209 protein-coding genes (1 of these 209 only partly in view) are annotated in these 228,504 nt (G+C 68.1%); 117 read left to right on the forward strand and 92 right to left on the reverse strand.

The features are described 5' to 3' along the window. Nucleotides 1–183: 183 nt before the first annotated feature. A complete protein-coding gene (locus tag ACFYRU_RS14945; protein WP_387658164.1) occupies nt 184–1,071 on the forward strand; it encodes a LysR family transcriptional regulator in 888 nt (295 codons plus the stop codon). 41 nt (nt 1,072–1,112) lie between these two features. On the opposite strand, the gene ACFYRU_RS14950 is transcribed toward ACFYRU_RS14945, so the two are convergent. Then, nucleotides 1,113–2,147, reverse strand: a complete 1,035-nt coding sequence (locus tag ACFYRU_RS14950; RefSeq protein WP_387662895.1) for an aldo/keto reductase — start codon at nt 2,145–2,147, stop codon at nt 1,113–1,115. A gap of 462 nt (nt 2,148–2,609) precedes the next feature. On the opposite strand from ACFYRU_RS14950, the gene ACFYRU_RS14955 reads away from it, so the two are divergent. From ACFYRU_RS14955 to ACFYRU_RS14975, 5 genes are all read left to right on the forward strand, one after another. Then, complete coding sequence (locus tag ACFYRU_RS14955; RefSeq protein WP_387658166.1) at nt 2,610–4,085, forward strand: ATP-binding protein; 1,476 nt, start codon at nt 2,610–2,612, stop codon at nt 4,083–4,085. 85 nt (nt 4,086–4,170) lie between these two features. After that, nucleotides 4,171–6,918, forward strand: a complete 2,748-nt coding sequence (locus tag ACFYRU_RS14960) for a Z1 domain-containing protein (protein WP_387658169.1) — start codon at nt 4,171–4,173, stop codon at nt 6,916–6,918. Then, a complete protein-coding gene (locus tag ACFYRU_RS14965; RefSeq protein ID WP_387658172.1) occupies nt 6,915–7,925 on the forward strand; it encodes a PD-(D/E)XK motif protein in 1,011 nt (336 codons plus the stop codon). Before ACFYRU_RS14960 ends, ACFYRU_RS14965 begins: the two co-directional genes overlap by 4 nt. Further along, a complete protein-coding gene (locus ACFYRU_RS14970; protein WP_387658175.1) occupies nt 7,918–9,960 on the forward strand; it encodes an AIPR family protein in 2,043 nt (680 codons plus the stop codon). The genes ACFYRU_RS14965 and ACFYRU_RS14970 overlap by 8 nt, the downstream gene beginning before the upstream one ends. A gap of 141 nt (nt 9,961–10,101) precedes the next feature. Further along, nucleotides 10,102–10,557 (forward strand): very short patch repair endonuclease, encoded by a 456-nt coding sequence (locus tag ACFYRU_RS14975; protein ID WP_387658178.1) that lies wholly within the window; start codon nt 10,102–10,104, stop codon nt 10,555–10,557. 61 nt (nt 10,558–10,618) lie between these two features. Here the strand turns inward: ACFYRU_RS14975 and ACFYRU_RS14980 are convergent, their stop codons facing one another. Next, nucleotides 10,619–12,484 (reverse strand): DNA cytosine methyltransferase, encoded by a 1,866-nt coding sequence (locus tag ACFYRU_RS14980; RefSeq protein WP_387658181.1) that lies wholly within the window; start codon nt 12,482–12,484, stop codon nt 10,619–10,621. 513 nt (nt 12,485–12,997) lie between these two features. Next, nucleotides 12,998–13,234 (reverse strand): hypothetical protein, encoded by a 237-nt coding sequence (locus tag ACFYRU_RS14985; RefSeq protein ID WP_387658184.1) that lies wholly within the window; start codon nt 13,232–13,234, stop codon nt 12,998–13,000. A 643-nt stretch (nt 13,235–13,877) separates the two neighbouring features. On the opposite strand from ACFYRU_RS14985, the gene ACFYRU_RS14990 reads away from it, so the two are divergent. Beyond that, complete coding sequence (locus tag ACFYRU_RS14990) at nt 13,878–14,111, forward strand: hypothetical protein (protein ID WP_387658187.1); 234 nt, start codon at nt 13,878–13,880, stop codon at nt 14,109–14,111. A 64-nt stretch (nt 14,112–14,175) separates the two neighbouring features. Here the strand turns inward: ACFYRU_RS14990 and ACFYRU_RS14995 are convergent, their stop codons facing one another. From ACFYRU_RS14995 to ACFYRU_RS15005, 3 genes are read right to left on the reverse strand one after another with little or no spacing between them, the layout of a single operon-like run. Further along, nucleotides 14,176–14,625, reverse strand: coding sequence for a deaminase (locus ACFYRU_RS14995; RefSeq protein ID WP_387658190.1), 450 nt, complete (start codon nt 14,623–14,625; stop codon nt 14,176–14,178). Then, a complete protein-coding gene (locus ACFYRU_RS15000; protein WP_387658193.1) occupies nt 14,618–15,307 on the reverse strand; it encodes a RibD family protein in 690 nt (229 codons plus the stop codon). The genes ACFYRU_RS14995 and ACFYRU_RS15000 overlap by 8 nt, the downstream gene beginning before the upstream one ends. Next, nucleotides 15,300–16,241 (reverse strand): hypothetical protein, encoded by a 942-nt coding sequence (locus tag ACFYRU_RS15005; protein WP_387658196.1) that lies wholly within the window; start codon nt 16,239–16,241, stop codon nt 15,300–15,302. The genes ACFYRU_RS15000 and ACFYRU_RS15005 overlap by 8 nt, the downstream gene beginning before the upstream one ends. 249 nt (nt 16,242–16,490) lie before the next feature. On the opposite strand from ACFYRU_RS15005, the gene ACFYRU_RS15010 reads away from it, so the two are divergent. Together ACFYRU_RS15010 and ACFYRU_RS15015 are read left to right on the forward strand one after the other, a co-directional pair. Beyond that, entirely contained in the window at nt 16,491–17,549 is a 1,059-nt protein-coding gene (locus ACFYRU_RS15010; RefSeq protein WP_387658197.1) for a radical SAM protein, read from the forward strand. A 1-nt stretch (nt 17,550) separates the two neighbouring features. Then, on the forward strand, nt 17,551–18,087 hold the full coding sequence (locus ACFYRU_RS15015) for a class IV adenylate cyclase (protein WP_387658200.1): 537 nt from the start codon (nt 17,551–17,553) through the stop codon (nt 18,085–18,087). Between the two features lie 48 nt (nt 18,088–18,135). Here the strand turns inward: ACFYRU_RS15015 and ACFYRU_RS15020 are convergent, their stop codons facing one another. Both ACFYRU_RS15020 and ACFYRU_RS15025 read right to left on the reverse strand, forming a co-directional pair. Next, the gene (locus ACFYRU_RS15020; RefSeq protein WP_387658203.1) at nt 18,136–19,131 is read right to left on the reverse strand and encodes a hypothetical protein; all 996 of its coding nucleotides are present in this window, start codon (nt 19,129–19,131) and stop codon (nt 18,136–18,138) included. Nucleotides 19,132–19,847: 716 nt separating this feature from the next. Then, on the reverse strand, nt 19,848–20,078 hold the full coding sequence (locus tag ACFYRU_RS15025) for a hypothetical protein (RefSeq protein WP_387658205.1): 231 nt from the start codon (nt 20,076–20,078) through the stop codon (nt 19,848–19,850). Between the two features lie 179 nt (nt 20,079–20,257). Between ACFYRU_RS15025 and ACFYRU_RS15030 the strand changes: the two genes are divergently transcribed. Beyond that, nucleotides 20,258–20,908, forward strand: a complete 651-nt coding sequence (locus ACFYRU_RS15030) for a hypothetical protein (protein ID WP_387658207.1) — start codon at nt 20,258–20,260, stop codon at nt 20,906–20,908. Between the two features lie 73 nt (nt 20,909–20,981). Here ACFYRU_RS15030 and ACFYRU_RS15035 read toward each other — a convergent pair whose 3' ends face one another. From ACFYRU_RS15035 to ACFYRU_RS15045, 3 genes are all read right to left on the reverse strand, one after another. Beyond that, complete coding sequence (locus ACFYRU_RS15035; RefSeq protein WP_387658210.1) at nt 20,982–21,617, reverse strand: hypothetical protein; 636 nt, start codon at nt 21,615–21,617, stop codon at nt 20,982–20,984. Continuing rightward, nucleotides 21,614–21,964 carry a hypothetical protein gene (locus tag ACFYRU_RS15040; RefSeq protein WP_387658213.1) on the reverse strand — a complete coding sequence of 117 codons (351 nt, stop codon included), beginning with the start codon at nt 21,962–21,964 and terminating at the stop codon, nt 21,614–21,616. The genes ACFYRU_RS15035 and ACFYRU_RS15040 overlap by 4 nt, the downstream gene beginning before the upstream one ends. A gap of 83 nt (nt 21,965–22,047) precedes the next feature. Further along, the gene (locus tag ACFYRU_RS15045; protein WP_387658215.1) at nt 22,048–22,404 is read right to left on the reverse strand and encodes a hypothetical protein; all 357 of its coding nucleotides are present in this window, start codon (nt 22,402–22,404) and stop codon (nt 22,048–22,050) included. Between the two features lie 219 nt (nt 22,405–22,623). Here ACFYRU_RS15045 and ACFYRU_RS15050 point away from each other — a divergent pair, with 219 nt between their 5' ends. Continuing rightward, the gene (locus ACFYRU_RS15050; RefSeq protein WP_387658218.1) at nt 22,624–22,869 is read left to right on the forward strand and encodes a hypothetical protein; all 246 of its coding nucleotides are present in this window, start codon (nt 22,624–22,626) and stop codon (nt 22,867–22,869) included. Nucleotides 22,870–23,081: 212 nt separating this feature from the next. On the opposite strand, the gene ACFYRU_RS15055 is transcribed toward ACFYRU_RS15050, so the two are convergent. Further along, the gene (locus ACFYRU_RS15055) at nt 23,082–24,212 is read right to left on the reverse strand and encodes an epoxide hydrolase family protein (RefSeq protein WP_387658221.1); all 1,131 of its coding nucleotides are present in this window, start codon (nt 24,210–24,212) and stop codon (nt 23,082–23,084) included. A 54-nt stretch (nt 24,213–24,266) separates the two neighbouring features. Here ACFYRU_RS15055 and ACFYRU_RS15060 point away from each other — a divergent pair, with 54 nt between their 5' ends. After that, complete coding sequence (locus ACFYRU_RS15060) at nt 24,267–25,277, forward strand: helix-turn-helix transcriptional regulator (RefSeq protein WP_387658224.1); 1,011 nt, start codon at nt 24,267–24,269, stop codon at nt 25,275–25,277. A gap of 54 nt (nt 25,278–25,331) precedes the next feature. Here the strand turns inward: ACFYRU_RS15060 and ACFYRU_RS15065 are convergent, their stop codons facing one another. Continuing rightward, nucleotides 25,332–25,976: a response regulator gene (locus tag ACFYRU_RS15065; protein ID WP_387658226.1), complete on the reverse strand. Its 645-nt coding sequence runs from the start codon at nt 25,974–25,976 to the stop codon at nt 25,332–25,334. Next, on the reverse strand, nt 25,973–27,937 hold the full coding sequence (locus tag ACFYRU_RS15070; RefSeq protein WP_387658228.1) for a histidine kinase: 1,965 nt from the start codon (nt 27,935–27,937) through the stop codon (nt 25,973–25,975). Before ACFYRU_RS15070 ends, ACFYRU_RS15065 begins: the two co-directional genes overlap by 4 nt. A gap of 154 nt (nt 27,938–28,091) precedes the next feature. On the opposite strand from ACFYRU_RS15070, the gene ACFYRU_RS15075 reads away from it, so the two are divergent. The 3 genes from ACFYRU_RS15075 (at nt 28,092) to ACFYRU_RS15085 (ending at nt 30,006) form a co-directional block, all read left to right on the forward strand. Beyond that, nucleotides 28,092–28,436, forward strand: a complete 345-nt coding sequence (locus tag ACFYRU_RS15075; RefSeq protein ID WP_387658230.1) for a hypothetical protein — start codon at nt 28,092–28,094, stop codon at nt 28,434–28,436. Further along, complete coding sequence (locus ACFYRU_RS15080) at nt 28,433–29,119, forward strand: hypothetical protein (protein WP_387658232.1); 687 nt, start codon at nt 28,433–28,435, stop codon at nt 29,117–29,119. Before ACFYRU_RS15075 ends, ACFYRU_RS15080 begins: the two co-directional genes overlap by 4 nt. Before the next feature lie 65 nt (nt 29,120–29,184). Then, nucleotides 29,185–30,006, forward strand: coding sequence for a methyltransferase domain-containing protein (locus ACFYRU_RS15085; RefSeq protein WP_387658234.1), 822 nt, complete (start codon nt 29,185–29,187; stop codon nt 30,004–30,006). On the opposite strand, the gene ACFYRU_RS15090 is transcribed toward ACFYRU_RS15085, so the two are convergent. Further along, nucleotides 29,932–30,852 carry a DMT family transporter gene (locus ACFYRU_RS15090; protein ID WP_387658236.1) on the reverse strand — a complete coding sequence of 307 codons (921 nt, stop codon included), beginning with the start codon at nt 30,850–30,852 and terminating at the stop codon, nt 29,932–29,934. The genes ACFYRU_RS15085 and ACFYRU_RS15090 overlap by 75 nt on opposite strands. A gap of 78 nt (nt 30,853–30,930) precedes the next feature. Between ACFYRU_RS15090 and ACFYRU_RS15095 the strand changes: the two genes are divergently transcribed. Next, on the forward strand, nt 30,931–31,842 hold the full coding sequence (locus tag ACFYRU_RS15095) for a LysR family transcriptional regulator (protein WP_387658238.1): 912 nt from the start codon (nt 30,931–30,933) through the stop codon (nt 31,840–31,842). Here ACFYRU_RS15095 and ACFYRU_RS15100 read toward each other — a convergent pair. Then, on the reverse strand, nt 31,827–32,102 hold the full coding sequence (locus ACFYRU_RS15100; protein ID WP_387662897.1) for a dihydrofolate reductase family protein: 276 nt from the start codon (nt 32,100–32,102) through the stop codon (nt 31,827–31,829). The two genes, ACFYRU_RS15095 and ACFYRU_RS15100, sit on opposite strands and share 16 nt — an antisense overlap. Next, the gene (locus tag ACFYRU_RS15105) at nt 32,018–32,377 is read right to left on the reverse strand and encodes a dihydrofolate reductase family protein (protein WP_387658241.1); all 360 of its coding nucleotides are present in this window, start codon (nt 32,375–32,377) and stop codon (nt 32,018–32,020) included. Before ACFYRU_RS15105 ends, ACFYRU_RS15100 begins: the two co-directional genes overlap by 85 nt. A 257-nt stretch (nt 32,378–32,634) precedes the next feature. Between ACFYRU_RS15105 and ACFYRU_RS15110 the strand changes: the two genes are divergently transcribed. Further along, nucleotides 32,635–33,993 carry an FAD-binding oxidoreductase gene (locus tag ACFYRU_RS15110; RefSeq protein ID WP_387658243.1) on the forward strand — a complete coding sequence of 453 codons (1,359 nt, stop codon included), beginning with the start codon at nt 32,635–32,637 and terminating at the stop codon, nt 33,991–33,993. Nucleotides 33,994–34,041: 48 nt separating this feature from the next. On the opposite strand, the gene ACFYRU_RS15115 is transcribed toward ACFYRU_RS15110, so the two are convergent. After that, nucleotides 34,042–34,581 (reverse strand): dihydrofolate reductase family protein, encoded by a 540-nt coding sequence (locus tag ACFYRU_RS15115; protein WP_387658246.1) that lies wholly within the window; start codon nt 34,579–34,581, stop codon nt 34,042–34,044. Nucleotides 34,582–34,593: 12 nt separating this feature from the next. Next, nucleotides 34,594–35,157 carry an NADPH-dependent FMN reductase gene (locus ACFYRU_RS15120; protein ID WP_387658248.1) on the reverse strand — a complete coding sequence of 188 codons (564 nt, stop codon included), beginning with the start codon at nt 35,155–35,157 and terminating at the stop codon, nt 34,594–34,596. Nucleotides 35,158–35,255: 98 nt separating this feature from the next. Here ACFYRU_RS15120 and ACFYRU_RS15125 point away from each other — a divergent pair, with 98 nt between their 5' ends. Then, on the forward strand, nt 35,256–38,237 hold the full coding sequence (locus tag ACFYRU_RS15125) for a BTAD domain-containing putative transcriptional regulator (protein ID WP_387658251.1): 2,982 nt from the start codon (nt 35,256–35,258) through the stop codon (nt 38,235–38,237). A gap of 77 nt (nt 38,238–38,314) precedes the next feature. Further along, nucleotides 38,315–39,820: an LLM class flavin-dependent oxidoreductase gene (locus tag ACFYRU_RS15130; protein ID WP_387658253.1), complete on the forward strand. Its 1,506-nt coding sequence runs from the start codon at nt 38,315–38,317 to the stop codon at nt 39,818–39,820. On the opposite strand, the gene ACFYRU_RS15135 is transcribed toward ACFYRU_RS15130, so the two are convergent. Then, nucleotides 39,821–40,447 carry a DUF6308 family protein gene (locus ACFYRU_RS15135; RefSeq protein ID WP_387658256.1) on the reverse strand — a complete coding sequence of 209 codons (627 nt, stop codon included), beginning with the start codon at nt 40,445–40,447 and terminating at the stop codon, nt 39,821–39,823. It lies immediately after the preceding gene. A 217-nt stretch (nt 40,448–40,664) separates the two neighbouring features. Between ACFYRU_RS15135 and ACFYRU_RS15140 the strand changes: the two genes are divergently transcribed. The 4 genes from ACFYRU_RS15140 (at nt 40,665) to ACFYRU_RS15155 (ending at nt 46,859) form a co-directional block, all read left to right on the forward strand. Next, nucleotides 40,665–44,801: a DUF6531 domain-containing protein gene (locus ACFYRU_RS15140; protein ID WP_387658258.1), complete on the forward strand. Its 4,137-nt coding sequence runs from the start codon at nt 40,665–40,667 to the stop codon at nt 44,799–44,801. Beyond that, nucleotides 44,795–45,295 carry a hypothetical protein gene (locus ACFYRU_RS15145; RefSeq protein WP_387658260.1) on the forward strand — a complete coding sequence of 167 codons (501 nt, stop codon included), beginning with the start codon at nt 44,795–44,797 and terminating at the stop codon, nt 45,293–45,295. The genes ACFYRU_RS15140 and ACFYRU_RS15145 overlap by 7 nt, the downstream gene beginning before the upstream one ends. Before the next feature lie 122 nt (nt 45,296–45,417). After that, nucleotides 45,418–46,038 (forward strand): DUF4291 domain-containing protein, encoded by a 621-nt coding sequence (locus ACFYRU_RS15150; RefSeq protein ID WP_387658263.1) that lies wholly within the window; start codon nt 45,418–45,420, stop codon nt 46,036–46,038. A gap of 203 nt (nt 46,039–46,241) precedes the next feature. Next, nucleotides 46,242–46,859, forward strand: coding sequence for a LysE family transporter (locus ACFYRU_RS15155; RefSeq protein ID WP_387658265.1), 618 nt, complete (start codon nt 46,242–46,244; stop codon nt 46,857–46,859). 36 nt (nt 46,860–46,895) lie between these two features. On the opposite strand, the gene ACFYRU_RS15160 is transcribed toward ACFYRU_RS15155, so the two are convergent. Together ACFYRU_RS15160 and ACFYRU_RS15165 are read right to left on the reverse strand one after the other, a co-directional pair. Continuing rightward, nucleotides 46,896–50,540, reverse strand: coding sequence for a UvrD-helicase domain-containing protein (locus ACFYRU_RS15160; protein WP_387658268.1), 3,645 nt, complete (start codon nt 50,538–50,540; stop codon nt 46,896–46,898). Further along, a complete protein-coding gene (locus ACFYRU_RS15165; RefSeq protein WP_387658271.1) occupies nt 50,533–53,607 on the reverse strand; it encodes a PD-(D/E)XK nuclease family protein in 3,075 nt (1,024 codons plus the stop codon). Before ACFYRU_RS15165 ends, ACFYRU_RS15160 begins: the two co-directional genes overlap by 8 nt. Before the next feature lie 122 nt (nt 53,608–53,729). Between ACFYRU_RS15165 and ACFYRU_RS15170 the strand changes: the two genes are divergently transcribed. From ACFYRU_RS15170 to ACFYRU_RS15210, 9 genes are all read left to right on the forward strand, one after another. After that, entirely contained in the window at nt 53,730–54,149 is a 420-nt protein-coding gene (locus tag ACFYRU_RS15170; RefSeq protein WP_387658273.1) for a VOC family protein, read from the forward strand. Nucleotides 54,150–54,255: 106 nt separating this feature from the next. After that, a complete protein-coding gene (locus ACFYRU_RS15175) occupies nt 54,256–56,988 on the forward strand; it encodes an FtsK/SpoIIIE domain-containing protein (protein WP_387658276.1) in 2,733 nt (910 codons plus the stop codon). Beyond that, entirely contained in the window at nt 56,985–57,662 is a 678-nt protein-coding gene (locus ACFYRU_RS15180; protein WP_387658279.1) for a hypothetical protein, read from the forward strand. Before ACFYRU_RS15175 ends, ACFYRU_RS15180 begins: the two co-directional genes overlap by 4 nt. 17 nt (nt 57,663–57,679) lie before the next feature. Continuing rightward, entirely contained in the window at nt 57,680–57,940 is a 261-nt protein-coding gene (locus ACFYRU_RS15185) for a hypothetical protein (protein ID WP_134114190.1), read from the forward strand. Between the two features lie 7 nt (nt 57,941–57,947). Then, entirely contained in the window at nt 57,948–59,273 is a 1,326-nt protein-coding gene (locus ACFYRU_RS15190; RefSeq protein WP_387658282.1) for a hypothetical protein, read from the forward strand. Beyond that, the gene (locus tag ACFYRU_RS15195) at nt 59,273–59,749 is read left to right on the forward strand and encodes a hypothetical protein (RefSeq protein WP_387658285.1); all 477 of its coding nucleotides are present in this window, start codon (nt 59,273–59,275) and stop codon (nt 59,747–59,749) included. The genes ACFYRU_RS15190 and ACFYRU_RS15195 overlap by 1 nt, the downstream gene beginning before the upstream one ends. Then, nucleotides 59,749–60,186, forward strand: coding sequence for a hypothetical protein (locus ACFYRU_RS15200; protein ID WP_387658287.1), 438 nt, complete (start codon nt 59,749–59,751; stop codon nt 60,184–60,186). Before ACFYRU_RS15195 ends, ACFYRU_RS15200 begins: the two co-directional genes overlap by 1 nt. A gap of 97 nt (nt 60,187–60,283) precedes the next feature. Continuing rightward, complete coding sequence (locus ACFYRU_RS15205) at nt 60,284–60,526, forward strand: hypothetical protein (protein WP_387658290.1); 243 nt, start codon at nt 60,284–60,286, stop codon at nt 60,524–60,526. Next, a complete protein-coding gene (locus tag ACFYRU_RS15210) occupies nt 60,523–60,927 on the forward strand; it encodes a hypothetical protein (RefSeq protein WP_387658293.1) in 405 nt (134 codons plus the stop codon). The genes ACFYRU_RS15205 and ACFYRU_RS15210 overlap by 4 nt, the downstream gene beginning before the upstream one ends. Nucleotides 60,928–61,033: 106 nt before the next feature. Here the strand turns inward: ACFYRU_RS15210 and ACFYRU_RS15215 are convergent, their stop codons facing one another. After that, nucleotides 61,034–61,345 (reverse strand): hypothetical protein, encoded by a 312-nt coding sequence (locus ACFYRU_RS15215; RefSeq protein WP_387658295.1) that lies wholly within the window; start codon nt 61,343–61,345, stop codon nt 61,034–61,036. A 174-nt stretch (nt 61,346–61,519) separates the two neighbouring features. Here ACFYRU_RS15215 and ACFYRU_RS15220 point away from each other — a divergent pair, with 174 nt between their 5' ends. Next, complete coding sequence (locus ACFYRU_RS15220) at nt 61,520–62,509, forward strand: NAD-dependent epimerase/dehydratase family protein (protein ID WP_387658298.1); 990 nt, start codon at nt 61,520–61,522, stop codon at nt 62,507–62,509. 11 nt (nt 62,510–62,520) lie between these two features. Then, entirely contained in the window at nt 62,521–63,012 is a 492-nt protein-coding gene (locus tag ACFYRU_RS15225; RefSeq protein WP_387658300.1) for a metallophosphoesterase family protein, read from the forward strand. Nucleotides 63,013–63,095: 83 nt separating this feature from the next. Here ACFYRU_RS15225 and ACFYRU_RS15230 read toward each other — a convergent pair whose 3' ends face one another. Then, nucleotides 63,096–63,251 carry a hypothetical protein gene (locus tag ACFYRU_RS15230; protein ID WP_166677970.1) on the reverse strand — a complete coding sequence of 52 codons (156 nt, stop codon included), beginning with the start codon at nt 63,249–63,251 and terminating at the stop codon, nt 63,096–63,098. Nucleotides 63,252–63,401: 150 nt separating this feature from the next. Between ACFYRU_RS15230 and ACFYRU_RS15235 the strand changes: the two genes are divergently transcribed. Together ACFYRU_RS15235 and ACFYRU_RS15240 are read left to right on the forward strand one after the other, a co-directional pair. After that, a complete protein-coding gene (locus tag ACFYRU_RS15235) occupies nt 63,402–63,914 on the forward strand; it encodes a hypothetical protein (protein WP_387658305.1) in 513 nt (170 codons plus the stop codon). A gap of 69 nt (nt 63,915–63,983) precedes the next feature. After that, complete coding sequence (locus tag ACFYRU_RS15240) at nt 63,984–65,213, forward strand: exonuclease domain-containing protein (protein WP_387658306.1); 1,230 nt, start codon at nt 63,984–63,986, stop codon at nt 65,211–65,213. On the opposite strand, the gene ACFYRU_RS15245 is transcribed toward ACFYRU_RS15240, so the two are convergent. From ACFYRU_RS15245 to ACFYRU_RS15260, 4 genes are all read right to left on the reverse strand, one after another. Further along, a complete protein-coding gene (locus tag ACFYRU_RS15245; protein ID WP_387658308.1) occupies nt 65,210–65,728 on the reverse strand; it encodes an orotate phosphoribosyltransferase in 519 nt (172 codons plus the stop codon). The genes ACFYRU_RS15240 and ACFYRU_RS15245 overlap by 4 nt on opposite strands. Before the next feature lie 93 nt (nt 65,729–65,821). Further along, nucleotides 65,822–66,076: a hypothetical protein gene (locus tag ACFYRU_RS15250; protein WP_387658311.1), complete on the reverse strand. Its 255-nt coding sequence runs from the start codon at nt 66,074–66,076 to the stop codon at nt 65,822–65,824. Nucleotides 66,077–66,142: 66 nt separating this feature from the next. Then, entirely contained in the window at nt 66,143–66,631 is a 489-nt protein-coding gene (locus ACFYRU_RS15255) for an FBP domain-containing protein (RefSeq protein WP_387658314.1), read from the reverse strand. Nucleotides 66,632–66,717: 86 nt separating this feature from the next. Further along, nucleotides 66,718–67,104, reverse strand: a complete 387-nt coding sequence (locus ACFYRU_RS15260) for a hypothetical protein (RefSeq protein WP_387658317.1) — start codon at nt 67,102–67,104, stop codon at nt 66,718–66,720. A 150-nt stretch (nt 67,105–67,254) separates the two neighbouring features. On the opposite strand from ACFYRU_RS15260, the gene ACFYRU_RS15265 reads away from it, so the two are divergent. Beyond that, on the forward strand, nt 67,255–67,806 hold the full coding sequence (locus ACFYRU_RS15265) for a YceI family protein (RefSeq protein WP_387658318.1): 552 nt from the start codon (nt 67,255–67,257) through the stop codon (nt 67,804–67,806). A gap of 35 nt (nt 67,807–67,841) precedes the next feature. Here the strand turns inward: ACFYRU_RS15265 and ACFYRU_RS15270 are convergent, their stop codons facing one another. Continuing rightward, a complete protein-coding gene (locus ACFYRU_RS15270) occupies nt 67,842–68,330 on the reverse strand; it encodes a hypothetical protein (RefSeq protein ID WP_387658321.1) in 489 nt (162 codons plus the stop codon). A gap of 98 nt (nt 68,331–68,428) precedes the next feature. After that, entirely contained in the window at nt 68,429–68,962 is a 534-nt protein-coding gene (locus tag ACFYRU_RS15275) for a hypothetical protein (protein WP_387658324.1), read from the reverse strand. Nucleotides 68,963–69,204: 242 nt separating this feature from the next. Here ACFYRU_RS15275 and ACFYRU_RS15280 point away from each other — a divergent pair, with 242 nt between their 5' ends. From ACFYRU_RS15280 to ACFYRU_RS15295, 4 genes are read left to right on the forward strand one after another with little or no spacing between them, the layout of a single operon-like run. Then, nucleotides 69,205–69,747 (forward strand): hypothetical protein, encoded by a 543-nt coding sequence (locus ACFYRU_RS15280; RefSeq protein ID WP_387658326.1) that lies wholly within the window; start codon nt 69,205–69,207, stop codon nt 69,745–69,747. A gap of 19 nt (nt 69,748–69,766) precedes the next feature. Continuing rightward, nucleotides 69,767–70,960 (forward strand): sensor histidine kinase, encoded by a 1,194-nt coding sequence (locus ACFYRU_RS15285; protein ID WP_387662899.1) that lies wholly within the window; start codon nt 69,767–69,769, stop codon nt 70,958–70,960. Continuing rightward, nucleotides 70,935–71,591 (forward strand): response regulator, encoded by a 657-nt coding sequence (locus tag ACFYRU_RS15290; RefSeq protein WP_387658329.1) that lies wholly within the window; start codon nt 70,935–70,937, stop codon nt 71,589–71,591. The genes ACFYRU_RS15285 and ACFYRU_RS15290 overlap by 26 nt, the downstream gene beginning before the upstream one ends. Nucleotides 71,592–71,595: 4 nt before the next feature. Then, nucleotides 71,596–71,949, forward strand: coding sequence for an MmcQ/YjbR family DNA-binding protein (locus ACFYRU_RS15295; protein WP_387658332.1), 354 nt, complete (start codon nt 71,596–71,598; stop codon nt 71,947–71,949). On the opposite strand, the gene ACFYRU_RS15300 is transcribed toward ACFYRU_RS15295, so the two are convergent. Further along, nucleotides 71,939–72,610, reverse strand: a complete 672-nt coding sequence (locus ACFYRU_RS15300; RefSeq protein ID WP_387658333.1) for a maleylpyruvate isomerase N-terminal domain-containing protein — start codon at nt 72,608–72,610, stop codon at nt 71,939–71,941. The two genes, ACFYRU_RS15295 and ACFYRU_RS15300, sit on opposite strands and share 11 nt — an antisense overlap. Before the next feature lie 28 nt (nt 72,611–72,638). On the opposite strand from ACFYRU_RS15300, the gene ACFYRU_RS15305 reads away from it, so the two are divergent. Continuing rightward, nucleotides 72,639–74,105 (forward strand): fused MFS/spermidine synthase, encoded by a 1,467-nt coding sequence (locus tag ACFYRU_RS15305; RefSeq protein WP_387658336.1) that lies wholly within the window; start codon nt 72,639–72,641, stop codon nt 74,103–74,105. A 23-nt stretch (nt 74,106–74,128) separates the two neighbouring features. Beyond that, a complete protein-coding gene (gene pgm / locus ACFYRU_RS15310) occupies nt 74,129–75,751 on the forward strand; it encodes a phosphoglucomutase (alpha-D-glucose-1,6-bisphosphate-dependent) (RefSeq protein ID WP_387658339.1) in 1,623 nt (540 codons plus the stop codon). Here pgm and ACFYRU_RS15315 read toward each other — a convergent pair. Together ACFYRU_RS15315 and ACFYRU_RS15320 are read right to left on the reverse strand one after the other, a co-directional pair. Then, on the reverse strand, nt 75,748–76,122 hold the full coding sequence (locus ACFYRU_RS15315) for a DUF3037 domain-containing protein (protein ID WP_387658342.1): 375 nt from the start codon (nt 76,120–76,122) through the stop codon (nt 75,748–75,750). The two genes, pgm and ACFYRU_RS15315, sit on opposite strands and share 4 nt — an antisense overlap. Beyond that, complete coding sequence (locus tag ACFYRU_RS15320) at nt 76,119–76,856, reverse strand: HipA family kinase (protein ID WP_387658344.1); 738 nt, start codon at nt 76,854–76,856, stop codon at nt 76,119–76,121. Before ACFYRU_RS15320 ends, ACFYRU_RS15315 begins: the two co-directional genes overlap by 4 nt. Nucleotides 76,857–76,897: 41 nt before the next feature. Between ACFYRU_RS15320 and ACFYRU_RS15325 the strand changes: the two genes are divergently transcribed. Then, nucleotides 76,898–77,959, forward strand: coding sequence for a glutamate--cysteine ligase (locus ACFYRU_RS15325; RefSeq protein WP_387658346.1), 1,062 nt, complete (start codon nt 76,898–76,900; stop codon nt 77,957–77,959). 3 nt (nt 77,960–77,962) lie between these two features. Here the strand turns inward: ACFYRU_RS15325 and ACFYRU_RS15330 are convergent, their stop codons facing one another. Both ACFYRU_RS15330 and ACFYRU_RS15335 read right to left on the reverse strand, forming a co-directional pair. Continuing rightward, a complete protein-coding gene (locus tag ACFYRU_RS15330) occupies nt 77,963–78,685 on the reverse strand; it encodes a hypothetical protein (protein ID WP_387658349.1) in 723 nt (240 codons plus the stop codon). Between the two features lie 823 nt (nt 78,686–79,508). Continuing rightward, nucleotides 79,509–80,114: a hypothetical protein gene (locus ACFYRU_RS15335; RefSeq protein WP_387658351.1), complete on the reverse strand. Its 606-nt coding sequence runs from the start codon at nt 80,112–80,114 to the stop codon at nt 79,509–79,511. 80 nt (nt 80,115–80,194) lie between these two features. On the opposite strand from ACFYRU_RS15335, the gene ACFYRU_RS15340 reads away from it, so the two are divergent. After that, the gene (locus ACFYRU_RS15340; protein WP_387658354.1) at nt 80,195–80,998 is read left to right on the forward strand and encodes a GNAT family N-acetyltransferase; all 804 of its coding nucleotides are present in this window, start codon (nt 80,195–80,197) and stop codon (nt 80,996–80,998) included. Nucleotides 80,999–81,001: 3 nt separating this feature from the next. Here the strand turns inward: ACFYRU_RS15340 and ACFYRU_RS15345 are convergent, their stop codons facing one another. Next, on the reverse strand, nt 81,002–81,490 hold the full coding sequence (locus ACFYRU_RS15345; RefSeq protein ID WP_387658357.1) for a GbsR/MarR family transcriptional regulator: 489 nt from the start codon (nt 81,488–81,490) through the stop codon (nt 81,002–81,004). Nucleotides 81,491–81,555: 65 nt separating this feature from the next. On the opposite strand from ACFYRU_RS15345, the gene ACFYRU_RS15350 reads away from it, so the two are divergent. Continuing rightward, nucleotides 81,556–82,473 carry an ATP-binding cassette domain-containing protein gene (locus tag ACFYRU_RS15350; protein ID WP_387658360.1) on the forward strand — a complete coding sequence of 306 codons (918 nt, stop codon included), beginning with the start codon at nt 81,556–81,558 and terminating at the stop codon, nt 82,471–82,473. After that, nucleotides 82,470–84,059 carry an ABC transporter permease gene (locus ACFYRU_RS15355; protein ID WP_387658363.1) on the forward strand — a complete coding sequence of 530 codons (1,590 nt, stop codon included), beginning with the start codon at nt 82,470–82,472 and terminating at the stop codon, nt 84,057–84,059. Before ACFYRU_RS15350 ends, ACFYRU_RS15355 begins: the two co-directional genes overlap by 4 nt. 10 nt (nt 84,060–84,069) lie before the next feature. Here the strand turns inward: ACFYRU_RS15355 and ACFYRU_RS15360 are convergent, their stop codons facing one another. From ACFYRU_RS15360 to ACFYRU_RS15385, 6 genes are all read right to left on the reverse strand, one after another. Continuing rightward, nucleotides 84,070–84,678 carry a response regulator gene (locus ACFYRU_RS15360; protein WP_387658366.1) on the reverse strand — a complete coding sequence of 203 codons (609 nt, stop codon included), beginning with the start codon at nt 84,676–84,678 and terminating at the stop codon, nt 84,070–84,072. Further along, complete coding sequence (locus tag ACFYRU_RS15365; protein WP_387658369.1) at nt 84,675–85,769, reverse strand: sensor histidine kinase; 1,095 nt, start codon at nt 85,767–85,769, stop codon at nt 84,675–84,677. The genes ACFYRU_RS15360 and ACFYRU_RS15365 overlap by 4 nt, the downstream gene beginning before the upstream one ends. Nucleotides 85,770–85,804: 35 nt before the next feature. Beyond that, a complete protein-coding gene (locus ACFYRU_RS15370; RefSeq protein ID WP_387658371.1) occupies nt 85,805–86,227 on the reverse strand; it encodes a hypothetical protein in 423 nt (140 codons plus the stop codon). Nucleotides 86,228–86,296: 69 nt separating this feature from the next. Continuing rightward, nucleotides 86,297–86,893 (reverse strand): TetR family transcriptional regulator, encoded by a 597-nt coding sequence (locus ACFYRU_RS15375; protein WP_387658374.1) that lies wholly within the window; start codon nt 86,891–86,893, stop codon nt 86,297–86,299. A 64-nt stretch (nt 86,894–86,957) separates the two neighbouring features. Next, nucleotides 86,958–87,566: a DUF3159 domain-containing protein gene (locus ACFYRU_RS15380; protein ID WP_387658376.1), complete on the reverse strand. Its 609-nt coding sequence runs from the start codon at nt 87,564–87,566 to the stop codon at nt 86,958–86,960. Continuing rightward, complete coding sequence (locus tag ACFYRU_RS15385) at nt 87,563–88,714, reverse strand: FAD-dependent oxidoreductase (protein WP_387658379.1); 1,152 nt, start codon at nt 88,712–88,714, stop codon at nt 87,563–87,565. The genes ACFYRU_RS15380 and ACFYRU_RS15385 overlap by 4 nt, the downstream gene beginning before the upstream one ends. 188 nt (nt 88,715–88,902) lie before the next feature. Here ACFYRU_RS15385 and ACFYRU_RS15390 point away from each other — a divergent pair, with 188 nt between their 5' ends. Both ACFYRU_RS15390 and ACFYRU_RS15395 read left to right on the forward strand, forming a co-directional pair. Next, nucleotides 88,903–90,057, forward strand: coding sequence for a Glu/Leu/Phe/Val dehydrogenase (locus ACFYRU_RS15390; protein ID WP_387658381.1), 1,155 nt, complete (start codon nt 88,903–88,905; stop codon nt 90,055–90,057). Further along, nucleotides 90,057–91,379: a 2-oxoadipate dioxygenase/decarboxylase family protein gene (locus ACFYRU_RS15395; RefSeq protein WP_387658384.1), complete on the forward strand. Its 1,323-nt coding sequence runs from the start codon at nt 90,057–90,059 to the stop codon at nt 91,377–91,379. The genes ACFYRU_RS15390 and ACFYRU_RS15395 overlap by 1 nt, the downstream gene beginning before the upstream one ends. Here the strand turns inward: ACFYRU_RS15395 and ACFYRU_RS15400 are convergent. Beyond that, complete coding sequence (locus ACFYRU_RS15400) at nt 91,376–92,293, reverse strand: LysR family transcriptional regulator (RefSeq protein ID WP_387658387.1); 918 nt, start codon at nt 92,291–92,293, stop codon at nt 91,376–91,378. The two genes, ACFYRU_RS15395 and ACFYRU_RS15400, sit on opposite strands and share 4 nt — an antisense overlap. 146 nt (nt 92,294–92,439) lie before the next feature. Here ACFYRU_RS15400 and ACFYRU_RS15405 point away from each other — a divergent pair, with 146 nt between their 5' ends. From ACFYRU_RS15405 to ACFYRU_RS15415, 3 genes are read left to right on the forward strand one after another with little or no spacing between them, the layout of a single operon-like run. Continuing rightward, complete coding sequence (locus ACFYRU_RS15405; RefSeq protein ID WP_387658390.1) at nt 92,440–93,600, forward strand: NAD(P)/FAD-dependent oxidoreductase; 1,161 nt, start codon at nt 92,440–92,442, stop codon at nt 93,598–93,600. Nucleotides 93,601–93,613: 13 nt separating this feature from the next. Next, the gene (locus tag ACFYRU_RS15410; protein ID WP_387658393.1) at nt 93,614–95,149 is read left to right on the forward strand and encodes an aldehyde dehydrogenase family protein; all 1,536 of its coding nucleotides are present in this window, start codon (nt 93,614–93,616) and stop codon (nt 95,147–95,149) included. A 5-nt stretch (nt 95,150–95,154) separates the two neighbouring features. Continuing rightward, nucleotides 95,155–97,935, forward strand: a complete 2,781-nt coding sequence (locus ACFYRU_RS15415; protein ID WP_387658396.1) for an FAD-binding and (Fe-S)-binding domain-containing protein — start codon at nt 95,155–95,157, stop codon at nt 97,933–97,935. Here the strand turns inward: ACFYRU_RS15415 and ACFYRU_RS15420 are convergent. The 6 genes from ACFYRU_RS15420 to ACFYRU_RS15445 are packed head-to-tail and all read right to left on the reverse strand — an operon-like array spanning nt 97,932 to nt 106,547. Beyond that, nucleotides 97,932–99,179: a DUF362 domain-containing protein gene (locus ACFYRU_RS15420; protein WP_387658399.1), complete on the reverse strand. Its 1,248-nt coding sequence runs from the start codon at nt 99,177–99,179 to the stop codon at nt 97,932–97,934. The genes ACFYRU_RS15415 and ACFYRU_RS15420 overlap by 4 nt on opposite strands. Further along, a complete protein-coding gene (locus ACFYRU_RS15425; protein WP_387658402.1) occupies nt 99,163–100,236 on the reverse strand; it encodes an alpha-hydroxy-acid oxidizing protein in 1,074 nt (357 codons plus the stop codon). Before ACFYRU_RS15425 ends, ACFYRU_RS15420 begins: the two co-directional genes overlap by 17 nt. Further along, a complete protein-coding gene (locus tag ACFYRU_RS15430) occupies nt 100,236–102,194 on the reverse strand; it encodes a hydantoinase B/oxoprolinase family protein (RefSeq protein ID WP_387658405.1) in 1,959 nt (652 codons plus the stop codon). Before ACFYRU_RS15430 ends, ACFYRU_RS15425 begins: the two co-directional genes overlap by 1 nt. After that, nucleotides 102,184–104,247, reverse strand: a complete 2,064-nt coding sequence (locus ACFYRU_RS15435; protein ID WP_387658408.1) for a hydantoinase/oxoprolinase family protein — start codon at nt 104,245–104,247, stop codon at nt 102,184–102,186. The genes ACFYRU_RS15430 and ACFYRU_RS15435 overlap by 11 nt, the downstream gene beginning before the upstream one ends. Continuing rightward, entirely contained in the window at nt 104,244–105,596 is a 1,353-nt protein-coding gene (locus ACFYRU_RS15440; protein ID WP_387658411.1) for an MFS transporter, read from the reverse strand. Before ACFYRU_RS15440 ends, ACFYRU_RS15435 begins: the two co-directional genes overlap by 4 nt. Before the next feature lie 15 nt (nt 105,597–105,611). Next, the gene (locus tag ACFYRU_RS15445; protein ID WP_387658413.1) at nt 105,612–106,547 is read right to left on the reverse strand and encodes a dihydrodipicolinate synthase family protein; all 936 of its coding nucleotides are present in this window, start codon (nt 106,545–106,547) and stop codon (nt 105,612–105,614) included. Between the two features lie 123 nt (nt 106,548–106,670). Between ACFYRU_RS15445 and ACFYRU_RS15450 the strand changes: the two genes are divergently transcribed. Beyond that, on the forward strand, nt 106,671–107,441 hold the full coding sequence (locus ACFYRU_RS15450; RefSeq protein WP_387658416.1) for an IclR family transcriptional regulator: 771 nt from the start codon (nt 106,671–106,673) through the stop codon (nt 107,439–107,441). 36 nt (nt 107,442–107,477) lie between these two features. Here the strand turns inward: ACFYRU_RS15450 and ACFYRU_RS15455 are convergent, their stop codons facing one another. Continuing rightward, on the reverse strand, nt 107,478–108,011 hold the full coding sequence (locus ACFYRU_RS15455; RefSeq protein ID WP_387658419.1) for a zeta toxin family protein: 534 nt from the start codon (nt 108,009–108,011) through the stop codon (nt 107,478–107,480). 50 nt (nt 108,012–108,061) lie between these two features. On the opposite strand from ACFYRU_RS15455, the gene ACFYRU_RS15460 reads away from it, so the two are divergent. The 17 genes from ACFYRU_RS15460 to ACFYRU_RS15540 all read left to right on the forward strand — a co-directional run bounded on the left by ACFYRU_RS15460 (nt 108,062) and on the right by ACFYRU_RS15540 (nt 127,688). After that, nucleotides 108,062–108,448 carry a hypothetical protein gene (locus ACFYRU_RS15460; protein WP_387658421.1) on the forward strand — a complete coding sequence of 129 codons (387 nt, stop codon included), beginning with the start codon at nt 108,062–108,064 and terminating at the stop codon, nt 108,446–108,448. Between the two features lie 83 nt (nt 108,449–108,531). After that, nucleotides 108,532–109,641 (forward strand): GNAT family N-acetyltransferase, encoded by a 1,110-nt coding sequence (locus ACFYRU_RS15465; protein ID WP_387658424.1) that lies wholly within the window; start codon nt 108,532–108,534, stop codon nt 109,639–109,641. Further along, nucleotides 109,613–110,563: a potassium channel family protein gene (locus ACFYRU_RS15470; RefSeq protein WP_387658427.1), complete on the forward strand. Its 951-nt coding sequence runs from the start codon at nt 109,613–109,615 to the stop codon at nt 110,561–110,563. The genes ACFYRU_RS15465 and ACFYRU_RS15470 overlap by 29 nt, the downstream gene beginning before the upstream one ends. Nucleotides 110,564–110,785: 222 nt before the next feature. Next, nucleotides 110,786–112,507 carry a hypothetical protein gene (locus ACFYRU_RS15475; protein WP_387658429.1) on the forward strand — a complete coding sequence of 574 codons (1,722 nt, stop codon included), beginning with the start codon at nt 110,786–110,788 and terminating at the stop codon, nt 112,505–112,507. Between the two features lie 134 nt (nt 112,508–112,641). Next, a complete protein-coding gene (locus tag ACFYRU_RS15480) occupies nt 112,642–113,796 on the forward strand; it encodes a LacI family DNA-binding transcriptional regulator (RefSeq protein WP_387658432.1) in 1,155 nt (384 codons plus the stop codon). Then, entirely contained in the window at nt 113,793–114,713 is a 921-nt protein-coding gene (locus ACFYRU_RS15485; protein WP_387658434.1) for a carbohydrate ABC transporter permease, read from the forward strand. Before ACFYRU_RS15480 ends, ACFYRU_RS15485 begins: the two co-directional genes overlap by 4 nt. Then, nucleotides 114,710–115,543, forward strand: a complete 834-nt coding sequence (locus tag ACFYRU_RS15490; RefSeq protein ID WP_387658437.1) for a carbohydrate ABC transporter permease — start codon at nt 114,710–114,712, stop codon at nt 115,541–115,543. Before ACFYRU_RS15485 ends, ACFYRU_RS15490 begins: the two co-directional genes overlap by 4 nt. 8 nt (nt 115,544–115,551) lie before the next feature. After that, a complete protein-coding gene (locus ACFYRU_RS15495; protein WP_387658440.1) occupies nt 115,552–116,829 on the forward strand; it encodes an ABC transporter substrate-binding protein in 1,278 nt (425 codons plus the stop codon). Beyond that, entirely contained in the window at nt 116,829–117,980 is a 1,152-nt protein-coding gene (locus ACFYRU_RS15500; protein WP_387658443.1) for an ADP-ribosylglycohydrolase family protein, read from the forward strand. The genes ACFYRU_RS15495 and ACFYRU_RS15500 overlap by 1 nt, the downstream gene beginning before the upstream one ends. Before the next feature lie 24 nt (nt 117,981–118,004). Then, a complete protein-coding gene (locus tag ACFYRU_RS15505) occupies nt 118,005–119,300 on the forward strand; it encodes an ADP-ribosylglycohydrolase family protein (RefSeq protein ID WP_387658446.1) in 1,296 nt (431 codons plus the stop codon). Beyond that, nucleotides 119,290–120,195: a ribokinase gene (locus ACFYRU_RS15510; RefSeq protein WP_387658447.1), complete on the forward strand. Its 906-nt coding sequence runs from the start codon at nt 119,290–119,292 to the stop codon at nt 120,193–120,195. The genes ACFYRU_RS15505 and ACFYRU_RS15510 overlap by 11 nt, the downstream gene beginning before the upstream one ends. Continuing rightward, the gene (locus ACFYRU_RS15515; RefSeq protein ID WP_387658450.1) at nt 120,192–122,180 is read left to right on the forward strand and encodes an SUMF1/EgtB/PvdO family nonheme iron enzyme; all 1,989 of its coding nucleotides are present in this window, start codon (nt 120,192–120,194) and stop codon (nt 122,178–122,180) included. The genes ACFYRU_RS15510 and ACFYRU_RS15515 overlap by 4 nt, the downstream gene beginning before the upstream one ends. Further along, nucleotides 122,177–123,364, forward strand: coding sequence for a CaiB/BaiF CoA transferase family protein (locus ACFYRU_RS15520; protein WP_387658453.1), 1,188 nt, complete (start codon nt 122,177–122,179; stop codon nt 123,362–123,364). Before ACFYRU_RS15515 ends, ACFYRU_RS15520 begins: the two co-directional genes overlap by 4 nt. A gap of 1 nt (nt 123,365) precedes the next feature. Then, nucleotides 123,366–124,211: an HpcH/HpaI aldolase/citrate lyase family protein gene (locus tag ACFYRU_RS15525; protein WP_387658456.1), complete on the forward strand. Its 846-nt coding sequence runs from the start codon at nt 123,366–123,368 to the stop codon at nt 124,209–124,211. Nucleotides 124,212–124,305: 94 nt separating this feature from the next. Beyond that, nucleotides 124,306–125,898 (forward strand): phytoene desaturase family protein, encoded by a 1,593-nt coding sequence (locus ACFYRU_RS15530; RefSeq protein ID WP_387658459.1) that lies wholly within the window; start codon nt 124,306–124,308, stop codon nt 125,896–125,898. Nucleotides 125,899–125,923: 25 nt separating this feature from the next. Continuing rightward, nucleotides 125,924–126,331, forward strand: coding sequence for a TIGR03668 family PPOX class F420-dependent oxidoreductase (locus ACFYRU_RS15535; protein ID WP_387658462.1), 408 nt, complete (start codon nt 125,924–125,926; stop codon nt 126,329–126,331). A 112-nt stretch (nt 126,332–126,443) separates the two neighbouring features. Beyond that, nucleotides 126,444–127,688, forward strand: a complete 1,245-nt coding sequence (locus tag ACFYRU_RS15540; RefSeq protein ID WP_387658465.1) for an RNA polymerase sigma factor — start codon at nt 126,444–126,446, stop codon at nt 127,686–127,688. 64 nt (nt 127,689–127,752) lie between these two features. On the opposite strand, the gene ACFYRU_RS15545 is transcribed toward ACFYRU_RS15540, so the two are convergent. Genes ACFYRU_RS15545 through ACFYRU_RS15555 form a run of 3 tightly spaced genes read right to left on the reverse strand, consistent with a single transcriptional unit; the run spans nt 127,753 to nt 130,769 of the window. Beyond that, nucleotides 127,753–128,730, reverse strand: a complete 978-nt coding sequence (locus ACFYRU_RS15545) for a Gfo/Idh/MocA family protein (protein ID WP_387658468.1) — start codon at nt 128,728–128,730, stop codon at nt 127,753–127,755. Continuing rightward, nucleotides 128,727–129,734, reverse strand: a complete 1,008-nt coding sequence (locus ACFYRU_RS15550; RefSeq protein WP_387658471.1) for an alcohol dehydrogenase catalytic domain-containing protein — start codon at nt 129,732–129,734, stop codon at nt 128,727–128,729. The genes ACFYRU_RS15545 and ACFYRU_RS15550 overlap by 4 nt, the downstream gene beginning before the upstream one ends. A 51-nt stretch (nt 129,735–129,785) precedes the next feature. Continuing rightward, nucleotides 129,786–130,769, reverse strand: coding sequence for a LacI family DNA-binding transcriptional regulator (locus tag ACFYRU_RS15555; protein WP_387658474.1), 984 nt, complete (start codon nt 130,767–130,769; stop codon nt 129,786–129,788). Nucleotides 130,770–130,830: 61 nt separating this feature from the next. Between ACFYRU_RS15555 and ACFYRU_RS15560 the strand changes: the two genes are divergently transcribed. Further along, nucleotides 130,831–132,129 carry an acyl-CoA dehydrogenase family protein gene (locus ACFYRU_RS15560; protein ID WP_387658477.1) on the forward strand — a complete coding sequence of 433 codons (1,299 nt, stop codon included), beginning with the start codon at nt 130,831–130,833 and terminating at the stop codon, nt 132,127–132,129. Further along, nucleotides 132,129–133,331, forward strand: a complete 1,203-nt coding sequence (locus ACFYRU_RS15565; protein WP_387658480.1) for an acyl-CoA dehydrogenase family protein — start codon at nt 132,129–132,131, stop codon at nt 133,329–133,331. The genes ACFYRU_RS15560 and ACFYRU_RS15565 overlap by 1 nt, the downstream gene beginning before the upstream one ends. Before the next feature lie 30 nt (nt 133,332–133,361). On the opposite strand, the gene ACFYRU_RS15570 is transcribed toward ACFYRU_RS15565, so the two are convergent. Beyond that, nucleotides 133,362–136,739, reverse strand: coding sequence for a sugar-binding protein (locus tag ACFYRU_RS15570; RefSeq protein ID WP_387658483.1), 3,378 nt, complete (start codon nt 136,737–136,739; stop codon nt 133,362–133,364). Between the two features lie 242 nt (nt 136,740–136,981). Next, complete coding sequence (locus tag ACFYRU_RS15575; protein WP_387658486.1) at nt 136,982–137,986, reverse strand: helix-turn-helix domain-containing protein; 1,005 nt, start codon at nt 137,984–137,986, stop codon at nt 136,982–136,984. Between the two features lie 188 nt (nt 137,987–138,174). On the opposite strand from ACFYRU_RS15575, the gene ACFYRU_RS15580 reads away from it, so the two are divergent. The 3 genes from ACFYRU_RS15580 to ACFYRU_RS15590 all read left to right on the forward strand — a co-directional run bounded on the left by ACFYRU_RS15580 (nt 138,175) and on the right by ACFYRU_RS15590 (nt 141,303). After that, nucleotides 138,175–139,020, forward strand: coding sequence for an oxidoreductase (locus ACFYRU_RS15580; RefSeq protein WP_387658489.1), 846 nt, complete (start codon nt 138,175–138,177; stop codon nt 139,018–139,020). Between the two features lie 51 nt (nt 139,021–139,071). After that, nucleotides 139,072–140,673: an aldehyde dehydrogenase family protein gene (locus ACFYRU_RS15585; RefSeq protein ID WP_387658492.1), complete on the forward strand. Its 1,602-nt coding sequence runs from the start codon at nt 139,072–139,074 to the stop codon at nt 140,671–140,673. A 108-nt stretch (nt 140,674–140,781) separates the two neighbouring features. Next, on the forward strand, nt 140,782–141,303 hold the full coding sequence (locus tag ACFYRU_RS15590) for a type 1 glutamine amidotransferase domain-containing protein (RefSeq protein ID WP_387658495.1): 522 nt from the start codon (nt 140,782–140,784) through the stop codon (nt 141,301–141,303). A 107-nt stretch (nt 141,304–141,410) separates the two neighbouring features. Here ACFYRU_RS15590 and ACFYRU_RS15595 read toward each other — a convergent pair whose 3' ends face one another. From ACFYRU_RS15595 to ACFYRU_RS15605, 3 genes are all read right to left on the reverse strand, one after another. Beyond that, on the reverse strand, nt 141,411–142,025 hold the full coding sequence (locus tag ACFYRU_RS15595) for a flavodoxin family protein (protein WP_387658498.1): 615 nt from the start codon (nt 142,023–142,025) through the stop codon (nt 141,411–141,413). Between the two features lie 83 nt (nt 142,026–142,108). After that, on the reverse strand, nt 142,109–143,329 hold the full coding sequence (locus ACFYRU_RS15600) for an NRAMP family divalent metal transporter (protein ID WP_387658501.1): 1,221 nt from the start codon (nt 143,327–143,329) through the stop codon (nt 142,109–142,111). Between the two features lie 4 nt (nt 143,330–143,333). Further along, nucleotides 143,334–143,720, reverse strand: coding sequence for a hypothetical protein (locus ACFYRU_RS15605; RefSeq protein ID WP_387658504.1), 387 nt, complete (start codon nt 143,718–143,720; stop codon nt 143,334–143,336). A 194-nt stretch (nt 143,721–143,914) separates the two neighbouring features. Between ACFYRU_RS15605 and ACFYRU_RS15610 the strand changes: the two genes are divergently transcribed. After that, complete coding sequence (locus ACFYRU_RS15610) at nt 143,915–144,430, forward strand: DUF2231 domain-containing protein (RefSeq protein ID WP_387658507.1); 516 nt, start codon at nt 143,915–143,917, stop codon at nt 144,428–144,430. Between the two features lie 45 nt (nt 144,431–144,475). Here the strand turns inward: ACFYRU_RS15610 and ACFYRU_RS15615 are convergent, their stop codons facing one another. From ACFYRU_RS15615 to ACFYRU_RS15640, 6 genes are all read right to left on the reverse strand, one after another. Beyond that, nucleotides 144,476–145,252, reverse strand: a complete 777-nt coding sequence (locus ACFYRU_RS15615; RefSeq protein WP_387658510.1) for a polysaccharide deacetylase family protein — start codon at nt 145,250–145,252, stop codon at nt 144,476–144,478. A 78-nt stretch (nt 145,253–145,330) separates the two neighbouring features. Beyond that, nucleotides 145,331–146,836, reverse strand: coding sequence for a GMC oxidoreductase (locus ACFYRU_RS15620; protein WP_387658513.1), 1,506 nt, complete (start codon nt 146,834–146,836; stop codon nt 145,331–145,333). 18 nt (nt 146,837–146,854) lie between these two features. Next, nucleotides 146,855–147,241 (reverse strand): DUF6379 domain-containing protein, encoded by a 387-nt coding sequence (locus ACFYRU_RS15625; protein ID WP_387658516.1) that lies wholly within the window; start codon nt 147,239–147,241, stop codon nt 146,855–146,857. A 14-nt stretch (nt 147,242–147,255) separates the two neighbouring features. Then, nucleotides 147,256–148,215 carry a sugar phosphate isomerase/epimerase family protein gene (locus ACFYRU_RS15630; protein ID WP_387658519.1) on the reverse strand — a complete coding sequence of 320 codons (960 nt, stop codon included), beginning with the start codon at nt 148,213–148,215 and terminating at the stop codon, nt 147,256–147,258. After that, on the reverse strand, nt 148,212–149,066 hold the full coding sequence (locus tag ACFYRU_RS15635; RefSeq protein WP_387658522.1) for a thioredoxin family protein: 855 nt from the start codon (nt 149,064–149,066) through the stop codon (nt 148,212–148,214). Before ACFYRU_RS15635 ends, ACFYRU_RS15630 begins: the two co-directional genes overlap by 4 nt. A gap of 66 nt (nt 149,067–149,132) precedes the next feature. Further along, a complete protein-coding gene (locus ACFYRU_RS15640) occupies nt 149,133–150,050 on the reverse strand; it encodes a LysR family transcriptional regulator (RefSeq protein WP_387658525.1) in 918 nt (305 codons plus the stop codon). Nucleotides 150,051–150,166: 116 nt separating this feature from the next. Here ACFYRU_RS15640 and ACFYRU_RS15645 point away from each other — a divergent pair, with 116 nt between their 5' ends. From ACFYRU_RS15645 to ACFYRU_RS15715, 15 genes are all read left to right on the forward strand, one after another. After that, nucleotides 150,167–151,297: an FAD-dependent monooxygenase gene (locus ACFYRU_RS15645; RefSeq protein WP_387658528.1), complete on the forward strand. Its 1,131-nt coding sequence runs from the start codon at nt 150,167–150,169 to the stop codon at nt 151,295–151,297. A gap of 16 nt (nt 151,298–151,313) precedes the next feature. Continuing rightward, nucleotides 151,314–152,252, forward strand: a complete 939-nt coding sequence (locus tag ACFYRU_RS15650; protein ID WP_387658531.1) for a VOC family protein — start codon at nt 151,314–151,316, stop codon at nt 152,250–152,252. Nucleotides 152,253–152,256: 4 nt separating this feature from the next. Next, nucleotides 152,257–153,246: a fumarylacetoacetate hydrolase family protein gene (locus ACFYRU_RS15655; protein WP_387658534.1), complete on the forward strand. Its 990-nt coding sequence runs from the start codon at nt 152,257–152,259 to the stop codon at nt 153,244–153,246. Beyond that, entirely contained in the window at nt 153,246–154,409 is a 1,164-nt protein-coding gene (locus ACFYRU_RS15660) for an alpha/beta hydrolase family protein (protein WP_387658537.1), read from the forward strand. The genes ACFYRU_RS15655 and ACFYRU_RS15660 overlap by 1 nt, the downstream gene beginning before the upstream one ends. Beyond that, nucleotides 154,406–155,392, forward strand: a complete 987-nt coding sequence (locus ACFYRU_RS15665; protein ID WP_387658540.1) for a cyclase family protein — start codon at nt 154,406–154,408, stop codon at nt 155,390–155,392. The genes ACFYRU_RS15660 and ACFYRU_RS15665 overlap by 4 nt, the downstream gene beginning before the upstream one ends. 166 nt (nt 155,393–155,558) lie before the next feature. After that, entirely contained in the window at nt 155,559–156,854 is a 1,296-nt protein-coding gene (locus ACFYRU_RS15670) for an ABC transporter substrate-binding protein (protein ID WP_387658543.1), read from the forward strand. 29 nt (nt 156,855–156,883) lie between these two features. Further along, nucleotides 156,884–157,834, forward strand: coding sequence for a carbohydrate ABC transporter permease (locus ACFYRU_RS15675; RefSeq protein ID WP_387658545.1), 951 nt, complete (start codon nt 156,884–156,886; stop codon nt 157,832–157,834). A gap of 3 nt (nt 157,835–157,837) precedes the next feature. Beyond that, nucleotides 157,838–158,674 carry a carbohydrate ABC transporter permease gene (locus ACFYRU_RS15680; RefSeq protein WP_387658548.1) on the forward strand — a complete coding sequence of 279 codons (837 nt, stop codon included), beginning with the start codon at nt 157,838–157,840 and terminating at the stop codon, nt 158,672–158,674. A gap of 2 nt (nt 158,675–158,676) precedes the next feature. Continuing rightward, nucleotides 158,677–159,048 carry a nuclear transport factor 2 family protein gene (locus ACFYRU_RS15685; RefSeq protein ID WP_387658551.1) on the forward strand — a complete coding sequence of 124 codons (372 nt, stop codon included), beginning with the start codon at nt 158,677–158,679 and terminating at the stop codon, nt 159,046–159,048. Nucleotides 159,049–159,065: 17 nt separating this feature from the next. Further along, nucleotides 159,066–159,842, forward strand: a complete 777-nt coding sequence (locus ACFYRU_RS15690) for a TIM barrel protein (protein ID WP_387658554.1) — start codon at nt 159,066–159,068, stop codon at nt 159,840–159,842. Beyond that, nucleotides 159,839–161,374 carry a GMC oxidoreductase gene (locus tag ACFYRU_RS15695; protein WP_387658556.1) on the forward strand — a complete coding sequence of 512 codons (1,536 nt, stop codon included), beginning with the start codon at nt 159,839–159,841 and terminating at the stop codon, nt 161,372–161,374. The genes ACFYRU_RS15690 and ACFYRU_RS15695 overlap by 4 nt, the downstream gene beginning before the upstream one ends. After that, nucleotides 161,371–161,760, forward strand: coding sequence for a DUF6379 domain-containing protein (locus ACFYRU_RS15700; RefSeq protein ID WP_387658559.1), 390 nt, complete (start codon nt 161,371–161,373; stop codon nt 161,758–161,760). The genes ACFYRU_RS15695 and ACFYRU_RS15700 overlap by 4 nt, the downstream gene beginning before the upstream one ends. Beyond that, nucleotides 161,757–162,869: a sugar phosphate isomerase/epimerase family protein gene (locus tag ACFYRU_RS15705; protein WP_387658561.1), complete on the forward strand. Its 1,113-nt coding sequence runs from the start codon at nt 161,757–161,759 to the stop codon at nt 162,867–162,869. Before ACFYRU_RS15700 ends, ACFYRU_RS15705 begins: the two co-directional genes overlap by 4 nt. Then, the gene (locus ACFYRU_RS15710; protein ID WP_387658564.1) at nt 162,866–163,909 is read left to right on the forward strand and encodes a sugar phosphate isomerase/epimerase family protein; all 1,044 of its coding nucleotides are present in this window, start codon (nt 162,866–162,868) and stop codon (nt 163,907–163,909) included. The genes ACFYRU_RS15705 and ACFYRU_RS15710 overlap by 4 nt, the downstream gene beginning before the upstream one ends. A 9-nt stretch (nt 163,910–163,918) precedes the next feature. Further along, nucleotides 163,919–164,317 carry a DUF6379 domain-containing protein gene (locus ACFYRU_RS15715; RefSeq protein WP_387658567.1) on the forward strand — a complete coding sequence of 133 codons (399 nt, stop codon included), beginning with the start codon at nt 163,919–163,921 and terminating at the stop codon, nt 164,315–164,317. 9 nt (nt 164,318–164,326) lie between these two features. Here the strand turns inward: ACFYRU_RS15715 and ACFYRU_RS15720 are convergent, their stop codons facing one another. The 9 genes from ACFYRU_RS15720 to pcaH all read right to left on the reverse strand — a co-directional run bounded on the left by ACFYRU_RS15720 (nt 164,327) and on the right by pcaH (nt 172,417). Then, the gene (locus tag ACFYRU_RS15720; RefSeq protein WP_387658570.1) at nt 164,327–165,325 is read right to left on the reverse strand and encodes a hypothetical protein; all 999 of its coding nucleotides are present in this window, start codon (nt 165,323–165,325) and stop codon (nt 164,327–164,329) included. After that, a complete protein-coding gene (locus ACFYRU_RS15725) occupies nt 165,325–165,741 on the reverse strand; it encodes a hypothetical protein (protein WP_387658573.1) in 417 nt (138 codons plus the stop codon). Before ACFYRU_RS15725 ends, ACFYRU_RS15720 begins: the two co-directional genes overlap by 1 nt. A gap of 77 nt (nt 165,742–165,818) precedes the next feature. After that, on the reverse strand, nt 165,819–167,084 hold the full coding sequence (locus tag ACFYRU_RS15730; protein ID WP_387658576.1) for an ROK family protein: 1,266 nt from the start codon (nt 167,082–167,084) through the stop codon (nt 165,819–165,821). Between the two features lie 91 nt (nt 167,085–167,175). Next, complete coding sequence (locus ACFYRU_RS15735; RefSeq protein ID WP_387658579.1) at nt 167,176–168,444, reverse strand: ROK family protein; 1,269 nt, start codon at nt 168,442–168,444, stop codon at nt 167,176–167,178. Nucleotides 168,445–168,504: 60 nt separating this feature from the next. Further along, nucleotides 168,505–169,683 carry a 4-hydroxybenzoate 3-monooxygenase gene (locus ACFYRU_RS15740; RefSeq protein ID WP_387658582.1) on the reverse strand — a complete coding sequence of 393 codons (1,179 nt, stop codon included), beginning with the start codon at nt 169,681–169,683 and terminating at the stop codon, nt 168,505–168,507. After that, complete coding sequence (gene pcaC, locus ACFYRU_RS15745; protein ID WP_387662900.1) at nt 169,680–170,024, reverse strand: 4-carboxymuconolactone decarboxylase; 345 nt, start codon at nt 170,022–170,024, stop codon at nt 169,680–169,682. Before pcaC ends, ACFYRU_RS15740 begins: the two co-directional genes overlap by 4 nt. A gap of 14 nt (nt 170,025–170,038) precedes the next feature. Further along, a complete protein-coding gene (locus ACFYRU_RS15750; RefSeq protein ID WP_387658585.1) occupies nt 170,039–171,160 on the reverse strand; it encodes a lyase family protein in 1,122 nt (373 codons plus the stop codon). Then, entirely contained in the window at nt 171,160–171,663 is a 504-nt protein-coding gene (locus ACFYRU_RS15755) for a protocatechuate 3,4-dioxygenase subunit alpha (protein WP_387658587.1), read from the reverse strand. Before ACFYRU_RS15755 ends, ACFYRU_RS15750 begins: the two co-directional genes overlap by 1 nt. Then, nucleotides 171,656–172,417, reverse strand: a complete 762-nt coding sequence (gene pcaH, locus ACFYRU_RS15760; protein ID WP_387658589.1) for a protocatechuate 3,4-dioxygenase subunit beta — start codon at nt 172,415–172,417, stop codon at nt 171,656–171,658. The genes ACFYRU_RS15755 and pcaH overlap by 8 nt, the downstream gene beginning before the upstream one ends. 67 nt (nt 172,418–172,484) lie before the next feature. Here pcaH and ACFYRU_RS15765 point away from each other — a divergent pair, with 67 nt between their 5' ends. From ACFYRU_RS15765 to ACFYRU_RS15775, 3 genes are all read left to right on the forward strand, one after another. Then, a complete protein-coding gene (locus ACFYRU_RS15765; protein WP_387658591.1) occupies nt 172,485–173,237 on the forward strand; it encodes an IclR family transcriptional regulator in 753 nt (250 codons plus the stop codon). A gap of 115 nt (nt 173,238–173,352) precedes the next feature. After that, nucleotides 173,353–174,282 (forward strand): threonine/serine dehydratase, encoded by a 930-nt coding sequence (locus ACFYRU_RS15770; protein ID WP_387658593.1) that lies wholly within the window; start codon nt 173,353–173,355, stop codon nt 174,280–174,282. A 91-nt stretch (nt 174,283–174,373) separates the two neighbouring features. Continuing rightward, nucleotides 174,374–174,964 (forward strand): DUF305 domain-containing protein, encoded by a 591-nt coding sequence (locus ACFYRU_RS15775; RefSeq protein ID WP_387658595.1) that lies wholly within the window; start codon nt 174,374–174,376, stop codon nt 174,962–174,964. Between the two features lie 10 nt (nt 174,965–174,974). Here the strand turns inward: ACFYRU_RS15775 and ACFYRU_RS15780 are convergent, their stop codons facing one another. Both ACFYRU_RS15780 and ACFYRU_RS15785 read right to left on the reverse strand, forming a co-directional pair. After that, nucleotides 174,975–175,697, reverse strand: a complete 723-nt coding sequence (locus ACFYRU_RS15780; protein ID WP_387658598.1) for an SDR family oxidoreductase — start codon at nt 175,695–175,697, stop codon at nt 174,975–174,977. Between the two features lie 74 nt (nt 175,698–175,771). Further along, nucleotides 175,772–177,094, reverse strand: coding sequence for an ABC transporter ATP-binding protein (locus ACFYRU_RS15785; RefSeq protein WP_387658601.1), 1,323 nt, complete (start codon nt 177,092–177,094; stop codon nt 175,772–175,774). A gap of 349 nt (nt 177,095–177,443) precedes the next feature. Between ACFYRU_RS15785 and ACFYRU_RS15790 the strand changes: the two genes are divergently transcribed. Both ACFYRU_RS15790 and ACFYRU_RS15795 read left to right on the forward strand, forming a co-directional pair. Beyond that, nucleotides 177,444–179,486, forward strand: a complete 2,043-nt coding sequence (locus tag ACFYRU_RS15790; RefSeq protein ID WP_387658604.1) for a hydantoinase/oxoprolinase family protein — start codon at nt 177,444–177,446, stop codon at nt 179,484–179,486. After that, complete coding sequence (locus tag ACFYRU_RS15795) at nt 179,483–181,153, forward strand: hydantoinase B/oxoprolinase family protein (RefSeq protein WP_387658607.1); 1,671 nt, start codon at nt 179,483–179,485, stop codon at nt 181,151–181,153. The genes ACFYRU_RS15790 and ACFYRU_RS15795 overlap by 4 nt, the downstream gene beginning before the upstream one ends. 2 nt (nt 181,154–181,155) lie before the next feature. Here ACFYRU_RS15795 and ACFYRU_RS15800 read toward each other — a convergent pair whose 3' ends face one another. The 7 genes from ACFYRU_RS15800 to ACFYRU_RS15830 are packed head-to-tail and all read right to left on the reverse strand — an operon-like array spanning nt 181,156 to nt 188,958. Then, nucleotides 181,156–182,679: a PucR family transcriptional regulator gene (locus ACFYRU_RS15800; RefSeq protein ID WP_387658610.1), complete on the reverse strand. Its 1,524-nt coding sequence runs from the start codon at nt 182,677–182,679 to the stop codon at nt 181,156–181,158. Then, nucleotides 182,676–183,779 (reverse strand): DUF917 domain-containing protein, encoded by a 1,104-nt coding sequence (locus ACFYRU_RS15805; protein WP_387658612.1) that lies wholly within the window; start codon nt 183,777–183,779, stop codon nt 182,676–182,678. Before ACFYRU_RS15805 ends, ACFYRU_RS15800 begins: the two co-directional genes overlap by 4 nt. Continuing rightward, nucleotides 183,776–185,062 (reverse strand): hydantoinase/oxoprolinase N-terminal domain-containing protein, encoded by a 1,287-nt coding sequence (locus tag ACFYRU_RS15810; protein ID WP_387658615.1) that lies wholly within the window; start codon nt 185,060–185,062, stop codon nt 183,776–183,778. Before ACFYRU_RS15810 ends, ACFYRU_RS15805 begins: the two co-directional genes overlap by 4 nt. Nucleotides 185,063–185,081: 19 nt before the next feature. After that, nucleotides 185,082–186,080: an ABC transporter permease gene (locus ACFYRU_RS15815; protein ID WP_387658617.1), complete on the reverse strand. Its 999-nt coding sequence runs from the start codon at nt 186,078–186,080 to the stop codon at nt 185,082–185,084. Next, nucleotides 186,077–187,582 (reverse strand): sugar ABC transporter ATP-binding protein, encoded by a 1,506-nt coding sequence (locus ACFYRU_RS15820; RefSeq protein ID WP_387658620.1) that lies wholly within the window; start codon nt 187,580–187,582, stop codon nt 186,077–186,079. The genes ACFYRU_RS15815 and ACFYRU_RS15820 overlap by 4 nt, the downstream gene beginning before the upstream one ends. Nucleotides 187,583–187,585: 3 nt before the next feature. Continuing rightward, nucleotides 187,586–188,605, reverse strand: a complete 1,020-nt coding sequence (locus ACFYRU_RS15825) for a sugar ABC transporter substrate-binding protein (RefSeq protein WP_387658623.1) — start codon at nt 188,603–188,605, stop codon at nt 187,586–187,588. Then, nucleotides 188,602–188,958 carry an antibiotic biosynthesis monooxygenase family protein gene (locus ACFYRU_RS15830; RefSeq protein WP_387658626.1) on the reverse strand — a complete coding sequence of 119 codons (357 nt, stop codon included), beginning with the start codon at nt 188,956–188,958 and terminating at the stop codon, nt 188,602–188,604. The genes ACFYRU_RS15825 and ACFYRU_RS15830 overlap by 4 nt, the downstream gene beginning before the upstream one ends. A 357-nt stretch (nt 188,959–189,315) precedes the next feature. Between ACFYRU_RS15830 and ACFYRU_RS15835 the strand changes: the two genes are divergently transcribed. The 5 genes from ACFYRU_RS15835 to ACFYRU_RS15855 all read left to right on the forward strand — a co-directional run bounded on the left by ACFYRU_RS15835 (nt 189,316) and on the right by ACFYRU_RS15855 (nt 199,276). Then, nucleotides 189,316–191,352, forward strand: coding sequence for a hydantoinase/oxoprolinase family protein (locus ACFYRU_RS15835; RefSeq protein WP_387658629.1), 2,037 nt, complete (start codon nt 189,316–189,318; stop codon nt 191,350–191,352). Next, complete coding sequence (locus ACFYRU_RS15840) at nt 191,349–193,064, forward strand: hydantoinase B/oxoprolinase family protein (protein WP_387658632.1); 1,716 nt, start codon at nt 191,349–191,351, stop codon at nt 193,062–193,064. Before ACFYRU_RS15835 ends, ACFYRU_RS15840 begins: the two co-directional genes overlap by 4 nt. Next, a complete protein-coding gene (locus ACFYRU_RS15845) occupies nt 193,061–194,248 on the forward strand; it encodes an amidohydrolase family protein (RefSeq protein ID WP_387658635.1) in 1,188 nt (395 codons plus the stop codon). The genes ACFYRU_RS15840 and ACFYRU_RS15845 overlap by 4 nt, the downstream gene beginning before the upstream one ends. Nucleotides 194,249–194,347: 99 nt before the next feature. After that, nucleotides 194,348–196,840, forward strand: coding sequence for a glycosyl hydrolase family 28-related protein (locus ACFYRU_RS15850; RefSeq protein ID WP_387658638.1), 2,493 nt, complete (start codon nt 194,348–194,350; stop codon nt 196,838–196,840). 33 nt (nt 196,841–196,873) lie between these two features. Further along, nucleotides 196,874–199,276, forward strand: coding sequence for a glycosyl hydrolase family 28-related protein (locus ACFYRU_RS15855; RefSeq protein ID WP_387658641.1), 2,403 nt, complete (start codon nt 196,874–196,876; stop codon nt 199,274–199,276). Here ACFYRU_RS15855 and ACFYRU_RS15860 read toward each other — a convergent pair. Next, nucleotides 199,222–200,259, reverse strand: coding sequence for an aldo/keto reductase (locus ACFYRU_RS15860; protein WP_387658644.1), 1,038 nt, complete (start codon nt 200,257–200,259; stop codon nt 199,222–199,224). The genes ACFYRU_RS15855 and ACFYRU_RS15860 overlap by 55 nt on opposite strands. Further along, nucleotides 200,256–201,809 carry a hypothetical protein gene (locus tag ACFYRU_RS15865; protein WP_387658647.1) on the reverse strand — a complete coding sequence of 518 codons (1,554 nt, stop codon included), beginning with the start codon at nt 201,807–201,809 and terminating at the stop codon, nt 200,256–200,258. Before ACFYRU_RS15865 ends, ACFYRU_RS15860 begins: the two co-directional genes overlap by 4 nt. A gap of 99 nt (nt 201,810–201,908) precedes the next feature. On the opposite strand from ACFYRU_RS15865, the gene ACFYRU_RS15870 reads away from it, so the two are divergent. The 5 genes from ACFYRU_RS15870 to ACFYRU_RS15890 are packed head-to-tail and all read left to right on the forward strand — an operon-like array spanning nt 201,909 to nt 207,483. Further along, nucleotides 201,909–202,964 (forward strand): ABC transporter permease, encoded by a 1,056-nt coding sequence (locus tag ACFYRU_RS15870; protein WP_387658650.1) that lies wholly within the window; start codon nt 201,909–201,911, stop codon nt 202,962–202,964. Nucleotides 202,965–202,989: 25 nt separating this feature from the next. Continuing rightward, entirely contained in the window at nt 202,990–203,859 is an 870-nt protein-coding gene (locus ACFYRU_RS15875; RefSeq protein WP_387658654.1) for a carbohydrate ABC transporter permease, read from the forward strand. Between the two features lie 14 nt (nt 203,860–203,873). Continuing rightward, nucleotides 203,874–205,382, forward strand: coding sequence for a DUF3502 domain-containing protein (locus ACFYRU_RS15880; RefSeq protein ID WP_387658657.1), 1,509 nt, complete (start codon nt 203,874–203,876; stop codon nt 205,380–205,382). Next, the gene (locus ACFYRU_RS15885) at nt 205,379–206,650 is read left to right on the forward strand and encodes an amylo-alpha-1,6-glucosidase (RefSeq protein ID WP_387658660.1); all 1,272 of its coding nucleotides are present in this window, start codon (nt 205,379–205,381) and stop codon (nt 206,648–206,650) included. Before ACFYRU_RS15880 ends, ACFYRU_RS15885 begins: the two co-directional genes overlap by 4 nt. Next, on the forward strand, nt 206,650–207,483 hold the full coding sequence (locus ACFYRU_RS15890; RefSeq protein WP_387658663.1) for an amidohydrolase family protein: 834 nt from the start codon (nt 206,650–206,652) through the stop codon (nt 207,481–207,483). Before ACFYRU_RS15885 ends, ACFYRU_RS15890 begins: the two co-directional genes overlap by 1 nt. Here the strand turns inward: ACFYRU_RS15890 and ACFYRU_RS15895 are convergent. The 5 genes from ACFYRU_RS15895 to ACFYRU_RS15915 form a co-directional block, all read right to left on the reverse strand. After that, on the reverse strand, nt 207,456–209,399 hold the full coding sequence (locus ACFYRU_RS15895; RefSeq protein ID WP_387658666.1) for a hypothetical protein: 1,944 nt from the start codon (nt 209,397–209,399) through the stop codon (nt 207,456–207,458). The genes ACFYRU_RS15890 and ACFYRU_RS15895 overlap by 28 nt on opposite strands. A gap of 83 nt (nt 209,400–209,482) precedes the next feature. After that, the gene (locus ACFYRU_RS15900) at nt 209,483–210,226 is read right to left on the reverse strand and encodes a hypothetical protein (RefSeq protein WP_387658668.1); all 744 of its coding nucleotides are present in this window, start codon (nt 210,224–210,226) and stop codon (nt 209,483–209,485) included. Beyond that, nucleotides 210,223–210,669: a hypothetical protein gene (locus ACFYRU_RS15905; protein ID WP_387658671.1), complete on the reverse strand. Its 447-nt coding sequence runs from the start codon at nt 210,667–210,669 to the stop codon at nt 210,223–210,225. Before ACFYRU_RS15905 ends, ACFYRU_RS15900 begins: the two co-directional genes overlap by 4 nt. Then, nucleotides 210,666–211,421, reverse strand: coding sequence for an ABC transporter permease (locus ACFYRU_RS15910; protein WP_387658674.1), 756 nt, complete (start codon nt 211,419–211,421; stop codon nt 210,666–210,668). Before ACFYRU_RS15910 ends, ACFYRU_RS15905 begins: the two co-directional genes overlap by 4 nt. After that, nucleotides 211,418–212,131 (reverse strand): ABC transporter ATP-binding protein, encoded by a 714-nt coding sequence (locus ACFYRU_RS15915; RefSeq protein WP_387658677.1) that lies wholly within the window; start codon nt 212,129–212,131, stop codon nt 211,418–211,420. Before ACFYRU_RS15915 ends, ACFYRU_RS15910 begins: the two co-directional genes overlap by 4 nt. Nucleotides 212,132–212,226: 95 nt before the next feature. On the opposite strand from ACFYRU_RS15915, the gene ACFYRU_RS15920 reads away from it, so the two are divergent. Next, nucleotides 212,227–212,913 carry a response regulator transcription factor gene (locus tag ACFYRU_RS15920; protein WP_387658680.1) on the forward strand — a complete coding sequence of 229 codons (687 nt, stop codon included), beginning with the start codon at nt 212,227–212,229 and terminating at the stop codon, nt 212,911–212,913. After that, the gene (locus ACFYRU_RS15925) at nt 212,898–214,151 is read left to right on the forward strand and encodes a sensor histidine kinase (RefSeq protein ID WP_387658683.1); all 1,254 of its coding nucleotides are present in this window, start codon (nt 212,898–212,900) and stop codon (nt 214,149–214,151) included. Before ACFYRU_RS15920 ends, ACFYRU_RS15925 begins: the two co-directional genes overlap by 16 nt. Before the next feature lie 3 nt (nt 214,152–214,154). Here ACFYRU_RS15925 and ACFYRU_RS15930 read toward each other — a convergent pair whose 3' ends face one another. The 3 genes from ACFYRU_RS15930 to ACFYRU_RS15940 are packed head-to-tail and all read right to left on the reverse strand — an operon-like array spanning nt 214,155 to nt 217,606. Then, on the reverse strand, nt 214,155–215,474 hold the full coding sequence (locus ACFYRU_RS15930) for an amidase (protein ID WP_387658686.1): 1,320 nt from the start codon (nt 215,472–215,474) through the stop codon (nt 214,155–214,157). Nucleotides 215,475–215,522: 48 nt separating this feature from the next. Beyond that, nucleotides 215,523–217,010 (reverse strand): HD domain-containing phosphohydrolase, encoded by a 1,488-nt coding sequence (locus tag ACFYRU_RS15935; protein WP_387658689.1) that lies wholly within the window; start codon nt 217,008–217,010, stop codon nt 215,523–215,525. Nucleotides 217,011–217,048: 38 nt separating this feature from the next. Further along, on the reverse strand, nt 217,049–217,606 hold the full coding sequence (locus ACFYRU_RS15940) for a TetR/AcrR family transcriptional regulator (protein ID WP_387658692.1): 558 nt from the start codon (nt 217,604–217,606) through the stop codon (nt 217,049–217,051). 92 nt (nt 217,607–217,698) lie between these two features. Here ACFYRU_RS15940 and ACFYRU_RS15945 point away from each other — a divergent pair, with 92 nt between their 5' ends. The 9 genes from ACFYRU_RS15945 to ACFYRU_RS15985 form a co-directional block, all read left to right on the forward strand. Beyond that, nucleotides 217,699–218,937: an MFS transporter gene (locus ACFYRU_RS15945; protein ID WP_387658694.1), complete on the forward strand. Its 1,239-nt coding sequence runs from the start codon at nt 217,699–217,701 to the stop codon at nt 218,935–218,937. Beyond that, complete coding sequence (locus ACFYRU_RS15950) at nt 218,922–220,028, forward strand: epoxide hydrolase family protein (RefSeq protein ID WP_387658697.1); 1,107 nt, start codon at nt 218,922–218,924, stop codon at nt 220,026–220,028. The genes ACFYRU_RS15945 and ACFYRU_RS15950 overlap by 16 nt, the downstream gene beginning before the upstream one ends. Nucleotides 220,029–220,274: 246 nt before the next feature. Continuing rightward, nucleotides 220,275–221,240: a carbohydrate ABC transporter permease gene (locus tag ACFYRU_RS15955; RefSeq protein ID WP_387658700.1), complete on the forward strand. Its 966-nt coding sequence runs from the start codon at nt 220,275–220,277 to the stop codon at nt 221,238–221,240. Next, nucleotides 221,240–222,112 carry a carbohydrate ABC transporter permease gene (locus ACFYRU_RS15960; protein ID WP_387658702.1) on the forward strand — a complete coding sequence of 291 codons (873 nt, stop codon included), beginning with the start codon at nt 221,240–221,242 and terminating at the stop codon, nt 222,110–222,112. Before ACFYRU_RS15955 ends, ACFYRU_RS15960 begins: the two co-directional genes overlap by 1 nt. 16 nt (nt 222,113–222,128) lie before the next feature. Beyond that, nucleotides 222,129–223,439: an ABC transporter substrate-binding protein gene (locus ACFYRU_RS15965; protein ID WP_387658705.1), complete on the forward strand. Its 1,311-nt coding sequence runs from the start codon at nt 222,129–222,131 to the stop codon at nt 223,437–223,439. A gap of 10 nt (nt 223,440–223,449) precedes the next feature. After that, a complete protein-coding gene (locus ACFYRU_RS15970; RefSeq protein ID WP_387658708.1) occupies nt 223,450–225,960 on the forward strand; it encodes a hypothetical protein in 2,511 nt (836 codons plus the stop codon). A gap of 116 nt (nt 225,961–226,076) precedes the next feature. Next, nucleotides 226,077–226,976, forward strand: coding sequence for an N-acetylglucosamine kinase (locus ACFYRU_RS15975; RefSeq protein ID WP_387658711.1), 900 nt, complete (start codon nt 226,077–226,079; stop codon nt 226,974–226,976). Between the two features lie 10 nt (nt 226,977–226,986). Continuing rightward, nucleotides 226,987–227,979 (forward strand): SIS domain-containing protein, encoded by a 993-nt coding sequence (locus tag ACFYRU_RS15980; protein WP_387658713.1) that lies wholly within the window; start codon nt 226,987–226,989, stop codon nt 227,977–227,979. A gap of 13 nt (nt 227,980–227,992) precedes the next feature. Further along, nucleotides 227,993–228,504, forward strand: partial view of a primary-amine oxidase gene (locus ACFYRU_RS15985; RefSeq protein ID WP_387658716.1) — the beginning only. It continues 1,360 nt past the right edge of the window; only the first 512 of its 1,872 coding nucleotides appear in the window; it begins with the start codon at nt 227,993–227,995; its stop codon lies off the right edge, out of view.

The following is a 228,504-nucleotide window of genomic DNA, read 5'->3' on the forward strand; positions in this document are numbered from 1 at the left end:
CGACCGACATATCCAATTCAAGACCCGAAGTCAGTGAGTGCTTGAGTCAGGACGACCACTGCGGGGGACCACACCCATCATCCTCACTGTGAGTGCTGCAGGTCCGCTCCATCGCCCCGCCGTTCTGCGCCAACATGCAGGGCCGCAGAATCGGTGTGGTTCGATCGACTACAGTTCTTAGTCATGGAGCTGAGGCACTTGGAGCACTTCGTCGCGGTCGCCGAGCAGAAGCACTTCACGCGGGCGGCCGAGGCGATGTCGATCTCGCAGTCGGGACTGTCCGCCTCGATCCGGGCGCTGGAGCGCGAACTGCGCGCCTCCCTGTTCGTACGGAACACCCGCAGCGTGGAGCTGACCGAGGCAGGACGCGCCCTGCTCTGCGAGGGACGCCGCACGCTGGCTGCCGCCGAAGCAGCCAAGGACGCCGTCGCCGCCGTACAGGGCCTGCTCCGCGGTCACCTCACCGTGGGGTTGGAGCAGTGCCTCGGCGTGGTCGACGTACCCGCCCTGCTAGCCAAGTTCCGGTCCGCGTATCCAGGTGTCGAGATCGAGGTCCGCCAGGCCGGCTCCACCCCGATGCTGGACGAACTCGCCTCCGGCCGCCTCGACGTCGCGTTCGTCGCCACCGCCGGCGACCCTGTCGACGGACTCGACCTGCGCCCGCTGTCGCGCGAGTCCATGGTCCTCGTCTGCTCACCCGACCACCGCCTCGCGAAGGCGTCCGGCGTCACGCTGGACGACCTGGCAGGGGAGTCGTTCGTCGACTTCGACCCGACCTGGGGCGCCCGCTCGATCTCCGACCGCGCCTTCGCCACAGCCGGCGTCGCCCACCCCGTCACGATCGAGGTGAACGACGTACACACCCTGCTCGCCCTCGTAGCCCACGACCTAGGCGTAGCCCTGGTCCCCGAACGCATCGCCGCCAAACGAGGCGACCACATCACCGTCCCCCTGGCTCCCGGCACAGCCTCCGACTGGCAAGTCTCAGTAGCCGTCCCCACCGGCCCCGCCGCCTCCCTAGCCGCCGACGCCCTAATAGGCATGCTCCCCACCACCGCCGTGCACGCATAGAACAGCCGGCCGCAGTGGTGCGGCCGGCTGAGCTGTACTACTTACCAGGCGTAGTCCTCTGGGGAGGTCTTGTAACCCGGGAAGATCTCGTCGAGGCGGGTTAGTGCCTTCTCGTCGAGTTTGATGTCTACGGCGCGTACGGCGGATTCCAGTTGCTCCATGGTGCGCGGGCCGACGATCGGGCCGGTCACGGCCGGCCGGTGTAGGAGCCAGGCGAGAGCGAGCTCACCCGGTTCGTGGCCAAGCTCGTCAGCGAACGCCTCGTACTGCTCGATCTGCGGACGCAGTCGCTCCAGCGTCTCCTTCGCGCGGCCCTCAAGGCGCCGTACGCCTTCGTTCTCCTTGCGGATCACCCCGCCGAGGAGACCGCCCTGCAGCGGCGACCACGGGATCACACCGAGACCGTAGTACTGCGCGGCCGGCAGTACCTCGCGCTCCACGTCCCGTACCAGCAGGTTGTAGATCGACTGCTCGCTGACCAGGCCGATGTAGTTGCGCCGCGCCGCCGCCTCCTGCGCCTGCGCGATGTGCCAGCCCGCGAAGTTGCTGGACCCGGCGTAGAGGATCTTGCCCTGCTGGATCGCAACGTCGATCGCCTGCCAGATCTCCTCCCACGGCGTCGCGCGGTCCACGTGGTGGAACTGGTACAGATCGATGTAGTCCGTCTGCAGCCGCTTCAGCGAAGCGTCGAGTGCGCGCCGGATGTTCAGCGCGGACAGCTTCCCCTCGTTCGGCCAGCCGTCGCCCATGTCCCCGTAGACCTTGGTAGCCAGCACCGTCTTGTGCCGGTTCCCCGGGTCCTTCGCGAACCACTCGCCAATGATCTCCTCGGTCCGCCCCGGGTAGATAGCCCGCCCGTACCCGTTCGCAGTATCGAAGAAGTTGATCCCCTTCTCATGCGCCGCATCCATGATCGCGTGCGCATCCCCCACCTCGGTGTGGGGCCCGAAGTTCATAGTCCCCAACACAATCCGACTAACCGACAACCCAGTACGCCCAAGATGAGTGAAGTCCATACCACCCACCCTCCCCCGCCCCCGCCCAGACTTCCAACAGAAGAATCTGCACAGTCCCATCACCTGCATTTCTAGGACTCCGGTCAGGCGACCTCTCGCCCTAACTGCACGAATGACCCGAACCGACAACCGTCACCTGGCACGAGTCAGGCGTCCTGACAGATGGCACGCCTGCGGGGTCATGCGCTCAGAGGCGCCGTGCTCAACGGAGCCGCGGGTGCGAGATTTCCGCACCAGGCGCTGGTAAATGCATTCGTCGGGGGGAGGACGGCAACCCAGGGTGGCTCGTCTTGTCAAGTAGATCAGGTCGACGCCGGTGCCCGGAATGTCCAGCGCAACGAGGGTCGCGTTACAGACTTCTTGCTCCCTGCTCCAGTACCCTACGTAACGGGTGGGGGACGTCCGTACAACGTTGGTCTGGCGGGGCGGTGTGCCGCTGGTGGTCGCTGCTCGCCTGGCGCCTCTGCTTCTCAAGGCAGTTGCGCATCAACCGTGTTGTGAGGAAAACGGAGCGGGACATATATGGCATACGACATCGCAGCGCCCGAACCTGCCGGCATGGTGGCCTCGCTGAGCTCCTTGGGCTACTCGTTGCCCGCAGCGATCGCTGATCTTGTCGACAACAGTATCTCCGCCAGGTCCCGAAACATCGACATCGAGTTCGCTTGGGTCGGCAGCGAATCGTGGATCGCGGTCGTGGATGACGGCGAAGGTATGACTCGCGACGGGCTCGTCACGGCCATGACGGTGGCGGCTCGGGGGCCTGCGACGCCGCGCTTGCCATCCGATCTCGGCCGGTTCGGTGTCGGCCTGAAGTCCGCGTCGTTCTCGCAGGCGAGGCAGCTCACCGTCGAGACCGCCGCCGACGGTCAACGGCACACCCGTACCTGGGACCTGGATGTGGTAGAGACGTTCGGTGAGTGGCGGCTACTCCACGGAAGCGACGAAGAAACCTCGGCGATCCTGAAGCGGATTCGGCCGTCGGGCAGTCACGGCACGGTGGTGCTCTGGCGCCGTCTCAACGGTTATAGCGGTGCTCGTGTCACCGAAGACGATGAGCGGATTCAGAAGCAGTTCTACGCCGAGGCAACTCGCACAGAGTCTCACCTCGGAATGGTCTTTGCCCGATTCCTGACCGGCAGCCGAGGCCGGAACCTCCGGGTGTCTGGAACAGCGGTTGATCCCTGGGATCCGTTCATGGGTAACCACGCTTCTGTCCAGCGGCTCCCGTCCGAGGAGCTGCGTCTCGGCGACGGTTCGGTGAAGGTCGAGGCATTCATCCTCCCCAGCGCCCACTGGCTCTCCCCGGCGGAGTATGACCTCGCTGCAGGTCCACAGGGATGGCTCGACCAACAGGGCTTCTATGTCTACCGCCGCAATCGCCTGATCCTGGCCGGCGACTGGTTGGGGCAGAGAGGTATGCGGCGCGAGGAGAAGTACAACCTGGCGCGCATCGCAGTCGACATCCCGGCCGAGATGGACGCCGAATGGGGCGTCGACGTGCGGAAGTCAAGTGTCGTTCCCCCTGTGGGGCTACGGCCGCATCTCTACCGCATTGCGCGCCAAGCCCGAGCGAAGGCCGCGGACGTGCTGCGATACCGGGGCCAAGTCGCTGCACGTACGCATGGTGATCCTCTCTCTTACGCGTGGAACGTGCGGCGGCCCGACGGAAAGGTCGCCTGCAGGATCAACCGAAGTCACCCACTGGTCCGAGCCGCCCTGAAGTATGGCGGCACCAGTACCGCCGACGTACGTGCGTTGATCCGGCTCTTGGAGGAGACGGTTCCAGTTGCTGCCCTTCGTGTGATGCACGAGACGGACACCAGCGATGACCCGGAACCATTTGGTGGGCCGGGGCCTGCCGACGAGGCTGCAACCGAGGTCGCGCAGCGCATCTACGAGTCGCTTGTCTCGGACGGACGGTCTCCCACGGCGGCACGCGAGAGGCTTCGGACCATGCCCCCCTTCGACCAACTGCAGGGCTTCTGGAGCGGATGACCGTTTGAGCTGGTTTGTCTGCTTTTCCCCGATTTCGTCTGAGTCCAGCAGGAGGCCGCACTTGAGTACCATTCCTGACGAACCGATGGCCAAGGCGATTCGCCTGGTTCTCGGATTCCTGCCACAGGATCGACAGCCGAGGCCGGAGGAGGTGCGAAGTGCGGTAAACGCCATCTTCGGAATGCTGGCAACTCAAGGCGAGGACCTTGATCGGGACCATCTGGTCAAGGAGATCGAGGCTATTACCGCCGTGTTCCAGGAGCGGTCCGTTGCACTCGTCGACTCCGACGGACACGAACCATGGCTGCCCGAGGCGAAGAATGACCGTGCGTGGGACTTTTGGGAGCGCTACCGGCGCTATCTCGAAGACGTCGCGAACCTCCCGCGTTGGGTGGTTAGGCGGCTGGACCAGAGTTCGGATGAAGTGCTGAGCCAGCTTGAAGATCCGCGACGCCCTGGACCGTGGCGTCGGCAGGGTCTTGTCATCGGCCAGGTACAGTCGGGCAAGACTGGCCAGTACATCGGACTCGCCGCCAAGTCCGTGGACGCGGGATACCGGTTCATAGTGGTCCTTGCCGGCATCCACAACGACTTGCGGAGTCAGACACAGCTGCGTATCGATGAAGGGCTCCTGGGCTTCGATACTCAGCACCAGAGCAGGTCGAATGAGGATGGCCGTTCACGCGCGATCGGTGCGGGAGCCATGCCCTTCGCCAAGAAGTTGGACATCGCGTCGCCCACGAGCAGCGCCGAGAAGGGCGATTTCGGCCTCGCGACGGCTAAGGCCATCAACTTTCCCCTCGGCAGCTTTCCTGTTGTCCTCGTGGTCAAGAAGCACTACAGGATCCTCGACTATCTGCGCAACTGGGTGCTGGATGTCCACGGAACCGAGGTCGACGATGGCGAGAAGGTCGTCAAGGACCTCCCTCTATTTATCATTGACGATGAGGCTGACAATGCGTCGATCAACACGTCGCGAGATCCCGAGGCTGACCCGACGAAGACCAACGCTGCGATCCGCAAGCTCATCAAGAGCTTCGATCGCGCCGCGTACGTCGGGTACACGGCCACTCCGTTCGCCAATATCTACATAGACCCTGACGTGGATCACGGTGTCGCTGGAAAGGATCTCTTTCCCTCTAGCTTCATCCGCAGTCTTCCCTCGCCGTCGAACTATCTCGGTCCCGAGCGGGTCTTCGGGCTTGAGGTCGACGACGAGGAGGAAGAGGACGTTGAGCCGTTGCCGCTGGTGCGGCACGTGGACGATGCGGACGCCTGGCTTCCTGGCCAACACAAGTCGGGTGATCGGCCCGGCGACCAGCTCCCGCAGTCCCTGCGCGACGCGGTCTTCTCGTTCGTGCTTGCATGCGCTGCCCGCCGAGCCCGGGGACAGACGAAGGTCCACAACTCGATGCTGGTGCATGTCACCCGCTTCACCGCGGTGCAGACGCTCGTCCGCGACCAGGTCGATGACCATCTGCGGTTCATCGTGGACATGATCCGGGACAGGCATGGGAAAGGGCCGCATGTCCGTGCCGAACTGCAGTCTCTCTGGGAACGGGACTTTGTTCCCACTACAATCAAGTTTCCGGCAGACGAAGCAGAACGTCTGACCTGGGAGCAGGTCTTCGACGAGATTCTTCCTGCTCTCAGGAAGATCCAGGTCAAGACGGTGAACGGCGCCTCCAAGGATGCCCTCGATTATTACGAGAATCGAAGGAACGGACTGTCCGTGATTGCGATCGGCGGACAGAAGCTGTCCCGCGGCTTGACGCTCGACGGCCTGACCGTCAGCTACTACCTGCGCGTATCCAAGACATATGACACGCTCCTACAAATGGGTCGATGGTTCGGATATCGCCCTGGCTACGAGGACGTCTGTCGCCTGTACACCACGCCCGCGCTGGAGGACGCATATATAGAGGTAACGGCTGCCACAGACGAACTCCGACGGGAGGTCGAGGAGATGGCGGCACTCAGCCTCACCCCCAAGGAGTTCGGACTTAAGGTCCGAGCCTCCTCTCTGGGGCTGACGGTGACGGCGGCGAACAAGATGCGGCAGGGCACGAAGATCCTGCTCAGTTACTCCGGCGAAGGCCCGGAGACGGTGATCTTCAAGCTTGCTAACAAGACAGTCAACAGCAACTTCAAGGCACTCGAGACCCTCATCCGTCGATTGGATGAGGTCGCGGAACCCATTGTTGGGGATGGCCGCGACTATGTGTTGTGGGGAGGGGTCGCTCCCGAGGTCGTCGCGGAGTTTCTGGCGTCCTACGAGACGGATCGAATGGCACAAAGGGTTCGCCCGAGGCTAATCGCGAAGTATGTCGAGCAGTGTGCCAAGGTGGGTGAGCTTAGCGACTGGACGGTTGGTCTGGTTGGCAGCACGAAGTCGATGACGCAACGCGACATCGGTGGGCACACTGTCGGCCTAGTGACGCGCAAGGCGATCAACGACGGTTTCAGAACCGAGGGCCGGTACACGATCAGGAGGGTTCTCAGTCCGCCGGACGAGCTCCTTGATCTCGACGATATGCAGGTGGCGGCCGCTCGCGAGGCTGCGGCGAAAGCCGCCGAGCAGCAGGAGAAGGCGTCGCCTCCGAAGACGCCTGCAGGCCCCCACATCCGTCGGCAGCGCCGGACCAGTCAGGCTCTCCTGCTCATCTACCCCATCGAGCTTCCACAGTCCGCTGATGGCAAGGCAACGATTCCCCTCGTAGGGTTCCAGGCGAGCTTTCCGCACTCCGAGTATCAGTCCAAGACCGAATACATCGCCAACGCTATTTGGCTCCAGGAGGATATCTACACCATCGACGAGGAGGATGAGGAGTGACCGTCACTGAAGATGAGTGGCGTGAGCTCGAGAGTCCGCATAACACGCCGGGAAGGTCCAGCCTGCGACTGCACCCAGAGTCGCCGGTCGATACCTTTCTGGCCGTCTCCCATCCCGGTCGACAGCGCATGCTGGTCTTCCGAGCGGATGCCCGCTCTGCAGACACGATCGTAAGGTCGGTGGGCCGTCTGCCTAAGGCCGCTGGAATCGAGATGAACCTGAGTGCGGTGTCCCGAGTTGAGTACGAACTCCAGGTCATCCTGACGAGTGACGGGCTACGTGAAGTCTTCACCCCACTCGTCGCTGACGTCGCCGCGACCGCGAACGCTGCTCCGACTGCCGGCGAGGCCCTGGCGGCCGCGGTGAACCGGTTCGAGAGATGGCAGGAACTCCTACGCTCCGTCGGCAGGGACGGGCTGAGTGCAGATGCACGCCGAGGGCTGTACGGTGAGCTACTAGTGCTGGGCGACGTTCTCCTAACCTCCTTGTCCCAGTCCGACGCCGTGCACGCGTGGACTGGACCTACGGGGACGAACCAGGACTTCCAGCTGTCTCGGCTGGCCATCGAGGCCAAGGCCAGCGTTGCGAAGCGCCCCCGGAGCATCCATATCGCCAGTGAACGTCAGCTGGATGGGACTGGAACGCCCGCGCTGTTTCTTGCTCTCGCGCAGCTCGACGAACGACGTGGTGGATCGGGAGAGAGCCTGAACGGCAGCGTCGAGAGGATACGACGACAGCTTACGAGCCCCAGCGCCCGGGCACGATTTGACAGTCTGCTTATTCAGATCGGCTACCTCCCCGGCCACCGTGATCTCTACGAAGAACCCCGATACACACTCCGGGAGCTTCGGTTCTGGCACGTACGGGAAGGCTTCCCGAGGCTGGTGGAGTCTGACCTGCCAGCGGGAATTGGTGACTGCACATATCAGCTAAGTATCTTGGGTCTGGACGCCTACCAGGTGACAGGTGGAGAGGTGGAGGAACTGATCAGGGGTTCTCATGTCTGAGCTCGACTTGGCAGATTTCTCACGAGACCTCGTCGCTGACGTACAGGCGACGGCTGACGCAGAGGGGACGACAACACCGGAGGCGTTTACTCGCCGCGTCTTCGAGGATTTGGAACATGCCGGCGTCGCGTCGAACACCTTCACGGCATATCACAAGATGCATGGCCACGAGGTGCATGGCTACGGCATCGGTGAGTCGGGTGATTCGCTGGATCTCTTCGTGACGGATTTCCAGCTGGCGCCATTGGCGACGAAGCTCACGAAGGCACAGACCGAGGCGTCGTTCCGACGCCTTCTTGCTTTCCTGCAGCGTTGCCGGGACGGGCTGAAGCAGCACATCGACGAGTCCTTCGACGTGTACGACATGTGCTCAGCGGTCGAGAAGGCTCTCGCCGAGGTGCAGCGGATCAGACTCTTCCTGCTTAGCAACCGGGTAAGTACCTCGGTTGAGGTCAGCGCCTCGCATTTCGACGGACTTCCGGTGACTCACGAGGTATGGGATTTAGCCCGGCTGCACCGTCACGCGACGTCGGGCGCTCTCGGCGAGCCCATTGTGGTCTCGTTCAGCCCTCCGTTGCCCTGCGTCTCGGCCCCGAGCTCGGAAGAGGACCACTCCGTGGTTCTGGCGGTCATACCCGGAGGGCTGCTCGCAGAGCTTTACGCCGAGTACGGCACGCGGCTCCTGGAGCTCAACGTCCGATCTTTCCTCCAGATCCGCGGTGCGGTTAACCGGGGTATCCGCGAGACACTACTGAACACACCAGGCCGGTTCCTTGCGTACAACAACGGCATCACCGCGACCGCGTCCCAGGTCGACTTCGTGAGGAACCGGGACGGTGAGCCCACCCATATCTCCGGCGTGCATGGCCTCCAGATCGTCAACGGCGGCCAGACTACCGCGTCGCTCCACTATGCGATGAGCCGCGACAAGGCCGAACTGTCTGACGTCCGGGTCCAGATGAAACTGACCGAGGTGGCACCTGAGCGGCTCGCGGAGATCGTTCCAAAGATCTCGGAATACTCCAATACGCAGAACCGGGTGACCCAGGTCGACTTCAGCTCCAACCACGACTACCAAGTGGAGCTCCAGCGGATCACCCGCTCCCTATGGGCGCCCGCGACAGACGGCAGCGGCCAAGAAACCCACTGGTTCTACGAGCGTGCGCGTGGCCAGTACACGGACGAGTTAGCGAAGGCGCGCACCCCTGCCAGACAGCGACAGTTCAAGAAGCTGAACCCGACGAAGCAGAAGTTCACCAAGGCAGACCTGGCAAAGTTCGTCCACTCATGGAACCAGCTGCCGTACCAGGTCAGCCGCGGAGCACAGAAGAACTTCGTCGCTTTCATGCTCACCGTTGACAAGACCCCGCCTCGCGTCGACGTCCAGTACTGCCAGCGAGTAATTGCGATGGCGATCCTGTTCAAGGCAACAGACCGGATCGCTGCGATCTGCGGAGCGGGAAGCCACAAGAGCATGATCACGACCTACACCGTGGCTCGTCTGACGCTCGAGACGGATCGCCGGATCGATCTCGACCGGATCTGGCGGGAGCAGGGTGTCTCGCCGGCATTGGATGCTGCGGTCCGGGATCTGTGCCCGCGCGTCATGCGGGCGGTGACGACTCCGCTCGAAGGGAACCACGTAGGTGAATGGGCCAAGAAGGCAGCATGCTGGGACGCTGTTTCCAGAGTGGACTGGAAGGCCCCTCGAACCTTGATATCGGAGTTGCTCGACCATCCGCTGGATGATGCAGCTCTCGAACGCGGCACTGGTATTGAGCAAGGAGCTGGCGAGGAGGCAGCTTTAATCTCTGCCGACGAGTGGTACGCGATCGAGCGGTGGGCCAAGGAGACCCATAACCTCGAACCCTGGCAGCGGCAGCTGGTGCAGCTCGTCGGTAGACGTATCGAACTGGAGCAAGTAATTTCCGAGGCGCAGGCTGTCCAAGCGCTGCACGCCCGGATGGAGGCGCTACGGCTGGGTTTCAACGCAAGCCCGTTTCCGCTAGTTCGCGACTTGAGGGCGACTGACTGACAACGTTGCGGTGCTCGGGCATCGCCCGACGAGAGATCAGCGACCTTGGTCAACGACGCGAAGTCCAGTTGATTGTCGGAGCCGGGGGGAGAGTATGGCATCCTCCCCCCAAGGGGCTTCGGATAGGCTGGTTAGCACGACATGACACGCGTTGACAGTACGTCAGGTGGACGATGGGTCCGCACAGCGAAGGGCGGTCACCTACGGGGACGACGTGTGCGTGATACCGCCCCCGAGGTGGCGCTCCGTCGGGCGGCGCATCGGCTGGGACTTCGCTTCCGGCTGCAGCGCCGGGTGGCGAACCACTGCACTGCTGACTTCGTGTTGCCTCGTTATCGCGTTGCTGTGTTCGTCGACGGCTGTTTCTGGCACGGGTGCCCCATTCACGGGCCGAAGGTTTTCCGGGGGCCGAACGCTGCCCTGTGGCTAGAGAAGATCGAGCTAAATAAGGCAAGGGACCTCCGCAACACGGAGGCGGCGGAGAGGGCCGGATGGATCGTAGTGCGAATCTGGGAGTGTGAGATTCGCACCGACGTCGAGCAGGCAGCTCTCAGCCTCGCCCGGACATGCGCCTCTCAGGCTCACTCAGGAGCTTGAGCAGGTGCCAACGTCTGGCCTGGAGTCTCGCTCGACGCGCGGTTGAACGATCGCAAGAAGCTTAATTGCCTCGGGCGCAGTATCTGCTCAACGGACACTCGTCGCAGAGCGGATCATTGACCTGGCACAGGGTGATCCCGATCAAGCGCAGCGCTGCCATACGCAGAGGTGCGTCCTCGCCTGCACCGACTAGCTTCACCAGATTCACCCGGCCGTCGCTGAGTTTGTTCGTGCGGTCCGAGTCACTATCGTTCAGACGAGCAGCGACCCGTAGCGCTCCCTGTCCCACCCAGAGGAGATCCTCACCTGTCAGAAGCCGGTAGAGCGTGCGTTCTGCCGGCTTCATGTCCAGATGCGTCGGAACATCATCGGAGTTCTTCCATACTGACGACTTGCCGACCACGTCAGCCAGCCTGTCTACCCGTGCACGCGCGGCTGTACTGGGAGCTGCGTCCATGAGGGACACGAAAGCTGGCTTGGTCAGGACATTGCATTCCCTGATGATCTCGACCATCGCCGCCAATTGGTCGGCCCGCATCTTCGTGCCGGAGAGTATAGCCACAACCGCTGCAGAGACCGAGGACATCCCGCTCCCGGGCAGCTGGTGCCAAGCGCCCGTCCTGCGCTGGCGTTTCGCCCATGTGGTCAGATCCTTGCGTACTGTGCGCCAGTGCGGTTTGAGCCGGCCTCCATTGCTTGCGTTGTCTAGCGGTCGGAGCGCCTCTGCGGCGGCTTGGCCGAGCAGCGGCGGCACGGCGTTGCCGATTTGCCGGAAGGCGTCGCTGCGGGTCCCGGCGAACCGGAACCTGTCAGGGAAGGTCTGTACCCGTGCGGCCTCACGGACGGTCAGGGTGCGGTTCTGTTCCGGATGGATGTACCAATAACCGTCCTTGGCGATGTGCGCGGTGATCGACCTGCTCAGATCGTCCCAGTCAAGCTTCTTGTACTTGTCGGTGAAGTGCTCGGCGCTGTACCGCTGGAGTTCTGGATCGATGTCTGAGTACAGGGTCTTGGAGTCCATCCCGGAGAAGATCTCGAGATCGTCGGCCCTGACGCGGCGGGTCATGTGGTCCCAGATATGGTCTTTCGGCGCACGCTTCCGCATCTCCGCCGCGAAGGCGGGTAGCTCTTCAGGTTCGCTGTAGGGCCACTCGCGCCGCCCGACACGTTCTGTGGCCACGACCGGTAGTACTGGCATGTCGCCGATGGCGTCTCGCAGCGTGGTGCGTATTTCCGTCTCGAGACGCCACTTGAACTTCTCCACGTCGTTCCGCGCCAGCAGGATCAGGCGCTTCCGGTGCTGTGGTACTCCATAACGCCAAGCGTCCACCAGACGCACCTGCGTCGCGTACCCGAGCTCCTCCAGTTGCTGTTCGATGGTGCGAACCACGAAGAAATCATCTCCGAGCCCCATGTCGGGCACGTTCTCCATGAGCACGACACGGGGTCGGATTCGCTTGACGACATCGAGGTAGGCGCTCCACAGTTCCTTGCGACGGTCGTGGGGATCACGTCCGTGATGCTCGACAAGACTTCGGATCTTGCTCCGCCCCGCCCGGCTGAATGGTTGGCAAGGAGGCCCTCCGGCCACGAGATCGACCTTAGCTGGTGCCAGCAGGCCGACAAGCCTGTCCCGCTCGTCAGGGTTCCCCAAGTCCATGTGGAGGCTCATGCCGGAGAAGTTCGCGGCATGCGTCTCCAGAGCTCGCTCGTCGAAGTCGACCGACGCGGCAACAGTCCAGCCCGCCCGTTGAATCCCGAGGCTGAGGCCGCCTGCCCCAGAGAACAGATCAACGGCGAGCCGCTTTCCACTACCAAACCCTTCGAGCCAGTTGGCGAACCCTTCAGGCTTGCAGCTATTCCTGTTCGGCTTGAGCTTCAGATAGTCGCTCCGCTCGAGAGGTACGCCGTAGTACCGCTTCGACACCGGACGAACCTCCACAACCTACGGGATGACAAGAACGAGGACCAGGAGATCACGAACCACTGCTGCAGGCAAGCACTCCGGCCCTGTGGGCACCGAACAAGAACAGGTGATCATATGACACGTTCTCCAGGTGACAGCGCCGTTTCGAGGGCTCCTAGCCCCCGGCCCACGAAGAGTGGTCCAAGTGCTCTCCGTGGTCAGCGATCGTAGAGGATGGCACCGACAAGATCGCGATCGGGGCTGGCGCATCGACCGGCACGCCCAGAGAACGCGATAACAGAACCGGCTGAGAAGACCTGCTCGGATGTCGGCCGACGGCGGTTGCGACTTCCATTCGCTGATGGCGGGCTCAGACGCAGGCACCTGAGCGATCCGGACAATGCCGTGTCGACTTACAGACTCGTCGCTGGCAGCGAGGCGGATCGGTGGTAGTGCCGCGAGCATCAGCGAGGGCTTGATCGGAGCTATCAGCGAGCAGGTGCCAGTTGGCGTCCCTCGAAGGATCTGTTCTGCTCACTCAAAATTGAAGGCTGCCCGGATCACTTGCATCAGTTCGAGCGCGCCGGCTTCGTCAATCTGAATCGACTGACTGCTCTTCGGCTTGGACTGCCTCTCATCAGATCCAAACGTCGTCAGGTGAAGGAGCTTACTGCCGTCGTCTGTTGTCACGATCTGATAGCAGCAGTCCACCTCAGTCGGGTGTGCCTTGACCGACTGAGTGCCTTCGCTGAATGAACGCACTTTCGCCACTGACCGTCCCCTGAGCTGCTCGATCGGTATGGTGCGGACTGGATCCTAGACAACCGATCGTGAGTCGTCGAGCCCCCGGGGATGTCAGAGACCTCGACTGTGAGGGGAGCCGATGCCGCTGTCCATCCGGCAGGGTGATGCGGTGTCGTCCGGGCGGCGTGCCGTCGTCCCCGTTGCTCGAGTCTCCGCATGTGCAGATGGCTGACCGCAGATGGCCACCCGTCGCGCGGGTCGCTGCAGGAGGTGCTGTACTCGGGTGCGGATGGGCTCCGGGTGGACGGTACGACGGATAAGCTAGGTGCGATCTGGCTGCGGGATGGTATTGACCGCGAGGCCGAGGTAACTAGAACGGCCTCAGGCCGGCAGCCACACGACAGCATGCTGCCACAAGCGTGTCGGGGCTTCAGCGGAGCTATGCTGCCGCTAATGTCATGAGTATCGCCGCTGAGGTATTCCATGTGCCCCGAAATCTCGAGCGAGATATGTCGGGTGGTCCTAGCCTCGCGATCTCTTCTGGCCTTGATGGCTCGCGGACCTCTTAATACCGCTTCCTCAACTCTGGTCCATCGTCCTGTTGCCGTGTAACTACCGGTGGGGCGTGCTGGGCCGTCCAGTCAGCGTTGCCTCAGAGTTTGGAGAACACATGATTGACCTGACGCGTGTCCGCGCGAGGTGGGGGAGGAATCCCCACTACGTGAACGTGGATCTCGCCCGCAGCGAAATCGGCTATCTGGAGCTGAACCACTTGGGCGAGGTCGTTCGGGTGGTGGTCCATGATTCGACGAACGAGGAGCATCGCATCTACCTCGATGAGATTCATCGTCTAGCCGAGGCGTTCGTCGGTGCGGCCGCTGCCTGCGCATCGCTGAGGCGATAGGCGTCGGCTCTAGGGCTAGGGACGTAAGTGTCTGTGTAAATCAAAGGGGCTCGATGCGGAGGCCTCACCCGAGCAGATTGGCGTTGACCTCCCTGACCTCGTCGGCGAGGTCGGGGAGTTCGATGACTTCGAGATTCGCGGCCGTTAAGAGCTCGACGCCCTCGCAGTCGACGAAGATTGAGGGTTCTCGCCAGGCTAGGACGACGCGGGGTATGCCGGCGGCCAAGATCAGCTCGGTGCAGGTTCGTGGGCGGGAGGCTCGTTTGCTGCACGGCTCGAGGCTGGTGTAGATGGTGGCCTCGCGGAGGCGAGGATCATTTGTGGCGACCTTGGTGAGCGCGATTTCTTCGGCGTGGTCGTGGGGGTCCGTCTCACGGGAGTAGCCGGTGGCCATGACTTGGCCTTCGCGACTTACGATGACGGCGCCCACGCAGAACGCCGTGGCTGAGGGTGGGCACGAGCGCGACAGGTCGATGGCCTGCATGAGCCAGTACCGGTCGTCTCGGTCAGGCATTAGAGACGTCCTTCGGAAGGTAGCGGAGGAGGACGACGTCTCCGATTTGCTTGACCTCGGTCAGGGCCATGCGATTGGACGGGTTCTGAGGGAACTGAGCATCGCTGACGAAGCGCGGCGCGTTGCTGTTGCCTACGAAGAACGGGGCGATGACCAGGTGGATCTCGTCCGCGAGGCCGGCGGAGAGGAACTGCGTGTGCATCGTGCCGCCGCCCTCGACCATTAGTCGCTTCACGCCACGCTGAGCGAGGTCGCGCAGGATGAATCCGAGATCGACCGCTGGCCCGGCATCGACGACGTGGCTCACGGCTCCGACAGCAGCGATGGCCGTTTCGACGGCAGACGTCGGAACGTAAACGACCTTGTCGACCTCACCAGTCGAGAAGAACTTCGAGGACGGATCGAGGCCGCCGCCGGCGCTGATCGTGACCTTGATCGGTGACTCCGTCAGGCCTGCCTCTACGCGTCGCTTGCGGCGGTCGTCGGATCGGACGAGAAGGCGAGGATTGTCTCGGCGGATGGTATTGGCGCCAACGAGGATTGCGTCGACCCCGGCCCGCACATCGTCGACTCGGTCGAAGTCCTCGTCGTTGGAAAGGAGCAGCCGCTCGTCGGTGGTGTCGTCTATGTACCCGTCGATGGACGCCGCGACGGACAACAGGACGTACGGGCGATCAGGCAAGTGATTCTCCTTGGTCTGTGTGGATGACCTCGTCGAGCATGTCAACGAAATCATCCGTCATCTGTTCGACGTCGACCGCGCTGACCCCGGGATCCAGGTGCGCACATTGGTCCAGGGTGACCAGACTGCGTGGCGGCATCCAGGAGGTCAATGCGGGGTTGCGATGTAGCTGCTGGTGGACGACCTGTGCTGTGCCGCCGCTGGCCCCGTACGGGAGCAGACGTTTCCCCATTGCCATAGCCAGATCGGCTTCGGCGCGAGTACCTTCGCCGCCGCCGACGAGCACGACATACTCGGCATCTGCGATGACATTCCGGCGACCGAAGATCGCTACAGCTCCCCGTAGCCCGGGTGGTTGGTAATGATCGGCGACATGGGTCATTACTTCGATCCCGATGCCGATCGGTCCGTGATTTACTCGCAGACGCCTCACCATGACGAGTCTGGCCAGCGCGCGTACCGCGGCGTCCATCGCGTTGGCGTTGACGTGAGCTGCGCGACTTCCACAGATTGCGATCCTGACGCTCGTGAGATCGGAGCCGTCGAGCCGACGTCGATCTGGGTCGCCCGCAGCACGCGCCTCTGATGTCGACATCTCGCGCTCGTCTCGAACTGAGGACACCAGAGCGTCGGCAGGAGCGAGGCCCATCAAGATCCGTGCGCTGTCAGGTAGCCGGAGTCCTTCGGCGATCCGGGTAAGGACGCCGATGTCCGAGACCTGACCGTGACGTGTGCCGCGAATCCAGTTCGACACGTCAGACCGGTCGTGCTCGGTGAGCAGTGCTAGCTGCGTCTGGGTGCAGTCGTCGAACGCGTCCAAGTAGCTTCGGAACAGCGCCCCGATGTCCCGCCGCGCGAGTGCCGTCTGAACCTGGTTGCCACGCCAGAACGACGGTGGAACCGTGTCGGGATCAAAGACCTTCCGACGGGTCACCTGGCTCGCCCTTTCGTGACCTCCACATACCGAGGGTAGCGGGATGACGCCATCCCGTGGACTGGTACCACGGATTGGGTCGATTTCCCTTGGCGGCTGCCTACTCAAGCATGAGTCACCGACTTCCCACGCTGACTCTGAGGGGCGATCGACATGAGAAGCACATACGCGGCGGTAGACGCCAGTCGAGGACCGGCGTCCACCGTCCTCGGCTCTGATCCCAGAACTGGCCTCCCAGTCCGTCTGTCGATGGACCGCACGTTGAGACTGAAGGTGATCGATGCATGTGGGATGACCTGTACCTTCTGCCATAACGAGGGGACGCCGGTCGTCGCAGACAACCTGGGGCAGGCGCCCGGCGAGATGACAGCAGCTGGTCGATCTGGCCGGGTCTCGATCTATCTCGGTACCAACGGCGCCAAGTTCCTGCCGGCGACTGTCGCTCCCGACTCGAGCCTCGCCGCTACGTTGGAGATGCTGCGCAACGCGCTTCACGTCGACGAATTGCACCTCACCGGCGGGGAGCCGACGCTGCACCCGAAGCTCTCTGAGATCGTCGCGCTCGGAGTGCGCGCCGGATACAAAGTCTGCGCGACGTCAAACGGCGAGAACGGTGCGCGGGCGCTCCCGGCCTGCGGAGAAGCTGGGCTCGATCGGGTCAACTTTTCGATCTTCGGGACGACAGCAACCGAGTTGGCACAGGTGCAGCACGGGAAGTACGCGAACATCGGGCGTGCGGAACGAAAGATTCAAGCACTACAGGACGCGATTCGAGTGGCCATTGCGCACGGCATTGGGGCGAGTGCGAACATCGTCGTTCCCGACATCACCCACGTGCCGCGGGTTCACAGGCTGCTAACCGAGTACGTGCCAGGCATCTCTGTCCGGTTGCTCAACTCGCTCGACGACGGTGAAAGGTCGATCGACGCCATCCACAAGCTGCTGGGCGAGCTCAAGGCTCGACCGATCGGCATCAGCGTGACCGCAGGCGCGTCGGGGTGGAGGACCGCGTACCGCCTGCCATCGGGAAGAGTCGTGTACTTCAAACAGATCCGACCGGTGCGCCTGCCTCAGACCTGCGCCGGTTGCCGCTTCAACAACGGCACCGATTGTGAGGAGGGCTACTACGGCGTACGGCTCTATCGAGATCGTGAGGGGACATTTCAGGTTGGCGTCTGCATTCAACGCATGGATCTCTGCCTTCCTGTGGAAGAGTTCGTTCGCAGCGAGTTGCTCGAAGAGATTCGAGCACTGCGGGAGACCGAGTTTCGGAAGCTGGCGGCGAAGTACGGCGCCGAGGGAGAGTGAGATGCCGATCGAGTTCGAGGCCAAGGTGCTGGACGTCGAGCCGGATGAGGTGGCGCACAAGATCCTCTCGCTGGGCGGGCGGCACATCGGATCTCGGTTGATGAGGCGCTATGTCTACGACATCCGGACGGGGGACGAATCACGGTGGATCCGGTTGCGCGATACCGGGGCTGACGTGACGTTGACCGTGAAGGAGATCACCCACGACGGGATCGACGGTACGACGGAGACCGAGGTAGTGGTCGGAAACTTCGAGACCACTAACGAGTTGCTGCGCCGCATCGGATTCGAGCCGAAGTCGTATCAGGAGAATCGGCGGACCAGTTTCGAGCTTGCTGGTGCTCAACTGGAGCTCGACTGGTGGCCCCGGATTCCGCCGTACCTCGAGATCGAGGGGCGTTCGCTTGAACACGTTGTTGAGGTCGGTCTCATGTTGGGTTTCTCCGCCGAAGATCTCACCGGCGAGAACACCACGAAGGTGTATGCCCGCTACGGGATCGATCTGAGCGCGATCTCAGACCTGCGCTTCACTGACTGACAGTCGATTGGGGTCTGTCCTGCTTCCAGGAATCCCGTTCAGTGCGGCTCAGCAGGTCGACTGCGCCGGAGCGACCGTCGCGTCGCCGCTGTCCGGATCGACCAAGACCGGAACGGCTTGTCCGATGCGCAGTTGGGCGGCTGCCTGTTGGGTCATGGAGATTTGGCCGGTGTCGCCGCGGGTACTTTGCCAGGTGATGTCCCACTGCGCGACCGCGGTGACTGAGTACTTGCAGTTGGGCAGTTTGGTTGAGGTCCTGGTGTACCTGTGGCCGCAGGTGGGGGAGTCCTTCACGCCCATCGACTTGTCGTACGGCGTTCCGGGCCCTTCACAACGGATCGTTTTGCCGTCGCCCATGGACCAATTGACTGCCTTGACTCGTGCGGTCGCGGTAACCGACAGCCCGGGTACACCCGCACTCCGCACGATCGGTCCCCAGGTGTTCTCGCTCTTGATCACCCACAACCACACCGGCATGTTCACCAGCCCGATCTGGCCAGCACCGGGAGCGGTCTTGATCAGCGGAGGCGCGAGCTGCATTTCGGTGATGGCCTGATAGGCCAATGTCACGGGGTCAACCACCACCGTGTCCGGCCTGCCGGGCAGCCATACCCATGTGGTCACGATGTGCTTGCCCTGGTCGTAGCCTTGTTCGCGAGTGCACGCCCAGATACTTCCGTCCGTGTGGCCCTGCCAGCGGTAGTCACCGGGTGGCGGTTGTGGGACCTCGCGCCGCAGGTAGCACTGCTGGCTGTTTGACCAGTTGCCGAGCGACGACGTGCAGGCCTGGGCTCCGCCTTGGAACAGACATGTCGGTTTCTGCGTGGTCTGTGGGTGCTTGGTTCTTGGCTTGCCCTTATTCTCGTGCTTGTGCTCGCCTGGGAGATTGGCGATTAGCACCAGGGTGAGTTGACCGGTGTCAGGATCCGTAATCCATTTGTAGCCTGGCGGGGCAGGTCGGGCGAGAGCGGATCCCGCCAGCATGGACGAGATAGCCAGTCCGGTAATGATCATGGCGAGAGCCGACTTGGAGGCTTTCAACATGACCCTGCAGCTTTCTCTTCGACCAGGAACCACATCTTTTGGCCTGTCGCGCCGGGGGCGTAGACGAATCGCGCGTTGACTCCGTGCTTGCCGCCACCGACTGTGGTTGCAACTGGCACCGGTTTTCCGGTTGTCCGATACCGCATCTGCACTCCGGTGCCGTCAATGCAGGTCCTGAGGACGACCGTCGGCTGGGCAGGAGTCAGATCAACCGAGCTCGGCGCAGTGGAAATGATCTTGCTTGTGCCAGTCTGGTACAGCCCGTTTCGTGTGAAAAAGTCGAGGCGCTCGAGAATTGACTCGAGCCAGGCGCCGCCGTTACCGGCCGCTTCGAGGACTGCGCTCCGGACACCCTCTGGGCTCTGGAGTGCTTTCCCGACTGCGGCGCGGGCGGTGCGGTATCGGGCTTCGGCGCCAGTGATGGCGGCCTGCTCGTCCGCAGTCCAGGCTTGGGTTGACGAGGCCGTCGGAGTCGGACTAGGGGTGGTGGAAGTCGAGACAGGGGTGGTGTTGGGCCGGCCGGCTTCGGGGGAGCCGTTGCAGGCGGTCAGCAGGGTGAGGGTGCTGAGCGTCGCTGCGGCGGTCAGTAGCGGTCGGCGGGGCATGTGGTGGGGCTCCGTTCTCGTGTGCTGGTGGTGTAAGGGTTGCATACGGAGGGTGTTCGTGACGGTGGGTTATCCACAGCTTGCAGGTTCCTGCAGTCCGCCGGGGCGGGGTCAGGCAGGGCGGCGCTTGAGCCGGGCGAGAGCAATGGTGTGCGTGACGCTATGCGCGAGGCGGACGACGGCACCTGGTACGACGCAGTTTTCATTACTCGGCCACGTCGCGGTGTCGAGGCGGATTCCGACTCCGACAGTCCGCCGTTCGAGGGTGGTGGGACGCCGGATCTGCTTGAGGACGATCAGCGCGCGAACCCACGCGACGCCGTAAACCTTCGAACCTGGCATCCATCCAGCCGTCGGCTTCAAGATGATTGATGACGCCGGCTGCAGGGGGTTTCGATGCGGTTCACGATGGATGGTGAGCAGTTCGACCTGACCGCCGATCAGGTGCGAGCGCGGCTCGCGTCGTACGAGCCAGACGATATCGGCAGCATTGGGTAGAAGTCGATGGTCGGCGGTGGCCGGTGAAGCAGGCATTGGCGATCGCCACTGGAGTCGACAAGAGGCGGTTCGTGTCCACGACGGCTACGCATCACCTACGCCGCCTGGGGTTCCTCACCAGCGAGGATGGTGGCCGGCGATCATCGACGTACGAAGGAACCGCAGCGCGGAAGCAAGTACTTGATCCGGCGACGCTGCCGCGCCTGGATCAGGTCAACCTGCCAGTTTCGTTTGTCTGGCTCGATGCCGGCCAAATCACGCTTGATAGGCGGGGTTTGCCGAGCTTTCCTCGCCTGCCGAGCATGCCGGGTCTGTATCGGTTCGACTTCGGATCAGTGGACGGCACGCGAGTTCGCGTCTATGTCGGTGAGTCGGAGGATCTTGCCAGGCGGGCGCGGAACTACCGGAACGCGAACTCGGCTCGCTCCACCCAGCAGACGAGTCGGAGGATTCACACCGAGTTGGTCAGCCATCTGTCCAATGGAGGACGGGTCCATTTTGCAATCAGCACAGACGTCACTCTTGGCGTCGGCGGCGCCGCAGACCTTCGATGGAAGTCAGCCCGGCGCTTGGCTGAGAATGCAGCTGTCTCGCTTCCCCAACTCGACACCAGCCTCGGTGTGTTGAATATCGACACTGATCTCGAATCCTCCCTGAAGGACAAGGACGAGTAGGCCGAACCGCTCACATCCTGGTTGTTCAACACTATCGATAGCTGGTCGGCGAAGCGCGGGTCGCTGCAGGTGATCAGAGCTCACGGGCGGGCGTCTGGTTGGTTCGGTGTTGAGCGGGTTGTTCGGGTGACAGTTGCGGCCTGGTCTTGGTAGCGCCGCTTGCGGGCGCGACGTTGGAGGCTGCGGCTAGGGCTTTGCGGAGGTCGGGTGGGAGGGGGAGGCGGGGCGGGCCGGTTGGTTCGGCGGCGCCCCGTTGGAAGGTAGGGCGGTAGTTGGGGAGGTGGGCGAGTTCAGGTACCGGCTGGCCGATCTCGCGGCGTAGACGGGCGCCGGCGACCTCGAAAGGGCGGTTGTTCCCGCGGGGCTCGAAGCAGATGGCCTCGCGGTAGGGGAGACCGCCGTCATTGGCCTCGAACTCGCGATAGAGCAGGCGATGCGACGGACCGAGATCGTGGTTGTAGCGGGACTCGACAATGACCGGAACCTTGAGCTCGGCGAGATCCCGGAGGTCGTGGTGCTCCGGCGAGTATCCCAGCCGCTTGCTGCCGTACTCGTCTTCGCGTCCTTCCGCCAGGGCCAGGAGACCGAGCTTCAGGGCGCGGAGTTCACGACCACGCAGGCTGTCGGGACGCGACGCGGCGGCGTGCTCGAGCATTGCCAGCTTCCGGCGTAGCTCGGCATCGATCAGGATGCGGAACGGCCTTGTCATTTCTTCGGCAGGTCCGAGTCGTTGATCGGCTCGTCGAGATCCCAGCCGATCTCGGCGGCCACGTCCTCCAGTGGCACGGACGGTTCGTCGTCCGCGAGTCGCTCGCGCGCGGCGTCGTACACGTGATCGAACTCTTCGGTATCGGCTGCCAGTGCGGCGAGACGGCGGAACGCGTCCCAGGAGATGAAGGCGCCCTCAGGCTGACCCGCGTCGCCGACGACGAAAGGCCCGTTCTCGCCCGAGCGGAATCGCTCGAGCATTTGCGGGAGTTGGTCGGCGGCGGCCGCGGTGTCGATCACCCAGATGCGCTCGCCGTTGCTGAAGATGTAGGGAGTCTCTTCGCTCATTGGTTCCCCTCCGGTGAGATTCTCATCAGGATAGGAGTTCCGCGGCGGCGCGGGTTGGAGTTATCCACAGGCTCAGGACTGCGTTACTTCGGTTTGAATTCGGATTCGTCGATGGGCTCATCGAGGTCCCAGCCGAGCTCGGCGGCTACTTGTTCGATGGGGATCGAAAGGCCGCTCGGGTTCTTCAGACGGTTACGGATGAGGGAGTAGCTGGAGTCGAAGCCTTCGTCGTCCGTGGCTGCCTCGGTGAGAGCACGCCAGACTTCGAAGGGGACGATCGCGGCTTCAGGTTGACCCGCTGCGCCGAAGAAGAGCGGTTCGGCAGCGCCGGAGCGGTAGAAGGCGAGGAGGCCTTGCAGGTTCTTCGACGCTTCGGAGGGCGAGATGACCCAGACGGCGGTCCCGTCCGGAAGCAGGTATGACGTCTCGTCGGGGTCCATGGATGGTCCTTCCGGTGGGTGGCGTCGTCATCAGAATAGGAGTTCGATGTGATCTGTGCTGGCAGTCATCCACAGGGGGCCTTGGGCAACGACGGGAGTGGCGGATCGGTGAGGGGCATTGGGTTGAGGCTCGGGTGGTGCCTGGGGATGGGGCGGATGAGAAGCGGTGTGTGAAGGCGGTTCGGCAAACTCGCCGATGAGGATTTGCCTACACAGGATGTGATCGAGACGCCGGGTGGGTTGGCGCAGGATGATGGGTCGATTGCGATCGCCGTGGCGTTGGTGGGGGCTGGTGGGGTGGTTCCGACGCTGGTCGCTGTGTTCCGGGACTGGATTCAGCGGCGGAAGAATCCGGGGAAGATTGTGGTGACGCTGGGGGCGGACTCGATCGAGATGGAGCGGCCGACGTTCGACGAGCGGGTCGAGTTACTCGCGGCGTTTTTGAACCGGCATCAAGCGAAGTAGCCGCACGCCTCTGGATCGGGATCAGGAGAGAAGCGGGCGGAGACGTTCTTCCGGCGGCGGGCGTACCGGGCGGTGCATGAGGTGGCGGCCGGACCTCGCTGCTCCCGCAGTCGGTCAGGAGTGCGACGGAACTGCCCAAAGGAGCCCGGGTGCGCAAGCACTCCGGGCTCCCTGACATGTACGGCGGGGGTATGCGAACCGGGGCCAGTGACCTACAGGTTGTGGAAGAAGGTGCGGAGGTCTGTGGTTACGTCGGCCGGGCGTTCCAGGGCGGCGAAGTGGCCGCCTTCCTTGAAGTTGGACCAGTGGACGATGTTGGAGTTGTCGCGCTCGGCCAGGGGCCGGATGGTCTTGAAGTCGTCGGCGAAGACGGCGACGCCGGTGCGGGCGTGGTTGACGGCCGGTTCGGTGCCGGCGTGAGCCTCTTCGTAGTGGTAGCGGCCGGCGGCGGCTGAGGTGTTGGTGAACCAGTACAGGGAGACCTCGGTCAGGATCTGGTCGCGGGTGACCAGGCTGGTGCCGTTGCCGAAGCTGTTGAACAGTTCGTTCCAGGCGAGCTGGCCGACGGGGGAGTCGGAGATGCCGACGGCAACGGTCTGCGGGCGGGTCGAGTTGATCGCGTTGTACCCGCCGACCGACTGGAACCACTTCAGGTGCTCGAGCGCCGCGTAGTCCTCGGGCGTGAAGTTCTCGAACTCGGCCGGGTCGCCCGACGGGAACGAGAACAGCTGCAGGACGTGCAGGCCGAGGAAGCCGGACGGGTTCAGGAGGCCGAGTTCGCGGGCCACCATCGCGCCGCCGTCCGACCCGTGCGCGCCGTACGAGTCGTACCCGAGCCGCCGCATCAGCGTGTCGAAGGTGCGCGCCACCCGGGCCATCGTCCAGCCGCGGTCGACCAGCGGGGTGCTGAACCCGAAGCCGGGGATCGACGGTACGACGACCGAGAACGCGTCCTCGGGCGAGCCGCCGTGCGCCTCGGGGTCGGTGAGCGGGTCGATCATGTCGAGGAAGTCGACGAACGAACCCGGGTACGTGTGGGTGAGCAGCAGCGGGGTGGCGCCCTCGACCTTGGACGGTACGTGGATGAAGTGCACGGTCTGCCCGTCGATCTCGGTCAGGTAGTGCGGGAACTCGTTCATCCGGGCCTCCTGCGCCCGCCAGTCGAACCCGTTCTGCCAGTGGTCGACCATGTCCCGGAGGTAGTGGTTCGGGGTGCCGTAGTCCCAGTTGTCGCCGGGCGCGGCCTCCGGGAGCCGGGTCCGCGCGAGGCGGGCGTTCAGGTCGTCCAGGTCGGCCTGGTCGATCGTGACGGTGAAGGGCCGGATGCTCTCGTTCGTGTTCATGGCTCTACCGTAGAATCCGTATAGGAACATTAGATTCCTAATTAGGAGACTGATTTGCTGGAGACTTCGCAGCGCCTTTTGAGCCTCCTCGCGTTGCTCCAGACCCGCCCGGCCTGGACCGGTGCCGAGCTGGCCGAACGGCTCGAGGTGACGACCCGGACCGTACGCAACGACATCGACCGGCTGCGCGAGCTCGGGTACCCGGTCGACGCGACCCGCGGGCCGGCCGGTCACTATCAGCTCGGTGTCGGCGCGAAGCTCCCGCCGCTGCTGCTCGACGACGAGGAGGCGGTCGCGGTCGCGGTCGGGCTGCGTACCGGCGCCGGTGTGGTCGGGATGGCCGAGAGCAGCGTCCGTGCCCTGACCAAGCTCGAACAGGTCCTCCCGCACCGGCTGCAGCGCCAGGTCAAGGCGATCAGCAACGCGATGGACAAGGGCCTCGACAACACCCGGTCGAACGTCGATCCGCCCGAGATCGACACGGTCCTGTTGTCGACGATCGCCGCCTGTATCCGCGACGAGCACTACCTCCGGTTCGAGTACGCCGTACCGGCGGACGACTCGCTCTACAAGGCCGGCTCGAGTACGACGCAGGACCTGCCGATTCTGGTGGAGCCGTACCGGCTGGTCAGCTGGCACGGGTACTGGCACCTCGTCGCGCGGGACGAGCAGGGCGGCTGGCACACGTACCGGGTCGACTGGATGTCGTTGCGGATGGCAACTGGTCGGCGGTACCAGCCGCGGCCGATGAAGGACGACGAGTACGCGGACTTCGTACTGCGCGACGTCGCGTCGGCCGGCTGGAAGGTGCATGCCCGGATCACGGTGTACGCGCCCGCGCAGGAGGTCCTGTCCCGGATCCACGCGGCCGTCGGCATCGTCGAGTCGGTCGACGACAACACCAGCGTGCTGGTGACCGGCGCCGACTCCTACGAGCTGATCGCGGTCTACATCGGCATGCTCGGCCTCGACTTCCGCGTCGACGGCCCGCCAGGTCTCGTCGCCCATCTACGGACCGTCGGCAATCGCTACCTCGACGCGATCGGCGTGCGGAAGGACGGGTAGTGGTGGGTCGATCGGCCACAACCAGGCAGGCGGCGCGGTGGGAGGGACGGAGGACTACCCGTCCTTCGGTACGCCGAGGCCGGCGTTGCGGGCTTGGATGATGGCGGCGGCCCGGTCGGCGGTGCCGAGTTTGGTGAAGATGGTGGAGACGTTGTTGGCCACGGTTTTCGGTGCCAGGTCGAGGCGGGTGGCGATCGCCTGGTTGGAGAGGCCGGCGGCGAGGTGGTCGAGGATCTCGCGTTCACGGGTGGTGAGTTCGGGGAACGGGTCGGTGGGCGGTGGGGCGGCGAAGAACGTGAGGACGCGGCGGGCGACGCCGGGACCGAAGATGGCCTCGCCGGCGGCGACGGCGCGGATCGCGCGGGCGATCTCCTCCTGCTCCGCGCCCTTCACCAGGTAGCCGCGGGCGCCGGCGCGCATCGCGGCGAAGACCGAGTCGTCGTCCTCGAACATGGTCAGCACGAGTACGGCGACCTCCGGCGCGGACCGGGCCAGCTCGCGGGTTGCGGCGAAACCGTCGAGGTCCGGCATCTGCAGATCGAGGACGGCGACGTCGGGGCGGGTGGTGACCACCTCGCGTACGGCCTCGCGTCCGGTGGAGGCGACGCCGACCACCTCGATACCGGGCAGCGAACTCAGCAGCGCTGCCAGCCCGGCGCGTACCACCGGGTGATCGTCAGCCAGCACAACCCGAATCACCGCACCTCCCCGGTGGCTACGAGGGGGAACTGGGCTTTCACAAGACCGCCTGTGGCCGTCGGGCCGGCCTGGAAGGCACCGCCTAGTTCGGCTGCTCGTTCTTGCATGGCTTGTAGTCCTACTCCGGGATGCCAGTCGTCGGTCGGTGGACCGTCGTCGGCGACCTCGATCACCAGGTCGGTCGCGCAGTGCAGGGTGAGTACGGCGGAGGTGGCGCGGGAGTGCCGTACGACATTGGTCAGCGCCTCCGTCGCGATCCGGTACGCCGCCACCTCGAGTGCGGCCGGAAGTGTCGGCAGTCCGTCGGTGGCGACCGAGACGCGGATCGCGCTGCCGTCGGCGCGGAACGTCAGTTGGTCGGCGCGTTGCTGGAGCGCGCCGATGAGCCCGAGCTCGTCCAGTGCAGGCGGACGCAGATCGTCGACCAGCCGGCGTACGTCGGTGATCGCCGCGCGGGTGTCCGCGCGCAAGCGGGCGAGCAACTCGACGGCTCGGGGTGTGTCGGTCCTGATGAGGTTGGCCGCTGCGTCGGCGGAGAACGCGACCCCTGTCAGCGTCGGGCCCAGGCCGTCGTGAAGGTCGCGGCGCAGCCGTCGTCGCTCCTCCTCGCGAGCCGACACCAGCTTCTCCCGCGACGCCTGCAGTTCCGCGGACAGCCGGGTCGCGTGTACTGCGGCGGCGAGCGGTACTCCGACCAGTCCGAGCACGCTGCGATCCGCCGCCGACAACCCCGACTCACCCGACCGGACGCCGACCTCGAGCACCCCGACCACCTCTCCACCGTAGGACAACTCGAGACGTACGACGGGAGGCCCGGCGGCTCCTGATGCGGTGACGACACCGTCGATGACCAAGCCGACGTACGGTAGGCGTAACCCGGAACGGATGGCTGCCACCACGCCTGGTAGGCCTGCCGAGAGCTGTTCGCCCACGCGAGAGGCGACGCGAGCCGGATCGTTGCGATCCCCGTACAGGGCGCGGTCCACCAACTGCTGGAGCCGCGGCAGTACCGGCGCGATGACCAGCGCGACGACGACCGTCACCGCGGCGGAGCGGCCGACCTGCGACGCGATCAGCGAGTCGAGGATGGCGACCAACGCCGCGTAGATGCCGATGGCAACCAGTGAGAGCAGCGCCCAGGTCAACGCGCGCGACACGACCAGCCGGATGTCCAGGAGTTGATACCGCACGATCGCCACGGCGACCGAGATCGGGATCAGCGGAATCGCCAGCAGGACCAGGATCGGCGTACCGGCGACGAACGCCCACGGGGTGACGAAGAGCAGCGCGATCACCGATGCCAGCAGCAACCACAGCAGTTGCCGGCGGCCCGTTTCGTCGGCGCGGCGGTAGCGGATCGCGAGGCAGACCAGGGCGATCAGGATCGCGACGATGTTGCGTACCTCGGTCGCGGTCCAGAGCGGCTGCAGACTGTCGTAGCTCCGGATCGTCAACAATCCTCGGGGCAGACCGGGGGAGACCGGCGCGCCTTCGCCGGCCATCTCCAGCACGAACAGCGGTGCCGTCGCGATGATCCCGATCGCGGCCCATCGCCAGCGCGGTGACAGCAGCCGGCCGTCCGGGAACAGCAGCAGCGCGAGCGGCAGGAACAGCCCGATCGACCACGGCCAGGCGGCCAGCGAGATCGTCACCAGTACCTGCTGGGCGAGCTGCCCGTGCACCACATGCGCCAGCGCGTCGGCGAACGGCGTGGTCGCGTGCCCGATCCCGTCGGCGAGGAACAGCCAGCCGATCGGGTTGGCCGGCCGGTGCCAGGCGATGACCGCGCCGCAGAGGCCGAACGTCAGGCCCATCAGCCCGTTCGTCACGACGAAGTTGTCGACAAGTTGCCGCCAGCCCCAGCCGATCGAGATGCCGTACGCGACCGCGAACACCACCTCGACGACGACCAGCGCGGCGAGCGCGCCGGCCAGGCCGCGGCGGTTCCGGGACGTGGTCATACCGGAAGTGTGCGCCCAGAACCTTCCCGGCGTCTCGGGATCAGGATCCCGGATCGGGCGGGGAACCGCCCGCACCTGCAGGACCCGGACCCCAGGCGCGCGGCAGCTGCCGGCGGCGACGGTGGTGCGGCAACCACACCAAGGGGGTAGGGAGATGTACAAATTCGGGCTGGTACTGCTCGGGCTGCTCGCACTCGCCGACGTCGCCACGCCGCTCACCACCGACGGGGACCACCCGCCGATGAGCATCGCGATCGGATCCGCGGTCGTCGGGCTGATCAGCCTGGTGCTGGTCGGGTTCGCGTGGCGCGGGAAGCGCTGGGCGCTCGCGCCGCTGATCACGCTCCGCCTGGCGTCGGCGCTGCTTGCCGTACCGGCGTTCTTCGCCGACGGCGTACCCACGGCCGCCGTTGTCGCGGCCGGTATCGGGGTCGCCGCGACAGTCGTCGGCGTGATCGCCGTACTGCTGCCGAAGCGCGAGTTGGCGGGTGCTCGATGACCGAGACGATCAGTCGTCCGACGCCCCGTGCGGACATCCGGCCGGTCTGGCGGTGGACGGCGGCGGCGATCCTGCCGATCGGGCCCGCGGCGGTCGCGCTGCTGCGGTTCCTGCTGCCGTACAACACCGCCGACGACGCGCCGACCATCGTCACCAAGATTGTCGGCAATCTGGATCGCAGTTCGTTGGTGCTCTGGCTCGCGTACGTCGCGATCCTCACGCTGGTTCCCGGTGCGTACTTCGTCGGCCGGTTGACCCGTCGTGGCGCGCCGTGGCTCACCGGAATCGCCTTGTCCCTGATGATTCCGGGGTACCTGTCGCTGCCGTGGACCGCGTCCAGCGACGCGTTCACGTGGTCGGCGGGGACGGCCGGTCTCGACCCGGCGTCGATCACGAAGGTCGCCGAGGCCACGCACGGATCGACGGACCTGGCCGGTCTCGTCTTCGTCGCCGGGCACCTGCTCGGCACCGTGCTGCTCGGCATCGCGATGTGGCGCTCCGGCGTCGGCGGCCGGTGGGCCGCGGTGGCGGTCGCGATCTCGCAGCCGCTGCACCTGACCGCGGTCATCATCAGCAGCCACCCGCTCGATCTGGTCGGGTGGGGACTGCAGGCAGCCGGATTCGCCGCGGTGGGGTGGGCGATTGTCCGATTGTCGAACGACGACTGGCAGCCGCTGCGCTGACCCGGACCTGGGCCTGTCCGGCGCTACGCTCGGCGTACCGAGGCGTACTGAAGGGGGAGATCGGTATGACCGAGACAACGGGCGGGCCCGGGTTCGTCACCGAGCGCGGGAGTTTCCGCGCCGCGCATGTCGCCGACCAGAACGTCGAGCGGCAGGCGTTCGTACTGGATCAGATGGCCGGGCGTCCCGCCGTACGGACGTTGAAGGCGTGGGCGCTCGAACAGCTGGCGCCGGCGCGCGGGGAGACGGCAGTCGACGTCGGGTCGGGTACGGGCGAGGACGTGCTCGCGTTCGCGGCGTACGGCGCTCACGGGATCGGCGTCGAGCCCAGCCCGGGACTCCGGGCCGAGGCGACACGACGCGCGGCCGGGGCCGAGATCGAGTTCGTCGAGGGGCAGGCCGAGGCGCTGCCCTTCGGGGACGCGTCGGTCGACGTACTGCGGTGCGAGCGGGTCCTGCAGCACGTCGACGATCCGGCGAAAGCGGTCACGGAGCTGGCCCGGGTACTGCGGCCCGGCGGGCGGATCGTGCTGATCGACACGGACTGGGCCACGGCGATCATCCATCCGGCCGATCCCGACGTACTGCAGCGGATGTTCGGCTACTTCCGCGGCGAGACCGCCAACCCGTACTCGGGCCGGCAGCTCCGCGGGCTGCTCGCCGAGGCCGGCCTCGAGATCACCGGCGAGACAGCCGCGACGTGGATCGAGCCGCAGGAAGGCGCCACCACCGGCTTCGTCGGCATGATGCACACGACCGCGGCGCGGGCCGGCGTGATCACCGACGCCGAGGCGGAGGCGTTCACCAAGACGCTAGGAGACGCGGCTGAGCGCGGCGCCTTCCACATGTCCCTCACGATGTACGCCGTCAGCGCGCGCAAGCCGTGACCGGCGCGGCCACTGCACGACGAGCACCGCCGACAGTACGAACGCACCGCCCAGCCACTGCGTCGCCGTGAGGTGCTCGCCGAAGACGGCGGCAGCGGAGACGACCGTGACGACCGGCTCGAAGATCGAGAGGATCGACGCCACCGACGGACCGACCCGCGCCATGCCCGCGAAGAAGAACAGGATCGCGGCGACCGTACTGATCAACGCGACGGCCGCGAGCCACAGCCAGCCGATCGGCGCGAACGAGAAGTCGGTGCCGCCGCGCAGGAATCCCAATAAGACAAAGGTTCCGAACGCGCCGGTGCAGACCAGCGCGGTGAGTGCGAGCGGCGGTACGTCGACCGAGTCGCCGACCAGGATGTACCCGGTGTAAACGATTGGTGCGCCCAACGCCAGCAGTACGCCGGACCAGTCGAACTGCCCGGACAACGCGCCGCTCAGCACCAGGCCGATGCCGAGCAGTGCGACCACCAGCGCCGCGACCCGTCGGCGCGAGACGGGCTCGCGACGGAGGGCGATCGACGTTCCCATCACGAGAACCGGGTACAGGTAGAGGATCAGCGCGACCAGCGACGCGTCGATCCGGGCGAGCGCGGAGAAGTAGAACGTCGACTGAGCGGCGTACCCGAAGGCGCCCATGGCGAGGCCGACGACCACGGCCCGGCGGGGCAGTTCGCGCAGCGCGCCACGGGCGAGGGCGATGCCGAGCAGCAGTACGGCGGCCAGCCCGAAGCGGACCAGCAGCAGCGCGTCGACGGTCACGCCCGCGTCGTACGCGAGCTTGCCGAACACGGCCATGACCCCGAAGGCGGCGGCGGAAAGAAGGCAGAAGAGGCGTCCCACGTCATCGATGGTCGGACCAGTGAACCGTTCACGTCCATCACGGGTTCTCGGACAGCACTGTGAAGCTAAGCTGAACGAATGATGGATCTGCACCGACTGCGGTTGTTGCGCGAGGTCCACGGTCGCGGCACCGTCCACGGCGCGGCCCGTGCGCTCGGGTACTCGCCCAGCGCGATCTCGCAACAGCTGGCCGTGCTGGAGCGCGAAGCCGGTACGCCGTTGCTCGAACGGATCGGGCGGAACGTACGGCTGACCGCGGCGGGCGAAGTACTGGTACGGCACGCGACCGCGCTCCTCGACGGCGTCGAGGCGGCCGAGGCGGAGCTGGCCGCGGTCGCGGCGGGACGGGTCGCGGGGGTGGTGCGGATCGCGTCGTTCCAGTCCGCGTTCATCCGGGTCGTCGCGCCGGCGATCCGCAGTCTGGCGGCGTCGCATCCGGACATCCGGGTCGAGGCGGCCGAGCTCGAAGTGGAACAGGCCGCGCCGGCGCTGAGGCTGCAGCAGCTGGACGTGATGGTGGGCGACGAGTACGACGGTCAGCCGCGGGCCGTACACACCGATCTGCGGCGTGAGCATCTCCTGCGCGAGCACATCCGCGTGATCCTGCCGACGGACCATCCCCTGGCCGCATCTGACCGGGTGCCGTTGCGGGAGCTCGCCGAGTTGCCGTGGGCGGCGTGTCAGCCCGGGACCGGTCATCGCGAGATGCATGTGCGCGTCTGCCGGGAGCTCGGCGGGTTCGAGCCGGACATCCGCTACAGCTCCGACGACCTGCTGATCCTGCTGGAGCTCGTCCGGACGACGGGTGCGGGCGCGCTCCTGCCGGACCTGGTCGTCGGTGCGGGCGCTCCAGGCGTCGCCGTCCGGCTGCCGGCCGAGGGCGATGTCGGGCGGGCCGTGTTCCTGTTGACCCGCCGTACCCGAACCCCCGCCGTCGCCGCGGTCGCGGACGCCTTGGCCACCGCGGCCACTGGTCAGACCAGGTCGTGACGGAGCAGGACCGTCCGGTTGTCGAAAGTACGACTGTCGACAAGCTGCAGTGTGCGGCGACTGGTCGGTTGGTGGACGGGCTTACCGCCGCCGAGGACCACCGGGTGCACGATCACGTGGTACTCGTCGAGCAGCCCGCGCTCGGTCAGCGCCGCCGCGGTGGTCGAGCTCCCGGTCAGCAGGATGTCCTTGCCCGGCTGCTCCTTGACCGCGGCGAGCTCGTCGGCGGCGCGATGATCCGGGTGTTCCAGTCGGCGGATCGCAGCGTTGTCGACAGTCCGAGCTTCGGCGTCCGCCGCCAGACCGGCGCGAACTCGATCGCGTGCTGGTCCGGGTTCATCGCCTCGGCGTTCGGCCAGTACGACGACATCAGCTCCCAGACGGTCCGCCCGTACAGGAACAGGTCGGCCCGCTCGGTCAGGCTCATCGAGTACGCGCCGAGCTCCGGTCCGAGCTGAGCCCAGTCGAACTCGCCGTTCGGCCCCTCGACGAAGCCGTCGAGCGACTGGTGCACGTAGTACATGATCTTCCGCATGGCGTCCTCCTCGGTGTTTGCCTGCTGGTCGGAGCGGCCGCCGCGGCTTTGACATTTCGGGATTGACGAAAGTGCTCCGGCTTGGGAGATTCAGGGGGAACGGGCGGGTCTGGGGGAGGGCCGGCTGCTCGTCGGGGGTTCAGGCGCTGTCTGGGGTGGAAGTTCCGCGCTGCGCTCGACGGTGCGCACCGGTCTGCGCGGTGTGCGCTGTGCGCGTACGCCGATCTGCGACGGAACATGCACAGGGGAGCAGGCAGATGATCGAGAACCTGCGGGAAGCCACGCGCGGACAGGTACTCACAGTCGGTGACGAGGGGTACGACGCGGCGCGCCGGGTCAACAACTGGATGCACGACAAGCGGCCACAGGTGATCGTCCGGTGCGAGAACGCCGGCGACGTGATGCTGGCCATCGACTACGCGCGGACGAACGACCTCGAGATCGCAGTCCGCGGCGGCGGGCACAGCGTGCCGGGATTCGGCACGGTCGACGACGGTCTCGTCATCGACCTGAGTGGGATGCGCAACGTCCGGGTCGACCCGGCGAACCGGACCGCGCGAGCCGGTGGCGGCGCGACCTGGGGCGACTTCAACGCGGCGACGCACGCGTTCGGACTGGCAACGACGGGTGGGATCATCTCGACGACCGGCGTCGGCGGGCTGACCCTCGGGGGTGGGATCGGGTACCTGGCCCGCGGGCTCGGCCTGTCCTGCGACAACCTCGTCTCGGCCGACGTGGTGACCGCGGACGGGAAGTTCCTGATCGCCAGCGAGAAGGAGAACGAGGACCTGTTCTGGGTGCTGCGCGGCGGTGGCGGCAACTTCGGTGTGGTGACCGCGCTGGAGTTCCGGCTGGCCCCGCTGTCGACGGTGTACGGCGGCCCGATGTTCTTCGAGCTGTCCGACGCGGCCGCCGTCCTGTCCGGGTTCCGCGAGCTGATCAAGGACGCGCCGGAGCAGCTCGGCGGGTTCCCGGCATTCCAGATCGCGCCGCCGCTGCCGTTCATCCCGGAGAACCGGCACGGTGAACCGTTCGCGGCGATCGTCGGCTGCTGGGCGGGCGACCTCGACGAGGGCGAGACACAGATCTCGAAGTTCCGCGAGTTCGCGCCGGTGGTGGCCGAGATGGTCGGCCCGATGCCGTACCCGGCGTTGAACAGCGCGTTCGACGCACTCGTACCGCCTGGGCTGCAGCACTACTGGAAGGCGAACTTCGTCACCGAACTGACCGACGAGGCGATCCAGGCGCATCTGCGGCACGCGCCCAAGCTCCCGACGGTGAACTCGACCGTCCACATCTACCCGATCAACGGCGCCTGCCACCGGGTCACCCCGGACGGGACCGCGTTCGCGTACCGGGACGCGAACTACGCCACCGTGATCGCCGGCATGTGGCCGGATCCGGCGGACAACGAGGCCAACACCGAATGGGTGCGGTCGTACTACGACGACGTCGCGCCACACTCCGAGGCAGGCGGCTACATCAACTTCATGGCCGGCGACGACCAGGGCCGGATCCGTGAGAACTACCGGCAGAACTACGACCGGCTGGCCGACGTCAAGCGCAAGTACGACCCGGACAACGTGTTCCACCTGAACCAGAACATCGTGCCGTAACAGCTGTCAGGGGGTGCAGCGGGCTGCACCCCCTGGCGGTTCAGGCCTTCAGGCCTTCGGGCCGAGTTTGTGGACGACGATGCCGGACTTGAACGTCGTCGTCCCGAGCAGTTCCAGGTGCGTCAGGTCGATGCCGTCGCCCTGGAACATGGTCGCGCCGTCCGCGACCACCGGGAAGATCCAGAAGTGGTACTCGTCGACGAGCTTGTTCTCCAGCAGGGTCTTCGAGAACGATCCGGTGCCGTACTTGATCAAGTCGCCGCCGTCGGACTCCTTGAGCCGGCGGACCGCGTCGGCCGCGTCCCCCTCGAGCGGCTGCGCGTTCCACTTCCACTCGGTCAGCGAGCGGGTCGCGACGTACTTCGGCATCGCGTTGAAGGTGTCGGCGAACGGATCGCCGGCCCTCGACAGCCAGGCGTCCGCCATGCCTTCGTAGGTCACCCGGCCGTACACCTGCGCTTCGACGCCCTCCATCAGGCCCTGCATGTACGCCGCGTGCTCGTCGTCCCAGTACGGCGGGCTCCAGCGCTGCGGGTCCTCGATGACACCGTTGAGCGTCAGGAACGTCGACTCGATCAGCTTCCTCATGGGTCTTTCCTCTCAGGTTTGGTACGGGCGCCGTTCGCGGGCGTCCTGTAGTGCTGCGGCCCACCAGACGAGCTGGTCGAGCATGAGCTTGGCTGTTGCCTCGTAGCCGGCGGCAGGCTTCGGCCAACCGCCGTCGGCGGTGAACTGCTCCCAATAGCAGGGCAGTGCGACGGTGTTGCGAATGGTGACGGCCTGGAGTTCGGTGAAGACCTGCCGCAGCTGTGCGCCGGCGTGGCAGCCCCCGTGCTCGCGGCCGTAGCTGACGATCGCCACAGGCTTCGCGTGCCACTCCTCGTAGTACCAGTCGAGCGCGGTCTTCAGTGGTGCTGGAAAGCTGCAGTTGATTTCTGGAGTGACCACGGCGAACGCGTCTGCGATTGCCAGCCGCTTACCGAGCTGCTGCACCTCGGGCGGCGTCTCGTCGTCGGTGTCGGGCAACGTGTCCGGCAGCTTCGTTGCTGCCAGGTCGACCAGGTCGACCACGAACTGCTTGGCGGCCTGCTGGGCAAGCCAGTGCGCCACAGTCGGGCCGAACCGGCCACGGCGGGTGCTGCCGATGATCACTGCCAGTCGCATCTGCCGTCCTCCTTCCGTCTGACACAGACTCTGCCGGAAGGCGTTTACGGTTTCTTTCCGGTTAGTGTTCGGTCGTGCGCTTCGGGGTGCTTGGACCGGTGACGGCCTGGACAGACGCGGGTACGCCTGTGGTCGTCCAGGGCCTGAAGGTGCGTGCGCTGCTCGCAGATCTCCTCGTGCACGAGGGCCGCCCTGTGCCGGCTGACAGGCTCATGGACGACCTGTGGGGTTCTGATCTGCCAGGCAATCCCGCTGGGACGCTGTCCGCGAAGGTGTCCCAGTTGCGGCGCGCTTTCGAGGACGCTGAGCCTGGGAGCCGCGCGTTGGTGCAGTCAGGACCTGCCGGCTACTCCATCGCGGTGGAGAGCGCTACGTATGACGCGCTCCGTTTCCACGAGCTCTTGTCCTGTGGCGCGGTGGACGACGCCTTGAAGCTCTGGCGTGGCCCGGCGTACGCGGACTTCGCTGACAGTGCGTTTGTGGAGACAGCCGTCGCGCGGCTGACCGACCAGCGGCTGAGTGCTTGTGAACGGGCCGACCTGTCCGTAGCTGAGTTGTCTGACCTCGTCCGGGCGCACCCGTTGCGTGAGGGACTCCGGGTCGCGCAGATGAAGGCTCTGTATCGCGCCGGTCGTCAGAGCGAGGCCCTGGAGAGTTTTGACTCGCTACGGGAGCTCCTCTTGGAGGAGCTCGGGCTGGATCCGGGGCCTGAGGTTGTGGCGCTGCAGCAGTCGATCCTGCAGCAGGACCTGCCGCGGGCGCGGAGCAATCTCCCGGCGCCGGTGACCGAGCTGATCGGTCGTAGTGACGCTGTGGCGGACGTGGATGCCTGTTTGGCCTCTTCCCGCCTTGTGACGCTTACTGGGCCTGGAGGCGTCGGCAAGACCCGACTTGCACTGGCGGCCGCATCAGCTGCGGCCGAGCGGTTTGCTGATGGTGTTGTCCTGGTTGAGCTGGCCGCGATCACGCCCTCGACGCTGTCGGTCAGCAACGCGCTGACGGACGCTGTGCAGGCTGCGCTCAATCTGCGCGACACAGGTGAAGCTGGTGCGGTCGTAGATCGGCTGGCGGCTGTGATGGGGTCACGGTTGCTTGTCCTGGACAACTGCGAGCAGGTGGTCGAGGAGGTTGCCGTACTGACCGACCGCCTGCTGGCCGTGGCGCCAGGGCTGCGTGTACTGGCGACGAGTCGTGAACCACTGGGCCTCGCTGGTGAGGTGGTGTGGACCGTGCCACCGCTGGCGATCCCTGAGGTTGCCGCTGAGCCTGATGTGGTTCGTGAGTGCAGTGCGGTCCAACTGTTCGTTACCCGTGCGGCTGCCGCATCACGTGGGTTCGCCTTGAACGCCGAAACCATTGCCGACGTAGCTGTGCTGTGCCGACGCCTGGACGGGATTCCGTTGGCGCTTGAGCTTGCGGCGACGCGCGTACGGGCGCTCGGCGTACGTGGTCTCGTAGCGCGTCTGGACGACCGCTTCCGCCTGCTGGCGACAGGACATCGCGGAGCCGCACCCCGTCAGCAGACGTTGCACGCGATGATCGACTGGAGCTGGGAGCTGCTCGACCAGGCGGAGCAGTCGGTGCTGCGGCGGCTCGCCGTACATGCAGATGGGTGTACGGCAGAAGCGGCTGCTGCTGTCTGCGGCGAGGACGACGTATTGGATGTGCTGGTCCGCTTGGTCGACCGGTCTCTCGTCGTACCTGTCGACGGTGGGCGTTTCCGGTTGCTGGAGTCGGTGGCGGCGTACTGCATCGACAAGCTGCGGGCCGCGGGCGAGCTCGAGTCCGTGCGCCAGCGCCACTTGTCGTACTACGTGTCGGTCGCAGAGGCGGCTCAGCTGTTCGGTGGTGAGCAGAGCCGCTGGCTGCAGTTGCTTGACGACGACACCGGCAACTTCAGGACCGCTCTGGATCGTGCTGTTGCGACAGGGCAGCTGGAGTTGGCTGAGCGGCTCGTGGACGCGCTCGCCTGGTACTGGTTCCTGCGCGGGCGCCATGTGGAGGCTCTGCGATCGCTGGAGGCTGTACCGGGTTCAGCACGGGCTGGAGTGTGGCGGGCCGGGTACATGTACCTGCTGGGTCGTCCTGAGGCTGCGGCGGAGCGGGACCGTTGGGTTGATGCTGCTGACGCGTTGGGGCAGTGGTGGATTGCCTATGCTGCTAGCGATGCGGGTGATCTGCCGGCATGCCTGTCATTGCTGGACAAGGCGTTGAAGCGCTTTGAAGCCGACGGCAATCAGTGGGGCATCGGAGCGGTGCTTGCGGCTCGGGCGAAGCATGCACACGTACGGGCGGACTTGCCGGCGCTGTACGACGACGCGTGCCAGAGCATTACGATCTTCCGCGCGCTGGGGGATCGGTGGGGTGTGCTGCAGGCGACCAGCTGGTTCGGCGCGCATGCAGAGCTTGTCGGTGACTTCGCTGAGGCGGAGCGGCTGCACCTCGAAGGACTGGCGGCAGCGGAGGAGCTCGGACTGTGGCCGGAGGTCGCGAACGAGCTCGGGATGCTCGGCTGGACCTCCATCCGGCAGGGCCGGTACGAAGCGGCGCAGAAGTACGGGGAGCGCGCAGTACGGCTGGCGACCGAGCAGGGTCAGCGCTCGACGCAGGCTTTGGCGGAGATCGTGCTGGCGTTCGCGGCTCGGCGTACGGGGGCCTTGGATGAGGCGTCGGAGCGCTTGCAGGCTTTGATCGACTTCGCTCGGCAGCAGCAGGAGGCCGTACTGTACCTGTCGCTCGTGTTGGAGGAGCTCGGGTTCGTCAGAGAGCTCCAGGGGCGGCCGGAGGACGCGTTGGAGCTGCACATGGAGGCGTTCCAGGTGTCTGAGGAGTTCGAGTCGCTGCGAGGCATGTGCTGGGCGTTGGAGGGGATCGCAGCGTGTCACCCGGACAAGGCGCTTGCTGCGGTGCTGTTGGGGTGCGCAGCCGCGACCCGGGCGTCCGAGAACTACCTCATGGCCGCTACGGAGATCGAGGACCTCGATCGCGCTGTGGCGGCGGCCTCGGGTCATGACGAGGCGTACCGACGGGGCGCGGAGCTCGGTCCGGCCGAGGCGTTCGCGCTGCTCGTCCGGCAGTAGATGTTCTGTAGTTGAGATTATTTGCCTAGCGAAGTAGTTTTGCTCGCGAGCCAACTTCGACAGGTGAAGGTGAAACGATGGACTACGGCCACGAGCTGGTCTTCGGCACGTTCCTGACCCCCGCGGTCGACGCCCCGGACCGCGTCATCGCGCTGGCCCAGCTGACCGAGCAGGTCGGACTGGACCTGGTGAGCTTCCAGGACCATCCGTACCAGCCGCGGCTGCTGGACGCCTGGACGCTGCTGTCCGTGGTCGCCGCCCAGACCCAGCGCATCAAGGTGACCACGAACGTTGCCAACCTCCCGCTGCGGCACCCGGTCGTGCTCGCGCGGAGCGTCGCGACGCTGGACCTGATCACGGGTGGGCGGGTTGAGCTCGGCCTGGGAGCCGGGGGCTTCCTCGACGCCGTTGCGGCGAACGCCGGGCCGCGGCTGACGACCGGGCAGAGCATCACCGCCCTGGAGGAGGCCATCGCCGTCATGCGCGAGGTGTGGACACCTGGCGGCGGTGGCATCCGGCTGGCCGGGAAGCACTACACGGTCGCCGGTGCGAAGCGCGGGCCGGCTCCTGCGCACGACGTATCGATCTGGCTTGGCGCTTACAAGCCCCGGATGCTTGCACTGACCGGACGGCTCGCAGACGGCTGGCTGCCGAGCAGTGGGTATGCGGGCCCGGATGAGCTTGCGGCTATGAACAAGGTGATCGACGAGGCGGCAGTAGACGCTGGCAGGGATCCTGCTGCGGTACGGCGGCTGTACAACATCTCTGGGCGGTTCAACGGCAGCGGTGGGTTCCTGCAGGGGCCTGAGGAGCTGTGGATCGACCAGTTGACCGAGCTGACGCTGGGGGAGGGCGTCAGTACGTACATCCTTGCCTCGGACGACCCAGACGACATCAGGCGGTTCGCTGCGGTGGCAGCTGGTGTCCGTGAGGCTGTGGCTGCCGGGCGGTCCGGTGGCGCAGTGGCTCCAGCTCCCGTTGTGGCTGGCTTTGGTGTCGTACCCACGCCGCCTCCTGCAGCACGGCGTAGCGCGGTGCAGCTGCTGGACGAGTCGGAGCGGCCGACTGGTCCGGCGCAGGACCCCTCGCGTACGTACACGCCGTACCAGCTGCAGTCCGGTCAGCACCTGATCGACGTACACGACCACCTGCGGGCCGAGCTCGAACAGGTACGCGACCTGGTCGACCAGGTCGCGGCCGGGACGCTCGGGGTCGGGGCGGCACGCTCACACATCAACACGATGACCATGCGCCAGAACAACTGGACACTGGGAACGTACTGCGAGTCGTACTGCCGGCTGGTCACGACGCACCACTCGCTGGAGGACGCGTCGATGCTCCCGCACCTGCGCCGGGCCGACCCTGCCCTGGCGCCTGTCGTGGACAGGCTGCAGGAAGAGCACAAGATCATCCACGAGGTGCTGGAAGGTGTCGACAAAGCGCTGGTAGCCCTGGTTGACGGCTCAGGCAGCATCGACGGTCTGCGTGCGGCCATGGACCTGCTGGATGACACGTTGCTCTCGCACCTGTCCTACGAGGAGCGAGAGCTGGTGGAGCCGCTGGCGCGGCTCGGGATCTTCTAGCTACTTCGCCTCGCCCAGCAGGGAGGCGAGGATGTCCAGCAGGCGGAGCGTCGGCACCTCGCCGAGCAGCCGGGCGGCGCTGGTGGCCGGCTCCGCGATCAGGCGCACCTGAAGCAGCTTGAAGTCACGGACGTTCGCCGGGTTCACCAGGTCGTCGCGGACGGCGGCCAGGAACGCGGACCCGGCTGCCGACGTGCCGTAGGTCATCCGGATGAAGCTGTCGGTCACCGGATACAGGTACGGCCGCTTGAGGTGCAGCAGCTTCGACTTCTTCGCGTGCCCGAAGCCGCGGTGACCGGTGAACTTGTCGTCGAGCGCCATCGCGGCCTCGAACAGCTCACTGCCCGGCGCCGCGTCCTCCAGCCGTGCCGCCAGCGGGATCGCGGCCAGTTCCTTCTCGACGTCGACCTCGAGCAGCCACGGGATGTCCATCGCCCGCAGATCGGACCCGATCACCATCGTCCGGGCCAGGTCCTCGAACGTGACCCGGTTCGGGTCGGAGCCGCCGACGGTGGTCATCCCCGGCAGCCCGTCGTAGTACTGCAGCACGGCGCCGTTCGTCTCGGCGTACAGCCGCAACTGCGCGATCGCCTCGTCGACGACGATCTTCCGGGTACCGATGTTCATGAGCCACACCCTCACACTCGTGGTGGCATACCCGCCAGCGGGCGGACCATCATTCGAACGTTCCTCACACACTGTTTCCGCAGATCGTAGCGACTTCCGGCCGACCCGCACGCCAGGGTCACTTCCCGTTATCCACAACCTGTAATCATCTCGTTCCCGCACGCCCCGTTCTCCGTAAACTCTCTGTCACAACCCCACGACTGAGCGGAGGCGAATGATGCGGCACCGGCTGTTTGCGCTCGTCCTGTCCGTCCTCCTGCTCGTGCCCCTCACCCCGCCCGCACAGGCCGCGCCCCCGGACGCATACCCCTGCCTGCACCCCGACCTCACCGTCTCGTCGAACGGCGAGGTCCTCAGCACCGGCACCGAGGTCGCCCTCGACGGCGGCATGGCCCACGCCGGCACCGGTCTCACCCTCACCTTCCAGGCCCGCACCTTCAACCTGACCATCGACCTCTGCAACCTCCGGACGACCGACACCCGCACGTGGCAGGTCGACCACTGGCCCTGCGAGAACACGCCCAAGCCGAAACCCGCACGCACCCAGTCGCTGACCTGGTCGGTCTTCGTGCCCCTCGACTGCAAGTTCGTCGGCTCACCGAACCTGCTCGACGTCTCGTTGACGAACGGCAAAGGCTCAGCCGGCGCCTCGGTGATGATTTATGCCGGTGCGCCCGGGTTCGTGCTGCCGGACAAACAGGCACGGGCATTCTTCGGACCGTTCGCGCTGCAGTCCGATCCGGTCAACTCGCTGACGGGCGCGCTGACCGCGGTCGAGACGGATGCGTCCGTTTCGGCGGTCGGCGTACCGCTCACGGTGACCCGGACGTACAACTCGAACGACGACTCCGCCGGCTCACTCGGCGCCGGCTGGCGCGCGTCGTACTCGGACCGGCTCGAGTTCTCGCCGGCAGGTGCGCGCTACCTCGCGTCCGACGGACGGGAGATCGGGTTCGCGCGGAAGGGCGCCGGATTCGCGATCGAGCCCGGACCCGCCCGGTTCGTGCTGTCCCGCTCGGGGCCGACGTACCTGCTGACGAGCATCGACCAGGTACGGATGCAGTTCTCGGCGTCCGGAGAGTTGCTGTCGATCCGGGACCGTAACGGCCAGGGTGTCACCGTCGAGCGGTCGGCCGGCCGCGTCCGCACCGTAACCAGCGGAAGACGGTCGTTGTCCTACGACTACGACGACCAGGGGCAGATCACCGAGGTCCGGCTCTCCGGGCCGGGCGTCACACCCCGGACCGTGCGGTACGAGTACGCCGACGGCAGGCTGACCGGAGTGACCTCGCCGGGCGGGATCCGCACGCGGTACGAGTACGTGGACGGGCGGCTGACGTCGGCGCGGGTGGGTGATGCGACGTCCTTCGTGACCGAGTACGACGCCGCGGGACGTGTCGTCGCGCAGACCGACGGCAACGGCAATCGCTCCACCTGGTCGTGGGAGCCGGAGGGCATCCGCGGCAGATTCACGATGACCGACCCCACCGGCGGCAAGTGGATCAACGAGTACGAGCGGAACTGGCTGATCCGCCAGACCGACCCGACCGGCACCACGGCGACGTTCCACTACGATGCCGCCGGCAACCTGATCCGCGTTTTCGACAGCCTGGGGCACGGCGCCCGGCACGAGTACGACGGCCTCGGACGCGTCGTCGCCTCGACCGATGCCGCCGGCGCCGTGACGCGGCGGACGTACAACTCGCGGAACGACCCGGTTGCGGTGGTGGATCCGCTCGGACGGCGGACGACGTACAGCTATGACGCCCGCGGGAACCCGACTGGTTCGGCGTACGCGGGCCGGACCTTGTCCGCGACCTACGACGCTCGCGGTCTGGTGACGGCGTCCCGGGATCCGCTCGGCCGTACGACGCGGTACGAGTACTCCGCCGACGGTGATCTGGCTCGGGTCATCGATCCTCTGCGTCAGGTCACCCGGATCGAGTCGGACGGCTGGGGGCGACCGGTCAAGGTGACCTCACCGCGTGGGGCGGTCAGCACGGTCAGGTACAACGACGACGACCAACCCCTGGAGCAGCGTGGCGCGCTGGGTGTCTCGACGAGCCGGACCTACGACGCTCAGGGCCGCGTGTCGTCAATGGTCGACTCCCGAGGCGGTACGACCAGGCTGCGCTACGACGACACCGGTGCCCTGGTCGGCGTCACCAGACCGTCGTTGCCCGAGGCCACGACAACGTACGACGCCTCGGGCCGCGTCACCAAGACTGTCGACGCCGGCGGGCGCGCGCAGACCTTCACGTACGACGGAGGCGGCCGGACGACCACCGCGACCTACGGCGACCGCACGTGGCGGTTCGCATACGACAAGGCCGGCCGCCTGATCCGCACCGTCCTCCCGTCCGGGAAGAGTGCGTCCTTCATGCTGGATGCCCGCGGAGCGCCACTGCGGATCGCCTACTCCGACAAGACACCTGCCGTCAGCTTCACGTGGGACGTAGCGGGTCGCCGTACGTCGATGACGGACGGCTTGGGCGTCACTCGGTACGGATACGACGCGTTCGACCAGTTGACGTCATCCATCGGCCCTGCCGGGTCGGTCAGCTACCGATGGGACGCCGTCGGCAACCTCGCCGGACGGTCCACCGACGGGCACACAGAGTCGTACACCTGGGATGCCGTGGACCGCCTCGCTTCCGCGATCGCCAACGGCAAACCACTGGCGTCCTATCGCTACGACCTCGCCCACGGCACGATCACGACAACGCAACCAGGCGGTCTGATCAAGACCGAGATGCTGGATGTCCGCGGTCGCACGACGTCGCTGTCCGTCACGCAGAACGGCCGCCCGCTACGCACGATCACCTCGACGTACGACGCCGACGACAACCTCACGCAGTCGCACGACTCCGTCGCCGGCAAGTCGTCGTACACCTACGACCCGCTGAACCGCCTGACCGCAGCCTGCTACGGCGTCGACCAGTGCACCGACGATGCGAGCGACTACCTCCGCTACGGGTACGACGGGAGTGGCAACCGCACCTGGGAACAACGTCCGTCCGGCACCACGTGGTCCCTGTGCGGCGCCACAAACGAACTGCTGGCATCCATCACAGCCCCCGCTGACTACCCGCGCGTCCCCCCGACCAGCCACGGATACATCTACGACGCCGACGGCAACCTCACCTCCGATGGCGCGACCAGTTACACCTGGTCGGCCGCGGGCAAACCCGTTACCTCAACCGCAGCAGGCGCCACGACCACCTACGCCCACTCCGGCGACGGGCGCCGCGCCATCTCCTCCGCCAGCGGCAAAACCACTCGCTACCGCTGGGACCCGCTCTCACCCCAGATCCTCAAGACGACCGCAGACTCGAAATCGACCCGCTACCTGTACGGCAGCAGCCTCCTCGCTCAACAGACACCGACAGCCCGGACGCCGTTCATCACCACCCCGAACGGCTCGATCCTCACGACCACGGCTGCCGAGCCCGCCCAACGCGACTACGAACCATACGGCCAGACCCGAGCCGGCCCGCCGGCCGCGGACGCCAAGCTCGCTCCCGGCTACATAGGCGGCCTGCAACTCCCCAACGGCAACTATCTACTGGGCCAACGCGAATACAACCCGGCGACCGGAACCTTCCTCACCACAGACCAAGCCGGCTCCGCCAACCCGTACGCGTACACAACCGGTAACCCCCTCAAGACCACTGACCTACAAGGCCTCGACGACGTCGAAGGCACCCTCACCGACGTCTCCCACATCTCGGGCTACGTCTCGACGGGCGCCCTGATCGGCGCCATCGTCTGCACCGTAGCCCGACCCTGCGCCCCCGCCGTCCCCATCCTCCTCGAGATCTCCTCAGCCACCGGAGTAATCTCCGCCGGCACCGCCGGCATCCTCGACTCCCAAGCCTGCATCCTCAAAGGCAACTGCGCGAGCCTGACTGCTCAGGTCGCCATCGGGGTGGTTGCCAGCCGGATCCCGGCGGCCGGACTCGCAGAGCGAGCCGCTCAGGAGATGGTGACGGTCTATCGCGTCGAGGGGTCCGGCAATCGGAGGCTGCTGATCGGCGACTCTGGCGATGTAAAGATTCAGGGCGAGGGAATGCTGTTCCTCAACTTCGGAGACAAGGAGCGTGCGCTCAGCTATTACCAGCGACGTCACAACCAGGGATACAACGACACCCAGATGAAGGCTTTTGAGGTTCCCCAGTCGTATGTCGATGCACTGCGGGACTCCGCTGTACCGGAGCGCGCTGCGAAAGCCAACCCTCGCGCACCACTCTCCGTCGACCGGTCGAAGGCGGGTGACCAGTACGGTCTGCGAAGTTGTCATTTCCCAGCGTTGCTCGAGCAGGTACAGCCTGGTAGTGGGAGGATCATTTGCTGAACGCTGACGATGAACTGCAGCGACTGAGGCAGAGCAGCTCCGATGCGGCGAACAAAGCGAGCATTCAATTGTCCGCCGAGTCCGCCGACAGCGCGGAGCTGCTGAGTCGGTGCACGGAGGTGTTGGAGGTGGTACTGCAGAGGCCGGAGCCGGCCTGGCCCGACCTCTCGGTGTGGCAGAGAGTGCTGCCAGCTTGGTTCGTCCAGGCATGTGCCCCGGAGAGGACTGCGGAGGAAGCGCAGGCGGACCTGATTCGATGGCGAACTCTCTCGCCGGCCGAACAGAAGTGCGCCGACGAAGAGTCGCGATGGTCGCTCTCCGACTGGTTGTGGTGGCTCGAACCAGACAACCGGACGTGGTACTGGCTGGGCGCTGATCTGATCGGCCGACACCAGCTCCTGATCTACCTCGAGACCGACGGCGATCCGTCACCAACCGGTGCCATTCACTGGCTTCTCAAAGCTGCTGGGGCGGCCAGAGTCGACGAGACCTGACGTTCGGCATCGTGACACACGCGGACGCGTGCCGCCTGCGCAGACGTTCGATGCGCGGCGGCACGGCCCCACCGCAGGCTCTGTGAATCGTTCGACGACCGGGCGTCCGTAAGATCCTGCATATGAACGGCGGTGTTCTGCGGCAGGTTCGGGCCTGGTATGACGAGGTGTCGGTGGTTGTCTATCAGGCCTATGGGGCGGAGATTGCGGACGCGGCGTTGCGGGCCGGGACGTTTGTGGAGCCGTTCGGGATGGGGCGGATGACCTGGATCAAGCCGTCGTTCTTGTGGATGGCTTATCGGTCAGGGTGGGGGACCAAGTCGGGACAGACTCGGGTGTTGCGGATCCGGATCACGCGGGACGGTTTCGAGTGGGCGTTGGCGCACGGCGTGCTTTCGCATTATCAGGCTGGATTCCACGAGTCGGAGGCTGCGTGGAAGCAGTCGCTGGTCGGGGCGCCGGTGCGGATCCAATGGGATCCGGAGCAGACGGTGACGATGAAGCCGCAGCCTTTGGTGCGGTCGATTCAGATCGGGTTGTCGGGGGAGGCGGTTCGGCGGTATGTGGACCAGTGGATCGTCGGGCTGGAGGACGTCACCGCGGAGATGCAGAACATCCGTGACCTCACTCGGCAATCGCCCACCGCGGCGGAGGCGAGGCTGCCGGCCGAGCGGCCGTACCCGATGAGTGACGAACTAGCTGCCCACATCGCCGCGACCGCAGGCGCACACCCAGCGGGGTGATGTGGGGTGGTGTGATGCCGCAATCAGCCTCGAGCTGCAGGCTGTGGCTGGGCCGGAGTAATTGGCTTGTCGGGGTGTAGCGCTTTCTTCATGATGGCTCGTATGACTACGACCTTTGGACTGTTGCTGAGTGGACCTGTGGCCGTTTTGGCTCGGGTTCAGCAGCAGGTGGGTCGGTATCGGGGGTTGACGCTCGGTCCGTTGTGATCGGGGTGGTGGTCGCGGGGCTGTTGGCTGGGTACGGGGTTGCTGTGCCGGTCGGGCCTGTCGGGACCTATCTGGTGGCGTTGACTGCGCGGACCTCCTTGCGGGTCGGGGCGTTTGCGGCGCTCGGGGTTGCTTCTGCTGATGGGGTGTATGCGGCGGTGGCGGCCGGGGCGGGGTCGGTGTTGGCTCCGTTGCTGGTGCCGGTTGTCGGGCCGTTGCGGTGGGCCTCGGTGGCGGTGTTGATCGGGCTTGCGGTGATGGGCGCGGTGAAGGCGGTACGGCGGTACCGGGATGCGCGGATCGTTGCGTTGCAGCAGGAGACGCCTGTTGGTGCGTGGACCGCGTACCTGGGGATGCTCGGGATGACGATGCTCAACCCGTGGACGATGATCTACTTCGCTGCCTTGGTGCTCGGGGGATCGGGTGTCACGGGGATCGGCCGGCGGGTCGTGTTCGTGATCGCGGCGTTCGTGGCGTCGGCCAGTTGGCAGCTGCTGTTGGCGAGCGGTGGTGCGTTGCTCGGAAGGGTACTGACCGGGCGGCTCGGGCGACTGGTCACGGCGCTGACGTCCACGGCGCTGATCGTCGTACTCGCGGTACGGCTCGTCGTCTAGGTGCTCGATGCGCGGCTGATGGTTGGGGCTGCTGCGCTAGAGGCGGCGTTCGACGGCGGTGCCTGGGTTGAGGAAGAGCAGGACGGGTGGGGCGGTGTTCGGGAGGATTTGTGCGTATGCCAGGAGTTGGGGTGCGTAGTAGGCGACGCGGCTGTCCAGGGCGGCGGCTGGGATCGCGTCGGTTTTGTAGTCGACGATCGTGAGCCGGCCGTCGTCCTCGCGGTAGATCAGGTCGACGAAACCTTCGAGTACGGTGCCGTCGGGCTGGACGGTGCCGACGTACGACTCGCGCCAGTGCTCGCGGACGGCCGCTCGCTGGACGACGTCCGACGCCAGCGCCGAGCGGACGAGTGCGGTGACGACATCGGCGTACTCCAGCACACCCTCGGCGAGGCATTGGGTCGAGACGGCGGCTTCGAGGCCGGCGCCGGTGGAGAGGTCGACGACCTGGAGGACGGCGTGGACCGCGCGGCCGATCGCGGTGCCGTAGCGGCCCTTCGACCATGGCGGCAGTTCGAGGTCGCGGGCGCCCTTCGCCGTCCCGGGGTCGATGTCGGCGAGGGCGACGTCAGGGCCGGTCCCTTCGAGGCCGGAGGCGCTCTGCGCGGAGCGGAACCGGCTCGCGGCTTGGGCTGCCGCGGCGCGCGCTTCCCATTCGGTGCGGGAGATCGGCGGCGCCACGTCCGGGCTTGCGGTCGGTTCGCGGTCGGGGACCGGCGAGCCGGTGAAGAGCGTGGAGTGTGGTGCTTCGACGCCACCGGCTGTCGCGAGCAGCTCGGCGTTGCTCGTGTGGCGGCGGTTGCCGGAGCGGTGCAGCGAGACGACGAGGTGGTCGCGGGCGCGGGTCGCGGCGACGTACAGCAGCCGGCGGCGTTCGTAGTCGTCCATCTGTTCGTCGACGGGCTGCACCAGGTCGAATTCCTCGGTCTGGACGGACGACTTGAGCTTCACCGCGTACCCGCCGGCCGGCGGCCACAGGACCTGCACGCCGCGCTGCCGGTTGGGCGACGCGGTCATGCCGGACAGGATCACGATCGGGAACTCGAGGCCCTTCGCCGCGTGGATCGTCATCACCCGGACCGCGTCGGCGTCGGTCTCGGGCAGGACGGCCTCGGCGACGCGGGACGTCTCCTCGCCCTGGTGGGCGGCCCAGGCCAGGTACGACCGGAGGCCGCCGTGCTCGACCTCGGACCACGCGCGGGCCTGATCGACGACGAACCGGATCCGTCGCCAGGCGTCGCGGGCACGCGGGCCGGTCGCGGCGACCTCCAGCATCCGGCGGTCGGCGACGATCTTCGCGAGCACCTCGCTCGGGGTGAGCCAGCGGGCCGCGTAGTACGTACGGCGCAGCCACTCCATCGCCTCGCCGACCGGGTGGGCGAGCAGTTGGTCGGGCACCGGCGCGGTCAGCGTGAACGTGCCGCCGTTGCGTTTCCAGGTGTAGAGGTCGTCGTCGCCGCAGCCGAACAGCGGCGAGCGGAGAGTCGTGACGAGCGCGAGCTGGTCGCTCGGGTCGCCGAGCGCGCGGGCGCAGGCGAGCAGGTCGCGGACCTCGGCGGTCTGGTACACCAGCGAGCTGGCCTCGGCACGGTACGGGATGTCGGCGCGGTCGAGGGCGTCCTCGAGGAACGGCAGCGAGGTGCGGGCCGGGACCAGTACGGCGATGTCGCCGGCCGCGGCGGGGCGCCAGGTCTCGGCTCGGTCGTCGTACACGAGCCAGCCGTCGCGGAGCGCTTCCTCGATGACGGAGGCGACATCGGTGGCCTCGCGTTCGCGGAGGACGGAGGCCTGGGCGCGCGGGAGGTCGTCGTGCGGCGTGGCGCCGAGGATGGTGACCGCGGGGCCGGCAGACGGGTCCTCCGGCTCGTCGTCGGCCGGTGGTTCGGGCGGTACGTCGTCGCGGCGGCGGAACGGGAGAACCTCGGCGAGGTCGTGCACCTCGGCCGGGGCAGGCTCGTCGTCGGACTCGAACAGGGTGGGTTCGTCGTCGGAGTCGAACAGGGTGGGCTCGTCGAAGATCGAGAGCTGGTCGCCCTCGACGGGGCCGGGGTCGGGCGCGGACCTCGCGGCGCCCGGGCGGGCCGAACCATCGGCGCGGGCGGACGCATCGGCGCGGGCGGACGCGTCTGGGCGGGCGGACGCGTCTGGGCGGGCGGACGCGTCTGGGCGGGCCGAAGTGTCGGGGCGGGGCGAGGTATCGGGGTGGGTCGTAGCAACGGCGCCGCTCGGACGCGGGGAGGCGGATGTTGCGCTACCCAATGCCGGTGCTGTGGCGCGGGTCGGGTTGGTGCGGTGCGGGGCGAGGGACTGGTACGACGGTTGGGCGGCTTCCTGGGGCTGGATCAGCGTGCTGAAGACGGTGTTGATCCAGTTCAAGATGGGTGGGACGGTACGGAAGTTGGTGGTCAGCGCGACCGTTTCGCCGAGCAGGTCCTGGGCGGTCAGGTACGTCGCGATGTTCGCGCGGCGGAACCGGTAGATCGACTGCTTCGGATCGCCGACGACGAACAGCCGGCCCTCGGGGACCTCGACGTCGTGCCAGTCGGGCGCGTCCGCCGCGGCACCGCCGGCGATCCGGACCGCGAGCTCGATCTGGATCGGGTCCGTGTCCTGGAACTCGTCGAGCAGCAGCCGCTCGAACCGCTCCTGCAGGTCGGCGCGGACCTCGGCGTCGCGCCGGAGCAGGTCGCGCGCGAGCACGAGCAGGTCGTGGAACTCGAGCCGCCCGTCGGCGCGGCGCAGCTCGGCCGATTCCAGCACCCGTTCGGCGATCCAGTGCGAAAGGTGCCGGAGGCAAGCATCGAGGAGCAGCTCGACCAGCGAACCCGCGACCTCGACGACCTCCGTGCAGTCCGCGCGCACCCGCGCGATGTCCGGCCAGTTCTCCTTGCGGCCGATCCGGCCGATCTTCAGCCCGCGGAGCGCCTGCAGGAAGGAGAGCTGGGTTTCCTGGTCGGACGCGGCGTCCAGCATCAGACCGAGTTCGCGGACCTGGACGACCTTGGGCAGCAGGCGGTCCTCGGGGTCGAGACAGGTCTCGGCGGCCGCGCCGATCTGGGCGGCTGCGGCGACCAGGCCGGTGAGGTCGGGCATCGCGACGAGCTCCGGCGGTTCGACGAGGACCCGGTCGGCGATCAGGTCCCAGTCGTTGCCGAACAGGCGGGCGAGCGAGCGGAGATGCTTGAGCTCGACGCCGACAGCCATTGCCAGCAGCAACGGCTCGGCGATCGAGTCGTCGTCGAGGAGTTGCTGCTGGAGCTCGGCCCAGCGTTCCTCGAAGGCGACCGACGAGCCGACTTCGTCGAGTACGTCGATGAGTGGCGGGAGACCGGCCTCGATCGGGTGCGCGAGGAGGATCTGCTGGGCGAACGAGTGCAGCGTGCCGATCGAGGCGGAGTCGAGGTCGTCCAAAGCCGCGTCCGCCAGCCTGCCCCCATCGCTGCGGCGAGCCTTCTCGAATTCGACCCGCAGCCGGTCGCGGAGCTCGGCACCGGCCTTCTCGGTGAACGTGACGGCGGCGATGGTGCGCAGCGGAACCTCGTCCCGCAGGACCAGCGTCGCGACGCGATCGACGAGCGCATGGGTCTTGCCCGAACCGGCGCCCGCCTCCACGAACAAGGTGGTGTCGGTGTCGGTCCGGATCCGTTCCCGGGCGGCTCCGTCGAGCAGCTGCTCACTCATCCGCAGCCTCCTCGGAGGCGAGAGCCGTCGGGTCGATCAGGCGGACCAGCCGTTCGAGAGCAGGGTCGTGGCGTTTGCGGTCCCACCTCGCGCGGACCTCGCTGTGGCCCAGGCCGTCGGGGTTGCAGTACGGGCATTGGACCCAGAGGAAGTCGGGCACTTCGGGGGCCTTCGGCGGGAAGTGGCCGGCCGCGATCGAGGACACGATGACGTCGAGCGTGTCGACGTACCGTTCCTCGACCGCCGGCGTCAGCGGCACCGGGATCCGTTTCCCGCCACGGCGGACGAACCAGTACGACGCCTCGACCGGCGTGGACGGCTCACCCAGGCGCGCGCGGGCTGCGTACGCGTACACGGGCAGCTGCAGCTTCGTCCCGCCCGCGACCGGGTCGGTCTCGATGCCTTCGTACCGCGAGAAGCCGCCCGTCTTCACGTCGGTGACGTAGATCGTCCCGTCCGCGCCGAGGTCGACCTTGTCCGCGGAGCCCCGCAGCCGCACCCGCCCGGACGGCACCGGGATCTCCACCGGCGGCTCGCCGTCGAACCCGAACCGCAGCTCGCTCGCCACCACCGAAGCGGACCGCTCCGAGCGCCACCGGTCGTCGTCGGTCAGCAACACCATCAGATCGCCGAGGATCCGCAACCGCTCGCGCTGCCACAACCGTGGATGCCCGGTCAGCCCCTCCGCCTCGAACTGGTCCGCGAGATCCGCCCCGATCGCCAGCAACAACGACCGCTGCTCGTCGGTCCACGGCTCGCCGTACCCGGGCAGCGAAGCCGCCAACCGCGACACGAAGGCGTCCAGGCTGTTGTGGATCAGGTTTCCGATCTGGACCGGCGAGATGACCAGCAGATCCTCCGGCGCCTCGAGCGGCTCCACCTGGAGCAGCCGCTCGACGAAGTACGCGTGCGGACAGGTCGCGTACGACTCCAGCGACGTCGGCGACGCGATCCGGTCCTCCACCGCGAAGTCGGGCAGCCCGGACACCCCCGACAGATCCCCGTCGAAGCGCGTGAACGCCATCGACGCCCGGCCGCGCAGCAGCTCCCGAGCGCGTACGAGTACGCCGTCGTGGACCCACAACCGCGCCGCGGCCGCGCGCGTCTGCCACTCCTGCTCGGTCGCCGGCATCGTTGCCGTGGTCAACGAACCCGCGTACGACGCGGAGGTCCGCAAGACCTCGCCGTGCCGGTCCCACTGGGTCGCGGGCAGCGCGTGGTCACCCGTCAGCTCGCGCAGCGATCCGAGCAACCACCGCGTCGGCAGCCGCCGCGACGACCGCCGCAGGTCGCCGCGCGGGAACGACGCCACCACCCGCGTCCCCGCCGAGAACGCCACCAGCAGGTGTCGCTGCTTCTCGTCCAACCGGTCCCGGAACGACGCCAGCTCCGGCGCCGCCGCCTCGCGGACGCGATGGGGGAGCAGCGCGTCCTCGTGCACGCGTCCCGGATACAGGTCCTCGGACAGACCGACGACGTACACCAGGTCGGCCGACAACCCGACACTCGCGGACAACGGCGCGACCAGCACACCGGTGCCGAACGTACCGACGCGCGGCAGCGACTGCTGCAGCTCGAGATCGAGGACGTCGCGCAGTACGGCGAGACTGGCCGGCGTGCCGAGCTCGTCGAGGGTCGACAACCCCTTCAACGACCCCTCGACCGCGGCCGCCGCGTACTGCTCCTCGACGGGCAACGACGAGTAGTCCCCGAGCAGGTCGTGGAAGAGCTGCAACACGCCTGAAGACAGCGACGACCAGCTCTCGAGCAGGGTCAGTTCGTTCAGCCGGCGCCGTAACGTGGACGCGAACGCGTGCAATCCTTCAGCTTTCGAGGCGTTGTACTGCGCTCGTCGCACGGCGGCGGGCCGCGGATCCTCGGCCGCCTCCTCCTGATCGGCGGTGCGCCGTTCGGACTCGGCGTACCGCTTGAGCCGGGTGTCCCAGTCGTCGCCGCGCACCACCCCGGCCACCCGCGACATCCGCTCCCACTGCGGAACCGGGATGCGGTCGCCGGCGAAGTCGCGGGTCGGCGCGTTCGCGAGCGCGCGGAACACGTCCGCCCGCGGCAGGTCCTGATCGACGAGCGCCAGTACTTCGAGCAGCGTCCGCGCGATCGCCCGCTCGTGCACCGGCCGCGTCCCGGGACCGTTGACCTCGATGCGTGCGGCGGACAGGTGCTCGTGGAGCAGACGTGCGTACGGCGAAGCGGCGGCGTACAACACGGCGATCCGATGCGCGGGCGTGTGCTCCAGCGCGGAGACCACATCGCGGACGACGCAACGCACCTCGTCGTCGGCGTCGGACGCGTTCAGGATCTCGGTCGCAACGGGGTAGTTCTTCGAGATCGACGTCGGCAGGTCGATGCCGATCCGCTCGAGCGACCGCCGGACCGCGCGGTCGGCCCGACGGACATCGGTCAGGCCGACGACGACGGTGAGGTCCGCGGCGGCGTCTCCGAGCGCGGCGACGAACGCGGCCTCGGACTGCGTCAGCTCCTGCGGGAGATACAACACGAGAGCGCCCAGCTCGCGGACCGTGTCGGACGTGACGGCGGCCGCGGCGGCGCGCAGCAGGTCGGTCTCGTCGTACCAGTCGGTGGCCAGCTCGGCCGTCACGTGACGGTGCAGGCGGATCAGATCGGGGCCGAGCGCCGACGCCGCAGCGACCTTGTCCAGTGCGGTTTCGCTGAGGTCGCGGAGCTCGTTGTGTGCTGACGCAAGCGCTTGGATGGTCGACGGGTGCTCGGCCACTTCCGCGAAGATTCCCGGCGCCTTCGCGAGCGCGGTCCGCCAGGTCGCGGCGACGATCGGACGGGTCGCGGGCCGGCGCGGCGACAGCAGACCGGCGGCGATCTGCTCGGCGAGCCGCTCGAGCGTGGCCAGATACAGACCACCGATCGAGGTCCGGGCGAGCTGCCGGCGGGCGATCACCCCGGACAGGTTGTTCGGCAGCAGCAGCGTGACGGGCGTCATCGGATCGTCGGCCTTCAACCGCGCGACCACGGCCTGCAGGCGCTCCAGAGCCGCGGCGCCGTACGCCGTGCTCTCGATCCGCGTGCTGCTCATCAGGAAACTCCTGTCGTCCAACTGTCACCGCAGACGGTAGACCTTGCCACGGACAGAAAGGTGAAGGGGCGCGAAACGCCAAGGTTTCTGCGCGGCCGACGGAGGCCTCGCACACTGGAGAAATGACGGGCACCGATAATGCTCCGATGGCCGCTGCGGTGCATCACGTCGAGATCTGGGTCCCGGACCTTTCCCGGGCGACTGCGAGCTGGGGCTGGGTGCTCAACCGGCTGGGCTGGAAGGACGGTGACGGCTGGCCCGGCGGCATGACCTGGACCGCACCGGACGGCAGCTACGTCGTGGTCGAGCAGAGCCCGGCGATGTCGGCCGCCGAGCACGACCGGATGCGGCCCGGGATGAACCACCTGGCGCTGAACGCGGCCAGTCGCGCCGAGGTCGACGGCATCGTCACGGAGGCCGTCGCGCACGGCTGGACGCTGATGTTCGCCGACCGTCATCCGTACGCCGGCGGCCCGCAGCATTACGCCGCCTTCCTGCACAACGACGACGGCTACGAGGTCGAGATCGTCGCGCCGGGTTAGCAAATGAGACGACTGATACCTGGAGTGACCACTGGGGCCACTGGTGTGACACGATTACCCGAGGCAAGAACGTAGTCGCGGGGCCAGGTGTGGAAGGACGATGCTCGTGACGGAGAAGCCTGACGGGGATCCGGCCGCACCGGAGGTCCTGGAAGCGCGGATCCGGGGGTTGCAGCACGCGCTGGGGCAGTTGCTGGACAACGCGCGGCGACTGACGTACGGCGAGCACCAGCGCGCCGTGAAGCTGCACCGCCAACTGCAGGAGCAGACGGCGGCGGCGCGGCGTGAGTCGCGGTCGCTGGTCGACGCGAAGACCGCCGAGGCGTTGTCGGACGCCGAGCCGAAGGCACGGTTGCTCGCGGACCGCCTCGCGCCCGGGCTGGCCGCCGTACCGCCGAACGACGCACGCTGGCGGTCGCGCCAACTCGTCGGCGCGGGCGTCCCGTCGTACGTACGCGTCGGCGAACTCGAGGCCGGTACGCCGGTGGTCGCGCCACTGCTCCGTACGAACGGCTGGAAGGTGACCGCCGACCGCAACGAGTCCGCGCGCCGGCTGCTGCAGAGCGTCGCGCTCCGGCTGGTCGCGGCGGCGGAGCCGTTCCGGTTGCGCATCGACGCGTACGATCCGAAGCTCACCGGGATGATGGGGCTGCTCGGCCACCTGACCACGAAGTACCCGCAATTGGTGCCTAGGGCAACACATACCGCGGAGCAGTTGCACACTGTGCTTTCCGGTCTTGTCGACGTCTCGTCATTGCGGGCGAGCAGGCAGGCGCAGCTCGGGCATGAGCGGTTCGAGGACCTGCTGAAGGAGACGGGGCAAGTCACCGATCCTTACCGGGTCGTGGTGCTGTTCGACTACCCGTCGGGCATCGACACGCTCGCGCAACGCGATCTGCTCCGGCTCGCCGCGACCGCGGGCAAGCGCGGCATCTGCTTCCTCGTGCACTACGACGCATCCACCGCAGCCGAGCTCGACGTCGACTCGAAACAGTTGCTCGAACTCCTCAATCCGGTTGCCATCGTCAACGACCGGGTGGAGATAGCGCAGCTGCCGCCGGCCCGGCTCGACCCGCCGTTCGACGCGGGTATCGCGGCCGGCATCTGCGACGTGATCGCCGAGCAGGCAGACATCGCGGTACTGCCGACCGTCGACTTCGAGCGGGCCTTGCCGGACCGATCGACCTGGTGGCAACCGGTCAAGGACGAGATCGGCACCGTGATCGGGTACGACGACCGCACGCCGGCGCTGGTGCGGTTGCGCAGCGGCAACCCGGCGCTGCCGCACGTCCTCGTCGGCGGTGCCGTCGGCCAGGGCAAGTCGAACCTGTTGCTCGTGATGATCCACGGACTCGCCGCGCGCTACTCGCCGGCCGACCTGGAGATGTACCTGCTCGACTTCAAGCACGGCGTCGAGTTCTCGGCCTTGGGCCCGGGGCCGGACCGGCCGCACTGGCTGCCGCAGATCCGCGTGCTCGGTGTGCACAGCGACCGCGCGTTCGGCCTCGCCGTACTGCGTCATCTGTCCGACGAACTCGCCCGCCGCAGCGAGGTGTTCAAGTCGCACGGCAACGTCGCCGACATCGCCGAGCTCCCGCCCGGGCCGGAGCGGCCGCCGCGGATCCTCGTCGTACTGGACGAGTTCCAGGTGCTGCTCGAGGACGACGACGAACTGGCGGACGAGGCCGCGAAGCTGCTCGAACGACTCGTCCGGCTCGGGCGTGCGTACGGCGTGCACGTGGTCCTCGCGACGCAGACGATCGAGGGCGTGAAGCGGCTGTCGACCCGGCGCGACTCGATCTTCGGCCAGGTGCCGTACCGGATCGCGCTGAAGACAACGCCGGCCGACTCGCAGGCGATCCTGCGCAGCGGGAACACGGCCGCGGCCGAGCTGCAGTTCCGGGGCGAGGCGGTACTGAACGCGAACTTCGGTTCGCCCGACGACAACCAGCACGTCCTCGTGAGCTTCGCGGACAAACTCGTCCTGGACTCGTTGCGGGAGGAGTTGTGGACACGCGCCGGGTCGTCGGTGCACGCGCCGCGGGTCTTCCATCTCGCCGAGCCGGCGCGGTTGACGGATACGGCGACGGCGGTGAAACCCGAGCTGGGGCGGCCTTGGACCGGGCTCCCGATCGCGGTGACGGAAGAGCCCGTCGCGGTCGAGGTACGGCCCGAGCCTGGCGCGGGTGTGCTCGTACTGGGGGACGGCCCGGCGGACGCGCTCGGCGTACTGACCGGGCTCGCGGTGTCGACGGCGGCCGGCGCGGTCGAGCCGCCGCGCTTTGTGTTCGTCGACGGTACGAACTCCGCGCCTGCCGTTGCCGAGGGCAAGGATGCGCTGATTCAGGTATTGCGCGAGCTCGGCTGTGAGGTCGAGACCGTGGACAAGCACGACGAGATCGCGCCGCGGCTGTTCGCGCTGCGGGACGCGATGCGCAACGGACAGGTCGGCTCGACATACCTGCTGGGCTTCGGGTTCCACGGCGTACCGCGGATGCAGGTGCACGCCGAGGGGTACTTCGAGAGCCCGGCGAACGCGCTGCAGGACATCGTGCGGGACGGGCCCGCGCAGGGCCTGATCACGTACGGGTGGTGGAACCGGCTGCACGTCTGCACCGAGCAGCTCGGGTACGGACGGGCCAACGTCGCGACACACATGTTTCTCCGGCACCCACAGGACGGCGTACGCGCGGTGGCCGGGCCACTTGTGCGCTGGGCGTCCGAGCCGCACCGGGCGTTGCTGTGGGACGGGCTGCATCCCGAGGCACAGGTTGTCGTACCGTTCGCGGCGTTGCGGTCGGACGAAGTGGGACGTGCAGTGGAGTTGGTACGGCGATGAAGACCGACGAACAGGTGTGGTCCGAGTACGTCCGCGCGCTGCGGACCGTCGCGATGGCGCGGGCCGACGCGCAGCAGGCGCAGGACCGGGTGACGGCGCACAAGTCGAAGGCCGAGGCCACCGCGGCCGCCGAGGCCGACGCGATGGCCGAGCGCGGGCGGAAGTTGCAGACCCGGCTGAACGAGCTCGCCGAGAAGGCCGCGGCGAGCCTGCAGCGCGCCGGGCTGCCCGCCGACGGCAAGCGCGCGAACCACACGCTGCCCGAGATCCGTGCGCTCAACGACCTCGAGACCGTCGCGGAACGGATCACGTCGCAGCTCGCCGACGCCGTCGACCAGCTGGAGTCGGTGCGGACCGCGGCCCGGGCGCTTCAGGAGCGGCGCCGGCGGCGTACCATCAGCGCGGTCCTGGCACTGGCCGGGTTCGTCCTGGTGTGGGTGGTCACCGGATCGTTCCTGGCCGGGGTCGAGGCCGCCGCGATCGCTGCCGTCACGATGCTGGCCGCGTCCCGGGTACTGGGGCTGCCGCGGCTGCCCGTCGCGCGCTGGTGGGGCTGGGGTGGTGCCGGCCTCGTCTTCGCAGCGATGGCGGCCGGACTGCCGTGGTGGCTCGGGATCCTGGTACCGGTCGTCGTGGCGGGTACGGCGATCGTGCTGCCCAAGAAGCGCAACTAGTTTGGGAGTGGGTTGAGGTGTCCGACGTACTGCGGCTCAAGGAACAGCTGCACCAGGTCTCGATGGAGGCCAAGCAGGCAGCGGGCGGCCTGGCCGGGTTCAAGCTCCGGTTCACGCAGCACAGCCAGCTCGTGGAGAGCCTGATCGCGGGCACCGCCACCGGCATCGACCGCGACATCACCGAGATCCTCGAGGCCGCCGGCAAGGCGGTCGAACAGGCCGCCGAGGCGCTCGAGATCGCGTCCGCCGGCTGCAAGAACTACGCCGACCAGATCTGACTCACCCGTGCCGTCCGAGCTGCAGCGGGTCGCCCGCGGCCTGGTCGACTGCCTCGACGAGATCCCACGCGTCGTCGACCAGCTGCTGCGGACGGCGGCCCGCTGCCGCGAGAACGCCCAGGTGGCGCTGATCGCGTCCCGCGGCCAGGCCACGGTCGCCGCCCAGCAACTCGACGCCGCCGCCCGCGCCTGCGAGGCTGCCGCCCACTACCTGCAACTGGCACCACCGAAGGCCCGCGGCTGGGCCGAGGCATTGACCGGTACGTCGGGCCCGTCGACGAACCGCCCGTCGTCGGACTCCGCCGACCGTAACCGTCTTCCGGGTGGCACCGAGATCCGTACGAGCCGGCTGACCGTGACGTACGAAGACCTGGAAGTTGCCGAGGACAACGAACCGCCGGTGCTGACGGTTGCCCGCAAGGCCTTCGAGAAGTACCGCAAGACCCACGAGCACGACGACGAGCAGCCGACCCCGGAGCCCCTCGAGATCGAGATCACCGTCACCGAGACCGGCGAAATCATCCTCGAGGAACGCGACGAAAAAGAAGAGCAAAAACGCGAAGAACGCCTGACCCGCGACTTCGAACTCACCCCCGACCGCGACGAGCAGGACGAGCCCCCCGACGACGAGGAACGCGACGAAAAGGCAGAGGCCGAACGCAACCAACGCCTCACCGCCGACCACGAAATCGACGCCGACCTCACCGAAGCAGTAAAAACCCTCCTCGCCTCGCTACCCCCCGACCAACAATGGCAACACGCCACGATCACCATCACCCCCGAAACCATGGAAGCCACCTTCGACCACGCCGAACAAACCCACTTCACCCCGATCGTGGTCGACATCGAGCTACCAGAGCTCCGCGGCCTGGATTTCGATCCCGCCCTCGAACTTCGCCCCATCGGCGCCGGCTTCCGCCCGGGGGTGCACGATCCGGAGGCTCGCTTCCTACCGAAGGAACGCGAGATCGCGGAGTACCTCGAGCTGGAAGGGTGGCGGATCGACGCGCGCCCTGAGGTCCACACGGTCCAGAACCAGAAGAACCCCGACGCGACGCTTCGGCGCAGTGGCTCCTCCGAAGGAGTGATCGTCGAGTTCAAGACGCTGAATCGGGCGTCTCTGTCCGCGGTGAAGCGGAATATCAACCAAGCGTGCGACCAGGTCGGCGCGCTCGGCGAGGTCTTCCTGGACGGCCGGAAGGTCGATCTCGACGAGGCAATGGCGCTGCGAGGATTCCGGAAGGCCTGCGGTCAGCCCGGCAAGTCTGTGGATGCGGCAGTTCATGTCATTCTCGGTGACGGGCGCATGGTCACCTTCAGGAAGGAGCGGTGATGTCGACGAGCGACAACGTGTTCTTGGCGAGCGACGAGTCGGTGCTTGAGGTGGCTCAGTGGCTGGCGGAAGCACTCGGGCTCGAGCCGGTCGCGGATGCCGGCTTGGAGGATGACGAGCGTTTGTTCCGCCGCGGCGGACGGGCAGGTTCGTCTGTGGTCGCTGTCAAGGTTCGCCCGAACGGTTTCGCGGTTGCCGACCCGGAGCCGGACGAGGTCCAGGCGATCGACCGCTATCCCATCGATCTCAGCGTCTGGATCGTGGGCCGGAAGGACGAGGCAGAGCAACTGGCCGAGACTACAGCCATCTTCGACAACCTGGTCGCTGCGCGTCCCGACGTACCCGCGCTGCTCGTGCACAACCTGGACACGCTGGTGTCGGCTCACCTGCCCGGTGCCGGCACGCGGACCTTCGACTCGCCGATCACCCCCGACGTCGAGGACATCGACACCTGGCGGTCCTGGGTGCGCACCTGATGTCGACCGACGACGATATCTTCCTGACGCCGTGGGCGGTCGACGAGGTGGCGGAGTGGATGGCGGAGGTGCTTGCGCTCGAACCGTTGGCCGCCCCCGATCTCGACGAAGGTGAGTATTTCTACAAGCGCCGCTCACCCCTCGTCGAGGGTAGGGATGCACTCCTGCTCGTCGGTCCGAACATCCACTCGGTCGCAGACCCGGAGCCGGACGAGGTGTCGGCGATCGACGGGTACACGGGCATGATCAGTGTGCGGATCGCCGGCATGCGGAGCGAATGGGGGCAGGCGCGTGAGGCCTGTGCGCTCTTCAACGAGCTGGCTGCGGTTCGGCCAGGTGTGGCCATGGTGCTGCGTGGCAACCCTGGATTCACAGGGTGTGAGAATTTTCTGGGGAATTGCGTCATGAACGGTTGGGCGGGCCGTCACTACCTGTGAACCCATCCCCACAGGGAAGTGGAAGTGATTGACGTGAAGGGTTGTCTTGCGAGGTCGCTGATGGGATCCGGCTCGACTCGGTGCCGGGTGTATTGAGATGGGCGACGATGGTGATCCCCACGCTGGGCTGCGGGTGGAGCGTCGTCGGGTGCGGGTCTGGTTCGGGGACCATGTGGTCGCCGACTACCGGGCCGAGGCCGAACTGGCCGAGCGGTACGCGGAGGCGATGTCGCGGCGGTTCGCAGGGTTGCGGGTGACGAGTGATCCGTTGCCCGAGCACGATCCGGGACCGGAGCGCAGCCTGCCGGGGGAGCGGCTCTGGGAGGTAGCGCCGAAATGAGTTCCCGACGCTTCCGGCTGATCCGGCACCAGGACGTCTCCGGGGTCAGCGGTACGGGGCCTGTGGCCGAAGGTGTGCAGTTCACCGACGGCGCGGTCGCGCTCCGCTGGTACGGCGACTATCCGACCACGACCGTGTGGGACGGCATCGAGTCCGTCGTCGCGATCCACGGTCACGGCGGGGCGACCGTGGTCGAGTGGCTCGACCCGGAACCCGGCCCTGATCCCGACCTGAAGCTACCGCCCCGCGAGTCGCTGCCACCCCGCCCGTGGCCGGACCTGCACTCCGCGCCGGACCGACACGACTCGGACCGGCAGGACCCGGACCCGCTGCACTCCGAGCGCGACCTGGGTTCGTACGGCGCGGCGCCGCCCTGGTCGTCGGCCCGTGTCTTCAGATGAGCACCACCTGATCGACCGGTGCCGGGTCCACCCCCTCTCCGGCACCGGTTCACCTCGGTACGGCGTACTCCCGGGCGAGCCGGAGTACGCCGTACCTGAGGTTTCTTCAGCTGTAATCCATCCGGTCCAAGAGGTCGAGGTTGTAGAACGTGCCTGGGCCGTCGCACAGTTCCATCATTCGTTCCGACATCTCGGTGGTGTCGGGGCGTTGTGAGTTCGCCATCGCCTCCTCGTAGGAGTTGAACTCGACGATCGCGAAGTACCGGCCCGGGTCGTCGCGGTCGGCGCAGGTGAGGCCGCGGACCGGGGCGGCGCCGTCGGCGTCGGCCTCGCGCTTGGCACGGAATTCTTCCATCAGCGCCGCGATCTCGTCCGGCTTCGACGTCCGGTACTCGATGATCTGAACGAAACCAGCCATCTCTTCCCCCTCGTTCTGAACACTCTCCTGCTCCGACAGTGCGCCCGGATCGTCTGCCTGGCAAGGGTGTGCCGCTTACGGTGACGTGACGAGGGCAACGAATCACGCGCGGTTGTTTCTGCCCTCGGCAGAGGGTCCTGGGAATTGTCGGCGGGGCCTGATTTGCTGGCCCACATGGAGATTCTGATCCTCGGTGGTACGGCGTTCCTCGGACGTGAGCTCGCGACGCAGGCGCTCGCGCGCGGTCATGCGGTGACCTGTGTGGCGCGGGGTGAGAGCGGCGCGGTGGCGCCCGGCGCGACGCTGGTGACGGCCGATCGCAGCGCCCCGGACGCGTACGACGCGGTGCCGGCGCGCGACTGGGACGCGGTGTTCGAGGTGTCGTGGCAACCAGGTTTCGTGAAGAGCGCGCTCGCCGCGTTCGGTTCGCGGGCCAAGCACTGGACGTACGTGTCCTCCGGCAACGTGTACGAGAAGTACGACACGCCCGGCGCGGACGAGTCCGCGGTGCTGCGTAAGCCCGCCGAGCAGGACGTGGTCGACCGGGAGCAGTACGGCGAGGCGAAGGCCGCGTGCGAGGCCGCGTCGCTCGACGCAGTCGGGGATCGGCTGGTGATCGCCCGCGCCGGGCTGATCGGCGGGCCGGGCGACTCCAGCGACCGGGCCGGCGCATGGGTGGCGCGGGCAGCGCTGGCGCCGGACGAGCCGTTGCTGGTGCCCGACACGCCCGGACTCGCGACGGCGGTGATCGACGTACGGGATCTCGCGGGCTGGATGCTGGACAACGCGGAGTCCGGGCGGACCGGGACCTTCGACACGTACGGACCGGTCGTGCCGTTCGGGGAGTGGATCGCGCTGGCGCGCGAGGTCGGCGGTCACACCGGGCCGGTCGTGCTCGCGCCGCAGAAGTGGCTGGAGGAGCAGAAGGTCGAGCAGTACATGGGGCCGGAGTCGTTGACGATGTGGATCACCGAGCCCGGGTACGAAGGCTGGTCGGAGCGCAGCGGTGCGGCCGCGGCGGCGGCCGGGCTGACGCACCGGTCGCGGAAGGAGTTCATGGTCGACTCGCTTGCCTGGGAGCGTGAGCTCGGCCTGGACCGCGAACGCCGCGCCGGCCTGAGCCTGACCAAGGAGAAGGAGTTGATCGCGGCCCTGAAGGATTAGAGAGTGGGCGTATGCGTCTGGTGCTGATCTCGGACACTCATCTGCCGGTGCGGGCGAAGAAGTTGCCGGAGCCGGTGTGGGAGGCGGTCGAGCGTGCCGATGTGGTCATCCACGCTGGGGATTGGGTGAACGTCGGATTGCTGGACGAGTTGGAGTCCCGCGCGGCCCGGTTGATCGGGTGCTGGGGCAACAACGACGGGCCGGAGTTGCGGGCGCGGCTGCCTGAGGTCGCGCGCGTGACACTGGACGGGCTGTCGGTTGCCGTGGTGCACGAGACCGGTCCGGCGAAGGGACGGGAAGAGCGTTGCGATGCGGCGTACCCGGGCGTGGACCTGCTCGTGTTCGGCCACAGCCACATCCCGTGGGACACGACGAGCACGCGCGGACTGCGGCTGCTGAACCCAGGATCACCGACGGACCGCCGGCGCCAGCCGTACTGCACCTACCAGACTGCCGTCATCACCGCCGGCCGTCTCGAAGAAGTTGCCTTACACAACCTTTAACAAGGAACGGCCGGGCACGCGTGGCCGTCGCCGTACCACCGAGTTACGGCGCACCCACACATGCCCGGCCGAACGGCCCGAATTCAGGCGTTCGCTGCTTCCTTGACCCGGGTCTTGAGCCGGTCGCGGACCTCTTCCGGGGTGTACGCCCGGCGTTTGCGCTCGCCCCGTGCGACCACAACGCCCGTGGCGGCCACGCCGACGAGCCCCGCAAGCCCTACCACCTTCCATACCTTCATGACGACTAACCTAGCGACGTGAACAGCCGGATTTCACTGGATGACGCTACGGAACTGACACGAACAGGTGACATTTGGCTGTTTCGTGGTGCGAGCGCGGCGGATCGCGCGATCCAGCTGACCACGAACAGCCCCGTGAACCATGTCGGGATGGCGATCGTCGTCGAGGACCTCCCGCCGCTGATGTGGCACGCCGAGCTGGGGCGTTCGCTGCCGGACATGTGGACCGGTACGCACCACCGCGGCGTACAGCTGCACGACCTGCGCGACGCGGTGCTGGTGTGGGGCCGCAAGTACGGTCAGCAGGCGTGGCTGCGGCAGCTGGACCACCCGGTCACGCGGGAGCTGGAGGACGCCGTACTGCGGACCGTCGCGCGACTGGACGGTACGCCGTTCCCGTCGACGGCGCGGCTCGCGTCCAGATGGGTCCGCGGCCGGGTTCCCGCGGTTCGCAAGGGTTCCCGCGAACTCGAGCTCGAGTCGGCGTACTGCGCGGAGGTGGTCGCGCTGACGTACGAGGCGATGGGTCTGCTACGCGGCCGGCAGCCGAACTGGTACGACCCGGGCCGGTTCTGGAGCGGCGACGAACTACAGCTTGCCCACGGCGCGAAACTCGGCGCCGAGATCGCCGTCGACCTGCCTGAACCGGATGCCGAATCCTGAGGTTTCAGAAACTGTCGGCGGCCTGTGATTGGGTTGTTCCAGTCGGTCATCGACCGGAGGAGGCCCTGGATGTACGCAGTCATCGACACCGAGACGACCGGTCTGTTGCCGAGCCATCGGCACCGGGTGATCGAGATCGCGGTCGTGCTGCTGGACGCGCGCGGACAGGTCGAGCGCGAGTGGGTCACGTTGCTGAATCCCCAACGGGACATGGGACCTCAGCACATCCACGGCATCCTCACGTCGGACGTGCTGGCGGCGCCGGAGTTCGCCGACATCGCCGCGCAACTGGGTGCGTTGCTCGCCGGGCGGATGGTTGTCGGACACAACGTCGAGTTCGATCTCGGGTTCCTGCGGGCGGAGTTCGCGCGGCTCGGGGTGACGGTTCCGCTGATCACCGAGCGGTCCATGTGCACGATGGCGCTGGCGGGTTACCTGCACCCGGGGGCGAAGCGGACGCTCGGTGCGTGTTGTGCGGCGGCCGGGATCTCGATCGAGGGCTGGCATTCGGCGCTCGCGGACACTCGCGCGACGGCGGACCTGTTCGCGCAGTACCTGGGGGCGTTCGCGGCCCCGCCGCCGTGGCAGTGGGCGTACGAGGAGATCCGGGACCTGCCGTGGCCGGAGCTGCCTGGGTGGGACGTCGCGCCGACCGTCCGGCCGGTGCACGCCGGCGGGCGGCATGGGTGGATGAGTCGACTCGTCGATCAGTTGCCACGCGTGCCGGAGCCACCGCAGGCCGACTCGTATCTGGTGCTCCTCGACACGATCCTCGCCAATCGCGAGATCACGGCCGCGGACGCCGACCAGTTGGTGCAGGTGGCGAACGAGCTCGGGCTGACCCGTCCACAGGTGGACCACCTACATCGGTACTACGTTTCCGCGCTGGCGGATGTTTCGTGGGGGACCGGTCAGATCACTCCGGATCAGCGCAACGATCTCGACAAGGTGGCGGTGATGCTCGGGCAGCGCGCGTCCGACGTCGACGACGCGTTGCTCCGCACGAGCAGCGGGCGGTATGTCGTACCCGATCGTCCTGGGGCGCGTGGGTTTCCGCGGGGGAGCACGCTGGTGTTCACCGGGGACATGGTCGAGCCGCGGGAGGTGTGGTGGGACCGCGCTGTGTCGGCCGGTTTCGTGCCGCAGGAGGCGGTCCGGCCGGACACGACGTTCGTGGTCGCGGCCGACGTCGACAGCCTGTCGGTGAAGGCCCGTGCCGCGCGGGAGTTCAACGTGCCGATCATCTCGACCGACGACTTCCGCCGCCTCCTCCCGGAAGACCAGCGCAAGGCTGGCTAGGCCCTGAGCTGTTCGGGGGTCAGGAGGGCGTGCAGGGTTAGGCCGACTGTTGTTAGTGGGGCGGGGGTGGTGGGGTTGCGGTTGATGACGCAGAGGGCGTCGGTGATGGTTGCGCCGAGGGTGCGGAGTTCGTTGGTGGACAGGACGATCTGCCCGCCGGTGGTGACGACGTCCTCGACGATCGTGACTCGGCGGCCCGCGGTCTCGGCGCCTTCGGCCAGGCGGCGGGTTCCGTACGGCTTGGCCTGCTTGCGGACGAAGGCGCACGGCAGTCCGGTGTGCCGTCCCAGTGCGGTCACGACCGGTATGCCGCCCATCTCCAGCCCGGCGAGCACCTCGGTGCCGTCCGGCACGAGCGGGACCAGTGCGGCGGCGATCTCGTCGAGCAGCACCGGGTCGGCCTCGAAGCGGTACTTGTCGAAGTACTCGTTCGTCGTCTGCCCGGAGCGGAGCACGAACTCCCCGGTCAGGTGTGCGGTCGAATGTACCCGGCGTCCCAGCTCAGCAAGATCCACGCCCGCACCCTAACGGTCCCGCGACCAGGGCCTCGCTCCGCGGGGCTCGCGACGGCCGCAGCTACCCGTGGGAGCGCTCGGTTCGCGCGCTGCTCACTTCCCGTCGGGTGCCGGTTCGATCTCGAAATGGAGCTGCTTGCCGGAGCGGATCCGCTCGATCGCCGACAGGCAGGCGGCCTCGCTGATCTGGACGCCGATCTCGCCGAGCTTGTGCCGCAGCACCCGGGCCGCGTCCTCGGCCGAGCGGGCACTGGACTCGTTGACAGCCTCGATCGTGGTCGCGGTCAGTCGCTCGCGGATGTCCGGGTGTGCCTCGGCAATGTCATGCGTGATGCGGAACTCGGTCATGCGCGACTCGCTCTCGCTCGCGTCCACTGCGGGCCGACTGGGTACTCCCAGAATAGTGCCGCCGACCTATTGGAGAACCCGCTGGACAAAGCTTTCGAGTCGTGTCGCGAGACGTTCCGCCCGGGCTTCCGGAGTGGCGGTTTCGCCCTGCGGTACGTCCAGCTCCTTCAGCCCGCGGATGTACAGCGAGCAGGCGAGATCCGCGCAGATGTACATGCCGACGGTGTTGCCTTCGCGCCCCGCCGTGCCCGCACGCCGGGCCGCGAACAGCGCGACGTCGCTGACGTGGTGCGCGGTGTTGCACAGGTCGCACAGGCCCGCGAACCTGCGCACCGCGCCCGACGTCTGGGTGCTGACCGCGATCCCGGTCACGCCGTCGCCCCGCCGGACGACGAGATAGCCCCGGTTCGGTGCCTTGCCGTCGCGCCAGCCGAGGAAGTCCAGCGACTCCCACGGCAGCTCACTGAACTTCGGCGGCAGGACGAGCGCCTTGACCTGGCTCTTGGTCGAGTTGACGAACGAGCGCCTGATCTGGTCGGCGCTGAGCGGTTCCACGGTGGTCCTCCGATCTTTCGACGGACCATGAGACCCGTTGTCCGGTCGGCCGTGCAACCCCTTTATCAAGTTGCTGCGGGCAACGATCAGGAGTCGGCGTACGACGTGCCCCGGGCCGGGTCGTGGTTGCGGAGGTCGACGCCGAAGTCGACGGACGCCTTGAGCCGGAGCAGCAGCGAGACGAACTCGGGAGCGTCGGCCGGGTCGTCGAAGTCGAGCGTGAGATCGGTCCCCGGATCGGCCGGCGTGAGCGTGAACGTCAGCCGCCGCCCGAAGTACCGGAGCTGGTACCGGCGGTCCCGGACGGCCTCCTCGATCGGGCTCGTGTCCGTACGGCCGTCGGCGAGGGCGAACGAGATCGCCCCGCCGGATTCCGGCGCCGACTCGGCCCAGAACCGCTCGCGGCCGAGGACCGTACTGACCGCCCGGTACACGTCGCCGGCCGCCGACGCGCAGTACACCTTCTGCTGCACCACCCACACCTCTCAGAGCTGGATCGGTCCATTGTCCGGCCCGGACGGGTCCAGCCGGTGGACACGCCGGGTGTGGGGTAGACATCTCAGCGTCAAAGGTGAAATCTGTACTGTGAAAAGTTCAACTAGTTAACTCTGGAGGAATCCGCGATGTCCAACGAGTACGCCGCGCTGAGCGGTGACTACACCCTCGACGCCGCTCACACCCGGATCGGCTTCAGCGCCCGGCACGCGATGGTGACCAAGGTGCGCGGTGCGTTCGACGAGTTCGAGGGCTCGTTCCACATCGACGGCGAGAACCCGGAGAACTCCTCCGGCACGGTGACGATCCAGGCCAAGAGCATCAACACCCGCAACAACCAGCGCGACGAGCACCTGCGCAGCAACGACTTCCTGGCGATGGACGAGCACCCGGAGATCACGTTCACGTCGACCGCGGTCAAGAAGACCGGCGACGCCGAGTTCCTGGTCACCGGTGACCTGACGATCCGTGGCGTGACCAGGTCCGTCGACGTCGAGTTCGAGTACACCGGTTCGGCGACCGACCCGTTCGGCAACCAGCGCGTCGGCCTCGAGGGCTCGGTGCAGATCAACCGCAAGGACTTCGGCGTCAGCTGGAACGCGGCGCTCGAGGGCGGCGGCGTACTGGTCAGCGAGAAGGTCACGCTGGAGCTCGAGGTCTCGGCGATCAAGTCCGCCTGACGCCCGCAGTTGCCTGAGGACCCGGTTGGAGGTCCTCAGGCGTGCCGGGTGGTCTGCTCGAGGAGCGCTTCGACGGCCTGGCGGAGATCGGTGTCGTGGTGCGGTCCGGACCAGACCAGGATCCGGCCCTTGTCGCCGAGCTTGGTGCTGATCAGGTCGCGGGCCGGGGCCGGGTCGCCCTGGTTGACGAGTACGACGAGCCGCCGGCCGTCGCGCTGCAGCCGGTCGAGCAGCGGCGGCAGCGTGGACCCGCGGAACACGCCGGGGTCGCTCTTGACCTTGGTCTCGATCATCACGCCGCGGCCGCGGACCACCAGTAGGAAGTCGGCGCGATCGCGGGTGTACTCGCGATCGTGATAGACCCGCGCCTTCGGCCACAGCCGTTGCAGCGCGGCGTCGACCTCGGCGTCGTACTGCGCCGACAGCCGGCTGACGCGCGAACTCGTTCCGCGGACCCGGAGCGCTTCCGGGCTGCGACGGCCGATCCAGGACGGCAGCCAATCGCGAATGTGTGTGTCGATCATGGTGGACCCCTCGACCTCGCCGGCACTCAACCGAGAGTCTGCCCAGGGTTACGGGGAGCAATCCGGTGCGCACGCGATCGTGATCGCACCGCCACAAATCAGCAAGCGGTCGGTGTTGTGGTGCCGCCGTCGACGATCCAGCGGGAGTCCTGGTTGACAACGCGCATCTGGTCGAGCCAGCGGGTCGGGGTGGTGCTCGGCAGGACGCCGCGGCCGCGGACGTTCACGGTCCGGGCGGCGGTGGTGTCGTAGCAGGCGCTGACCAGGACACCGTTCGAGGCGAGCGTCCGTTTGGCCCAGACGACCTTGGTGAGGCCGGTGTTGTGCAGCTTGTTGGTCCGGAAGTACTTCGCCTGCGCGCTGATCGCCTGGAACATCTTCGGCGTCATCACGGGCTGGAGCTGGGTCACCTTGCTGCCGCCGCTGCGCATCATCACGTCGAGCGCGACGCGGTACGCGTAGTAGGCGTTCAGCACCGGGTCGTCGGATCCGATCGCGTCGTCGGTCGTCGCGGCCCGGTTCGCCTTGTGGGCGGCGGGTGCCGCGGCTACCATCCCGGCGTCGTTGCCGCACCCCTGGAGCAGCAAGACCGGGAGCAGTGAGGCGGTCACCGCAACGTTGCGCAAGCGCATGATCTCCGAGTACCTCCTGTCGGACGAGACCCCCGTCCTTGTGCCGCCGACGCAAAGAATGGCGCAGAAACGCCGTCCGGCACTGACCGTGTAACGCGGCGACACGCATCGTGGTCACTGTGACCTGGATCACAACGACCCCCTACCCGGGTACTGGTCCACGATCGGCTCCCTGGCCGGAGGTGCCGCGGCGGTCCGATTCCTAACCTCGATCTCAGAACCTGAGACCCGAGGAGATTCCGATGACGCACACGCTGACCCGCCCGATCACAGCGCCACCCCGTTGGCATCGCTCGCTGGTGTACGACGTCCTGCTGGTACCGGTCGGCGTACTGACCCTGGCGGACGCAGTCCTCGGCGAGCCGGAGACCGCGGCGCGACGCTGGCGCCGGCTGGGGGAGTACCGCGTGGGCCGGAGTGAGGTCCGGCCGATGACCACCGCGCGCACCTTCGGGTACGGCCTGCTCAGCGCCGTACTCGGACTGGCCAGCCTCTTCGTACTGTTCCTCACCGTGCTGGCCGTGATCCGCGGTCCGTTCTGGGGGTTTGTAGAACACGGCGCCGTGGAGCCAGGCACCTGGGGCGGACCGTCACGTGCGGGTGCGTGGTTGGCCCACGGCTTGATCGCCCTGCCGTGCATCGTCGCGTTCGTGTTCGTACTGCGTGGCATCGCGGCCTTGCACACGCTCCTGCTCCAGGGGACACGCAGTTGGGTGCTGCCGGCAACTATCGTGCTGGCCGCCGGTACCTGCGCGTTCTTCCGGGCCTGGCTGCAGCAGGTGTGAGTAGGGTCCAACTGTGCAGATGCCGAACGGGTGGCCGCATGGCCGATGGGCCTGGGTCGCGGGCCTGGGCGTTGCGGGGCTGCTCTTCCTGACGGTCCTGGACCTGAGACAGCACTACTTCGTACCGCTCGGCGCCGTACTTGCTCTGGCGATCGCACGGGCGTTGTCACTGACCCTGGCATGGCTGCGTCCACGAGCGGCCGTCGTGGTTTCACTGATCACCACTGCGGTCACGGCTGCACTCACAACACCGGTCAGCTCAAGCGAGGTGTGGCCCTGGGGTACGACGGCAGCCTTCGGCCAGTCGTTTGTCGTGGCGATCGCGGGTGCGCGTGGACTCGGGCGGCGGGAGCAGCTCGGCTGGTGGTTCGTCACGCAGGCACTGGGCGCCGTAGCGATCACGCTCGCGCCGGACCGTGGCGGCTGGAGCGGGCTGATCACCATAGCCGTCCTGTCGGCGGTGGCTGTTGTCGTCGGGGACCTGGTGCACTCCCGCCGCGAGACGAGCCGTCGCCTGGCCGAACAGGAGTCGATCAGCAAGGCCGAGCGTGCCGAGCGGGAGCGGCTGCAGGAACGCGCAAGGATCGCCCGCGAACTGCATGACGTCGTGGCGCACCACCTGTCCGTGGTGGTTGTCCGTGCCGACAGTGCACCGCACCGGCTGGCCGACGTACCGGACGCTGTGCGCGAGGAGTTCACGGGCATCGCCGACGAGGCACGGTCTTCGCTGACCGAGATGCGCCGCGTACTGCGATTGCTGCGCGAGCCGTCGGAGCAGCCGCAGGAGCTGGGACCTCAGCCTGGACTGTTGGACGTTGCTGAGCTGGTAGAGAGTACGCGACGTGCTGGAGCCGACGTACGGCTGACGGGCGACCTCCCGTCGGGGCTGGACCCGGCTATAGAACTCACGGCGTACCGCGTCGTACAGGAAGGTCTCAGCAACGCAGTACGGCACGCGCTGCACGCGGTAGTAGAGGTGGCGGTACGGCGTACTGCGGGCGAGCTGGAGGTGACCGTGCACAACCAGAAGCCGCCACGGCCTGTCGTACCGGCTCCTGGGAGCGGGCAGGGTCTCAGGGGGATGCGGGAGCGGGTGGCGCTCGTCGACGGCACGGTCAGCACCGGGCCGACCCCTGGAGGCGGTTACCTGGTACAGGCAGTAATACCGGTCGGACAGGAGGTGGCGGGTGGCGATCACGGTCTTGGTGGTTGACGACCAGGAGATGGTGCGCGCCGGCTTCAGTGCATTGCTCGACGCCCAGCCGGACATCCAGGTCGTCGGCCAGGCAGGCGACGGCGAGCAGGCGGTGGCCCTGGCCGCGCAGTTGAAGCCGGACGTGATCCTGATGGACGTACGGATGCCTGTGCTCGACGGGCTCTCGGCGACCAAGCGCATCGTTGCCGGAACCGAGTCGCCGCGGGTCGTGATGCTGACGACGTTCGACCTCGACGACTACGTGTACTCCGCACTCCGCGCCGGTGCCAGCGGGTTCTTGCTGAAGCACTCCACCCCGGACGAACTGGCTGCCGCAGTACGGGTCGTCGCAGCGGGGGACGCTCTGCTGGCGCCGTCCGTCACCCGTCGGCTCGTGGAGGACTTCACTCGCGCACAACCCGTCGTACCGGTCACACCGACCCGGCTGACGCCGCGGGAGACCGACGTACTACGGCTGGTCGCAAGAGGGCTGTCCAACCGGGAGATCGCCGCCGACCTCGTACTGGCCGAGCAGACCGTGAAGAGTCACGTGAGCAACATCTTGACCAAGCTGGACCTGCGGGATCGCGCACAGGCCGTCGTGTACGCATACGAATCCGGTGTGGTGGTCCCTGGTCCGCGACACTAGTCAGATGGACGTTCTGGAACGCGTACGCAGCCTGTGCCTCGCCTTGCCCGAGGTGACTGAGCGGCCCAGTCACGGCGAGCCGACCTGGTTCGTCCGCGACAAGAAGACGTTCGTGATGTACGCCGATCACCACCACGACGACCGCCTCGGCGTCTGGATGGCGGCCCCGCCGGGCGTCCAGGAGACACTGGTCGCCGACGACCCGCAGCACTTCTACCGCCCGCCGTACGTCGGTCATCGCGGCTGGCTCGGCGTGTTCCTCGACGTCGACGTCGACTGGGACCACTTCGAGGACCTGGTCGAGAACGCGTACCGGCAGATCGCCCCGAAGACCCTGATCGCCCGTCTCAGTCGTTGAGCGACACCGACGTCTGCGGTAGCCGGGCGAGCGTGGTGCTCCAGGTCTTCGCGTGCGCCGGGTCGTCCCAGTCCCAGTTGAGGATCTGCGCCGCACTGCGACGGCCGAAGATCGCTCGGAACAGCTCGTACGACGTGGTTCGTACGGTCGCCACCGGACCGTCCTCGGGACGGGCCGTGTACGTGCCGTCGGGCGTGACCACGGTCAGCGGGCCGGGTTCGTCGAGCATCCACCCCAGCGTGGTCAGCCAGAGGTCCGTCGGTGGCCGGCCGCTGCCGATCGCCCCGTGCAGGTCGGCCTCGTGCACAGCGGCGTCGACGTATGGGTTGCACACCAACGGGTGCGAGGTGGTCCCGTCGACGACCAGCTTCTCCAGTTGCGGGCCTACGACGGTCCATTCGTCCAGTACCTCGGCCATCGGCAGGTTGCGCCGCGTCTCGACCTGTACCGCAGTCCACGGCGGACGTGGCGCACCGGCCAGGTTGCCGGCCACGAAATCGGCAGCCACGCCTGTGAGGTGCGCTACCAGGTCCTGAACGCTCCACTGCGGGCAGGCGGGCACCTGCCGATCCAGGTCCTCGGCGCTGAGATCCTGCACTGCCGCGGCCATCCGCTCGTGCGCTGCGTGGTACAGCTCGGCACTTCTCGTCGGGTCAGTCACAGGTCCATTGCACCTATAGGGTGACGTGGTGAACAAGCCGGTAGGACAGAAACTGGCCGTAGGACTGGCGTTCGGGAGTTCGGCTGCCGTCATGGTGCTGGAGCTCGTCTCGCTCCGACTGGTGGCGCCGTACATCGGTCTGACGCTGGAGACGAACACTGCGGTCATCGGCGTAGCCCTGGCGGCCATCGCGACCGGCGCGGCCATGGGTGGCCGGTTCGCGGATGTGGTGCCACCGCACCGCACGCTGGGTCCACTGTTCCTTCTCAGCGGCGCACTGGTGATGTTGATCCTGCCCGTGGTCCGCTGGACCGGCGAGGCTTTGACGGGCGCAGGCGCGAGCAACCTGGTGTTCCTGGTGCTGGCCATTACGCTCTTCGCACCGGCCTCACTGCTGGCTGCTGTCACACCGATGGTGACCAAGCTGCGGCTGGCCACACTGGAGCAGACAGGAACCGTTGTCGGGAGGCTGTCGGCCTTCGCGACGGTCGGCGGCATCGTCGGCACTGTGCTCACCGGCTTCGTGTTCGTGGCCACTGTGCCGATCAGCGCGATCGTCCTCACGCTTGGCGCCGCACTGGTCGTCGTTGGTGCAGTACTGACGCTCCTGCTGCGTGGAGTGCGTGAGGCGGTCAAGCCCGTCGTGCTGGCGGTCATCGGTGCGACACTGACTCTTGTCGCACCACGCCCTTGTGAGGTCGAGACGGCGTACCACTGTGCTCGGGTGGTCGCGGATCCGGCGCGGGACGGCGGCCGTACGTTGTACCTGGACCGGCTGCGGCACTCGTACGTCGACCTCAACGACCCGACGTACCTGGAGTTCGAGTACATCAAGAGCTTCGCGGCCGCGATCAACGGGAGCCGTCCGGAGGGGCAGCCGGTGAGCGCGCTGCACATCGGCGCGGGCGGGCTGACGATGGCGCGGTACCTGACGGCGACGCGTCCGGGCAGCAAGCACCAGGTGTACGAGATCGACCCGTCCGTGGTCGACCTCGACAAGCGCGAGCTCGGCGTCCGGACCGGGCCGGACCTGAACATCACCGTGAAGGACGGCCGGCTCGGCCTCCGCGACGAGGCGACGGACAGCCGCGACGTCGTCCTGATGGACGCGTTCAGCGGGGTGTCCGTGCCGTGGCACCTGACCACCCGCGAGGTGGTGGCCGACGTACGGCGGGTGCTGCGGCCGGACGGGATCTACCTGATCAACGTGATCGACTACGGGCCGGCGAAGTTCGCCAAGGCCGAGCTGAAGACCGTCCAGGCCGAGTTCCCGTACGTTGCGCTGATCGCTCGCGCGGACGAGTTCGCCGGCACCGGTGGCGGCAACTTCGTCGTGGTCGCGTCCGACCGGCCGATCGCCGTACCCGCGATCGCGAGCAAGCTGGGGCCGGGCGTGCAGATCCGCGACCAGCTGGCTTCGTTCGTCGGCAACGCGCCGGTCCTGACCGACGACTACGCGCCCGTGGATCAGTTGCTCACGCCGTACGACAGCTGACCGTCTTGTGGTTGCATGTGGTCATGCATCCACGCGCAGGCCAGCCAGCACAGCCCGAGGACCTCGTCGACGTCGACGCCATGCTGGCGGCGTACCACGACATCACCCCGGACGTGGAGAACCCGGCCCAGAAGGTCGTCTTCGGTACGTCGGGGCACCGCGGCTCGAGTCTCGACGGCGCCTTCAACGAGGCGCACATCCTGGCGATCACGCAGGCCGTCTGCGAGTACCGGGCCGGCGAGGGTACGACGGGTCCGCTGCTCGTCGGCCGCGACAGCCACGGCTTGTCGGAGCCCGCGTGGCGGACAGTGCTCGAGGTGCTGGCGGGTAACGACGTACAGACGCTCGTCGACAGCGCCGATCGGCTCACGCCGACGCCGGCCGTGTCGCACGCGATCCTGCGGCTGAACCGCGGCGCCGGCGCGGACGCCGACGGCATCGTCATCACGCCGTCGCACAACCCGCCGCGGGACGGTGGCATCAAGTACAACCCCCCGCACGGCGGCCCGGCCGACTCCGACGCGACCAGCTGGATCGCGAACCGCGCCAACGCGCTGATCGCCGCCGGGAACCGTGAGGTCCGGCGCAAGCCGTTCGAGCAGGCCCGTCAGCACGCGGGGCACTACGACTTCGTCGGGCACTACGTCGACGACCTGCCCTCGGTCCTGAACCTGGCCGCGATCCGCGACGCCGGCGTGAAGATCGGCGCCGATCCGCTCGGCGGCGCGAGTGTCGACTACTGGGCCGCGATCGCCGAACGGCACGGCCTCGACCTGACCGTGGTGAACCCGCGCGTGGACCCGGCCTGGTCGTTCATGACGCTCGACCACGACGGCAAGATCCGGATGGACTGCTCCTCGCCGTACGCGATGGCTTCGCTGGTCGCGCAACGGGACAGGTACGACGTCGCGACCGGGAACGACGCGGACGCGGACCGGCACGGCATCGTCACGCCGGACGCAGGGCTGATGAACCCGAACCACTACCTGGCTGTGGCGATCTCCTACTTGTTCAGCAACCGCCAGTGGGGTCCAGATGTCGCCGTGGGGAAGACACTTGTTTCCTCGTCGCTGATCGACCGGGTGGTTGCTGACCTGGGCCGCAGGTTGTGGGAGGTACCTGTCGGGTTCAAGTGGTTCGTGCCTGGGCTGGTCGACGGCTCTGTCGGGTTTGGTGGAGAGGAGTCGGCGGGGGCGAGTTTCCTGCGCTTCGACGGCACGGTGTGGACCACGGACAAGGACGGGATCCTGCTGGCGCTCCTGGCGAGTGAGATCACCGCGGTAACGGGGGAGACGCCGTCACAGGCGCACGCGAAGCTGGTGGATCGCTTCGGTGCCTCGGCGTACTCACGGGTGGACGCACCGGCCTCCCGTGAGGAGAAGGCTAAGCTGGCCGCGCTGACCCCAGAAGCGGTCACCGCGACCGAACTCGCCGGCGAGCCGATCGTGGACCGGCTCACCCACGCTCCCGGTAACGGCGCTGCTATTGGCGGACTCAAGGTCACCACGGAGTCTGCGTGGTTCGCTGCGCGCCCGTCGGGGACAGAGGACCTCTACAAGATCTACGGCGAGTCCTTCAAGGGTGCAGACCACCTGGAGCAGGTGTTCGAGCAGGCCCGCGACGTGGTGTCCGCGGCACTCGCCTAACGCACGAAGGCGTCGAGCAACCGCTCCAGCTCCGCAGCGGGGTCCGTGGTGATCCCGCTGTGGATCGGTCCCGGATGCACGACCGTACTCCGTGGCGCAGCAAGCCACCGGAACCGCTCACCGATCTTCGTGGCGGCAGCCGGTCCGCCTACCGGATCCCCGGCGCAGATAGCCCGAACCTGTTCCAACGACGCACAGACAACGTCGACGTCTACACCTGGGTCCAGGGCCAGCAGGCGCTCCGGCCGTACGTCCCATCCGGCCCCTAGGTAGTCCAGCGCCCGGCAGTACAGCACCGCACCGACGTTGATGAACTCACCCCGCTGAATACGGGGCGCCGCCCGCAGAATCACGTAGTCGAAGGGTTTCACCGCACACCCCCCGGCACCCACGCGCTCCGGCTGTCCAGCCGCGCCAGCAAATGCCCGACGTACCGCTCACGATCCCCGTCGCCGAGCCACTCATCGGGCACCAGTCCCACAACTTCCGTCAACAGTTCTGGGCTGATCGCCGCGGCCAGCTCAGCATCAACCTTCGCCACACCTGGCAATGCGACCGAGAAGACGTGATCAGAAGCGTCGTACGGAAGGCCGGCGAACTTCTCCGCAGACATCCACGAGTGGTGGAAGTACAGCGCCGCACCATGGTCGATCAGCCACAGGTTCTTGTGCCAGACCAGCATGTTCGTGTTCCGCCACGAGCGGTCGACGTTCGCGACGTACGCGTCCAGCCAGAGGATCCGCGCCATCGCGTCGTCGCCCGGGTTGCCGGCCGAGCCGTCGTACCCGAACGAGCCCGGCAGGAAGTCGACGGCGAGGTTCAGCCCGGCGCTGCGGATCAGCAGTTCCTGGATCTCGAAGTCCGGCTCCGACTTGCCGATCGCCGGGTCGAGCTCGATCAGCTTCAGCTCCGGCACCCGCAGCCCGAGCCGGCGGAACAGCTCGCCGACGATCACCTCGGCCACCAGCGCCTTCGGCCCCTGGCCGGCGCCGTGGAACTTGATCACGTACGTGCCGAGGTCGTTGCCCTCGACAACACCGGGCAGGGATCCACCTTCACGCAGCGGCAGCACGTACCGGGTCGCGGTCACCACAGGCAAACTCACGGTGCAGAGCCTAACCGCTTGGCGGTGGGTACTTGTGCAGGGTGAAACTTCCGTCCTTCGGAGTAGAAGAAGAACTACTCCTCGTGTCCGCGAGTGGCGACCCGCTGCCGCGGAGCCGTGCTGTGGTCGCCGACCTGGAGGACCTGGATGTCGCGCTGGAGCTGAGCAGGGCGATGGTGGAGATCAACACGCCGGTCTGTACGACGGCCGACGAGCTCCACGACCACCTGGTCCACATGCGCTCCCAGCTGGCGTCCGCTGCTGCAGAGGAAGGCGGCCGACTGCTGGCGATCGCCGTACCCCCTCATGGGCGTGCAGCGCAGTCGATCACCAAGAAGCCGCGCTACCAGGAGCTGGCGCGTAAGTGGGGTCTCCTGGCTCGTGAGCAGGGTGTGTGTGGCTGCCACGTTCACGTGGGTGTGCCGGACAAGGAGACTGCGACAAAGGTCAGTAACCACCTGCGTCCGTGGCTGCCTGTCTTGCTCGCTCTCAGTGCCAACTCGCCGATCTACCTTGGTCAGGACACAGGCTTCGCCAGTTGGCGCTGGCTGATGACGACGCGGTGGCCGAGCGCCGGGCCACCGCCGTACCTGGAGTCGGCCGACCACTACGACGCACTGGTCGCCATGCACCTCGCGGCCGGAACGCTGATCGACGAACAGATGGTGTACTGGGACATCCGGCCGTCGTCGCACCTGCCGACGGTGGAGGTGCGTGTCAGCGACGTCCCGCTGACGGTGGACGAGACCGTGCTGATCGCGACGCTTGTCCGTGCCATCGTGCTGACCGCGCTGGACGACGGCTCCAAGGGGCCGACTCTGGAGCCGGAGGTACTGCGTGCCGCGTACTGGCTGGCTGCGCGCGACGGGCTCACCGCACGGGGTCTCGACGTACTGCGGGCGGAGGCGATGCCGATGGCCGACGTCATTCTGGAGTTGGTGCGGCACGTCGAGCCTGCGCTGCGGCAGCTGGATGCGGTCGACTTGGTGCGGGACGGCGTGCAGCGTTCGTTGCGTGAGGGGAACGGTGCTGTGAAACAACGAAAGGCGTTCCGTGAGGGCAACGACGTGGTCGACCTCACCGAGGTCACAGGGCAGAGTTGATGGTCACGGGGCTGAGTTGATCTCGCGGGCCGACTCGGTCTGGGCGGTGATCGAGCCGTCCTTGAAGGCTTTGTCGATGGTGCCTTCGGTACGGCGCGTCAACGTGAGGGTCACCTGGCAGGTGGTCGCGGGCTTGCGGCCGGGCGTGGGGGTGCCGGTCACCGGGCGGATGGAGCCGGGCGGGATGCTGACCTCGGTGCGGCCGGGTTCCAGTTGCAGGCTGCCGGGCTGGATGCAGTCGCCGGCCCACGTGACGAGCGACGGCAGGTCGGACGGCCCGGAGTCGAACCGTACGGGGATCGCGGCGCGGCGCGAGTACGTCGTACCGGTCTGTGGCTGGGTCAGCTTGACGCGTTCGGGCAGCTTCACCGTCGAAGTCGGCGCCGAGTCGTCGACACTGCCGCGTTTCAGGTCGAACGTGATCTCGGTACCTGCTTGCACTACGCCGTCCAGTTGCCCGTCGTAATCGGTGACGCCTGCGGACTTGTGGTGCTTGAGCTGTACGTCCTTGCCGCCGCCCGATGACGTGACCGACTCACCGTCGCCGAGCTCGATGAAGGTGAGCGTGCCGACCCGGTACGACGCGCTGACGTTCGCGACGTCTGTCGTCTCGGGCAGCGTGACCACGTACGTCGCACTGATCCCGCTCGTCCGCACGTCCTTCGACTGCACCGTCGAACAACCCGCGACGAGCAGTACGCCCACAACCACACCAATCCTCTTCACAACCAGCGAAGCTAACAGCGCAGAGGTCTAGGCACTTGGGTAGAACTACGCAGATCACGTGGTAGCCCCCGCGTGCTGCGCAGGTGCTCCGGTCGCTGCGCTGCCTCCCGCACCTGCTCCGCGCGCTCCCACCCACCCTCCGGCTCGGCGCCGGCACTTCCCGGCTGGCGCCGGGAGTTCCCGTCTTCCGCCGGGTTGTTGCCCGCTGCCGCGGGCGAGTTGCGAGCTCCCGCTCGCGGGTGACTGCTTGGCGGACGTAATGGGTGAGCTAGAGGTGGTGGGCGGTGGATGTGGTGCACGCGACCGCCGGGCGCATGACGTGTGGAGGTGGTGAGCCCCCGCGTGCGCCGCAGGTGCTCCGGTCGCTGCGCTTCCTCCGCACCTGCTCCGCTCGGTCCACCTGTGGCGACAACGGCCGCTCCCGCACATGCCCTGACGCACAGCGCGCCAGTGAGGCATCACACGCACCACCCAGTACCTCCAGCTCACCCATTACGTCCGCCAAGCGGTCACCCACGAGCGGCAGCTCGCAACACCCCGGCGGTAGCCGGGAAATGCCGGCGCTGAGCCGGTGGGTGGGTGGGAGCGCGCGGAGCGGGTGCGGGAGGGAGCGCAGCGACCGGAGCAGCCGCGCAGCACGCGGGGGCTACTACCAGAAAGAGGGTGTCGGGCCGGGAAGCGCCTCACGGCGCGTGGCCGCTCGTGGCGGCTTAATTTGGGACCCGGGGCTTGCACCGGCCCGACACCTCGAACAGTGTAGCGGGTGCTCAAACGCCTTGTCCTGTTGGGATTTGGCCATAGCACCGGTTGGCGACGCGTGCAACTACCAGAGTTGCCCGGCGCGTTCCGAGCGGGCCGCGGTCTGGAGCTGGTCTGCGGTCTCGACCAGTTTGGCGGCGGACAGGACGCGGTCGTGGCCGTCGTCGGCGAGGTGGGCGCGGCCGGTGGCGATGATGCGGGCGAACGCGGCGGCGCGGTCAAGTGTGGTGGCGAAGTCGCCGGTCGCGACACCGCGGAGTACGGCGTCGACCATGTCGCGGACCTCGCGCGGACCAGGGGGTTCCGCGACACCGGCGACGACGGCGTGGACCTCGGCGTACGAACGGCCGGTGCTGAACTCGCGGGAGACCTCGTCGGCGTTGGCGTGCACCCAGGAGCGCAGTACGTACAGCCGCCAGAGCGCACCGGGGAGGGAGTCGGCGGGGGAGTCGGACCAGAGCTCGGCGAGTTCGTCGAGGCCGTACTCGTCGGCGAGTTTGACGACCCGCGCGTGCACCTCGGCGTCCTCGGACCTGCGCACCCCGCGGACCAGCAGTTCGGCGGTCCGGTGCGCGGCCTCGGTGACGGTCGCCGGGTCGGCGGCACCGGGCAGCGACTCGAACAGCTTGTTGCCGGGCATGATCGGCCGACGCGGATTGGGGGTGCTCACGGCCTCCATGGTGCCTGACCCCTCCAGCACCCGCATGCCGACGCGCGAAATCTGCTTGCGCGTCCTGGTCTACTGTTCCCGTGATTCCTCTCGACGACTCCCCGCAGGCGGTTGCGCTCCGGACCGCGTACGACCAGCAGATCCGCACCCGTCCGGGCAGTGCGAACGGCGGCACGATCGACCGGTTCGACGCGCTGATCCGCAAGGTCGGCTTCGAGGGCGACGGCTTCGTCCAGTACCTCGGCGGTGCAGACGGGCCTGAGCTCGACCAGTTGATCGCCGACCAGGTCGCGTTCTTCCGCGAACGCGGCGTGAAGTTCGAGTGGAAGTACTACACGCACGACCTGCCGGCGGACCTGCCTGAGCGGCTGACCGCGGCCGGACTCGTCCCCGACGAGGAGGAATGCCTGCTCATCGGTGACGTCGCGGAACTGCAGGCCGACGTCGTTCTGCCGGACGGGATCCGGATCCGCGAGATCACCGAGCGCGCGGACCTGGAGCGGATGCAGGCGATGGAAGAAGAGGTGTGGGGCTACTCACACGACTGGCTGCCGGACGCGTTGAGCCGCGATCTCGCCGATGCCGACGAGCCGGCCGTCGTGATCGTCGCGGAGACCGACGAGGACGTCTCGAAGGTGGTCTGCGGATCGTGGATCCGGTTCCACGCCGGTACGGAGTTCGCGTCGCTGTGGGGCGGTTCGACGCTGGCCGAGTGGCGCGGCAAGGGCATCTACCGCGCGCACGTCGCGTACCGCCGGAACCTCGCGGTCGAACGCGGCTACCGGTACCTGCAGGTCGACGCCTCACCGGACAGCCGCGGCATTCTCGCCCGCCTCGGCCTGCGCCCGGTGTCGGTCACGATCCCGTACATCTGGAAGCCCTGAGGATCACCGCGAGTCTTGCTGCTGCCTCCACTTCTCCAGCAGCAGCGGGACCTCTTCGCGGAGGAACGCGAAGAACCGGCGCACCTCGTCGAGCCGGTCACCGACCGGGGTGCCGGCGCCGAAGACGTCCACACCCTCACCGGCGCCGGTCTCGAACCGCTCGAACACGTCGAGGTTCGACGCCACCGCGTCGAACCAGGCCGACGGGTGCGCGCGGTAGTGGTCGCGCCGCTCACCGGGCTCGCGCTCGCGGACGACCATGCCGACGCGCATCAGGTACTTCACCGCGCCGGAGACCGCCGACGGGCCGACCTCGAGCTGCTCGGTCAGCTCCACCGCCGTCCGCCGCCCCTCGGGAGCGGTGAGGATGGCGGCGAACACGCGCGCCGCCATCCGGGGATAGCCGGAGTCGGACAGCATCACGGCGAACCGCTCGACGAATCGCCTCGCCTCCACGTCCCCGGCGTGCGTGCCGTCCTGGATCTCGGTCATGTCAGGCAGTTTAGCGAGAATTCTCAACTTTCACGCTTTTCGTGAAAACTGTGTACGCTGCCGGTATGACAAACGCGATCTCGGTGTCCGGCCTGGTGAAGGAATTCGGCCGGACACGCGCGCTGGACGGACTCGACCTGACCGTCCGCGCCGGAGAGGTACACGGTTTCCTCGGCCCGAACGGCGCCGGGAAGTCGACCACGATCCGGGTCCTGCTCGGCCTGCTGCGCAGCGACTCCGGCCACGCGGAACTGCTCGGGGGTGACCCGTGGCGGGACGCGACCGCCCTGCATCGGCGGCTGGCCTACGTTCCCGGTGACGTGACGCTGTGGCCGAACCTGTCCGGCGGCGAGATCATCGACCTGCTCGGCCGGTTGCGCGGCGGGCTGGACCCGGCGCGACGTACCGAGCTGCTCGACCGGTTCGAGCTGGATCCGCGAAAGCTTGGGCGTACGTACTCCAAGGGCAACCGGCAGAAGGTCGCGCTGGTCGCCGCGCTGGCCTCGGACGTCGAGCTGCTGGTCCTCGACGAGCCGACCTCGGGGCTGGATCCGCTGATGGAGGACATCTTCCAGGACTGCATCCGGGACGAACGGGACAGCGGCCGTACCGTGCTGCTGTCGAGCCACATCCTCTCCGAGGTCGAGGCGCTGTGTGACCGGGTGACGATCATCCGTAAGGGCAAGGCGATCGAGAGCGGGACCCTCGCCGAACTGCGGCATTTCACCCGGGTCTCGATCACCGCCGAGCTGGAGCGCCCGCTGCCGTCGCTCGCGGAGCTTCCCGGCGTGCACGACGTGCAGGCCGACGGAACCCGGTTGAGTTGCCAGGTCGACTCCGACGCGCTTTCCGACGTGCTCCGGGCGCTCGCCGCGGTGGGCGTACGCAGCCTCGTGAGTCAGCCGCCGACACTGGAGGAGATGTTCCTGCAGCACTACCAGGACACCGCCGCGAACGACGAGCTGACGGTGGTGAACCGATGACCGGTACCGCTGCCTTGATCCGGTTGATCCTGCGGCGCGACCGGGTCCGGATCCCGGTGTGGTTCGGCATCGCGATCCTGCTCGTGCTCGGCGTGGCCTCGTCCGTGTCGGGCGCGTGCCCGACCGAGGCAGCGAGGCAGGCGTTGCGCGACGCGACCGCGGACGATCCGACGCAGCTGTTCGCGATCGGCCCGATCTACGACGCGTCGGTGGCCGGGATCGCCGCCTGGCGGCCGCGTGGGCAGGCCGCCCTGCTGCTGTCCGTGGCCAGTCTGCTGCTGGTGATCCGGCACACCCGGGCCGAGGAGGAATCCGGCCGCCGGGAGCTGCTCGGCTCGGCCGTGGTCGGCCGGCAGGCGCCGTTGACGGCTGTCCTGGTCGTCGCCTTCCTCGCGAATCTCCTTACCGGGTTAGTGATCGGGGCCGGCCTGACTGGGCTCGGGTTCGCGATCGGGGGTTCGTTCGCCACCGGCCTCTCGATGGCGGCGGCGGGCTGGACGTTCGCCGCGTTCGCCGCGGTCGCGGCACAACTGACAGAAGGTGCCCGCGCCGCGGTCGGCCTCACCACGGTCGTGCTCGCCGTCCTGTACGTCGTACGCGGTCTGGCCGACCTCGGCTCCACCGGCTGGCTGTCGTGGCTGTCGCCGTTCGGCTGGACGCAGCACGTCCGGCCGTTCGCCGGAAACCATTGGTGGCCGCTGCTGCTGGTGCTCGGGTTGTGCGGACTGCTCGGCGCGGCGGCGTACGTACTGTCGAACCGCCGGGACTTCGGCGCCGGGTTGCTGCCGGCCCGGCCCGGACCGGCGAACGCGTCGCCCCGACTGCGTACGGCGTTCGGCCTGGCCTGGCGGTTGCAGCGTGGTGTGCTGCTGGCCTGGGCCGTCGGCCTGCTGCTGTTCGGTGCCGGGCTCGGCGCGGCGGCGCAGACGATCGCGAAGCAGTTGGAGGAGAGCCCGACGTTGCGCGACATGGTCGCGCGCGTCGGTGACGGCACCGCCCGTCCGGTCGACGGATTCTTCGCGCTGATCATCTACCTCACGAGTCAGGTCGTCACGATCTACGCCATCCAGGCCACGCTCCGGCCGTACGCCGAGGAACAGTCCAGCCGGATCGAGTTGCTGCTGTCCGGACCGGTCGACCGGCTCCGGTGGGCCGCGGGGCACTTCGTGCTGGCCGCACTCGGATCGGCGATCGTCCTGGCCGCGCTGGGCATCGGTATCGGCCTGGCGTACGGCGCCTCCGACGGCGCGGGTCTCGGCGAGCTGGGCGACCTGCTGGCCGCGGCACTTGTGCGGTTGCCCGCGGTGCTCGTGCTCGCCGGTATCGCGGCTCTGTGCTACGGATTCGTTCCGAGGCAGGCCGCCGTGATCGCGTACGCGGCACTGGGGCTGTGCTTCGTCCTCGAGTTCGCGGTCGAACTGTTCGGCGCGTCGTCGTCGATCCTGAAGATCTCGCCGTACGCACAGACCCCGGGCCTGCCGGTGGCCGAGTTCTCGGCCGTCCCGGTGATCGCGTTGATCGCCATCGCGCTGCTGCTGGCGGGCGGCGCTCTGGCGGGCCTACGCCGCCGCGACCTCCAGTCATGACAACGGCTGGTTAAAGCCAGCCGCGTTCCTCGGCGACCCGGAGGGCTTCGATGCGGTTGCGGGTGCCGGTTTTCGAGGTGGCGCCGGAGAGGTAGTTGCGTACGGTGCCCTCGGCAAGATAGAGGCGTGCCGCGATCTGGGCGACGCTGGCGTCGGTGCGAGCCGCGATCAGCACGTCACGTTCGCGTGCGGTGAGCGGGGACTCGCCTGCCGCCAGGGTGGCGGCGGCCAGCGCGGGGTCGACCACCCGCTCGCCGGCCGCGACCCGCCGGATGGCGTCGACGAGCGTCTCGGCCGGAGCGTCCTTGACGACGAAGCCCACCGCGCCCGCCTCCATCGCGCGGCGGAGGTAGCCGGTACGGCCGAAGGTGGTCAGGATGACCACCCGGCAGTCGGGTACCTGTGCGGCCAGGACCGCGGCGGCGGCGAGCCCGTCCAGCCCCGGCATGTCGATGTCCAGCAGCGCGACGTCCGGGGTGTGCTCCAGTGCCGCGGGTGCGACCTCGTCGCCGCGGCCCACGGAGGCCACCACCTCGAAGTCGGGCTCGAGGTCGAGCAGGGTGCACAACGCCTGCCGGATCAGTTCCTGGTCGTCGGCGAGCAGCAGCCGGATCGTCATTGCGGCGCCTCCACTCGCAAGGACCAGCCGCGGGGGTCCGCCGGACCGGCGGTCAGTACGCCACCAGCCGCGGCCACCCTGGCCCGGAGGCCGTCGAGGCCCGAGCCGGTGCCATCCGATCCGCCGACGCCGTCGTCGCGCACCTCTACGGCCGAGGCGGTGAGCGCGACCGTGCACCGACTCGCCCGTGCGTGCCGCACCACGTTCGTCAGACCCTCACGGACGACCCAGCCGAACAGCTCCTGCCGACTCGACGGCACCATGTCGCAGGCAGTGGGCAGATCGGCGGCGACCCCCGCGGCCCGCAGCAGTTCGCGGCCACGCGCGAGTTCGCCGGCAAGCGTGACGTCCTGGTAGCCGGAGACCGCAGCCCGTACGTCGGCCAGCGTCTGGCGAGCCAACTGCTCGACCGATTCGATCTCGGCCAGCGCCGCCGGCGGGCCGTCGGCGGCCAGCCGCCGGGCCAGCCCGCTCTTCACGGTGATGGCGGTGAGTGAATGGCCGAGCAGGTCGTGCAGGTCCCGTGCGATCCGGTTGCGCTCAGCATCGGACGCCAGTCTGGCGACTTCCGCCCGGGCCTCGCGCAACTGCTGGTTCGCCTCGGCGGTACGGCTGAAAGCGTGGACCAGGACAGTTGTGAAGATGACGGCCACGGCGTAGTACCAACCCTGGCCGGTGTCCCAGCCGGACACGAGCATCGGTGTCACGACGCATGCCGCGACACCCAGGCCCACGAGGGCGACGGCCGGTCGAGCACTGACTCGCGCCGCAGCGGCCGGCACGATGACTGCGGTGAGGATCATGACGGACTCGTGGGCCAGCGGAGCTACCAGGACGGCCATCACCGTCATGAACATCAGTAGCAGCCAGTACACCCGCCAGGCCGATCGCATCGATGCCATCACGACAGCCAGATAGCAGATGGAGATGCCGGCGAGGAGGATGTAGCCGACCACGAGGCCGGCGCCGCGTGCGTACTGGGCGACGCCGGCGGCCGCGAGAAACGGGTAGCAGAGCATGCCCAGCGAGAGCAACAGCCTGCGCCGCTCATCCGAGCCACGCACTTGTGTGGCGTCGAGCCGTTGGTCCACGTCGGTCACCGTACCGGCAATGGGCTGCGCGACGCTCAACGCGTGCTGAAGGCGGCGCGGACCGGGCGTGCGAGGGTCACGAGGAAGACGATCAGCAGCAAGGTGCCGCAAACCCCGTTCTCCATCTTGAACCACGCCGGGAAGGTGCCGGGTAGGGACTCGATCACGAGCACTGCCACCACTTGGGCCAGCGTGATGATCTGCACCCGGCGATAGCTGCTGCGAGAGCCGTTCGCCATCGAAACGCCGAGGGCGAAGGTGACCAGCGAGGCCACCGCGAGGACGGAACCACGGATCCAGACCGCACTCGTCACGATGTCGTGGTTGCCGCTGAACACCACGATCGCCAGCAAGGTCAGCACGCTGACCACCGCGTAGCCGCCGAGCAGCGTCCGGGCGATGCGCAACTTCTCGCGAACTTCGGGGTCGGCCATGGTTGTGTTGCTCTGTGTCGTCATGATCACGATCATCCCGAGCGTTCGTTGCGCTGTGTAGCGACGTTGCGCATCGATTCATCGTGACAATTGTCAGACGCCGGTGAGGCACCGCTCGATGATCGGGCCGAACCAGGCCGCCAGGTCGTCGACCCCGGCCGAGGCAACCGGTTCGACCTGGACGATGTACCGGGCGACCGCGAGGCCGAGGATCTGTACATTCACCATGCCGGCCCGGACCTCGGCGTCCGGTCCGGGGACCAGCTCGGCCAGGCGCGTGGTGATCTCCCGGTGGATGAACTCGCGGAGGAGCGTTTCGGACTGCTGTGGGGGTGGGGCGGAGCGGGTCAGCATCGCCAGCGGGGTGCGGTCGGAGCTGTCGAGGCTGCCGACGAGCGTACGGACGATGCGCTCGCCGATGCCGTCCAGGCCGCCGGTGAAGATCGACTCGATCGCCGGGGGTACGGCCGCGGAAAGGTTGACGGCGGCACCGAACAGGCCTTGTTTGGTGCCGAAGAAGTAGAAGACCATCGCCGGGTCGACGCCGGCCTCGGCGGCGACAGCCCGAACCGTCGTGCCGGCGTAGCCGTGCTCGAGGAAGTGGGTGCGGGCGGCGTCGAGGATCCGCTGCTTGCTCTCCGCCCCGGAACGCCAGCGGCCGGGCCGGCCGGGACGCGTCGATTCCGTCATGCGCGCGACAATACCCGCGCCTTTCAGGCGCCGACCTGAACCCGAGCGACGTCCTCGGGCGTTGCTAGACGGCTTCGGTGCGCAGGATGCGCCAGCTGAAGTAGACGCACGCGGCCAGTGCGGGCATGGTCAGCAGGGTGTTCGAGATCGCGAGCGGGATCACCTTGCCGGTCAGGTAAAGCGGCACCATCACCACGGCGCCGATCACGAACTTCGACAGGAAGACCGCCGTGCATTTCTGGTACTGCTTCCGGAGCGCCCGATCCCGCCGCCAGCCGAACCGGTCACCGCGCGCCGCTCCTACCGCGAGACCGATCACCGGCCACCGCACCAGCATGGACACGAGGAACACCGTCCCGCCGACCACGCTGGCCAGCACACCGGTCAGATAGAAGTTGACCGCCTGCCCACTGCTCCCGGCCATGAAGGACGATACTCCGACAGTGAGCAACCCGGTGGCCGCTTGCCAGTACTTCCGGTCCGTCCACACTCGTGCGACCGCAACGATGCACACAGCACCGACCGCGACCAGCGCAGCGACCAGTACTCGTTCGGTGATCAGATAGGTGATCAGGAAGACCGCTCGGGACGCGAGAGATTCCGCCACTGTGCGCCAGCCGCCGACCGCGGTGAACACCGACAACGACTTCTGCGTCAGCAGGTCGAACCTCATGCGGTTGACCCGGCAGCGGTGCTGACGGCGGGGGAGTAGCTGTCGCGGCGCATCCGTTCCTCGTACGCGCCGATCGCGGCCTGCACCTCCTGCTCGCCTTGTGCGGCCCGTACGAGTTCGTCGCACAGGCGCTGCCCGTCCTGCATCGCGAGGTTGCCGCCGAACCCAGGTGTCACGTGGATCGCGTCACCGAGGAGCGTGACCGCGGCAGGCGTCCAGGCCGGCGCCGGCGGGATCATCGCGGCCTTGAGTACGAGCGTGCGCTCCGGCCACGCCGCCTCGACGACCTCGCGCAGCCTCCGGGGAAGCTCGCCGGCCAGGTCCTGCGCCAGCCGCCACAGGGCCTGCGGTGACTCGGCCGGACCCAGCTGCTCCCGGGTCGTTGGCAACGCCCACATCAGGTAATCTTCGGCGTCGGCCACGGCTCGGGAATCCAACGTGGGCAGCAATTCCGCACGCGCTGCGGCCGGAGCCTGCGTGAAGCGCAGTACACCCATCGCCATCATCCTGCCGCCGGCCTGCGCCCGCGCGGCGCTGTGCCCGATCAGGTCGGGTAGGCCAGTGGCGGCCGCGCGTCGCAGTGGGGTCGCGCCCATGAGCATGCGCTTGCCCGTGTCGACGACGCGTACGTCCGGCAGGTACTGGCTGCGGACCGTCGACCCGATCCCGTCCGCACCGACCAGTACGTCGGCGACGTCCGTACGGCCGTCGGCGAACCACGCCCGTACGGTGCCGTCCACCAGCTGGTCGATCCGCGTGAGCTGCGCACCGAACCGCACCGCGTCGCCCAGCCCACTGAGCAACACCGCTCGCAGCAACGGCCGGTCCACCTGCCGTCCGGGCCGCACCGGCCCCGTCTTCGCGTCGAGCGTCTGGCTGCTCTCGATCACGAGCTCGCCATCCACTTCGGACAGCGTCAGAGCCTGCTCGCGCGATCCGCCCATGGTGGCCTCCACCATCGCCACCTGCGCCGGTGGCAGGCAGGCCCGTACCGCTCCCACCCCACGATCGTCGAAGTGCAGGCTGATGCCCTGCGCGCGACCTTGCGGACCGTCCCGTTCGTACACCACGACGTCGATCCCCGCCTGACGCAGTCCGTTGGCCAGCGTCAGACCACCGAGTCCCGCACCGATCACGATCACGCGCATCCGGCTGCACCTTTCTTCATCATCGATGAAGTTAACCGTACAGCAACCCCGTAAACAGCGTCGGAGTGACGACGAGGCCGAGCGCCAGAACCTCTTGGCCTCGCCCTCGAGTCAGCCGTCCTCGCCGTCTGGTGGGCAGCCGCGCGCTGCGGTGGGATGGATGACGCCCGGAGACGAGGAGTGGATCGGTGCTGAGCGATACCTTCGAACTGATGGACGAGTGGGGTCCCGAGAAGGTCGTGTGCGTTTCCGACCGGCGGACGGGGATGAAAGGCGTCCTGGTCATCGACAATTCGGCCCGGGGCATGGGCAAGGGTGGTACCAGGATGAGCCCGACTCTCACGGTGAGAGAGGTCGCCCGGTTGGCGCGCACGATGACCTGGAAATGGGCCGCGGTGGATCTGTTCCACGGTGGCGCCAAGGCCGGCATCCTCGGCGACCCCGCCGCGCCGGACAAGGAACGGATCCTGCGCGCGTTCGCCCGGGCGTTGCGGAACGAGGTGCCGAGCGAGTACGTCTTCGGCCTGGACATGGGTCTGTCCGAGGACGACGCGGCCGTGTTCGCCGACGAACTCGGTGACCTCGGCGCCGCGGTCGGTCTGCCGCGCGCGTTGGGCGGTCTCCCGTACGACGAGCTCGGCGTCACGGGCTACGGCGTCGCGGAGGCTGTCGACGCGGCCGCGCAGGTCGTCGGACTGTCGCTTGCCGACGCCAGGGTGACCGTTCAGGGGTTCGGGGCCGTCGGCTCTGCGGCCGTCGAGCGACTGGTCGCGCTCGGCGCCGTCGTGGTCGGTATTGCCACGTCCCAAGGCGCGGTACTGGACCCCGAAGGCCTCGACACCTCCGCGCTGCTTGCCCTCCGCAACGAATACGGAGACTCCTGTGTCCACCACTGCGGGACGGCGGTTCAGCCCGCTGAAGCCGTGTTGACCGCGGCTGCCGACATTCTCGTTCCGGCCGCTGTTCAAGATGTCATCGACAAGGACCTTGCTGCCGCGACCAGCGCTCGACTGATCGTCGAGGGTGCGAACCTTCCGACCACCGCGGCGGCACGCGAAGTGCTGGCCGCCCGCGGCATTCCCGTGGTACCGGACTTCATCGCGAATGCCGGCGGCATCGTCGCGGCGGCGCATTCGATGGATGCGAGGTACTCGCCGTTCACCGTCGACCCCGCCGACGTTTTCCCGATGATCTCGTCGAAGATCCGGGCGAACGTCGTCACCGTACTGGCGGAGGCCCGCAGCCGGCAGGTCCCTCCCCACGAGGCCGCTCAGCTGCTCGCCCAGGACCGGGTTCGCGCTGCCATGCGCAAGCGCGGTCAGATTCCCCCGGAGGAGATGTGATGTTCGTCGATTCGACCACGCTGCGAGCCCGCTTCGCCGGCCGGCTCTCGGATCTCTACGGCAAGGAGGTCCCGGCGTACACGACCTTGCTCGAGGTCTCGCAGCAGGTGAACAAGCGCGTCCTCGAACGTGACGGCGCGGACGCCGAGCGGCTCGGCTCGATCGATCGGGTCACCGCGGAGCGCCACGGGGCGATCCGGGTCGGCAGCCCGGCCGAGCTCGCGCAGGTGGCCAGGGTCTTCAGCGCGCTCGGTATGAGTCCGACGGGTTTCTACGATCTGCGGGACGCCCACCCGCGGCCGATCCCGGTGGTCTCGACGGCGTTCCGGCCGACCGATCGCACCGAGCTCGCCAAGAATCCGTTCCGGGTGTTCACCAGCATGCTGGTGCCCGAGGACCGGCGGTTCTTCGACGCCGACCTCGAACGACGGCTCAAGCAGTTCATCTCGCGTCGCCGGCTCTTCGATCCCGAGGTTCTCGAGCTCGCCGACCGGGCCGAGGCCGACGGGGGGCTGCAGGCGGATGCTGCCGGGCGCTTCCTCGATCTCGCCACCGCCTCGTTCGCACTGTCCGGCGAACCGGTCGACCGCGCCTGGTACGACGAACTCGAACGGGTGTCTGGTGTCGCTGCCGACATCGGTGGCGTCACCACGACTCACATCAATCACCTCACTCCGCGAGTCCTCGACATCGACGAGCTGTACGCCGACATGCAGGCCCGTGGGATCGAGATGATCGACAAGATCCAGGGACCGCCACGCTGGGACGGGCCGGACGTTCTGCTGCGGCAGACCTCCTTCCGGGCGCTGGCGGAGCCACGCAGGTATCGGGAGGCCGACGGCTCGATCGTCGACGGGACGATGCGGGTGCGCTTCGGCGAAGTCGAGGCCAGGGGGATCGCGCTGACCCCGGCGGGACGAGACCTCTACGACAAGGCCATGGCCGACCAGGACCACTGGGCCGAACTGATGCCTGGCAGCGAGCAGGAGCTCCATGACCAGCGGTTGGCGTACTTCGGCTACCGGGTCTCGCCGGCGCGGCCCGCCGCGGCTCCGGTGCCTGGAGCGACACCGTACGAGCTGGTCGCGGGTGGCTGGATCGTTGCCGAGCCGATCGTGTACGAGGACTTCCTGCCACGATCCGCGGCCGGCATCTTCGCGTCGAACCTCTCCGAAGCCGGCACGATGGACAGCGATCAGGGTGGCGCCGAACGCGATCTCGGCTGGCTCGCGGAGCGCATCGGCCGCACGGTCCACGTACCCGAGGACTTGTATCTGGCGGAGAGCACGGCGTCGTTCGAGGCCGCTGCCGAGGCTCTTTAGCCTGTCGTCCATTCGCCGCGGGCGGGCCGGAAGTCGCCGGATCGGAAGGCGCTGAGAAGGCCGTCCCAGGAGCCGTCCGGCAACATGGGGGAGCGCACCGCGAGGACGTCGCGGTACGCCCGCTCGGCGTCGAGCCGCACGCTCGTCACCCCGTCGACGGGGCGAAGGCTCAGCTCCGGCACGACCGCGATGCCGAGCCCGGCCGCGACCAGACCGTGGACGACGCCGTAGTTGTTGCTGCGATGCGCGATCGTCGGCTCGAAACCCGCGTCGGCGCAGAGTCTGCGCAGCGTGGACGCGCCGGCGGTACCGGCGCGGGCGGTGATCCACGACTCGGCTTGCAGGTCTTCGACGGTGATCCCGCCACCACTCAACGGATGTGTTTGCGGAAGCAGCAGGTACAGCCCTTCGCGCAGCACTTGTACGGCCTCGAAGTCACGCGGGACCTTCGTCGGCACCGCGCCGTACCGATAGATCAGTGCGAGGTCGAGCTCGTGTGCCTGCAACAGCCCGAACAACTCGTTGGGTTCACCCTCGGTCAGGTGCACGGCGACGCCTGGATGCGTGTAACCGAAGCGTGAAAGTGCCGCGGGGAGCAGCCGTTCGGCGGCGGTCGGGAAGGTGCCGAGGCGGATCCGTCCGACGGTGCCGCGCTGCCGCAGGACGATGTCGTCCTCCAGGGTCCGCAACTGGCCGAGGACCTGATCGGCCCGCTCCACGATGAAGTGCGCCATCGGAGTAGGGGTGACGCCGTGCGCGCTGCGCTCGAAAAGCTCGGTGCGGGTCGCCCGTTCCAAGGCCGCGATCTGCTGCGACACCGCGGACCCGGTGTAGCCGAGCTCGCGGGCCGCATCGGCGAAGGACCCTGTTCGCAACACCGCTTGGAGGGTCTGCAGCTGGAGCGGATTGAGCATGAAAGATTGTAAACGCACCGTGCCGAGATACGCCCGTCAGCGAGGTGAATACGCCTGTGGACTGGCCAAGAGATTCTTATGCTGACGACAAACCTGCTTGCCGGTGAAGGGTTCCACCTGGACCCCGATGACGGCAGGGTGGTGCCATGAAGCACGCTCGTGTCTTGCCTGCGGTGGCCGATGTGGTTGTCATCGGCGGCGGAATCATGGGTGTCAGCGCCGCGTACCACCTGGCGGCGGCCGGTCAGCAGGTCGTACTGCTGGAGAAGGGCGCGCTCGGGCAGGGATCGACCTGTCGGGCCGCGGGTGGCGTCCGGGGGTTCTTCTCCGACGAGGTGAACATCCGGATCGGCCTGCGGAGCCTGGAGGTCTTCGAACGGTTCGGGGACTTGTTCGGCACCGAGATCGACCTGCACCAGAGCGGCTACCTGTTCCTCGTGGACAACGTTGCCGACCTGGAGTTGTTCGAGCGCAACGTCGCTGCACACAACGCCGCCGGCGGCGAGAGCCGGATGGTCTCGGCGGCTGAGGCGAAGCGCCTGTCCCCGCTGATCGACACCACCGGAATCCTCGCGGCGGCATGGTCGCCTCGCGACGGACATTGCACGCCGGAGTCGGTGGTACAGGGGTACGCGAAGGCGGCTCGTACAGCCGGAGCGGTCCTGCTGACCAACTGCGCTGCCACGGGGATCGAGACCGACGGCCGCCGGATCGTCGGCGTGGCGACGGCCGCGGGCACCATCCGGACCGACCAGGTGGTCTGCGCGGCAGGCGCGTGGTCAGGGCAGGTCGGCACCTGGGTCGGGGTGGACCTGCCGGTGGTCCCACTGCGCCGTCAGATCGCGACGACCGCGCCGATCCCCGGTCTCGCTCCGGAGACACCGTTCACGATCGACTTCTCGACCTCGCTGTACTTCCACACCGAAGGCGAAGGCCTGCTGCTCGGGTGTCCCGAGGGCGTCGACTCGTGGGGCTTCGACACCGGTCGCGACCCCGCCTGGCTGGCGGTCCTGGCCGAGGCTGTCGAGCGCCGCGTCCCGGCGTTGGCGGAGGTGGGGCTCGTCAGCGGCTGGGCCGGCCTGTACGAGATGACCCCGGACCACAACGCCGTCATCGGCCGGTCGCGAACCGTGCCGGGCTTCGTCTACGCCTGCGGTTTCTCGGGCCACGGCTTCTTGATGGGGCCTGCGGTCGGAGAGGTCGTCCGAGATCTCTGCCTCGATCGCGAGCCGGTCATCGACGTCGGCTCGCTCGACGTCGAGCGGTTCGCCGGCGCGGCACCCCATCCCGAACTCAACATCGTCTGATCAGGAGCTGACCATGTCCCGCACCGATCTTCCGACCTCCGGCGTCCTCGGCGCGCAAGCGCTCGACGCCGCCCGAGCCTGTGGCGTCGACCTGACCGCCGTCACCGGCGACCAGACCCACCGCTCGCCCGTGAGCGGCGGTGAACTCGGCGGCGTACGGTGGGCCGGCGCGAGCGCGGTCGACGACGTGGTCGCCCGGTCCCAGGCCGCCTTCCGGGAGTGGCGGAAGGTGCCGGCGCCGGCCCGGGGCGCGGTGATCAAGCGGTTCGGTGAGCTGCTCGCCGAACACAAGGCCGACCTGGCCACGCTGGTCAGCGTCGAGGTCGGCAAGATCACCTCCGAGGCCCTCGGCGAGGTGCAGGAGATGATCGACATCTGCGACTTCGCGGTCGGGCTCTCGCGGCAGCTCTACGGCCGTACGACGGTGTCCGAACGCCCTGGGCACCGGCTGATGGAAACCTGGCATCCGCTCGGCGTGGTCGGCGTGATCAGCGCCTTCAACTTCCCGGTCGCGGTCTGGTCCTGGAACACCGCCATCGCCCTGGTGTGCGGCGACACGGTGATCTGGAAGCCGTCGGAGCAGGCACCGTTGTGCGCGTGGGCGTCCGCCGCGCTGCTCGACCGCGCGCTGGCCGAGAGCGGTGCGCCCGCGGATGTGTCGCAGGTCGTCGTCGGCGGCCCGGAGCTCGGCGAAGCGCTGGTGGACCATTCGGGTGTCGCTCTGGTCAGCGCGACCGGTTCGACCCGGATGGGCAAGGCGGTCGGCCCGCGGGTCGCGAACCGGTTCGGGCGATCGCTACTGGAGCTGGGCGGCAACAACGCCGCTGTCGTCACCCCGTCGGCCGATCTGGACCTCGCGCTGCGGGGCATCGTGTTCTCCGCCGCCGGCACCGCCGGGCAGCGCTGCACGACGATGCGCCGGGTGATCGCGCACACCTCGGTGGCGGCGGAGCTGACCGAGCGGCTGGTCGAGGCGTACGGCCGGCTTCCGATCGGCAACCCGTTGGCACCTGGAACGTTGGTCGGCCCACTGATCCACGGCAAGGCGTACGACGCGATGACGGCGGCGATCGCCCAGGCCGGGGTCGAAGGGGGCAAGGTGGTTGCGGGTGGGAACCGTGTCCTCGCCGACGCGGCACCGGACGCCTTCTACGTCGAGCCCGCGATCGTCACGATGCCCGGCCAGACGGACATCGTACGCAGCGAGACGTTCGCGCCCCTGCTGTACGTGCTGATGTACGACGACCTGGGCGAAGCCATTGCCCTCAACAACGATGTGCCGCAGGGCCTGTCGTCGTCGATCTTCACCCGCGACCAGGCCGAGGCAGAGGTGTTCGTGTCCGCCGAGGGATCCGACTGCGGCATCGTGAACGTGAACATCGGCACGTCGGGCGCGGAGATCGGTGGTGCGTTCGGCGGTGAGAAGGAGACCGGTGGCGGTCGCGAATCGGGTTCGGACGCCTGGCGCGCTTACATGCGCAGGGCAACGAACACGATCAACTACTCGGGCGAGCTGCCACTGGCCCAGGGCGTCGACTTCTCGGTCTGACCGCGATGACGACGGATCTCTGCGCCGAGTTACGGTCGCGAGGTGTCGGTGACGTCGACGACTCGCCGCTCGCACGCGCCATGTACGCAGGCGACGCGAGCCTGTACCGCGTCGTCCCCGGGGTCGTGGTGCGGCCGCGGCGGATCGAGGAACTGCTCGCCGTCCACGCGGCCGCCCGCGAGCTGCGGGTGCCGATCACGATGCGCGGTGCGGGGACGTCGATCGCCGGCAACGCGGTCGGCTCCGGCATCGTCGTCGACACCCGGCGGCTGCAGCGCGTCGTGTCGATCGATGCCGAGGCCCGTACGGCGACCGTCGAACCCGGGGTTGTCCACGCGGACCTGCAACGCGCGGCCGCGCCGTACGGTCTCCGCTTCGGACCCGATCCCTCCACCCACACGCGATGCACCATCGGCGGGATGATCGGCAACAATGCGTGCGGCTCGCGCGCGTTGGGCTACGGCCGTACGGTCGACAACGTCGAAGCTGTCACCGTCCTGTTCGGCAACGGCGAGACCGCGTCGTACGGCGGTGGCCGATCGGCTGCCGGTGCGACCGCGGGGCAGTTGCTGGAGTTGGCGGGCGGCAACCTCGCGCACCTGCGGACCGAGTTCGGCCGGTTCGGGCGCCAGGTGAGCGGCTACAGCCTGGAGCATCTGCTTCCGGAGCACGGCAACCGCGTGGAGCGCTTCCTGGTCGGCAGCGAGGGCACGTTGGGAACGGTGCTCGAGGCAACCGTTCGGCTAGTTCCGGACGACCACCGGCGGCTGCTGCTGGTGTTGGGCTATCCCACGATGGCCGAGGCGGCAGACGCCGTACCGGCACTGCTGTCGGCCGCGCCCGGTCGGCTGATCGCCTGCGAGGGCATGGATGCGCGGATCGTCGAGCTAGTACGCGGCCGGGGCAAGCCGGTCCCGGACCTGCCGAAGGGCGCCGGCTGGTTGTTCGCAGAGGTGGCCGGTGAGGACGGGCTCGACCTCGCGGCCCGTCTCGCTGCCGCGTCGGGCGCGCTGGAGACAAGGCTGGTCACGGATGCAGGCGAAGCGGCTGTGCTGTGGTCCATCCGCGAGGACGGCGCCGGCCTGGCCGGAGTGAGTCTCTCCAGACCGGCCCACTCCGGTTGGGAGGACGCTGCGGTGCCACCCGAGCACTTGGGCGCCTGGCTGCGCGAGTTCGAGGAGCTGCTCAGCGAGCACGGCTTGCACGGTTACCCGTACGGCCACTTCGGCGACGGATGCGTCCACTGCCGGATCGACTTCCCGTTCGAGGCCGGGGACCCCGCGAGTACGTCGGTGTTCCGGGACTTCATGATCCAGTGCGCGACCCAGCTGCGGACGTACGGCGGCTCGCTGTCCGGAGAGCACGGTGACGGCCGGGTCCGCTCCGAACTGCTCCCGCTGATGTACGACGAGACGTCGATCGGGCACTTCGCGCAGGTGAAGGCGATCTGCGATCCGGACAACCTGCTCAACCCGGGCGTCATCGTCGATCCGGTGCCGATCACGAACGACCTGCGTGCCGTACGGCCGCGCGCCGTCGTCGAGCGGCCGGGGCTGCGACTGATCCACGACGGCGGTGACCTTGGTGCTGCGGTCCATCGCTGCACGGGTGTGGGTCGCTGCGTCGCGCCGCGGACGACCGGCGTGATGTGCCCGTCGTACCTGGCGACCCGCGACGAGAAGGACTCCACCCGGGGCCGCGCCCGCGTACTGCAGGAGGCACTGGACGGGTCGCTTGTGGGCGGCCTGGGTCATGAAGCCGTCGGCGAGGCGCTCGATCTCTGCCTGTCCTGCAAGGGTTGCTCGTCCGACTGCCCGGCGGGTGTGGACATGGCGACGTACAAGTCCGAGGCGTTGTACCAGCGGTACGCCTCCGAGCGACGCCCGCGCTCGCACTACCTGCTCGGCCGGCTGCCGACGTGGGCCCGGCTCGCCGCGCCGGTGGCACCTCTGGTCAACACCTCGATGCGACTCGGGCCGTTCGCGAAACTGGCCAAGAAGGTTGCCGGAATGGATCAGCGGCGGTCGATCCCGGCGTTCGCGGCGCCGACGCTGCGACGATCGGCGCGGCGGCTCGGACGGCGGCGGGAGACGCCGGACGTCTGGATCTGGGCCGACTCGTTCACCGACCACTTCTTCCCGCGCTCGGGGCTCGCGGCGATCCGCTTCCTCGAAGCGCGCGGCCTGCGGGCGCGAGTGATCCCCGAGAACGCCTGCTGCGGCCTGACCTGGATCACCACAGGTCAGCTCGACCAGGCGCGGCGGATGATGGAACGCACCATGGGAAGGCTGGCGCCCTATGTGGAGTCCGGCGTGCCAGTTGTCGGCCTCGAACCGTCCTGCCTCGCAACGCTGCGCAGCGACGCTGCCGAGCTGACGGATTCGCCCGCGGCGAAGATCGTTGCCGACGGCATCTTGACGTTCGCCGAGCTGGTGACCAGGTTGGACCTGCCACTGCCCGATCTCAGCGGGGTACACGTGGTCGCGCAACCCCATTGCCACCACTCGGCCGTCCTCGGCTGGTCCGCGGACCAGGCACTCCTGGAACGCTCCGGTGCAACGGTGACCAAGGTGCCCGGCTGTTGCGGTCTAGCCGGAAACTTCGGCGTCGAGCAGGGCCACTACGAGGTGTCGGTGGCGATCGCCGAGACTCACCTGCTGCCCGCGGTACGCGAGCACCCGGACGCCGTCGTACTGGCTGATGGAATGTCGTGCCGGGTCCAGCTGGACGACCTCGCGCAGGTTCCCGCGATGCATCTCGCGGAACTGTTGGTGTCCAGGGTCTAGGGCATCTCGACGTCTTCGCTGCAAGCATCCAGCAATGCGGACGAGATCTGCAGCTCGCCGAGGCTGAGCGTGTCGCGGATGCGTACGACGCGGGCTTCCGCGGGGTCGGGCAGCCCGAGGCAGCCGACAGCGATTCGCAGTCCGTCCTCGAGATCCGGTACGACGACCGGGCAGGCGCTGCTCGCGGGGGAGCCACTGGTGAGGCTGTTGCGGTACGTCACCTGCCAGTCGATCTGTTCGGCCATCCGGCGCGTGATGAAGTCGGCGTTGCCGATCCCGGCCGCGTTCCCGTGGCTGGCTTGGGTGAGCTCGCCGACGACGATGTAGCGGATCCGCGGCGTGGTGAACGGTTGCTCGGACGCGACGCGGTGCCGTCCGATCACCTTCGAGTCCATCCCTGCCCCGGACACGTCCTTGCCGAACCGCTCGACGACCAGGACATCGAGTTCACTGACCGGCAACGTCGCGGTCCACTCCTTCGCCGTGCCGAGCAGGACGGCCTCGCGTTCGAGCAACCGTTCCGGCGCGACCGCCTCGACGATGCCCGTCTGGTGCGCGCCGTTCTCCACGATGCCGATGCCCGCGGCCACCCGGCCGGTGGCCAGGATCGCGTCGGCCGCGGCCACGACGACAGCCTCGAGCCCGTGGCCGCGCGCGGCGAGCCGGTGCTGGCGGGCGGCACCGTCCGGTCCGCCGAGACCGATCGCGAGCATCTTGGCCATCCCGGACTCGATCCGGCCGGAGAAGTCGGTATGCGGCTTGACCCGGTTGACCACCACGACCGCATCCGCCTCGGCCGCGGCGCGCAACATCAGCACCGGTGACCCGAGCGCTTCGGCGACCGGCACCGACCCGGTACCGCAAATGATGGGGCAGCCAACGGATTCCTCGGTGATCCCGAGGCCCGCGAGGACCTCGCGCTGACCGTGCGCGGTCGCGCCGCCGTGACTGCCCATCCCTGGAACGACGAACGGTTTCGCGCCGAGTGAGTGCAGCTGCGCGACGCAGGCCCTGACGACCGGTACGAGGTCTGTGATGCCCCGGCTCCCGACCGCTACAGCCACCCGTGCACCGGCCAGCGAAGTGAGCCCGAGCGCCGTCAGGCTCTCGCGCGTCGCTACACCTGGATCCGCGAGCGTGGCGCCGCGCGCGGGTTGGCGGACGGTCACCATGGCGGGCAACACGTCCGCGCGTACGACGCCGGTCAGATCCGCGCCGGCCGGGCCGTCACCAGAGTGCGTCATTGCCGATCTCCTCCGTCGTCCGCAGGCCGCACAGTGCCATCGCCATCTCGAGCTCGACCCGCAGCCGGGTGACGACCTGGCGTACGCCCTCGGCGCCGTCGACGGCGAGCCCCCACAGGTAAGGCCGGCCGATCAGCACCGCGTCCGCGCCGAGCGCGAGGGCCTTGAGTGCGTCGTCACCGGAGCGGATACCTCCGTCGACGAGCACCGGCACCCGGCCGGCCACTCGATCAGCGACGCGGGGGAGTGCATCGGCGGTTGGTGGGAGCGAGTCGAGGTTGCGTCCGCCGTGGTTCGACACGATGATCCCGGCCGCACCGGCCGCGATGGCGTGCTCGGCATCGTCGGGGCGCAGGATGCCTTTGACCAGGATCGGCAGGCTCCGGCCGGAACACACCCGGGCGAGCTGGTCCCAGGTCCAGCCCGCGTCCAAGGCCGGGCGGTAGATCTGCTCCGGATCCGTCACCGGCTCCAGTCCGCCGGGGAGGTTCTTCAGTACGCCGAACTCGAGCCCGTCAGGCAGCGTCACGCCGTCCCAGCCCTGTCCCGATCGCATGCCGGCGACGGGTGTGTCCATCGTGATGACCAGAGCTTCCGCACCGAGTGACGTGGCCTCGTCCAGCACTGCGGTCACATAGCCGTGGTCGGGTGCGGGATTCAGTTGGTGCCACCAAGGACCGGTCGCCGCGGCCGCGATCTCGGCGAGGGGCGTGGTCGTGTACGAACTGGCGACGTACGTCGCGCCGGCCGCACCCGCTCCGCGCACGCTCGCGACCTCGCCGTCGGGATGGACGAGCCGATGGCTACCGGTCGGACCGAGCAGGATCGGGTGCGGGCGGCGGCGCCCGAACAGTTCGACCTCGGGATCGATGCTGCGGACATCGATCCCGACTCGCGGCGCGAGCTGGATTTCCGCCCAGCGCTGCTCGTTCCACGCCGCGGTCCGGCCCGATCCGGCCGCCGACCCGATGTAGGCCGCGGCCTGCGCCGAGAGCCGGCGTTCGGCCAGGCGGGCGAACTCGGCCGGCGTCGGGATCCCTTGGTAGCTCGCGGTCATCAGGCCGGAACCGGTCTGAGCCCGGAAAGGATCCGGTCGCAGATCACGCGGATCTCGTTGTCGGTGCCGCGCTCCTGATACCGGCGGTAGGCCTCGTGCTTGGCCCAGTCGCGAACGCCGATCGGCAGCTCGAGCAGCATCCGGCGGACCTCTGCCTGAACGTCGTCCGGCCAACGGGCCTCCAGCGCGGCACGTTCGGACCCGAGATCGAACGCGCCGGCCCGGGCCGCGTCGCCCGAACGGAGCGCGGCGGTGGCTGTCTCGTCGAGCAGCCCGTTCCGGACCACCACGCCGTACGCCTGCTCGACGTACTCCTCGGACAGCAGGCCACGCTCGACGTCGGAGAGCACCTCCGGGACCGGACGCTCCATCGCAGCACCATAACCGGCACCGGCCGCCGACACGATGCTCACCACATCGCCCGGCCCCATCCGGAGTAGGTCGAACTTGCCGATCTCCGTGGACTCGCCACCACGATGCACGACGCAGTGGCCGGTCGTCCCGGCCTGCCCGCCCGCGACACCCCACGGGGCGAGGCCGAAGCGTTCCAGGCCGCGGCCTGTCACCTCGGTGTCGACGTGCAGCGCCTCGAAGTCGAGCCGCATCGCCAGCCCGCCACGGTACCGTCCGGCGCCACCGGTGTCCGGCACCAGCCCGTACCGGCGGACCACGATCGGGAGTGCGGCCTCGCAGGACTCGACCGGCGTGTTCCGCATGAATCCGCCGTACGTGCTCTCGGCCGCGTCCAGGCCGTCGGCGTCCGGCCGGGCACCGCCGCCGCCGAGGATCGGCTGGACGACCTCGACCAGTCGCTCGCCTGTGTCGTGCCGGGGTACCGCGGCCACCACCGGCGAGATCGAGCCGGACGAGCACGCCGGGATCTGGCCCGGGAGTGCCTGCGCGAGTGCGCCGTAGACGGCGTCGCCGACGCGGATCGCGGTCGCGTACCGGACGCCGATCGCCGCCGGGTGCTGCGCCGAGACGAGGGTGCCGGCCGGTGCGGTCAGCGTGACCGGGCGCAGGATGCTGCTGCACTTCGGCAGGTCGGCGTCGCGACTGGTCAGGTAGCCGACGAGCGCGAGGCACAATAGCGAGTTGGTTCCCTCGACCCCGGCCATGTTGAGGGCCGACGACACCTGCGGGTCGGTGCCCTCGAAATCGACCACGACGTCGGAGCCGCTGACCCGCAGCTCGACCTCGATCCGCACCGGTACGTCGGAGTACAGGTCGTCCTCGAGGTAGTCGACGAAGCGGTAGCTGCCGTCGGGGATCTCTTCGAACAGGCGCCGGGCGCGGGCCTCACCGTGGTCGAGGACCCTGTCGATGCCGTCGGCAACGGTCTGCGGACCGAACCGCCGAACCGCTTCCTGGACCTGCTGCTCGCAGACCTCCAGGCCAGCGCACATCGCCGCCAGGTCGCCCCGGTTGGTGTCCGGGATGCGGGTGTTGTCGAGGATCAGGTTGAGTACGTCGCTGTTCAGCTCGCCCGCGCGATAGAGCTTGGTCGGGCGCAGCCGGACGCCTTCCTGGTAGATCTCCCGCGCCCGCGGCCAGACGCTGGCCGGCACCGCGCCGCCGAAGTCCGAGGCGTGGATGAACGCGTACGCCCAGGCGAGCAGCACGCCGTCGACGAAGATCGGCCGTACGACGTGGACATCCGGGAGGTGCGTACACGGCTGGCCGATCAGGTACGGATCGTTGCAGATGATCACGTCGCCGGGTTCGTACGACGGAAAGTAGTCCAGCAACGCCTTCATGTTCGTACCGAGATAACCTGGCGCGCCGAGATTCCACGGATAGGCGACGTACTCGCCGCTGGTCGCGACGACGCCGCAGGAGAAGTCCGCGGTCTCCTTGATGAACGTCGCGTACGCGGTGCGCTCGATGACGTGCGACATGTTCTCGACGATGGCCTGGAACCGGTTGTACAGGACCTCGAGAGGGACCTCAGCCGACATGGGTGCTCGCCTCCACAATCACGTTTCCGAACGGGTCCATCGATGCCGTGTAGCCCGGAACCACCACGATCGTGCTGTCCGGCAGCGCGACGATCGCCGGGCCTTCGACCGGCCGGCGGTCGCTCAGCCGCCCGGGCGTGACGACCTGGGCCGGGATCGGTTCGGTGCCGTACCTGATCGTTCGGTGTACCGGCTCGGCGCCGGCCGGATCGCCGGTGGTGTGCGGGTGGGTCTCGGCCGTCGGACCGGGAAGATCGACGGTCGCGAAGAGCCGCAGGGACACCAGTTCCACGGCTTGACCGGGGCTGGCGATCCCGTAGCGCTGCGCGTACGCCTTCTCGAACGCTTCGCGCAGCGCGATGCTCGGCGCGCTGCCCAGCTCGTCCGGAAGCGCGACCTCGATCTCGTACGACTGCCGTGCGTACCGCATGTCTCCGGCCAGCTGAAGCGAGACGGGTGTTTCGGCACCGGTGAAGCCGCTTCGCTCCAGCCAAGCGGTTGCCTGACGCAACAGATCGGTCCGGACCGCGTCGTACGAGGTCTCGACCAGGTCGTCGACGTCCAGGTTCACCGTACGAATGAAGTCTGCTCGGGGTCGCGCCAGTACGGCACCGGTCGCACACAACGTCCCGGGAGACGCCGGTACGACGACCCGCGGTACGCCGAGTTCCTTCGCCAGTGCACACGCCTGAACCGGTCCGGCACCACCGAACGCCACCAGGACCGTCTGCTTCGGCTCGATCCCCGACTTCGCGAACACCGAGCTGCAGCCGCGGTACAGACTGGACGTGGCGATCTCGACGACCTGCTGCGCAACCGTCTCCACCCCGGTGCCGAGCACGGCGGCCAGCGGCTCGAGGGAATCGCGCGCGGCCTGGAGGTCGAGGTGCATGGTGCCGCCGGCGATGTCGACGGCTCCCATGAACCCGCAGACCAGGAACGCATCGGTCAACGTCGGCCTGGTGCCGCCTTTTCCGTAACAGGCCGGCCCTGGCTCGGCGCCGGCGCTTTCCGGCCCGACCTTGAGGACGCCGGTGTCGTCGACCCGGGCGATCGAGCCGCCGCCGGCGCCGATGGAGAAGATCTCGATGGCGGGAAGGACGACCGGAAAGTCGCCGACCTCACCGTTGCGGGACGTCACCGGCTCACCGTCGCGGATCACGGCGATGTCGGTACTCGTACCGCCCATGTCGAGGGTCAGGCCGGTGTCCACGCCGATCTCCGCGAGGACGTTCCGGACGGCCGAGATCCCCGCGGCCGGGCCGGACAGCATGGTCTGGATCGCATTGGTCGCCGCGTCGTCGATGCCGGTCACCCCGCCGTTCGACTTCGTGATCAGGCACTGCGCCGTCACGCCGAGCTCGGCCAGGCGGGTCTTGAGATCCGACAGGTACGCCTCGACTGCCGGTGCGACGTACGCGTTCATCACGGCCGCGATCGTGCGCTCGTACTCGCGGATCTCGGGCCACACCTCATGCGAACAGGTGACCTGCAGTTCGGGCCACCGATCGAGGAGAGCCTGCTTGGCCGCCCGCTCGTGCTCCGGATACAGATGTGCGTGCAGGAACGCGACGACGATGTGGTCCAGCCCCTGACTTCTCAATACGTCGACCTGCTCCAACAGTGCGTCGGCGTCGAGGGGCGTGTCCTCCCGCCCGTCGACCAGCATCCGTTCCGGTACCTCGGCCACCCGGGACCGCGGAATCAGCGGCGCCGGGCGGACGGCGAACAGGTCGACCGGCTTGCCGAGGTGCAGTCTCCGCAGCTCCAGTACGTCGCGGAATCCGTGCGTGACGACCAGGCCGAGCTTCTCACCGCGACGCTGGAGCACGGTGTTCAATGCGATCGTCTGACCGTGCACGAAGCGGGTCACGTCAGCGGGCCGGTAGCCGGCCTCGGCGAGCAGTTCGGCGAGACCGGTGACCACCGCATCTGCGGGCCGGTGCGGGGTGGTCGGCCGTTTGGCGTGGTGCCGCAGCCCGGAGTCGGTGTCGACCAGGGTGAAGTCGGTGAAGGTGCCACCGATGTCGACACCTACTTGAAGCGAGGTCACGGCTGGACCATCTCCTTGCCCGTCGTCGTGGAGGGGGAAGCGCTGTGCGCTGCATTACCAAGGGTTCTGCGGTACGTCTCGGGCAGCAGGAAGGCGATCGGTACGACGAGCAGCGCCAGTGCCGCGACGTACAGGCCAGGCGCCGACAGGACGCCGGTCCGATCGACCAGGAACTGCCCGACGAACGGCGCGGTGCCGCCGAAGATCGCGTACGCGATGTTGTACCCGGTCGACGCGCCGGAGTAACGAACAGCCGTCGGGAAGAGCTCGCACATCACCGTGGACAGGACCGCGGCCACACAACCGAACGGGACGATGAAGATGAGCTGCCCGAGGAACGCCGTACCCGGGGCGCCTGAGGAGAGCACGACGAAGGACGGCGCCGCGAGCACGAGCAGTCCGATCGCGCCGGTGATCAGCACCTTCTTCCGCCCGATGCTGTCGCTCAGCCGTCCGTAGAGCGGCACGAGGACACAGACCAGCGCGACCACGATGCTGTTCGTGACGGTGGCCGTCATCGGGTCGGTGCCGACGTTCTTCTTCAGGTACGTCGGCATGTAGCTCGTCAGCGTGTACATCGCGACCGAGTTCAGCCCGGCGATCCCCATCACCATCAGCACCGCCGGACGATGCCGGGACAGAACGGTGCGCAGCGGCGCGGACTCCTTGCCACCGTGTTCCTCGAGCGCACGGAACTGCGGAGTCTCGGCGATCTTGAGTCGCAGGTACAGGCCGACCAGGGCCAGCGGTCCGGCGAGGACGAACGGCAGCCGCCATCCCCAGGACGCGTACGCGTCCGCGGGCATCGCGGTGAAGGCCAGCACGATGAACCCGGCGAACGCGAACGGAACGGTGCCGGTGGCAACCGAGATGCCCGCCCACAGGCCGCGGCGGCCGGACGGGGCGTGCTCGACCAGGAACGTGGAGGCGCCCGTGTACTCACCTCCGGAGAAGAAGCCCTGACCCAGCCGGGTGAGCACCAGCAGGATCGGGGCGGCGACGCCGATCGCTTCGTACGTCGGAATCAGACCCATCAGCACCGTACAGACGCCCATGCCGAGGACCGCCGTCGACAGGACGCTCCGCCGGCCGATCTTGTCTCCGATCCGGCCGAGCACCAGGCCGCCCAACGGCCGGAGCAGGAAGCTGACGCCGAACACGGCGAGCGTGCTGAGGACGGCGACCGTGTCGTTTCCGTGCGGGAAGAACGCGTGCGAGATCGCGGTGGCCGAGTACGCGTACAGCGCGAAGTCGTACCACTCGACGAGGTTGCCGATCGCGGCCGTCGCGACGACGCGTGACTGCGTGGGGGCGGGGGCGGGGGAGGGGGAGGGGATGGTTGAAGACATGGGTCACCTCTGCCTTCAGGGCTGCGGACGCAGCCCGAGGTCGGAGAGTAGGGACGTGAGCAGGGCGAGGGCCTCGGGATCGTCCTCGACCGCGAGCCGGGGCAGCCGCGGGTAGCCGGCCGGCTTCCCCAGCAGCCGCATCACGGCTTTGAGTTGTGCTTGGGCTCCGCCGGCCACCCCGTTGCCGTCGGGCGTGTTGAGTGTGCTCCGGACCCGGTCGAACTCCGCCGCGATCGCCAGTGCGGCGGCCGTGTCGCCTGCCCACAGGAGATCGAAGGCCTCGGCCGTACGTGGGCCGAGGAGCATGCCCGCGCCGAAATGCCCGTCGCCGCCGTACCCGCCGGCCATCAGGCTGAGTCCTGCCGGTGTGAGGAGATTGCCGAAGACGCGAACCCGGTCTCCGACGAGTCCGATCGTGCGATGGAACTGCAGATCATCGGAGGTGCTGTCCTTGACCGCGACGACGTTGTCGATGTTCGCGACCTCGTCGAGCGTCTCGGGAGCGATGTCGGTCGAGACGTCGGCCGGGATGTTGTAGGCCATGACCTTGCCCGGGATGCGAGCGGCAGTCCGTTCGTAGAAGGCCACGACCTCGGCCTGGGTCAGCCGGGCCGCCGGTGGCGGCGAGTAGACCACGCCGTCGGATCCGGCCTCGCAGGCATGCTGGGCGAGCTCGATCGTCTCGGCTTCGTGGATGCTGGAGACGCCGATCAGGATCGGTGCACGTCCGCGGAGTTCCTTGATCGCGATCTCCGCGACCCGGATCCGTTCTTCCACGGTCTGGCAGTACCACTCGCCGGTGCTGCCGTTCGCCAGTACGCCGTGTGCCCCGTCGTCGGCGAGGCCACCCAGTACTTCGGCCAGGGCGCTCTCGTCGAGCGCGCCCTGCCGGGTGAAGGGAGTTGGCGCGGCGGCGAAGTAGCCGCGCCAGTCGACGTCGTTGCGATCCATTCCGCGCTGCCTCCTTGGATATTCGGTATTACTGAACGGCGTTCGGTCTTGCGGTGTTGTGATCCTGCGGGCTCGATCGGTGCGAGTCAAGGGGCAATTCGCAATTGCTGATAGGCTTTCGGTATGACCGAACGACAGCCACGTTCGCGGGTCCAGAGCGTCGACCGTGCGGCCCTCGTGCTCGAGATCCTCGCGGGCGTCGATGCCCGGGGTGCCGGTCTGGGGGACATCGCCGAGAAGGTCGGCGTCGCCCGCAGTACCGCACACGCACTGCTGCGTACGCTGGAGGCGAACGGTTTGGTCGCCGAGGTCGCCGGTCCGCGGTTCGTCCTCGGTACGGCGCTGATCAGGCTCGGCGACATCGCGTCGCGGCATCTTCCGATCGCGGACCTCGCGCGTCCGGTGCTGTCCGCGCTGGCTCGCGAGACCGGCCTGACGACGCGGCTGGCGATCGCCGACAACGGCTACCCGGTGTTCGTCGCGCGCGTCGACGGCCCTGGCATCGTCCGCTTCCACACCCCGCTGGGCGCGCGCGAGACCCCGAACTCGAGCGCGGCCGGCAAGGTGATCCTCTCGGACCTCGCCGACGAGGAGGTGCGCGCGGTCCTCGAGCGTGACGGACTTCCGCGCCGTACCGCCAAGACCATCGTCGACGCCGAGACGCTGCTCCACGAACTCGCCACGGTGCGGGCGCGCGGATTCGCCGTCGACGACGAGGAGGACCTCGAAGGAGTCTTCTGCGTAGCGGCCGGTGTCCGGTCCGCTGCCGGCCGCGTCGTCGGCGCCGTCTCGGCCACCGGCATCGCCTCGGAACTCCGCACCCGCTCCATCGACGAACTGGGCACCATAGTCGCCCGCCACGCCACCGACCTCACCACCCGCCTCACCCGCTGACTTCGCCGAATCGGTATGTCGTCGAGCAAGCGCGGGTCAGGAGTTGGTAGCCGCTCGCTCGACGAGCTGCTCGAGCACGAGGCCGGCGACCTCCGGCGGGGTCTCGTCGGCGACGGTCACGACGACGTCGCCGACGCCGCGCTCCGTCATCAGCTGGTGCAGTTCGTCGCTGCGGCGCAGGTGCCAAGCCAAGGATTCGCCTGACTCCCGGCGGCGCAATCGTTCGTGGAGCCGGTCGAGTGGGACGTCCAACCGGAGAATCACGATCGAGGCCCCCGGGATCGCGTCCTCGTAGTCGCTGCGCTGGTCGGGATGTTCGACGATGTCGGTGAGCAACAGCCACCCGGCTCCGCGCTCGGCGAAGTGAGGCCAGATCGCGCTGAGGTTGGTCAAACCGAGGTGGGTGTGGAACGGGTCGTCAGGATTTGCCGGCCAGAGGGCGCGGAGGGTGTCTAGGTCTAGGGCGGCTACGGGTTTGCCTTGGTGGGCGAGTAGTTCGGCCAGGTGCTGCATGGTTGTGGTTTTGCCTGCGCCGACGGGGCCGGTGATCACGACGACGACGGGCCTCATGTGGGCCATCGTTCCATGCCGGCTGACCCTGGGCGCCGTACGGTTGGGGTATGGCTGGAGGCACGGGGCAGGGGAAGTTTGCCAAGAACCTGGTGAAGTACGGGGTGCGGTACGGGCCGCTCGTGGTCGAGGCAGTGCGGCATGGGCGGGAGCCGGCGCAGCAGGCGGTGCAGGCCGCGTGGGCGAAGCGGACCGCGCGCCGCAAGGCGTTCGAGCATGCGACGACGGTCCGCGACGGGACGCTGCTCAAGGTGATCAAGGACGGGCAGGCGATCTTCTTCGTGTTCTCCGGCGACGCGATCGTGACGACGTACCCCGCCGTACCGCAGGCCACCTACCCAGAGCTGCTCCGGCACGCGGACCTCGACAAGCGCGAGACCCCGGTGATCCTGCCATCTCGCGGCCCGCACCTGCCGCGGATCCGCCGGAAACGTTGACGCGCGCGTAACATTCCGGACCCGGCGGGGCAACACCTCCAACGCACAGTGGGAAGCACGTTTCCACGAGGGAGGGCGTCCGCATGCTCTGGAAGATCAGGACCGAACTCGCCGACCGGCCCGGTGCGCTGGCCGAACTCGCTGCACGGTGTGGTGCGGACGACATCAACATCCTTCACCTGGAGGTCTTCACCTCCGAGAACGGCGCGGTCGACGAACTGGTCGTCTCGACCGGCGTCGGCTGGACCGCCGACGACCTGACCGCACTGGTCGCGGAAGCCGGTTGTTCCGGTACGACGGTCCGCCCGTGCCAGGCGGAAGTACTCCACGACGCCCCGACGAGGTACCTGCGTGCCGTACTGCGGCTGATCGACGACCCCGTGTCCGTCGACGACGAACTGGGGAACCTGCAGGGCTTCGACGAATACACCCCAGCCGAGTGGGCGCGGGCCGACGTACTCGTGGAGATCGCCGGCCGGCTGGCCGAACGCCTCGAAGCACCCGCCGGCCCGCGGCCTGGCAGCGGTGTCCCGGAGCTCCGTACGGCAACCGTCGACGATGCGGCGGCCGTCGTCGCGATGCACGACCGCTGCTCGTACGAGAGCCGCACCCGCCGGTACCACGTACCGATGCCGAAGCTGACCGCCCGTACGGCCCGGCACCTGTCCGCGCCGGCCGGTGGTGTGTCGATCGTTGCGACCGTCGGCAACGCGGTGATCGGGATGGCGACGGCCGCGCCGTGGGAGGAGCTGGGCAGTACGACGATGGAGGTCGCCGTACTCGTCGAGGACGGCTGGCAGGGACAGGGTCTCGGGCTACGGCTGCTGCGCCAGGTGGTCGACGGCGCTCGGCAGCGCGGCGCGGACCGGATCGTGTGCATGGTGCAGCCGGAGAACGCCGCGATGCTCCGCACGCTGGAGCGGTTGCGGATGCGGTCGCGGGTGGTGCGGGACGGCGACAGCCTGATGGTGAGCGTCGCCCTGTCCGACCGGAGCCTGTCGCATGCGGTGGATCGGCCCGGCGTGCCATATCGTCATACGCGTGCCACCCCTTCCCACTGGTCGGAACCCACACGGTCTGCTGGTCAACCTGCCCGCGAGCACACGCTCGCCGCTCTTTCAGCTCTTCAGCCGCTTTCTGGTAGCGCTGGGGCTGCTGGCAGTGATGGTGCTGATCGTGGTGGTCGACCGTGACGGGTACCGGGACAGCTACGACGGCAAAGTCGGGCTGATCGACAGCATCTACTACGCAACGGTCACGCTCACCACGACCGGGTACGGCGACATCACTCCGGTGTCGCCGGCCGCCCGGCTGGTGAACGCGTTCGTCGTGACTCCGCTGCGGATCGCGTTCCTGGTGGTTCTGGTCGGTACGACACTGGAAGTGCTGGCCAACGAGGGTCGCCGGATCATGCGCGACACGCGCTGGAGGAAACGGATGAAGGACCACACCATCGTCGTCGGCTACGGCACCAAGGGCCGGTCCGCGGTGCAGACCCTGCTGAGCAACGGCGTCAAGCGCGACAACATCGTGGTGATCGACCCGCGGGCCCAGGCGATCGGTGACGCGGGCAACGACCAGATGGCCGCCTTCCACGGCGACGCGACGAACCGGACGGTACTGCGGCGCGCCGAGGTGGTGTCGGCCCGCGAGGTGATCGTGACCACCGACCGGGACGACTCCGCCGTCCTGGTCACGCTGGCCGTGCGCCAACTGAACCCGAACGCGCACATCGTCGTCGCGGTCCGGGAGGAGGACAACGTCCCGCTGCTGCGGCAGAGCGGCGCGGACGCCGTCGTCACGTCGTCCGAGGCGGTCGGCCGGTTGCTCGGTCTGTCCGCGGTCAGCCCGAACCTCGGCGAGGTGATGGAGGACCTGCTGACGTACGGCGAAGGGCTCGAGGTCGCGGAGCGTCCGGTGCTCGGCCGCGAGGTCGGGAAGCCGCCGTCCGCGGTTCCGGACCGGGTGGTCTCGGTGGTCCGGGACGGAAAGGTCCATCGGTACTACGACGCCAACGTCTCGGTCCTTGCCGCAGGCGACAAACTGATCGTCGTCCGCCCCGCCAAGGAAACCCCTTGGGCGGAGCGCCCAGGTGCCGATGAGGACGAAGACTGAGCCCAAGCTGAGAAGCGTGTTCAGCTATTGACAGTGGGTGACAGCGAGGAATAAGTCTGGCTGTGTTGCACCGACGGCGGCCCGTTTGGGGGGCCCTGCGCCGTCGCCGGCCCAGCCTCGGGCCCCCTGCTGCGGGGTGGAGGCGCGCCGATGCGCAGATCGGGTTATCGGTGGAGAAATCGCTGGGGTATAGGGGCCGCGGTCATCACACTCGCGATCGCGATGATGCCGGCTCTGGGGTGGCAGGCAACGGCTGCGGCGCCGGCCGCGGTCAAGCCGAACGCGACCAACATGCTGGACTGCAACGGGTTCAGCCCGAAGTACAACACGGTCAAGCACGGACTCGGTGGGCTGTGTACCGACCCGGTCGAGGTCGACCGGAACGGAGTGCCCTGGCGATTCGAGGACAACGAGCACTACATCGGCCACGACGAACCGTCGGTGAAGTTCATCTCCAACCAGGCCGGTAGCGCGAACGACATCACGTACTTCATGCGCCTGGCCAAGGACCCGAAGGCGACGCCGACCGTGGACAGCCCGGCGGTCAGCAAGTACGCCGAACTCAGTCCGGCGCCGTGGTTCGGACTTCCGCTGTGCGACCCGAAATCGTATCCACTGAACCCTTGTACGCCGGACAGCGACAGCAACAGTTCCGCGATCAACAACCCGAACAGTGCGGGTTCCGCGTTCATGGAGCTGCAGTTCTATCCGCCGGGGTTCGGGCCGTTCATCGACGGGCCGAGCTGTGACCCGAGCGAGTGGTGCGCGGCGCTGACGATCGACAGCCTGGCGTGCACGTTCGGGTTCGCGACCTGCAACAACAACTGCATCGAACCGGTGAACTTCTCGTACCTGCAGACCGACGGTGTACCGCCGGGTCCGCCGAGTCCGCAGCTCACCGACGTGTCGACGCTGACGCCGAACAACAAGACCCTGAAGATGCACCAGGGCGACGTACTACGGGTGGTGATGCGCGACACAGCGCACGGTCTACTTGCCGAGATCAACGATCTGAGTACCGGCCGTTCCGGCTCGGTCGTGGCGTCCGCGGCGAACGGGTTCATGAACACGAACATCGCGGACTGCACCGGGACGCCGTTCGACTTCCACCCGGAGTTCAGCAGCGCGCAGCAGCAGAACCAGGTGCCGTGGGCCGCGCTCGAGGGTGGCGTGCTGATGCAGGACGAGCTCGGTCACTTCGAGGCGTGCTCCAGCGTGTCGAGCCAGCTGCCGGTGAACGACACGTTCCCGAACGGTCAGAGCTTCTCCGACCAGCAGGTGTACCAGGTCTGCAACGGTGGTGCCGAGGGCAACGGTTCCGGTGAGGGTCCGTGCGACCCGGCGACCGGGATCTGCCAGCACGCGACCACCGAGACCGGGGCCGCGTGCCCGACCAACGATTCCGCGTCGGGTGCCAACTGTGAGTTCTCCGGTGCGAACTGCATGATCGCCGGGCCGCGGATCACCGTGGTGAACGGCAAGGCGGTGATCGAGCGGTGGCCGATCGCCGGTTGCCAGGAGAATGTCTTCCAGAACGGCGATCTGGACTTCGACGGATCGTCCTACCAGGCCGACTGGCCGGACGGGACAGCTGGTCATCCGACCTCGTTCGAGTATCTCGGGCCGTTCACCGGCGGCGGGCACTCGTATCCGTCGGTACAGTTCGAGACCAACGTCGGCGCGTCCGAGATCCTCTGCAACACGATCACCGGTGCGGGCTGTACGGCGCCACCGGCCGGCGCGGCGTTCTACCCGTTCTGGTCCCTCGGGCGGTCGTCGCTCGGGTCGGGCGTGTGTACGTGGAACTTCGGCAACGTGATCGCCGGCCGGACGGTGCAGACGTTCGGCAAGACGGCACAGTACGGCACCCCGAACCTGGCCCGCTTCGGCGGTACGTCGACGAGTCCGGTACTCCCGAACCCACAACTCAGCACCTGGTGCTGATCCCCACCTGAACGGGGTCTTCGAGCACCCATCGACCATTTCCCGGTTGGTGGGTGCTCGAGGTTGTGCGGGCGCCGGGGACGGTCTATTGTCTGGCCTGTAAACGATTACAAGAACGATTACAGGAGGCCGGCGTGAGTCGTCCGACGATCGCTGGGGTGGCCCGTGCGGCCGGGGTCTCGGTGGCGTCGGTGTCGCGCGTGCTGAACGGGCTGCCGGCCACCGACGAGATGGTCGAGCGGGTGCAGCGCGCGGTCGCCGAGCTCGGGTACGTACCGGACGCGCGGGCGCGGTCGCTGAAGGTCGGGCGGACGTTCCAGCTGACGCTGGCGGTCGCGGACATCGGCAACCCGGTGTACGTGACCAGGATGCGCGCCGTCGAGGAGGTCGTGTCCGCGGCCGGCTACCGGCTCGTCGTCACGGCGACCGGGCCGGAGGTGGCCGACGAGATCGCGCTGGTGCGGGGGATGGCGCGTGGGTACGCCGACGGGCTGCTGATCAGCCCGATCCGCGTCAACGACGACCTGATGAAGTCGATCCGCGAGTGCGAGGTGCCGGTGGTCGTCGTCGGTGACGTCGCCGCCAAGGCAGGGGTCGACACGGTTCGCGCCAACTCTCCCAAGGGCGTGCTGCTGGCTGTGGAGCACCTGGTTGATCGCGGTCGTACCCGCATCGCCTTCCTGAACGGGCCTACCGACACCGTCCCCGGCGCCGCGCGGGCCAAAGGTTTCGCCGATGCGCTCAACGAACACGGTTTGGAGCCCGTCGCCGTAGTCGAAGCGAACGACTTCACCTTCGCCGCCGGCCGCACCGCATCCCTGGAACTGCTGAAGAGCGGGGTGGGACCAGAGCCCCGTTCTGGTGGGACGACTGCCGCGTCCCGCGCCCCCGGCGTGGACGCCGAGCGTGGTGCGCCCGGCTCCTCCCGCCCCGGCGGGAGGGCTGCCGCCGGCTCCTCTCGTCCTGGTGTGACGGCTCCCGCCCCCTCCTCCCGCCCGAAGGGCGGGTTTGATGCGGTGGTGTGTGCCAACGATCTGTTGGCGGTGGGGTTGATGCATGAGTTGGCTGCTGTTGGGCTGCGGGTTCCTGAGGACGTGGCTGTGGTGGGGATGGATGACAGTGAACTGGCCGAGCAGAGTTTTCCGCCGTTGACGAGTGTGAATCTGGGGTCGGCCGAACGTGGCCGGCGGGCGGCCGAGTTGCTGTTGGCAAGGATCGAGGACAACGACCGGGCGCCGCGGCGGATCGTCGTACAGCCGTCGCTGACCGTCAGGAGGTCCACCCCGTGACCGCGACCCTGGCCGCACCGGCGCCGGTCAAGAACAAGCAGGGCAAGCCGAAGCAGAACCGGGAAGCGATCCTGCTGTTCCTGCCCGCGTTGCTGCCGGTGCTGATCCTCAGCGTCTATCCGCTGATCCGCGGCATCGCGCTCGGCTTCACCGACGCCCGCGCCGGCCTGCGCGTCGAGACGAACTTCGTCGGCTTCGACAACTTCGCCAAGCTGCTGCACAACGACCTGTTCTGGGCGTCGTTCCGGATCGGCGTGATCTGGACGTTGTCGGTCACGATCCTGCAGTTCGTCGCCGCGCTCGGCCTGGCGCTGCTGCTGAACACCGACCTCAAGTTCCGCGGCGTCGCCCGGACGCTCGCGTTGATCCCGTGGGCGATGCCGCCGGTGGTCGTGGCGATCATGTGGCGGCTGCTGCTGCACCCTACGAACGGCCCGGTCAACGAGATCCTGCAGAAGCTGCACCTCACCGACCATCCGATCAACTTCCTCGGCGACTTCGGTACGGCGCTGCCGGCCGTGATCGTGGTGGGGATCTGGGTCGGCATGCCGATGACGACCGTCACGCTGCTGGCCGGCCTGCAGGGCATCGACCGCTCGCTGTACGAAGCGGCCGCGGTCGACGGTGCCAGTGCGTGGCGCCAGTTCTGGAACATCACGCTGCCGCAGCTGCGGACGGTGATCGTCGCGATCACCAGCCTGGACATGATCTGGAACTTCAACTCGTTCGGCCTGGTCTACGTGCTCACCGCGGGCGGGCCGGGCGGCAAGACGATGCTGCCGATGCTGTTCGCGTACAACGAGGCGTTCCGGTACGGGAACTTCGGGATGGCCGCAGCGATGGGTGACGTGATGGTGGTCATCATCATCCTGTTCCTGTTCTTCTACCTGCGGAACCGGCTCCGGAGCGAGGCATGAGGACCCGGCCGGCCACCCGCGCGCTGCAGTACGTCGCGGTCCTCGCATACCTGATCTTCCTCGGGTTCCCCCTGCTCTGGCTGATCTCCAGTTCGCTCAAGTCGCCGCAGGAGTTCGCGAGCATCACACCGTCGATCCTGCCGAAGCACTTCGACTTCTCGAACTACAGCGACGCGCTGAACGAGCAGGGCCTGGTACGCGGTCTCGGCAACAGCCTGCAGATCTCGATCTACAGCACGATCCTCGTACTGATCGTGGCGCTTCCGGTGTCGTACGCACTGGCCCGTTTCCGCAGCCGGCTGCGTCCGCTGACGAACGGCTGGATCCTGGTCAGCCAGGTGTTCCCGGTGATCCTGATCGTGATCCCACTGTTCATGATCCTGCGTCCGTTGCACCTGACGAACACGATCCCCGGCGTGGTGATCGTCTACATGGTCTGGTCGCTCCCGTTCGCGCTGTGGATGCTGCAGGGGTACGTCGCCGCCGTGCCGCGCGAGCTGGAGGAAGCGGCGTCGGTGGACGGCGCTTCGCGACTGCGCACGATCGTGTCGATCGTGATGCCGCTGCTGCGGCCGGGGCTGATCGCGACCGCGATGTTCACATTCACCTCGGCGTGGAACGAGTTCTTCTTCGCCCTGGTCCTGCTGCAGGACCCGCAACTCAAGACACTCCCGCTGGTACTCGCCCGCTTCGTCGGTGCCGAGGGCCAGGTGCAGTTCGGCCCGCTCGCCGCAGCCTCTGTCCTGGCGACCGTGCCCAGTCTGGTGTTCTTCGCCTTCCTCCAGCGCCGGTTGACGTCCGGCCTGCTGAGCGGCGCAGTCAAAGGTTAGGAGAAGCAATGAAGAAGGTCATGACCGCGTTGTTCGCGGCGGGTGCACTGGTGGCACTCGCGGCGTGTGGGGGCAACGGCAACAACAGCAGCGCTGGCAATTCGGATGAAAAGGTGACGCTGAAGTTCCAGAGCCTTGCCTTCCAGAAATCCACGGTCGCGGCGACCAAGAAGATCGTCGACAGCTGGAACGCGAGCAACCCGAACATCCAGGTCGAATACGTGCAGGGCAGCTGGGACTCGGTGCACGACCAGCTGGTGACCCAGTTCCAGGGCGGGACCGCGCCGGACATCATCCACGACGAGTCCTCCGACATCACCGGCTTCAACAACCAGGGCTACCTCGCGGACCTCTCGCCGTACCTGAGCCAGGAGACCAAGGACGCGGTCTCGCAGGGTGTCTGGGACACCACCTCCAAGGACGGCAAGATCTACGGCGCGCCGACGCTGCTGCAGTCGTACGTCGTGTTCGGCAACACGGCGATGCTCAAGGCCGCCGGCGTCACCGCGACCGGTGACTCGCTGAGCTGGGACGACCTGGCCGCGGACGCGAAGAAGCTGACCAAGGCCGGCAAGTACGGTCTCGGCTGGGGCCTGAAGAGCCCGACCGCGACGATGCTGAACCTCGGCCTGAACTTCGACGCGAAGTTCTTCGACGGCAGCGGCCAGGACGCGAAGGCGACCGTCGGTGACGCCGAGCTCGAGGTGCCGAAGCGGATCCACGCGATGGCCTACGACGACAAGTCGATCGACCCGACCTCGCTGACCCAGGGCGGGACCGACGTGCTGCCCGGGTTCTACGCCGGCAAGTACGCGATGATTGTCGCGGGCAACTACGTCGCGCAGCAGATCCTCTCCGAGGCGCCGAAGGGCTTCCAGTGGGAGGTGCTGCCGCCGCTGAAGGGCACCAGCACCAAGCAGGCCGCGAACCCGCAGACCCTGTCGGTGCCGGCCGAGGGCAAGCACGTCGAGCAGGCGGCGAAGTTCGTCGACTACTTCATGAAGGCCGACAACCTGGCCGCGGTCGGTCAGGGCGACAGCCTGATCCCGAGCACGCAGGCGGCCCGGGACGCGATCCAGAAGGCGACCGGCGGCAAGGACGGCTGGCAGCAGACGCTTGCCTCCGGCACCGAACTCACCAAGGCGCCGTTCCAGAGCGTGGACAACTACCCGAAATGGAAGGACCAGATCGCGACCCCGGCGTTCCAGGAGTTCCTGGCGAACAAGACCGACCTCGCGACCCTGGGCAAGAAGCTGAGCGACGGATGGGGTCAGGTCAACAACTGATGCCGGAAAAAGGCAACACAGCGCTGGAAGAGAAGGCAGTAGGAGTCCTCGCCGGTGCCGCCGTCGGCGACGCGATCGGCGGCGCCGTCGAGGGCTGGACACCGGAGGCGATCCGGGAACGGCACGGCGGCTGGGTGCGCGGCATCGTCGGCCCGTGGTACGACGACTGGCGGACCGCGCGTCCGATCTCGCCGTACCACAAGGGCGACGGGCACATCACCGACGACACGTTGATGACGCACGCGCTGGTCGAGGTGTACGACGAACGCCGTACCCATCTCGACGCGTACGCGGTGGCCGAGTCGCTGGTGCCGAAGATGATGACCGGGACTCGCTGGATCCCGGAGTTCGAAACCGACGCGTTGCTGCTGCAGCGGGTGTTCCTGGCCGAGAAGTGGCTGGTCGCCCGCCTGCACTACGGGCACGTCGACCCGCGCGAGGCCGGCGTCGGCAACATCGTGAACTGCGGCGCGGCGATGTACATGGCGCCGGTCGGGATCGCCAACGCCGGCGATCCGGAGGGTGCGTACGCCGAGGCGCTCGACGTCGCGGCTGCGCACCAGTCGAGCTACGGGCGGGAGGCGGCCGGCGTGTTCGCGGCCGTCGTCGCCGCCGCGATGATCCCGGGCGCGACGCCTGCGTCCGCGGTCGAGGCGGGCCTGCGGCTCGCCAAGGACGGCACCCGGCAGGCCGTCGAGGCGGTCGCCGAGGCGGCAACCGGGATCACCGACTGGGAGCAGGCGATTCCGGTACTGCGGAACGCGATCGAGCCGTACGACCTGGTCGGGCCGAACTACCGCGAGCTGTCGATGGACTCGCGGCGGCCGAGCCGTACCAAGGCGATCGAGGAGTTGCCGGTCGCGCTCGGGTTCGTGCTGGTGTCCGAGGGTGACGTACGGCGGGCGGTTCTGGGCGGGACGAACTACGGCCGGGACGCGGACTCGATCGCGTCGATGGCCGGCGCGATCACCGGCGCGCTCCAGGGCGCCGGCGGCGTACCCCAGGACTGGGTGACGGACATCGCCACGGCGAGTAAGACGGATCTGCTGGCGCCCGGCCGGGTGATGGCGGGGGTCGCGCAGGACATCCGCGCCGCCGACGCCGAGCGCTGGGCACGGCGGAACGAAACGCTGGACGTTCTGACGCGATGACACAGTAGTGGAGGGACTGAAGCGATGAGATTGTCGTGGGTGCAGCCGGAGGACCTGCTGCCGCACCAGTTGGTGCAGGCGCGGTCCGAGGGGATCGACGTCACCGACGTGCAGGCGCGCTGGATCGCCGCGGGCGGTACGACGGACGCGCCGGTCTCCGGTGCCACCGGCAAGCCGGCGCCGCCCGCGCTGCGGGCGCTCGCGAGGGAACTGATGGAGGTGCTCGACGCCAGGACAGGGGACTGGCGTGAACCCGTCGTCCCGGACCTGCCAGTGCTTCCGGGGCCGGCCGACGAGGCCCGTACGCTGAACGCTTGGCTCGGCCGCTGCGCCGGGAACCTGCTGGGCAAGCCGGTCGAGAAGATCCCGCGAGAAGGCATCCGGGAGATCCTGGCCAGCTCAGGACAGTGGCCGCTGACGCAGTACATCACCGCGGCCGGCGTGCCGGACGAGGTCCAGCAGCGCTGGCCGTGGAACCGGCGGTCGAGGACGACCAGCCTGCGCGAGGTCATCGACGGGATGCCGGAGGACGACGACATCAACTTCGCGATCCTCGCGCTGCTGATGCTGGAGCGCTTCGGATCCGACCTTCGTACCGAGGACGTGGCGCAGAGCTGGCTCGACGACCTGCCGGCCGGCCGGGTGTTCACCGCCGAACGTGTTGCCTACCGCAACCTTCTCGAAGGGGTCGACCCGGAGCGCGCGGCGCAGGTCGGGAATCCGTTCCGGGAGTGGATCGGCGCGCAGATCCGGACCGACGCGTACGGCTGGGCGCACCCGGGCGACCGGACGGCGGCCGCCCGGCTCGCCCTCGTCGACGCCAGGCTCAGCCACACCGGCGCCGGAGTCGACGGCGCGCTCTGGGTGGCGGCGATGTCGGCCGCGGCGCTGGTCCTCGACGATCCGGTTGAGGCCGCGACCGCGGGCCTGGCGGTGGTGGACGAGCAGGGCGCGATCGCGCGCGCGGTGCGCTTCGGGCTGACGCTCGCCGACGCGAAGCTCGACGAGGCACTCGACGCCTTGCATGCCGAGTACGGCGATCTGCACTGGGTGCACGCCGTGAACAACACCGCGCTGACCGCCTATGCCCTGACGGCCCCGGACTTCGGTAGCGCGATCGCCCGGGCGGTGATGGGCGGCTGGGACACCGACTCGGCCGGTGCCACCGTGGGCGCGGTTTTTGGCGCGACGCGTGGGGTTCCGGCAGAGTGGTCGGCACCACTGGACAACCGGGTGACCACGAGCCTCCCGGGGATGAACCAGATCGCGATCGACGAGCTGGCGCGGCGGACTGTGGAGGTGGCCCGGGGTGGAGCCTGACGTTGTACCTGACGTTGTAGTAGTAGGAAGCGCGAACATGGACCTGGTCCTGCCGGTCCAGCGCATCCCGCGTCCGGGTGAGACGGTCCTGGCCGGGCTGATGACCCGCGGTCCGGGCGGCAAGGGCGCGAACCAGGCGGTCGCGTCCGCCCGCGCCGGCGCCCGGACGGCGATGGTCGTGGCGCTCGGCGACGACGAGGGCGGCGCGCTGCTGCGGGACGCGCTCGAGGGTGTGGACCTGTCGCTCGCGACCACCGCCGACGCCCCGACCGGTACGGCGATCATCACCGTCGAGGAGAGCGGCGAGAACTCGATCGTGGTCGCGCCCGGCGCCAACCGCGAGCTGACGTTGTCGGCGGATGCGCTGGCCACGATCGGGCAAGCGAAAATCGTCCTTTCCCAGCTGGAGATCCCGTTCTCGACGGTGCAGGCCGCGGCGGCTGCGTCGGCGTACTTCATCCTGAACGCGGCACCGGCCGCCGAACTGTCCGACGAACTGCTCGCCGAGGTCGACCTGCTGGTGGTGAACGAGACCGAGGCCGAGGCAATCGCAGGGCCGGACCGCTCCGCGCTGCTGAAGAAGGTGCCGGCCGCGGTGGTCACCTTGGGCGGCGCCGGCGCGGTGATCCTGACCCGGGACGCCGAGGAGATCGCGGTGCCCGGCGTACGCGTGGAGGTCGTCGACACGACCGCCGCGGGGGATACGTTCTGCGGTGTGCTGGCGGCAACTTTGGCTGCTACGTCAGCTAACGACTCGATCACGGCAAGCGACCTGACGAACGCGGTCCGACGCGCTAACGTTGCTGCTTCATTGAGTGTTCAGGCGGCGGGGGCGATTCCTTCGGTGCCGCACGGGGATGCAATCGACGCGCGTTATGCGGAGGTATACCTGTGAATCCGCTCGAACCCCGGCCCATCGACCTTCCGGCGACGGTCGAACTCGGGCCCGGGGCCGACCTGTCCTTCCTGGACGACGCCAAGATCCTCGGCGCACCGGAGGACCCGGCCGAACTGCCACGCTGGCGCGCCCGGCTGGCCGAGTGGCGGTACGGCGCCTTCGAGCGGACCCGGTACGACGGCGCGCACTACGACGAGCCCGGCCGCGAATGGACCCAGACGGCGTACTCGGTGGCCCTCGTCTGGCTCTGGGACGACCTGCTCTACAACGTTGAGACCGGCAGGTTCACGCCGGAGAAGTTCGTCGAGCACGGGGTCGCGGAGTTCGGCGGGTACGACGCGATCGTGCTCTGGCACGCGTACCCGGTGATCGGTATCGACGACCGGAACCAGTTCGACTTCTACCGCGACGTACCGGGTCTGCGGACGTTGGTCGACGACCTGCACCGGCTCGGGCTGAAGGTGTTCTTCGACTACAACCCGTGGGACGTCGGCACTCGTCGCGCGGCCCGTTCGGACGCGGACGAGTTCGCCGCGCTGGTCACCGACTACGCGGTCGACGGCGTGTTCCTGGACACCTTGAAGGAAGGCGATCCGGCCTTCAGCCGGGCGATCCGGCAGGCGAACCCGGCGATCGCGCTCGAAGGCGAGTCACGGTTGCCGATGGCAAGGATCGGCGACCACGCGCTGTCCTGGGCCCAGTGGTTCGCCGACACCCACGTGCCCGGCGTACTGCGGGCGCACCTGTTCGAGCGCCGGCACATGATGCACCACACCCGCCGCTGGAATCGCGACCACAGCGACGAACTGCAGTCCGCGTGGGTGAACGGCGTCGGCATGCTGGTCTGGGAGTCGGTGTTCTCGGCCTGGGTCGGCTGGAACGCCCGCGACCGCGCGACGCTGCGCCGGATGGTCGCCGCGCAGCGCGCGTTCGCGCCGGTACTGATCGGCGGCGACTGGATCCAGTTGACGCCGGAGATCCCGGAGAAGGCCCGCGACCACGGCGTCTACGGTTCCCGGTTCGACCTCGCCGACATCACGTTCTGGACGCTGATCAACCGCGACGAGGAGGACTTCGAGGGCATCGTGCTGCGCTCGGAGGACCAGGTCGGGGACTGGTACGACGTGACGTCGGGCGTCCCGATCACCGCGGACGACGACGGCGTCCACCTGGTCGTGCCGGGTCGTGGCGTGGCCGGGATCGTCCGGGTCGGTGCGACCGCGGGTGCTTCCTGCCGGGCGACCGCCCGCCGGCTCGGCACGATGCCGCGGGCACACGTCGACGAGTCCGCGTTCCCGATGCGCCCGGCGTGGTTGGTCGCCGTACCTTCGGTGTCCGGCGAGGCGTCGATCGGCCCCGTCGTCGAGGTGCCGGCCGGGGACCGAACGCTGACGGTGAAGCATCGGCGTCGCGAGACCGGGCTGTACGACACCGCGCCGTACGTCGAGGAGTGGAAGCCGCTGCCCCCACGCCTGCACGACATGCGGACCGTGACGCGCGAGGTGTCGCTGCCGGGGATCTCGGTCGCGGTGGCCGAGGTGAGCAACGCGGAGTACTCCGAGTTCATGCAGGCGACCGGCTACCGGCCGCTCGTCGCGAATCGGTTCCTCAAGCACTGGGTCGACGGTGCTCCCGTTCCGGGCACCGAGGACCAGCCGGTGACGTACGTCGACCTGCCCGACGCGCGGGCCTACGCCGCGTGGCGCGGTGGTCGGTTGCCGACCGAGGACGAGTGGCAGATCGCTGCTGCGGTTGAGGGTTTCGTACGGCGTGAGCCGTTGGTGTGGAACCTGACCGAGAGCGAGTACCGCGACGGGCGCAGCCGGTTCTGCATCCTCAAGGGCGGTTCGCATTATCTGGCCGAGGGCTCGGACTGGTACGCCGACGGCGGGCCGCAGGAGCCGGAGGTCAGCTTCAAACTGGTGCTCACCGGCGGCGGCCTGGACCGCTCCTCGAGCATCGGTTTCAGGTGTGCGGGATGAGACCTGCTGCCCTCGACGGTGTGAAGGTGCTGGAGGCGGCGACGCTGTTCGCGGGACCGCTGGCAGCGACGTTCCTCGGCGACTTCGGCGCCGACGTCACGAAGATCGAGCACCCGTCCCGGCCCGACGCCGCCCGGACGCACGGCGCGTCGAAGGACGGGGTCGGGCTGTGGTTCAAGACCCTCGGCCGGAACAAGCGGCTCGCGACGCTGGACCTGTCGCGCGGTCGGGATGTGTTCCTCTCGCTGGTTGCACAGAACGACGTGCTGGTGGAGAACTTCCGGCCGGGGACCCTGGAGCGTTGGGGGCTTGGTCCGGAGGTGCTGCTCGAGGCGAACCCGCGGTTGGTGATCGCGCGGGTGACCGCGTTCGGGCAGGTCGGGCCGTGGTCCCGGCGGCCCGGGTTCGGGTCGCTGGCCGAGGCGATGAGCGGGTTCGCCGCCGTCACCGGTGAGCCCGACGGACCGCCGACGCTGCCGCCGTTCGGGCTCGCGGACGGGATCACCGCGCTCGCCACGGCGTATGCGGTCCTGGTCGCGCTGCGGGAACGGGACCGCTCCGGGGCCGGGCAGGTGATCGACATGGCGATCATCGAGCCGATCCTGATGATGCTCGGCGGCGGCATCACGGCGTACCAGCAGACCGGGTACGTGCAGCCGCGGCTCGGGAACCGGTCGTCGAACAACGCCCCGCGGAACGTGTACCGGACCGCTGACGGCCGGTGGGTGGCGGTGTCGACGAGTTCGCAGAGCATCGCCGAGCGGGTCGTGACGCTGGTCGGGCGCGCGGACCTGGTCGCGCAGCCGTGGTTCGCGACCGGGCGGGAGCGCGCGCAGCACGCCGACGAGCTGGACGAGGCGGTCGGGTCGTGGATCGCGGCGCGGCCGCTGGAGCTGGTGATGGCCGAGTTCGAGAAGGCGGAGGCCGCGGTCGGGCCGGTGCACGATATCCGCGGGATCGTGAGCGATCCGCAGTACGCCGCGCTCGGGACGATCGTCAGCGTCGACGACGACGAGCTCGGCGGACCGGTGGAGATGCAGAACGTGTTGTTCCGGCTGTCCGAGTCGCCGGGGGAGATCAAGTGGGCCGGGCGTCCGCACGGCGCGAACACCGACGAGGTGCTCGCCGAGATCGGTGTCACCCCCGACCAATTGGCGGCCTTGCGCGCGGCCGGCGTGGTGTGACGTGCTGACCGCACTGTACGTGCCGGCGAACCGGCCGGATCGGTTCGCGAAAGCTGTTGCCGCAGGCCCCGATCTGGTCGTGTTCGACCTGGAGGACGCCGTACCGGTCGGCGACAAGGTGGACGCCCGCGGCTGGGCGGTGGCGTGGGTGGCCGCGAACGCTTCGCGGCCGGTGGAGATCCGGGTGAACTCGCTGCACTCGCCGTGGATCGCGGACGACCTGGCCGCGATCTCCGCCGTACCGTCGGTCCGGCTGCGGGTGCCGAAGGTGGAGAGCGCCGCCGACGTGCACGCCGTACTGGAGAAGGTGCCGTCGGCAAGGATCACGGCGCTGATCGAGTCGCCCCTGGGAGTCGAACGCGCCTTCGAGATCGCCACCGCCGACCCGCGCGTGATCGCGGTCGCCCTGGGCGAGGCGGACCTCTCGAGCGCGCTGGGCGTAGACGGTCCCACAGGCCTCGCGTGGTCGCGCAGCCGCCTGGTCTCGGCCTCCCGGGCCGCCGGCCTAGGCGCCCCCATGATGTCGGTGTACCCGAACGTCAGCGACCTTGACGGTCTCCGGAAGACATCACAGGAAGGCCGGGCGCTCGGATTCGTCGGCCGTACGGCGATCCACCCCCGGCAGCTCTCGACGATCGTGGAAGCGTTCACGCCGACGCCCGAGCAAGTGAAGGCCGCACAGGAGCTGCTGGACGCGGTGGAGAAGGCCGACGTGGCGAACGGCGGCGTACTCGTACTGCCCGACGGCCGCATGGTCGACCCCGCGATGATCGGCCGCGCCCGCGAGGTCACAGCGCTGATCCAGGAGATCCGGACCTCCACCACTCACCAACCACCGCCGCGCTAGCCGTCGCACGCTCGGCCGCTCGAGCAACGCCGTCCCCGGCGTGTGTTGGTGAGTGACACAGGTCCGCGGGACCCGGTCGGCTAAGGTCGTAGGCATGCTGCCACGCAGTGTTGATGCCGTCGTGATCGGTTCGGGGCCGAACGGGCTGGTGAGCGCGATCACGCTTGCCGACGCCGGCTGGGACGTGCTCGTACTGGAGGCCGCCGGCACGTTCGGTGGTGCCGTGCAGTCGACCGAGGACGGCGGCTGGATCAGCGATCGTTTCAGTTCGAACTACCCGCTCGGGGTCGCGTCGCCGGTGATCCGGGCGCTGGAGCTGGAGAAGTTCGGCCTGAAGTGGTCGCACGCCCCGCTGCCGCTGGTGCATCTGCTCGACGAGGACGGCACCGCGGCCGCGATCCACCCGGATCCGGAGGACACCGCGAAGTCGCTCGGCGCGGAGCACCCCGGCGACGGTGACGCGTGGTTGCGGCTGTACCAGCAGTACGTGTCCGTCCGCGAGCCGTTGCTGAACGCACTGCTGACCACCTGGCCGCCGGTCGGCCCGGGGCTGAAGCTGGCGCGGAAGCTCGGATCGGCGGGAGAGCTGCTGCGGTTCGCGCGGTTCATGGCGATGCCGATGCACCGGATGGGCCAGGAACTGTTCGACGGGCGGCACGGCCCCGCGATCATCGCCGGGAACGCGCTGCACGCCGACGCGCCGCTGTCGGGCAGCGTCAGCGGCACGATGGGCTGGCTGCTCGCGATGCTCGCGCAGGACGTCGGGTACCCGGTCGCCACCGGCGGCTCGTCCGCGTTCTCCGGCGCGCTGGTCCGTCGGGCCGAGCGGGCCGGAGCGCTGCTCGTGCCGGGCATGCCGGTCACCGGCGTCGACGTGTCCGGTGGGCGGGTGACCGCCGTACGGACCGCGTCCGGCGAGGTCGTGACGGTCGAGCGGGCGGTGATCGCCGATACCTCCGCCCCGGCGCTGTATTGCGAACTGTTGCCGGAGGCACTCGTTCCGGCCGGTCTCCGGCGGGACCTGGACGAGCGGTTCGAGTGGGACTACCCGACCGTGAAGCTGAACTTCCGGCTGAGCGGTCCGATTCCGTGGAAGGCGGTCGAGGCGCGCTCGGCGGGCGTCGTCCACCTCGGTGGTACGGCCGACGACCTGGTGCACCTGTCCGCGGACCTCGACACCGGGCGGGTGCCGTCGCAGCCGTTCCTGCTGATCGGGCAGACGACGAAGTCGGACCCTTCGCGGTCGCCGGCCGGGACCGAGGCGGTGTGGGCGTACGCGCACCTGCCGCGCGGGATCGCGGACGACGCGTCGGCGGAGAAGCTGGCCGGCCGGATGGAGCGGGCGATCGAGCGGTTCGCGCCTGGGTTCGGAGATCTGATCGTCGCGCGGGACCTGCAGCGGCCGTCCGCCCTGGAATCCGGGAACGCCGCGCTCGGGTTCGGCGCGCTCGGCGGCGGGACGATGCAACTGCATCAGCAGCTGGTGTTCCGGCCGACGATCGGGCTGGGGAGCGCGCGGACGTTCGTCGAGGGCCTGTACCTCGGCAGCTCGGCTATCCACCCGGGCGGCGGGGTCCACGGCGCCTGCGGTCACCTGGCCGCCCGGACCGCGCTCCGCGATGCCTCCCTGCTCGGGCCGCTCACCCGCAAACTCCCCACCGCCGCCCTCCGCCACCTCCAACGCTGACGCCGCGTCGCGTTAGGGTCGTGGGGTGCGGTTGGACGAGGCGGTGTGCAGGGCGCGGGTCGCGGCGGGCCGGGTCGGCCGGTTGGCGACCGTCGGCGCCGACCTGCGTCCGCACCTCGTCCCGGTGACGTACGCCGTCCACGGTGACGACCTGTTCGTCGCGGTCGACCAGAAGCCGAAGTCGACGACCTCGCTGAAGCGGCTGCGGAACATCGAGGCACACCCGGACGTCGCGCTGCTCGTCGACGAGTACGACGAGGACTGGACGCATCTGTGGTGGATCCGCGTGGACGGCGCGGCGCGGGTGGTACCGGAGCACCCGGCGGCGGTCGCGTTGCTGGTGGCGAAGTACCCGCAGTACGAGGCCGACCCACCGGCCGGCCCGGTGATCGCGATCCGGGCCGGCGGATGGTCCGGGTGGTCGTTCACGTGACACCTCGACAGGACGTGTGCGGGCGATCCGGTTGTGCTCACGCTCAGCGGGGCGGCCCGGCGGGTCCAGTGGGCGTATACGTCCTGTCGAGCTGCACATTAGGGTGGGCCGAGTGAACGTGGAGGCGCTGCTGCGGGAGCTCGCGCCGCAGGTGCTGGGGTTCCTGGCGCGGCGGCACGGGCAGTTCGATCTCTGTGAGGACGCCGTACAGGAAGCGTTGCTGGCGGCGGCGACGCAGTGGCCGGTGGACGGCGTACCGGCGAATCCGCGCGGCTGGTTGATCACGGTCGCGACGCGGCGGCTGACCGACGTGTTCCGGAGCGAGAGTGCGCGGCGGCGGCGCGAGGACAACCTGGCGGCGATGGCCGGTCCGGACGAGTTGGTTGCCCCTGGCGCCGATGTGGACGAGACGCCGGACACCGACGACACTTTGACATTGCTGTTCCTGTGCTGCCACCCGGCCGTCACGCCGGCCTCCCAGGTGGCGTTGACGTTGCGGGCAGTCGGCGGTCTGACCACGGCAGAGATCGCGCGGGCGTTCATGGTGCCGGAGGCAACGATGGCGCCGCGGATCAGCCGCGCGAAGAAGAGCATCAAGGCGGCCGGCAGCCGGTTCGAGCTGCCGCCCGAGGCTGAGCAGGCGGACCGGTTGCGGGTCGTCCTGCAGGTCCTCTACCTGATCTTCAACGAGGGCTACACGGCGAGCTCGGGGGAGGAACTGCAGCGCGTCGAGCTGACCGCGGAGGCGATCCGGCTCGCGCGGATGCTGCGTATGGCGCTGCCCAGCGACGGGGAGGCCGCGGGCCTGCTCGCGCTGATGCTGCTCACCGATTCGCGCCGCGCCGCCCGGACGAGCCCGGACGGCGGGCTCGTACCGATCGACGAGCAGGACCGCTCGCTGTGGGACCGCGCGCAGATCACCGAAGGCGCCGACCTCATCCTGCACACACTGCAGCAGGGCACCGTCGGTCCGTACCAGCTCCAGGCCGCCATCGCCGCCGTACATGCCGAGGCCCCGAGTGCGGACGAGACCGACTGGCGGCAGATCCACGCCCTCTACCTGGTCCTGGAGAAGTTCGCCCCGAACCCGATGGTGACCCTCAACCGCGCCATCGCCCTCGCCCAGGTCGAAGGCCCACAAGCGGGGCTCGACCTCCTCGACACCATCGCCGACGACAAGAACATCTCCGAAACCCATCGCCTCGACGCCGTCCGCGCCCACCTCTACGAACGCCTCGGCGAACCACAGAAGGCCCACGACCACTACCTGGCCGCCGCCCGCCGCACCACCAGCCTCCCCGAACAACGCTACCTCCAGGCAAAGGCCGACGCGGTCGGCGTACCGAAGAACGGGTAGTCCTCGCCCCTCAGCTCCCTGGCCACGCTCAGCGGCGCCTACCGAGACGCGATTCGCGCGGGTACTACCCGTCCTTCGGTACACAGCTGACCCGGCGGCCGGTTTCGTGGGACTCGATCGCGGCGTGGGCGAGTTGGAGGGCTCGGCGGCCGGCGCGGGCATGGACGGGTGGGTCTTGTCCGGCTTTCAGGGCTGTCAGGAGGGCGTCGACGTGGCGGTCGAAGGTGCCCGCGAAGTTGCGGGACTCGTCGTCGAAGTAGGTTGAATGCCAGCGTCGTTCGACCGGATCACCGGGTTTGCCGAAGCTGAGCGACCGGACCGTGTCGTGGATGACCAGGCGCCCCTCGGTCCCGTTGATCTCCAGGTGGTGCGTGTCCGGGTAGGCGTAGGACGAGTCGTACGTGCCGAGCATGGTGCCGACCGCGCGGTTCTCGAAGTCGAGCGCCAGCGCGATCGTGCTGAACGCGCCGTACGTCTTGTCGGTCAGGTGCGCGGAGACCGCGGAGATCGGGCCGACAAGGTGTTCGAGCATGTCGAAGCCATGGCACTGGGTCTCGATCAGGTTCGCGTGCGGGGACGTGCCGTGGTTCGCCTCGCCGCCGAAACGCCAGGTCGCGAACACCAGGTCGCCGAGTTCGCCGGCGTCGATCAGCGCCTTGGCACGCTGGACGGGTTCGGCGTACCGGTGGTTGAAGTTGATCGCGAAGAAGTTGCCTCCGGCATCGTCGAGCAGCGTGTCGGCCTCGGCCAGGTCGAAGACGAGCGGCTTCTCGACGAGCAGCGGGATGCCCGTACGGACGAGCTTGAGCGTGACGTCGTAGTGGTCCTCGTTCGGCAGGCAGACCGTGATCAGGTCGGGGCGCTCGCGTGCCAGCATCAGGTCGAGGTCCGTGTACGGAGTGGTGCCGTAGCGTGCTGCCCTGGCTTCGGTGCGGTCCGGCGTACGGCCGACGACGGCGACCAGGTCGGTGTCCTCGCGCCGGGAGAAGATCCGGGCGTGGTACTCGCCCCAGCCGCCGGCGCCGACCACCGCGACCCTCATACGACACCCTCTTGGGTGACGACGACCTTGCCCGTCTCGCCGCTCATGAACAGCCGGAACGCCTCGCCGACCTCGGAGACGTCGAAGCGATGGCTGATCACCCTGCTGATCAACTCCTGGTGCTCCTGGAGCAGCGCGAGGTTGCCGGGTAGTTCGTCGTACCGGAAGTACTCGCTGCCGAGGACCGCGTGTTCGGGGGAGATCAGGTCGTCGGACACGTTCAGCGTCACGCCTTCTCCGTGGCCGACGCAGATCAGCGCGCCGCGCTTGCTGAGGATGTCGAGCGCCGCGCGCCGGGCGGACTCCTTGCCGGACGAGTCGAACGCGACGTCCGGATTCCCGGCCGCCTGCAGATCGCCGGCGGTCAGTGGAATCGCCCCGAACGACTCGGCGAAGTCGAGCCGCCAGCGGGACAGGTCGGAGATGTAGACCGGCACGTCGGCCCCGTACGCCAGCTTGCTCATCACGGTCAGCCCCAGCCCGATCGGCCCGGCGCCGGCGATGTAGACGCTCTCGACGTCCTGCCGGACCAGCGCCGCGCGGCCGAGGGCGTGACAACTGGTGCCCATCACGTCGAGCAGCATCGTGGCGTTGCCGATCTCGATGTCGTCGCTGACCGGGAAGAAGTTCGACTCGTGGACGAGTTCGTACGGGCCGTAGCCGCCGTCGTGGCTGAACCCCATGTCGGCGCGTTTCGCGAAGCACTGGTTGGTGGCGCCGTACCGGCAGCTGCGGCACTCGCCGCAGAAGTCCATCAGGAACACCACGCCGCGCGTCCCGACAGCAGTGCTGGTGTCTTCGCCGGCTCGGAGGACTGTCCCGGCGGCCTCGTGGCCGGGGACGACCGACGAGCCGTCGTAGTACTGATGGCGGTCGGTGCCGCAGACGGCGTTGGCCTGGACCGCGAGCAGCAGCTGCCCCGGGCCGGGATCGGCGTAGTCGTGAGCCGCGAACTCGATGGTTCCGGCTCCGGTGAACTTCGGGGCGAGCGCGGTACGCGTCATGGGGCCGGAATTTACTACGTAGCAAATCCAGCCCACAAGAGGTTGCGCGGGTCAGCGTGCGGTGCTCTCCCGGAGCCGGAGTTCGTAACCGGCCATCCGGTGCTGCGGTACGTGGTCGTCGGCCAGCTGTTCCTCGAGCAGGTCCAGCGCGCCGGCGGCGATCTCGCCGAGCAACGGCGCGACCGTGCTCAGCGTCGGCGTCGACAGCCCCGACTCGACGATGTCGTCGAACCCGATCACTGAGACGGTCTCCGGTACGTCGACCCCACTGCGGCGCAGCGCGTGCAGCGCACCGAGCGCCGACGAGTCGTTCATCGCGAAGATCCCGTCCGGCTGGAGGTTCCCGAACGTCCGCGTGATCGCCGCGGCCGCGGCGGCGGTGGTCCAGTCGCACTCGAGGATCAGCTCGGGATCCACGTCGAGGCCGTGCTTCTTCAAGGCGGCCTGATATCCCTGGCGGCGCAGCTGGTACGACCTCTTCGGCCCGTGGTTCGCGCCGAGCAGGAGGATCCGCCGTCGGCCGGACTCCAGCAGGTGCGTGACTGCTGCCTCGGCTGCCTCACGGTTCTTGATGCCGACGTGGTCGATCGTGCTGCCCGGCTCGCGGTCGCCGACCAGTACGACGGGATGGGCGCCGCGCCGATCGCCGCGGCCGAGCGACACCGCGCTCATGATCACGCCGTCGGTGAGGACGTCGCCACCGCCGCGGAGCAGTTCGAGCTCGGTCTCCCGGCGGCCACCGGTGGTCTCGACGAGGACCGTCGTACCGCGGTCCCGGGCGGCCGCGACGATCGCCTCGGCGAGGTCGGCGAAGTACCGCTCGCGGAACGTCGGGACGGCCAGTGTCACTGTGCCGGTCCGGCCGGTACGGAGCCGACGGGCGGCCGTGTTCGGGCGGTACCCGAGCGCGTCGAGGCTGGCCTGGACGCGGGCGCGGGTCGCGGGGGAGACGTGTACGTAGTTGTTCACCACGTTCGAGACGGTCCGCTGGGAGACGCCCGCGTGCCGCGCGACGTCCGACATGCTCACCGCCATCGGGTCAGGTTATCAACGCAAAAGCGTGACCTGAGTTGTAACTTCGGTTTACAGTGACGGTATGAGCCTTCAGGAGCGGACCCGGCGGGACGCGATCGGTTTCGGCGTCGCCGTGTTGAACCGGCTGGCGCAGTGGCGGGCGATCGACCGGCTCGGGCTGCGGAAACCGGCCGAGCGGGCGGTGTTCGAGGCCACCAAGACCGGATTCCGGACAGCCGGGGCGCTGTCCCGGCGGTTCACCGCCACGTCCAGGCCGGCGTCACCGTCCCGGCTGCCGGCGGCGCAAGGGACCGGGCGGTTCGACCTGACGCCGACCGAGGACCAGCAGCTGATGGTCGAGGTTGTCCGTGAGTTCGCCGCCGACGTACTGCGACCCGCTGCCGCCGCAGCCGATACCGCCTGTACGACGGACGCGAAGATCCTCGACGCGTCCGCCGAGCTCGGGCTGAGCCTGATCGAAGTACCGGAGGACCTCGGCGGCATCGTCACCGAGCGCTCCGCGATGACCGGCGTACTGGTTGCCGAGGCGCTCGCGCACGGCGACATGGGCCAGGCGGTCGCGTGCCTCGCGCCGTCGGCGGTCAGTACGGCGATCTCGTTGTGGGGCGACGAGACGCAGCAGGCGACGTACCTGCCGGCCTTCACCGGTTCGTCCGTCCCGGCGGCCGCACTGGCGCTGCTCGAACCGCGGGCGTTGTTCGATCCGTTCGAGCTGCGGACGCGGTCCACGGGCGGCCTGCTGAACGGCGTGAAGTCGCTCGTACCGCGGGCCGCCGAGGCCGAGCTGTTCGTGATCGGCGCGCAGACCGACGCCGGGCCGCGGCTGTTCGTGGTCGAGCCGGACCACCCGGGCGTGACGATCGAGGCGGAACCGTCGATGGGGTTGCGAGCGGCGTCGCTGAGCCGGGTGATCCTGGCCGACGTACCGGCCGTACCGCTCGGGACCGTGGACGACTATCGGGAGTGCGTGCGGCTGTCGCGGCTCGGGTGGTGCGCGCTGGCGTTGGGTACGGCACGGGCCGTGCTCGACTACGTGACGCCGTACGTCAACTCGCGTGAGGCTTTCGGTGAACCGATCAGCCATCGGCAGTCGGTCGCGTTCATGGTCGCGAACATCGGGATCGAGCTCGAGGGCATGAAGCTGGTGACGTACCGGGCCGGATCGCGTGCCTCCCAAGGGCTTCCGTTCGCGCGCGAGGTGGCGCTGGCGCGGCGGCTGTGCGCGGACAAGGGCATGCAGATCGGGACGGACGGCGTCCAGCTGCTCGGCGGGCACGGGTTCGTCAAGGAACATCCGGTCGAACGCTGGTACCGCGACCTGCGGGCCATCGGCATCATGGAAGGCGCGGTACTGCTCTGATGATCAACCTCGAGACGCCCCGCAAGTTCCGGGCCTTCGTCAACCAGGCGCACCAGGTCGCGGCCGAGATGCTCCGGCCGAACTCACGGCGCTACGACCTGGCCGAACACGAGTACCCGGTCGAGCTCGACATGCTCGCCGCGATGGTCGACGGATTAGGGGCCTCAGGCACCGGTTCCGGCGCGGGCGCTTCCGGCGTACGACGTACCGCTGCCTCCGACGACGAAGTGGTGAACGGGTCGAACCTGTCGTCGGTGCTGTCGATCATGGAGATGTGCTGGGGCGACGTCGGCCTGCTGCTGTCGATGCCACGCCAGGGCCTCGGCAACTCGGCGATCGCGTCCGTCGCCTCCGACGAACAACTGAAGCGCTTCGAGGGCGTCTGGGCCGCGATGGCGATCACCGAACCCGGCTGCGGATCGGACTCCGCCAACATCCAGACGACCGCCCGCCTGGACGGCGACGCGTACGTCCTGAACGGCGAGAAGATCTTCGTCACGGCCGGCGGTCGCTGCGACGCGGTCGTCGTCTGGGCCACCCTCGACAAGTCCCTCGGCCGCGCCGCGATCAAGTCCTTCGTGGTCATGAAGGACACGCCCGGTATGACGGTGGAACGCCTGGAACACAAACTCGGCATCCGCGCCTCCGACACCGCCACGATCCGCTTCGACAACTGCCGCGTACCGGCGTCGAACCTCCTCGGCACAGCCGACATCGACAAGGGCTTCGCCGGCGTCATGCAGACCTTCGACAACACCCGCCCCCTGGTCGCCGCGATGGCGGTCGGCTGCGCCAGAGCCTCCCTCGAACTGACCCGCGACCTCCTGGCGGAAGCCGGCGTACAAGTCGACTACGACCGCCCCGCCCACCAGCAGTCCGCTGCGGCCGCGACGTACCTAGGCCTGGAAGCCGACTGGGAGGCCGCCTACCTCCTGACCCTCCAAGCCGCCTGGATGGCAGACAACGCCCAACCCAACTCCCTCCAAGCCTCCATAGCCAAAGCCAAAGCCGGCCGAACCGCCAACGAAGTAACCCTCCGCTGCGTAGAACTAACCAGCACCCTCGGCTACTCCGAACACCACCTCCTGGAAAAGTGGTCCCGCGACAGCAAAATCCTGGACATCTTCGAAGGCACCCAACAAATCCAGCAACTGATCGTCGCCCGCCGGCTCCTCGGCAAGACCTCAGCCGAACTCAAATAACTTTGGTTGGCCTGGTCCGTGACTGGTCCGTCAGCCGGCGAACGCGATCGGCTTGTAGGTTTGGGTGTCCTTTGTTGTTGTGATGCCGTCGCCGAAGTTGATCCAGCCGCGGCTGATCCCGTCGTCGCTGTCGTTGATCGTGAGTGAGACCGAGGCTGCGGTGCCGGACACGGCTGGGTTGGTCGGGGTGCCGGCGCGCGGCGGCATGATGCCCATGCCGATCGACGTCCAAGGGATCGCGGCCTCGTACGTCGTGGTGTGCGACGCTTCGTCGCGGACAATCGCGACCTGCGCACCCGGAACAGGACTGTTGGCTGCGAAGTTCCAGACCTTCGGCGTTCCGCTGTCGAGGGCGATCCCGTACTCGACGTGAGGCTGCAGTTCGGGTCGTAGGTTGGTCTCGCCCGGCCAGCCGGGCGCGACGCCGAGCTGGATGCCGTCGGCTTGCCAACTCGTCTGGATCGGCTTGGTCGACATCACATCGTCGGTGACCTTGGCCGAGAGGTAGAGGTCCGTCTGGCTCCAGCCGAGGTAGGCCTTCGCCGAGAGATTCGCCGGGGCTACGCCGGGGGCTGTGGGGTGGATCTCGGTCAGGTGAGCGGTGTTGTCCTGGACGCCGTCGACGGTGATCCCCGCGTTGGCGACGTCCGTGACTTCGGACGGCGCCGGAGTGGAGATCGTGCCGCTGAAGCGGGCCGTACTCCCGTCCGAGAACGTCACCTCGAGCGAGTACGTGCGCGTCGGCTGTCCAGGCGGGGCGACAGGCGAAACGAGCGTGGCCTGGCCGCCGGTCGGGACCGTGGGGTCCGCCGGCAGGTGGCCGTCGACCGCGCCGGTGCCCAGGTCCCAGGTCGCCTTCGTGATGGTCTTCGTCGCGGCGGTGCTGTTCGTATACGTCACCTCGATGCGATTCGACCCGCCATCGCGAAGGTGGGTGGGCGAAGCGAGGACGGGGGTTGCCGGCCGTACGTCGGTCACGGACGGCGAGGTCGCCGCCCCGGCGAACGAGCCGCGAACGGTGAGATAGGTCGGACTCTGCCGCAGACCCGCGCCGGCCGTGACCGCGAACGTGATGCTGACCTTGCTCTTCGCTGGAACGGTCACCGTCTGCGTCGCATTCGCGATCGTCCAGCCGCCGTCGTCCGCGGCGGAGACGGTGCCGGTCTGTGGAGCATCGTTGAAGTTGTAGACATCCACTGTCAGCGTGTTTGCCGAGTCGGTCCGGAGCGCGTAGCCGTCGGTGAGCGCCTTGGCTGAAGCCGTTGCATCCCAGTGTTGCTGGAGCACGATTCGGCCCGCCTGGCTGAAGCCTTGCGCTGTAACCGGCGGCGCGGCGGCGGGCGGTGCGACCGTCTTTGCTACGCCTGGGACTGGGCCCATGGTGCGGACGTAGATCGGGTCGGGGCCGAGCTGAAGTGTGTAGTGGCCGTTCGCTGCGGTGAGCGCGGTCGGGCGGCCCATGATGTCTGCCTGCTCGGCGGTGGTCGCGCCTAGGTCCACCGTGACACTCGTCGGGGTCGGCGACCAGAGCACGGTTGCCCAGGTGCCGCGGTCCTGGAAGACGTAGCCGTCGACACCTGCCGGGAGGTGCGGAAGACGGCCCTTGTAGACCGCCGCACCGAGTTGCTGCGTGAGGACGGACTGCGCAGCCATCGATTGCATCGGCTGCCCGAGATCTGGACGGCCGTTCGCGCCCCACGTGATCGTGTTCTCCGCATAGTTGGCGTCGATGAAGAAGAATTGGTGCGTTGTGCCGTTTGCGAGACCCCGCACGGCGTCGGTCACGAGGTACCGCGCCTGGCCGATCCACTGCTTCTCGTCGGGAAAGGACTTGTCCCACGTGTTCAGGCCATCACCTGACTCAGTCACCCAGTGGCTCTTGTTGTCGCCGCCGTACGGCCGAGCCGCCGCGAGCTCGCGCGAAAAGTCCTGCGAGGGGTCGTTCGTCGCGTCCTGGTTGTGACCGGTGTGCGTGTGATACGCGAAGCCGTCGAGGTAGTCGAGCACTCGGTTCCGGTAGAGCAGGTCCGAGTAGTGCGGGTCGAGGCCGGCGAGGCCCCCGTCCGTCAGCTGAGGGGTCGCGCCCGAGTCGGCGAATCCGATCGCCGATGCTTTCGCCATCGCAGCGTAGGCGTCGGCGCCCTCGTCGGCCGAGGTGAATCCGCGATTCTGCTCGTTCCAGATTTCCCAGCCCTGGACGGTGTCCCGGTAGCGCGCGCCGGCTGCCTTCGCGTAGTCGTAGGCCGCGAACAAGTCCTGCGGCAGCTTCTTGTCGCCGCTCGTCGTCCAGCTCGGCGCGGTCGCATAACTGCTCACGGTCTTGAGGCCGTTCTCCTTCGCGATCGCCAGCCACGCGTCCTGCTGCGCCTGGCTGTCGAAGTCGAACGTACCGGCCGACGGGTTGGTCTGGTTGTTCCAGCGGTGGCGGTCGCGGAGCCAGCTGAGACCGGTGAGCTTGAGTACGTGACCGAACGCGGACGCACTGGTGGCCGGCACGAATTTGGAGCCCCAGAGGTCCGCACCGAAGGGGCTGTCGGCGGGACGATTCCGCTCAGCCTCCGAAGGTGTGATCACAAAACTGCCACTCGTCGCCGGTTGCGTCGCGCCGACGCTCGCGACGATCTTGTAGTAACCCGTCGGGAGCGAGTTGCCGAGCGGGATCGGCACGTTGTCCGCTCCGTCCGCCGTACGCACCGTCCCGTGGGCAACCTCGTGGTCCCAGTAGTCGTTCACCGAGTAGGTGACGTCCACGCCGCCGGGGATCCCTGCGTTCAGCTGTGCCGGGATCGTGACGGACGCCCCGTGGGGGTAGACGTTGAGATTCGGGGCGTCGACGAGCGACACGACCGCGAGCGGCACGCTCGTGAAGGAGAGCTTGTCGAGAAGAAGCGTGTAGTTCGTGTTCGGAGCCTGGCGGCGAGTGTTCACCGTGACCGTCACGGTGTTCGAGCCTTGCCGCAATCCGACGACACCGTAGCGATAAGCGAACAACTGACTGTCTACTGTGCCGGTCTGCGTCGCCCCCGCCGTCGAAACGGCAGGGCCGCCATTGACGGAGTACGTGTACGGCGACGCCCAGCCGGCCCCGGTGACCGGGCTCGAGACGCCGTCGAACTCGTACGCACCCGCGGTCGGCGCCTCGATCTCATAGGTGGCTGTGTAACCATCGGCCGGCGCGTCGGATGCTGTGTAGAGGAAGAGGTAGGAGCCGCCGCTCGCGTTCGCGTCGGCGGTTGCCCCCGGTGTCATGGTGGTCGAGACGGGGTGCTCGCCCTCAGCGACGAGGTGCGTTTCGTCGGCGTGGGCGCCCGTACTGAACCCGATGACCGACGCGGAGGTCAGAAGTGCGGTCGCCAAGGCGGCCACGGCGCGGCGGAACGTACGGGCCGGGCGGTTCGCACCATTCATGGCTATCCCCTTCGACCTGCGTGTCTTGGTCAGCCCTGCGCGGCACCGTTGTGAAACCGCTTTCGCGGAAGCTAGCAAGCGGGTATTCGGACGGTCAAGGCTGGACCGCCGCCGCCGAGTGGCCACAACCGGTCAACACCGCCCGCCCTGCCGCGGTGAGCTGTCAGAAGCCAGGCAGGAACAGACAGATCAGGTGGCCGTGAGGGTCGCGGATCACCAGAACCTTTGGACCTTCTTGGACGCTAGGCGCCGGCGAGGGCGGAGGCTCGGAGACCGTCGGGGGTTGTTCCGGTCCAGGATTTGAAGGCTCGGTAGAACGAGTTCGTGTCGTCGTAGCCGAGGAGGAAGGCGATCTCCGAGGTACGTAGGTCGCCGTTGGTGAGGTAGTGCCGGGCGAGGTTCTCGCGGGTGCTGGCGAGGATCGCCTGGTAGGAGGTGCCTTCCTGGCTGAGTTGCCGTTGGAGGGTCCGGGCGCTGGTGGCGAGCTGATTGGTGACGGCGTTGATCGAGGCGTTGCCGGCGGGCAGCGTCTCGGTGAGCGCGGCTCGGACCCGGTCGGCGACTGTGGCCGAGGCTTGGAGATCGGCGAGGCGTCGCCGGAGTTCGGGGGCGAAGACGTGCCACATCTGCTCGTTCTCGGTGAGGAACGAGCGGCCGGCGTCGGCGGCTGCGAACGTGATCGAGTAAGTCCGGGCTTTGCGTAGCCGTGTGCCGAGGTAGTTCTCGACGGCCGTCGGGTCGGCCGGCGGGTTGGGCATGGTGACGCGCGCCGGCCGGACCTGCTCGCGCGTGGCGATGCGGGCCAGCGCGACCCAGAAGATCAGTTCGGTAGTGGCCAGGAGTGCCGGGGGTTTCGGCCCGGACGGCCAGCCGTACGTGATTGTCAACGCGTCGGCGGTGTCGACCTCGAGCCGTACCGGCCCGATCAGCGGCTTGTACGCAGACAGCCGTTGCACGGCCGCGGTGAGGTTCGGGCCGCAGAGCGCGGCGAAGATCGGTGGCGAGAAGAACTCGACCGAGATCGCCTTGCCGATGTCGACTGCGAGGTTGCGTTCTGCGGCGGCGTTGCCTTCGGCATCGAGTGCATCCCAGAGCCGGTAGTACTCCGGGACCGACAGTTCGATTGGCCGGCGGCTGAACAGATCGGCGGGTAGCGCGGCCCGGCGAAGAACCCGCGCCGGAGAGATGCCGAGGTCCCGCAACAGTGCCTGAATGCTCGGCTCCAGGTCGAAACGTTCACCTGCCATGCATCGAGCCTAGCCCCCGGGTCGCCTCGAGGAACATGCACCAGCCGCCATCTCACTCGCAGATCATGCCAATGGCGCGTGGCGGGAAATGCAAGCCGGTCGGCGCCTTGTGCTAGTGGCATCGTGCGTCGCGGTACCTAGCGTGGAGCAACCCAACCCGAATCACGTTGTACGAAAGGGAAGCAACCATGACTACTCCCACCACCGGATCCGTCGCGCTGGTGACCGGCGCCTCTTCGGGCATCGGCGAAGCCACGGCACTGGAACTGGCGAACGCCGGCTGCACCGTGTACGCCGCCGCGCGCCGCGTCGAGCGCATGGCCCACCTGATCGAGTCCGGTATCCGGCCGATCCCGATGGACGTCACGGACGACGTATCCATGCAGGAGGGCGTCAACAAGATCATCGCCGACACCGGCCGCATCGATGTCCTGGTGAACAACGCCGGCTACGGCTCGTACGGCGCGCTCGAAGACGTGCCGATGGACGAGGCTCGGTACCAGTTCGAGGTCAACGTCTTCGGCGCGGCACGGCTCACCCAGCTGGTGCTCCCACACATGCGGGCCACCCGCTCGGGGAAGATCGTCAACATCACCTCGATGGGCGGCAGGATCCACACCCCGCTCGGTGCCTGGTACCACGCCACCAAGTTCGCGCTGGAGGCCATCAGCGACTGTCTCCGGCTCGAGGTGAAGCCCTTCGGCATCGACGTGATCGTGATCGAGCCCGGCGGCATCAGGTCCGAGTGGGCCGGCATCGCCGCCGACAAGGTCCGCGCCGTCTCCTCCGCCGGCGCGTACGCCCCGCAGGGCAACGCCGTCGCCGACTCACTGTCGTCCGAGTCCAACCAGCGACGCTCCTCGCCACCGGAGCTGATCGCCCGCACCATCCGGAAGGCGGTCACGGCTCGCAAGCCGAACACCCGCTACGCCGTCGGGTTCGGTGCCAAACCGATGATCTTCCTCCACGACGTACTCCCGGACCGAACCTTCGACGCGGTCATGCGTCGCGCCACCGGCATCCCGTCGACCTGACGACCTCGCCGCACCTGCCCGACCACGACCCAATGGAAGAAGGAAACGATCATGAAGGCGCAAACGGCGTTCGAGACACTCCAACCTGACCGGTGGGCCGCCACTCCCGTCCCGCAACGACTGGCGCTGCTGCGCCAGGTCCAGCACAACATGGTCCGGTACGCGGCCGAGCTCGCCGGCGCCGACGGCACGATGAAGAACGACCTCGTCGGCCAGGCTGTCTACTCCGATGGTATGAACCTCAACGCAACCGTCGGTCTCATCGGCGCGACCGTCGCCGCGACGATCGACCTGTACCGCTCGATCTCAGCCGGCAGGCCGCTGACCGCCAAGCAGGTAACGCCGTTGGCGAACGGAACCTATGACGTCGAGGTCTTCCCCCGGACCACCAAGGACCGGATGACCGCCGGACGCCAGCGCGGGCATCTCCGGGTGAAGGGGGAACCGCGACAGGCGAACCCGCTCGACAAGAAGCCCGGTGTCATTGCCGTTCTGGGCGCAGGTAACTACAGCGCCTCCACCGAGACCGTCAAAGCCCTGTTCTGGGAGAACAAGGCGGTCATCCACAAGCCGCACCACCTCAACGAAGCAAGCGACGTCGTGTGGCAGCGGATCTTCGCCCCGCTCGTCCAGGCCGGTGCGCTCGCGTTCTGTGATGCCGACCAAGGCCGGGACCTGACCCAGCTGCCGGGCCTGGCTGCGATCTACTTCACCGGCAGCACCGCATCCGCCAAGGCGATCATGGCCGCCACCAGTACGCCGGTCGTCGCCGAGTGTGGTGGCAACAACCCGTGCATCGTCGTACCGGGCGACAGACCCTGGACCGACAGGGAGATCGCCCATCAGGCCGTCCAGTTCGTCTCGCTCGCCAAGATCAACGGCGGCTCGGTGTGCGGGCGCGCGCAGACGCTGATTACCTCCAAGCACTGGGCCCAGCGTGACCAATTCCTCGCAGCTGTCCGGAAGGCCTTCACCGAGGACACCCCCGCCGTCTCCACCTACTACCCCGGCAGCGCCGCGGTGCGACAACGCTTCGCGCGCGAGTACCCCGAGGCCGAGGTGCTGACAGCCGAGGACGGGAAGTACGCCGCCAGCGACGGGCTCCTGATCACCGGCGCCGCGCCCGGCAGTTTCGCGGCCAGGAACGAGGCCTTTTGCCAGCTGATCGCCGAGATCCCCCTCGACGTCGCGCCTGACGCCGACCAGTTCCTGCCGGCGGCAGTCAAGTACTGCAACGACGGGCTGCTCGGCTCCCTCGCCTGCATGCTCGTCATCGACGAGGACACCGGAAAGGCCCATCAGGTCGCGCTCGACAGCGCCTTGGACGCCCTCGAATACGGCGCAATCGCGGTGAACACGGTCCCCGCCCTCATCTTCACCAACCCCTACCTCGTCTGGGGCGGCCACGACGAGCCCGACGAGATCGTGTCCGGGCGCGGTAACTTCGGCAACCTCCTCGGCTATGCGGACGTCGAGAAGGCGATCCTCTTCGACCAGTTCGTTTCCGCGACGCACTTCCTGTACACCAAGGAGCGTCGTTTTGACCGGCTGATGGAAGCGAACGCGCAGTTCACGATGCAACCGTCCTGGATCAACCTGACCAGGATGGTCGGCACAGCCATAACAGCCAACCTGGCCAGAAAAGACTTCTAGCGCGCCGCCGGAAGCCCGGATCCGGCCTGGCGGGATCGTTCTTGGGGGAAGTCCGCATGCGGGCTGTCGTCTCGGGTACCGCTGACAGGACAGCACAAGGAGGTAGTGATGAGCAGAATCGCGTTTCTGGTGGCCGGAGAAGGCGTCGAGCGGGTCGAGTTGACCGAACCGTGGAAGGCAGTCGAGAAGGCGGGCCACGAGCCGGTGCTGGTGAGTCCGGACAGTGGCGAGGTGCAGACGTTCGACCACCTGGCGGCCGCCGAGAAGCTGCCCGTGGACATGATCGTGGGAGATGCCTCGGTGGACGAGTTCGACGCCTTGGTCCTGCCGGGTGGGGTCGCGAATCCGGACGCGTTGCGCCGCGACACCAAGGCAGTTGCCTTCGTCAAAGATTTCGTTGCCTCGGGCAAACCGGTGGCGGCGATCTGTCACGCACCGTGGACCTTGATCGAGGCCGACGTAGTTCGTGGACGCACCCTGACGTCCTGGCCGAGCCTGCAGACCGATCTGCGGAACGCCGGTGCGACCTGGGTCGATCGGGAGCTCGCGACCGACAGCAACCTCATCACCAGCCGGAACCCGGACGACCTACCGGCCTTCTCCGAAGCCCTCCTGAAAACCCTCGGCTGATACCAGAGGAATCCGACCACATGCGTCCGAACCGGACGGGTACGCAACTGACCGACGACGATCTCGAGGAGATCTACGGCGATTTCTGAAAGCGCAGTAGCTGTCGATCAGTTGTCGGTCGCCGGGTACTGCTGATCGCGCAACAGGTGGGCGAGGTGGGCGGCGTTCGCGGTGGCGGTCTTGGTGGTGAGGCCGGTGGTGTCGGGCTTCGGACCGGCGTCCTTGTAGTCCAGCGATCCCATCGCCTCGCCCACCCAGTAGGTCGCGCCGGCCGCCGGGATCGAGAATCCGACGTCGTTCAGCGCCTGGAAGACCTCGGCGCTGACGTGATGCGCACCGTCTTCGTTGCCCACGACACCGACCATGGCCACCTTGCCGTAGACGAGCGGCCGGCCCTGCTCGTCCTTCTCGGACAACTCCGCGTCCAACCGCTCGAGGACCATCTTGCACACGCTGGCGGGCTGTCCCATCCAGATCGGCGTCGCAACGATCAAGATGTCCGCGGCAAGTACCTTCGCCCGTAGCGCCGGCCACTCGTCCCCGTCGCCCTCGTCGACACTGACCCCGAACCGTACGTCGTGATCGGCGACACGCACGACCTCGCCGTCGACGTCGTGGTCCGAGAGCGCGGCCAGCACCTCCCGCCCGAGCAGTTCCGAGCTCGACTCCGCCGGCGACTTCTTCAGCGAACAACTCAGCACCAGTGCACGTAACGTGGTCATCCGATGTCCTCCGTTCAGGCCCCCGCGGAACCGCCCGGTTGCCCGTTACGGGCCCTCGGAAACCTGACGAGCTGGTCGGGTCGTCACTTCAACGCGCCCAGATGGGTGACGAGCATGAGGATCGGTCCGGCGATCGCGACGGCGCAGATCACGGCGTACGACAACCAGGCCATCGGTCGCGCGACGACTCCGCTGGCGTGCTCGCCCATCACTTCGCGGTCCTGCGAGACGCGCACGATCGGGTAGAACGACAGCGGCATCGCCAGGGCCGAGGCGATCACGGCGTACTCGGTGAGCTGGACCGGTTGCACGCGGGTCTGGACGATCGCGAAACCGATCGCGGCGGCGGCCAGCATGGTCATGTACCAGCGCGGCGCGCCACGGATGCCCTTGGTCTCGCCCCACGGCCAGCCCTGGTGCTGGGCGAGCGCGTACCCGCAGGAGAACGCGCTGTCGATGGTCGCGCCTGCGATCGCGGCGAAAGCGCCGACCACGGCGGCGTAGAAGCCGATCGGTCCGAGTTCGTGCAAGGCTTGCTGCAGCGTTGTCGCGAGACTGTCGGGGGTGAGGCCGAGCGGCATCAGTTGTTGCGCCGCCACGATGGTCAGGCTTGCGGCGATCAGACCACCGAGCGGAAAGCCCAGACCGGAGTTGGCCCGGTTCACCGACAGGTCCTTGGTGGTCCACTTCTCTTCGATCGCGCCCGAGGAATAGAAGTAGATTTCGTACGGCATCACCGCGGCGGCGATCATGCCGACCACGAAGTACCAGTACTGCGGTCCGCCGCCGCTGGGAAGGAAGCTGCGGCCGATCTCGTGCCAGGCCGGACCATGGTGGAGCAACGCAATCACGTAGACGACCAGGCCGAGGCCGAGGTACCCGAAGAGCCGCTCGATCGTGTTGAAGGACAGCAGCAAGCTCGATGCGACGATGATCAGCAGGCCGACGAGGGTGAAGAATCCTTCGTTCCAGCCGAGGACGTAGTGCAGCAGCAGTCCTAGACCGCCGAGCTCCGCGGACAGGGTGATCAGGCACACACCGAGGCCGGCCACCAAGGTTGTCGTGGACAACCATCGGGGATAGCGTTCGCGGACCAGGTCGAAGTTCGCCTTGTGAGCGACGATCGCGACCCGGCCGCTGAGCTCGGCCAGTACGATGCTGACGACGACGCCGATGACGATCGCCCACAGCGTGCGGTAGCCGAAGAGTGCGCCGGACTGGCTGTTGAACACCAGTTCGCCGATGTCGACGAAGCCGCCCAGCGCCGCGATGATGCCGAGGGCAACACCGAAGAGCCGCTTCACACTGTCACCTTGCCGTCATCCGGGCGGCGTCGTCGGCGAGCCGGAGCAGCGTGGCGCGGGCGCTCTGCGCTAGGGACTTGTCGTCGGGACGGACCGCCATTGATCCGAGCGCGGCGCCGATCTGGTCCGCGAGTTGCTGTAGGTCGTCGTACCGGGGGAGCCGTTGGTCGTAGACGTTCTTCTCGATCTGGTTCGTGTCGTCCTGCAGTTCCTGGGCGTGCGCGCGGGCGAACGTCGCCCCGGCCCTCCCGGCGATGATCTCGCCCGCCAGGACGGCACCGTCGACGGCGTCGCTGTGCAGGCTGTCAGCGTTGATCTGCACCCGATCGGCGGTCGACTCACAGCCCGTCACCACCAGCAGACAACCGAGGCAGACGGCAACCAATCTCACGGTGCACCGGTTCCCCGGCAGTGCGCAGTTCAACCGGTGCGTTCGCGACACAGCCCTGGCGCCGGCTGTTTCCTGGCATCGTACCGGCGAATCTGCTCAGGAAGGTGATGAGATCGCGAGTGCCGAGGACGTGTTCGCGTGGGTACCGGGATGACGTCTGCAGCGGCAGTTTGCGGTCGCCTCGAGGAGGAATCATGGGTGTTGTCGGAGCACACGGACAGCATCGTGCAAAGCACCCGAAGTGGAGTATCGCGGGCCCGTACGGGCATCCGTACCACCCCGTGATGGTCACGATACCGATCGGAGCGTGGGTGGCGAGCGTGGTGTTCGACATCGTCGCCCTGACCGCCGGAGGGGACGTTGCGGCGTTCCGTGAAGGCGCGTACTGGCTGATCGCGATCGGGGTCGTCGGCGCCGTGCTGGCAGCCTTCTTCGGCATCATGGACCTGCTGACTATCCCGCAGAGCACAAAGGCCTTCAGGACCGCGGTCACGCACATGTCCATCAACCTGACGGTGGTTGTCCTGTTCGTGGTCAGCTTCGCGCTGCGAGCCTCCCACGGCTACGAGAACTCGAACGTCGCCGCCTTCGTCCTGAGCCTGATCGGCGTAGCGCTGCTCGGTGCCTCCGGCTGGCTCGGTGGCAAGCTCGCCTACCGGTACGGCGTCCGCGTAGCCTCCGAAGAAACGCAACAAGAGGGCTTTCGCTGAGTCAGTGTTTCAGTTCTCCGTTGTCGACCGCGCCGTGTGTCGGGCTCAGCAGTTCAGTGGGGGGAAGGTGTAGCCGCGGGTTTTCAGGATTGGTAGGGCCTGGTTGAGGGCGGCGATCGTCTGGGTGCGGTTGCCGCCGCCGTCGTGCAGCAGGATGACGGCGCCGGGGCGGGCGTGGGTGAGGATGTTGTGGACGATGGCTGGTGTGCCCGGGCGGGCCCAGTCGCGGGGGTCGATGTTCCACAGCACCTGGACCATTCCTGCGGCCCGGATCGCCGCACGTACCCGGGGATTGGTGGCGCCGTCCGGTGGCCGGAAGCAGGTGGAGGCGGGGCCGTCGAAGACCTCGTGGTGGAGGTCGCCCGGCGGGAGCGTGGTCAGGATCCGGTGACTCACGGAGTGGCTTCCGATGGTGTTTCCGGCGGCGGTGACCTGTTCGCTGAACCCCGGGTGCGCGGACTGCATGTCGCCGACTTCGAAGAAGGTTGCGTGGGCGCCGTATCGCCGCAGCACCTGCAGGACCGTCGGCGTCCAGTGCGGATCCGGTCCGTCGTCGAATGTGAAGAAGATGACCTTCTGACCGCCTGCCATCGCGGAAGCGGTTGGGTTCGGCGCCGGCCGGCGTACCGGGGACGCGGGCGTGCTGTTGAACGGCGTCGTGGTCGGTGCCGCGGGCGTCGGGGTCGGTCCGGTCGTCGGCTGCTGTCCACCGGGCGTGTCCGCGCATCCGGCGACGCCGACCGCGGCGACTGCAACAGTTGCCGTCCACGCCAGGACATGTCGCCCGCGCGTACCAGGTTTGAGTCTTCTCAGGATCCGCACAGCAGTCAGACGACCGGACACCCGATTCGGTTGACCCCGGGTCCGATTCCTCTCGGCCGACGACGTCTGACCGCAGCCTCAGCCGGCGTCCTTGAGCAGTTTGGCCAGGGCGTGGGCGCCTCGGGTGGCTAGGGCTGTGCTGGTCAGGGTTGGGTTGCAGGAGTTGGCGGTGGGGATCAGGCCGTTGCCGGCCAGGATGAGGCCGTCGATGTCCCAGACTTGCGAGTACGTGTCGCAGACGCTGGTGCCGTCGTTGGTGGGGCCGATTCGGCAGGTGCCCATGTAGTGCAGGGAGCTGCCGGCCGGCATGAGGGTTGGTGTGCCTTCGACGAATTCGCCCAGTGCCGCGGCGGCTCGGGCCTGATGTTTGCGGGCACGATCCAGTTCGGCCTGTTCGCGCTCGGTCAGTTCGTAGCTGTACCGGATACCTGGTAGCCCGTTCTCGTCGGGCTCGTTGTCGACGAAGGTGACGCGGTCCTCCGGGCGTGGCCATTTGCGGACGCCCCAGCCCATGCCGGCGTACCCGGCCGGGTTGTTCCGGAAGCGGCTGTCCGGCGCGAGCGGTACGGGGCAGATGGGGGAGTACATGATCTGCGCGTGGTACGGGTGTCGTTCCTCGTCGAACGGGATCGACACCACGGCCCGTACGGGATCGGTGGGGGTCGCCGGATCCGGTGTCGGTACGACGCCCTCCCGCAGCGCGACGACGCCGAACGTCAGGGGATGTTCGGTCAGGTAGCGCCCGAGGGCGTCCGGCCGGATGCCCGAGGCCCAGAGCAGCTGCGGTGTACGCAGCGAATCGGCCGCGACCACGACGGCGTCGGCACGGACTTCCTCCTCGGCACCGGTCGCCACGTCACGCAGTACGGCACCGACGACGCGGGAGGCCTCGCGCAGCAAACGGACGCACAAGGTCTCGGTTCGCAGCGTGAAGCGGGCGTCGTCGAGCAACGGTGCGAGCAGCAGATCCGGCCCGGCCCACCGCAATGTGCCATCAGACCGAGCGTCGGCGGCGACAGGCAGCGGCCGTACTTCGATCCCGTCCGGCTCGAACTCGTCCCGCAACCGCTCGAGGATCGCACCCGCCTGCGCCGAATCGCCGAACGCCTTCAAGTCGACATGCAGCAGCTGCTCGGCCTCCGTGACATGCGCATCCCACTCGGCGTCGGGGATGAAGTCGATCCGCTCACTGCCCCGCGGCCGGGGTGTGGCACAGGTCCAATGAACCCCCATGCCGCCGACGCAGGTCGACGCCGCAGCCGCGGGGAGCCCAGTCGATCCCTCGGCCGCACGCCCGATCAGATGGGTACCCTGCCGGGCGGTGACCGTACCCTCCATCACGACCTTGCCGGGGATGCCGGTGACCCCGGACTCGGTACGGCGGCCCTGCGACAGCTCCCGCGCTCGCGCCTGGGCCTGCGGATCGGTGATGTTCTTGACGTTCATGCCGGGCGGCTCCGACACGATCGGGCCGGCCTCGACCATCACCACCTCGAGGTCGACGGCGTCGTTGAGGTCCTCCAGCAGCAGCTTCGCGTACGTGGAACCGTTCGGGCCGCTGCCGATGACGAGCACTCTGGGCATCTGGGAAGTCCTTCTCGTTCAGGAGTTGAGGGTGAGCCGCTTGTGATCCCGCCCGCCGCCGGGCACGGGCATGTACGAGATCCGCAGCCGGACGGAGACAGCGACGTCGTGCTCGCCCGGCGCCAGCGGCTCGTCGGTCAGGAAGCCGAGCTGCGCCGGTTCGCCCATCTCCCAGCGATCGTCGAGGACCCGGGGGAGCTCGTCGAAGCGGTAGGTGTTCCCGTGCACCGTGAAGTCGGTCCGCTCGGCCGGAATCGGCGTACCGTCGAGCGTCAGGTCGACGGCCTCGACCATCGACAGGCCGAGACCGCGGTAGTACGGCATCCGTACCTCCACGACGCCTCCGGGCCGGCCGTCGTCGCGGCTCCGGAACCCTTCGTCGGACACGATGTACCGATCGAACATGGCTGTTCCTCTCCTCAGCCGAGCAGCCGGCTGAACATCGCGTGCTGGCGGGTGACCTGCTCCACGCTGTCCACGGCGTACGCGTCCTGGATGTGCCGGTTGCCCTCGTACTCGCTCGACAGGTAGCCGTCGTAGCCGCCTTCGACGAGCACCGGGACGATTTCGTCGTACGGGATCGAGTACTCGGTCTCGTCCGGCAGCATCTCGTAGAACTTGGCCTGGATGTGCCCGATGAGACCCATGTACGGGAGCATGTCCCGCGGATCGCTCCAGATGTAGTGCGTGGCCTGCCGGGCGAGGCCGAAGTCGACCGGTCCGCCGCCGCGGTAGTTGACCACGTCCATCAGGGCGTGGGTGTCACCGTGGTCGTCGTAGGTCTTCACGATCAGGTCGACCAGTTCCGGCTTGGCGCCGTCGCGGAGCGCACGGTCGCTGACCACCCGCGGGAACCGCTTCACGTACGTGCCCATGTCCGGCATCAACCCGAGCGCCGGCGAGTTCATGACGTCCAGATGCTGCAGGATCCACGGATGCTTGTAGTGGAAGGGCGCATGCACCTCGAGCAGCAGCCGCACACCCCGGTCCTCGGCGTACGGCGCGGCGCTCCGCATCACTTCAGGCGGAGTGTTGATGATCATCCGGATGATCTTGGCGCCGAGCTGCACGGCGATGTCGATGTCCCGGTGGACCGACTCGACCTGCTCCTCGTGCGTGAGCCAACGATCCGGGTGGCGCTTGGTGTCCAGGAACAGGTCAGTGGCCACCGGCGTCGTACCGTACCGCTCCATCCAGCCGAACCACTCGTCCACGAACTTGTCAGTGAGGACGGGAAAGCCGGGGATCGACTGCTCCGGGATGATTTCGATGCCCAGGGCACCAATGCGCGAGGCAGCGGCGATGCAGTCCTCGACCGTCATGGTGCGGAGGAAGTACTCCTCCTGAAACGAGTAAAGACTCACGCCGCGCTTGATCATGCGGACCCCTTGCGCGGGTCGACCCAGCCGGGAAGATCCCATGGACGCGCGAGCGCGCTGCGCAACCGGTCGGCAAGGTCGGCCGGCGACGGCAGCGGACCGCTGCGGCCGTCGGACTCGTACAGCCGGCACGTGAGCGCCGGCTGCGCGTCGGAGGCGAACAGATCGCGTCCGCCGACCGCGAACGTCGGGGAGCCGACGAAGCCGAGATCCTTCGCCTCGTCGCGGGTGCGTACTTCACGCCGTACGACGTGCACCTCGTCGCGCTTCAGTTCGCGCAGAGTCCGGGTCAGCAGTTCTTCGGCCTGGTCGTGGGACGGGCAACCCTCCCACCAGCGCAGTTCGACGCGCCATTTGATCGAGCAGCCGGCCGCAGAGGTTTCGGGGCGGGCGACCGCGCGGCCGGCGAGCAGCTCGTCGAGCGCTTCGCGCAGCCACGCTGCGTTCTGGCTGGGATCGTCGTGGTCGCTATCGGGTGCGCCGTGGTAGCGGACGATGCCGTCGTGGTCCATCACGAAGACCTCGGGAGTGGCCGTGGCGCCGAACGCCTGGGCCAGCGCTTGATCGGCATCGTGGAGCAGCGGACCCGCGAAGTCCCCGGCCGTCACCCGTGCGGCGAGTGCCTCGGGTGCGTCCTCGGGATGATCCGTCGCGTCGTTGCTGATCAGTTGCAGGACCTGTACGCCTCGATCGCCGTACTCCCGCGCGACCGCCTGGATCCGGTCGTGCCAGGCCCGGGCGAACGGGCAGCCGTTGGCGGTGAACACGACGACGGTCACGGCGCCCGGCTGCGACTGCGGGACCGCCGGGGCCCGGTCGCCCACGCCCAGCCGCTTGGTGGAAGCACTCACGGCCACACTCCTCCAGGTCGGATCTGCAGGTTTCGCGGCCACTTTTGCACAATTCCGACAAAACAGCTAGCTCGAGGCCTGATCGCCAACCGTCCGCAGGACCGACCGCAACCAGGCGTGGGCCGGATCGCCTTCGCGGGCCGGGTCCCACCAGAACGACTCGATCAGCCGGACCGCCTCGAACGGCAGTGCGAACGTCGTGATGTCGGCCAGGCCGGCCAGCCGGTCGACCAACCGGCGCTGCACCATCGCGACCCGCTCGGTACCGACGACGAAGAACGGCACGGCAGCGAAACTTTCCACGACGACGGCGGTCCGCGGGTCGACCCCGAGCAGCCGGAGCTGCTGCTGGGCAGGTGTGAACGCGGTGCGGCTGTCGTAGGTGAGGACCCACGGTACGTCGGCCAGCCGCTCCAAGGTGATCGGGCTGTCGAGCAGCGGGTTGCCGGTCGCGGCGATCCCGACCCAGTTGTCGCTGAACAGGTCGGCATGGGGCAGGTCGTGGATGAAGCCGTGCGGGAGCACCATGCCGTCGACGGCGCGGATGGTGTCCGCGACGTTGTCGACCAGGTGTGGCGTCGGCCCCTGGATCCGCAGGCGGGCGTTCGGGGCCTGGGTCGCGAAGATCCGGGAGATGCGCTCGCCCATCACCGCGGCGGCGTAGTCCGACAGTACGAGGCTGAACTCGCGTTCCGTACCGGCCGGGTCGAAGTTCGGCATCGAGTCGAAGACCCGCCGTACCGAGGCCAGCGCCAGCGTGGTGTCGGCGCGTAGCTGCGCGGCCAGCGGCGTCAGCTCGTAGTGGTTGCCGACCCTGTTCAGCAGTTGGTCGCCGAAGTGGCGCCGCAGCCGGCTCAGCGCCGCGCTCGCCGCGGGCTGGGTCACGCCGAGGCGTTGCGCGGCCCGGGTGACCCCGCGTTCGGCGAGCAGGGCGTCGAGGGTCAGCAGCAGATTGAGATCGAGGCTCCGCAGGTTGGTCGCCACGAGGTGAGCATAAACAGCGGTTATGTCGAGAATCAACAGATCGGTATTGCTGATATCGCTTGCCCGGTCGCACAGTGGTCGCCACGCGGTTCTCACGCGAGTCACTGGGAGTATCGATGCCTGCTGTAGATCATGTACTCGTCGTCGGCGCCGGTGCTGCCGGTGCGGCCGCCGCAATCCTGCTGGCCCGGGCCGGCATCTCGGTCGAGCTCGTCGACGACAAGGCGGACATCAGCGCCCTCGGGTCCGGCATCACCCTGCAAGGCAACGCCTTGCGCGTACTGCGCGAGCTCGGCGTCTGGGATCGGGTCCTCGAGCACGGCTTCGCGTTCGACACGCTCGGTCTGCGGGCGCCTGACCCGGCCGGGACGCTGATCGCCGAACTGGAGGACGTCAAGACCGGCGGAGCGGACCTGCCCGCGACCGTCGGCATGTACCGGCCCGACTTGGCGACCGTGCTCGTCGACCAGGCCAAGGCCGTCGGCGCGAAGGTGCGCTTCGGTACCACCTACACGGCTCTCCGCCAGGACGAGGCCGGAGTCGAGGCGACCTTCACCGACGGCTCGACCGGCCGGTACGACCTGGTGATCGCCGCCGACGGCGTACGGTCGACGACCCGCACGGAACTGGGGATCGAGCTGGCGACCGTACCGACCGGGATGGGCATCTGGCGGGTGTTCGCGCCGCGGCCCGACTCGGTCACCCGTACGGACCTGTTCTACGGCGGACCGAGCTACATCGCCGGCTACTGCCCGACCGGCGCGGACGGCCTGTACGCCTACATCGTGGAGCGCGCGCAGGATCGCTCCGGACTGACGCCCGACGAGCAGCTGGCCACGATGCGCGAGTTGTCGCAGGCGTACCACGGTCCCTGGGACGACATCCGGGAGCGGATGACCGACCCCGATCGCATCAACTACACCTGGTTCGAGTCTCACCTGCTCGATGCTCCGTGGCACCGCGGCCGCGTCGTGCTGATCGGCGACGCTGCGCACGTCTGCCCGCCCACCCTCGCCCAGGGCGCGGCCCAGGCCTTCGAGGACGCATCCGTACTGAGCGACCTGCTGATCAGCCGCGACGGCGTCGACGACGAACTGTGGAGCACCTTCTACGAACGCCGGTTCGAACGTGCCCGAACTGTCGTGGACGCCTCGCTCCAGCTGTGCGGCTGGCTCATCGACGGGGTTCGAGGAGACGTACCCGGACTGATGGCCCGCGTCGCACACCTGCTCGAAATCCCTGCCTGACAAGGAGAATCCGACCATGCGTGAGCGTCTTGTCACTCATCTGCGGCACGTGGATCTCGCCGTACCCGACTATGAGCGCCAACTCGAGTTCTACACCAAACTCTGGGGGCTCAAAGCCGAGACCAGCGACAGCGGCATCGCGTTCCTGGCCGCCGAGGGTTCACCGGAGCAGTACCAGGTGCGGCTCCGCCGGGCCGACGAGAAGCGGCTCGACCTGATCTCGTTCGGCGCCGCGAACGCGGCCGACGTCGACAAGCTGGCTCAGCAGTTGGGGACCGACGGCGTTCAGCTGATCACCGAGCCCGGGGTGGTGGACACGCCGGGCGGTGGGTACGGCTTCAGGTTCTTCGACAACGAGGGCCGCACCATCGAGGTCAGCGCCGACGTCGAAGTACGACAGCACCGCAAGATCGAGGAGGGCGAGTCGATCCCGGTGAAGCTGTCGCACGTCGTGATCAACTCCCCGAATCCTGAGCAAACGGTCGCGTTCTACGACAAGCACCTGAGCTTCTCCCTGTCCGACACCCTGTTCTCGCCGCACATGGGTGAGGTGATGTGGTTCCTGCGCACCAACCGGCTGCACCACAGCATGGCGATCGCCCGCGGACCGCACGTCGCGCTGCATCACGCGTCCTTCGAACTGCGTGGCATCGACGAGTACATGCGTGGTACCGGCCGGCTGCTCCGCAACGGGATCGAGAAGGTGTGGGGACCCGGCCGGCACAAGGCCGGCAACAACACCTTCAGCTACTTCCTCGATCCGCACGGCAACACCATCGAGTACACGACCGAGCTCGAGGTGCTGGACGAGGACACCTGGCACCCACACCTGTACGACTTCGCCGATCCCGACGTCAGCGACCAGTGGGGTACGGCCAACCCGATGGACGAGTTCGTCGCGAAGCAGTCGTTCAACGACCCGGACCGCGGCGTCTTCGTCGCTCCGCCGGTCTGATCCGATGCGGCTGGCAACGTATCTCGACAAGGCCGGCCCGCGGGTCGGGCTGGTCGAGCATGACCAGGTCTTTCCGTTCCCGCTCGAATGGACGATGCGGGCAGTGATCGACACCGGTCTCGACGGCGCACGCGAGCTGGCCGGGCGTGCCCGTACGGCCGCGCCGATCGCGCTGTCCGGCGTGCGCTTGCTGGCACCGTTGCTTCCAGCAACTGTCCGGGACTTCGTCGCGTTCGAGGAACATGTGGCCGGCGTCCGGCGCAGCATCGACGGGACGCCCGGCGTACCTGAGGCCTGGTACGACGCGCCGACCTTCTACTTCACGAATCCGCACGCGATCCTAGGCCCTGACGACGATGTGCTGTTTCCGGCGCGGTGCCGGCTCCGTGACTTCGAGCTCGAGGTCGCGGTGATCGTCGGCCGCGGCGGTCGTTCGGTCGAGGTCGGTCGGGCCCGCGAGCACGTCTTCGGCTACACGATCATGAACGACTGGTCGGCGCGGGATCTGCAGCGCCGGGAGATGCAGGTGAACCTGGGCCCGGCCAAGGGCAAGGACTTCGCGACCAGCTTGGGCCCGTGGATCGTCACCGCGGACGAGCTCGAACCGCATCGTGATGCCGACGGCTTCCTCGACCTGTGGTGTTCGGCCAGTGTCAACGGTCAGGAGGTGGGCCGGGACCTCTTGTCCAACATGGGGTGGACGTTCGAGTCGATGATCAGCTACGCCTCGCGCGACAGCGTCGTACAGCCCGGCGACGTGCTCGGCTCCGGCACTACCGGGAACGGCGGTTGCCTGGCCGAGCTGTGGGGCCGCAACGGACGCCAGGATCCGCCGCCGCTCCGGCCCGGAGACGTGGTGCAGCTGACGGTCGAGGGGATCGGAACCCTCACGAACCGGATCGCGGTCGCGCCGGTCGCGCCAGATCTGCCGGCTCCGCGCCGGCGGGACCCCAACCAGACCCGCGCGGCCGAATCTTTTGAAGGGAACAGCTGATGTTCGAGTACTTCCCGGGCAACTACGTCTGGAACCTGGGTGTGGTCGCCGCGCTGAACAGCGGCGGACAGATCGACGAGGTCGACCGTGCCTGCCGCCCGATCCGCGAACTGGCCGCGCAGGGCTCCGATGTCGGCACCGGAGAGTTCATGGCGGCCTGGCAAGCGGTCGCTGATCAGTTGCAGAAGCAAGCCGAGGAGGCCGAGAAGGCCGGCCATCGCCGTACGGCGGGCCAGAAGTATCTGCGGGCTGCCGTCTACCTGAGTCAGGCCGAGCGGATGCAGAGCGCGAAGGATCCGAACCGCAACGCCAGCTACCAGCAGTGCCTCGACCTGATGGCCAAGACCTTCGAGCTCCTCGACCCGACCACGAGCCGGGTGGAGGTCCCGTACGGCGACGCATCGCTGCCGGCGTACTTCGTGAACGCGTCGACGGACGGTATGCCTGCGCCGGTGATGATCTTGTTCAACGGGCTGGATTCCACCAAGGAGCACATGTACACGTCCGGCTTCGGTACGGAGCTCGCCGCGCGCGGAATCTCTACCCTGATGGTGGACTGCCCCGGCAGCGGTGAGGCGCTTCGGCTACGTGGGTTGACGGCAGAGGTCGAGACCGAGAAGTGGGCCGCGGCCTGCGTCGACTATCTGCTCACGCGAGACGACGTCCAGGGCGACCGAATCGGCTTGGTCGGCTGGTCCCTTGGTGGGTACTACGCGCCACGCGCAGCAGCCTTCGAAAAGCGACTGGCTTTGTGCGTGGCTTGGGGTGCCAACCACAACTGGGGCGAGGTGCAGAAGCGCCGATTGCAGCGCGAGGGGGAGAACCCGGTACCGCACTACTGGGACCACGTGCTGTGGGTGTGGGGCTGTAATGACATCGAGCAGTTCATCACCCTCGCCGAGAGAGTCCACCTCGACGGCGTCGTCGAACGCATCACGGTCCCGTTCCTGATTGCCCACGGCGAGAACGACCGGCAGATTCCGCTCGCGTACGCACATCGCAGCTACGACCAGGCAGTGAACAGCCCGAAGCGTGAGCTGCGGATCTTCACCCCGGAGGAAGGCGCGACCGAACACATCGGGCTCGACCACTTCTCCCACGTCCAAACCTTCATCGCCGACTGGGTGGCCGACACCTTCACGGAACTGGACAGCCGGCCATGAGGGTCCGGCCTGAGGACCTCGACCGATCCGATCCAGAGGGCGCCATCGCCGCCGCGGCGAAGCGGGTCTCGAACTGGGGGCGATGGGGACCTGACGACGTCCGCGGCACGATGAACTTCCTGACCGACGAACGGCGTCGCTCGGCCGCGGGGCTGATCGGGACCGGCCAGTCGTTCTCGTTGTCGCAGAGCTTCGACATGGACGGCCCGCAGAAGGGCTGGCGCCGGCGCACCAACCCGGTGCACACGATGCTGGACACCGGTACCGACGCGGTGGCCGGTGTCCAGGGTTTCCCACACGGCATCGGCGGCGCCGACGACGTGATCGCGATGCCGTTGCAGTGTTCGACCCAGTGGGACGGGCTCGGCCACATCTTCGACCACGGCCGCGCGTGGAACGACCGTCCTGCCGACCAGGTGGTGACCGGACTGGGCGACGCAGTGACCGGCATCGAAACGGTGGCCGACGTGATCGCCGGCCGCGGCGTACTCCTGGACGTAGGTCGAGCCGTCGGCGATCCGGCCGGTGAGCTCCCGGACGGCTTCGCGATCACCGTGGAACATCTGGAGCAAACCATCGAAAGTCAGGGTGGTACGTCGGCCGTGGGCCGTGGCGACATCGTCGTCGTACGGACCGGCCGGCTCGCGCGGGCGAGACGCGAGGGGTGGGGCGACTACGCGGGCGGCCCGTCGCCCGGCCTGTCGTTCACCACCGTCGACTGGCTGCACGACACCGAGCTCGCTGCGATCGCGACGGACACCTGGGGCTTCGAGGTCCGGCCCAACGAGTTCGACGTGGCGTTCCAGCCGTTGCACCAGGTCGCGATCCCGCATCTGGGCCTGTTCATCGGCGAGATGTGGGACCTCGACGCCCTCGCAGAAGCCTGCGCCGCCGACGGCGTCTACGACTTCTTCCTGACTGCCGCACCGCTGAAGATCACCGGTGCGGTGGGCTCTCCCGTGAACCCGATCGCGGTCCGCTGAAAGCCGCCAGATCTTCTGGTTCACTCGCCATAGACTTTTGTTGAAAACATGCATATGGTCGGTCGATATCAGGCCCAAGTGCCTGGACCCACCTACTTTCGCGGTCGCTCAGCCGCCCGCCGCGACAGCTCACGGAGTCTCTCCATCGCAGTCAGAAAGGCTGGACATGAAGCACACACCTCGTCTCCGGGCCGCGCGGGTCGCCGTCCTCCCCACCGCGGTACTGCTGGCCCTGGCCGGCTGCTCTTCCTCGTCGGGGACAGACAGTGCGTCCACGGCGGACGGCAAGGTCGAGTTCACCCTCACGTACGCCAAGTCCAACAACATCGAGAGCCCGTTCGAGGCACTGGCCAAGGCGTACATGTCGGCGAACCCGAACATCACGATCAAGCTCGAGGGCAAGCCGAACGACACCTACGGCGATGCGATCCGCACCCAGCTGCAGGCCGGCAACGCGGCCGACGTACTCGAGACCGAGGCCGGCTCGGGGCAGTCCCGCAGCGTGCTGCAACTGGCCAACGCGAAGTTCCTCGAGCCGCTGAGCGACTCCGTGGCCGCGACTGTTCCCGACAGCAGCAAGTCGCTGTACCAGCTCGACGGCAAGACGTACGGCGAACCGCTCGGCATCTCGTACGCCGGCCTGGTCTACAACACGGTCGCTGCCAAAGCCGCGGGCCTGACCGCGGCACCGAAGAGCTTCGACGAGGTCAAGGCTGCCTGCACCAAGTCCGCGGCGGCCGGCAAGTCGCTGTTCGTACTGGCCGGGTCGACCGTGCCCAACGCGGGCATCACCTCGCTGATCATCTCCGCGACCCGGGTGTACGCCGAGGACCCGGACTGGAACGCCAAGCGCACCAAGGGTGAAACCACCTTCGCCGACAGCCAGGGATGGAAGGACACGCTGCAGACGATCGTCGACATGAACAAGGCCGGGTGCTTCCAGAAGGGTGCCGAGGGCGCCGGTTTCGACGCGATCACCAACAACATGGCCAAGGGTGACTCGGTGTCCTTCTTCGGTCCGCTCGGCTCGGCGTCGGAGCTGCAGAAGGCCGCGCCGACCCAGAAGTTCGTCGCCGAGGCGTTCCCGCCGGCGACTGTCGGCGGCAAGGCCTTCGGCGTCGCGAGCCCGACGTACTCGCTGTCCGTCAACGCTGCCTCGAAGAAGAAGGACGCCGCTCAGGCCTTCGTGAACTGGCTCGCCGAGCCGGCGCAGGCCGATCTGTTCGCCAAGGTGTCCGGAGGTCTGCCGAACAGCGGCCTGGACAAGCAGGACCTGTCCACCACGGTGTACGCCGACGTGTCCGACATCCTGAAGAAGGGCGACTACACCGCCCTCCCCAACGCCGGCTGGAAGAGCGCGGGCGTGTACGACGCGCTCGGCACCGGCGTCCAGGGTTTGCTCACCGGTCAGACCGACGTCGACAAGGTACTGAAGTCGATGGACGCCGCCTGGAACCAGTGACGTCGGCGCACTGACTCGATTGGGGAACGATGACTGCCACGCAGCTACCGACGCCTGAGCCGGCCGTCCGCACCCGTCGTCCGCAGGACGACAGGCCCCGGAAGGCCCGCTCGAACGGCCTGCTGAAGCTCGGCCACTGGTGGTGGGCGCTGCCGGGAATCCTGATGGTGGCGGCGATCCATTACGTCGCCACCGGGGTCGGCGGGTTCTACGCGTTCACGAACTGGACCGGGATCGGCGCGTTCGAATGGATCGGGCTGCGCAACTTCGACCGGATCTTCACCGATCCGGCCAAGCTGGTCGCGCTCCGGAACACCCTCGTGCTCGCGTTCGGGTCGATGATCCTGAGCAACCTGGCCGGAGTGGTGCTGGCGATCGGGCTCAACCGGATCCTGAAGACGCGGTACATCCTGAGGACCCTGTTCTTCATGCCGGTGGTGCTGAGTCCACTGGCCACGTCGTACATCTGGAAGTTCATCTTCCAGCAGGACGGCCCGCTGAACGCCGTCCTGAAAGGTGTCGGGCTGAACTCGCTCGTCCGGCCGTGGCTGGCCGATCCCACCTGGGCGCTGTGGGCCGTCCTGCTGGTGGTCGTCTGGCAGAACACCGGATTCGCCATGGTCATCTACAGTTCCGGCGTCGCCTCGGTGCCGGTCGAGGTCGAGGAAGCGGCCGCCATCGACGGCGCGGGTCTGTGGCAGCGGATCTGGAGCGTCACGCTGCCGGCCCTCCGCCCGGCGATCGCGATCGCCACCACCCTGGGACTGGTCAACGGTCTGCGGATCTTCGACCAGATCCTGGCGCTGACCGGAGGCGGTCCGGCCAATGCGACCGCGACGCTCGCCACCGAGGTGTACAAGCAGGCCTTCAGCCTCGGCAACTTCGGCTACGGGGCGGCGCTCGCACTGCTGCTGACCGCGATCATCCTCGTCTTCGCCGTGGCGCAGCAACGCCTCACCCACGGCCGATCGGAGGCCTGAACCATGTTCCGCTACACCAAGCTGTCCGCGTTGCGCGAGGCCGGGTTCTGGGTCCTGGCGCTGATCTACCTGGCCCCGTTCTTCGTCCTGATCAGCATCGCGCTCAAGTCCGACACCGAGGTCTTCAGTACGTCGCCGTTGGCCCTGCCCAAGTCGCCGACGCTGGCGAGCTTCTCCCATGTCCTGTCGGCCAACGGCGAGTCCGACATCAAGGTTGGTCTGGCCAACAGCCTCTTCATCACGGTCGGCAGCATCCTCGTCCTGGTTCTGCTCGGATCGTTGACCGGGTACGTGATCGCGCGGAGCACGCGTCGCTGGAGCCGCGGGCTGTACTACCTGTTCCTGATCGCCATCGTCCTGCCGATCCAGCTCGGCACGGTACCGCTGTACATCGGGGCCCGGACGCTCGGACTGACCGGTTCGGCGCCCGGAATGATCGTCCTGTACGGCGGCCTGCTGCTGCCGCTGTCGGTCTTCATCTACGCCGGCTTCTTCCGCAGCCTCGGTACCGAGTACGAGGAGTCGGCAACGATCGACGGGGCGAGTCCCACCCAGATCTTCTTCCGGATCGTGCTGCCGCTGATGGCTCCGGCAACCGGCGCGGTCTCCATCCTCGCCGGGCTGATCGTCTGGAACGACTTCTTCACACCGCTGATCTTCCTCGGCGGTTCCAGTCAGCAGACCCTGCCCGTGGCCATGTACTACTACATCGGTTCGCTGGTCTCACAGTGGAACCAGATCTTCGCGATCGTGATCCTGTCGATGATTCCGATCCTGGCCTTCTACCTGTTCGCCCAGAAGCGCTTCATGCAAGGCTTCGCCGGCGGGGTCAAGGGGTGACGATGGCTGACAACCGGGCCGCCTTCGAGCAGTTCGTCGAACTGTTCTACACCCGCAAGCGGGTGGCCGAGGCGTTCGCGTTCCTGGTCGCGGACGACTACCGGCAGCACAACCCGAACCTGCCCGACGGGCCGGCCGCCGCCGTCGAGGCGCTGACCCCGAAGTTCGACGGCTCGCCGGACGCACGCTTCGAGGTGCAGCGGATCCTCGTCGACGGCGACCTGGCCATGGTTCACGTCAAGGCGACCCGGCCCGGCGCTCCACCGGCCGCCGTCGCCGACATCTACCGGTTCTCCGCGGGACGCATCGTCGAGCACTGGGACGTACTGCAGCCGATGCCCCCGAATCCGGTCCACGACCATCCGATGTTCTGACCCAGACAAGGACCCCAATGTTCACACTCGCGCCGAATATCGACTTGTTGTTCACCGAAGCCGGAGACAGCGCCGCCGATCGAGTACGGGCCGCGGCCGCCGCCGGTTTCGATGCCGTCGAGATGTGGGGGCCGACCGGTAAGGACATCGCGGCGCTGCGGGACGCGCTCGCCGAAACCGGTGTCCAACTGACCGCCCAGCTGGCCGAACCGCGGACGCAGTTCATGATCCCGCCGAAGGACCACACGCTGTTCTACAAGGGACTGGACGACGGTGTCGAGGTCGCGCGACAGCTCGGTTGCCCGCGCATCGTCCTCGGCAGCGGGACCGGCTTCGGCGGGCGCAAGCGGCAGGACCAGCTCGACGAGCTCGTCGAGATCTTCACCAAGGCCGACGCCCAGATCGCCGGTTCCGGCATCACCCTCGTACTCGAGGCGGTCAACATCCGGGTCGACCACCCCGGCGCGTTGCTCGACCGCACCGCCGAGGCCGCGTACATCGCGCGCGGGGTCGGCTCGCCGACGTTCGGCATCCTGTACGACCTCTATCACTCCACCGTGGAAGGCGAAGACGTCACCTCGGAGCTCTCGCAGGCGCGCGACGTCATCCGGTACGTACAGATCGCCGACGCTCCCGGCCGGGGCGAGCCGGGGTCCGGCGCCATCGACTGGCCGGCCAGGTTGGCCGAGCTGCGCGGCTCCGGGTACGACGGCCCGATCGGTCTGGAGTACTACCCGACGACGCCGACCGTCGAGTCGGTCCAGCTGATCCGCTCGCTGGCGGCGGACGCATGAGTGCAGCCGGCCGCCTGCCCGGCAGCGTTGACGTCGCGATCGTCGGGAGCGGCCCGAACGGAGCGGCGTACGCGCGCATCCTCAGCGAGCAGGCACCCGGCAGCAGGATCGCGATGTTCGAAGTCGGGCCGACGGTGACGGAACCGCCGGGCGCCCACGTGAAGAACCTCGTCGACCCCGCGGCCCAGGCGGCCGCGGAACGGCGTTCGCAGGGTCCGAGCGCCGATGCGGCAACGCTGAGCAGCCCGGCGGCCGTGGTGGCAGGCCGCCGGCAAGCCAGGCCCGGTACCTTCCTGCTGCCCGACGGGTTCGCGTTCGACGGCGAGGACGGCCTCCCGGCGGTTGCCATGTCGAGCAATGTCGGCGGGATGGGCGCGCACTGGACCTGTGCCTGCCCGCGACCCGGTGGCAGTGAACGGATCCCGTACCTGCCCGGCTTGGACGAGCTGCTGACCGATGCCGAGCGGGTGCTCGGGGTGACCGCGACGGCCCTCGAGGACGCACCGTTTGCCGAACTGATCCGGCGGCGCTTGTCGGCTGCGATCGACGACGGCCGATCACCGGCGACGAGGGTGCAGCCGATGCCGCTGGCGGTCCATCGCCGCGCGGACGGTCAGCTGGTCTGGTCCGGCTCCGATGTGGTGATGGGGGAGGTGACCAGGTCCAATCCGCACTTCACGCTGTACGACGAAGCTCTGGTGACGCGCGTCGTCGTGGAGCAGGGACGTGCCGCGGCCGTCGAGGTCCGCGATCTCCGGAGCAACGAGGTCAGCACGGTCCGAGCCAGCTTCGTCGTGGTGGCGGCGGATGCCTTGCGGACGCCGCAGCTGTTGTGGGCCTCAGGTATTCGGCCGGCCGCGCTCGGTCGCTACCTGAACGATCAGGCCCAGGTTGTGTACGCCGCGAGGATCTCCGGCGCGGACACGACGATCGAGCCGCCGGCGGCCGGCGCGATCAGTCAGCACAGCGGCGTCAGCTGGATTCCGTTCACCGACGAGCTTCCGTACCACGGCCAGGTGATGCAGCTCGACGCGTCACCGGTTCCGCTGGCCGACGACGACCCGGTCGTACCCGGATCCATCGTCGGACTGGGCCTGTTCTGTGCCAAGGAGCTCCGGTGGGACGACCGGCTCGAGTTCGCCGACGACCGCACCGATTCGTACGGCATGCCGGCGATCCGGGTGCACTACAAGCTGACCGAGCACGACCACCGAACGCTGGATCAAGCCCGGGATGAGATCGTCAGGATGGCCAAGGCCATCGGGGAACCGCTCGGCGACGTCCCGATCACCTTGCCGTTGGGCGCGTCACTGCATTACCAGGGCACCACCCGGATGGGGGAGTCCGACGACGGGACCTCGGTCTGCGGCCCCGACTCCGAGGTGTGGTCGGTGTCAGGGCTTTTTGTTGCCGGTAACAACGTCATACCGACCTCGACCGCGGCCAATCCCACGCTCACGTCGGTCGCGCTGGCGATCCGCGGTGCCCGGAGGATCGCCCGCGAGCTGCGAGCAGAAGGAGCACAACCATGATTCCGGACCGGATCATCGAGCAGGACACACTCACGACCGACGGAACCCGGGCGACGGTGGAGATCCGGCTGCCCTGGTACCGGGCTCTGCCCGGCTCCTGCATCAGCGAGGTCTCGTTCGCCGTCGACGGTGTACCGGCCGAGTCGTTGCGCTGGACGATGAACGGGCGAACGTTCGCGATTCCCGAACTCGCCGACGAGGCCGACGAGTGGTGGTTTCCCACCGACTCCGTCGTCGTCACCGGCGACATCGAGCTACCGGCAGACGATCATGAGCATCGGGTCGACATCGAACTCAAGGTCTACATCCCGTACATCGTCACCGCGCACGGGGTGCTGCGGATCGAGGAGCACGACAACAAGACCATGAAGGCGGTGGCAGCATGAGCCTGGGAGAGCCGATCCAAGGAGTGACGCTCTACAGCTTCACCAGAGCGTTCCATGCCCGCGAGTACGACCTCGAAGACCTGATCCGCAAGGTGGCCGCCGAACGGTTCGGGCCGGGACTGGAGATCATCGGGTTCTCCAGCTTCCGCGGCTTCCCCGACCTGGACGACGCGTTCGTCGACCGGTTCCGCGCGCTGGTCGACGAGGTCGACCTGGTGCCGACGTCGCTGGCGATCAACGGCGACATCGGGCTCCGGCCGAACCAGCTGATGAGCCAGGACGAGCTGATCGCGTACATGACCCGGCAGATCGCCGCGGCAGCGCGTCTCGGCTTCGCGATCGCGCGGGTGCAGATCTCGCTGACTCCGGACTCGATGGAGCAGTTGCTCCCGGTCGCGGAGAAGTACGGCGTCACGCTCGCGCTCGAGGTCCACGCGCACCAGCACGGCAGGCACGAGAACGTCCTGGCCCTGCGTGACCGGTACGCGAAGCTCGACTCACCGCTGCTCGGGTTCACCGCCGACTGGGGTGCGACGGTCAGCGGCTTCGCACCGTCGCTGCTCGAGGCGTACCGCCGGCGCGGTGCGACCGACGACCTCCTCGACGCGGTGACGGGGCTGTGGCAGCAGACGTACGCCGAGGGACCGCCGAACACCGAGGCCGCGCACGGCGAACGCTTCGGTGCATTCATCGAGCTCGCACACCGGTACGGCCGCCCGGAGCTCGGTGTCGACTTCGCCATCAACGGCACCGGACTGTTCGGACCGGCACCGATCGACACCTGGCGGGAGATCGCCCCGTTCATCCGGCACGTACACGGCAAGTTCTTCGGCATCGATCCCCAGGGCGAAGAGCCGTCGGTCCCGGTCCGTGAACTCGTCGCGCTGCTGGTCGACATCGGCTACAACGGTGTGATCTCCAGCGAGTACGAGGGCTGGCACTGGAACTACTGGGAAAGCCCGTTCGACATCATCCGGGCCGAGCAGGCCGTGCAACGCTCCGCGGCGGCCGACGCCGGGTCGCGGATGATCACCGACTCCGTTCACGCCCGTACCGCCCTGCGTGCCCATCTCGCCCGACCTGTACCTCAACCAAAGGACTTGCGATGACAACCACGACCAAAGCCGACGGCGTCGCCGGTACGGGGATCAAGCTCGGCATCACGCTCTACTCGCTCACCTCGGAGTGGGCGGCGGGGCACTACACGTTCGAGAGCCTGCTCCAGGAAGTCGCCGATCAGGGACTCGGGCCCGGAGTGGAGTTCAACGGGGCGCAGATGCTGCGGACCTATCCCGACGTCGACGACGAGTTCGTCAAGATGTGGCGCGACGGACTGGAACGACTCGAACTCGAACCGAGTGCCATGGGCACCAATCTCGACATGGGTCGGCGCAAGGACCGGGACATGACGCCGGACGAGGAGTACGAGTTCCTGGCCGTGCAACTGCGGACGGCCAACCGGTTGGGCTTCCACAAGGTCGTCATCCGCTCCGCCGGCAAGGAGTTGCTGCGCCGGCTGCTGCCGCTCGCGGAGAAGTACGACCAGAAGCTCGGGTACGAGCTGCACGCCCCGGCGGGTCCCAACGACGAGAAGATCATGGGGATCCGTGAGATGTACGCCGAGCTCGGCTCGGACCGGCTCGGGTTCACGGCCGACTTCAGCTCGACCATGCACAGCCTGTCGCCGACGTTGCACCGGACGCTGCGGCAGATGGGACTGCCCGACGAGCACTTCGCGGTGATGCAGGACATCTGGCGCAAACCGGCTCCGATGCATCAGCGCAACGAGGAGTTCGAGAACTACCTGCGTGACCACGACTTCGACCCGGCCCGGCTCGGCCCGTTCAGCCGGCTCGCGTTCAACATGCACGGCCTGGTGGCGCCGGAGGAGTGGCTGGACATCATGCCGCAGATCTTCCACGTGCACTCGAAGTTCTACGACATCGACGACAACGGCGACGAGCCGGCGATGGACGTGCCGCGGATCATCAAGCAGTTCGTCGACGGCGGCTACACCGGCTACCTGTCGAGCGAGTGGGAGGGCCACGCGTTCGCAGACCTCGGCGAATCCGATCCGATCGAGTTGGTCAAGGCGCAGCATCGACTGATCACGCGCTCCATCACCTCGTCCGCCGCCGCCTCGAACTAAGGAAACCTCATGGCCACTCACAACTCACTCTTCGCCGCCACCGATGTCCACCGGCACCCGGAGGGCCTTCGCGTCTCGGTCCAGTTGCCCTGGTACCGCAGCCTCTGGCTGTCCGCGGTGGACAGCGTGACCGCTCGGGTCAACGGAGCGGACGTCCCGACCGACCAGCTGCGCTTCGAGCTCGAGGGACGCAGCTACAAGATCGAGGAACTCCCCGAGCAGTGGGACACCCTCTGGTTCGTTGCCGACCGCCCGGACATCGTCATTCAACTCGACCCCGTTCCGCAGGCCGGTGACGCTGTCGATGTCGAGGTCGTACTGACGCTGCGCCTGCTGTACATGCAGATCGCGCCCCAGCGGTACGTCGGCAACCGCGTCCCGGTCCGCCGCGAGGTGGTCCTGTCGTAGCCGGGACGATCAGCGCTCCAAGGCCACTCCGTCGGCAAGGGCAGCCCTGGCGAGAGCCAGGTGCCGGCGGGTGGCCTCGGTTGGTTTCAGGTCGTCCAGCCACTCGTGGCCGCCCCACTCACTGGTGAAGGTGCCACGGAACTCGGTCCCGGCCAGCATCCGGCCGAGAGCGCGGATCGGGCCGCTGACGCGGTCGTCGCCGTCGTCCAGGTCCCAGAACTTCAGGTGGAAGCCGCCGATCAGACCGACGACGTCGCGGAGGTCGTCGACGTCGGAGCGGCCGAACCGAATCAGCAGGTTCATGAACAGCGTGTGCGTTGCGGGCGGTACTGCGTTCGAACTCAGCGCCGCCCGTACGGCGTCCAAGGTGGCGGGGTCGCGCCAGCTGTGGGTCAACTGATCGACCAGGTCGTCGGCGACGCCTCCGCGGCGCAGCTGTTCGAGGTAGGTCGGCGGGAGTGACGGCATCAGCATGCTGGTGTCGCAGATGAGCCGAAGCCGCGGGTCGGCGAAGTCGGCGATGGTCTCGATCGCCTCCGCCGTTTGCGGATTCTGAGGGCTCTGCTGGCCCTGGATTTCCTCGAAGAGGATCAGCTCAAGCTCATGCAGCAACGGCTGCAGGCGTTCCAGGAGCGGCCGCCCGGCTTGCCCGATCGGCAGCCGGATCCCGTCCGCGCCCAGGCGGTGGGCGGCCTTCAGTTGCGGCAGCAGGAACGCCAGCCGTTCGTCGTCGGTACGCCGGCTGCCGGTCGACGTGTAGTCGTCGATGCTGGCTCCGAGCACGCTCACCCGCGCGCCGGCCGAGGTCAGGGCGTCCCGCAGCACGTCGGTCTCTACGTCGGTGGGCGTCGGAAAGCCTCGCCAGACCTGGCCCGCTTCCACCTCGATCACCTCGGCCACACCGTCAGCCGCAATCCCGACGACCAGGTCGTGGGCCGAACGTTGCGCGCGGATGACCTCTGGCGTCCAGTTGAACGAACTGGCGGCGAGTACCCAGCCGTCGGGCATCATCGGCCGACCTCCGTACCTACGTCGCCTGCGACGCTGGGGGAGACCCGCTGGTCCGGCACCAGCTCGGCCTCGAGGTGGAAGGGCAGGACGAGAGGCACACCGGGTCCTGCAGAGAGGTACGGCACCAGCATCCGGAAGTCGACGGTCACTGTGCAGGGACGGACGTCGGTGTCGCCGGCCAGAACCAGTCGATCTTGTAGGTACCACCAACAGTCTGACTCGCTGCCGACGGCGTCCACCGGGATCCGCCGGTCGCCAAGCACGATCGACGGATCCACTTGCTGACCGTCCAGCGCCAGGCGGAGCCCGCTCAGGCCGGCCAACGGCAGCGAACGGATCCACGGCAGCCCGACCCGCAGTTCGAAGCCGCCAGGGGTCGAGGTCAGCGCGTCGGCGCGCAGGCCTGGCAGCATCAGTGCTGCCGATCGCGGAGTTGAGCTCTCATAGAACGCAGCCTAGCCGCTTTTGCAGTAAATCAACATAAGTCTGTTCAGGCGGATCGTAGGGCTGCGGCCGACGGTTGGCCGTCGCCGAGCCAGCGGGGGAACGTCACGTCGAACAGCTGCTCGCGAACCATCTCGGCGCAGCCCCGGAGCGGCTCGCGGACGTCGTCGACCGAGCGGACGATCTTCAGGTCGAGGGTCGCGAGCGGGTGCGCCAGCTCGTAGATCCGCTGCCTGATGTCGGCCAGGTAGACCTCGCCCGCGCCCGCGGCGATGGCGCCGCCGACGACGATCACCCCTGGGTTGAACATGTTCACCAGTGATGCGAGCGCCTCGCCGACGTACTGCGCCGACGTACGGACCAGCGAGGTCGCCAGCGTGTCGCCGTCCTGCGCCGCCATGGCGACGAGTTCCGGCGTCAGCAAGCTGCCCCCGTTGACGCGCTCGGCCAGGTAGCCGTCCGCGCCGACGTCGATCGCCTGCTGGGCATCGCGGATCAGGGCCCAGCCGCCGGCGACCGCCTCCAGGCAGCCGGCCTTGCCGCAGCGGCAGACCACGTCGGCGTCGCGGACCCGCTCGTGTCCGATGTCGCCTGCCGCTCCCTGCGCACCACGATGGATCCGGCCCTGGGACAGCAGGCCGACGCCGATGCCGGAGCCGACCTTGCAGTAGATCAGGTCCGGGTTCTCGTCCCGCCGTCGTGCGCGCTCGGTGAACGCCAGCAGATTGACGTCGTTGTCCACCCAGACCGGGGCGCCGTACTGCTGCTCGAACCGCCGGCGGATCTCGAAACCGTTCCAGCCCGGCATGATCGGCGGCGCCACCGGTCGCCCGGTGGCGAAGTTCACCGGGCCGGGTACGCCGATGCCCATGCCCCAGATCGGTGCCCGGCCGGCTCCGGCCAGCAGGTCGTCGACCATCGCCATCGCGGTCTCGAGGGTTGCTGCCGGTCCCCGGGCGATGTCCCACTCGCGGTGCGCGTGCGCGATCACGTCCCCGGTCAAGGCGCTCACTCCGACGTTGATGTGCATCGCGCCGAGAGCGCACTCGACGAGTACGCCGCGCTCGGCCCGGAAGCGGAGGGTGCGCGGGGCGCGGCCGCCGGTCGGATGGGCGAACTCGCCGTCCTCCAGGTAGCCCATCTCCATCGCCTGGTCGACGCGCTGGGCCACGACACCGCGACCGAGACTGGTTGCCCGGACGAGCTCGGGCCGGGTCGTCGCCTCGCCGAGCCGGACCAGGTTCACGATCCGCAGCAGGCTCGTCACTTCGTCGGTCTGCGCGCCGAATCGGAGAGTGGACTGCCTGGCCATGACACCCATTTTTGCATGAAATCATCCAAAGTGGCGCTCGGCAGCGGCTTCCTAGTGTCGAAAAGCTGCAAAAGCCCCCGGTGGGAGGTGCTCAGGAGGCTTGCTGCAGCCGAAGCGCCGAGCCGATCGGGGAGCCGTTCCCGAGCCATAGCTCCATCGCCTCGCGCCGGAACAGCCGGAACATCGCCAGCGAGGTCGCGCCGTACACGCCCTCCAGGAAGTCCAACGACGAGCGGCGGATCGTCAGGCCGCGGGCGGCCAGTTCGATCGTTCCGTCGAGTACCTGGTCGCGGAAGACGTCGAAGAAGACATCTCCCATCCGCAGCACCCCGCCGCCCAGGACGAGAGTGGACGGGTTGGCGAAGTTGACGATGCCGGCCACGGCTCGGCCGGCATGCCTCGCGGCTTGCTTCACTGCCTCGAGCGTGACGGCGTCGCCGGCCTCGACGGAGGCGCCGATGTCCTCGGGCATCAGCCGTCCCCGCTGGTTCAGCCGGTTGGCCAGGAACGTGCTCTGGCCGGCTTGAGCGGCGTCGGTCAGGTGGCGAACCAGCGCCCAACCGCCGGCCACCGCTTCGAGGCATCCGGTCTTGCCGCACCGGCACACCGCGGCGGGATCGTCGGTGACCCGGACGTGGCCGATGTCGCCCGCCGCTCCGCTCGCTCCGCGATGCAGTCTGCTTCCGGTGACCAGACCGCTTCCGATCCCGGTACTGACCTTGACGTAGAGCAGGTCGCGCCCGTCCCGCGGTTCGCCGCGGCTCCACTCGCCGTACGCCATCAGGTTGACCTCGTTGTCGACCCAGATCGGTGCCTCGTACCGGGTCCGGAACCAGGACCGGATGTCGAACCCGTCCCACCCCGGCATGATCGGCGGCGCGACGACCCGGCCGGACCGGAAGTCGACGGGACCTGGAACTCCGATGCCGATGCCCCACAGGGGCCGCTTTCCAGGGGCCTTCGCGAGCAGGTCGGTGAAGAGCTCGTCGACCCGGGGGAGCACCGATTCCGGCGGGTCGGTGACATCCAGGGGCGTTTCGGCGGTCGCGATGAGGTCGCCTGCCAGGTCCGAGACCGCGGCCCGGCACTCGAACGCGCCGAGACTCGCACCGAGTAGGAGGCCGGCTTCGGCGCGGAACCGGACCGTCCGGGACGGCCGGCCGCCGCTCGAGGCCGCCTGCTCGCCGTCGGCCAGCAGCCCGAGGTCGAGCCCTTCCCGCAGCCGGTCGTTCACGATCGTCCGGCCGAATCCGGTCGCCGCTTCGAGTTGGGCCCGGGTGGCAGCCTCCCCGGACCGGACGAGTTCGAGAATGTGGGCCAGGACGAGTACGTCGCGGGCAGAGACCGAAGGTTTCATCATCGAGTGCCGATCTTAGCGGCAAACAGTTCTGCGTGCTTCGTCCAAAACCCGGCGGATCGGTCAGGTCGTCGGCCACCCCGTGTACGCCTCGGCGAGGAAGCGGCTGCCGTGCTCGGATTCGACGACCGCCGTCAGTTCGGCGAGCTGGCGTTGCTTGTCGAAGTCCGAGGCGTCCGGGACCGCGTGCAGGAGTGTCGTCATCCAGTGGGAGAAGTACTGGACTCTCCAGACCCGGGACAGTGCCCGCGTCGGGTACGTGTCGAGCGTTGACCGGTCGCGGCCCACGATCGCGCGCTCGATCACCTCGGCGAGTACCCGGGCGTCGGCGAGCGCCAGGTTGAGGCCTTTGGCCCCCGTGGGCGGCACGGTGTGGGCGGCGTCGCCGGCGAGCAACAGGTTGCCGTGCCGCATCGGTTCGCAGACGTACGAACGGAACGGCAGGACTGTCCTGCTGAAGATGCGGCCTTCCTTCAGGCTGAATCCGTCCTCGCCGGCCAGCCGGGACTGCAGCTCGGACCAGATCCGGTCCTCCGGCCAGTCGTCGGCCGATTCGTCGGGGGAGCACTGGAAGTACATTCGCTGGACGGCGTCCGTGCGCTGACTGATCAGCGCGAACCCGCGGTCCGATCGCGTGTAGATCAGCTCGGGTGCGCTCGGCGGCGCCTCGCAGAGAATCCCGAACCAGGCGTAGGGATACTGCCGGAAGAACTCGTTGCGGTCGGCAATCGCCGACCGGGTCATGCTGCGCGAACCGTCCGCACCGACGAGTACGTCACACCGGATCTCGTGCGGGGTGCCGCCGGCATCGGTGAACAACATGCCCGGCTGCTCGCTGGTGACGTCGACGACAGCCGTACCCGTGACGCCGTACCGGGCATCGCCGCCGTCCCGCTCGCGGGCGGTCGCCAGATCGGTGAAGACATCCGTCTGTGGGTAGAGCCAGGTCGACGAGCCGACCAGCCCGCGGAAGTCGATCCGGTGGCTGACGCCGCCGAAGCGCAGCTCGATTCCCTGATGCTCGTGTCCCGCGGTCAGGACCCGGTCGGAGACGCCGGAGTCGACCAGGAGCCGTACGCTGTCGTGCTCGAGGATGCCGGCCCGATGGGTCTGTTCGATCTCCTCCCGGGTACGGGTCTCGATCACCACCGACTCGATGCCCGCGAGGTGCAGGAGGTGGGACAGCATCAGGCCGGCCGGTCCGCCGCCGACGATGCCGACCGTCGTGCGATCCGAGATCATCGGTCCTCCTTCAGTACGCCGTCGGCGATCGCGAAGGCATGGTTGGCGGCCGGGACACCGCAGTACACAGCGGTTTGGAGAATCACCTCGGCTATTTCGGCGCGGCTCAGACCGTTGCGCAGTGCGGCGTGGAGATGTAGCTCCAGTTCGGTCCAGTGGCCGTGCGCGATCAAGGCGGTCAGCGTGATCATGCTGCGCGAGCGGCGGTCGAGGCCCGGTCGCGTCCACACCTCGCCCCAGGCGTACCGGGTGATGAAGTTCTGGAAGTCCGTCGTGAGATCACTGGTCGCCGCGGCTCGGTTTACATGGGCGTCGCCCAGAACCTCGCGTCGTACCGCCATGCCCTCGTCGTACGTCACCGAAGACCCTCCCATCGCGCGAGCACCGAGTCGACCAGAGCGTGCGCGGCGCCGAGATACGACGACGGGTCACCGGATCGACCACGCTCGCTCAGCAAGTAGTCCGCTGCCGACTCGGCGCGGCGGCGCATGGCGGCCTGGTCGACCTCAAGGTCCGCGACGAGGTCGGCCGCCTGGTTCGACGCCGTCATCGTCAGCTCCAGAAGCCTGCGGAGGGACGGCCACTCGGCGTGCCATGGACCGGGGGATCGCTCGTCCTCGCTGGCGGCCGCGCAGCTGTGGAGCTGAGCGCCCAGCTGTGGTGCTTGCAGCGACGCGCTTCGGATCAGCACGCTGAGTACCGGATTCTGCTTGTGGGGCATGGTCGACGAGGCGCCCGCGGAGGTGTCGTGGAGTTCTGCGATTTCCGGGCGGCCGAGTACCAGGACGTCTGATGCGAGGTGGCCGAGCGCATCGCACGTTTCCACGAGCGCGTCGCCGAGTCGCGTGATCGGCGTACGTCGGCTGTGCCAGCTCAGCTCCGGGGCGGCCAGCCCGAGTTCGTCGGCGAACCTCTTCGGCGCGCCGAGCGGATCCGGGACGAGCTCTGCCACGAGGGAGAGCGTGCCGGCGGCTCCACCACATTGCGCCGGGAGAGTGAGGGAGCTGATCGCGTCCTCGGCGTCAAGTACGCCCGACAGCCACTGCGCCGCCTTCAAGCCGAACGTGGTCGGCACGGCGTACTGCGTGAGAGTGCGCCCGGCCATCACCGAGTCGCGATGCGTGGAAGCCAACTCAGCAAGGGAATCCGCGGTCCGCGCCAGATCCAACGCGATGCGACTTGTGGCGTCTCGAGCCAGCAGCATCAGTGCGGTGTCGAGAACGTCCTGACTGGTCAACCCGCGGTGGAGCTCGGGCTCGCCGAGTGCGGCGCGCAACGCCTTCACCAAGGGAAGAACGGGATTGCCGGCGTCCTCGACGTCGGCGAGTTGTAGCGCGATCGGCTCGTTCAGGTTGGCGGCAGATCCCTTGAGGACATGTAGCCAGGCCAGCTCGACGCGCGTCATCGCCGCCAGCAGTGCGTCGTCGTCGACCACCCCGATCGCTCGGCGCGAGCCTGGCTCGAGCAGGGACGGCATCACTGGTGTCCTGGGTAGGTGAGAAAGACTGTCTCGCGTTCGCCCTGGAGGTGTACGTCGAAGCGCAGGCCGCCGTCCGGCTCTCGTGCCGCGACCATCGTGCTGCTGCCGTCCGGAGCGCCCTCCGGCAGATAGATGCGGGTGAAGAGCCGGTTCAGCAGTCCACGAGCGAAGATCGTGATTGCGAAGAAGTCCGGTGGCTCAAGAGTGCTGAACCAGTAGTGTCCCGTCGGGTCCGTAGTGCTGCGTCCCCAGCCGGTGAACGCCGCACCGTCCCGGCGCAGCGAACCTTCGACTTCAGGGACGACGCTGTGGGGGTCGGCCTGGCGTAGCTCGAGCAGTGCGTCGGGTACGCCGTTGCCCGCGCCGTCGAACACGTACCCGTGCAACCGGACCGCACCGGCGCTGCCTCGGCGTACCAACTCGCGGTCACCTGGAAACGGCAGGGCGTAGTGGAAGAACGGCCCCACGGTCTGCCCGGGCGTGGCGATGTGATCAGGCATTGTCGCGCTCCTTCTCCATCACGGTCGCGTGGCTTCCGGTCAGAACCACGTCCCACCGGTAGCCGAGCAGCCACTCGTCCTGCGAGAGCTCGTGGTCGTACGCAGCGACGAGCCGGTCGCGGGCGCGCTGGTCGGTGATCGACTGCAGGATCGGATCGAGGGCGAGCAACGGATCGCCCGGGAAGTACATCTGCGTGATCAGCCGCTGGGTGAAGTCCGTTCCGAACAAGGAGAAATGGATGTGGGCCGGCCGCCAGGCGTTGCGATGGTTGCGCCACGGGTAGGCGCCCGGTTTGATCGTCGTGAACGAGTACCACCCCTCGTCATCGGTCAGGCAGCGGCCGACGCCGGTGAAGTTCGGGTCCACCGGTGCGGGGTGCTGATCGCCTTGGTGGACGTACCGGCCGGCGGCGTTCGCCTGCCAGATCTCCACCAGTTGGCGGCGTACCGGGGTGCCGTCGCCCGACACGATCCGGCCGCGGACGAGGATGCGTTCGCCGATCGGCGAGCCGCCGTGCTGGACAGTCAGATCGGACTCGAGCGCGCCGACATCGGACTGACCGAACACCGGCGCGACCAACTCCGCGCCTTCGGGATCCGCGTGCCGCAGCTCCTTGGTCGGATGCCGCAACAGCGTGCTGCGGTACGACGGGAAGTCCAGCCGCGGCTGGGTCCGCGGACCCGCGTCCGCGTGGAGCCGCTGGATCTCGGCGCTGATCGCCTGCTGGGTCGGGGTGTCTGGCGAACTGGTCACGCCAGCAGGCTAGGAGCCGGGTCCGCCGACGGGAGAGCGTACGCTTCCACTGAACGGAAGGATGGCGATGGCCGGCAAGATCTCCACACCGGGCGCGACCGTGGTCTCGCGGGCGATCGCGCTGCTCGGGGCGTTCGACGAAGCACATCCCCAGCTGACCCTCACCGAACTCGCGCGCCGCGCAGACCTGCCGCTGACGACGGCGCACCGGCTGATCGCCGAACTCACCGCGCACGGTGCTCTCGCGCGCAGCGCCACCGGCGAGTACGTGGTCGGCCCGCGGCTGTGGGACATCGGCCTGCTTGCCCCGGTGCGGACCGACCTCCGCGAAGTCGCGTCACCGTTCCTGCACGACCTGTACGCCGCTACCCTCGCCACGGTGCACCTCGCCGTACGGGACGGCATGACTGCCCTCTACCTCGATCGCATTGCCGGCAAGCGATCGGTACCTGTTGTGAGCAAGGTCGGTTCACGACTCCCATGGCACGCCACGGGCGTCGGTAAGGTCCTGATGGCGTACGCACCTGAAGACGTCCGCAGGGATGCGCTCGCCGTACGGTTGGCGCGCGTCACGCCGTACACCATCACCCAGCCGGCGCGCTTGCGCGATCAACTGGCACGCATCGTCGCCGACGGCTATGCCACCACGATCGAGGAGATGAGCCTGGGCGCCTGCTCCGTCGCGGTACCGATCCGCCGGTCCGACGAAGTCGTCGCCGCCCTGGGCATCGTCGTCCCCAACCTGCGACGCGACAAAGGCCGCCTCATCGCCGCCCTCACCGTCGCCACCCACGGCATCACCCGCAGCCTACCGACCTGACCACCTCGCTCTGGTTCCCCGGACCGTCCAAGGACGACGGCCGGGGTGGCGGTCGCGGGTAGCTGGTTCACGGGTCGCGTCGGGATGTGTCGGACGGCGGAACTATTGTTGGTGGGTGCCGACTATTGAGGAGATTCGTGGGGCGGCTCGGGGGCTGGAGGAGCGGGTTCATCGGACGCCGGTGGTCACGTCGTCGGCGTTGAACGAACTGTTCGGTGCCGACCTGGTGCTCAAGGCAGAGCTGTTTCAGAAGACCGGCAGCTTCAAGGTTCGTGGGCTGCTGACCAAGCTGCTTCGGCTGAGTCCCGCGCAGCAGCAGCGCGGAGTGATCACCGTCTCGGCGGGGAACGCGGCTTGTGCACTCGCCTGGGCGGCCCGCAGCGCCGGCGTTCCGGCGACGGTGGTGATGCCGGCGACCGCCGTACCGGTGAAGGTTGCTGCGGCACGTGCGGACGGCGCCGCCGTCGAACTCGTCGACGGTGACCTGATCGCGGCGTACGAACGGATCCGGGACGAGCGCGGGCTGACCGGAGTTCATCCGTTCGACGACGAAGACGTGATCACGGGCCACGGCAGCCTTGGCCTGGAACTGCTCGCGGATCGCCCGGACCTCGGCACCGTGATGGTTCCCGTCGGCGGCGGTGGGCTGATCTCCGGCGTCGCGGCGGCGGTCAAGCAGTTGCGGCCGGAGATTCGCGTGATCGGGATCGAGCCGGAGCAGGCCGATGTGGTGAGCCGCAGCCTCGCGGCCGGTGAACCGCAGAAGCTACCGACGGCTCGCTCGGTGGCTGACGGTCTCGCCGCACCGGTGTGCGGCACGCTCACCCTTCCGTTGATCCAGCAGTACGTCGACGAGGTGGTACGGGTCAGCGAAGCAGCACTCGTGGACGCGACACGTCTCGTGATGTCGCGCACCAAGCTCGCCCTCGAACCGGCGGCGGCAGCACCCGTCGCCGCACTGCTCGAGGGCAGGGTGCAGCCCGCGGGCGTGACCGCCCTGGTCGTGAGCGGCGGAAACCTCGACGTCACGAAGCTGACACTCTGACCGTCGGGTGCGAACGGTTGCTCTGGGCCTGCACCGCTCTACTCTGCTCAGGACGGTCGAGCAACTGAATCGGACGGTAGACGTGGCGCGCTTGAGTCGGACCACCGCGGGACTTGCGGCCATGTCGTTGATCGCGGCTGTGGGCGTGGCTGGATGTGAGGGCAACGTGGCCCGCAGGGCCGGCCAGGCTGGTCGGAGCACCTCGGCTGGCGCGCACAACGACGCCGATGTGACGTTCGCCGGCCGGATGGTGCTGCATCACCAACTCGCGCTGCGGATGGTGAGTACGGCGGACTTCCAGGCGAAGAGCCCAGCGGTCAAGAAGCTCGCCGCCGCGATCAAGGTGACGGAGGAACAGGAGCTCAAGCAACTACTGGCGTGGCTCGGTAGCTGGGGCGCGGCGATTCCCAGCCCGAGACACGACGAGGATCCGGCCGGTGAGGTTCCCGGCACGATGACCGAGGACGACTGGTCCGAACTCGGCAACGCGAAGGGCACGAAGTTCGATCGGCTGTGGCTCCAGCTGATGATCAAGCAGTATCAAGGCGCGATCGAGCTGGCCAAGACCGAGCAGTCGACCGGATCCGACGCAAAGGCGAAGGCGTTTGCGTCCCGGCTCCAGGCAACTCAGTCGACCGAGGTCGCAGGCATGCAGAAGCTCCTCGGGCAACTCCCGTCCTGAGCGCAGCCGGCTACCAGGGGACAGCGCCGTTCTCGTCGAAGAAGCCTCCTGTTGGGCCGTCAGCGGGGAGACTTGCGTAGCGTACGACAACTGCCGCGCCGGCCGCGGCAGGTCGGTCGGCTCCGGGAGACATGTCGGTCCTGGTGTACCCGGGGTTGACCGCATTGACCTTGATCGGGGTCGGCCGTAGTTCACTGGCGAAGGCGACCGTCACAGCGTTCACTGCCGACTTCGAGGTGTTGTAGGCCAGCCCGTTCCATTCCGGACGCCAGTCGGGTCCGCCGACCACTGTCAGAGATCCGGCGCCCGAGGAAAGGTTCACGATGCGTCCGGCAACGGCTAGGCGCAGCAACGGCAGCGCCGCCTGCGTGACGGCCACCAGACCGAACACGTTGGTCTCGTAGGTCTCCTGGAGAACCTCGGGCGCCACCTCGCTCGGCGGTCCTTCGGCCGGAGCGATGCCGGCATTGTTGACCAGTACGTCGAGCCGCCCGTACCGCGCGGCAACCACCTCCAACGCTGCGCTGATGCTGTCCGGTGCGCTCACGTCCAGGACGACGTACGACACCTCGACGCCGTCAGCGCGAAGCTTCTCGGCCGCCGCGCGACCGCGCTCGTCGGTACGTGCCCCGATCACGACTTGGTGATCGGCCTGCGCCAATTGCCGCGCGACCTCGAAGCCGATCCCCTTGTTGCCGCCCGTCACCAGAGCGACCTTGCCGCTGTCTGTCATCCACCGTCCTCGGCGTCCGTGATGGTTCCGCGTCCGAGTCCGGCACTGCGGAGGACATCATTCTCACCGGTGGGTCAGCGGGTGACGCGGTCGACGCGGCGGCCGGACTCGTCGAAGATGTGCAGCCGGGACGTGTCGACCGTGAGGTGTACCTTGGTGCCGGGCTGCAGTGCGCTCGCGTCGCCGAGTTCGATGACGAGGTCAGCACGGCGATGAGTCGCCGCGGTCGCCTGTGCGGCCGGCGGGGGCGTACGCCGTCTCCGGACGATCCGGTCCCGCACCTGGCGAACCCCGGGGATTGCCTTCGCGAACGTGGTCAGACCCGAATCGCGTGCTGACGCGTGCCGAGTCCGTGCGCTGCCGCGCTCAGGAGCCGTCGTCCGGGAGGTTCGGCCGACCAGATCCGGGTTGACCAGCTCGATGTCGGCCTGGACGAAGGCCATCCAGTCGCTGCCGTGGAACTCCAGTGCCCGCAAGGCGCCGCTCAACTGGTTCGCCGAGCCGCCGGCGGCCGGGGTGAACGCGTCGGAGCGGGCGCCGACGATGACGCGTTCGCCGTCGTGATCGGTGAGGATCAGCGATCTGCGGTCGACCGGTGGCAGCGAGATGCTCTGCGCGCCGAAGTCGAGGCTGACGCGGTGGTGGTCGGTGACCCGTACGGTCGCGGACATCAGGTTGATGCGCGGCGTACCGAGGAAGCCCGCGGTGAACGCGGTCGCCGGATCGTGAAAGATCTGTTCGGGCGTACCGACGTCCTCGATCCGCCCGCCGCGCATGATCGCGATCCGGTCCGCGAGCGTGAGCGCCTCGACCTGGTCGTGGGTCACGTACACGGTGGTGACGTCGAGATCGCGGACCATCGCCCCGATCTCCTGTCGCAGCTCGGTCCGCATCGTCGCGTCGAGGTTGGACAACGGTTCGTCCATCAGGAACACCCGAGGTTGCCTGACCAGCGCACGGCCGATCGCCACCCGCTGCCGCTCGCCGCCGGACAACGTCCGTGGAAACCGGTCGAGGGTTTCGTCGATACCGAGGATGTTCGCCACCCCGGTGACCTTCGCGTGCGACTCCTCGTGGTCCTCGGCGGCCATCCGCAACGGGAACCTGATGTTCTCCCGCGCCGTACGGTGCGGGTAGAGGGCACCGTTCTGGAACACCAGCGCGACGCCGCGCTCCTTCGGCGGCAGGTCGGTGATCTCGGTACGCCCGAACCAGAGCGTGCCCTCGGTGGGCTCCTCCAGCCCGGCGATCATCCGCAGCAGCGTGGTCTTGCCGCAGCCGGACGGGCCGAGCAGCACCATGCACTCCCCGGGAGAGATGTCCAGCGAGACTCTGTCGACGGCGAGCTGGCGGCCGTCGAACACCTTGGACACGGAGTCGAGCCTGATTCCTGGCATGAGGGCTCCCTCGGGGCAGTACGGCCGAGTACACAGGCTGTCGCCGTGCCTGTCCAGGGGTCGGCGCCACCGAATGTTGCCAATGGCAATCACTCGGCGTGACGGGAAAGTCACGCAGTCGCAGGCTGTCCCGGTCGTCAGGCGGGGGTGGTGCCTGCCGGGATCGCGTTGTCGATGAGGACGGCGGCGATGACGGCCGCGGTGGGAAAGCACTCGCTGTTGAGTACCCGGGATCTGAGGATCGTGCGTTCGGCACTCGTTCGGAGGGTTCGAGTGGGCCGGGCGCACAGTGTGGGCGGGGCCGGGGGACCTACGGTTCGAGCACGTTCCTACGGCTGGAGGAGTGTGTATGCGGTACCGGGTCGCGATGGATATCGGTGGCACGTTCACGGATGTGGTGACGTACGACCAGCAGGAGGGAGTGTTCGCGGCGTCGAAGGCTTCGACGACGCCGGGGAATCTGAGCGACGGTGTGCTGGTAGGGCTCGATGCGGTGGTCGAGCGGCCGGCCGACATCGGCTTCCTGGTGCACGGGACGACGCAGGGACTGAATGCCTTTCTCGAACGCCGCGGTGTGCCGGTGTTACTGCTCGGGACGGCCGGGGTCGAGGACAGCTACCACATCGCGCGCGGTCCGCGGACCCGTCTGTACGACCTGCACTACCGCAAGCCGGCGCCGCTGGTCGCCCGCCGTGACGTCGTCGGCATCGGCGGCCGGATCGCCGCGGACGGTACCGAGCTGACGCCGCTCGACGAGGAAGCCGTACGTAAGGCTGCGCGGGACGCGGTCGAGGGTGGGTACGGCGCGATCGCGGTGGCGTTCCTGTTCAGCTACAAGAATCCCGACCACGAACTGCGGGCGCGGGAGATCCTGTCCGAGGAGCTGGGCGAGGACGTCGCGGTGTCGCTCTCGCACGAGGCGGCCAAGGAGTGGCGCGAGTACGAGCGGACGTCGTCGGCCGTGGTCGACGCGTACACCGGCCCGATCGTGCGGAGCTATCTGGTCGATCTGGAGCAGCGCCTGGACGCACGCGGGCTCGCCGTACCCCTGCACGTCATGCAGTCCTCGGGCGGCATCCTGACCGCGGAGTCGGCCCGCCGCCGGCCGCTGCAGACGTTGCTGTCCGGTCCGGTCGGTGGTGCGATCGCCTGCGCGGAGTTGTCCGCCCGGACCGGACGGCCGAATCTCATCGGCATCGACATGGGCGGTACGTCGTTCGACGTGTCGCTGATCGTCGACGGCGAGCCGGACACCTCCGCCGAGGCGCAGCTGGAGGGACTGCCGATGCTGATGAGCGTCGTGAACATCCACACGGTCGGCGCGGGTGGTGGCTCGGTCGCATGGCTCGAGGCCGGTGGCCTGCGGGTCGGCCCGCAGTCGGCGGGCGCGCGGCCCGGTCCCGCCTGCTACGGCCGTGGCGGCACCGAGCCGACGGTCACCGACGCCAACCTGGTGCTCGGCCGGATCGACCCGGACGGCTTCGCCGGCGGCCGGCTGGCACTGGATCCGAAGCTCGCGACCGAGGCCGTCGCGGGCCTGGCCGAACAGTTCGAGCTCGGTACGACGGCCATGGCCGAAGGCATCTGCGATATCGCGAACGCCAAGATGGCGCAGGCGATCCGCACCATCACCGTTGCCCGAGGCATCGAACCGCGGGACTCGGCGCTGGTCGCGTTCGGTGGGGCAGGGCCGATGCACGCCGCGTTCCTGGCCCGCGAGCTGGGCATCGCGGAAACCGTGGTACCGCGGTTTCCGGGTGCGTTCTCCGCGTGGGGGATGCTGCAGACGCAGATCCGCCAGGACTACACCGAGCCGTACTTCTTCCTCGACCAGGACCTGGACGGCGCCGACATGGCAGCGACTCTGGCGCGGATGGAGAAGGCTGGGATCGACGCGTTGTCCAGCGAAGGCGTCGCAGCCGACGGACGTACGGCGAGCCACTCGGTCGACGTCCGCTACGAGGCGCAGGAGTACACGTTGACCGTACCGCTGACCGGCGCCGACGAGCCGGCCCAGCCGGACTTCCTGAAGGCGCTGGCCGAACGGTTCGCCGCGCTGCACGAGGCCCGGTACGGACACGCCAACCTCGGCGCTCCGATCGAGCTGGTTACCTTACGCACTGCCGCGATCGGAGACGTGGAACGGCCCGCACCCCAACCGTGGCCGACCGCAACCACCACGGACTTCCCGCACCAGCTTCGCACGGTGGTGTTCGACGGCGAGCCGCACCGGTCGATCGTCGTACGCCGTGACGACCTGTACGTCGGGCATACGTTCGACGGCCCTGCGATCCTCCTCGAGGACACCGCCACCACCGTCGTACCACCGGACCACACGGTCGGTGTCGACGGCATCGGTTCGCTGATCATCCGACGGAAGGACGGCAAATGACGGTCGACATCGATCCGGTGACGGTCGAGATCATCCGCAACGCGCTCAACTCCGCGGCCGACGACATGAACGCCACGCTGATCCGCTCGGCGTACACCCCGATCATCTACGAGTGCGGTGACTGCGTGGTCGCCCTGCTCGACGCCGACCACCAGGTGCTCGGGCAGTCGGCCGGTCTGCCGATCTTCCTCGGCAACCTGGAGACCTGCACGCTGGCCACCGAGGAACGGTTCGGCCGCGAGGTCTGGCAACCCGGTGACGTCTGGATCCTGAACGACAGCTACCTGGGTGGTACGCACCTCAACGACGTGACGATCTTCGGCCCGGTGTTCGACGACGGCACGCTGATCGGTTTCACCGCGTCCCGGGCGCACTGGATCGACGTGGGCTCGAAGGATCCGGGCGGCTCGATGGACTCGGTGACGATCTTCCAGGAAGGGCTGCGCCTCGGCCCGCAGAAGCTGCTGGACGGTGGTGAGCCGGTTCACGGGGTGATCGACACGATCGGCACCAACGTGCGCTTCCCGTACCCCACGACCGGTGACATGAACGCGATGATCGCCTGCATCACGATGGGGGAGAAGCGGCTGCAGGAGATCGTCCGGCGATTCGGACTGCCGACGGTGGAGGCCGCGCGGGACGAGATCTTCCGGCAGACCGAGTTGCTCGAGCGCGCGGTGATCGCGGCGATCCCCGACGGCGTGTACGACGCCGAGGGGGTGCTCGACAACGACGGGATCGACCTGGGGACGCCGATCCCGATCAGGCTCCGGATCACGGTGGCCGGTGACACCATCGACTTCGACGTCACCGGGTCTGCCGATCAGACGGTCGGGCCGGTGAACTGCGGGATCGCCCAAGCGGTGTCGGCCCTGCGGGTCGGCTACAAGCTCCTGGTAAGTCCCGATCTGCCCGGCAACGGTGGCTCGTTCCGCTCGATGACCACCCAGGTGCGCGAAGGATCGGTGCTGGGGGCCCGTTCGCCCGCGGCGTGTCAGTGGTACTTCTCGCATCTCGGGCTGCTCATCGACCTGGTCGCCCGGGCGCTCGCGCCGGCGCTTCCGGATCGCGTCGCCGGAGCGAGTCACGGCGATTCGATGATCATCCTGACGGCCGGCCTCGATCCGCGGGTCGGGCGCGAGTTCGTCAGCCTGGAGGCCACGGTCGGTGGCTGGGGCGCGTGGCACGGCTCCGACGGCGAGAGCGCCCTGATCAACAACGTCAACGGCTCGCTGAAGGACATCCCGATCGAGGTGCACGAGACGCGCTACCCGTGGCGGATCACCGAGTACCGCATCCGCGAGGACTCCGGTGGCGCCGGGCGCTGGCGCGGCGGCAACGGTGTGATCCGGGAGTACGAGGCGCAGACGGATCTGTCGGTGTCGCTGTGGTTCGAGCGATCGCGGCAACCTGCGTGGGGCCTGTTCGGCGGTGAGGACGCGGTCGGTCCCGAGGTGGTCGTCAATCCGGGGCGCGCGGACGAACGCCGCCTGCTGAAGGTGAACGGCCTCACCCTGAACGCCGGCGACGTGGTCCGCTGCTCGACCGGAGGAGGCGGCGGGTACGGCGACGCGGTCGACCGGTCCGCGGACGACGTACGGGCCGACGTCCGCGACGGCAACATCAGCGCCGAAACGGCGATGACCCGCTACGGCATCGGTCGGTAGTACTACGTCTCCGTGGTCGACTGTGCCCACAGCGACGACAGGGCGTAGCAGAGAACGTGGAGGGCCAGGCGTTGCTCGGGCTCGTCGTACGCGAGTCCGAGTTGTCTGGCTCGGGTGAGTCTGGCCAGGACGGTGTTGCGGTGTACGCCGAGGCGCTGGGAGGCCTGGCTGAGGGACCCGCCGCAGTCCAGTACCGCCAGTACGGTCTGTACGAGCGCCGTCCGGTCGCGGGCGTCCATGAGTTCGGACAGGCACAGGTCGGCCACCTGGGCGATCTCGGTGGTCGGTAGCCAGGCAAGGGCGGCGGCCGCGCCGACCTGGTCGAACCACTGGACGCCGGCCGGCCCGTGGTCGCGAGCGACATGGGCGGCCAGGCGGGCCTCGGCGACCGAACGCATCAGCCCGGCGACGCCAGGGTGGGCTCGGCCGACGCCGATCACCAGTCGGTGCGCCTCCGCCGAGTCGCGGAAGGCCGACACGGCCCGGCGCAGCGGGGCGACGTCGTCCGGATCCTCACTGCTGTGCCAGGAGATCCAGCTGTCGCCGTCGATGACGAAGGGCCAGTGCGCGCGCCCGCGTTGCCAGGCAGCGCGGACCAGATGGGTGACCTCTTCGGACGGTTCGCCGGACGGCTGGATCGGCGTCAGCCACACTGCCCGGTTGGCGCCGTCGACCTGCCACCCGAGCTCGCTGCTCCAGGACGGCGTCTCGATGTCGAGCGGTGGGGAGTCCTCCGCGGGCTCGGTCGCCAGCCGCCGCAACAGACCGAACGCGGCTTGCTCGTGCGCCGAGTGAACGGTCGAGTCCAGCCGGGTCTGAGCCCATGCTGCCTGTAAGGAGGGGCGGGCCAACCGGAGCAGGGATTCAACCTGTTCCACAGCTGTCTCGCTGTTGGCGGGGACGGCGGCGACCAGGCGCGCCCAGGGCTGGTCGGCCGGCCCTTGTACGTCGACTTCGACGCGGCGGCCGTTGCTCCGGTCCTGGAGTGCGGCGACGCGGCCGGCAACGCCTGTTTCGCCGATCACCAGCGCAACGGGCACATTCTGGAGTTCGGTGTTGAGTACGCCGAGAACGCCACGGACATTGGTCTGTTCGGCGAGTCGTTCGGCGCAGAGCGCCTGGCTCATCGCGCGGGCCGCCGCCGGCGCGCTGACCTGGCCGGCGAGCTGGAGCGCGACATCCACCGGGTCCTCGTCGATGGCCAGCAGTGTCATGTTCAGCCGCTCGGCCAGTGCGGCGCCGGCAGCTCCGGCCACTGCCCGGGAGACCACCACGGCCGAGACGTTGCGTTCCCAGGCCAGGTGCAGCGCGGCCGCCAGCGACCAGCCACCCGCCGCGGCCGCGTCGTGCAGTACGACGAGAACGTGTGGGGCGCAGCGGCGGAGCCGGTCGAACGTCTCGGCCAGGACGACGTGTTCGACCTGCCGCTGCGGGTCGGCGAAGTGCAGCCGGGCCGCGCTCGCCAGCGGCTGGATCCGGACCAGCCCGCCGAGGGTGACCGGCAGCGTCGACAACCGTTGGCTCACGTGCCACCTCGCTGTCGTCGTGGATGGGTGAGTGGGATGCCGTGCGAGTGCAGGCCGACCATCGCCATACCCTCGTCGGAGTACCAGACCGCGTCGCCCGGCGTGACCAGGACGTCGACGAGGTCTCCGCGTTCGAGGTTGTCGAGGGTCGCGAGGCGGCCACGCCCGGTGTCGACCAGGCAGAGCAGATCGGGCGCGCCGGCGATCAGCTCGCCGTTCGCGAACACCGCCACGATTTCGCTGCGCAGCTCGATCCGCAACTGCCGCCGTTGGCCTTCGGTCTCGTCGACGACGACGCTGGACGGGTGTGCCGGGACAGTGCCGTCGTCCGGCCGGCTGAGCTGCTCGAGCTCGGAGATGCGTCCGCGGCCGAGCTTGCGGCAGCCGGTGATCGCGGCGAGCCGGCTGATCAGTACGTCCGGATCGGCCGGCTGGAGCAGGACCCGGCCGACGTTGGCGATCCGGGACACGGTCCCCGGCAACGCGGCGCGGCGCAGCGTGCCCGCGGTGGTCGGGTACGACGCCAGCGCTGCCCAGCCGCCGAGGGTGTCGACGTTGGCGCGCAGCAGCCGATCGGCCCGTGGAACGGTCAGCGTTTCGACCAGCACGCTGTCCCCGGTCGGTCCGTACGCGACGAGCGGTGTCGGCGAGACGCCGGCCAGGTGCATCGCGGTGTGGTGGATGAGTGCGAACGCACGGCCCATGCCGTCGGCGTCGAGGAGCGGTACGCCGAGTTGGGCGGCCGCGGCTACCGGCACGAGGGCGCTGACGGTCGCTGCCGCGAGCGGATACACGGCGCCGAACCGGACATCCTGCAACCGTTCGATCTGGCGGATCGCGGACACGAACTCGTCGCCCGCCGGCGGCAGATCGGCCAGCGCCGAACCGGAACCGAGCACGCACAGCGACACGCAAGGTGTCTCCGGGTCCATCGTCTCGACCCGATGGAGCGGCACCGGCCCTTCACGTTCGAGCAGCTCGATCAGCCACGACGTCAGCGACGCGCGGCTCGCGTCTCCGACCGCCGGAGCGTAGAACTTGGCGCCCTCGTACAGGGCCGGGACGTCGGCCGCGCTGATCCAGGTCGCCGCACCACTCATGCCGGCTCCAGCCCGAGGTCCGGCGTCCCGGCGACGCGAACTCGGATCCGGACCGTTCCGGCCGGGCTGTACGGCACCGCGACGGTCGAAACCTCCGCGAGGAAGGCGGTACCAGGCGCGGCGCCGTTGGCGGTGACGAATGCGGTGGCGCGTTCCTCCGCGTCCCGGCGTACCGATCTGAGCTCGTCCGCGGACTCGATGAAGGCCACTTCGTCCAGCCAGGCGGTCGGTGAACTGATGGCAGCACCAACGCAGGCCAGCAGTTCCGGCGACTGCTGGACGCTGGCTACGGGTGCGTCGGTCGTACGGTCGGGGAAGCCGTTCGGAGCGAGGTCCAGGCGCGGAGTCAGGACCGCGGTCGGTACGACGAGCTCGGTGCCGATGCCGGCGGACTCGGTCAGACTGACCTGGGCCAAGCCGTGCCGGACTTCGCCGGCTACCTGCGTACCTTCGCGGCTCAGCAGAACCCGGCCGTCGGCGAGGCCCTTGAGGTAGGCCGCGCCACAGACCTCCAGTGCATCGGTCGCTCCCAACGCGACGACTGGCATGGTCCGGATGCGTGACGCGGTCGTGTAGCCGCCGTCACCGCGGGCGACTCGCAGCTGGAACTCGCCCGGCAGTCGGCTCAGCACCCGCTCGCATCGGTCGACCAGCTGCTCGGTGACGCCTGCCAGTGCGCAGTCGAGGACGACTGTCGCTTCCCGTGCGACGAGTCCGTGGCCTCCGTACTCGCTGGCGGCGGAGATCCGGACTCCTGGTACGGCGGTCTGGATCGCGTCGGCGACCCGCTGTTCGTGGCCGGGGCGTGCCTGGGAGCCGGCGGCGACGACCGCGACGTGACGGATCGAGCCGGCGGCGAGTTCGGCGCAGACCTCGGTGAGCCGGTGCCGGTCCAGCGGACAGAGTTCGTTGCCGAGCAGGTCGTGGCCCCCGGCAACGGTGAACCGTTGCCCGACCAGCCGTTCGACGAGCGCAGCCGGCGACCGGGCCAGCGCGGGATCGGTGGCGGGCCGCGGCACGATCCGGATCACCGCCACCTCCGGCAACCCACTGTGTGCGCGGGTGATCGCGTCGAGCAGCATCGGAGCGAGGTTGACGGTCACCGCGAACGGGCCGGTCGGGGACCGGCCGAGGGCGGTTCGGACGGCGGCGGCGATCGTCCCGTCGAGGTCGGTCCGAGTCGGGGCGACCGGGAGGACGGTTGCGCCGTGCACGACGACCGCGTACGAGCGATCCGGGTGCACGCTCACGCCGACGTGTGCGAACTCGCCAGTGCGAGACACCACGTCAGGGTACCTTCCGCTACCGGGACCGTCTGCGCAGCCAACGGTCCGTGGTGACCGCGAACAGGATCAGGCAGCCCTGCAGCACCTGCTGGTAGATCGTGTCCCAGCCGAGCAGGTTGAACCCGTTGCCGATCAGCGTCAGCAGGAACGCGCCGACCACCCCGCGCCAGATCGCGCCCTCACCGCCCAGAATGCTGGTACCACCAATGACCGCGGCCGCGATCGCCGTCAGTTCCGCGCCGGTCGCCATCGTGGACTGGGCCGAACCTGCCCGGGACGCGAGGATCAGCCCGGCCAGCGCCGAGCAGACGCCGCTGATGGCGTACGCCGCGACGTGGATCGAGCCGACCCGGATCCCGGACAGCCGGGCGGCCTCGAGGTTGCCGCCCACGGCGTACACGCGCCGTCCGAAGGTCGTGGTCGCGATCAGCAGGCCGATGGCCAGCACGACCACCACGAACATGACCGTGGCGGAGGTCAGCCCGAAGACCGACGGCCAGGTGAGTGCGCCGAAGTTCTCGGTCTGCGAACCGAGCGGGTACACGATCGCACCCGCGGTCACCACGACGGCCACACCGCGGTAGATGATGCTGGTCGCCAGCGTCGCGATGAACGAGTTGATCCCGCTCCGGACGACGATCATGCCGGTGACGAAACCGAGCAGTGCCCCGGCCAGCACCGCTGCCCCGAAGCCGATCGGCACATTGGTGACCCGCATGATCTCGACGCCGACGATGGCCGCCACGGCGAGTGTCGCGCTGGCGGTGAGGTCGAACACGCCGCTCAGGATGCACACCGTCGCACCCGCGGCGAGCAGGCCCACCACGGTGCACTGGTCGAGCAGGTTGACGAGATTCGATCTGGTCAGGAAGGTGTCGGTACTGAGCGACAACGCGATCACGATCGCGATCAACGCGACCAGGATGCCGTAGTCGCGGACCCGTACCGCCCGCCGCGACGCGGTCGCCTCGACGGACTGGGCGGACTCGGTAGGGGTGGCTGCGTCGACGCTCACGTCGGCTCTCCTTCGTCTCCGAATGCGGCGGCGATCACGACCTCCTTGGCCGTACCGCGCGGGAACTCGCCGACCGGACGCCCGTGCCGGAGAACGAGCACCCGGTGCGAGAGGGCGAGCAACTCCTCGATCTCGGACGAGACGCACACGACGGCCATCCCGTCGCGGGCGAGTTCGGTGATCAGGTGATGGAGGTGACTCTTCGCGGCGATGTCGACGCCCCGGGTGGGTTCGTCGACGAGCAGGATCCGTGGCGAGCACAGCAGCCACTTGGCGAACAGTGCCTTCTGCTGGTTGCCGCCGGACAGCGTCTCGATCGCCGCGTCCAAGGCCTTGGCGCGGATGTCGACGAGCTGGGACACCGCGTCGACGGCGGTCCGCTCGGCCGGGCGCCGTACGACGGGACCGATCCGGCGGCGGGGCAACGACGACAGCGCGACGTTCTCGCTGACCGAGCGTGCCATCACCAGGCCCTGTTCCTTGCGCGACTCCGGCACGAAGGCGATCCCGGCGGCCATCGCCCGCCGCGGCGACAGCCGGGCCAGCGTCGTACCGTCGACCTCGACCGTGCCTTCGGTGGCGTGATCGGCGCCGAACAGGAGTCGCAGGGTCTCGGACCGTCCGCTGCCGACCAGCCCCGCGAGGCCGAGGATCTCTCCGGCGCGGACGTCGAGATCGACGCCTTGCACGAGACCGCGCCGCAGACCACGGGCCGAGAGCACTGTCGGCGCGTCGTCCGGAACTGGATCCGGGGTGCTGTAGAGCATGTCGATCTCGCGGCCCACCATCTGCCGCACCAGCGTGCGTGGCGTCTGGGCGGCGGCCTCGTCGGTGGTGACCAGTCGCCCGTCCCGCAGTACGGTGATCCGATCGGCAACGGCCAGTACCTCGTCGAGGAAGTGCGACACGAGCAGGATCGTCGTACCGCTGTCGGCGAGGCGGCGGATCAGTGCGATCAGGTTGTCCTTCTCGTGCTCGCCCAGGACGGCGGTCGGCTCGTCCATCGCGAGCACACGCGCGCCGCGGGCCAGCGACCTGAGGATCTCGACCTGTTGCTGTACGCCGGTCGGCAGCGTGTCGACCCGGACACGCGGATCGACCTCGAAGCCGGTCAGCTCGATCAGTTCGTCGAACCGCCGCCGGTCGTGAGCGGCCCGCCGGACGCCGGCGGTCTGCGCCCAGCGGCCCAGGAAGACGTTCTCGAGCACGGTCAGCGCCGGAACCAGCGCGCCCTCCTGAGAGATCAGGCTGACGCCCTGGGCGATCGCGTCCCGTGGCCGTCCGAACGTCACCTGCGCACCGTCGAAGGCCAGCGTGCCGTGGTCGGCGCGGACCACGCCGCCGAGGATCTTGAGCAGGGTGCTCTTCCCGGCGCCGTTCTCGCCGACCAGTCCGTGTACCTCGCCCGGCGCGATGTCGAGGTCGACATCGCGCAGGACGGTGACACCGCTGTAGCTCTTGCCGACACCTCGGACCGAGATGCTCGGTGCTGTCGTGGTCATGAATCAGTCCGAGTAGTCGGCGGTGAGGCCCTTCAGCGTTTCCTTGGTGCCGAGGCACTCGAACTTCGTCAGCGCGGTACAGGCCACGGTCGAGGCCGGCACGTCCTGGCCTCTCGCCTTCGCGAGCCCCAGTTCGGCGGCCTTGGCGCCTTCGGACTTCTCCGGTACGTCGTACACGCCGTACCAGGTCCCGTTGTTCACGAAGCCGAACGCCTGCGAGGATCCGCCGTTGCCGACGAAGCCGATCTTCTTGCCTTTGGCAAGCGGTGTGGCGCCTTCGAGTGCCTGCGAGGAACCGATCACCACGTTGACGTCCGGGTGCGACTGCAACAGGTTCTGCATCGCGCCGCGGCCGGTGTCCGGCGTGTAGCCGCCGACGAAGTTCGAGACGACGGTGGCACCGCCGGCCTTGAGTGCGTTGACGGCCGCGTCGGTCCGCGCGGTGTCGAGCGGGTAGTTCGCGAAGCCCTGCAAGTACGCGACTTTGCAGGCGCCGGGCGTTACGGTCTTGCAGGCTTCGAGACCGAGTTTGGCCAGGCCGACACCGTTGACGGTCGGCGGATCGATGATGTTGACAGTGCCGGGGACCTGGGGTTCGGCGGTGTCGAACTTGCCGCCGACCGGGGTGAACTCGACCACCACGACGATGCCGGCCGCGATCGCCTGCTTGATCGGGTTGACCATCGCGACGCCGTCGTTGGCCTGGACGATCACCACGTCGTACCGCTTCGAGGTGACGGCGTCCTGCAGTTGGTTGACCTGGGTGGGACCGTCGAAGTTGGAGTCCAGGAAGGTCGCCGTCGCGTTGTTCGCCGCGGCGGCGGACTGGACCCCGGCCCAGGCAGCCTGCGCGAACGAGTTCGCCTTGGCGAAGCCGAAGAATCCGATCTTCAGTTGCTTGTCGGCGGCAACCGAGGTCGGGGTTCCGCCGGCGTTGCTGGTCGCGGGTTTGCTGCAGGCCGCGATGCTCATCGCGAGCGCGGCGGTCACACCGACCGCCGCGAGTCGGGCAGCTCGTCTCACGGGTGCTCCTCGGGCGTGAAGGGGGCGGAACTGTGGTGGTCAGGTACGAGCTCGAAGAGCGCGCCAACGATCGGCTCGTCCGGTGTCGTGTCGAGTACGGCGGCGAGCTGCTGGGACAACGCAGCCCGCCAGGGATCCGCGACCCAGCGCCGGTAGTCCGCGGCCGTATCCCAGTCGGCGATGACCAGGTGGGTGGCCGGACCGCTCAGCCGGTCATCGCCGACGGCTCGCAGCAGCAAAGCGTCCCGGCACCCCGGGAACCGCCGGGCGCGCGCCAGGATCCCGTGCTCGGCGTAGAGTTCCTCGAGCGCGTCGCTGTCGGCGGCACGAAGAGTGAGCACGCTGCGAACCATCTGGGGGATCATCTGGGCCTCCGGTGGATCCGGGGTGGTCGAGTGGCCAAATGCTGTCGTCGCCCGACGGTGCGCTGCTGTGCGCGGAGCACATCGGCCGCTGCTTTCGCTGTGCATACGGGCTTGCGGCGTCTGATCTGCGCCGATCGGACTGGTTGACACGCCGAATTCGGCTGTGTCACGTTCGTGTCCTCCGCCGCGCCAACCGGCGAGAGGATCATCCGGCTGACCGTCGGCACGCCTTGGGACAACGGGCCTTGCCGTCAGCCGCGTCAACCGCCGTGCCGGGGTCACCGCTGTGCGGTGTTCCTTGCCGCGGCGTGCCCGCGCCTCGCGGACGACCGAAAGGCCTGAACCATGACCAGCATCAGCCGCGTCGCGATCGACGTCGGCGGTACGTTCACCGATGTCGTCGAACTGCTGCCGGCCACCGGTGAGATCCGCTTCGACAAGGTGCCCACGACACCGACTCAGCCCACCGAAGCCGTACTCGACGCGTTCGGCACCACGCGAAGCGGGCTGTCCGAGGTGGCGATGTTCACCCACGGGACGACGCTCGGCCTGAACGCGCTGCTCACCCGCACCGGCGCGCGGACGGCCGTCATCGGCACCGCCGGCTTCCGGGACGTGTACCTGCTCGGCCGTACCGATCGCCGGACCAACTACGACATCACCTATCGCCCACCTCCGTCGCTGGTGGAGCGCTACGACACGTTCGAGGTCCCCGAGCGCAGCCTGTTCGACGGATCGGTACACCGTCCGCTCGACCACGACGCGGCCCGGGCGGTTGCCGCCACGATCGCGGAGCGTGGCTACGACTCGGTGGCGGTCGCGTTCCTGCACGCGTACGCCAACCCGGCGCACGAGCTGCGGATGCGGGAGATCCTCGCGGAGGTTGCGCCGGGGGTCGCGGTGACGTTGTCGCACGAGCTGTCCCGCGAGTACCGCGAGTACGAACGGACCAGCACCGCGGTGCTCGACGCGTACGTGAAACCGATCGTGCGGCGCTACCTGGAGCGGTTGGAAGGTGAACTGCGGGGCGGCGGGTTCGAGGGCAGGTTCCTGATGACGCGCTCCGGCGGCGGCGCGATGACCGCGAGCGTGGCCCGGGAACAGCCGGTGAGCCTGATTCTGTCCGGACCGGCCGGCGGGGTGATCGGCGCGAGTGCCTTCAGCGAACTGATCGGCGAGCCGAACCTGATCACCATCGACATGGGCGGCACCAGTCTCGACGCGTCGCTGGTGGTCGACGGCGTACCTGTTCTGTATCAGGGCGCGGAGTTCGAGCAGTTGCCGATCAACACGCCGTCGCTGTACATCCACACCATCGGTGCCGGTGGCGGTTCGATCGCCTGGCTCGACGATGCGGGTGTCCTGCAGGTGGGTCCGCAGAGCGCGGGCGCGGATCCAGGTCCGGCGTCGTACGGTCGCGGCGGCACGGCGCCGACCTTCACCGACGCGGCGCTGACCGTCGGGTACCTCGGGGCAGCCACTCCGCTCGGCCGCCGGCTCGTCCTCGACGATGCGCTTGCCGTCGCCGCCTTGAAGCCGCTGGCCGGTCAGTTGGAGCTCAGCCCGGCCGCGCTGGCCCGTGGCATCATCCGCATCTCGACGGCGAAGATCACCGGCGCGGTCCGCGCGATCACCGTCGAGGTCGGCCGGGATCCGCAGGACTTCGCGCTGCTGTCGTTCGGTGGTGGCGGCGGCCTGGTCGCGGTCGACGTCGCCCGCGAGTTGTCGATTCCGACGGTGATCGTGCCGCCCGGCCAGGGAGCGTTCTCCGCGTTCGGGATGCTGTTCGCCGATGTCCAGCACGACTTCGCACAGACCTCGGTGATGCCGCTCGCGGACGTGGACGAGGCGCGCCTGGTCCAGGCGTACGACGCGATGTCACTGGAGGCGGCGTCCGCGTTGACCGCCGACGGGTTCGCCCCGTCGGCGCAGGTGATGGCTCGGAGCGTGGACGTCCGCTACTCGGGGCAGGAGCACAGCGTGACGGTGCCTGTCGACGGCGACCTCGCATCCGTCGAGCGGGCGTTCACCGAGCTGCACGAACGGCAGTACGGCCACACGATGTCGGACCCGATCGAGATCACCACGCTGCGGCTGCGAGCGACCGGGCTGGTGGCGAAGCCAAACCTGCCGCGGCTGTCCCGCCGGGCCTCCGGGAGACCGTTGCCTGACGCAACAAGGAATGTATACGTATCCACCGAGCGGCAACAGGAGCCGTACGCGCTGTACTCGCGGGAGACGTTGCTCGCCGGGGACGCGCTCGCCGGACCCGCCGTCATCGCCGAGCACACCGCGACCACCGTCATCCACGCGGGCGATCTGCTCCGGGTCGGCGACCACGGCGAACTGATCATCACTGTCGGAAGGGACGCGATCCGATGAGCGACTCGATCACCATCGAGGTCATCCGGCACGGTCTGCTGGCCGCGGCCGAGGAGATGGCCCGCAACCTGTGCCGGACGGCGTACAACACCGTCGTCTACGAGATTCACGACTACGGCATCGGCATCCACGACGCGCACGGTGACGTGGTGGCCGACGCTCCCGGCATCGCGGTCTTCACCCGTGGCAACGACCACGGCATCAAGGCCGCGAAGGAGTTCCTCGGCGCGGACGCGATGCTGCCCGGTGACGTGTTCCTGCTGAACTACCCGTACTGGTCGTCGGCCCACACCCTCGACCCGCTGGTCTTCGCCCCGATCCATGCCGGCGACGAATTGATCGGCTTCGCGTCGTGCCGGGTCCACGTGCTCGACCTCAAGCAGAAGGACCCCGGGTACGTCCTCGACTCGACGGACATGTACCAGGAGGGGCTGTTCTTCCCGGCGACCAAGCTGTATCGCGAGGGTGTGGCCAACGAGGACATCTTCAACGTGATCCGGTTCAACAGCCGCCTGCCGGAACGGACGATCGGCGACCTGCAGGCGCAGGTGTCCGCGTGTGTGACCGGCGTACGGCGTACGCAGGCGATCGCGGCGAAGTACGGCGTACCGGCCCTGACCGGCGCGATGGAGGCGATCAACGACCACGGCGAACGGCTGGCCCGGCTCGCGCTGGCCAAGCTGCCGAAGGGGACCTGGACCGCGTACGACTTCGTCGACTCCGACGGCGTGGACCTCGATCGGATGGTGAAGCTCAACGTGACCGTCACCGTCACCGACGACGAAATGGTGATCGACTGGACCGGTACCGATCGCGATGTCCGCGGCCCGATCAACCTGCCGGTCGGTCAGACCGCGGCGTTCTGCAGCCTGGTGTTCAAGGCGCTCACCACCCCGGACACACCAGTTGTCGCAGGCAACTTCCGGCCGTTGCGGATCGTCACCGAGCCCGGGTCGGTGGTGCACGCCGTACCGCCGATGCCGACCTTCACGTTGTGGACGGGACTGCTCGGTGGCGAGGTGGTGCTCAAGGCGCTCGCGCAGGGAATGCCCGATCGCGTCCCGGCCTGTTCGGGTGGCGACGTCTGCTCGATGATGGGGCTCGGCATCAACCCGCGGACCGGCGAGCACTGGCTGGAGGCCACCAACGAGGCGGTCGGCTTCGGCGGGCACGCCGGCGGCGACGGCGCGGACGGCATCATGCACCTGACCGAGCCGGGCTGCCGTTCGAACCCGGTCGAGGTACTGGAGACCAAGTCGCCGATGTTCATCGAGTCGTACGGCTACCGGCCGGACACCGGCGGCGCCGGGCGGCATCGGGGCGGCGTCGGAGTCGGGCGTGCCTACCGGTTCACCGCGCCGTCGACCGGGATCTGCCTTGTCTACAAGACGAAAACCAAACCGTGGGCGATCGACGGCGGGCGTGAGGGCGACAACAACCACATCATCCTGAACCCCGGCACCGAACGCGAAGCGGTACAGGGCGGAAGCTACAACCGGCTCGAGGCCGGTGAGGTTCTCGTGAACAACACCGGAGGTGGGGGAGGGTACGGCGATCCGTTCGAACGGGATCCTGAGCGGGTTGCGGCCGACGTACGCAACGGGTTCGTCTCCGTGGCAGCCGCGGAACGGGAGTACGGCGTACTGGTGGATCCGGCGACGTTCGAGGTCGACGCGACGGCGACCGCACGGTTGCGCGAGGATGCGGTATGAGTTTGTCGATTATCAACGGCCTGGTCTTCGACGGTGTCTCGGACGACCTCGTCGACGGGCCCGTACATATCGTGGACGGTCGGATCACAGCCGTCGGTGGTGCGCCACAGCCGGCTGACCAGGTGCTCGACGCACGCGGCCGGACCGTGCTGCCCGGGTTGATCGATGCCCACTGTCACGCGTACGGCATCGACCTCGATCTGCTCAGGATCGAGTCGGTTCCGCTCAGCTACGTGGCTCTGGTCGCGGCGCGGCGGCTGGCCGGGGCGCTGCGGCGGGGCTTCACGACCGTACGGGATCCGGCCGGAGGCGACGCCGGGATCGCGCGGGCCATCGCGGAGGGACTGCTTCCGTCACCGCGGTACCTGTGGACCGGGCCTGGACTCAGCCAGACCGGCGGTCACGGCGACGCGCGGGCAGCCGACAGCGACCTGTGCGGCTGCTCGTCGCACTCGGTCGAGGTCGTCGACGGGGTCGATCCGCTCCGGCGGGCCGTCCGCGACCGGTTCCGCCGCGGCGCCCACGCGATCAAGATCATGGCCTCGGGCGGTGTCGTGTCGCTGACCGATCCGATCCGCGTACCGCAGTACTCGGCCGAGGAGATCCGGGCGGTCACCGACGAGGCGACCCGCCGCGACAGCTACGTCGCGGCACACGCGTACTCGCCGGAGGCGATCCGGCACGCGATCGGCAACGGCGTACGGAGCATCGAGCACGGCAACCTGCTCGACGCCGACACCGCCGAGGCGATGTCGGACGCCGGCGTGTTCCTGGTTCCGACGCTGGCGGCGTACGACGCGATGGACCGCCGCGGCGCCGAACTCGGGATGGCGCCGGTGTCCCGTGCGAAGAACCGGGAGGTCCTCGACGCCGGCCGTACCGCGGTCGAGCTCGCCCGCGCCGCCGGCGTCCGAGTCGGCTTCGGCACCGACCTGATGGGTGTCCTGGAAGACGAACAACTCAACGGTCTACGCCTTCAGGTAGAGGTCGACGGCCCGGCCACCGCCCTCCGCTCCGCCACCTCCGTCAACGCCGACCTCATCCGCCGCCCCGACCTGGGCCGAGTCGCAGAAGGCTGCGTAGCCGACCTCCTGATCATCGACGGCAACCCCCTGGACAACCCGTCCGCACTATGGTCCGACGACCACCGAACAGTCATCCAAGCCGGCACCCTCCTCGATTAGGCGACCACGCCCAGACAGCCGAGGGGAGCACTTGAGTTATGCCTGAATATTGTAGAGCGAGGTATTGAAAGATACATCCCTCGCTCGTACTGTCTTGCCATGTTGCCTCCCCCTGAGAACTCCCGCCCTCCGTCCGCCTCGCAACCTCTCAGCTCGACCCGTCGCCGATTCCTGCAGGCCTCCGCGCTGGTCGTCGGTGCGTCGGCGTTGCCGTTCGTTCGTCCGTCCACGGCGGCGGCTGCCGTCAACACGCCACCGGTTCTGCTCAGTCAGCAGGTCCGCAGCGCCGCTCCTGGTGAGGCGCTGCTGCTGGCCGGCGCGGGGTTCGACAGTGCTGACCTGGTGAGTTTCTGGCCCGTTCCCGACACCGGTTCGATCGGTCCGTCGGGGCCGACGCCGCTTCCGGCCACGCCGCCGACCGGTTCGACCTCGGTGACTCCCAACGCGGTCGACTCCGACGGTGTCGTCGCTGTCCTTCCGAGCGGAATCGGCGACGGCCCGGTAGCGGCGTACGTGTCGTCGGCCGACCACACGACGTGGAGCGCACCGCTGCTGCTCAACTCCTCCCAGGCGTGGTACCTCGACCGCCCGCAGGTCCAGGCAGGTCAGACGGTCACGATCTACGGCCGGGAACTTCGCTCGTCCACGGCTGCCCCCACGGTGTACATCGAGACGGCGGGAACGCTGACGCTCTGCTCGGTGTCCGGTTCGACCAACTACGCGATGGCGTTCACCGTGCCGGCGGGGACGTCGGCCGGTACGCATCGCCTGTACGTGTCGAACGGGCACGGCGGGTCGTACGCCTTCGACAAGTCGCTCGTACTCACGGTGGTCGCTGCCCCGACCGGTACTCCGCTGGCCGTCAACGTGGTGTCGGGCTACGGAGCCGATCCCACCGGCACCGCCGACTCGACGACCAACCTGCAGAACGCGCTGAATGCAGCGGCGGCTTCGAGTACGGGCGCGATCGTCACCGTCCCGGCCGGCACCTACCTGGTCACCGGCAAGCTGACCGTGCCGGCCGGCTCAGGCCCGATCTCGATCGTTGGCAGCACCAGCAGTACGTCCACACTCAAGGTGAACCCGGCCTCCGGCTACTCCGCAAGCGTGCCGACCACCACCGACTTCAGCGCGTCGTACGACGTCTACGGCGTCTCGGCATCGGACGACATCGGCATGCTGTACCTCGCGCCCGGTTCGAACCCCGTGACGGTGGACCATCTGACCTTCGACGCCAACGACCGGCGGATGGTGTGCCTGGAGGTCGACGGACGCGACGGCGTCACGGTGTCGAGCTGCCACTTCGTCAACGCCAACTGGCCTTCCAACATCTTCCTCTACAGCGGCGGCTACAGCATCATCGCGCAGTTCTGCCGCCGGCTCGTGGTCACCGGATCGCAGTTCACCACGGCCAGTGGCATCTTCCTGATCGCCGTGGTCGACGCCCTGATCGACACCAACACGATGGCCCTCGCGTTCCCGCGGGTCAAAGGCACCGATGGCGCGAACCCCAACGGCGTCGACCAGGACGGCATCAAGGTATGGGGTGCGCGGCGAATGACCCTGCGCGGCAACACCTTCGTGCGCGGCTCGGGTGGGTACTACGCCCGCGCGATCCAGCTCGGCGCGCTCAAGGTGCCGTCCGGTGTCTTCGGTGGCACGGAATGCTGCGGCGTCGAGTACTCCTACATCGGCGACAACTATGTCCAGGACTCGGGCGAGCCGTCGCCCGGCGGTCTCGTGCTGGCGTCCAACTGCGGTGAGTCCATCGTCGCCGACCAGTTCAACTCCGTCACGGGTGGACGCGTGGCGCTGACAGTCTCCGCGGCGACGTCGACGACTGTGTCGGTCGGGGGATCTCCGTTCGATGCGTCAAGCACCTCTGCGCTCAACGCGATCGGTGCGGACGTCGTCGTCCTGTCCGGGTCCGGTGTCGGCCAGATCCGTCGCGTCGTTGCGAACACCAGTGGGCAGTTGACCGTCGACAGCCCGTGGGACGTCGTGCCCGGCGCCGGCTCGCTGATCGTGGTGACCGTTCTGAACAAGCGGATCCTCTACTACAACAACAGCGCGATCGCCTGCCCGAAGTACTTGGGTAACTACGGCCCGGGTGCTCTGTGCGTGATGGCAGGTAACACGGTCGACACCACCGGGGCCGTCACTCCCAACCCGGACGATCCTCGAGCCGCGGGGATCGCGGTCACGGGCATCGTCTCGCCGAGCCAGCCGGTGCTGGATGTGAACTTCTTCAACGAACTGATCGACAACACCTTGACGGGCAGCCACGTCTACGCCCAGTACGACGACTTCGTCAACCCGTCCTCCAGCTCGATTCCGGCGGCCCCGCTGCTGCACGGCAACCGCCTGGCCCGGAACTCCGCGGCCGGAACCGACGCGACCGCCGGACTGCTGACTCTCTACCCGCCCTCCGCCGCGAACGTGATGGCCCGGCACACGCTCTGCGTGAAGAACGTCAAGGGCAGCGGCACGACCAAGAACACCAGCATCGGCGATGCCTATTGGGCTCGTTCGGTTTATCAGGGGACTGCTGCCGATCTTACGGACAGCGGCACCGGCACTGTCGTCATCTGATTCCCACTCACCCCTGCACAGCGAGGAGATCGCATGACCAGCAACATCGACGTGGATTCGGGGAGTCGGCCGGGGTTGTCCAGGCGTGGCTTTCTGGGAGCGACCGGCGCGGTCGGTGCGGCGTTGGCGGCCGGGCTCGACTGGTCGCGTCCGGCCGCAGCCGAAGCGACTGTGGACAGCCCTGTCCTGTACCGCCGCCAAGTGCGGACGGCCCGCCCGGGAGAGGCGTTCGTACTCACCGGTTCCGGCTTCGCCGCTGCCGCGCTCGCCATGGCCTGGCCGGTGCCGGCGGGAACCGGCAGCCTGCCGGCGCGCCCGGGGCGCAACTCGCTCGCGCTGCGGGTGGTCGCCGTGACCGCTGACGGCATAGTGCTGCAACTGCCCGCATCGGCCCGTACCGGCGTCTACGCGATCTACGTCTCGTCCGGCGATCACTCGGCCTGGTCAGCGCCGCTGACCGTGAACGAACCCAGCGCCTGGTTCGTCGATCGCCCGACAGCGGTGGCGGGGGAGCAGGTGACTGTGTACGGGGAGCACCTGCGATCGGCCGCTGTCAGCCTGGTCGCCGGTGCGCTCCGGTACGCGTGCACCGTCGTCGAGACCAAGGCGTACAGCATCACGTTCGTCGTACCGCGAGGTGTGACCGGCCCCTGTACGGTGAGCGTCGCCGGGGACCGGGGGACCACGAAGCCGTCGCTCGAGGTGGCGACCCGTCGCCCGTGCCCGACGCGAATCCTCAACGCCGTCAGCGATTTCGGGGCGGACCCGACCGGAGCCGGCGACTCCACGACCGCCCTGCAGGCCGCTCTGACCGCGGCGGCCGCCACCACCGGCGGCGCCGTGGTTCGGCTACCCGCCGGCCTGTACACGATCAGCGCGAAGCTCAGCCTGCCCAACGCGTCCGGCCCAGTGCACGTCGAGGGCGCCGGGCAGGGTAAGAGCACAATCCGGATGAGCGACGCGGTCGAGTTCACCCCGAGCCTGCCGCGACTGAGTCCGACCGACATCTACGGCGTCGGTGCGGGCGATGACTACGGCATGCTCTACCTCGCGCCGGGCGACAGCGCCGTCGAGGTCCGCGGTCTCACATTCGACACCAACCTGCGCCGGGTGGTTGCTCTCGAGCTGGACGGACGAAACAACGTGACCGTCGGCGACGTCGCCGTCGAGAATCCCGAGTACCCGCAAGACGTCTGGCTGTACGTCGGTACCTTCGGCCTGCTCGCGCAGAACCTGCGCAACCTGACAGTCGAAGGCTGCGACTTCCACTGCGGCAACGCCGCGTTCCTCATCGCGGTCAGCGACGTCCGCGTCCAGGACAGCCGGATGAGACTGCTCTATCCACGCACACCGGGTGATGCCGGCAATCCGCAGCATCAGGCCGACAACTCCGGCGTGAAGATCTGGGGCGCACGGCGCATCGTCGTACGCCGCAACACCTTCGTCCGTGGCTCCGACACCTATTACTACGCACGCGCCGTGCAAACCGGTGGTCTGAAGCTGCCGGCCCAGGCGCTCGGCGTGAAAGACGCCGGCGGCGTCGAGGACTGCTACTTCGGCGACAACACGATCCTCAACGCCGGCGAACCCGCCAGCAACTGCGGTGAGGTTCTGGTCGGCGACCAGTTCAACTCGGTACAAGGCGGTCGCCGCTTGCTCACCGTATCGGCGGCCGGGTCGACAACGATCAGTACCACCGACGTCCAGTTCGCCTTGGACGATCCGAGACAGGATCCGCTCGGAGCCATGGTGGTGGTGCTGTCCGGGACCGGAACCGGACAGCTGCGACGGGTCGTCGCGACCACCACCGACACACTCACCCTCGACGAACCATGGGACGTCACTCCCGCCACCGACTCCACCTTCGTCGTGACGGTGCTGCAACAGCATCAGTTGTACGTCGGCAACACCGCGAAGGCCTGTCCCAAGTACATCGGCAACTACGGCCCCAGCGCGCTGTGCGTCGTGGCCGGAAACTCGTTCGACACCACGGGATCGGTGACGGCCAATCCGCCTGCCTTCGATCTGTCGGGGGTCTTGTTCACCGCGATCGTGACCGGCAACAACCCGTCGGCGCTGGACGTCTCGGTGTACAACCAGATCCTGGACAACCAGCTGACGACCGCTGTGTCCGCTTTGGTCTATGACGACTTCTCGTCCTTGACCCTGGACACTCCGGTGCCGCCGATGCTGCGCGGGAACGTTGTCTCCGGCAACGTCAGTACCGGGAACGAGTCGTACGCCGTCCGGCTGGTCACGCCGTACGGCACGCCGAATCCTGGCCGGTCGTTCGCGGAGCTCAACGCCGTCGTCGACAACGTCGCGCCGACCGGCGCGGTCGCGAACGCCGCGCAGGACAGCGTGTGGTTCCACACCGTCTATCAGGGTCCGTCCGGCGGCCTCGTCGACGGAGGTTCGGCGACGATCGTCGTCTGAGGCGGCAGGGGCGTCGCCGGGTCGAGCAGTCCCGCCGCATGCAGGTCACTCCACAGCTGCGGCGGGATCGGCTCGGACAACCCCGCGACGTTCCGTTCGACCTCGGCCGGCGATCGCATGCCGGCCAGGACGGTGATCACCGCCGGGTGGAGCAGCGGAAACTGCAGGGCAGCCGAGACGATGTCCACACCGTGATCGCGGCACACCCGGTTGATCGCCTCGGCGCGGTTGCGAATCGCCGGCGGGGCGGGCGCGTGGTTGTACATCGGCGAGCCCGTTGGGTCGGCCAACAGTCCGCTGTTGAACGCGCCTCCGATCACCACTCGCGTTCCGCGCCGCGCGCAGGCCGGCAGCAGATCGTGCAGCGCGCCCTGCTCGAGGAGCGTGTACCGCCCCGCGAGCAGCACGACGTCGAGCTCGAGCCGATCCACGAAACGGGTCAGGAGCTCGGTGTGGTTCATACCGACCCCGATCGCAGCGATCGCGCCCTCCTTGCGCAGTGCCGCCAGCGCCGGATAGGCGGTGTCGTACACCTCGGACTCGTGCTCGTCCGGGTCGTGCAGATAGACGATGTCGAGGTGATCGAGTCCTGATCTGGTCAGGCTGTCCTCGACCGAGCGTCGGATACCGGCCTCGTGCCAGGCCTCGACCGCAAGCACCCGCGGCGCGCCAGGGAAGGCCGGACGACGGCTCTCGCCGCGCGGCCACGGACGCAGCAGCCGGCCTGCCTTGCTGGAGACCACGATCTCGGCGGGATCGACGTCCACCGAGCGCAGGGCCAGTCCGGTCAAGCTCTCCGCCCGGCCGAGGCCGTACGCAGGCGCAGTGTCGACGTAGCGAACGCCGAGCTCAATGGCCCGCGCTACGGTTGCGACGGCCTCGGCGGGGGAGACGGCCTCGTACAGGTGTCCGAAGGTCGCCGTCCCCAATCCCAGCCGTGGCATCGACAGGCCGGTGTCGCCAAGGCGCTCTTGGCCCGTCACCGGGGCAGGTGACTGGACAACCATTGCACGGTCTCGTCGACCTGGCGGGCATCGAAGGCGTGCCCGACCCCGGCCAGCGTCACGTGGTTCAGCAGCTCGGGCTTGCCGGCCGTTTCGTAGGCCGGCCGGACAGTGTCGACGAAGTCGCTGACCCGGGCGTCCAGGGCGATCGTGTCCTCGGCGCCACCGATCAGCAGCAGCGGACGGGGAGCCAGCAGCTCGGCGTCCTCGGGGGTGATCCGGCCTAGGCGGGCCGCGGCGCTGTCGGCGTACGCCTCGAAGGGTTCCAGGTCGGTGGCGGCGCAGATCGGCATGATCCCGACGCCACAAGCGATGCGGGCATCACCGGCCATCGACAGCAGGACCTGCAATCCGCCCCAGGACTGACCGACGAAGGCCAGCCGCTCCGGGCCGGTGGCGAGACCGAGGCCGAGTACGGCGTCGACCACTGCCGGAGCCAGTACGCGGGACTGCCCGATCAAGGTCGAGGTGTCCGACTCGAGGTCGGCGGTCAGCAGGTCGCCGGTGTCCTCCCAGACCCGCTTGCGGGCACCGTGGGCAGGATTGTCGACGAGCACCACGTGCCGGCCCGCATTGAGCAGGGCAGCAACGATCGACGGCGCGATCCGATCGCCGTCGATGACACCGGACGGCGCCGCGTCCTCCATCGTGGTCCGCATCCCGTTGAAGAACACGCAGACACCGCGCGCCGGATCGCGATCGGCGTGCGACAACACGACGGCCGGCACCGGATCGCCGTCCGCGGGCACGATCGTCAGGTCTTCCCGGTGAGCCCAGGTGCGCCAAGGCGACGCCGGACCCGCAGGCCCGGCCAGCAGCGATGCTTCGCGCACCGCGGCTGTCACGGCCTCGGCCATGATCAGAGCGCTTTGCTCGACGCCTGTGGTCTCCGGGATGCCCACCAGCCAGTCGAACTCGCGGGCCAGACTGCGGATCGGCGCATGGGTCACCGAGACGACCTGCGCCCCGGCGGCCTTGGCGACGTCGAGATGACGGGCCAGTACGGCCTCACCGTCATAGCTGAGGAACACCACGACCGCGCCGGGCGGCAGTCCGGCGGCCCGGCGATGCCAATGTGTCGCCACTGCCGACGACGCCGCGGGAACGGACAGTTCGCGCAGGCCCGTCACCATCAACTCGGCGGCGAATCCCATCTCCGGGGACGCCCAGATCTCGACCGCGGGCGCGGTCCGGATCGCCTGTGCGGCGGAGGCGAGGGCCGCATCCTGTCCGAGCCGGGCCCGGACCACGGCGAGCGGGTCACCGGCCGCCTGGTCCACGGCCGGCGCGGTCTCGCGGTCGGCCCGATCGTTCGCGAAGTCGTGCGCGATCTCGAGCCGGAGCGCCGGATAGCCGTGGAAGCCCAGGCTCCGGGCGAACCGTGACACGGTCGGCTGGGCGACGCCGCAGAGCTCGGCGAACTCGCCGATGGACAGGGCGATCGCCTCGCCGGGATTGGCGAGGATGCGGTCTGCGACCCGCCGTTCGGCGGGCGTGAGGGTGTCGCGAGCAGCCTGAATCCGCTGCATCGCTGCTGAACGAGTGCCGGCTACGGGGGCTTGACGAAGGAGGCTCACCGGATGAATATATCAGTCATTGTCTCTGAAATGTAAATGCTCGGAGGATTCGTGACGAAGCCAACGGTCGGTCTCGACCAGGCGGCAACGGTACCGAGGTCCACGTCCACGCCCCGCACCAGGCGCGCAGCCGAGGCGGCGCAGGCGGCAGCCGACGACGTACCGCCCACCGTCTCGGCGCCCCGCCGCCGGGAGCGGGCCGCCGGTGCGCGCCGTCGCGACCTGACGCTGTTCCTGATCGGCCTGCCGGCCCTGCTGGTGCTCCTGGTCTTCAACTACCTCCCGATGGCGGGCGTGATCGTCGCCTTCAAGGACTACGACCCGACCGAGGGGATCCTGCACAGCAAGTGGATCGGCTGGCAGAACTTCCACTATCTGTGGGCCAACGGCGACGCCTGGCGGGTCACCCGCAACACCGTGCTGATGAACGGGATCTTCATCGTCGCGAACCTCGTGGTGGCGATCGGCCTGGCGCTGCTGTTGAACGAGGTGAAGGACCGCTCGCCGTTCGTCAGCCGGGTGTACCAGTCGGCGATGTTCCTGCCGTTCGTCCTCTCGTACGTGGTGATCACCGGCTTCGTACTGACGTTCCTGAACGCGGACACCGGCATCGTCAACCACCTGCTGCGCAGCGTCGGCGGCGGCGGTGTCGACTGGTACAACTCGCCGAACTGGTGGCCGCTCGTCCTGACCCTGGTCGAGATGTGGAAGGGCGTCGGCTTCTGGGTCGTCGTCTATCTGGCCGGCATCATCTCGATCAGCCCCGAACTCTACGAGGCGGCCGCGATCGACGGCGCCTCCCGTTGGCAGCAGATCCGATCGATCACGCTGCCCCTGCTCAGACCCCTGGTGGTCATCAACGTGCTGCTGGGGCTGAGCCACATCTTCAACGCCGACTTCGGCCTGTTCTTCCAGGTCACCCAGAACAGCCCGACGTTGTATCCCACGACCGACGTGATCGACACGTACGTGTTCCGCTCACTGACCTCGACGGGCGACGTCGGCATGGCGGCGGCCGCCGGGCTCTACCAGGCGTTCGTCGGGTTCGTCCTCGTCGTCGCGGCCAACTGGCTGGTTCGGCGACGCGGTGACGACGCCCTGTTCTGAGCCACAAGACAAAGGGACTTTGCAGATGACTGCACAAAGCAGCGGTCGGTTGTTGGTTCATGGAGCGCTGGCACTGGTGGCCGTCGGTTTCGTGACCCCGCTGGCCATCGTCCTGTCGGCTTCGTTCTCGAGCGAATCGGCGATCAGCGCACACGGCTACTCGGTGGTTCCGCAGCAGTTCAGTACGACGGCGTACAAGTACGTCCTGGGAGATCCGAGCGCGATCATCCAGGCGTACGGGATCTCGATCCTGGTCACCGTCGTCGGCACCAGTTTGTCGTTGACGCTGATGGCGATGCTGGCGTACTCGCTGTCCCGCCCCGAGTACCGCCTCCGGCGGCCGCTGTCGTTCTACGTGCTGTTCACGATGATCTTCAACGGCGGCCTGGTGCCCGCCTACATCCTCATCACCCAGTACCTGCACCTGCAGAACACCCTGCTCGTACTGATCCTGCCGTACCTCGTCACGCCCTGGTACGTGCTGCTGCTGCGGACGTACTTCTCCCAACTGCCGCGCGAGATCATGGACGCCGCCCGCGTGGACGGCGCCGGCGAGTGGCGGATCTTCACCCGGATCGCGCTGCCGCTGTCCAAGCCCGGCCTGGCCACGGTCGGCCTGTTCGTGATGTTGCTGTACTGGAACGACTGGTGGCTCGGGCTGCTGTACATCACCGACGACAGGCTGGTGCCCGTCCAGCTGTACCTGTACCGCATCCTCACCAACATCGACTACGCGGCGTCGAACTCGCAGCTGGCCGGTGTCACCGGCGACATCCCCATCCAGACCGTACGGATGGCCATCGCCGTCCTGGCGATCGGACCCGTGGTGGCCGCCTTCTTCTTCATGCAGCGCTATCTCATCCGCGGCATCACCCTCGGCGGAATCAAAGACTGAAAGAAGGAATCGACATGAACGAGGTCTCCAGGCGAGGGTTCCTCCTCGGCTCGGCCAAGGCCGCCGTCGGCGCGGGGCTGGCCGTCAGCGGGATGCCGTTGCTGAGCGCATGCAGTTCGCCCACCACCGCGAGCAAGCCGTCCCAGCTCGACTACCAGTTCCTCGGCAATCCGAACGAGACCGACGCCGGCGTGGTGTCGAACGCCCTGAACTCGTTGCTGAGCGCACACGGCAAGAAGTTCACCGTGTCCTTGCAAGCGGTCCAGAACTACGACCAGGCGATGGCACTCAAGGCGTCGTCGGGTCAACTCGGCAGCACCTTCTTCACCGCGCCCTGGGCGAACGACTACTACAAGCTGGCGTCGAACAAGAGCCTGCTCGCGCTGGACGATCTGTTGCCGGCCCACGCACCGTCGCTGTGGAAGAGCATGCCCGCGTCGACCTGGGACGCCGTCCGGGTCAAAGGGAAGATCTACGGGATCATCAACCAGCAGCGGTTCCCGAAACTGTGGGGTTTCGTCACCCAGTCGAGCCTGGCGGCCAAGTTCGGATTCGACTCGTCCGCGATCGGCACTTTCGAGGAGCTCGAGCCGTACCTCGCCAAGATCAAGCAGGCCGGCGGCGGGATCACGCCCTGGGCAACGGACAACCAGGGCAACAACGCGGTCTTCTACCCCGAGGTCTACGGCTGGGACCCGGTTGCCGGTTCGTACGGACTGGCCGTGCGGTACGACGACCCGGACCTGAAGGTCTTCAACATGTTCGACACCGACGAGTTCCGCGCGGCGGCGGCCGTCATGCGTCGCTGGCACGAGGCGGGGTACACCGTGTCGTCGCCGTTGTCGGCCGCGGACGCCTCGGCGCAGAACTCCTCCGGGAAGGTCGGTGTGATCGCCGGTCAGCAAGGGCCGAGCAATCCGCAGTACTTCCCGTTCAAGACCGAGGGGAAGTGCCTCGTACGGCAGCCCATCCTCAACACCGACGGTGTCGCGGCGACCTTGAACGGCATCAACGCGAAGCTCACCAACCCGGAGAACGCACTCGAGTTCTTCGAACTGCTCAACACCGACAAGGACTTCTACAACACCCTGTGCTTCGGAGTGAAGGGCACGCACTGGGTGTTCACCGACGAGGCTGCGGGTGTTGTCGGGTTCCCCAAGGGCACCTCGGCCGCCAACAGCAAGTGGAATCCCAACACGGACTGGATGTTCGGCAACCAGTTCAACGCCTACTACCGGGACAGCTACGACGCCAAGCAGAAGCGCTGGCAGGCCGAGGCCGCGGTGAACAAGTCGGCCGTCACGTCGAAGGCGATCGGCTTCGCGATGGACATCAGCCCGGTGAAGACCCAGGTCGCCACCATCTCGGCCGCGATCGGCCAGTACCGCCCGCAGGTCGTCAACGGCCTGGCCGATCCCGGCAAGTCGGTGTCCAACCTGCTCAAGCGGATGGACGGCGCGGGGATGAACAAGCTGATGGCCGAGGCACAGTCCCAACTCGATGCCTTCCGCAACAGTCGATGAGCGGTTTCGATGTCCGGATGGACATGCGCGGATATCTGGCCACACAGACCCGGGATCCGCGGCCACTACCACCGTTTCCACACGGTGCGCGGGCCGACGACGAGCGCGATTTCGTGGCCGCCAAGCTGACCGAGCTCGCCTCCTCGACCCTGCGTACCAGCCCGCAGCTGAATCATCCGTACCTTGCTCCGGGTGCGGTCTACGACTCGGTCTGGACGTGGGACTCCTACTTCACCGGTCTGGCCTTACCGGACGAGCAGGTCGCCCACTTCCAAGGAGCGTTGTGCATCCTGCTGGAAGCCGTCCGCCCCGACGGCAGGGTGCCGAGTCTGGTGGAGCCCGACGGCACAGCCTCGTACGACCACATGGGGCAACCCGTCCACGCCCAATGGGCGCTGGCCGTCGTCCGCCGAACCGGTACGACCGCGTGGCTGCTGCCGTACTGGGACACGCTCGTCTCGATCCGGGATTGGCATGACCGCGAATGCGGATCCCGGCACGGCCTCTACACGTGGACCGACGAGTCGGGTACCGGCATCGACAACGATCCCGCCATCTACGGACGCCCGGGCGGTACGGTCGGCCTGGTCGACATGAACTGTTTCCACGCGCGCGAGTGGAGCGCGATGGCTCAGCTGGCCGACCTGCTCGGGAAACCGGGCGCGCACAGCTATCGCGCCCGCGCCTCCGGTCTCGTCCGGGCCATCAACACGTTCATGTGGGACGCGCGCTCCGGCTCGTACCGCCACCTCGAGCTGAGCCGGCGGCACCGCCCGACTCGCCAGGAGGTGACCTGGGAGGTACCGCTGCTGGTGGGTAGCTGGGGCACGCTGTTTCCGTTGTGGACCGGCGTGGCCGACCCAGGCCTCGCCGATCGGCTCATCCGTGAGCACGTCCTGTCCCCGCAGCGATACCTGTCCGGCTTCGGCATCCGGTCGATGGCGGCGGACGAGCCGATGTACAACAACGAGCCGATGGCCGACCCTTCCAACTGGCAAGGGCCGGTCTGGGGGCTGTCGACGTTCCTGACCTGCTACGGCCTGGCTCGGTACGGCTACCGCGCCGAGGCGGTGGCCGTTGCCCGGCGGCTGGTGAATCTGATGGCCGACGACCTGCGCGCGAACGGCACGGTGCACGAGTACTACCACGCCGAGACCGGACAGCCGCTGTTCAACCCAGGCTTCGTCAGCTGGAACCTGTTCGCGGTCCGGATCCTGGCCGATCTCGACGCGGGGCTGGATCCAACCGCAATCGAACCCGGCTCGTGATGATCGACGCCCATGTTCACGTGTGGAACCCGGCGACGGGCTTCGGTTGGCTGCGCGGCCCGTTGCGCCGATCCTTCGACCTGCACGATCTGCAGACCGAGTGGGCATCGGCCGGGATCGCCGATGTGGCGGCGATCCTCGTCGAGGCGGGTCGCGGTGACGACGCCGAGACGGAGTCGCTGCTGGAGTTGGCCGCGCGCACGTCGGCTGTCGTCGGAGTGGTCGGCTCGGCGCGACTGTCCGACAGCGGTGCTCTCGATCGTCTGCAGGCGATGATCCAATCGCCGAACGGCCGGTGGTTGCGTGGAATCCGCGAACGGCTGGACGGCCCTGGTCTTCCGGATGCGGTTGCGGAGGTCGCCGACGCACTGGCCGACCATGGGCTCGTACTCGAACTCAACGTCGCGACCGACCGGCTTCGCGACGTCGTCGAGATCTGTGCGGCAGCAGGGCCCAGGGTGCCGATCGTGATCGACCACGTCGGTGCTCCACCTGGTTCCCTGACCGGCCGGCGCAGCATCCGCTGGACGGCTGATCTGGCCGAAGTCGCCCGGCATCGGCAGGTCAGCATCAAGCTGAGTGGCCTCGGCACTCAGCTGCGCCGGCTCCGGCCCGATCAGCGTGCCGACCTGATCCGCTTCGCGGTCGGGCTGTTCGGGCCGCAGCGGGCCATGCTCGGTTCCGATTGGCCGGTGTGCACGTTGGTCGGCGACTGGCGCGACGCGGTGGATTCCGTCGTACAGGCCTGCGCGGACCAGCCGGGGGAGGCGATCGAGTGGATCACCGGCAGGACCGCCGCGCTGATCTACCAGTTGAAGCCGTGCGCGGGCTGATTGACGAACAGCTCCAGGCTCAGCCGGACAGTGACCCCGCAGCCCGGCTCCAAACGCACCCGCACCCATCGGCCGTCAACCGTCGACTCCTTGCCCTCGTGAACAACCGTGCCGAAACGGTGTTCGCCGAAGCCGCCGGCCTGGATCACCAGCTCGCGGGCCTCGGACCCGTGCAGGTTCACCAGCTCCACGGTGAGGTGCTCCCGCCCGACCTCGCGGACGAGCGCTCCGACGTCCGGCGGCAGACCGGGACGCCGGCGATCGATGTCGAAGTAGCGGATTCTCGTCATCAGCAGCCCGCCGTTGTAGACGGGCATCGGAGCGCCCATGGTCAGCTGGATGAGCCCCTCGACGGTGATCGGATTGCGTACCTGCAGGTACTGGTCGGCGTACGTCGACCGGTCCTGGCGGTCCGTTCGCTGGTCGTCGAGACGCCGGTGGACCTGCGCCAGGTTCCAGTTCAGGATGTCGACCGGGTACTGCGGGTACTCGCCGCTCAGGTACGCCAGCCACGGATGTTCGTGGCCGGCCTGGTTCTTCCGTACGGTCGACCGCCAGGCAGTCGGGTCCAGGACCGTGCTCGACTCGGGTTTTCCCTTGTGCCGAACGGCGTCCAGGAACGCGCGGTCGTCGTCGCGGTTCGACGAGAACCACAGGTGCGTGGGGCCCTCGGGGTTGACCGGCGCGTAGTCGAACCAGCCCTCGTGCCACAGCAGCGGAGCATCGGCCGTCGCGGGCAGCGGATTGCTGATGTCGTGGCCGCGGAGCCCCTCGACGATCGAGGTGAGTTCGTAGTTGCCCGGGTCGCCGTAGCGGGTCGGCGCATGGACCGTACCCTCGAAGACGATCGCGCGTTGCCGCAGGTACTCGAGCTGCGAACGGGGCAGGTCCAGATACGCCGGATCGCCACTCACCAGGACGGCGTTCTCTCCGGCACAGACGAGGGCCGAGCCCAACGACTCCCAACCGGTCGGCCAGGTCCAGCCGTAATAGCCGCCGTACCACTTGCCGTCCAGGTACTCCCCGACGGTGCCAGAAAGCCCGACGTTGTCGGGGATGACGCCGCCGTTCGAGGCGATGCGATCGAGCCAGGCTCTGCTGTAGGTGGTGATCCAGTCGCGGTACTTGGGATCGCCGGTGAACAGGTACGCGTTGGTCATCAGGCTCGTGATGGCCAAGTTGGCCGGTACGTCGCCGCGCGACTGCCGCCGCTGCATGGTCTCGCCCATGGTGATGGCGTTGTGTTCGTCGCGCAGGTCGACGGGCCGCCGTACGCCGGGCACGTCCTGAAACGGCAGCCCGGCCCACTGCAGATGGTCGAAGTACTTGAACGGCAGGAACTGCGCTCCGGAGAAGTTGCGGAACGCCGGTCCCATGCTGCCGGTGCAGGGCGCCTTCACCAGGTGGAGCTCGGGATCCCAGTTCTGCGCCTGCGGACTCTCGTTCAGGTACAGCCCGGCGAACCGCAGCGCGCGGCTCCGGGTCCGTTCGTCGTCCGGGTCGGCCATCGAGAGGTAGTAGAAGAACGTGTACCCCTCGGACTGATGGAACCAGTCGTAGCCCTGCTCGTACTCGTCGACGACCATCGGATGACCGAAGCCGGTCTGGTAGCGCGCGAACTGCGCGGTGATCGCGTCGAACTGCCGGTGCGAGGCAGCCAGGAAGCGATCGCTGCCACCGAGCAGGTAGAACAGCGGCCAGCTGAAGAAGCTCTCGTAGGCGTCGTCGAGACCGTCCACACCCACATGGTCGTCCGAGGTCGGCCAGTACAGACTCCCGTCGTCGCGGACGTACCGACGCAGTGTCGGCTCCAGGGCGGCGTCCATCGTCGCGATCAGCTGCCGCTCGAGCACCGCCCACGGAGGGGGAACCGCAAAGGGGCTGTCGGCAACGATCAGCGGAACCTGCTCGGTCATGATCCTCCTCGAAGAACGCCGCGCACTGGCACCTTAGAGGCGTTGGATGCACATTTCAAGCCGTGCGATTGTAATATTCATACCTAACCCACGATCGCCACCAGGCGGAGGGCTTCGCTGGGGCCCTTGACGGCGAGTTCGGCGACCTCGCCGATGCCGCGGACGTAGTACTTGTTGTCGAGGGTGCCCGGTTCGAGGCGGGTGGTTTCGGCGGTGCGCAGGGCGTGGTGGAAGGTGCCTAGCGGGACGGTGACCTTGGTGTTCTTGTCGATGACCTGGAAGACGTCCTCGGCGTGGTCGCGGTACCACTCCTGTCGGAACTTCCGGCCGAGCTGCGGGTGGGCCTGCATGAAGACGCCGGGCTGGGCGCCGTCGACGCCGGCGTGGAAGCTGCCTTCGCGGCTCACGACGCGGCCGTGCGCGTGGAGTTCGGCGGTGTCCTCGCCGAAGTACCAGACATTGCCGCAGCGGTCCTGGGCGAAGTAGTCGCTGGTGCGTTCGCTCAGTACGCCGTCGAGGTAGAGGCGATCGGAGAGGACTCGGGTTCGGACACCGTCGATCAATCTGGTGCGTGGGGTGGCGACCACGATGTCGAGGGCGCTCTGGCCCTCGCGGGTGCCGCTGTAGATCAAGACTCGTCCGACCTTCAGGGGATACCAGCGGTTGGTGACGTGAGAGGTGAAGTTCGAGGCCACGATGTGGGGCTTGTAGCTGCTGCCGGGTCCGAAGACCGGCAGCGCACACGAGGAGTGTGCTGCGGCGGTTGTGGCCGGTAGCAAGGTCAGGGCGGCGGCTGTCGTCAGTGCGAGGGCGAGCTGTTTCTTCATCGATTTCTCCGTTGTCCGAGTAGGGCGGCGGCGCCGAGCAGGGCGGGTACGGCGATGGCGACCGGGAGCGCGCCACCGGTGTCGAGGTTTGGCCGAGGTGTCACGGTGACGTGCACAGCCGGTCCGGCGAGGAGCGGCCCGTGCTGCGGGATGAGGACGACGTACACCACGAAATGGCCCGGGTTCACCGCCTGGAATTCCCAGTCGAGCTGAGTTTCCCGGTCGGCGGGAACGGGCTGCGTCACGTCTTGGGTCCAGTCCTCGAGGTCGACGTACACGCCGTCGAGGCTGACCACGTTGAGGTGGGCGACGGCCGGCTCGGGGCTGTCGACCATCGATTCGACGGTGAGCGTCTGGCCGAGTTGGGCGGTGAGCTGGTCGTGATCCATGACGATTCCTGGATTGGCGAGGAGCACGGTCGCGAGCAGGTTGAGGATGTTCATCGGGAACCTGCCGTCAGCCGGAGGAGGCGCGGGGCGCAGGCGAACAGGACGGTGAGTACGAGGAGGTCGATCGCGGCCGGCCCCACGAGATAGCTGAGGTCCTGCGCCCAACCGTTGCGTCGGACAACGATCTGCGAGCTGTAGTGCAGGCCGGAGCCGATCGGGTTGATACGTGCGAGAGCTGCACCGAATCCGGTCTTCGGCAGTGCCGGCACTTGGGTCGGAGCGAACAGGACGAGGAGCAGCAACAGCCCGCCGGCAAGGCTGCTCTTGTTGGAGTTCGACCAAGCGCTGAAGAGCAGCCCGAGGCCGCCGAGTCCGATCGCGACGAGCGTACCGACCACGAGGAGAACGAGCGAGGCCTGGCCGCCACCGTCCAGTACCCACAGATAGGGCAGCGTGACGACGACGCAGCCGGCCCACATCGTCGATCCGGCCGCGAGCTTGCCGGCCATGATCGCCCTGCGCGACACCGGAGTCAGCAGGAGGCCTTCGAAGGTACGGCGTTCGCGGTCCCCGCTGATCGAGTCGGCGCTGACCACGACCGTGAGCAGTACGCCGACGGCGAGCGCGACCTGGAGCGCGAGGTTCACCGCCTCCCGCCGTTCGAGAAAGTTCATCGCCCGGTTCGTCGCCGCCAGGTACGTGATCGCGCTGAGCAGGACGCTGAAGCCGAAGAGCAGGACCGGCCCGCGGCCACCGATCCACAGGTCGCGGTTCTCCTGCTCGGCGACCACGCTCCAGCCGCTCATGATCCTGGCTCCGTCAACGCGAGGAAGGCGGCACTCAGGCTGCCACGGTCGGCAACGACGTCACCGATCGGTCCCGCGGCCCGGAGCCGGCCGCGATCGAGGATCAGTACGCTCGCACAGGACTCCTCGACCTCCGACAGCAGATGCGTCGACAGCACTACCGTCGTACCGCGACGGCTCGCGAGGTCGGCGACCATCGCGAGGATCGCCCGCTGACCGGAGGGATCCAGGCCGAGGGTGGGCTCGTCCAGGAACACCACCGCCGGATCGTTGACGAGCGCGCGGGCGATCCCGAGGCGCTGCTTCATGCCGCGGCTGTACGACGAGATCCGGGCACCGGCCCGCTCTGCCAGGCCGACGTCGGTCAGCAGCCGGTCGGCCACCGAGCGTGCCTCCGACCGGCTCGCGCCGAACAGGCGGGCCGCGTACCGGAGGTACTCCGCCCCGCTCTGCCGACCGGGATAGCCGGCGCTTTCCGGCAGTACTCCGACTCGTTCTCGGACGAGGTCGCCGCGCACACCCGCGACGGTGAAGGTCCCGGAGGTCGGTTCGAGGATCGTGGTCAGGAGGCGAATCGTCGTGGTCTTCCCCGCACCGTTGGGACCGAGCAGGCCGACGACCTCGCCTTCCTCGGCGGAGAAGGTCAGCCCGTCGACGGCGGTCCGGGTGCCGTACCGCTTGGTCAGGTCGATCGCTTCGATGGCGGCCATGCGGTGACCGTAGGTCCGGCGGGCTGAACCCCGGCTGAACTCCCCGTTCAGCCACGGTTCAGCCACAATGGGGGAGGATCGCCGGGAGGTGGGTGATGCGGGCACTGGTGGTCGAGGACGAACGGCAGCTGGCACTGGGTCTGCGCAACGGCCTGGAGGCCGAGGGGTACGCGGTCGACGTCGCGCTGACCGGGACGGACGGGCTGTGGCTCGCCCGCGAGCACCCGTACGGCGTCGTACTGCTCGACCTGATGCTGCCCGAGCTCGACGGACTGACGATCTGCCGGACGCTCCGCGCGGAGCGGATCTGGACGCCGATCCTGATGCTCACGGCAAGGAACGCGGACACCGACCAGATCCGGGCGCTGGACAACGGCGCCGACGACTACCTCACGAAGCCCTTCTCGTACGCCGTTCTGATCGCCCGGCTGCGTGCGCTCGTACGGCGTGGTGCGGCCGAGCGGCCGGCGGTTCTGGAGGCCGGGGACCTGCGGCTCGATCCGGCGGCGCGACGCGCCTGGCTCGGGGCGGACGTACTGACGCTGACCGCGCGCGAGCTGTCGTTGCTGGAGTTCCTGATCCGGCGGTGCGGGGAAGTGGTGTCGAAGCGAGCGATCCTCGAAGCGCTCTGGGACGACGACTTCGACGGGGACCCGAACATCGTGGAGGTGTACGTCCGGCGGCTCCGGCGGAAGCTGGGCGACGGGTGCATCACGACGTTGCGAGGCAGCGGTTATCGCCTCGAAGAGCCGGCCGGGGGTGCGTCGTGCGGATCCGGGTGACTCTGGCCGCCGTCCTCGTCGTCGGGGTGGCCCTTGTCGGCGGTGCGCTGGTGCTCGTCGCGATGCTCGGGTCCGTCCTCACCGGCCAGGTGTGTGCGGACGCCCGCGATCGCGCGAACCAGCTCGCCGCCGCGGGCGATCCGGTGCCGTCGACCGCCACCGAGATCGTCCAGGTCGTCGACCGCTCTGGGCAGCTGGTGGACGGCGGCACTCCGTTGGCTTCGCCGGGCAGCCGGTGCGTTTCGCTCGAGCCGCCGGGACGTGGCGAGGACTTCGTGTTCGCGGCGGCCCGCACGTCGTCCGGCCGGCAGTTGGTGGTCGGCCGGCCGTTGGTCGACGTACTCGACTCGACGAGGTTCGTCAGCCGGGTGCTGGTGGTCGGCGTACCGCTGATGATGGTGATCGTCGGTGCCGTGACCTGGGTCGTCACCGGGCGCGTACTGGCACCGGTGACGGCGATGCGCCGGGAGGCGGACGAGATCACGGCGACCGAGCTGCATCGCCGGGTTCCGGAAACACGCAAGGGGGAGATCGGCAGCCTGGCCGGGACGATGAACCGGATGCTCGATCGGCTCCAGCGATCGCACGAGGCGCAGCAGCAGTTCGTCGCGGATGCCGCACACGAGTTGCGGTCGCCGATCGCGGGCATCCGCCAGCACGCCGAAGTCGCCCTGGCACATCCGTCCCGTACGACGGTCCCCGAGCTGGCTGCCACCGTTCTTGCTGAGGACCTCCGGATGCAGCACCTGGTCGACGACCTTCTCTGGCTCGGGCGGGCCGGCGAGGAGCACAGCGGACTCGTCCAGCTTCCGGTCGACCTCGACGACCTCCTGCTCGCCGAGGCGAGACGGTTGCGGTCAGCAACAAACCTGGTAGTCACGACACAGGGCGTCTCGGCCGGCCAGGTGCTCGGCGACGAAGCCGCCCTCACGCGGATGATCGAGAACTTGACCAACAACGCGGCCCGTCATGCGGACTCCGAGATCACGCTGGGTCTCGCGGAGTCCGCCGGTACCGTCGTACTCACCGTCGCCGACGACGGTCCCGGTATCCCGCCGGCCGACCGCGACCGGGTGTTCGACCGGTTCGTCCGCCTCGACGCAGCCCGGTCCCGGGACACCGGGGGAGCGGGCCTCGGCCTGGCCATCGTCGCCGACATCGCCCGTCGCCACGGGGGTACGGTCGGTCTCGTCGGCAGCTCGACCTTCGAGGTCCGGCTGCCCAACCTGTCGCCGTAGTTGTCATGTGGCGGAGCGAGGGTTCTGGAGAGTTGCCGCGAGGGCCAAGAGGGTCGCCTCCGAATTGGGTGGGCCGACCAGTTGCACGGCGAGGGGCAGCCCCTTCGCGACGCCGACCGGGACCGTGACGGCGGGGTAGCCGGCCAGGTTCCAGGCTTGGCAGAACGGGACCGCGCGTGCCGATGCGAGGTAGGTCGCCAGGTAGCCGCGGCCATTCAATGCGCCGGCCCGTGCGGGTGTTCGAGCGGTGACCGGTGTGGCGAGTACGTCGTGGTCGGCGAAGAACGACTCTGCCCGCCGCGCCCATTCGTCGGTGTCACCCGGCCGCGGGCGCTTGCGTCCGCGCCGGACCATCGCACGGGTACGACGTTCGAGCAGCGCGGGATCGAGGCCGAGGCGCTGGACTTCCTCCGCGATGCCGCCCAGCCAGGCACGGCCCCAGACGTTGAGCAGCGTCAGTGGGTAGTCCGGATCCGCCGCGGTCACGTCGTGGCCGAGCTGGACGAGCCGCTCGGTCGCGACCGTCATCGCTGTCCGTTGGTGGGTGTCGAGTCGCGCAAGCGGTGACGGGCTCTTCGTGGACGTGGCGATCCTGAGGACGCCCGCGCCGCCAGCCGCGACAGGCTTGCCGGACAGTACTTCGAGTACGAGCCGTACGTCGCCGGCCGTTCGCGCGAGCGGCCCGGTCACGCTGAGGCCGTACCAGTGATCGGCGAGGTCACCCGGCAGCGGTGTCAGCCCGCGCGTGGGCTTGATCCCGACGAGGCCGCAGTACGCCGCGGGCACCCGGATCGAACCGCCGCCATCCGTGCCGATCGCGACCGCGGCCATCCCGGCGGCGACCGCGGCGGCCGCGCCCCCGGACGAGCCGCCGGGATCGAGGCCGGGATCGATCGGGTTCCGGGTGACGCCGTACGCCTGCGACGAGGTAAAGGCCCAAGCCGCGAGCTCCGGCATGCGGGTCGTCCCGAGCAATACGGCGCCGGCTCGGCGGAGGCGCGTGACGATCAGGTCGTCGTCGGGCGAGAGCTCCGCGGACGTGGCCGCCGACCCGTGCCGGACGGGTTCTCCAGCGATCGCCATGTTGTCCTTGACCGCGACGGGTACGCCGGCCAGTGGCAGGTCCGCGCGCCGCGGGTCGTTGTCGACGGCGGCGGCGTCCGCGAGCGCGCCCGCGTTCCGTACGGACTGGAAAGCGTTGAGGTTTCCGTCGTACTGCTCGATGCGTGCGAGGTACTCCCGGGTGATCGAGACGGCGCTGCGGCGGCCGGCGCGGACGTCGCCGGCGAGCTGTACGGCGGTGTCGAGGGTGATGGTGTCCATACGGTGAGCATCGCCGCTGCCGGCCCGGCCGGGTATCGGGAGTTCGCCCTATCCGGGGAGCCAACCGAGGCGCTGGGCGTGCACCACGGCGGCGACCCGGGTCGAGACGCACAGCTTGGCGTAGGTGTGCTCGAGGTGTGCGTTGATCGTTTTCGGACTGACCCCGAGCCGGTTGGCGATGGCGCGGTTCGTGAGGCCCTGGGCGACGAGCTCGAGTACCTCCTGTTCCCGTCTGGTCAGTCCGCCGGGTTCGAAGGCCTTCGGTCCAGCGCCGGCAGTGGCGTCGAGGATCGCGGTGACGACGGCCGGATCGAAGCGTCCGGCTGCGCCTTCGGCGATCAGGTGGGCGCCTTGCTGATCCGGTGACCTGGCGGCGCGGTGCGGCCGGTCCTCGCCGGCCGTGACGAAGCAGTCGGCGGCGGCGAGGATCGTGGCGGCAGCGGACGGGCCGGGCAGGCCGCGGTGGTAGCCGGTGCCGTCGGCTCGTTCGTGATGCGAGCAGGCGAGGTCGACGAGCTGGGCGAGCGCGGGCACGCGGGCCAGGACCCGTTGGGTGTAGTACGGATGCAGGCGTACCTGTTCGTACTCGGCGTCCGACAGGGTCCGTGGGTTGTTCCAGATGCGTGCCGTGACGGCCGCCTTGCCGACGTCGTGCACAAGGCCGGCCCGGCGTACCAGGGTCGCGGTCGTTGCCGGCAGCCCGTATCTTCGCCCGGCAGCTGCCGCCAGCTCAGCCACCCGGTGCGAGTGTCCGTGGAAGTACGGTGATTTGCCGTCGGCAACGATCGCGAAGACGGCGAGCGCCTGGTCGGGATCGGTGGCGACCTGATGCGGTTCGGGTTCGTGGTCGAGGACCGCGCCGACTGTTGCCGGGTCGGGTACGAGGGCCGGGTCCCAGTTGTCGGCGACGGTGTTCGCGGCCCACGGATCGAGTGCCCGGCCGGCGCGTGCGCGCAGTTCGCCGGGCACGTCGGCGCCTGACTGGGCGAGCAGGTCGGCCAGGTGGACGGCCTGCCAGAACGCGACCGGCGGACGCAGCCGTCCCTTGACGGCACCAGGATTGCCGTGGCCGTCGTACCGCTCGAAGACCTGGCCGAGCGCGGCGATCACGGTGGGCCCGAGACCGACCTGCTCCGCGACCGAACGGGCGACCTCGCAACTGGTGGTCTCGTGCTCGCGGATCGTCGCGGGCGCCGAGGCGAGGAACCGGAGCACGTGGTCAGGCCGCGAGCCGACCACGCTGCGGGTGCGGCGTACGACCTCGCGCAGGTCGCGCGTGTCCACGGTGGCGAATGTGCTGCTGATCTGTAGCTCGTCCCCGAGCGCCGAGAGTTCCGTGGCCGTCGTACTGCAGCCGACGAAGCGGAGCAGCGAGACCCAGAACAGGTCACGACGCTGCTCGGCGGGCAGTCGTACGCGGTCGGCGAGCTCCATCGCGGTCACGCACGACCGCAGCCCTTGGCCGTCGTCGAGACCGCGGGCCAGGTCGCTGGCCAGGCAAACCCCGGCGAGCAACTCGGCCAGTCGAACCTCCATGACGACAGGCTCGCACGTTCCGGCACGGGCCGGTTGGATCAGCGGACCATCGCGAGGACATCGTGGACCAGGCGGTGGGCGTGGTCGTCGTCGAGCGGCAGCGCGAAGACGACGTTGTAGTACAGCGGCGCGACGACGTGGTCGAGGATCTGCTGTACGGTCGGCGGCTGCTCGCCGCGTTCGTGGGCGCGCCGTACCATCTCCGCCGCCTGCTCGCGGCGCGTGTCGGTGACCACGCAGGTCGCGACCAGGTCGACGCGGGCCGCGACCATCGCGCGCAGGTAGCGAGCACGCTCCGGACGGGTGATGTCGCGGGCGATGACGTCCGCCCACTCGGTCAGGTCCTGCTCGAGGGAGCCGGTGTCTGGTACGGATTCCCCGTCCCGCGTGAGCGCTGCGACGGCGACGTCCTCGAGCAACGCGTTGACGTCGGGCCAGCGCCGGTAGAGCGTCGTCGGGTTGACCCCGGCGCGCTCGGCGATGACCGGGAAGCTGATCTTGTCGGCGCCTTGGCCGACCAGCTCGCCGACGGCCGTGTAGATCGCGGTCAGCACGCGGTTGCTCCGCCCGCCAGGGCGGCTCGGTCGGTCCGTCACCCCGTCATTCTAAGCAAAGAAATTTGCTTTTACGAGGAGCAGCCGCAATGCTGTCCTTAGAGCAAAGATCATTGCTTTTGGATGGAGGTTCCATGTTCAGCCGCGCAACCTCGTTCGTGGTCGCCGGGGCCGCGGGCGTCGCCACGCTGACGGCGGCCTCGGCGCCGTCGCCGCTCTATCCCGTCTACCAGCGGCTCTGGGGGTTCTCGGCGTTCGTGCTGACGGTCGTCTTCGCTGTCTACGTCTTCGCGCTGCTCGCGGCCTTGCTGACTGTCGGCTCGCTGTCCGATCGGGTCGGCCGCCGGCCGGTCGCGTCCGGAGCGCTGGTACTGCTCGCGCTGGGCATGGTGTTGTTCGCGATCGCCGGAGGTACCGGCGGTCTGGTGGTCGCGCGCATCGTGCAGGGTGTCGCAGTCGGCGCCGCCACCGGCACGACGACGGCCATGATCCTGGACTCGGCGCCGAGCCCACGATTCGGTTCGGTCGTCAGTAGCGCGGTCCCGTCGCTGGGCATCGTGATCGGAGCGGTCCTCGCCGGTGCCCTCGTACAGTTCGCGCCGCTGCCTCGCCAACTTGTCTTCTGGATCCTCGCGGCGGTCTACCTGGTCCTCGCGGCACTGGTCTGGTTGGTCCCCGAACGCGCACGTTCCGAGCCCGCCGCGGGGGAGTCGCTCTGGCGGTCGCTGCGGCCGAGTGCCGGGCTTCCGGTGGCCGTACGGCCTGTGTTCGTCGCACTCGTCCCGTCGATGGGCGCGTCGTGGGCGCTCGCCGGGTTGTACCTGTCGCTCGGGTCGTCGGTGCTCGGCAACGTCCTCGAGGTACGCAGCCATTTCGTCGTCGGCTTGGTGCTCGGGGTGTTCTTCGCCGCCGGGGCAGCCGGCACCGTCGTCTCGACAGTCTTGCCGTCGCGGTGGGGCCAGCGGCTCGGATACGGAATGCTCGCGCTCGGTGTGCTGGTGACGACCGCGGCGATGTTGCTGGCGGCGTTGCCGCTGTATGTGGCCGGCTCGGCGGTCGCCGGGCTCGGCTTCGGCGCAACCTTCCGCTTCGCCGTGCACGCACTCGGCGAGGCCGCGCCGGACGGCCGGCGCGGAGAGGTGTTCGCGACGATGTACATCGTCAGCTACCTCGCCTTCAGCCTGCCCGCCCTGGTCGCCGGGCTCGCCGCCGAACGCTTCGGCCTCGAACCGACCGCCGTGGCGTACGGCGGCCTGGAAATCGCCCTGATCGTGATCGCGACCTTCGCCGGACTCATCCGCGCCCGCGGACAGGCCGGGCTCGCGACGGAGCACACTGTCGTGGACGAAGGAGCGCCATGCCGGACCCGTTGATCGCAGTACCGGATGCAGACCTGGATGAGCTGCGGCGCCGGATCGCCGCTACCAGGTGGCCTCGGCCGTGGCCGGTCGAGGGATGGGGTGCGGGCACGGAGCCGGGGGAGTTGCGGCGCCTGGCGGAGTGGTGGGCGGACGGATTCGACTGGCGTACGCAGGAACGCGCGATCAACGCACTTCCGTCGTACTGGGCGACCGTCGACGGCTTGCCCGTGCACTATCTGCGGTTCGACGGCGAGACCGCCGGCTCGATGCCGATCGTGCTCACTCACGGGTGGCCGAGCACGTTCCTCGAAGAGGTGGAGCTCGCGAAGCGGCTGGCGCGGCCGAGTGAGTACGGCGCGGCCGGAGCGACGGCCTTCACCGTCGTCGTGCCGTCCTTGCCTGGCTTTCCGTTCACGCCGGAGCAGCCGACGCTTCCCGGTGTTCCGACCCACGAACTCTGGCACGGGTTGATGACGGGGCTCGGCTTCGACCGGTATCTCGCGCACGGCGGCGATCTCGGCGCCGGTATCAGCGCACGGCTCGGCCAGGCGCATCCGGAGGCCGTGGCCGGCATCCACGTGCTGGCGGTCGCCGATCCGACCGACCAGTCGCAGCCGACCGCGGAGGAGTCGGCGTACGTTGCCCAGGGCAAGCAGTGGTACGCCGAAGAGGGTGGGTACGAGCACCTGCAGCGGACCCGGCCGTTGACGCCGGCGTACGGCCTCAACGACTCACCGGTAGGGCTGCTCGCGTGGTTGCTGGAAAAGTACCGGGCCTGGACCGACCACGGCGACCGGTTGTCGGGGCTCAGCGACGAACTGATCCTGACGCAGGCGAGCCTGTACTGGTTCACCGGAGCGATCGCGGCGAGCTTCCGGCCGTACTGGGAGCACGACAACTACCCGCCCGGCGCTGTGCAGGTCTCGGTACCGACCGGGTTGGCCGTGTTCCCCGCCGACCTGGTCCAACCGCCGCGGACGTGGGCCGAACGCAACTACAACGTCGTCCACTACACGCAGATGCCACGCGGCGGCCACTTCGCAGCAACCGAGGAACCAGACCTCCTGGCCGCCGACATCCGGGCCTTCGTCGCGCTCAGCTGAACGTCGGTGCGCGCCCGTCCGGGGGATGGGCAGATTTCGCGCGCATGTATACGAATCCACGCGCGCTCTTGCGCATCATCTGATGGCGTTTTAGTCTCTCGCTTAGTGGAACACGACTTCCACGAAGCGGTATATCGACTGCTGCCTGCCATGGGCCGGGTCCGTTCAGACGCGTGTGCTGAAGGCTCCGGCCCCTTTTCCGGCACGTTTCTACATCGGTGAAGAAGGTCCTCAGAGGAGGCCACCATGAGCACGGGTACGAAGCTCTCCGCTCCGGCAGGCCCCGAACCGACAGCTGATGACCGCAGCACTCGCGCACCACGGCGCGGTGCCGGCAGCCGGCGTGACCGGGTCGCCTACCTGTTCCTGGCTCCGTGGTTCGCCGGCCTGCTCCTGCTCACGGCCGGCCCGCTGCTCGGTTCCTTGTACCTGTCGTTCACCAAGTTCAACCTGCTCCAGCCACCGGCCTGGAACGGCTTCGGCAACTACGTCAAGCTGTTCACCGACGACCCGCGCTACCTGCAGTCGTTGAAGGTCACCTTCATCTACGTCGCCCTGACGGTCCCGCTACAGCTGGGATTCGCGCTGGCGGTCGCGGTCATGCTGAACCGCCCGCTGCGTGGGATGGCGTGGTACCGGTCGATCTACTACATCCCCTCGCTGCTCGGCGGCAGCGTGGCGATCGCGGTGATCTGGGGCCAGTTGTTCAACGACGACGGCGTCCTGAACGGCTTCCTCGCGTTCTTCGGCGTCGCCGGCCACAGCTGGATCTCCAGCCCCGACACCGCCCTCTACACGCTGGTACTGCTGAACATCTGGCAGTTCGGCTCGCCGATGGTGATCTTCCTGGCCGGGCTCAAACAGATCCCGCAGGAGCTCTACGACGCCGCGTCGGTGGACGGCGCGAGCGCCTGGCGGCGGTTCCGATCCGTCACCGTGCCGCTGCTGACCCCGATCATCTTCTTCAACGTGGTACTGCAGATCATCCAGGCGTTCCAGGCCTTCACCCCGGCGTACGTCGTCAGCGGCGGCACCGGTGGTCCGTCGGACTCCACGTTGTTCTACACGCTTTACCTGTACCAGCAGGGTTTCACGAACCTGAACATGGGCTACGCCTCCGCGATGGCGTGGGTGCTGCTGCTGATCATCGCCACCTTCACGCTGATCAACTTCGGGCTCGCCCGCCGCTGGGTCTACTACGAGGACCGCTGATGACAACTCTCCTGCACGCCCCGAAGCATTTACCGGCAGACCGCCGGCGCGGGCGCAGGTGGCTGACCCACCTCGCCCTGATCGCCGGAACCCTGGTGATGGTCTATCCGCTGCTCTGGATGCTCGGGGGATCCTTCAAGGACGAGAAGGACATCTTCTCCCAGCTCAACCCGTTCCCGAGCTCGCTCAACCCGCACAACTACATTGCCGGCTGGACCGCGACCGCTCCGACGTTCACCCGGTTCTACGTCAACTCGCTGCTGATCGCAGTCCTCGCGGTGGCCGGCAACGTGATCGCCTGCACGCTGACGGCGTACGCGTTCGCCCGGCTGGAGTTCCGCGGCAAGAAGGTGTTCTTCGGCATCATGCTCGGCTCCATCATGCTGCCGGCGCACGCGCTGCTGATCCCGCAGTACGTGCTGTTCTTCAACCTGGGCTGGGTGAACACCTATCTCCCGCTGGTGGTGCCGAAGTTCCTGGCCACCGACGCGTTCTTCATCTTCTTGATGGTCCAGTTCATCCGCACGATCCCGCGCACGCTGGACGAGGCGGCGATGATCGACGGCTGCGGCAAGGTCCGCATCTTCAGCCGGATCATCCTGCCGCTGACCGGACCGGTGCTGATCACCACCATGATCTTCACCTTCATCTGGACGTACAACGACTTCTTCTCCCAGCTGATCTACCTGTCCTACCCGAGCAGCGAGACCGTACCGGTCGCCCTGCGGCGGTTCGTCGACGCAACCGGCGAGTCGTCGTACGGGCAGCTGCTGGCCATGTCGGTGCTGTCCCTGGTGCCGACCTTCGTCGTCTTCCTCCTCGCCCAGCGCCGGATCGTCGAGGGCATCGCCACGACCGGCCTGAAGGGCTAGCCCGAAAGGAACCCTCATGACCACACCGCTCAGCCGGCGGCACCTCCTGCAGGCCGGGCTGGCGGCCGGCGTGCTCGCGCCGCTGCTGTCCGCCTGCAACCTCGACCCCGCAGCCAAGGAAGCCAAGGATTCGGTCCGCTTCAGCAGCTACGGCGACCCGACCAAGCTCGGTCTGCGCGGCAAGCTCGCCGGCCTGTACACCTCGAGCCATCCGGACGTGAAGATCGTGTTCGAGGGCACCGCGACCGCGGAGTACTGGGACAAGCTCGCCACCCAGATGGCCGGCGGCAACGCTCCGGACGTGATCAACATCGACGCGCCGCGGATCGGCCAGTACGGCGCGGCGGGAGCGCTGCAGTCGCTGGACAAGTACATCCCGGCCACTCTCGACACCAAGCCGATCGACCACAACCTGCTCTCGCAGGGCCAGCTGAAGGGTCAGCAGTACGGCATCCCGATCGCGATGAGCACGTACAGCATGGGGTACGACGTGACCGTGCTCGACCAGCTCGGCCTGGAGCACCCGCAGGAGACCTGGACCTGGACGGAGTTCGCGGCGCTGGCCAACCAGATCCGGCAGAAGTCGGGCAACAAGGTCTACGGCGCGGAGGACCCCAGCGGCGACACGGCGTCGTTGCAGATCTTCCTGCGTGGCAAGGGCGAAGACCTGTACAAGGACGGTGCGCCGGCCTTCAGCGACAGCTCGCTGACCGAGTGGTTCGAGTTCTGGGCGGCGCTGCGGGCGACCGGTGGCACGATCCCCGCAGACATCGCGGCGCAGTCCCAGTACGGCGACTGGCCGAACGGGCCGCTGGTCAAGAAGCAGGCCGCACTCGCGCACATCCAGACGCCCAACCTCAAGGGCGGTTTCCAGGACCTCACCGACCACACCATCGACATCACCCTCCCGCCGCGGCACACGACGAGCGGCAAGTGCGGCACGTTCCCGGCACCGAGCAGCTTCCTGTCGCTGAACGCCCGGAGCAAGCGCGCGGATGACGGCGCCGCGTTCATCAACTGGTTCGCGAACGGCGCGGACGCCGCGAAGACCTTGCGGCTGATCAGCGGACCTCCCGCCTCGGCCGCCGGCCGGGACGTACTGGTGAAGGGCGGTGACCTGTCGGCGAGCGAGAAGCAGGTACTCGCGTACACCGACCTGGCGCTGAAGAACTCGTCCGCCCCACCGCAGACCAGCCCGGCCGCCTCGACCGCGGTCGCCGACCTGTTGCTGAAGGCCAGCCAGGACATCGCGTTCAAGAAGATCTCGATCAAGCAGGGCGTCACGAAGTTCCTGGCCGACGCCCGCAAGACCCTCGACGGCAAGTGATTGGAGTCCCATGTCTGAGACCACCACCGGCCGCGTCGCCACCTGGGCGACCGAACAACTCTCCCAAGCGTTGGCAGCGAAGGGGATCACCGATGCACCGGCCGTCCGGCTCGCCACTGCGGACCAGTTCCCCGGTACGGAGCTCGGACCCGAGGCGTACGCCGTACTCCGGGTCGATGACGAAATCGTTGTCGTGGGCAACGATGAGATCGGCCTGCGGTGCGGGTTGCTCGAGCTGGCGGACCGGGTGGCCACCGGCGCCGACCTCGCCGCGGTGGAGCCGTTCGCCGAGCAGCCGGCGGTTCCCGTCCGCGGCGTGGTGCGGTCGTTCTCGAGCGTGGACGAGGACCTGCCGTGGTTCCACGACAAGCGGTTCTGGACCGAGTACCTGACCTGGCTGGCCGCGTCCCGGTTCAACCGGTTCCACCTCGCGCTCGGCATGCAGTACAACTACGGCGCGGACCGGCACGGTGCCACCGACAACTACTTGTGCTTCGCCTACCCGTTCCTCTTCGACGTGGACGGGTACGACGTGCGGGCCGAAGGTGTCGGAGCGGACGAGCAGAAGCGGAACCTGGAGATGCTGCGCTTCATCGGCGCCGAGAGCAGACGCCGCGGTCTCAAGTTCCAGCTCGGCCTGTGGAACCATGCGTACGACTACGGCCGGGACTCCGTACACCGGTACCCGATCACTGGGATCGGCCCCGATAACCACGCGGCGTACTGCAAGGCTGCGATCGCCCAGTTGCTCACCGAATGCCCTGACATCGACGGGCTGACGTTCCGGGTCCACTACGAGGGCGGCATCCCGGACGACAAGCACGAGATCTTCTGGCGGGCTGTGTTCGAGGGAGCGAACTCGGCCGGCCGGCCGCTGGAGATCGACATGCACGCCAAGGGTGTCGACCAGGCGCTGCTCGACGCCGTCGACCTGCCGAACCTGTCCCCGGTGCTGTCGGCGAAGTACTGGGCCGAGCACGTCGGACTGCCGTACCACCAGGCCTCGATCCGCGCTCGGGAGGCAGCCAAGCCGATCCCGCCCGGCCATGAACTGCGGGGCATCACCGAGTTCTCCCGGCGGTTCACCCGGTACGGGTACGGCGACTTCCTGCGCGAGGACCGGACGGTCGACCTGATGTTCCGCGTCTGGCCCGGAACCCAGAAGCTGCTGGCGTGGGGCGATCCCGCGATCGCGGCCGGGTACGGGCGGCTGTCGACGTTCGGCGCATCCCGCGGTGTCGACCTGTGTGAACCCCTGTTCTTCAAGGGACGCAAGGGCAGCGGCCAACCCGGCGGTCGCGACCCGTACGTCCGCGACGATCTCCGGCTGCCCGGCAACCGGGAGTGGACGAAGTACCGCTACGGCTACCTGCTGTGGGGGCGGCTGCTCTACAACCCCGACGCCGAGCCCGAGACGTGGCGTCGCCATCTTCGATCGACGTACGGCGAGGCCGCGGCTGACATCGAGGACGCGCTGAGCCCGCTCAGCCGGATCCTCCCGCTGGTGACGGTCGTCCACGGCGTCGGGGGATCGAACAACGGCTACTGGCCGGAGGTGTACTTCGACCTGCCGATCTCGTCGCGGGTGCACTCGGACCACTACGCGGGCGACACCGACGCCCCGGCGAACTGGGGCGGCGTCAGCCCGTTCGACCCGACGACGTTCTACGGCGTCGACGAGTACGTCGCGGCGCTGGCGGCGGGCAACCTGTCGGCGAAGTACACGCCGCTCGAGGTGGCGTCGTGGATCGAACAGCTGGTCGCCGACGGACAGCACGCCCTCGAGCGCGCCCGACAGTCCGCGGACGGATCGGACCAGCAGGTCCTGCGGATGCTGATCGATCTGGAGATCCTGGTCAGGCTGGGCAGGTTCTTCGCCGGCAAGTTCCGGGCCGCGGTCGACTACTCGACCTACCGGACGACCAAGGACGTCGCTGCGCTGGAGTCGGCGTTGCGCAGCTGTCAGGCGGCGCGGGATGCGTACGCCGAGATCCCGGTCGTTGCCGACGGCGTCTACCAGCAGGATCTGCGGTTCGGGATCGAGACGTCCGAACACGGTCACTGGGCGGACCGCATCCCGGCCATGGACGCCGACCTGGCAGCCCTGACCGAGGAACTCCATGAGGCGGCCGGCTCGCAGGCGTCCGGTCTGTTGCCGACGGCACCGACCCGGCCGGCAACACCCGGAGTCGAGCACCCGGTGCCGCTCCGTTTCGAGCGCGGCGAACCGCTGACCCTATCGCTGCAGGTGGTGGATCCGGCCGTGGCCGGAGCGACCCTGCACTACCGGCACGTGGACCAGTCCGAGACGTGGCAGCAGCTCCCGATGGATCGATCCGGACAGACCCTGTCCGCCACGATCGACAGCACGTACACGACGTCGCCGTACCCGCTGATGTACTTCTTCAGCGTGGCCCACCCCGCCGGCGCCCAGACCCTGTACCCGGGCCTGAACCCCAACCTCTCCAACCAGCCGTACATCGTTCTGACCACCAAGCCAGGCTTGTCGCAGGCCAGTTGAGTTTGTTAAGCTACCGAACACAGATTCTGAACAGCCGCTAATCGTCACGCTGTGAGTGTCCGCAGCTGTGAGGTTGTCGGCTGTTCCGGTTCAATTGAGGGTTCGGTGATCGAACGATGGTAGGCCCGCGGGAGGTTGTCGGTGTCGACATCGGTGGTACCAAGACCCACTTGGCACTCGGGTCCGGCGGGCGCATCGGGCGGGAGTGGACCGTCAGTACGCCGACCTGGCGGACGCACTCGCGGCCCGGCAACGCGACGGCGCTGTGGGGGCTCGTACGTGATTGGCTGGGGGACGACGGGCTGCGCTTGCCGTTGGTGGTCGGAGCGCATGGCTGTGACACCACCGAGCAGTGCGACGAGTTCGCCGTCGCGTTGCGGCAGTACTTCACCGGCGGCGTGCTCGTGGTCAACGATGCGGAACTGCTCGTTCCGGCGGCGGGTGCCGGCGACGGCATCGGGCTGATCGCCGGTACCGGGTCGATCGCCGTCGCCCGGGTGCAGGGCGACCTCGTCACCGCCGGTGGGTGGGGCTGGGTGCTCGGCGATGAGGGCGGTGCCGCCGGGCTGGTCCGCGAGGCCGCGCGCGCCGTCCTGGGTGAGTTGGACCGCGGCGAGCCTGCCGATCCGCTCGGCCGGCGGCTGCTCGGCGTCTTCGAAGCGACCGACGGCCCCGAACTGGCCCTGGCCGTCACGACCTCCACGTCGGCTGCGTCGCTCGGTGAACGTGCCGTGGAGATCTTCGACGCGGCCGACGAAGGTTCGGCGCTGGCTGTTCTGGTGATCCAAGAGGCTGGGCAGCAGCTGGCCGAGCTCGTCGACCGGCTGATCCGCCGCGGCGTGACCACCGGCCAGGTTGTGGCCGGCGGCAGCGTGTTGCTGGGCCAGCGCCGCCTGTACGACGCCTTCGCCGCTGCTCTGGGTCGACGGCACTCCGAGCTCGCCGTCCAGCTGCTCGACCGTGCCCCGGTGCTCGGCGCGCTCGCCTTGGGCGACAGCGTCCCCGCGTCCTACTGAAGGGATCCGCATGGACTACTACGAGGCGGTCGCCGGTCAGCCGGCGGCCCTGGAACGTTCGGCCGCCGCTGTTCGCGCGCGACTGAAGGAGCTGGACCTGGAGGCCTGGCGGCACGGGACGTTCGGGGTCGTGTCGATGGGCGCGAGTACGCACGCCGGCAACGCGCTGGTCTTCCGCCTGGCCGGCGCCGGGCGGCGCGCGGTCAACCTGGCCGGGTCCGACTTCGGGGCGCTGGCGAGATCCCGACCCGCGGATTCGTATCTGTTCGTGTCCGAGGGCGGTCGCAGCCGGGAGACGATCGAGGCCGCGGACCTGGTTCCGGCCGGTGCGAAGCTCGGACTGACGAACGTGCCGGACGGCCCGTTGGCCGAGCACGTCGACGCGGTCGTGGCGCTCGAGGCGGGGGAGGACAGCCGGGTCTACACGGTCGGCTACACCACCACGCTGCAGGCGTTGGGTCTGCTGGCCGATGCGCTGACGGGCCAGGACGACGGTGACGACTGGCATCGGTTGCCCGGCTTGGTCGCGCGAACGTTGGAGCAACCGGCAGCGGCGGCCGCGGAGGTCCTCGCGACGGCCGGCTCGATCGATGTCGTCGGCGCGGCCGGAGCGTACGCGGCAGCCGCGGAATCGGCCCTCCTCCTCCGGGAGTCCACCAGGATCTGCACGTCGACGTACGAGACCTATCAGTATCTGCACGGTCCCATGGAACCGCTGACGTCGTCCAACGCCTGCTTGCTCATCGGTGACGGCCGGGAGATCTCGCTCGCCCGTTACCTCGCGGGCGCAGGGATCCCGACCGTGCTGGTCACCGCGGCCGCGGTCGCGGCGGAGCCGAACCTGATCGTGATGCCGGTGCCGCAGGCATCGATCATGTCCCGGGCCGTGCTCGAGATCCTCCCGGTGCAACTGGTGGCCGGCGAGATGGCACGCCTGCGCGGGCTCGGGATCGACGGGTTCCTCCATCACCAGGACGACACCAAGGTGCCGGTCCGTACGTAGCCGAGGAGAAGCGATGACGCACCCACTCGACCCGCTGTCGGCCGACGAGTACCTGGTAGCACGTGACGTACTGGACAAGGCCGGCCTGCTCACGCCGACCACGCGGTTCGCCTACGTGGGACTCGAAGAGCCCCCGAAGCAGGACGTCCTGAACGGTACGGCGCGGGGCCGCGCGCTGAGGGCGTACCTGATCGACGTCGCGACCGGAGAGCTCGCCGACGTGGTCGTGTCGGTCAGCCGCGCCGAGGTGGTCCGGCGGCACGTGCTCGATCCCGCCCGCGACGGGCAGCTGCCGATCCTGGACGAGGACTTCGTCAAGGTGGACGAGATCGTGCACGCGGATCCCGGCTGGCAGGACGCGGTCCGGCGTCGCGGGATCACGGATCTCGGTACGGTCAGGGTGTGCCCGCTGACGGCCGGCTGGTACGGGCACGCCGGTGAGGAGGGCCGCCGGATCGTCAGGGTGCTCGCATTCGTCCAGGAGTACCCGTCGGACCTGGCGTGGGCGCATCCGATCGACGGCCT

This window comes from Kribbella sp. NPDC004536 (assembly GCF_042873835.1).
GTDB lineage: Bacteria > Actinomycetota > Actinomycetes > Propionibacteriales > Kribbellaceae > Kribbella.

Bases quoted from the DNA above. Each gene is read 5' to 3' on its own strand.
- ACFYRU_RS14945 (WP_387658164.1), top strand. From the start codon at position 184: ATGGAGCTGAGGCACTTGGAGCACTTCGTCGCGGTCGCCGAGCAGAAG.
- ACFYRU_RS14950 (WP_387662895.1), bottom strand. From the start codon at position 2,147: ATGGGACTGTGCAGATTCTTCTGTTGGAAGTCTGGGCGGGGGCGGGGG.
- ACFYRU_RS14955 (WP_387658166.1), top strand. From the start codon at position 2,610: ATGGCATACGACATCGCAGCGCCCGAACCTGCCGGCATGGTGGCCTCG.
- ACFYRU_RS14960 (WP_387658169.1), top strand. From the start codon at position 4,171: ATGGCCAAGGCGATTCGCCTGGTTCTCGGATTCCTGCCACAGGATCGA.
- ACFYRU_RS14970 (WP_387658175.1), top strand. From the start codon at position 7,918: ATGTCTGAGCTCGACTTGGCAGATTTCTCACGAGACCTCGTCGCTGAC.
- ACFYRU_RS14975 (WP_387658178.1), top strand. From the start codon at position 10,102: ATGACACGCGTTGACAGTACGTCAGGTGGACGATGGGTCCGCACAGCG.
- ACFYRU_RS14990 (WP_387658187.1), top strand. From the start codon at position 13,878: ATGATTGACCTGACGCGTGTCCGCGCGAGGTGGGGGAGGAATCCCCAC.
- ACFYRU_RS14995 (WP_387658190.1), bottom strand. From the start codon at position 14,625: ATGCCTGACCGAGACGACCGGTACTGGCTCATGCAGGCCATCGACCTG.
- ACFYRU_RS15010 (WP_387658197.1), top strand. From the start codon at position 16,491: ATGGACCGCACGTTGAGACTGAAGGTGATCGATGCATGTGGGATGACC.
- ACFYRU_RS15015 (WP_387658200.1), top strand. From the start codon at position 17,551: ATGCCGATCGAGTTCGAGGCCAAGGTGCTGGACGTCGAGCCGGATGAG.
- ACFYRU_RS15020 (WP_387658203.1), bottom strand. From the start codon at position 19,131: ATGTTGAAAGCCTCCAAGTCGGCTCTCGCCATGATCATTACCGGACTG.
- ACFYRU_RS15025 (WP_387658205.1), bottom strand. From the start codon at position 20,078: ATGCCAGGTTCGAAGGTTTACGGCGTCGCGTGGGTTCGCGCGCTGATC.
- ACFYRU_RS15035 (WP_387658210.1), bottom strand. From the start codon at position 21,617: ATGACAAGGCCGTTCCGCATCCTGATCGATGCCGAGCTACGCCGGAAG.
- ACFYRU_RS15040 (WP_387658213.1), bottom strand. From the start codon at position 21,964: ATGAGCGAAGAGACTCCCTACATCTTCAGCAACGGCGAGCGCATCTGG.
- ACFYRU_RS15045 (WP_387658215.1), bottom strand. From the start codon at position 22,404: ATGGACCCCGACGAGACGTCATACCTGCTTCCGGACGGGACCGCCGTC.
- ACFYRU_RS15055 (WP_387658221.1), bottom strand. From the start codon at position 24,212: ATGAACACGAACGAGAGCATCCGGCCCTTCACCGTCACGATCGACCAG.
- ACFYRU_RS15070 (WP_387658228.1), bottom strand. From the start codon at position 27,937: ATGACCACGTCCCGGAACCGCCGCGGCCTGGCCGGCGCGCTCGCCGCG.
- ACFYRU_RS15075 (WP_387658230.1), top strand. From the start codon at position 28,092: ATGTACAAATTCGGGCTGGTACTGCTCGGGCTGCTCGCACTCGCCGAC.
- ACFYRU_RS15080 (WP_387658232.1), top strand. From the start codon at position 28,433: ATGACCGAGACGATCAGTCGTCCGACGCCCCGTGCGGACATCCGGCCG.
- ACFYRU_RS15085 (WP_387658234.1), top strand. From the start codon at position 29,185: ATGACCGAGACAACGGGCGGGCCCGGGTTCGTCACCGAGCGCGGGAGT.
- ACFYRU_RS15095 (WP_387658238.1), top strand. From the start codon at position 30,931: ATGATGGATCTGCACCGACTGCGGTTGTTGCGCGAGGTCCACGGTCGC.
- ACFYRU_RS15105 (WP_387658241.1), bottom strand. From the start codon at position 32,377: ATGCGGAAGATCATGTACTACGTGCACCAGTCGCTCGACGGCTTCGTC.
- ACFYRU_RS15110 (WP_387658243.1), top strand. From the start codon at position 32,635: ATGATCGAGAACCTGCGGGAAGCCACGCGCGGACAGGTACTCACAGTC.
- ACFYRU_RS15115 (WP_387658246.1), bottom strand. From the start codon at position 34,581: ATGAGGAAGCTGATCGAGTCGACGTTCCTGACGCTCAACGGTGTCATC.
- ACFYRU_RS15120 (WP_387658248.1), bottom strand. From the start codon at position 35,157: ATGCGACTGGCAGTGATCATCGGCAGCACCCGCCGTGGCCGGTTCGGC.
- ACFYRU_RS15130 (WP_387658253.1), top strand. From the start codon at position 38,315: ATGGACTACGGCCACGAGCTGGTCTTCGGCACGTTCCTGACCCCCGCG.
- ACFYRU_RS15135 (WP_387658256.1), bottom strand. From the start codon at position 40,447: ATGAACATCGGTACCCGGAAGATCGTCGTCGACGAGGCGATCGCGCAG.
- ACFYRU_RS15140 (WP_387658258.1), top strand. From the start codon at position 40,665: ATGCGGCACCGGCTGTTTGCGCTCGTCCTGTCCGTCCTCCTGCTCGTG.
- ACFYRU_RS15150 (WP_387658263.1), top strand. From the start codon at position 45,418: ATGAACGGCGGTGTTCTGCGGCAGGTTCGGGCCTGGTATGACGAGGTG.
- ACFYRU_RS15160 (WP_387658268.1), bottom strand. From the start codon at position 50,540: ATGAGTGAGCAGCTGCTCGACGGAGCCGCCCGGGAACGGATCCGGACC.
- ACFYRU_RS15165 (WP_387658271.1), bottom strand. From the start codon at position 53,607: ATGAGCAGCACGCGGATCGAGAGCACGGCGTACGGCGCCGCGGCTCTG.
- ACFYRU_RS15170 (WP_387658273.1), top strand. From the start codon at position 53,730: ATGACGGGCACCGATAATGCTCCGATGGCCGCTGCGGTGCATCACGTC.
- ACFYRU_RS15180 (WP_387658279.1), top strand. From the start codon at position 56,985: ATGAAGACCGACGAACAGGTGTGGTCCGAGTACGTCCGCGCGCTGCGG.
- ACFYRU_RS15195 (WP_387658285.1), top strand. From the start codon at position 59,273: ATGTCGACGAGCGACAACGTGTTCTTGGCGAGCGACGAGTCGGTGCTT.
- ACFYRU_RS15200 (WP_387658287.1), top strand. From the start codon at position 59,749: ATGTCGACCGACGACGATATCTTCCTGACGCCGTGGGCGGTCGACGAG.
- ACFYRU_RS15205 (WP_387658290.1), top strand. From the start codon at position 60,284: ATGGGCGACGATGGTGATCCCCACGCTGGGCTGCGGGTGGAGCGTCGT.
- ACFYRU_RS15210 (WP_387658293.1), top strand. From the start codon at position 60,523: ATGAGTTCCCGACGCTTCCGGCTGATCCGGCACCAGGACGTCTCCGGG.
- ACFYRU_RS15215 (WP_387658295.1), bottom strand. From the start codon at position 61,345: ATGGCTGGTTTCGTTCAGATCATCGAGTACCGGACGTCGAAGCCGGAC.
- ACFYRU_RS15220 (WP_387658298.1), top strand. From the start codon at position 61,520: ATGGAGATTCTGATCCTCGGTGGTACGGCGTTCCTCGGACGTGAGCTC.
- ACFYRU_RS15225 (WP_387658300.1), top strand. From the start codon at position 62,521: ATGCGTCTGGTGCTGATCTCGGACACTCATCTGCCGGTGCGGGCGAAG.
- ACFYRU_RS15230 (WP_166677970.1), bottom strand. From the start codon at position 63,251: ATGAAGGTATGGAAGGTGGTAGGGCTTGCGGGGCTCGTCGGCGTGGCC.
- ACFYRU_RS15235 (WP_387658305.1), top strand. From the start codon at position 63,402: ATGGCGATCGTCGTCGAGGACCTCCCGCCGCTGATGTGGCACGCCGAG.
- ACFYRU_RS15240 (WP_387658306.1), top strand. From the start codon at position 63,984: ATGTACGCAGTCATCGACACCGAGACGACCGGTCTGTTGCCGAGCCAT.
- ACFYRU_RS15250 (WP_387658311.1), bottom strand. From the start codon at position 66,076: ATGACCGAGTTCCGCATCACGCATGACATTGCCGAGGCACACCCGGAC.
- ACFYRU_RS15265 (WP_387658318.1), top strand. From the start codon at position 67,255: ATGTCCAACGAGTACGCCGCGCTGAGCGGTGACTACACCCTCGACGCC.
- ACFYRU_RS15270 (WP_387658321.1), bottom strand. From the start codon at position 68,330: ATGATCGACACACACATTCGCGATTGGCTGCCGTCCTGGATCGGCCGT.
- ACFYRU_RS15275 (WP_387658324.1), bottom strand. From the start codon at position 68,962: ATGCGCTTGCGCAACGTTGCGGTGACCGCCTCACTGCTCCCGGTCTTG.
- ACFYRU_RS15280 (WP_387658326.1), top strand. From the start codon at position 69,205: ATGACGCACACGCTGACCCGCCCGATCACAGCGCCACCCCGTTGGCAT.
- ACFYRU_RS15285 (WP_387662899.1), top strand. From the start codon at position 69,767: ATGCCGAACGGGTGGCCGCATGGCCGATGGGCCTGGGTCGCGGGCCTG.
- ACFYRU_RS15295 (WP_387658332.1), top strand. From the start codon at position 71,596: ATGGACGTTCTGGAACGCGTACGCAGCCTGTGCCTCGCCTTGCCCGAG.
- pgm (WP_387658339.1), top strand. From the start codon at position 74,129: ATGCATCCACGCGCAGGCCAGCCAGCACAGCCCGAGGACCTCGTCGAC.
- ACFYRU_RS15345 (WP_387658357.1), bottom strand. From the start codon at position 81,490: ATGACCGAGATCCAGGACGGCACGCACGCCGGGGACGTGGAGGCGAGG.
- ACFYRU_RS15350 (WP_387658360.1), top strand. From the start codon at position 81,556: ATGACAAACGCGATCTCGGTGTCCGGCCTGGTGAAGGAATTCGGCCGG.
- ACFYRU_RS15355 (WP_387658363.1), top strand. From the start codon at position 82,470: ATGACCGGTACCGCTGCCTTGATCCGGTTGATCCTGCGGCGCGACCGG.
- ACFYRU_RS15360 (WP_387658366.1), bottom strand. From the start codon at position 84,678: ATGACGATCCGGCTGCTGCTCGCCGACGACCAGGAACTGATCCGGCAG.
- ACFYRU_RS15370 (WP_387658371.1), bottom strand. From the start codon at position 86,227: ATGACGACACAGAGCAACACAACCATGGCCGACCCCGAAGTTCGCGAG.
- ACFYRU_RS15375 (WP_387658374.1), bottom strand. From the start codon at position 86,893: ATGACGGAATCGACGCGTCCCGGCCGGCCCGGCCGCTGGCGTTCCGGG.
- ACFYRU_RS15380 (WP_387658376.1), bottom strand. From the start codon at position 87,566: ATGAGGTTCGACCTGCTGACGCAGAAGTCGTTGTCGGTGTTCACCGCG.
- ACFYRU_RS15385 (WP_387658379.1), bottom strand. From the start codon at position 88,714: ATGCGCGTGATCGTGATCGGTGCGGGACTCGGTGGTCTGACGCTGGCC.
- ACFYRU_RS15395 (WP_387658384.1), top strand. From the start codon at position 90,057: ATGTTCGTCGATTCGACCACGCTGCGAGCCCGCTTCGCCGGCCGGCTC.
- ACFYRU_RS15400 (WP_387658387.1), bottom strand. From the start codon at position 92,293: ATGCTCAATCCGCTCCAGCTGCAGACCCTCCAAGCGGTGTTGCGAACA.
- ACFYRU_RS15405 (WP_387658390.1), top strand. From the start codon at position 92,440: ATGAAGCACGCTCGTGTCTTGCCTGCGGTGGCCGATGTGGTTGTCATC.
- ACFYRU_RS15410 (WP_387658393.1), top strand. From the start codon at position 93,614: ATGTCCCGCACCGATCTTCCGACCTCCGGCGTCCTCGGCGCGCAAGCG.
- ACFYRU_RS15415 (WP_387658396.1), top strand. From the start codon at position 95,155: ATGACGACGGATCTCTGCGCCGAGTTACGGTCGCGAGGTGTCGGTGAC.
- ACFYRU_RS15420 (WP_387658399.1), bottom strand. From the start codon at position 99,179: ATGACGCACTCTGGTGACGGCCCGGCCGGCGCGGATCTGACCGGCGTC.
- ACFYRU_RS15425 (WP_387658402.1), bottom strand. From the start codon at position 100,236: ATGACCGCGAGCTACCAAGGGATCCCGACGCCGGCCGAGTTCGCCCGC.
- ACFYRU_RS15430 (WP_387658405.1), bottom strand. From the start codon at position 102,194: ATGTCGGCTGAGGTCCCTCTCGAGGTCCTGTACAACCGGTTCCAGGCC.
- ACFYRU_RS15440 (WP_387658411.1), bottom strand. From the start codon at position 105,596: ATGTCTTCAACCATCCCCTCCCCCTCCCCCGCCCCCGCCCCCACGCAG.
- ACFYRU_RS15445 (WP_387658413.1), bottom strand. From the start codon at position 106,547: ATGGATCGCAACGACGTCGACTGGCGCGGCTACTTCGCCGCCGCGCCA.
- ACFYRU_RS15450 (WP_387658416.1), top strand. From the start codon at position 106,671: ATGACCGAACGACAGCCACGTTCGCGGGTCCAGAGCGTCGACCGTGCG.
- ACFYRU_RS15455 (WP_387658419.1), bottom strand. From the start codon at position 108,011: ATGAGGCCCGTCGTCGTCGTGATCACCGGCCCCGTCGGCGCAGGCAAA.
- ACFYRU_RS15460 (WP_387658421.1), top strand. From the start codon at position 108,062: ATGGCTGGAGGCACGGGGCAGGGGAAGTTTGCCAAGAACCTGGTGAAG.
- ACFYRU_RS15465 (WP_387658424.1), top strand. From the start codon at position 108,532: ATGCTCTGGAAGATCAGGACCGAACTCGCCGACCGGCCCGGTGCGCTG.
- ACFYRU_RS15470 (WP_387658427.1), top strand. From the start codon at position 109,613: ATGGTGCTGATCGTGGTGGTCGACCGTGACGGGTACCGGGACAGCTAC.
- ACFYRU_RS15475 (WP_387658429.1), top strand. From the start codon at position 110,786: ATGATGCCGGCTCTGGGGTGGCAGGCAACGGCTGCGGCGCCGGCCGCG.
- ACFYRU_RS15490 (WP_387658437.1), top strand. From the start codon at position 114,710: ATGAGGACCCGGCCGGCCACCCGCGCGCTGCAGTACGTCGCGGTCCTC.
- ACFYRU_RS15495 (WP_387658440.1), top strand. From the start codon at position 115,552: ATGAAGAAGGTCATGACCGCGTTGTTCGCGGCGGGTGCACTGGTGGCA.
- ACFYRU_RS15500 (WP_387658443.1), top strand. From the start codon at position 116,829: ATGCCGGAAAAAGGCAACACAGCGCTGGAAGAGAAGGCAGTAGGAGTC.
- ACFYRU_RS15505 (WP_387658446.1), top strand. From the start codon at position 118,005: ATGAGATTGTCGTGGGTGCAGCCGGAGGACCTGCTGCCGCACCAGTTG.
- ACFYRU_RS15520 (WP_387658453.1), top strand. From the start codon at position 122,177: ATGAGACCTGCTGCCCTCGACGGTGTGAAGGTGCTGGAGGCGGCGACG.
- ACFYRU_RS15530 (WP_387658459.1), top strand. From the start codon at position 124,306: ATGCTGCCACGCAGTGTTGATGCCGTCGTGATCGGTTCGGGGCCGAAC.
- ACFYRU_RS15545 (WP_387658468.1), bottom strand. From the start codon at position 128,730: ATGAGGGTCGCGGTGGTCGGCGCCGGCGGCTGGGGCGAGTACCACGCC.
- ACFYRU_RS15550 (WP_387658471.1), bottom strand. From the start codon at position 129,734: ATGACGCGTACCGCGCTCGCCCCGAAGTTCACCGGAGCCGGAACCATC.
- ACFYRU_RS15555 (WP_387658474.1), bottom strand. From the start codon at position 130,769: ATGGCGGTGAGCATGTCGGACGTCGCGCGGCACGCGGGCGTCTCCCAG.
- ACFYRU_RS15560 (WP_387658477.1), top strand. From the start codon at position 130,831: ATGAGCCTTCAGGAGCGGACCCGGCGGGACGCGATCGGTTTCGGCGTC.
- ACFYRU_RS15565 (WP_387658480.1), top strand. From the start codon at position 132,129: ATGATCAACCTCGAGACGCCCCGCAAGTTCCGGGCCTTCGTCAACCAG.
- ACFYRU_RS15570 (WP_387658483.1), bottom strand. From the start codon at position 136,739: ATGAATGGTGCGAACCGCCCGGCCCGTACGTTCCGCCGCGCCGTGGCC.
- ACFYRU_RS15575 (WP_387658486.1), bottom strand. From the start codon at position 137,986: ATGGCAGGTGAACGTTTCGACCTGGAGCCGAGCATTCAGGCACTGTTG.
- ACFYRU_RS15580 (WP_387658489.1), top strand. From the start codon at position 138,175: ATGACTACTCCCACCACCGGATCCGTCGCGCTGGTGACCGGCGCCTCT.
- ACFYRU_RS15585 (WP_387658492.1), top strand. From the start codon at position 139,072: ATGAAGGCGCAAACGGCGTTCGAGACACTCCAACCTGACCGGTGGGCC.
- ACFYRU_RS15590 (WP_387658495.1), top strand. From the start codon at position 140,782: ATGAGCAGAATCGCGTTTCTGGTGGCCGGAGAAGGCGTCGAGCGGGTC.
- ACFYRU_RS15595 (WP_387658498.1), bottom strand. From the start codon at position 142,025: ATGACCACGTTACGTGCACTGGTGCTGAGTTGTTCGCTGAAGAAGTCG.
- ACFYRU_RS15610 (WP_387658507.1), top strand. From the start codon at position 143,915: ATGGGTGTTGTCGGAGCACACGGACAGCATCGTGCAAAGCACCCGAAG.
- ACFYRU_RS15620 (WP_387658513.1), bottom strand. From the start codon at position 146,836: ATGCCCAGAGTGCTCGTCATCGGCAGCGGCCCGAACGGTTCCACGTAC.
- ACFYRU_RS15625 (WP_387658516.1), bottom strand. From the start codon at position 147,241: ATGTTCGATCGGTACATCGTGTCCGACGAAGGGTTCCGGAGCCGCGAC.
- ACFYRU_RS15630 (WP_387658519.1), bottom strand. From the start codon at position 148,215: ATGATCAAGCGCGGCGTGAGTCTTTACTCGTTTCAGGAGGAGTACTTC.
- ACFYRU_RS15645 (WP_387658528.1), top strand. From the start codon at position 150,167: ATGCCTGCTGTAGATCATGTACTCGTCGTCGGCGCCGGTGCTGCCGGT.
- ACFYRU_RS15650 (WP_387658531.1), top strand. From the start codon at position 151,314: ATGCGTGAGCGTCTTGTCACTCATCTGCGGCACGTGGATCTCGCCGTA.
- ACFYRU_RS15655 (WP_387658534.1), top strand. From the start codon at position 152,257: ATGCGGCTGGCAACGTATCTCGACAAGGCCGGCCCGCGGGTCGGGCTG.
- ACFYRU_RS15660 (WP_387658537.1), top strand. From the start codon at position 153,246: ATGTTCGAGTACTTCCCGGGCAACTACGTCTGGAACCTGGGTGTGGTC.
- ACFYRU_RS15665 (WP_387658540.1), top strand. From the start codon at position 154,406: ATGAGGGTCCGGCCTGAGGACCTCGACCGATCCGATCCAGAGGGCGCC.
- ACFYRU_RS15670 (WP_387658543.1), top strand. From the start codon at position 155,559: ATGAAGCACACACCTCGTCTCCGGGCCGCGCGGGTCGCCGTCCTCCCC.
- ACFYRU_RS15675 (WP_387658545.1), top strand. From the start codon at position 156,884: ATGACTGCCACGCAGCTACCGACGCCTGAGCCGGCCGTCCGCACCCGT.
- ACFYRU_RS15680 (WP_387658548.1), top strand. From the start codon at position 157,838: ATGTTCCGCTACACCAAGCTGTCCGCGTTGCGCGAGGCCGGGTTCTGG.
- ACFYRU_RS15685 (WP_387658551.1), top strand. From the start codon at position 158,677: ATGGCTGACAACCGGGCCGCCTTCGAGCAGTTCGTCGAACTGTTCTAC.
- ACFYRU_RS15690 (WP_387658554.1), top strand. From the start codon at position 159,066: ATGTTCACACTCGCGCCGAATATCGACTTGTTGTTCACCGAAGCCGGA.
- ACFYRU_RS15695 (WP_387658556.1), top strand. From the start codon at position 159,839: ATGAGTGCAGCCGGCCGCCTGCCCGGCAGCGTTGACGTCGCGATCGTC.
- ACFYRU_RS15700 (WP_387658559.1), top strand. From the start codon at position 161,371: ATGATTCCGGACCGGATCATCGAGCAGGACACACTCACGACCGACGGA.
- ACFYRU_RS15705 (WP_387658561.1), top strand. From the start codon at position 161,757: ATGAGCCTGGGAGAGCCGATCCAAGGAGTGACGCTCTACAGCTTCACC.
- ACFYRU_RS15710 (WP_387658564.1), top strand. From the start codon at position 162,866: ATGACAACCACGACCAAAGCCGACGGCGTCGCCGGTACGGGGATCAAG.
- ACFYRU_RS15715 (WP_387658567.1), top strand. From the start codon at position 163,919: ATGGCCACTCACAACTCACTCTTCGCCGCCACCGATGTCCACCGGCAC.
- ACFYRU_RS15720 (WP_387658570.1), bottom strand. From the start codon at position 165,325: ATGCCCGACGGCTGGGTACTCGCCGCCAGTTCGTTCAACTGGACGCCA.
- ACFYRU_RS15725 (WP_387658573.1), bottom strand. From the start codon at position 165,741: ATGCTGCCAGGCCTGCGCGCCGACGCGCTGACCTCGACCCCTGGCGGC.
- ACFYRU_RS15730 (WP_387658576.1), bottom strand. From the start codon at position 167,084: ATGGCCAGGCAGTCCACTCTCCGATTCGGCGCGCAGACCGACGAAGTG.
- ACFYRU_RS15735 (WP_387658579.1), bottom strand. From the start codon at position 168,444: ATGATGAAACCTTCGGTCTCTGCCCGCGACGTACTCGTCCTGGCCCAC.
- ACFYRU_RS15740 (WP_387658582.1), bottom strand. From the start codon at position 169,683: ATGATCTCGGATCGCACGACGGTCGGCATCGTCGGCGGCGGACCGGCC.
- pcaC (WP_387662900.1), bottom strand. From the start codon at position 170,024: ATGGCGGTACGACGCGAGGTTCTGGGCGACGCCCATGTAAACCGAGCC.
- ACFYRU_RS15750 (WP_387658585.1), bottom strand. From the start codon at position 171,160: ATGCCGTCCCTGCTCGAGCCAGGCTCGCGCCGAGCGATCGGGGTGGTC.
- ACFYRU_RS15755 (WP_387658587.1), bottom strand. From the start codon at position 171,663: ATGCCTGATCACATCGCCACGCCCGGGCAGACCGTGGGGCCGTTCTTC.
- ACFYRU_RS15765 (WP_387658591.1), top strand. From the start codon at position 172,485: ATGGCCGGCAAGATCTCCACACCGGGCGCGACCGTGGTCTCGCGGGCG.
- ACFYRU_RS15780 (WP_387658598.1), bottom strand. From the start codon at position 175,697: ATGACAGACAGCGGCAAGGTCGCTCTGGTGACGGGCGGCAACAAGGGG.
- ACFYRU_RS15785 (WP_387658601.1), bottom strand. From the start codon at position 177,094: ATGCCAGGAATCAGGCTCGACTCCGTGTCCAAGGTGTTCGACGGCCGC.
- ACFYRU_RS15790 (WP_387658604.1), top strand. From the start codon at position 177,444: ATGCGGTACCGGGTCGCGATGGATATCGGTGGCACGTTCACGGATGTG.
- ACFYRU_RS15795 (WP_387658607.1), top strand. From the start codon at position 179,483: ATGACGGTCGACATCGATCCGGTGACGGTCGAGATCATCCGCAACGCG.
- ACFYRU_RS15805 (WP_387658612.1), bottom strand. From the start codon at position 183,779: ATGAGTGGTGCGGCGACCTGGATCAGCGCGGCCGACGTCCCGGCCCTG.
- ACFYRU_RS15820 (WP_387658620.1), bottom strand. From the start codon at position 187,582: ATGACCACGACAGCACCGAGCATCTCGGTCCGAGGTGTCGGCAAGAGC.
- ACFYRU_RS15830 (WP_387658626.1), bottom strand. From the start codon at position 188,958: ATGGTTCGCAGCGTGCTCACTCTTCGTGCCGCCGACAGCGACGCGCTC.
- ACFYRU_RS15835 (WP_387658629.1), top strand. From the start codon at position 189,316: ATGACCAGCATCAGCCGCGTCGCGATCGACGTCGGCGGTACGTTCACC.
- ACFYRU_RS15840 (WP_387658632.1), top strand. From the start codon at position 191,349: ATGAGCGACTCGATCACCATCGAGGTCATCCGGCACGGTCTGCTGGCC.
- ACFYRU_RS15845 (WP_387658635.1), top strand. From the start codon at position 193,061: ATGAGTTTGTCGATTATCAACGGCCTGGTCTTCGACGGTGTCTCGGAC.
- ACFYRU_RS15850 (WP_387658638.1), top strand. From the start codon at position 194,348: ATGTTGCCTCCCCCTGAGAACTCCCGCCCTCCGTCCGCCTCGCAACCT.
- ACFYRU_RS15855 (WP_387658641.1), top strand. From the start codon at position 196,874: ATGACCAGCAACATCGACGTGGATTCGGGGAGTCGGCCGGGGTTGTCC.
- ACFYRU_RS15865 (WP_387658647.1), bottom strand. From the start codon at position 201,809: ATGCAGCGGATTCAGGCTGCTCGCGACACCCTCACGCCCGCCGAACGG.
- ACFYRU_RS15875 (WP_387658654.1), top strand. From the start codon at position 202,990: ATGACTGCACAAAGCAGCGGTCGGTTGTTGGTTCATGGAGCGCTGGCA.
- ACFYRU_RS15880 (WP_387658657.1), top strand. From the start codon at position 203,874: ATGAACGAGGTCTCCAGGCGAGGGTTCCTCCTCGGCTCGGCCAAGGCC.
- ACFYRU_RS15885 (WP_387658660.1), top strand. From the start codon at position 205,379: ATGAGCGGTTTCGATGTCCGGATGGACATGCGCGGATATCTGGCCACA.
- ACFYRU_RS15890 (WP_387658663.1), top strand. From the start codon at position 206,650: ATGATCGACGCCCATGTTCACGTGTGGAACCCGGCGACGGGCTTCGGT.
- ACFYRU_RS15895 (WP_387658666.1), bottom strand. From the start codon at position 209,399: ATGACCGAGCAGGTTCCGCTGATCGTTGCCGACAGCCCCTTTGCGGTT.
- ACFYRU_RS15900 (WP_387658668.1), bottom strand. From the start codon at position 210,226: ATGAAGAAACAGCTCGCCCTCGCACTGACGACAGCCGCCGCCCTGACC.
- ACFYRU_RS15905 (WP_387658671.1), bottom strand. From the start codon at position 210,669: ATGAACATCCTCAACCTGCTCGCGACCGTGCTCCTCGCCAATCCAGGA.
- ACFYRU_RS15910 (WP_387658674.1), bottom strand. From the start codon at position 211,421: ATGAGCGGCTGGAGCGTGGTCGCCGAGCAGGAGAACCGCGACCTGTGG.
- ACFYRU_RS15915 (WP_387658677.1), bottom strand. From the start codon at position 212,131: ATGGCCGCCATCGAAGCGATCGACCTGACCAAGCGGTACGGCACCCGG.
- ACFYRU_RS15920 (WP_387658680.1), top strand. From the start codon at position 212,227: ATGCGGGCACTGGTGGTCGAGGACGAACGGCAGCTGGCACTGGGTCTG.
- ACFYRU_RS15930 (WP_387658686.1), bottom strand. From the start codon at position 215,474: ATGGACACCATCACCCTCGACACCGCCGTACAGCTCGCCGGCGACGTC.
- ACFYRU_RS15935 (WP_387658689.1), bottom strand. From the start codon at position 217,010: ATGGAGGTTCGACTGGCCGAGTTGCTCGCCGGGGTTTGCCTGGCCAGC.
- ACFYRU_RS15945 (WP_387658694.1), top strand. From the start codon at position 217,699: ATGTTCAGCCGCGCAACCTCGTTCGTGGTCGCCGGGGCCGCGGGCGTC.
- ACFYRU_RS15950 (WP_387658697.1), top strand. From the start codon at position 218,922: ATGCCGGACCCGTTGATCGCAGTACCGGATGCAGACCTGGATGAGCTG.
- ACFYRU_RS15955 (WP_387658700.1), top strand. From the start codon at position 220,275: ATGAGCACGGGTACGAAGCTCTCCGCTCCGGCAGGCCCCGAACCGACA.
- ACFYRU_RS15960 (WP_387658702.1), top strand. From the start codon at position 221,240: ATGACAACTCTCCTGCACGCCCCGAAGCATTTACCGGCAGACCGCCGG.
- ACFYRU_RS15965 (WP_387658705.1), top strand. From the start codon at position 222,129: ATGACCACACCGCTCAGCCGGCGGCACCTCCTGCAGGCCGGGCTGGCG.
- ACFYRU_RS15970 (WP_387658708.1), top strand. From the start codon at position 223,450: ATGTCTGAGACCACCACCGGCCGCGTCGCCACCTGGGCGACCGAACAA.
- ACFYRU_RS15975 (WP_387658711.1), top strand. From the start codon at position 226,077: ATGGTAGGCCCGCGGGAGGTTGTCGGTGTCGACATCGGTGGTACCAAG.
- ACFYRU_RS15980 (WP_387658713.1), top strand. From the start codon at position 226,987: ATGGACTACTACGAGGCGGTCGCCGGTCAGCCGGCGGCCCTGGAACGT.